Consider the following 230,686-nt stretch of genomic DNA (forward strand, 5'->3'; position numbering starts at 1 on the left):
GCCAGTCGGCGAGCGGCAAGCTCTCGGTCGGCGATGCCGGCACCAAGGCGGCGATCCTCGCGCTGCGCAACGATCCGGGCGCCGCCTCGCTGATGGCCGCCGAGTATGCGTCGGACAACAAGGCTTCGCTCGAAGGCTCGCTGAACCGTCCGGCGTCGGGCACCGACCTGTATATGGCGCATTTCATGGGCCTCGGCGGCGCGACCAAGTTCCTCAAGACGATGCAGGCGAACCCGCAGGCGAGTGGTGCTGCACTGTTCCCCGCCGCCGCGCGCGCGAACCACAATGTCTTCTACGATAAGAACAACCAGCCGCGCACGCTGTCGGCGATCTACGACCGCTTCGGCGACAAGCTCGGCGGCGCGGCGGCGGGCGCGAGTGCGACCGCGAGCGCCACCAGCTACGCGTCGCAGGCACTCGACATGGATGGCAGCACGGTCGTCACCGGCAGCAACGAAAGCGCCGACGACGCGCTCGCCTGGGCTACTACGGCGATGAACAGGTTCACCGGCAATACGACGCAGGCCGCCGCCAGCATCCTACGCCCGACGCCCGACACCGCGCGACTCGCCTATATGATGCTCGCACGGCTCGGCGGCTAAGCGATGAACCGCCTCCTCTCCAACGCGCGCGCGTCGGTCCTGCCGCTCGCGATCCTGATGCTCGTGCTCGTCATGGTCGTGCCGATCCCGGCGTTCATGCTCGACATCTTCTTCGTCGCCAACATCGCGATCAGCCTCGCTGTGCTGATGGTCGCCTTGAACGCGCAGAAGCCGCTCGACTTCTCCGCCTTCCCGACCGTGCTGCTGTTCGCGACGCTGTTCCGCCTCGGCCTCAACGTCGCCTCGACCCGCATCGTGCTGGTCCACGGCCATGAAGGCGAGAGCGCGGCGGGCCACGTCATCGAAGCGTTCGGCACGTTCCTGATCGGCGGCGACTACGTCGTCGGCATCTTCGTCTTCGCGATCCTGATGATCATCAACATGATCGTCGTCACCAAGGGCGCCGGCCGCGTCTCCGAGGTCAGCGCGCGCTTCACGCTCGACGCGCTGCCGGGCAAGCAGATGGCGATCGACGCCGATCTCAACGCGGGGCTCATCACTCCCGACGAGGCCAAGGCGCGCCGCGTCGAAGTCTCGACCGAGGCCGATTTCTACGGCTCGATGGATGGCTCGTCGAAGTTCGTGAAGGGCGACGCGGTCGCCGCTATGCTGATCCTCGCCGCCAACATCATCGGCGGTCTGATCCTCGGCCCGGTCAGCCACGGCATGTCGATCGCCGACGCCGCACATAATTACATCCTGCTCGCGATCGGCGACGCGCTCGTCGCGCAGCTGCCGTCGCTGATGCTGTCGATCGCCGCCGCCTCGATCGTCACGCGCGTCACCTCGGACAAGGATCTCGCCGGCCAGATCGGCGGCCAGTTCGGGTCGCCCCGCACCTGGACGCCGGTCGCGGTCATCCTCGCGCTGCTCGGCATCCTGCCCGGCATGCCGCACATGGTGATCCTGCCCGCCGCCGCAATCGCCGGGTTCGCCGCGTGGAAGCTGCGCCAGATCGAGCGCCGCCCTGCCCCGGTAGTGATCGTGCCCGTCGAAACGATCGACCAGTCGAAGATCGGCTGGGAGGAAGTCACCGACGGCATGCAGGTCAATCTCGACATTGGTTACGGCCTGGTGCCGCTCGCCGACGAGCGTCGCGGCTCGCCGCTGATGGGCCGGATCACTGGCGTCCGCCGCCAATTGTCGAAGGAACTGGGCTTCGTCGTGCCGCAGGTCCGCGTTCGCGACGACATCAATTTGGCGCCTTATGTCTACCGCATCCTCGTCAACGGCGTCGTCGTCGGCGAGGACACGGTGTCGCCCGACGAGATGCTCGCGCTCGATACCGGTCAGGCGTATGGCGACCTGTACGGCAAGAAGGTCAAGGACCCGACCTTCGGGCTCGACGCGACCTGGGTCGATGCGAGCGATGCCGATGCCGCGACGGGGGCGGGCTATCTCGTGGTCGATCCCGGCACGGTGATGGCGACGCATCTGAACCATTTGCTCGGCCAGAACGCCGCCGACCTGCTCGGCCAGGACGAAGTGCAGGCTTTGCTCGACGGCCTGAAGGAGCGCGCCGCGCAACTCGTCGCCGCGCTCGCGCCGCTGCCGATCACGACGCTGACGCAGGTGCTGAAGGGCCTGCTGGTGGAGAACGTCCCGCTCAAGGAATTCCGCCGCATCGCCGGCGCCATTGCGGTCGCCGCGCAGCGCACGCAGGACGCCGAGGAGCTCATCGAGATGATCCGTCCCGAGCTCGGCGCGCTCATCATCCAGAAACTGTGCGGCGTGCGCGAACCGCTGCGCGTCATGACGTTGGAGGGTCAATTGGAAGGTCTGCTCGGCCAGGCGATGCGCGCCGATCAATCGCGCCGCCACGTCATCGAACCCGATCTCGGCCGCCGCATCGTCGAGGCGCTGCAACGCGCCGCCGAACCGCTGATCGCCGAGGCCAAACCGTTCGCACTCGTCGTCCAGCCCTCGATCCGCATCGCGATCCGCAAGCTGGTAAGGACCTGCCTGCCCGACACGCCGGTGCTGTCGTTCTTCGAAGTGCCGGAAGAAAAAGCGGTCGAAGTCGTCGCGGTCATCGGTGCGTCCCAGCCGGCGCAGGCCGGAAACTTTGGTCAACAGGCGCTGGCGGCATGAGCGCGCTGCCCATGCGTGACGCGTTCGCGGACGCCCAACCCCTGACCTACCGCCCGCATCAACGTCCCGGCGGCGACGCGAACCAACTCGTCAAACAGCATCTTCCGCTGGTCCGCCGGATCGCGTGGCACGTGCACGGCAGCATGAGCAGCAGCGTCGAGGTCGAGGACCTGATCCAGGTCGGGCTAGTCGCTTTGGTCGAGGCCGCGGCGAATTTCGACGAACGCGGGATGCCGTTCAAGACCTACCTAATCACCCGCCTGCGCGGCAGCATGATCGACGAACTCCGCCGCCAGGCGACGTCCACGCGGGGTGCTATGCGTCGCCGTCGCCAGTACGCCGAGGCGATCTCGGCGCTCACCGCCCGCACGGGGAAAGCCCCGGGAGAGGATATGATCGCAGAGCATATCGGCGTGACGATCGAGAAACTGCGCACCGACTACGTCACCGCCGACGCGATCCGCTTCGACTCGATCGACGAGATGTACGCCGACGACTTGCCCTGGTTCGCCGACGACACCCCGGACGCGTTCGAGCAGCTTGCCGACAGCGACATGCGCGAAGCCCTGATCGCCGCGATCACCGCGCTCCCCGAACGCGAGGCGCAGGTGATCCAGCTATACTATGTCGAGGAGCTCAATCTTGAGGAGATCGGCGAAGTCTTCGGCGTCGGCTCCGCAAGAGTCTGCCAGATCAAGGCTTCCGCCCACGCCAAGCTCAAAAAGGCACTGGCCCGACAACTCTAGGTCGCATTGCCGTAACAGCGGCAGATCCAGGAGAGGCTCTGCGGATCAAGCCGGCAATCCCCAAGAGTGCATCATACCCAAATCACAAGACACGCGACGATGGTCGTTCCTAAGACCATCCCGAGATGCCATAAGCCGTCATCAGGATTTAGCGATTGGGTCTCGGATGCGCTTCAGACACCTCACGCTTCTGGTGACATCGGCCGGTGTCATCGCGGGCCTGCTCGGTATCGGCTATACTGGCTTCAGGAATGCGACGTCGGTGCCGATCGAACGGCGTGCGATCGTCAATGTGGCCGATCTTCCCAAGGGTACCAAGCCCGTTCGCATTGCGCTGCTGTCCGACATCCATGTTGGCAACATCGGGATGCGGCCCGAGCGGTTGGCGGGAATCGTGCAAGCCGTGAATGCGGCCAGCCCCGATATCGTGATGCTCGCGGGCGATTTCGTGGTCGGCGAGCACAAGGAAGGAACCGCCGGGCGCGCGATGAACCTCGCCGCGCTAGCGAAACTGCGCGCACCTGCCGGGGTGTTCGCCGTCCTTGGCAACCACGACCATTGGACTGATCCCGACGCGATCCGACGGACCCTCGCACAGGCTGGGGTCCAGGTGCTCGAGAACACGGCCGTCAGACGCGGACCACTGGCACTTGTCGGGATCGGCGATCGTTTTTCCGGCCATGATGACATTGCCCATGCCGTAGCGCGGGCCGATGCGCTTGGTGGAATACCCGTGGCGTTTACCCATTCGCCGGATCTTGCGCCGGACCTGCCCGCCCGCCTTCACATCCTGCTGGCGGGGCATACCCATTGTGGACAGGTGGTGGCACCCTTGATCGGGCCCATCGTCCGTTACTCGCGGGGGCGGCGCCTATATGATCCAAAATACCGGTGCGGTCGCGTCGAATACATGGCGCGTGTCACCTTCGTCACGGCTGGCGTGGGTTCGGGGACGCTTCCTCTTCGCTTGAACGCGATGCCGGATTGGTGGCTCATCACGGTACGGCCCGGCGCATGACGCACGGTCAAAACGCAATATAGCCTTTCCGATGTCACACAGCGTCCTTTCACGCAAAAACCCCGGCGGCTTGCGCCACCGGGGTTCCCTACCGCCTCGCGGTTGCGACGAGAGGCGGGTCCGACCGGCACCGTCACCCTGCGGGGGGCTGGTGCCGGTGCCGGTCCGGATTAGCCGAGCAGCTTGAGCACGCTCTGCTGGCTCTGGTTCGCCTGGCTCAGCATCGCGGTCGATGCCTGGCTCAGGATCTGTGCCTTGGCGAGCGCGGTCGTCTCTGCCGAGAAGTCGGTGTCTTCGATACGGCTCTTGGCGTCCGACAGGTTGGTCGCGTTCGAGGTCAGGTTGTTGACTGCTGACTGGAGCTGGTTCTGCGACGCGCCGAGCGATGCACGACGGTTCGAGACGGTAGCGATCGCGTTGTCGTAATCCTTCAACGTGGTTTCCGACGACGCTGCAGCGCCCGTCGACGTCACAACCGTCCCTACGCCGCCGCCAGCCGCCATAGCTGGCTGACCTGGAACAGCGGCGGAACCGCCGTTGCCGTCCTGATCAGCGGGGACCTCGGCCTGACCCGGGACCGCTGCCGTACCTGCAGTGTAGACTCCGCTAAGATCGGTACCCAAATTAAGGTTGATCGAGTCGGTTTTGTCCGCGCCTGCCTGAATCTTCACAACAGCACCATCGGTTGGCGCGGTTGCAGCACCGGCCTTACCATCGAACAACTTCACACCGTTGAAGCTCGTGTTCGACAAGACATTAGTGATCTGCTTGGCCAACGCGTCCTGCTCGGTCTTGATGTTGGCGATATCGCTCGCGGAATACGTGCCGTTGCCCTTCTGCACTTCGAGTTCGCGCATGCGCTGCAGGTTGTTCGTGACCTCGTCGAGCGCGCCTTCAGCCGTCTGCGCCATCGAGATGCCGTCATTGGCGTTGCGAATGCCCTGGTTCATGCCCTTGATCTGCGACGTCATCGACGACGAGATGGCGAGGCCGGCGGCGTCGTCCTTCGCCGAATTGATCCGCTTGCCGGTCGACAGACGCTCCATCGAGGTCGCGAGCAGGCCCGATGCCTTGGTCGAAGCGTTCGTCGCGCGCAGCGCCGAGATGTTGGTACCGATGACAGTCATTGCGAAATCTCCGTGATCTTCGACGATCCGCGCCGCCCCCATGGCGAAGTGCCGATCCGTCAAAGGGAGTAACGACCGCATCGGACCGGACTTAAGCGAAAAAATGAGGCCCCCGTCGGGCCTCGCGCGTGCGCGTACGTGAGCCTGCGCCCGTGATCGTGCGCAAGTGTGCCCGCGGAGACGCGCCCGGAAATTATCTGCCGGGACCGGCAGAGTTTAACCGCGCGTTTACCACCAATGCCGCATTCCCCGAATCGTTCAGGGGGAACTTAATGCGCTCAATTTTTCCATCGGCCGCAGTCACTTCGCGGAAATATGCGCTCGTTTCGTCGTTGCGCGCGCAGGGCTTTGGCGTGGGCTCGTTCGAGACCGGGCAGCCCGGCGCGAACGACCTGTTCTTGGTCGCCGATGGCGAGGGTGTCACCGCCCCCGCGCGTACCGTCGTGATTGGCTGCGAAGGGCGTGAAGTGACGCCCTCGCGCGGTGGTTCGCCGGCACGGATCAGCTTTGCCGTCGAGGACACGGCCGTCGGCAACGGCTTTGCGCGCGCTCTGATCGGTGGGCCGGACATGCCGACCGCAGCCGACCCCGAGTCTCTCGCGCTGCTCGCCCTTGCGGAGCGCGTCGCCGCTGCCGACATCACGGTCTTGATCAACGGCCCGACCGGGACCGGCAAGGAAGTGCTTGCCCGTGCCATCCACAATGGCTCGGCGCGCAAGGACAAGCCGTTCATCGCGATCAATTGCGCAGCACTCCCCGAATCGATGCTCGAGGCGCTGCTGTTCGGCCACCAGAAGGGTGCGTTCACCGGCGCGTCGTCGGGGGGCGACGGCTTCTTCCGCGCAGCGAACGGCGGCACGATCCTGCTGGACGAGATCGCCGAGATGCCGCTCCAGTTGCAGGCCAAGCTGCTGCGCGTGCTGCAGGAGCGCGAGGTCGTGCCGCTCGGCGCCTCGGTGCCGCAGCCGATCGACGTCCGCGTGATCGCCTGCGCCAACCGCGACCTGCATGCCGAAGTCGCCGCCGGCCGGTTCCGCGCCGATCTCTATTACCGCCTCGCGGTGTTCCCGCTCGCGACCAAGTCGCTGGCCGAACGCCCGCAGGATATCCCCGCGCTCGCCGCCACGCTGATCCTGCGTCATGCCGGCAACCGCAATGTCATCCCCTGGCCCAGCCATGCGGCGATCGAGCAGCTGATGCTGCACGACTGGCCGGGCAATGTCCGCGAGCTGGAGAACGTGATCCAGCGCGCGCTGCTGTTCTGTGGCGGCGACACGATCGAGGCGAACCACATCGTGTTCGACCGCCCGGTGTCGATGACGTTCCAGCGTACCGCGGTAGTCACGCCCATCACGCCGATTGCAGCGGAGCCTGAAACGCTCGGCAACATCGTCCAGATGAGCGAGTTCGCCGCGATCCGCGAGACGCTGAAGGCATGCAACGGCAGCCGGATCGAGACCGCCAAGCGTCTCGGCATTTCCGAACGCACGCTGCGTTATCGCCTCGCCAAGGCGCGCGAGCAGGGCGACGACATCGGCAGCGTCCATAATTGGGCGGCGTCGGCGTGAGCGGCGTCAGTGGAATAGGCGGCGGCGCGATGAGCGTCGACCGCGTCATGGCGCTGCGCTCGCAGATCCTCGAACGCAACCAGGCGCTGTCGCGGGCCGGGGCGAGCGGAACCGTGGCCCCGACCGAAACGGTCAAGCCGACCAGCTTTGCCGATTCGATGGAAACCGCGCTGAAGAGCGTGAACGACGGCCAGACGCAGGCCGCCAAGCTCAGCGAAAGCTATGAGCGCGGCGAGACCGTCGACATCGCGAAAGTGATGCTCGCCCGCCAGCAGGCCAGCGTGGGCTTCGAGGCGACGTTGCAGGTCCGCAACAAGCTGCTGTCCGCCTACAAGGATATCATGAGCATGCCGGTCTGACATGAGCACCGCACTCATCCCCACTTCGCCGGGCGCGACTGAACGGTTCGCCAACCCCCTCCAGCAGATCAAGGGCGCGTTCGCGCAGCCCGCGGTCCGCCGTTCGCTGCCGATGGCGCTGATGGTCGGGCTGATCGCCGCCGCCGCGCTCGCGTGGATGAGCCTGTCGACGCCGACGCAGAAGACGCTGTTCAGCGGGCTGCCCGATGCCGACAAGGCCGCGGTCACGTCCGCGCTGACGACCGCCAACATCAAGAGCCATATCGACGAGGGTACCGGCGCGCTGACCGTCGGCGAGGAGGATTACAGCCGCGCGAAGATGCTGCTCGCGGGCCAGGGCCTGCCGAAAGCGGCGCCGGGCGGCTATGCGATCCTCGACCAGCTCCCGATGGGCGTGAGCCGTGCGGTCGAAGGCGAACGCCTCCGCCAGGCGCGCGAATCCGAGATGGCCAAGTCGATCGAGGAGATCGACGCGGTCGCCGAGGCGCGCGTGCACCTCGCCATGCCAGAGGCGTCTGTGTTCGTCCGCGACAACGCCGCACCCTCGGCCTCCGTCATCCTGAAGCTGCAGGGCGGCCGGTCGCTGAGTGACGCGCAGGTCAGCTCGATCATCAACCTCGTCGCCTCGTCGGTACCGGGGATGAAGCCCGAGGCGGTGACGATCGTCGACCAGATGGGCGCGCTGCTCACCAAGGCCGGCGGCAATGACGGCGCCGGGGCGGCAAGCGATGCGCGGATCGATATCCAGCGCCGCGTCGAGGACAAGTATCGCACGCAGCTGATCGCGTTGCTCACGCCGCTGGTCGGCGCGGGCAATTTCACCGCGGAAGTGCAGGCCGACGTCAATCTCGACGAGAGCCAAGCGACGCGCGAAAGCTACGAAAAGCAGGGCGTCCTTCGCGCTGAGACGGGCAACTGGACCGGCAACCAGAAGGACGGTGGCGGTGCACCGGGCGGTATTCCGGGTGCGCTGAGCAATACCCCACCCGCGGCCAGCACGTTGTCGGCACCACAGGCCGCGACGGGCAATCCGGGGACGGTCGCACAGCCGGTCGCCGGTGGTGCCGCCCCCGACGCGATGAAGCAGTCCGACCAGTATCAGCGCGCCTACGACCTTGGCCGCGAAGTGTCGATCACGCGGGCTACGCCGGGCGGCGTCAAGCGCCTTTCGGTTGCCGTCCTGCTCCGCGATCCGGAAAAGGGCCGGCGAACCGCGATGGAGATTAACCAGATCAGCGATCTCGTCAAAAGTGCGGTCGGCTTCGACCAGGCGCGCAACGACAACGTCACGGTGATCAGCCGCAAGTTCGCCGGCGTCGACGCGGCCGCGACGAGTGGCCCGGCCTGGTACGACAACGCCTGGCTGCCCGTGCTCGCGCGCAACGGCACGGCGATCCTGATCGCGCTGCTGGTGTTGCTGCTCGGCGTGCGTCCGATCGCCAAGGCGCTGATGAAGAAGCGCGACGATGCCGGCACGCGCCCTGCGCTCGGCCAGCCGATCGGCGCGACGGCCGACGGCATGGCGGTGGCCGCCCCCGTTAGCCTCGACCAGCTCGAGAACACGCGTGGCTATGACGACCGGATCGGCGCGGTCCGCGGCTTCACCCGCGACAATCCCACGCGCGCCGCACTAGCCGTACGCGACATGATCAAGGCGGACGCCAAGTGAGCGAGGTAGCACTTCGCACCTATACCGGCGTCGAGCGCGCCGCCGTGCTGATGATGCTGGTCGGCGAGGAGGAAGCCGCGGCCATCCTCCAGAAGCTCGAACCCGAGGAAGTCCGCCAGCTCGGCGCGGCGATGTTCAAGGTCGCCGACGTATCGGAGCAGGAGGTCGAGGACGTGCTCGACGATTTCGTCGGCCGCGCCCGAGAGCGCACCGCGATCGGCTTCGACCCGCGTCCGCAGATCGAGGCGGTGATGAACCGCGCGCTTGGCCCCGAAAAGGCGGAGAGCGTGCTCGCGCGCATCACCCCGCCTGAAGCCGCCTGCGAACTCGAACTGCTCGACTGGCTCGACGCCCCCGAGATCGCCGCGATGATCGAAAAGGAGCATCCGCAGATCGCCGCCGTCCTGATCGCCAATCTCGACGCGTCGATCGGCGGCCAGGTGCTCGAACTGCTGCCCGACGCGGTTCAGCCCGACATCCTCCACCGCATCGCGCGGCTCGGCCCGATCACGCCCGAGGCGGTCGAGACGCTCAAGACCGTGCTCGCGAACCGCACCGCCGCCGCGCCCGGGTCAGTCGGCGTCACGCTGGGCGGCACGCGCGAGGCCGCCAAGATCCTGTCAGGCGCGCGCAAGGCGACCGAACAGCGCGTCATGCCCAAGCTGTTCAAGATCGACCGCGAAGTGGCCAAGGCGATCGAGGAGGCGATGTTCGTCTTCGACAACCTGCTTGCCCTCGACGACAAGAATCTCGGCACGCTGATCCGCAACGTCGACAGCGAGATCCTGACCAAGTCCTTGAAGGGCGTCGACGAGACGATCCGCACCCGTTTCCTCGGCTGCATGTCCGCGCGCGCCGCCGACGGCATCCGCGACGAGATGGAGGCACGCGGGCCGATGAAGCTCGCCGAAGTGCTCGAGGCGCAAAAGGCGATGATCGCAATCGCCCGCGGCCTGGCGAAGGACGGTACGATCCAGATGGGCGGGGGCGAAGACGATTATGTCTAACGGGTTCACCGCAGGGTTCGCGTCGCGTCACACGACCACCGCGACTATCCTGGCGAGCGCGTTCGCGCCGCCATCCGGGTTCGCGGCGGCCGATGTCCGCGAGCGCGCTGCCGTCCGGCCAGCGACCAGCTTCACGTCGCCGCACTTCACATCGGAGCCGAGCGCGCCGCGCCACTTCAGCCCGGCGGACAAGGACGTGAACCCGACCGCGGGCTGGGATCCGCTCGATCCGGTCAGCGAATCGTCGTTCATCGATCCGCTCGCCGACGCGCACGCCGCCGGCTATGCGGAGGGCCTCGCCGCGGCCGCCGCCGCCGCGCAGGAGACAGCGGTGCGCGACGGTGCGCTGCTCGGCGACCTCGCCGCCGCGCTCGGCACCGACCGGATCGATCGCGAGCGTGTCGCGACCCAGCTCCGCCAGACGGTGCTCTTCCTTGTCTCGAAACTGGTCGGCGAGGTCGGCATCGCGCCCGACGTGCTCGCCGACCGGATCGAGACCGCCGCGGAACTCCTGTCGGATTCCGCCGAATCCGCGCTGCTCCGCGTACACCCGGACGATGTCGCGCTGCTCGATGGCCGGCTGCCAAAGTCGATCTTCGCCGCCGGCGACCCCAGCGTCGCGCGCGGCAGCTTCGTGCTCGAAAGCGCGTCGACGATCGTCGAAGACGGCCCCGAACTCTGGCTCGACCAACTGGCGCAGGCGATCGACCGGGTGCCGGTGCCCAAATGCTGAACCGCTTCACCGCCGACTATCTCGAAACCCTCTCCAACGCCGATTTCGTCGCCAAGCCTAAAGTCTCCGGCCGCCTCGCCTCGTTCGACGGCCTGCTCATGGAAGCGGTCGGGCTGACCCTCCCGGTCGGCACGGTCTGCCAGGTCGGCGAAGGCGCGGCGAGCGTCGAGGCCGAAGTCATCGGCTTCCGCAACGGCCGGACGTTGATGATGAACCTCGGTGGCGCCGCCGCGCTCCTTCCGCGCGCGTCGGTCAAGCCGACCGGCGCGCCGGGCGAGGCCGAGGTCGGTGCGGCATTGCTTGGGCGCGTCGTCGACGGCGCCGGCAAGCCGATCGACGGGCTCGGTCCGATCCGCGGCGCCGGGCGCTGGCCGCTGGCCGGCAAGCTCCAGTCGCCGCTCGATCGCGGCCGCGTGCGCGAACCGCTCGACGTCGGCGTCCGCGCGATCAACGGGCTGCTCACCATCGGCCAGGGCCAGCGCGTCGGCATCATGGCGGGCTCGGGCGTCGGCAAGTCGGTGCTGCTCGGCATGATCGTCCGCGCCGCGCAGGCCGACGTCATCGTCATCGGCCTGATCGGCGAGCGTAGCCGCGAAGTCGCCGACTTCCTGGAAACCAAGGTCGCGGGCGCGGCGCGGAAGCGTTCGGTCGTCGTTGCAGTCCCCGCCAACCACTCCCCCGTCCTTCGCATCCGCGGTGCGCTCCGGGCCCACGCAATCGCCGAATCCTTCCGCGACGAGGGCAAGAAGGTCCTGCTGATCATGGATTCGCTGACTCGCGTCGCGCATGCCGGTCGCGAGATCGGCCTCGCGCTCGGCGAACCCGCTTCCGCACGCGGCTATCCGCCCAGCGCCATCGCGATGCTGCCGAACCTGATCGAGCGCGCCGGCGTCGACGTCCATACCGGCGGCTCGATCACCGCGATCTATACGGTGCTGGCGGACGGCGACGACGGCAACGATCCGGTGGTCGATTCGGCGCGATCGATCCTCGACGGCCACATCGTCCTCAACCGCCAGCTCGCCGAGCGCGGCGTCTATCCCGCGATCGACATCGGCCCCTCGGTCAGCCGCGTGATGACCGACATCGTCCCCTCGCACCACGCCAAGGCCGCGCGGACGTTGCGCCGTCACCTCGCGACGTACGAGGAAAACCGCGATCTCGTGCTCATGGGCGCGTACCGTCACGGTGCCGATCCCGCGATAGACGCGGCGATCGCGTGCCACCCCGCGGTCATGGAATATATCCGCCAGGACGCCGACGAAACCGTCTCGCTCAACGACGCGGTTGCCGAGCTGACCGGCGTGTTCGGCGGCTGACATGGCGGATGCGCGTAGCAGGACGCTGGCGCGCATTCACCGCGTCCGCACGCTCCAGCTCGGCCTGACCCGGGCAGACGAGGCACGCGCGCACGACAAGTTCGCCAGCGAGCAGGCGCTGTCGGGCCGTATCGCGCTGCTCGCCGAAGCGGTCGCACCGGTCCACGAGACGCAGGTCGCCGTCTCGCTCGGCGCCGCCGCGCATTACCGCGACCGTCTGCAACAATCCGCCAACGCCGCCGTCGCGCGCGTGCAGGCAGCCGAATATCACGTCGAGCGCGCTGCCGAGGCGACCCGTGCCGCCAAGCGCGACCAGAGTGCCGTCGAGAAGCTGCTCGCGCGCGCCGACGCCGATGCGGTGCTCAAAGCGATCCGCGCGATGGAAGACGCTCCCGCCTTCCGAAAGGTTCGGCACGATCCTTGCTGAGTGGCGGGCAGACGCCCGAACGCGAGTGCCCGAATGATCCAGACCGCGACCCTTTCCCGTACCGTCCCTCTCCACCCTCGCGCCTCGTCCGCGAAGGTGGGCGGCGAGTTGGGTGATTTTGCGGACGCCTTCGAGCAGGTCAGCGACGAGGCGAAACCCGAACCCCCTGCCACGGCGCCGGAAGACGAGCCCCGGCAGGACGACGCCGTGACCGGCAACGCCTTGCCGCCGCCGACTATTGCCGCCGACCCTGCGTTCGTCTGGCAACCGATCGTGGTAACCGCCGCGCCCGTTTCCGTGGCCGATGCGAGCAACACGGATCGAGCCGGCACCCCGATGATTGGCGGGCAACGCCCGGTCTTCGCGCAATCGCAGCCACAGGCGACTGCGCCGATCGCGGCGCAACCACCTTTGCCCTCCGCAGCGACGCCAGCCGGCGGCTCGTCCGCGATGCAACTCGCCGCCGCGATCATGGCCGCGATGCCCCCGATGAAATCCACCGCACAGGCGATCGATACACCGACCAGGGATACGCCTACCACTGACGTGCCGCGGTGGAGCACACCCGATACGCCCCCCGTTACGCTCGCCGCTGCACAACCCGACGTCGCGCAACCGCAGCCAGGTACGGTCGCCTCGGCGGCGATGGTGTTCGGGGCGGCGATCCAGGCGGCGGCCAAGAAGCGCGGCGAGTCCGATACGCCCGCCGCTCCGTCCGACACGCCGCTCGCTCCGATCGGTGCCGCCGCAACGCACGAGATCAGGGTCGCCGATGCCCAGCAGGCCCCGCTCGACATGCGCCAGGAGCGCTGGCCGCACGCGATGATCGCGCGGATCGAGATGCTCCGCGACGCCGCCGATGCAGTCGACACGCGCATCCGCCTCGTCCCCGACGCGCTCGGCGCGATCGACGTTTCGGTGAAGACGGATGGCGACGTGGTGCGCGTCCACTTCAACGCCGAGCAGGCCGCGACGCGGGCGTTGCTGGCGGAGGCGCAACCGCGGCTTGCCGAACTCGCCGAGGCGCGCGGGTTGAAGCTCGCGCAAGGCGCGCTTGGCGACGGCGGCGCGCACCAGCAGCGCGCGCCCGCAGCGCCACAGACCCCGAATCGCCCTGCCCCGGTCTCGACGGTGATCGCAGACACGCCCGACGACATCCGAATCGCTTGAACCAAAGGACCACGAAACCATGAGCGACGACACAGAAACACCCCCGGCCGCCCCGAAGAAAAAGGGCAAGATGAAGACGATCCTGATCGGCGGTGTCGCCCTGCTCGTGCTGGTCGGCGGCGGCGTCGGCGCGGGCGTCTATGCGTCCAGCGCGGGGCTGCTCGGCGGTGGCAATCACGCCGCCGAAGCCGATGACGGCAAGCCCAAGCTCGTCCCCAAGAGCGAGCAGAAGCACGCGGAGGAAGGCGGCGAAGGCGGCGGTCATGGCGGCGACGAGGCTGCGCCCGAAAACCACGGGATGAAGCCCCCCGCAGGGCAGGGCGGCGACAAATACGCCTCCACCTATTACCCGCTGGAGAAGGATTTCACCTCCAATCTCCAGGACTCGGTGCACTTCGTCCAGGTCGGCGTCGCGGTCTCCACGCCCTATGACGACACCGTCATCACCAACCTGAAGACCAACGACATCGCGGTCCGTTCGGCCATCCTGATGGCGCTCGGCGACACCACCGAAGAGCAGGTGATGAGCAGCGACGGCAAGCGCCAATTGCAGGTCAGATTGGCGAAAGCGATCAACGATACGCTCAAGCAGAAGGAAGGATTCGGCGGCATCGGTAACGTTTACTTTACCAGTTTCGTCGTTCAGTGAGTCATGGTTAACGAGGGCTCAGCAAAGACGCGCGAACGGCGCGACCGGGATCGCTCCACTGCCCCCAAACAGGGCGTGCTGCATCAGGGCGTGCTGGGCGGTGCCAAGCTCAATCCGTTCGGCGACCTGCATACGCTGCAGCATCTCTCCGCCCGGTTCGCGCGCGGCTTGCGCGGTGTGTTCGAGCCGCTGCTGCGCCAGGAAGTGCGCTGCTGGGCCGAGCCTCTGGTGGTCCAGCGCTTCACCGATTACCGCGCCGAGCGCAGCGACGCGCTGACTGCATGGCTGCCGCTGATCATGACGCCGGGCATGGCGCAGGCGCTGTGCATCATGGACGGCAAGTTCGTGCTAGAGATGCTCGACATGTTCTTCGGCGGCACCGGTGCCGCGCCGCATACGCTTCCGACCGAGTTCTCGCCGGCGGCCGAGGCGATGATCGCGCGGATCGGCCAGATGATCGCGACCCCGCTCAAGACCGCGTGGGAGCCGATGGCGCGGTTCGACTTCGTGCCGACCCGCGTCGAGGTGAACCCGGCGATGATCGCCGATCTCGACGGCGAGGACGCGATGATCGTCACGCGCTTCGGGATCGCCGCAGGCGCCGCCAAGCCCGTGTTCCTCGACCTGGTCTATCCCGTCTCCGCGCTGAAGCCGCATGCGCCTTCGCTGACCGCCAAGGTCGTCGGCAAGTCGGCCGAGCCCGATCCGGCGTGGCGCAACGAGCTGACCCGCGCCGCCATGAACGTGCGATTCCCGATCCGCTCGGTGCTTGCCGAGCCGGTCGTGAAGCTGACGATGCTGATGGACCTGAAACCCGGCGACGTGATCCCGATCACCATCTCGGGCGACGTGCCGGTGATGGTCGGCAACAACCGGCTCGGCTGCGGCACGGTCGGCACCTCCAATGGCTTCGCCGCCATCCAGCTCACCTCGATTACCCGTTTCGACGAAGGATTTGCAGCATGAACGACATGACCGGAGGCTTCCCGCCCCCGTCTTCCTTTGCCGATGCCGCGGTGGCCGCCAATTTCCGGCTGCTCCAGGATGTCGACGTCAAGCTGACCGTCGAGATCGGCTCGACCAGCCTGACGTTGCGCGAACTGCTCGCACTCGGCGAATCCAGCGTGATCGAGCTCGACCGGCAGGCCAACGAACTGCTCGACGTATTCGTCAACGGCACGCTGATCGGTCGCGGCGAAGTCGTCACGGTCGGCGAGCGGTTCGGCGTGCGGATGACCGAACTGGTCAGCCCCGACAAATCCCTCGTCGCGCGCGGCTGAACCCGATGCTCTGGACCTATATCCTCAAGCTCGTCGTGCTGCTCCCGCTGGTCTGCGGGCTCATGTTCGGCTGCCTGTATCTGTGGCGCAAGTTCGAGAGCCGCATGCCGGGCAAGCCGTCGACCCGGCTGATCGGCGTCAAGGAAACGATGATGATCTCGCCGGGCCTGCGCCTCGCGGTGATCGATTTCGAGGGCCGCCGGCTGCTGGTCTCGGTCGGCCGCGGCGGCGTGCACCTGATCGACAAGGTCGACGCATGACGGCCGCTGTTCGTCCAACGGTTACCCGCAAGGGTTCTGGCCCGTCGCTGTTCCTCGCGCCGAAACCTTCCCTGTTTTCCCGCGAACGCGGGAATCCAGGAGCCACGAACGGTACGCTCCGTAACCCTGGATCCCCGCGTTCGCGGGGAAACGGGCGGGTCTGGATAGGGCTCGCGCTTCTGTTGGCCCTGTTCCTCGCGATGCCCGCCTTCGCACAGGCTGTCCCCGCCCCGACCCCGCCCGCCGTCGGCGACGCTGTCGATCGCGCGCTCGGGCAGCTCGGTGGTCAGGCCGCGGGCAATACCGGCCAGAGCGGCTCGCTGTCGCTTTCGCTGCAAGTCCTCATCATCATGGGGCTGCTCACGGTCCTGCCGGGTATCCTGCTGATGATGACCAGCTTCACGCGGATCATCATCGTGCTCGCGATCCTGCGCCAGGCGCTCGGGCTCCAGCAGACGCCGCCGAACCAGGTGCTGCTCGGGCTGTCGCTGTTCCTGAGCTTCTTCATCATGGCGCCGACGATCAGTCAGATCAACACGACCGCGATCCAGCCCTATGCCGCGGGGCAGCTGGCCGGCACGCAGATGATCACCACCGCAGGCGTGCCGCTCCACGCGTTCATGGTGAAGCAGACGCGGATCAAGGACGTGACGATGTTCGCGCAGATCGCCAAGTCCGGGCCCTATGCGACGCCGACCGACATCCCCTTCTCGGTCCTGCTGCCCGCCTTCGTCACGTCCGAGCTCAAGACCGCGTTCCAGATCGGCTTCCTGATCTTCCTCCCCTTCATCGTCATCGACCTCGTCGTCGCGACCGTGCTCATGTCGCTCGGCATGGCGATGCTCAGCCCGACGATCATCTCGATGCCGTTCAAGCTCCTCCTGTTCGTGCTCGTCGACGGCTGGGCGCTGACGATGGGCAGCCTCGCCAACTCGTTCGCGACCTGAGGCGATGGACGCGCAATATTTCCTGACCGTCGCCAACCAGACGATGTGGGTGCTGGCGCTGGCCAGCGCGCCGATCCTGATCCCGGCGCTGCTCGCGGGACTGATCCTCGGCATGATCCAGGCGGCGACGTCGATCAACGAACAGACGCTGTCGTTCGTGCCCAAGCTGGTGGTCGTAGCGGTATCGATCCTGATCTTCGGCAGCCTGATCCTGGGATTGCTGAGCGATTTCACGATCGGCATATTCGAGCGTATTCCGGATCTGGTTAAGTGAGCGCACTTGCTGCTCCCCTTCCGCTTGCGGGAGGGGTCGGGGGGGGGGCGTGTCCCACCGACCGGACGCCAGTACGTACGTCGTGCCCTCCCCTGACCCCTCCCGCAAGCGGAAGGGGAAGCGCGTAGTGTTGGGCTTCGGGCTCTCGATCGAGCCGCAACTGTGGGCGCTCGTGTTCGTGATGATCCGCATCGGCGCGACGTTCATCGCGGCGCCGGTGTTCGGCAACGTCTCGGTTCCCGTCACCGTGCGCGTCACGCTGTCGGGCGCGATCGGCTTTCTCGTGCTTGCGGCGCATCCGATCGTCCCGCCGCAGACCATCTTCGCGGTCTCCACCATACTCTCAGCCGCCGCCGAGGCGCTGGTCGGCCTCGCGCTCGGCTTCGTCCTCCAGATCGCGTTCGCCGCGCCGATGATCGCCGCCGAGGTGATCGGCGGCGCGATGGGGCTGGGGTTCGCCTCGTCGATCGATCCGCAGAACGGCAAATCGAGCCCCGCGCTCGGCCAGTTCTTCTCGATCATGCTGACGCTGCTGTTCCTGTCGGTCGACGGCCATCTGATCCTGATCGACCTGCTCGTGAAGAGCTATGACGTCCTGCCCCCCGGCGCGGCCTGGATCGGCGTCGAGCGGCTTAAGGCGATCGCGTTCTTCGGCGGGTACGCGTTTCTCGCCGGGCTGCTGCTGGCACTCCCGGTCGGCTTCCTGCTGCTCTGCCTCAACATCGTCGTCGGCATGCTGAGCCGCGCCGCGCCCTCGCTCAACCTGTTCGCGGTCGGCCTGCCCGCCAGCCTCGCGGTCGGCGTTATCACGCTGGCGATCGCGTTCCCGACGATGGGCGACTATATGCTCGTGATCGTCCGCGAAGGCCTCGCCGCAACCGAAAACCTGGTCCTCGCTGATGTTTGAAGATGCCCATGTCTGAAGATGCCCATGTCTGAAGATTCGGGCGAAAAAACCGAAGCCCCAACCGCCAAGCGCAAGAAGGATGCGGTCGAGAAGGGCGACATCCTCAAGTCGCGCGATTTCGCGACCGCGCTGAGCATGCTCGCCGGCGTCGCCTGGCTGATCTACGCCGGCCCAACGCTGATCGCCGCGTGCAAGGCGATCATGACCTCGAGCTTCCAGTTCACGCATGCAGACGTCGAGGATTTCGCGCCCTGGCGACCGCTGATGGAAGCGGGCGGCAAGCTCGCACCATCGCTAATTACCTTGTTCATGGTCAGCATCGGCGCCGCGATCCTGAGCCAGGCGGGGCTTGGGTCGCTCGGGTTCAACGGTGGTCTGCTCGCCCCCAAATACAGCCGCGTCGATCCCGCCGCGGGTCTGAAGCGGATCTTCGGATCGAACGGCTGGATCGAGCTCGGCAAGTCGCTGCTGAAGGTGATCCTGCTCGGTACGATCGGCGGCTGGATGCTGTGGAAGGCGGCGCATTCGACGATGGGGCTCGCCTCGTCCGCGGATCTGAACCAAGCGCTGTCGACGCTCGGCGGGATCTTCAAGGGCATCCTGATCGCGATGGCGTTCGGGCTGTGCGCGATCGCGGGCATCGACCTGCCGATCCAGATCATCCGCCGCCTCGGCAAGATGCGGATGTCGAAGCAGGAGGTGAAGGACGAGCATAAGTCGACCGAGGGCAATGGCGAGGCGAAGGGCCAGATGCGTGCCAAGATGCGCGCGATGGCGAGCGGGGGCTTACGCAAATCGGTCGCGGAGGCGCATGTCGTGCTGACCAACCCGACGCATTTCGCCGTGGCGCTGCGCTATGATCGCGGCAAGGATCAGGTGCCGGTGGTGGTCGCCAAGGGCCGCGGCGCGACCGCGCTGGCGATCCGCGAACTGGCCGGCGAAGGCCGCGTACCGATCCTCGAATACCCTTCGCTCGCGCGCGCCGTCTATTACACGAGCAAGGAGGGGCAGGAGGTGCGCGACGACCTCTACACCGCGATCGCGACCGTGCTGGCCTTCGTCTTCGGACTGAACGCCGCCGCCGGTGGTACGGCAAGCGGGGTGCAACCCTTCGTCACCGTGCCGAAGGATGCGCGGTTCGACGAAAACGGCATGAAACAGGCCTAAACATTCGCCCCGAACGGCCGTTCTTGTGAGCGAGCGCGCACGTGCAGGAACTCTATCATGGTAACATCGACCACCAGCACGACGGCCACGCCGACCCCCACGCCTACGCCTACGCCTACGCCCAGCGCGCAGAACGCCGTCAACGACGCGACTCAGGCGCTGCTCAAGAACCTCAGCGCAGGCTCGGGCGTCGATACCGGCACGCTGGTCACGTCGCTCGTCTCCGCGCAGTTCGCCGCCCGGACGGCGGCGCTGAAGACCAAATCCGACACGCTCACCGCGCAGATCTCGGGCGTCGGCACGCTGAAAAGCACGATGACCGGCTTTTCGACCGCGCTCGCCAACCTGGTGAAGGGCGGGACGTTGCAGACGCAGCCGACCAGCTCGAACGCCGCCGTCCTGTCCGCCACCGCGACGTCGGGCGCCAAATTGTCGGGGCTATCCTCCGCCATCACGGTCACGCGCCTCGCCACCGGGCAGGTCGCGCGCACGACGACCGCCGTCGCGGATCGTACCGCCGACCTTGGCACCGGCGCGCTGACGCTCACGATCGGCAGCGCGAAGCCGGTCTCGATCGATGTCGGCAATGGCAGCATCGATTCAATCGCCGCCGCGATCAACGCCGCGAAGACCGGCGTCACCGCCTCGGTCGTCACCGACGCGAACGGCGGCGCGTATCTTTCGGTCAAGGGCGCGACCGGCAGCGCCAACGCCTTCACGCTGAAGGGCGCGACCGGCGACGCGCTCGATATCGGCGGCAATGCGACAAAGACTAGCCTCGTCTCCACCGCGCAGAACGCGCAGCTGACCGTCGACGGGATCGCCGTCGAACGCGCGAGCAACACGGTCGGCGATCTCGTCACCGGCGTCGTGCTGCAGCTCAACGCCGTGTCGACCGCCCCCGTTTCGCTCACCAGCACCGCGTCGACAGACGCGCTGACGCAAGCGGTCAACGATGTCGTCACGACCTATAACGAGGTGCTGAAAACCATCACCGAACAGACCGATCCGATCACCGGCAACCTCCGCGCGGATCCTGCTGCGAAATCGCTGCTCCGGTCCTTGCAGGCGCTGGTGTCGAAGCCGCTGGTCGGGGGCGCGACCGCGGGCCTTCCGCGGTCGCTGTCGGAGATCGGCGTCGCGACCAACACCGACGGTACGCTGCGAGTCGATTCGGCCCTGCTCGCCAAACAGCTGGCGGCGAACCCCGACACGGTCGAATCGATGTTCGCGCCGTCGGGGACCAATGCGCTCGGCCTGTCCGCGACGCTGACGGCGTTGACCACCAGCGCGACCAGCACGCTGACCGGTCTCGGCGCATCGACCGTGCGCTACACGGCGGCGGAGGCGGACGTCGCCAAGCAGCAGGACAAAGTCACCGACCAGTCGGCACAGCTGACCACGCGCCTGACGCAGCAATATGCCAGCATGAATTCGCGCGTGTCGGCGTATAAATCGACGCAGACCTTCCTCACCAACCAGATCGCAGCGTGGAACAAGGATTCGTGACCTACGCCTCGACGCTCACGCGCGATCCGTTCGCGACCTATCGCCAGATCGACGCGGTCGGCCGTACCGCCACCGCGGACGGACCTGCGCTCGTCCAATTGCTCTACAAGGAACTGGTCGCGGCCCTGCGCGCGGCCGCCTGGGCCTGTGAGAAACGCAAGTTCGCGATCAAGAGCGAGCGCATCACGCGCGCCACCGCCATTCTCTTCGCGCTCGAAGCCGGCCTCGATTTCGAAAAAGGCGGCCAGGTCTCGGAAACGCTCGCCCGGCTGTACGGCGGCGCGCGCAAGACGGTGATCAACGCCTCGCTCGGCCATGACCCACAGCCGTTCCGCGACTCCGCCGACATGCTCGACGAGATCGCGCAGGCCTGGCGGACCGCCAGCGCGGCGTAGCCGCTACCGGCGGAACCAGTGCCGCATGGTGAAATACCCGATCACGCCCACTGCAATCACGACGCAGGCGGCCGCGATCGCGTCGAATGCCCAGGGTTCCTCGGCATAGGGCAGGCCCTTCACGTTCATGCCGTACAGGCCGGTGAGGAACGTCAGCGGCAGGAACACCATCGCCGCGATCGAGATGATCAGCGAGCGGTTGTCGATCTGTTCGGCGCGCAGGTCGGTCAGAGTCTCGTGGATCAGCGCCGAGCGTTCGCGGATCGATTCGAGCTCCTCCGCCATCCGCGCCGCACGGTCCGCCGCCGCCGCCAGATGCAGCCGGTCGTCGTCCGCCAGCCAGTCGCCGGGCAGCGCGGCCAGCTTCTCCAGCGCCGCGCGTTGCGGGCTGAGGAAGCGTTTATAGCCGATCGCCGCCACGCGCACCTTGCTGACCGCGCGGCGCAGTTCGAACACGCGGTTGGCGTCGAGCTGTTCCTCGCAATCGTCGAGCTCGTCGCCGAGCGTCGCCACGTCGGGATCGAGGTCGGCGGTGATCGCGGTCGCGAACGCCGCGATCAGGTCGCCCGGGTCGCGAATCTCGCCGCGCTCGACCATCTTTTCGACCTCGCCGACCGCGATCAACGGTTTGCGCGTCACGGAGTAGACCCGGCCCTTCACGGCCCAGATCCGCACCGAGGCTAGCATGTCGGAGGTGTCGAGCTCCTCCTTCGACCGCCCGCGCAAATTGACGAACGCGCCGTCGCCGACGGCCTCGCACCGCGGCCGGGTCTCCGTCGCGGTCAGCGCGTCGACGACATATTCGAGCAGCTCGGCCTCGTCGCGGAGCCAGGTCTGCGCATGCTCGGCGGTCGTCGACAGATGCACCCAGACGAGGTCGGCGGTGCCGGCAAGCGCTTCCTTGACGTCGACGCGCGTCGCCTCGCCATCGACGATCCGGAACGCAAAACCACTCACAGGACCATCTCGCTCACAGGACCATCTCGCTCAAAGGGCCATCTCGATCTCGACCGACAGGCCCGTGCCGGGATCGGCGGGCATCACCGCGCACAGCCGTGCGGCATCGGCACGCGCACGGTCGAGGATCGCCGCGGGGACGTCGGCCCGGTGATAGACCCGGTCGGCGCTGGCCAGCGCGCGGGCCTGGCGCAACGTCAGGTCCTCGGGATCGTCGGACAGCAGGACGAGCGTTATCGCCACGTCGCGCCGTGCAGCCGGCGTTCCCGTCGGGGCCAGCCACGCATCGACGTCGTGCGTCGGCGACAACGGATCGAGCATGCCCCCTGCCCCCATCGCCGTCGCCAGCGCGCGGCGGCGCTCGCCCATATCAGGCCAGCGCGTCCGTAACGCGACCCGCGCAGCCTGCAACGCCAGCGCGAGCTTGCCGAGATCGGCTGGGATCAAGGCTTCGAGTCGTTGCCGCAGGGCGGCGGCGAGCCCGGCGGACACGCCGCTCGTCCCGATCGCGATCAACACCGGTGCACGGTCGACGATCGCCGGCAGCGTGAAGTCGCACAGCGCCGAGCGATCGACCGCGTTGACCAGGATCCCCCGCGCCTTCAGTCGTGCGACCGCCGCCAGCGCTTCGTCCTCGTCGTCGATCGCAACGATCGCAAGCGACGCCGCCGCATCCTCGCCGACGACATCCGCACCCGCACGATCGAGCAACCGGCGTTTCGCATCCGCTGCCTCGCCCTCGCCCAGCAGGATCACGGGACGGCCGGCCAACCGCACGAACAGCGGCAGGCTCTGCAGCGGAGCGGGCGGTGTCACCGCTTGAGCCATTCCGGCACGCGCTCGGCGGCCAGGATCGTCTCCGGGTGAATGCGGTCGGCCACCACCGCGAACCGGTCGCCATCGACGAGCACTTCGGGCACCAGCGCACGGCTGTTGTAGGTCGAGGCCATCGTCGCCCCGTACGCGCCCGCGGTGCGGAAGATGCCCAGATCGCCCGACGTCACGACGTCGATGTCGCGCCCCATCGCGAAGGTGTCGCCGGTCTCGCACACCGGGCCGGCGATGTTGGCGGTCATCCGTTCGCCGGTCGGCGCGACCGCGACGAAATCGTGATACGCATCGTACATCGCAACGCGCGCGAGGTCGTTCATCGCCGCGTCGACGATCACATAGGGGTTCACGACGCCCGGCTTCACCCAGATGACCTCGGTCAGCAGGACACCGGCATTGCCCGCGATCACCCGGCCGGGTTCGAACATCAGCTCGACATCCCAGCCCGCAGTCGCACGCGCGACCATCGCGCCGTATTCGGCCGGGCTCGGCAGGTCGTCGCCGGGCTTGTAGGGAACGCCGAGCCCACCGCCGAGATCGACGCGGCTGATGGTGTGGCCCGCCGCGCGCAGCTCCGCCACGAGTTCGCCGATCCGCGCATAGGCGGCCTCGAGCGGGGCGAGATCGGCAAGCTGGCTGCCGATGTGGATCGCGACCCCGCGCAGGTCGAGCCCGTCATGCTGCGACAGCCGGTCGAACATCGCGACGGCCTGGTCGATCGCCACGCCGAACTTGTTCTCCTTGCGACCCGTCGAGATCTTCGCGTGCGTACCCGCGTCCACGTCGGGGTTCACGCGCAGCACCGCCGGCGCGCGTTCGCCGCGGGCATGGGCCAGCGCGGCGAGGACTTCGCCCTCCTCCTCCAGCTCCAGGTTGAACTGGCCGATCCCGGCATCGAGCGCCTGCGCCAGTTCGCGCCGCGTCTTGCCGACGCCCGAGAACACGATGTCCGACGCCGGGATGCCGGCCGCCAGCGCGCGCTGCATCTCGCCCGCCGAGACCACGTCGGCGCCATAGCCTTCGTCGGCCAGCACGCGCAGCACCGCGACGTTGGGATTGGCCTTGATCGCATAGGCCAGATGGACGCGGCCCGCAGGCTTCAGCGCATCGCGGAACACCTGCGCGTGGCGGCGGAAGGTGGCGGTCGAATAGACGTAGACGGGCGTGCCGACGGCCTCGGCGATCGCCGGCAGGGCGACGTCCTCGGCGTGCATGACACCGTCACGATAGGCGAAATGATCCATGGTTCAGGTCTTCAATTCGGCGGCGGCAGGTCGAACTCGTCGCTGCGGCGCGGCTGGGACGTGGTGAGCAGCTCGTCGCTGCGCTGTGGGCGTTGCTGAGTCGTGGGGGTCAGCAACTGTGCGGGCGTGGGCGGCGTTTTCGCACCATAGGGCGCGACCGGGAGCGTCTTGCCCTCCGCCGGGACGAGCCCGTCCGCTGCGCCGCAACCTGCCAGAGCAAGCGCCAACCCTGTAAGTGCCAGTAACCGTTTCATGCCGTCTCTCCCCCCGCCGTCTCGGCACGCGCCGCGCGGATCGCCGCACGCACATTGTCGGGCGCGGTGCCGCCGAAGCTGGTCCGGCTGGCGACCGACGCGTCGACCGACAGCACGCCGTACACGCGTTCGTCGATCCGCGCATCGATTGCCTTCAGGTCCTCGATCGGCAGCGCGTCGAGCGCGACCTTGCGCTCCTCCGCCAGCTTCACCGCGCGCCCGGTCACGTGATGCGCCTCGCGGAACGGCAGGCCAGCCTCGCGCACCAGCCAGTCGGCGAGATCCGTCGCGGTCGCAAAGCCGCTCTCCGCCAGCCCGCGCATCCGATCGGTGCGGAACGTCGCACTCTCGACCATCCCGGTCATCGCCGCGATCGACAGCGCGAGCAGGTCGTGCGCCTCGAACACCGGCGGCTTGTCGTCCTGCATGTCCTTCGAATAGGCGAGCGGCAGGCCCTTCATCGTCACCATCAGCGCGGTCATGCAGCCGAGGATACGCCCGGCATGCCCGCGGACCAGCTCGGCTGCATCGGGATTGCGCTTCTGTGGCATGATCGAGCTGCCGGTCGACCATTGATCGCTGAGCGCGACGAACCCGAACGGCTGCGACGCCCACAGCACGAACTCCTCGGCGAGCCGCGACAGGTGCAGCGAGGTCTGCGTCGCGGCGGTGAGATATTCGATCGCGAAATCGCGGTCGCTCACCCCGTCGAGCGAGTTGGTCATCGGCCCGTCGAAACCGAGCGCGGCGGCGGTCATCTCGCGGTCGATCGGAAAGCCGGTGCCAGCGAGTGCGGCCGAGCCGAGCGGCGAGCGGTTCATACGCGCGCGAGCATCCGCGAACCGCCCAACGTCGCGCGAAATCATCGCATGATACGCCATCAAATGATGCCCCAGCGTTACCGGCTGTGCGGACTGGAGATGCGTGAAGCCCGGCATGACGCTCGCCGCATGCTCCTCGGCGCGCGTCAGCAGCGCCGCCTGGAAGCCCGCCAGTGCCGCCAGCGCCCGGTCGATCGCGTCGCGCACCCAGAGCCGGAAATCGGTCGCGACCTGGTCATTGCGTGACCGCGCGGTGTGCAGCCGCCCGGCGACCGGCCCGATCGCCTCCGCGAGCCGCGCCTCGGTCTGCATGTGGATATCCTCGAGGACCAGATCCTCCTCGACGCCGTTCGCCGCATAATGCGCCGCCACCGTGTCGAGCCCGGCCGAGATCGTCGCGGCGTCCTCGGCCGACACGATGCCCTGCTTGCCGAGCATCGCGACATGCGCCTCGGAGCCCGCAATATCCTGCTGCCAGAGCCGCTTGTCGAAGGGAATGGAGGCGTTTATCTCGCGCATGACCGCCGCCGGGCCCTCGGCGAACCGCCCACCCCACATCGAATTGGAACCGTCCATGGTCTTGCGTCCTGTGTTCACTTCGCGCCCAATCGCCCGTCTTCCGACTATCGGTCTCGTGGGACTGGGCCTGCTGGTCGCCGGCTGCGATAGGAAATCGCCCGCGCCGGAGCAAGCGAACGTCGTCGCCGCAAACGCCGCGTCCGCCGACGAGGTGACGTCCGGGCCAGCCCCCGACGAAGCCACCAGCCCTGCCGCCAGCACCGAAAAGCTCGACCGCAGCCACAAGGGCGAGACCGGCCCGACGGTCGCCTTCACCGCGCCCGACGGCAAATCGGTCATGCTCGCGTCGTTCAAGGGCAAGCCGTTGCTGCTTAACATGTGGGCAACGTGGTGCGCGCCATGCGTGGCGGAAATGCCGACGCTCGATGCCGCGGCGAAGTCGCTGGACGGCAAGGTGCAGGTGATCGCGGTCAGCCAGGACATGCAGGGCGCAGAGAAGGTGACGCCGTTCTTCGCGCAGAAAACATTCTCCACGCTGAAGCCGTATCTCGATCCGAAGCTCGGCCTCAGCCTCGCATACCAGGCGAACCTGCCGACCACGATCCTCTACGATTCGGCCGGCAAGGAGGTCTGGCGGATGACCGGCGGCTATGAATGGAACACGCCGGCCGCGGCAAAGCTGATCGCCGAAGCCTCGTAACGCGTTGATCCCGAACAGGTTGTGCCGACCCGCCTTGGTGACGAGCCAAAGGTTGATGGCGGGCCGGCACGCTTCCTCTTAACGCGTCGGGCGATGCCAAAGGTGTAAACAACATCGAAATGCGATGAACCGAGTGGGCTATTCTGGCGTGCACCGACATACCGGACGCTGGTCGGCGACTTACCAGTAGCGGCTACCCGGCACGCCCTTGAATGGGCCGGCAAGATCGGCCGTGATCCAGCCCCCGTAAAACTCCCCGGGTTGCGGGATGACGCGTTCGCCATCGACGAAGCATCCGTCGAACGGGCCTGCATAGAACGCGATGTGATCGCGCAACACCGCAAACGCCGGCGTCGGCGACGGGTAGCTCCACGCGACATCGCGCACGACGTCGCCCGCGATCTCGACGTCGTAATACACGGCGTTGCCCTTCCATTCGCAAAAGGATTGCCGCGCGGATCGCCGGAGCGCCGACATCACAATGTCGGATGGCGGGATGTAATAGCTCGGCGGATGGCTCGTCTCGATCGTGCGGACGCTGCGCCGCGTGTCGGCAAGCGTCACCCCGCGGTGCTCGATCAGGATATGACGATCGCTGCGCTGCGCGATCGCCGGGCGCGGATATTTCCAGACGCTTTCCTGGCCCGGTCGCGCGATATCGGGAATGACGGGTTTCATGTGGTTCGGTCGATCCTCCGGGCAACGGACTGCAAGCGGGGACGGACGTGGAGGAACGCGCGATACACCCGCTCCAGGCCGGCCAGGACGACGGGGTTGCGCGCCGCCAACCCGATCGGGCGCAGCAGCGGGATGGCCCGCCACATCGCCGCGAAGGCGGCCGCGCCGGACAGCATCCGATCCCCTTCGCGCGCGTGGAACCGCGCCAGCATCGCGTTGCGGTCGATCGGGCAGGTCGTTTCGCCGTTGCTGGCATCGACGAAATCGATCGCGCCGCGACGATCGAGGCGACGCATCAGCGCGATCTCGCGTCGGCACAGCGGGCATCCGCCGTCGTGCCAGACCGTCAGGCGGGTCATGCCTTGCCGCGGTCGTTGGACCGGTTCCGCTCCCAAATGCGCTCGGCGAGCAAGGTCGCGAACCCCAGCCATGCGACGAACGGCACCGCCGTCGCCGCCGCCGTCCGATCGACCTTCGCCGCGGCCGCGACATAGCCGGCACCGCTCGCGATCATCGCACCCGATGCGACCGCGCTGGGCCCCAATGCCTTGCGGCGAAAGAACAATTCGGTCCAGCCGCCGACCATGCCGGTATTCAGCAGCCAGAGTCCGACCGCCAGGTTGCGCGGCGCATCGGCGGGGCGACGCAACAGCCGATAGCCGCCGACCGCAAGGCCGGTCTCGAGAACGGGCCATACCGCCCCGAACGCGGCATCGGGCGGCGTGTAGGCTGGCTTGTCGAGCCGCTTGTACCAGCGTCGGATACCGGGATGCGACGGATCTGGCGCGTTACGCCGTCCGAGCACGGCGCTGGCGCCGAGCACCGCCACGACGACCGCCAGCGCGGCCGGACGGGACAAGCCGCCACCGCGGTCTTCCGTGATCGCATCGCGTACGCTGTGGGTCATGCTCGCCGTCCTCATCCCGGGCCCGCTGCCCGCTCCACCATAGCGAAGCAGCGCCGCCGACGTTCCGCCCCGACGGCCTGCGCCGCGCGATCGATGCGGATGGCGATGTCTACCGGCCGGGTTGGCGGGATGGGTTCGGCGTCCTCTTGCCAGCTCTCCGCCAAAGTTTGTCCGTTCGGCCGATAACGAATCCTGCATCCCCGAGACCGGTCGACACCGTGGCGATACCGAAGACGGGGGACCTCATTCAGCCGCGTACGCGCCGCGCCGCATGACATAGTCGCGCGTTTCGTACGGGGCGGCGAGACCCTCGACCCAGGCGCCATGCGCGTGCGTCAGCGCGACCAGCTCCATCGCGCGCTCGCCCGGCCAGCCGTGCACGCGCACCTCGTGCCGGTGGAGATCGCGGTTCGGCTCCATCATCACCCAGCCCAGCGGGCGCGCGACCGTCGCCCGCGCTCCCGCCGCGTCCATCGCGATCCGGATCCGCTCGCGCGAGGCCGCCGGCAGATACTGCCACACCACCGAATGCATCAGCACGCGCGTGACCCCCTCGGGTTGCGGCGCGACCAATTGCGCCTCGACCCAGTCCGCTGCATCCCCCTCGACCAGATCGACGCCGCCCGCGCGGACCATGTCGATCGCCGCGGCGAGCCGCGCCTGTCGCTCGACCGCATCGACCCAGACATACGCCTCGAGCCGTGCCGCCGCGACGGGATCGGCGACGTCCACCGGCTGGATATCGACGCCGCGGGTCGACTCGATTGCGACCGGCGCGCCAGGTGGCGGCGCGCCGCGCCATTCGGGGCGGATCGTTACCGGCGATGCCGATGGCCCGACGGTCACGCCGCCAAGATCGAACCGATAGCGATCGATCAGCAGGTTGAGCCCCGCGCTCGATCCGATCTCGAGCACCTCGAACCGCGGCCCGTATCGCTCGGCGAGATGCAAGATGCCGGTCATCATGCCGGCGGACCGCGCCGCCTCGTTGGTCTGCGGCGGCCCGTCAAGCCACGGCAGCAAGGCCGCATCCTGCGCGACGAGCGTGGCCTTGACCGTCGCCGCAACGCGCGTCGGGTCGGTCTCCGCGCCGGCGAACACCGCCGACAGCGCCGGGTCCACACCCGCGCGGTGCAGCGCGTGCAACCCGCCGACCAGGCGCAACGCCAGCGCATCGGCGACCGGCTCGCCCGCCCAGTCGAGCGCCCGCCGCCCCGTCGCGCTGTCACGGTCGAGCGCGTGCGCCAGCGCCGTGCAGACCCGCGCCGTCACCGGCGCGTCCATCGCGGTGCAATAGCCCGCCTGGATGTCGAAGCACGCGCGGTTTGCCGGTTCATTTGCCATGTGCAGGTTGTTGCACCCGCCAAGCCCCACCCGTAAAGCCCGGCGGGTGCCTGACTCCCAGATCATCATCGCCGTCCCCAAGGGACGTATCCTCGCCGAGGCGCTGCCGCTGCTCGCGCGTGCCGGCATCCATCCCGAAGCGTCGTTCTCCGACGAGAACAGCCGCGCGCTCCGGTTCGCGACCAACGATCCGGACATCTCGCTGATCCGGGTGCGCGCGTTCGACGTCGCCACCTTCGTTGCGCACGGCGCGGCACAGCTCGGCATCGTTGGGTCGGACGTGATCGCGGAGTTTGGCTACTCGGAACTCTACGCGCCGGTCGATCTCGGCATCGGCCATTGCCGCCTGTCGGTCGCCGAGCCCGCCGAGATGGCGGCCAAGGACGATCCGCGCGGCTGGAGCCACGTCCGCGTCGCGACCAAATACCCGCACGTGACCGCGGCGCATTTTGCAGGCCGCGGCGTGCAGGCGGAATGCGTGAAGCTCAACGGCGCGATGGAGTTGGCACCGACGCTCGGCCTCGCACCGCGCATCGTCGACCTCGTCTCGTCGGGCCGCACGTTGCTGGAGAACGGCTTGGTCGAGGTCGAGACGATCATGGAGGTCACCAGCCGCTTGGTGGTCAACCGCGCCGCGATGAAGACGCGCAGCCGCGTGGTGCCATTGGTCGAGGCGTTCCGTCGCGCGGTCGAGTCGCAGGAGCAGGCGGCATGATCCGCCTTTCCACGTCGGACGCCGACTTCGCGACCCGCTTCACCGCCTTGGTCGAGGATCGCCGCGAGTCCGATGCAGGCGTCACGCAGGACGTCGCTGCGATCATCGCGTCCGTCCGTCGCGATGGCGAGACGGCTATCCGCAACCTCACGCAAAAACACGATCGCCACGACCTCGAAACGACCGGCTGGCAGATCGACGCGAGCGACTGCAGGGCCGCGTTCGACGCGCTCGATCCCGATCTGCGCACCGCGCTCGAACTCGCCGCGACTCGCATCCGCGCGTACCACGAAAAACAGCGGCCGCTCGACAGCGACTCGGTCGACTCGGCGGGCGTAAGGCTCGGCGCGCGCTGGTTGCCGGTCGACGCCGCCGGCATCTACGTCCCCGGTGGCCGCGCCGCCTATCCCTCGTCGCTGCTGATGAACGCGATCCCCGCCAAGGTTGCAGGCGTCGGACGTCTGACGATGGTCACCCCGACTCCCGACGGCCAGATCAACCCGCTAGTCCTCGCCGCCGCGCATCTCGCCGGCGTCGACGAAGTCTGGCGTGTCGGTGGCGCTCAGGCGGTCGCGGCGCTGGCATACGGTGCCGGACGGATCGCACCGGTCGACGTCATCACCGGCCCCGGCAACGCCTGGGTCGCCGAGGCCAAGCGCCAGGTCTACGGTGTCGTGGGCATCGACATGGTCGCGGGCCCGTCGGAGATCGTCGTCGTCGCGGACGCGCTGAACGACCCCGAATGGACCGCCGCCGATCTGCTCAGCCAAGCCGAGCACGACGTGACCACGCAGTCGATCCTGTTCACCGACGACGCAGCCTTCGCCGACAAGGTCGCCGACGCAGTCGACCGCCAGTTGCGCGACCTCGCCACCGAGGCGGTCGCGCGCGTTGCGTGGGACACCAACGGCGCGATCGTCGTCGTCGATACGCTGGCGGACGCGATTCCGCTGGTCGACCGTCTTGCCGCCGAGCATCTCCAGCTCGCCATCCCCGACCCGCAGGGCTTCTTCGACCGCATCCGTCACGCGGGCTCGGTGTTCCTCGGCCGCTATACCCCCGAGGCAATCGGCGATTACGTGGCAGGCCCGAACCACGTCCTGCCGACCGGCCGCCGTGCGCGCTTCGCCAGCGGGTTGTCGGTACTCGACTTCATGAAGCGCACCAGCTTCCTGGCGCTCGACGAAGCCGCGTTGCGTGAACTCGGCCCCGCTACCGTCGCGCTCGCCAATGCCGAGGGTTTGCCTGCGCATGCCAAGTCGGTGGCGCTGCGACTTCGCCTCAACCACTGATTTTGTTCGCGCGGAGGCGCGGAGACGCGGAGGTGTGGCCTTGCCGCGCAGCGGCCCTTCGATCACCAGCCAATGAGGAGATCGGAGCGGCTGCGCCGCACGCAACACCTCCGCGTCTCCGCGCCTCCGCGCGAACCAATCTTCTTCGCCCCCGCACAGACGAAACGCTAAGGGCTGACACGCAAGCCCCCCGCGCGTACAGGCAACCGCTTATGTCCAGAACCGCCCCCCGCACAAAGGCGCGCGCCGCCGCGCGTCTCGCCGCCGTCCAGGCGACCTACCAGCACGAGATGGAGGGCACCGCGATGCCCGTCCTGCTCAACGAATTCCACCAGCACCGTCTCGGCGCGACGATCGAAGACGTCGAATATGCCGAGGCTGATGTCGACTTCTTCGACGACCTGGTGTCGGGCGCCAACGCGCGGGCGGGCGAGATCGATGTGCTGATCGAGGGCAAGCTGGCCAAGGGCTGGACGCTTGCGCGGCTCGACAAGCCGATGAAGGCGATCATCCGCGTCGGCACGTACGAACTGCTCGCACGCAAGGACGTGCCGGTGGCCGCGGTGATCAGCGAATATGTCGATGTCGCGCACGCCTTCTACGACAAGCGCGAGTCGGGGTTCGTGAACGGGTTGCTCGACGGCATCGCGAAAGAAGTACGCGCGTAAACTATCGTCATCCTGGGCTCGACCCAGGATCCAGAGTAACAGCACACGACGTTCGTGGCTCTGGATCCTGACGTTCGTCAGGATGACGGCGGTGCTTGGGGAGCAGCAATGACCGAAGCCGAGTTCATCGCCGCGCTCCGCCGCCTCCCGCTCCATCCGGCGGCGCGCGGCCTTGCCGACGACACCGCGCTGCTCGACGCAGGACCGCTCGTCGTGACGACCGACACGCTCGTCGAAGGCGTGCATTTCCTCGCCAGCGACGCGCCGCAGGACGTCGCGTGGAAGCTGGTCGCGACCAACCTTTCCGATCTCGCCGCCAAGGGCGCCAAGCCCGATGGCATACTCCTCAACTACCCGTTGAGCGACGACGCGTGGGATCGCGCCTTCCTCGAAGGGTTCCTCGACGTCCTGACCGCGTTCGGCACGCGCATCATCGGCGGCGACACCGTGACGCTGCCGCCGCATACACCGCGAGTCCTGACGGTCACCGCGTTCGGCAGCGATGCCGCCGCCCCTGCTCGCAACGGCGCGCGAGAAGGCGATGCGCTCTACGTCACCGGCACGATCGGCGACGCCGGCGCGGGGCTTGCGATCGCGCTCGGCGCGGAAGGCCCGCCGGAACTGCTCGCCGCGTACCGCCGCCCACAGCCTCGACTTGCCGACGGCCGCATTCTCGGCCCCGACGTCCATGCGATGATGGATGTGTCCGACGGCCTGCTCATCGACGCCGCGCGCATGGCGCTCGCCAGCGGCCTCGCGGTGACGATCGAGCTTGCCCGCGTTCCCCTGTCCACCGCGTATCGCGCCTTCTCCGGCGACCGGTTGGCGGCCGCGACGGCCGGCGACGACTACCAGCTCCTCTTCGCTGCACCCGAAGATTACACCACCGACGCCACGCGCATCGGCGTGTTCTCGGCAGGGTCAGGCCTCAGCGTCCACGACTCGGGTGAACCCGTCCCGCTCCCGCCAAGTCTAGGCTACGAGCACGCCCCACGAGGATAACTTGCGCAATGTCCCTGCACTGATAGGTTCCTTACATCGGGACTCGGCAAAGTCGGGACCGGAGAGGACCTGACAAAAGGGATAGCGCCGTATGACGACCGTCTATTTGGCCATGATCTGCGGCGTCATCGCCGTCCTATATGGTTTCGTCACCAGTCGACAGGTGCTCGCCGCCTCCCCCGGTAATGCCAAGATGCAGGACATCGCCGCCGCCATCCAGGAAGGCGCGAAGGCCTATCTCGGGCGCCAATATACCACGATCGCGATCGTCGGCATCATCGTCGCGGCGATCCTGTTGTTCACGCTCGGCATGATCTCGACGATCGGCTTCGCGATCGGCGCGGTGCTGTCGGGCGTTGCGGGCTATGTCGGCATGAACATCTCGGTGCGCGCCAACGTCCGCACCGCAGAGGCCGCGCGCGCGTCGTTGCAGGCGGGACTGACGATGGCGTTCCGCTCGGGCGCGGTCACCGGCATGCTCGTGGCGGGCCTCGGCCTGCTCGCGGTCAGCGCGTTCTTCTGGTACCTTACCGGTCCCGCCGGCCATGCGCCCAACGACCGGATCATCGTCGAAGCGCTCACCGCGCTCGCCTTCGGCGCATCGCTGATCTCGATCTTCGCGCGGCTCGGCGGCGGCATTTTCACCAAGGCGGCGGACGTCGGCGCGGATCTGGTCGGCAAGGTCGAGGCGGGCATCCCCGAGGACGACCCCCGCAACCCGGCCGTCATCGCGGATAACGTCGGCGATAACGTGGGCGACTGCGCAGGCATGGCCGCCGATCTGTTCGAGACATACGTCGTCACGCTGGGCGTCACGATGATCTCGATCGCGCTCCTGATCCAGGCGAGCGGTGCCGAGCTGATGCGCCTCATGACGCTCCCGCTGCTCGTCGGCGGCGTGTGCATCGTCACCTCGATCATCGGCACCTACATGGTGCGGCTTGGCGGCGGCAGTATCATGGGCGCCCTCTACAAGGGCTTCTTCACCTCGACGGTCCTGTCGATCCCGGCGATCTATCTCGCCACGCAATATGTGCTCGGCGACCTCCACCGCGTGATCGGCGGCGCCGGCTTCCTCGATCCCGCCACCGACGATCTCACCACGCAGGCCGCCCCCTCACTGACGCAGAGCTTCACCGGGATGGACCTGTTCTGGTCAATGATGATCGGGCTCGTCGTGACCGGGCTGATCGTGTGGATCACCGAGTATTACACCGGCACCAACCACCGTCCGGTCAAGAGCATCGCCAAGGCGTCGGAGACCGGCCACGGCACCAACGTCATCCAGGGCCTCGCGATCAGCCTCGAGTCCACCGCATTGCCGACGCTCGTCATCGTCGTCGCGGTGATCGTCGCGTATCAGCTCGCCGGGATCATCGGCATCGCGTTTGCGGCGACCGCGATGCTCGCGCAGGCCGGCATGGTCGTCGCGCTCGACGCCTACGGACCCGTCACCGACAACGCAGGCGGGATCGCCGAGATGGCGGGGCTGCCCGACGATGTTCGCCAGCGGACCGACGCGCTCGATGCGGTCGGCAATACGACCAAGGCGGTGACCAAGGGCTATGCGATCGGCTCGGCGGGGCTGGCCGCGCTCGTGCTGTTCGGCGCGTACACGACCGATCTCGCGACCTACTTCCCCGACGTCACAGTCGATTTCAGTCTCAGCAACCCGTACGTCATCGTCGGACTGCTGCTCGGCGCCTTGCTCCCGTATCTGTTCGGCGCGTTCGGGATGACCGCGGTCGGTCGTGCCGCCGGCGCGGTCGTCGAGGAGGTCCGCGAGCAGTTTCGGACCAATCCCGGCATCATGCTCGGCACCAGTCGCCCCGATTATGCGCGGACCGTGGATCTCGTCACTAAGGCGGCCATCCGCGAGATGATCGTGCCGTCGCTGCTGCCGGTGCTGTCGCCGCTCGCGGTCTATTTCATCATCACCGCGGTCGCAGGGCAGGCCGCGGGCTTCGCATCGCTTGGCGCGATGCTGCTGGGCGTGATCGTCTCCGGTCTGTTCGTCGCGATCTCTATGACGTCGGGCGGCGGCGCGTGGGACAACGCCAAGAAGTACATCGAGGACGGTCATCACGGCGGCAAGGGCTCCGAGGCGCACAAGGCCGCGATCACCGGCGATACCGTCGGCGATCCGTACAAGGACACCGCTGGGCCCGCGGTGAACCCGATGATCAAGATCACGAACATCGTCGCGCTGCTGTTGCTCGCGGCGCTGGCCGGCGGCGGGGTCGGCTGATCGGCTGATCGGATGGCCCCAGGATAAGACCGAACATCGTTCAGATCCGACCGACTTCGCCGTTGCGCCGATACGCAACGGCGCCGCACCTCTTGTACCGACGAGCGAACGCGATACTCTATGCCGGCGGTCGTTGGGGAATGGCCGGGGGGATGTTGTCCATGGCGTGGCCGATGACGTGGCGTACGGGTCTGCTGGCCGGTGCAATGATACCGGCGATCGCGGCGGCACAGACCGCGCCGCCCCCCGCCGCCCTGCCGATGGCGACCGCCACCACGCCGAAGGCGGCAGCCGCGCTCTCAGCCCCGGTGTCGGTCGAAACCTTCGCCAAGCTTCCCGGTATCGTCGGTCCGAAGCTCTCGCCCGACGGCGCGCGCATCGCCGCCAAGATGGCGATCGACGGCGTGCAGGTGCTGGTCGTCGCGCCGCTGTTTCCCGGTGGCAAGCTGGCCGCGACCAAGGTCGGTTCGACCGTCGACATCAACTGGTGGCGCTGGGTCGGCGACGACTGGCTGGCGGTGGGCATCGGGTCGCAGGACATGCTGTACGGCGAGGAGATCTACGTCACGCGGACGCTGGGGGTCAAAGCCGACATGACCAAGATCAACCGGATCGACTGGACGAATTCGGGGGGCCGGGCGGACGAGATCCTGTGGACGGCGCGCGACGGGACGCCGCGCGTCCTGCTGTCGCGCCAGACCGGGATCGAAAGCGAAAGCCAATGGTATCCCGAGGTCTCCGAGGCGGATCTGTCGACCGGCAGGACCAAGACCGTCGCCGGCGGCCAGACGAACGTCTTCGACTGGTATGCCGATAGCGCCGGCGTCGTCCGGATGGGCTATCGCTACGACGACGACACCCGCAAGAGCTCGCTTCTGTACCGCAGCGCCAATCGCGATCCATTCAAGGTCATCGCCTCGACCCGCGGCAAGCAGGATATCGTCATCCCGGTGACGTTCCGCGCCGACGGTACCGCCATCGCAACGGATGATTCAGGCGGTCGTGACGCGGTGTTCGAAGTGTCGCTGCCCGATCTGAAGCTCGGCAAGAGGCTGTACGCCGCAGACGGCTACGACGTCGATGGCGTGATCGAGAACGCGACCGGCGACGATATCGACGGCATCAACCTCACCGATCGCTTCGGCCATACCATCTGGCTGAACCCCAAGCTGAAGGAAATCCAGGACGCGGTCGACAAGGCGGTCGGCGAGCGTCGCGCGCGCATCGTGTCCTGGGATCGCACCCGATCCAAATTCCTGGTGCAAGTCGGGTCGCCGTCTCAGGCCGGGGGGCTGTATTTCTACGATCCCGAAAACGGATCGATGCAGCGCTATTCCTGGCAGAATACCGACCTGAAGGCGCGGACCCTGTCGCCGGTATCGACGATCCGGTACACGGCGCGCGACGGCGTCGAGATCGAGGCGTTGCTGACCCTCCCGCGCGGGCACAGCCCGAAGGCGCTGCCGCTGATCGTGTTGCCGCATGGCGGCCCGTTCGCACGTGATTCGGAAGAATGGGACTGGTGGACGCAGTATCTGGCGGAAAGCGGCTATGCCGTCGTCCAGCCCAATTACCGCGGCTCATCCGGCTATGGCACGCATTTCGCACAGCTCGGCGAGGGGCAATGGGGCCTGAAGATGCAGGACGATCTCGACGATGCGATCACGCATTTGGCCAAGCAAGGCATCGCCGATCCAAAGCGCGTATGCATGGCCGGCGCATCCTATGGCGGCTATGCGGCGATGCGTGCGGCCCAGCGGAACGGCACCGGCGACTCGTCACCGTATCGCTGCGCAATCTCCTATGCCGGGGTATCCGATCTCCAGGCTATGCAGCGCTACGACGGCAAGTTCCTGTACGGAAAGACGCGCAGCGACTGGCTGAAGAAACAGGCGCCGGACTATCGCAGCGTCTCGCCGCGCTTCGGTGCGCAAACCTTCTCGATCCCGATCCTGATGCTGCACGGCAAGGAGGACAAGCGCGTGCCCGTGAAGCAATCGCGCATGATGGCGGCGGCGCTCAAAGAGGCGGGCAAGCCGTACGAGTATATCGAACAACCGCTCGGCGATCATCATTTCACGCGCGGCGAGGACCGGCTCGAATTCCTGAAAGCGATGGGCGCGTTTCTGGCGAAGTATAACCCGGCGTAGCGAGACCGTTCCACGCGCGCGCACGATGGAGCGCCGTGCCGCCGCGGTTGGCATCTACCGCGCCGGCGTCGACGAGGCGGTAGCGTAACGGTGCGAATGGCGAGAGCGGACGCTCTTGTTTCCACGCCGCAGATCGCCGATATCAGTAGGACACATGCGGGCATGGGCATCGGGCCTGCGTCCGTGCGTCGGCCGTGCTTTCCTTTTTCGCGAACCTGCGGTAAGGGCGCTCGTCCCGAAATTCCCCCAATTCAGAGATTATATTTGGCCAAGGAAGAACTGCTCGAGATGCGCGGCCGCGTGGTGGAACTCCTCCCCAACGCGATGTTCCGGGTTCAGCTCGAAAACGACCACGAGATTCTCGGTCATACCGCCGGCAAGATGCGCAAGAACCGCATCCGCGTGCTGGTCGGCGACGAGGTGCTGTGCGAACTCACGCCGTACGATCTGACCAAGGGTCGCATCACCTACCGCTTCAAATAAGCCAGTGGGTGCTTGGCGCCCCCTACTTTACATCAAGACGTGGGCGTCCAAGGCGCCTGCCACTTCAATGACGAGGCACCTGTGCTGGTCCTAGCCTCTTCCTCGCCACGCCGCCGCGACCTGCTCGCGCGGCTCGGCGTCGTGCCGTCGCGCGTGGAATCCCCCGATATCGACGAAGCGCCGCGCAAGGCCGAGCCGCCGCGCGCCTACGCGCTGCGTCTCGCGGTCGAAAAGGCCAGCGCGGTCGCGCGCGCAGAGGGTGAGATCGTGCTCGCCGGCGACACCACGATCGCGCTCGGTAGCCGCATCCTGCCGCCTGCCGACACGATCGAGATCCAGCGCGACCTGCTCGGCAAGCTGTCGGGCCGGCGCCATCACTGCCTGTCCGCAGTCTGCGTGATCGACGCGACCGGCAAGGTCCGTACGCGGATCGCCGACACGGTCGTCGCGTTCAAGCCGCTCTCACCAGCCGAGATCGACGCGTATCTCGCGTGCGGCGAAGGGCTCGGCAAGGCCGGGGGCTACGCGATCCAGGGCCGCGCCGAGGCGTTCGTGCGCTTCCTGTCGGGCAGCCATTCGGGCGTCGTCGGCCTGCCGTTGTTCGAAACGCGCGCGTTGTTGAAGACCGCTGGCGTCGCGCTTGCCTGATTCGGGGCCTGAATGGCTCTACGAAGCCGGCATCGGCGAAGCGCGTGCCGCGCTGGTGCAGGACGATCAGATTCTCGAAGCCGCGATCGAGCTCGATACCGAGGCACTGAAGGTCGGCCTCGTCGCCCGCGCGCGGCTCGTGGAACTGCTGCCGGGACGCCGCGGCCGCGTCGCGCTCGATAGCGGCGAGGCGTTGATCAACCACCTCCCCGCGGGCATCACACAGGGTGCCGCCCTCACCGTCGAGATCGTCCGCGAGGCCCTCCCCGAAGCGGGCCGTGCAAAGCTCGCCAAGGCGGTTCCCAGCGATCTGCCGCCTCGCCCTGCCCCGACACTGTACGAGCGCCTCGTGGCGACCGGGCGGCCCGTCATGAGCCCCCGCCCCCACGAACTCGATGCGCTGGAGGCAGCCGGCTGGTCCGAGCTGCTCGACGAGGCCACCAGCGGCGAGATCGTCTTCCCCCTTGGCGCGCTCCGCCTGTCACCCACCCCGGCGATGACGCTGTTCGACGTCGATGGCGCACCACCGCTGGATACGCTCGCCGTCGCCGCCGCGCACGCCGTGGCGCGCGCACTCTGCAGACACGGCATCGGCGGCTCGATCGGGATCGATTTCCCGACGATCGCCGGCAAGGCGCAGCGCAACGCCGTCGCCGCCGCGATCGACGAATCGTTACCGCAGCCGTTCGAACGGACCGCGGTGAACGGCTTCGGCTTCCTCCAGATCGTCCGCCCGCGCCCACGCGCGTCGATCCCCGAGATCCTCCGCAGCGATCCGGTCGGCGCAGCGGCCCGCGCAGTGCTCCGCACGCTCGAGCGCACGCCGCCAGCCGCCTCGCGGCGCCACACCCTGCCCGCGAGCGTCCACGCACGCCTGATGGCGCGTCCGGCCTGGCTGGCGGAACTCGCCCGCCGCACGGGCGTCGTCCACGAACTGGAGAGCGCCTGATGCCCCCTGCCGCTACCGTCAAATGCCCGATCTGCGACCAGCCCGCGGTCCCTGAATACAAGCCGTTCTGCTCGAGCCGCCACCGCGACCGCGACCTGTTGCAGTGGCTGGGCGAAGGCTATCGCATTCCCGGCCGCGCAATTGCGCAAACGGGGCTGGACAGCGCCGAAGACCCCGACTAAACGCGCCCTTCCGATCGCAAGGTCGGACGCTTCTCCGGTCCCAGACCGGACGTGCCCGGATAGCTCAGTTGGTAGAGCATGCGACTGAAAATCGCAGTGTCGGCGGTTCGACCCCGTCTCCGGGCACCATTTTTCCCTTACCGTCGTTCGTACTAAGTAGAGACCGAATAGTTGCACCAGCAGCGTATCGAGGGCTCGTATCGACGCATGGGGCCCGCGCGCCAACCTGTCCTTCGATACGCCGTCTCGATACGCCGCCTGCGGCGACTCCTCGACGGCTACCCGGGACGAACGGGGCGGAGAGCCACTCAAGACGAGCGGGAGAAGCGTCAGGACGCCGACGCGGTCGGTTTAGCGGACGATCCGCGTCACGTGCCCCATCTTCCGCCCCGGCCGCGCGATGCCCTTGCCGTACAGGTGCAAATGCGCGCCGGGTTCGGCCAGCAACGCCGCCCAGCGATCCGCGTCGTCCCCGATCAGGTTTTCCATCGTGGCGTCTCGCCCGGTCAGCGTCGTCGCGCCGAGGGGCAGGCCACAGATCGCGCGAATGTGGTTTTCGAACTGCGAGCACTCGGCGCCCTCGATCGTCCAATGGCCGGAATTGTGCACGCGCGGGGCCATCTCGTTGAACACCGGGCCGTCGGCGCCGACGAAGAACTCGCACGCCAGCACGCCGACATAGTCGAGTTCGGCGGCGATTCGTTCGGCCAGTGCGGCGGCGTCCTCGGCCTGAGCCAGCACGGCGGCGGGTGCGGGGACGGTCGAGTGGCGCAGGATCGCGTCGCAGTGCACGTTGTGCGGCGAATCGTAGCGCACGATGCTGCCATCGAGGCCGCGGGCGATCAGGATCGAGAATTCATGGTCGAACGGTACGAAGGCCTCGAGCACCGCCGGGCCGCCGATCGCATCCCAGGCGGCCTGCGCCGCGGCGGGTGTGTCGATTTTGACCTGCCCCTTGCCGTCATAGCCGAAGCGCGAGGTCTTGAGGATGGCGGGGGTGCCTACCGCCTCCAGGCCCGCTTGCAGGCTTGCGAGGCTGTCGACTGCGGCCCACGGTGCCGGACGGCCGCCGACTCTCTCCACGAAGCGTTTTTCGCCGATCCGTTCCTGCGCCACGCGGAGCGCGCGCGGGCTCGGGTGGACGGGGACGCGGTCGGCGAGCCATTCGACCGGCTCGACCGCGATGTTCTCGAACTCGTAGGTCACGACGTCGCAGGCGTCGGCGAAGTCGGCGAGCACGATGCGGTTGTGATAGTCGGCGCGCGTCATCGTCGAGGCGGACTGCGCGGCGACGCTCTCCTGGTCCGGCGCGAGGACGTGCGTGTGATAGCCGAGCTGCGCCGCGGCGGTGGCGAGCATACGGCCGAGCTGGCCGCCGCCAAGGATGCCGATGGTCGATCCGGGGGGAAGCGGCGTCATGTCTTGGCGTCCTTCAGACTATTGGGCTTCAGGCGGGGTCGGTGGCGACGGCGTCGGTCTGCGCGGCACGCCAGGCCTTCAGACGCTCGGCCAGCGCATCGTCGGACGTCGCGAGGATCGCGGCCGCCAGCAGCCCGGCGTTGATCGCGCCGGGCTTGCCGATCGCCAGCGTGCCGACCGGGATGCCGCCGGGCATCTGGACGATCGAGAGCAGGCTATCCATGCCCTTGAGCGCCTTCGATTCGACGGGCACGCCGAGCACGGGAAGATGCGTCATCGCGGCGGCCATGCCGGGGAGATGTGCCGCGCCGCCTGCACCGGCGATCACCACCTTGAGACCACGATCGGCGGCGGTCGTCGCATAGTCGTAGAGGCGTTGCGGGGTGCGGTGAGCGGAGACGACCTTGGTCTCGTACGCGACGTCGAGCGCGTCGAGCGTCTCGGCGGCGTGGCGCATCGTCTCCCAATCGGAGGTGCTGCCCATGATAATGCCGACTAGAGCCACGATCGCCCCCTGGTTCAAGGAGCGCCGTGCCTAGCGATGCATGCGATGGAGGGCAACCGTCAGCCCGTACGCCGGCAGCCCGTACGCCGTCATCCTGGGCTCGACCCAGGATCCAGAGCCACGAACGCTGGCGGTGTTGGCTCTGGATCCTGACTTTCGTCAGGGTGACGGCGGCTTACCGCTCGCTCAGATAGTAGCGATCCGTCGCGTTCAGGTCGGCATCGAGTTCGTAGACGATCGGCTGGCCGGTCGGGATTTCCAGGCTCGTGATCTCGTCGTCGGGAATGTTCGACAGGTGCTTCACCAGCGCGCGGAGCGAGTTGCCGTGCGCGGAGATCAGGATGCGCTGGCCGTCCTTGAGCGCCGGCGCGATCCGCTCGTCCCAGTACGGAAGGACGCGGGCGATGGTGTCCTTGAGGCTTTCGGTCTTGGGGATCGCGATGCCGTCGTAGCGCCGGTCCGTCGACAGGTCGAAGTCGCTGCCATCGTCGAGCACCGGCGGCGGCACGTCGAAGCTGCGCCGCCAAATATGGACCTGCGCGTCGCCATGCTTGGCCGCGGTCTCGGCCTTGTCGAGACCGGTCAGGCCGCCATAATGCCGCTCGTTGAGGCGCCAGTCCTTCTCGACCGGCAGCCAGAGCCGACCCATGGCCTCGAGCGCGATGTTGAGCGTCTTGATCGCGCGCGTCTGCAAGCTGACGAAGGTCTGGTCGAAATCCAGGCCCTTGGCGGCCATCAGTTCGCCCGCGGCCTTGGCCTCGGCCTCGCCCTTGGCGGTCATGTCGACGTCCCACCAGCCGGTGAAACGGTTCTCGAGGTTCCAGGTGGACTGGCCGTGGCGGATCAGGACTAGGGTCGGCATTGGGTCTCCTGGGGGATTTCGGGAGGGAAAGGCGTTCGCAATCCTATCCGTCATCCTGACGAAAGTCAGGATCCAGGGTAACCGAGCGCTGCCGCTCTTGGCGCTGGATCCTGACTTTCGTCAGGATGACGAGACGCGGGGGATCAGATATCGTCGATCATGCCGGCCAGCGTCTCCAGCATCGCGTGCGCGAGCTGTTTCGAGCGCTCGGGCGACCAGCCGAACTCGGGATCGGCGTTCACGTCGTGATCCTTGAACGGCATCTCGAGCGTCATCGACACCGCGCCGAAGCGCTCTGCGAGCTGGTTGGTCGACATCGACAGGTTGGCGGTGCCCGGTGCGGACTTGGGATAGCCCTTCTCGGTCTGGAAATCGGGCGTGTGCGCGGCGAGGCGACGGCCGTATTCGTAGAATTTCTCGCCGTGCGCGTCGGTCCAGGACGGGATGCCCTCGAAACCGGCGATGAAGTTCGCCGGGATCGCCTCGTCGCCGTGGATGTCCATCGCGACGTCGACGCCGGTCAGGTCCATCGCGTTGCGGACGCAGAGGACCTCGGGGCTCTTCTCAAGCGTCGGCGTGTGCCATTCGCGGTTGAGGTTCACGCCGACCGCGTTGGTGCGCAGATGACCGCGCCGCGTGCCGTCCGGGTTCATGTTGGGCACGACGTTGAACGTCGCCTTTGCCAGCAGGTCCGCGGTGATCGGATCGGCCGAATCGGTCAGACGCTCGAGCGCACCTTCCATCCACCATTCGGTCATCGATTCGCCGGGATGCTGGCGCCCGTAGATCCATACCTGCTTCGGTCCCGACCCGATCGTGAAGCAGTCGATCGCCTGCCCGTCGAGCGACTGGCCGAGTTCGCGGTGCGCGACGCCGGGCAGCAACGCCGTGCGGGCCACCAGCGCCTCATGCATTTCCATCGTGTACGGCGCGAAATAGGCGAACCAGGCGAGATCGGTGTCGGCAGTGAAGTCGAATTCGAGCACGCCATTTTCATAGCGTGTATCGATCATCCGCCATGCCTGCCGATCGGTGCTGGCGCGCGTCTTGTACCCCGGCCAGCCGAACGGATAGGCCGACTTGCCCGCATTTAGGATGCGATATGTCAGCGTCCGCCCGGCCGCCCCCGCCACCCGGAAAAAGAACCACTGGAAGAAGTCGGACTGGAAATCGGTGACGATCTCCAGGTCGATTCGGTCTCCTTCGGTGGCGACAACGCGGATGTTGCCGCCATCGAAAGCGGCGTTGATGGTGACGGGCATAGGGGCTTGGCTCATTTCACCTGAATAGTGCGACCGGACTCGCCGGGGAACCCCATGAACAGCGCGCGGGCCAGCTTGTCGGCCTGGATATCGGTCCGGGCATCGTCCTTGCGGGCGTCGGCGAAGGACTGCGCGCGGCCTTCCCAGACGGGTGACTGGTCGGCAGTACGCTTGATCGTCACCGACAGCTCGGACACGAGGATCGCGGTGCTCCCACCGCCGCCGATCGGGAAGCCGACCCCGCCGCCCAGCCCGACGCCACCGCCGCCGCCGCGACGGCCGCCGCTGCCGCTAAAGCCGCCGCCACCGATGCCGATGCTGATCGGCGACCGCTTGGGCGGGCCTGCCTGCGTGGTGCGGGTAAAGCCTACCGTCGCCACCAGCAGCGGCTTCGCGCCGGCCATCGGCACACTATAGCCGGCCTTGAGCAGTTCGCCCTGCACGGCGGCCGCGTAGGTCTTAAACTCGATGCTGGCGGGGCCGCCACCGGTGAGCGGCTGGACTGCGATGGTGCCGCGATCGATTGGCTCGCCGAGGTGATAGCGCAGAACCTCGGTAGGCGGCAGCGACGGGCCGGTCGCGCACGCGGTGAGGGATGCGCTTGCCAGCGCCAGGACCAGGATCGAACGAACCGCCATCGGGACTTCCTTAGAATGTTGCGCTATAGTAACGCTCGGACCAGCCGAGTGGGTTCCCGGATGGCTTGAGCGTGTCCGTTGCTTGACTTGGACACACCCCGCTATTAGGCGATCCCGTCTTTCCGCACACCTAGATTTGAAAAGAAGCGAATCGATCATGAAGATCCGCAATTCCCTGAAGTCGCTCAAGGATCGTCACCGCGATAACCGCGTGATCCGTCGTCGTGGCCGTACCTACGTCATCAACAAGACCAACCGTCGCTTCAAGGCACGCCAGGGCTAACGCCCTGACTACCGCCGTCATTTTCGACGTCGGTCGTGTCCTGTACGACTGGGATCCCCGGATCCTGTACGAGCGCCTGATCGACGACGATCGGGCGCTCGACGCGTTACTTCGCGATGTCGTGACGATCGACTGGCACTTCCAGCACGACGCTGGCCGTAACTTCGCCGACACCTCGGCGGAGTTGGCCGCGCTGTATCCGCAGCATGCCGACTTGATCGCCGCCTGGGGGCCGCGATTCACTGAGAGCATCGGCGCGGGAATCGCTGGCATGCATGGGATCGTGACCGAACTGGACGACGCTGGCGTTCCGCTGTTCGCGATTACGAACTTCAGCCACGAGTTCTGGCCACCCTTTCGCGCGCGTGAGGCCTATCTGTTCGACCGGTTCCGCGACGTCGTCGTGTCGGGCGAGGAGAAGATGGTGAAGCCGGACGCGGCGATCTATCGGCTGGCGCTGGAGCGATTCGGGTTGGCGGCGGAGGACGCGGTGTTCGTCGACGACAATGCGGCGAACGTCGCGGCGGCGCAGGCGCTGGGCATCGAATCGGTGCTGTTCACGACTGCGGCGGATTTCCGCGCGCGGCTGGTCGAGCTTGGGCTCCCAATTAACCAGCACCCGTCATCCTGACGAAAGTCAGGATCCAGAGCCGTTAGCGCCAGGGTCCGTTACCCTGGATCCTGACTTTCGTTAGGATGACGGGGTGGCGTAGCTCACTGCTCCAGCGAGATCGACTGCCGCAAGTTCGCCACCGCAGTCTCTTGATCTGCGACCGGAGCTTCCGGGATCATCCCGCCCTCGAAATCGTCCGTCACCGTCACGGTCGTCCCCAGCGTCGTCACCCCGAACAACTGCTTCGCAAAACCGAGCGGCACGCGGATACAGCCGTGCGACGCGGGGAAGCCAGGGTTCCGCCCCGCGTGGATCGCGATGCCGTCCCAGGTCAGACGCTGCATGAACGGCATCGATGCATCGTCGTACAGGCTCGACTTGTGGACCGCGTTCTTCTGTAGGATCGGATAGGTGCCTACCGGCGTGTCCTTGCCATCCTTGCCGCTGGAGATCGTCGTCGCCGCGATCATTGTCGACCCGCGATAGACGAACGCGCGCTGCTCCATAAGACTGACCACGACGCTGACAGGTTCGCTGGAGCCATTATCCTTCCAGACGAACTGGTTGGGCGAGAGTTCGGTTGCGGCCTGCTCGATGGGCATCGCGGCAATGGCAGCGGCCGATGCGGCCTGCGCAGGGTTTGCGCCCACGAAGATCGCAAGGCTCAACCCCATGGCCATGAACGACCGCGCCGTCCTGCTCGCTATTTTGCCCATTGTCTCGTCCGTCCTCGAATCCCGATATTTTCGCCCAACGCGCGATTCTTCAAAACGTGCCGTCAGCGAAGTGAGTCGATGAACCGACCCTAGATCGGGGTAGTTAGAGGGAACGGACCCACAACCAGTGGAAATGGTTGCAGAATATTCACGGAAAATCGGCTATACGGTGGTCCAAGAAACGGGGCAATTTCGGGAAAATCGATGCACGACGAGCAAGGTCCTGTGCGCGAACGACGCGCGCTTCTGAAGAATGGTTTGGTATTGGCGGGGGCTCTGGCGGTACCGGGTGCGGTTTCCGCAACGTCGCGGCTCGGACGCCCGCTGACGGCGCGCGATCTGAAGCCGATGACGCAGCCGCCGCTGCCGCGTACGACGGTGGCACTGACGTCGCCGAAGGTGGTCCGTCCCGATCTGCTGCGCCAGGCGATGGCGTCGCTCAGCCGGCATGGCAGCCGCATTCCGAACCGTGACCGGATCGCGATCGCCGATTTCGCGGCACCGTCGGGCAAGCCGCGGTTCCATTTCATCGACCTCGCCAGCGGGCGCAGCACGTCGTTGCTGGTCGCGCACGGCAGCGGCTCCGATCCGGCGCATACCGGCTATCTCGAGCGCTTCTCGAACCGCTTTGGCTCGAACGCATCATCGGAAGGCGCGTTCGTCACCGACGATTATTATGTCGGCAAACATGGTCGTTCGCAGCGGCTGATCGGTCTCGATCCGACCAACGACAATGCGCTCGATCGTGCGATCGTGGTGCATTCGGCCTGGTACGCGAACAAGGACATGATCGAGAGCCATGGTATGCTCGGTCGCAGCCAGGGCTGTTTCGCGGTCGGCGAGCGTGATCTGGACCAGGTCTTCGCGCGCCTTGGTGCCGGCCGCATGATCTACGCGGCGAAGGTCTGAGATATCGGCTCGGACCGCGGTCTATCCTGCGGTCTGAGCCATCCGGCTCCGTTCCATTCTCCGGCGCGCGCGTCGCACCCCGCCGATGAGTCCCGACCATAAAAGTGCCTCGAGGCCGGCATAGCCGAGCCCCAGGTGATCGGGACGCACCGCCAGCACGTCGGCGAGCCGGATCGTCCCCGCGCGCAAGCCCGCTCGCCCGATGTCGCCCCAGCGCCGCGCGGTCTCCCAGCGAATCAAACGGATGTCGTGCGCGGAACAGTCGTGCGTTGCCAGGAAATCGGCCTGAATCACGCTCAGTGCGCTGCCCAGCGTAGCCAGCGCGGCGCGATCCGGGACTGGGCGCTTGGCCATGTTGTGCAGCATGATCAGCCGCGCGACGCGCTCCGCGCGATCGTCGAACAGCCGGGCATAGCGTTCGGTCAGGACGCGGACTGAAGCGGCCTCCATCGTATCGACGAAGCGCTTCGAGACGCCGCCGGGGTGGACGCGGTACAGCACCAGCGCCTCGTCCAGCCGCGCGATCGCGCCGAAATGCTGGATCCGCTGATACAGGTCGAAATCCTCGGCGTAGAGCAACTCGGGCCGCGTCACCGGATCCAGCCGCCGCGCCACCGCGGTCCGCATCATCGTCGACGACCAGACCAGCGGGTTCTCGATGCAGGTCAGCCAGGCGACCAGCGCGGGCGTGGTGGTTGGCGCATAGCTGGACGGGCCGACCACGCCTTCGGTCAGGAGTTCGGCCGCGGTGCCCAGCAGCACCGTGTCCGGATGCGAGTCGAGATACGCGACCTGGCGCGCGAAGCGATCGGGGCGACAGATGTCGTCATGGTCGAGTGCAGCGATGTAGCGGCCGCGTGCTTCGGCAAACCCACGATTGCGCGCCAGCACCGGGCCGCCATTTTTTGCCATCTCGACCAGTCGCACGCGCGGATCGCGCCATGCCCGCACCACCTCGCGCGTGTCGTCGGTCGAGCAGTCGTCGACGACGATTACCTCGAAATCAGTAAAGGTCTGCGCTTCGAGGCTGGCGAGCGTCTCTTCGATCAAACCGGCGCCATTATACGCGGCCATGATCACGCTGACGGCGGGATCGGCGTCTCGGTCGTTCGACATCACGCGGCCGCCAATGCCTTCGACGCCATCACCTGATCGACGATCATCAGCCCCACATCGTTCTGCCATAGCCACAAGCCATTGGCCTGGCCCGAAAAACTACTCTCGCCGCCAAGCGTTCCCCATGGCACGAAGCCCGCCGCCAGTCCCAGTCCGTAGAGCCCGGCGACCGGCGCGCCGTCGGCATCGACCACCCGGCAGTAGCGATCGACCATCGGCCGCCCGTCATGCGCGGCCAGCGCGATCGGCGCACCGTCGCGGTCGGCGATCGGCATCGCGATCGGCCGATAGCCAAGCGCCGCGATCACCAGGTCCGCACCTTCGATCAGCGCCCGGGCCGCAGCATCGTCGTCGCTCGTGATCCGGTGCAGCGCTACGCGCGGATCGGGCACGCGGCCGTCTATCCCGAGCATCCGCAGCACAAGGTCGCGCGCTTCCAGCCGGAAGCCGGCGAGGCGGTAGACGAACCCCGACACCGGGCAGATATCGTCGGGGCCGAAATCGGTGAAGCCCTCGGCATGCGCCGCCTCGATCGAATGATAGAACGGACGGAGCGGACGGCGGTGCAGCAGCGTAATCGCGCCGGCTCCGAGCGGCAGCGCTGGCTGGCTCTTGAGCAGCAGTGCGATCGTGGTCAGCGCGCTGGTCGACCCACCGATCACCGCGATCCTCGGGTTGCGCTTGCCGGTCAGGATATCGGCGACCTTCTCGAACCCGCCGACCGTCAGCACGTCGTCGGACTGGAGCAGGCGTCCGCCTGCCAGTTCGATCAGGCTGGCCCCCGCAACACGCTGCGTGGCGAGCCGGTCGAGCGGCTGATGCCCGCCCGTCGCCACGACGACGTTGCGTGCGAGTTGCTCGAACACATGGCCATCGGCCAGCCGGCGGACCTTTACGCTCCAATATCCGTCGCCGACGCGTTTCGCGCCCAGCGCCTCGTGCCCCGTCAGCACGACGCCGCCATTGCTGCGGACGATATCCGTGAGCCGGTCCCCGGTGGCGCGCAACAACGGCCCGACCTCGGTCAGCGGCACGCCAAGCGCGCCCTCATGCGCCGCGACGGCCCGTCCCGCAGGATGATCGACGAGGCGCGCGAGTTCGGGATGCACATTGTCGCGCACCGCGGTCAGGAAGGTCTGCGCGGTCGAATCGGAGGTGATCGCATAGCGCCCGAGCCGCCCGCCGCCGATCGCGTTGCCGCGCTCGACCACCATCAGCCCCGATGCGGCGAAATCGGGCAGCAGACCGCGCTTGGTCGCCGAGGTGAGCATCGCGGTCCCTGCCGGACCACCGCCGACGATGATCACCGACGCGATGGTACCGCCCGCCCCGCGCACCGACGCACGCCGATCGCGCGGACGGACGATCGCCGCGCAGGCGTTCGCCAAGGCGGTGGCGGCATGCCGCGCATCCTCGACCGACATCGCGTCCGTAATCGGCAGCGACAGCATCCGCCCGGCGATCCTGTCCGCGACCGGTGTCGGCTCGATCATCGCGGTCGCCTGGAACCAGGGCTGTTCGCCGAGATGCGGGCTGAAATAGCGGCCGCAGCCGACCCCATCCGCCTCGATCGCCGCGACGATCGCATCGCGGTGATGCGCGATGTGCTCGGGGAGCAACACCGGCATGAACTGCATCGAGCGCCGCCGGCCCGACACGGCCTGGAACTGGAAGCCGGCCAGCGTGGCGCGGTAGGCATCCTCCAGACCGGCGCGGTGGTCGGCGATCGCGTCGATCTCGGCCAGCTTGGTCTGTGCCATGATCGCGGTGATCTCGGGCAGCTTTGCGTTGATGCCGGGCAGCGTGGCGTTGCGGCTGCCTTCGAAGCCGAAATTCCCCATCGATCGCAACGTCGCGATCAGGTCGACGTCGCTGCTGTGGATCAGACCGCCCTCGCCGACCGCGAACGTCTTGGTCGCGTGCATCGAATGGACCACCGCGAACGGTGCACGCGCGCCGAACCCGAGTCCGGAGTCGTCGAGCGTGCCGAGCGACGACGCTGCATCGATCACGATGCCGACGCCGTAGCGCCGCTGAAAATGCACATAGCGGTCGAGGTCGATCGCGTTGCCGAACGTCGCATAGGGCACGACCACGCCGATCCGCTCGCCGTGACGTTGCAGCAGCCGCTCTTCCTCGAGCGCGCACGCAGCCCAGTCATCGGGATCGATATCGCAGATCAGAGGCGTCAGCCCTGCCCAGGCCGCCGCCTGCGCGGTCGCGGCGAACGTCAGTGCGGGCATCAGCGCCAGCGTGCCCTGCTTGGGGTTCAGCCCGCCGGTCCGCATGCCCGACGCGTGGCGTATCGCGAGCATCAGGCCCAGCGTCGCATTGCCGACCGCAAGGCTGGCGCCGTGGCCGCCGAACAGCGTTTCGGTCACCCCCGCCTCGAACGCGCGAACCTCGGGGCCGTTGTTGCTGAACACCCCCGATGCCTCGACCCGGCGCAGCGCGTCGAGATGCTCGCTCAGCCGCGGCGGGTTCGGCGCGATCAGGGGGAGGCGTTTCATCGGCGATCCGGTCTGTTGTGCGACAGGTCTATGACCCACCGCCTCCTAACAACCAGTTACGCGCGCAATCGCCAATATACGCAGACAGTTCTTTCCTTACACCAACCCGGATCGCACCCGGGATGGTGCAGGACTTTCAGCGCACCAAAGGCAGGCTGATATAGCTTTCGTCTGGCCCGGCGACCGTCACTTTCTGCGTCGCCTTCACATAGTCCTTGGGGCTTGCGAAAAAGATGTTCGGGACGAAGGTCTGTGGGTTGCGATCGTAGAGCGGGAACCAGCTCGACTGGACCTGCACCATGATCTTGTGCCCCGGCAGGAACACGTGATTGGTGGTCGGCAAGGCGAACTTGTATTTCAGCGGCACGTTCGCGGCGATCGGCTTGGCGACCGCCAGATCCTCACGGTAACGCCCGCGGAAGATGTCCATCGCGACCGGCAGTTGATAGCCCGCCATCGGCTTGTCGCCTGGGTTAACGTCCGGATAGACGTCGATCAGCTTCACCACCCAGTCGCTGTCGGTGCCGCTGGTCGCCGCCGTCAGGTTCACTTCCGGCACGCCCGCGATCGTCGTCGGCGTGGTGAGCGCATCGGTGGTGAACGTCAGCACGTCGGGCCGGCCCGAGACGGCGCGCTGATCGTCGACCAGCCACTGTTTCCAGGTCGATGCGCTCGCATAGGTCGGCAGCGTCGGGCGCACGCGGTAGCTGACGGGCGCCGCCGGATCGGAGATATAGTCCGCCGTCGCCGCGGCACCGCCGGTGGCCTGGAAACCGAGCGCACCGCCGGGCTTGAGGTAGAGCGGCGTGCCGGCGGTCGGCGCGGTCGGCCATTTATCGAGCTTCTGCCATTCGTTGCGGCCCGACTGGAACATGGTCACCGGCGCGACATCCATCGCCGGCTGGTCGCTCTTCAGATAATGCGCGAGGAATGGCGCCAGGACGTGCCAGCGCCACCATTTGGCGGTGTCGGCATCCCATTTGATCGCGCCCAGCGCGCTGCCGTCGCGCACCTCCTGCCCGTGATACCAGGGGCCCATCGACAGATAGACCATGTCGTTGGCGGTGTCCTTGGGCTCGAGCGCGCGATAGACCGCGGGCGCGCCGTAGATGTCCTCCTGATCCCACAGGCCACCGACGATCAGCGTCGGCACCTTCAAGGGCTGGCCCGCGAGCACGGTGTCCATCGCCTGGCTCGACCAGAACGAATCATACGCCGGATGCTGCGTGATCTTGCGCCAGAAGCCGAGCTGTTCGAGGCCCTGCGCCTTGCCGATCGCGCCGGCCGAGCCGCCCTTCAGATAATAGTCGTAATCGTCCGCGGTGTCGGTGATCCACGGCGTGCCCGCGTCCTTGGTCGCTTCCTGGCCGAGAATGTAGGGCATCATGCCTTGGCGGAACGCGCCGTTGTGGAACCAGTCGTCGCCGCGCCAGCCATCGACCATCGGGTTCATCGGCACCGAGACCTTGAGCGCGGGATGCGGATTGATCAAAGCCATCAGCGGCAGGAAGCCGTCATAGCTGATCCCGCTGATCCCCACGCGCCCGTTCGATTCGGGGACGTGCTTCACCAGCCAGTCGATCGTGTCGTAGGTGTCGGTCGAGTCGTCGGTCTTGGTCGGGTTCTGCGCGGTGCCGGCGCGCGCGGGGTTCATCATGTAGATGCCCTCCGACGCATGCATCCCGCGCACGTCCTGGATCACGCGGATATAGCCCGCCGCCGCGATCACGTCGCCCGCGCCGTCGCCATGCTCGAGAATCCCCGCATAGGTACCGCTGTCGACCTTGGTCTGGCCGTCGGCATCGTAGGGCGTGCGCGTCATCAGGATGCCCGCGTCCTTCGCGCCCTTTGGGACGATGATGACGGTGTGCAGCTTCACCCCGTCGCGCATCGGGATCTCGACGACTTTGCGCACATAATCATAGCCGACGTCGCGCGGCGCCATCTTGGCGGGGCGTTCGTCGTAATTCTGCGCGGTCGCGGGGGTGGTGGTGGCAAGCGCGGCCAGTGCGCAGGCTGTCAGCAAACGGGGCATCGATATCATTGTTCTTTTTCCTTCCCTCCCGGACCGAAAAAGAAAAGGCCCGCTTTTCCGCGTGGAAAAACGAGCCCCTCTCATAGCTTGGATCATCACGCCGAACGCGCGATCACCCTGATCTGTAGACCGTCACCCCAGCCAACGCCGGGGTCTCCCGCTTGGCAGGCGCCGCCCGTCACACCATGAGATCCCAGCATTCGCTGGGATGACGGCGTTGGCGGGGAGCACACAGTCACAGTCCTTGATCGTCGTGCGGACGCGTCAGGCGGTCCGCGTGCCGGTCAGCGGGAAGCTGCCGAAGGCGCCGGCCGCGACGCTGCCCTTGAGAACGTCGTCCTCGACGGTTGCCTTGCAGTCGAGCGTCATCGGCATCGGCACGGTCATGCTCTGCTTCCAGGTGATCGTGTCGCCATCGACCTCGCCAGTGACATCCATGCCGCCCATCGCACCCGACACCGCACCGCTGAAGGTGTCGCCCGCGCTGGTCACGGTCAGCGTCATCTTCTGGTCACCCAGCGGCGACTTGACCACGCAATCCCAGCTGCCATCGACGTTTGCCATTGCTCTCTCTCCTGAATCGCCGCCCGAGATGCTCGAGCCCTAAAAGTTAATTGCCGCCGGCAACCGACGCCGCGGGGATGACCTCGACCGGCAGGCCGATGCTGTCAAGCTGCGGCCGCACCGTCTTCGCATCGCCGACCACGACCCAGATCGTCTTCTTCGGATCGATCGCCTGCTGGATCGCGGTGTTGAGTTGCGGCAGGTTAAGTCCCTGGTAGCGCTGCGTGATCGTCGCATAGTAATCGTCGGGCCGCTTGAGCAGGTCGTTCTGCTGCATCGCGCCCAGCACCGCGTCCGACGTCTCGAAATTACCCGACAGCGATCGGATCGCGCCGTTGATCGCGCGGTCGAACTCGAGCTGCGTCATTGGCTCCTTGCCGAGGAACGCGCCGATATCGCTGCGAAGTGCGGCGATCGACGGACCGGTCTGATCCGCCTGCACCGGCGCCGACAGGATGTACGGCGCGGCGTACTCCGCCTGCTGGAACCGCCCCGACACGCCATAGGACCAGTGCTTGCTCTCACGCAGGTCCATGTTGACGCGCCCGAGGAAGCTGCCGCCGAGCGCATCGTTCGCGGTCACGATCGGCAACAGGTCCTGCGTGCCCTTCAATCCGGTCGGCACGCCGGCGACGATCACCGACTGCGGGCTGTCGGGCCGGTCGATCAGCACGATCTTCGGCGCGGACGGCGTGACGGTCGCCGGGAACGCCTTGACGCCCGCCGCGCCGACGGGACGCCAGGTCCCGAACCGCGCGTCGAGCGCTGCCTTCACCTCGGCGAGCGGACGATCGCTGACGACGAAGATCTTCGCCTTGTCGGGGCGCAGCCATGCCTGCTGGAACGCAACGAGGTCTGCGCGGGTCAAAGCGGCGACCGCCTTGGGATCGCCGCTGCCCTGCGCCTTGGCATAGGGCGAGGTCGGCCCGAGCAGCTTCGGCAGGACGCGCGTCGCCAGCCCCTGCGGGCTGGTCAGCTCCTGCGCGATCTGTGCGAGCTGCTGGTTCTTGACGCGCGCGACCTCGGCGTCGGCGAAGGCCGGGTTCTGCGCGATGTCGGCGAACAGGTCGACCGCGGGGGCGAGGTTGGCACTCGGCACCTGCAACGACAGGAAGGTCCGGTCGTTCGACGCACCCGAGCCGATATCCGCGCCCAGCCGCTCCTTGGCCTCGGCTAGCGCGACCGAGTCGCGCGTTGCGGTCCCCTCGTCCATCATCGACAGCGTCAGCTTCTGCGTGCCGAGCTTGCCCGGAACATCCGCCGCGACGCCGGCATCGAAGCTCAGCACCGCCTGCGTCACCGGCACCGCGTCGCGCTGTGCGTAGACGACCTCGATGCCGTTGGTCAGACGCGTGCGCTCGACCGTCGGGAAGCTGAGCCCCGCGACCTGGCCGACCGCGGGCAACGATCCGCGCGTGCCCTTTGGCGGCGCCTCGGGGGCGGGCACGACGACGGCCTTGGGTGGCACGACCGCATTGGCATAGGCATCGCGCGCGCCGGGCACGACCGTGAGCGAATAGGCCGGCCGCGACAGCCACTTGGCCGCCGCCGCCCGCACGCTGGCCGGCGTTTCCGCGGCGAGCTGGAGAAGCTGCTTCTTGTAGAAGCCGGGATCGTTCGAATACAGCGCGCCTTCGGCCAGCGCGACCGCCTTGCCGCCGAAGCCGCCGACCGATTCGAGCCCTTCCATCCGGCGCGCCGCCGTGGTCGTCGCGACCCGGCCGACCTCGTCGGCGGTCGGGCCGTTCTTGAGGAAATCGGCGAGGATCTCATCGATTCGCCGGTTCACCACCGCAGGGTCGACGCCCTCGCGGACGATCGCCTGGATCTCGAACATACCGAGCTGACTGAAGCTGCTATTCTCGGCGGAGATCCGCGTGACGAGCTTCTCCTTCTTGACCAGCGCAGTATCGAAGCGGCTGCTGGCGAGCCCGCCCAGCACGCCCGCCGCGACGTCGAGCGCGGTGCCGTCCTTGTCGTTCAGGCCGGGGACCACCCAGTTGCGGCTGACCATCACCGCCGCGACGCGATCCTTGATCGTCTCGCTCACCGGCGCGGGCAAGGTCGGGATCGGCGCGGCGGGCACGATGCTCTCGGGCCCTTTGGCGATGCCGCCAAAATACTTCTCCGCAAGACGCCGGCCGGTGGCCGCGTCGACGTCGCCGGCCAGCACCAGCACCGCGTTGTTCGGGCCGTAATGATCCTTGAACCAGTCCTTCACCGTCTGCAGCGACGCCGCATCGAGATCCGCCATCGAGCCGATCGTGGTGTGGCCGTAAGGATGCGTTGCGGGGAACAGCCCCTCGGTGATCTTGTACTGGGTCAGGCCGTAGGGCTGGTTGTCGCCCTGGCGCTTCTCGTTCTGGACGACGCCGCGCTGCTCGTCGAGCACGCCCTGGGTAATTGCGCCGGTGAGATAGCCCATCCGGTCGGATTCGAGGAACAGCGCGCGATCGAGCGCGGCAGTCGGCACCGTCTCGAAATAATTGGTGCGGTCGAAATAGGTGGTACCGTTGAAGTCGGTCGCGCCGACCTGTTTCAGCGGCTCGAAGAAATCGCCCGGTGCGTTCTCGGAGCCGTTGAACATCAGATGCTCGAACAGATGCGCGAACCCGGTCTTGCCCTTCGGCTCGAACTTCGACCCGACATTATACCAGACGCTGACTGCCACCACGGGCGCCTTGCGATCGGTATGCACGACGACGCGCAGGCCGTTCTTCAGCGTGAACTGCTGGTAGGGGATATCGACCGACTTGACCAAGTCGGCGACCGGCGCAGGCTTTGCCGCCGGGGTAGCGGGTCGCTGAGTCTGGCCGAATGCGGGCGAGACGAGGGCGATTGCAGCGACGCCGGCAAGCGCGGTCATTTTCAAAGCCATATGCGAAGACTACCCTCAGTTTCGAACGATATCGTCGCACCATAAGCGCGCTTCGTCGCCGGGCAACAAGATAGATGCATCGAGTTTCGAGGCGATCGGCGACCTGCGCCGGGACGTCTCAAAGGTACCGCCACCACCAGCCGGTATGCACCCGTTTGAACCGTCCGAACCACCGGCATGCGAACCAGCAGGGCACGGCGACCGTCGCGGCAACGAGCCAGATCGACGCGACATTGGGGACGCCGACCAACCCGTCGCTCGCGCCGCCCACCGCCGCACCGATCAGGCGGTTTATGCCGTGGAGCAGGTAGAGGTGCAGGATGTAGAAGAACAACGGCGCGGACCCGAACACCACAAGCATGCCGTTCCACCGCGCCGATGCGCGCTCGAAACGCGCCAAGAGCAGCATGCCGATGCCGAGCGTCAGCAGGATAAAGTCCGCGGACGGCGGATATTTGGTGAGGTTGAGGATGCTCATGATCGTCGCGAGCGGCGTCGTGCCGACCTGCCACGGCAGCGGTTCGCCGTAGCCGTTGATCGCGCGCAGTACCGCGAACAGCGCGATCGCCGCGGCGCCCGTGAGCAACAGGCGTCGACGACGGACATCCCGGTCGACGGCGCGCGCGAACCACGGCCCGATCGACCAGCCCAGCGCGATCACGCCGATCCAGGGCAGCAACGGATAGGACGTCCGCGCCTTCGCCCCGAACGGGAGATCGACGAACCCGCGATCATGCAGCACGCTCCAGGCGACATAGCCCGGCTGGTCGGGTGTGAACGTGATCGGATCAAGCACATTGTGCCCCAGCACGATCGTCAACCCGACGACGAGCACGGCGATGCGCGGAAGATGCACCAGCGCCGCCAAGGCGATCATCGACAACCCGATCACCCAGATCACCTGGAGAAAGACGGTCGCGGGGGTCGGGTCGAACGACCAGGCGAAATTGACGACCGTCCATTCGAGCGCGACCAGGAACAGCCCGCGCTTCAGCAGGAACGACGACGCCGCAGCCCTGCCGCTGCCGCCCTGCCCGCTGCCCCCCTGCCCGCTGCCCCCCTGCCCGCTGCGTGAATCAGCGTATAGCGACGCCGCGAGCCCGGTCAGCAACACGAAGACGGGCGCGCACAGATGCGCCGCGAGCCGCGTGAAGAACAAGGTGGGCGGCGTCGCCGGCAGCGCCATCGGGTCGCTCACCTGCAGGTGATAATAGAAGAATTCGCGCGTGTGATCGACGAGCATCAGCAGCATCACGAACCCGCGCAACGCATCCACCGACACGATCCGCGCCCGCTTGGCCTTCGCGCCGCTCGGAGCGTGCAGGGTCGTATCGGACGCTGCGCCAAGCGCGTCGGCGACACCGGGTATCGGACTCAAAACGGTTGACAAGATCGAAGCACCTCCGCCAATCGCGATGTTACATCATCACAAATAAGGCAACATCTTTTGTCGACGCGTCCACGATCGATCGCCTTCGCGAGCACGCTCCTGCTGCTCGCCTGTCCCGTTCCCGTCGAGGCGCAGGACCAGACCGACACGGACGGCGAGGCCGAGACGATCGTCGTTCTCGGCACGCGTGGCGCGCGGGCGGATCGCACCCTGTCGTCGGACCTCGCGACCGAACGCATGTCGCAATCCAGCCGCTCGCTCGAGCGCGACCTGCTCACCGCGGCGGGGACGTACCGGCTCGGCGACGCGCTCGAACTCGTCAGCGGCGTCAGCAACCAGAACAATCGCGGCGGCTTCCTCGACAATTTCGCGATCCGTGGGTTTCTCGGCACGCCCGACGGTGGCGCCGAATATTATGTCGACGGGTTCCTCGCCAACCGTGGCCTCGCGCCGCCGCGCGACCCGGCGACGGCCGAGCGGATCGAGGTGTTGAAGGGTCCCGCCGGCGCGCTGTTCGGCGACATCGATCCGGGCGGCCGCGTGAACATCGTCAGCAAGACGCCGCGCTTCACGCCCAGCGCGACCGCGACGTTCACCTATGGCGCGTTCGATACGCGCCGGGTCGAGCTCGATGCGACGGGCCCGCTGTCCGACACGATCGCCGCGCGGATCGTCGTCGCCACCGAGGACAGCGATGGCTGGCGCGATTTCGTGCCGCTGCGCCGCCGCGTCGTCGCACCGTCGCTGACCTGGGCGCCGCGCGAGGGCTTGCGGCTGACCTATGTCGGCGAGATCACGCGGTTCGACGCGCCGTTCGATCGCGGCATCCCGGCGATCGGTGGCGACGCCAACGCGTTGCCGCGGTCGCGCTTCTACGGCGAGCCCGGCGACGGCACGACGCGGTTTCGCAACCAGCGCCACCAGCTGACCGGCGAGGCCCGGCTCGACGACCGTATCTCGCTCAACGGCGGCGTGGCGTGGCGGACGGGATCGCTCCGCGGGTTCTCGTCGGACCAGTCGCGCCTCGTCGACGGCCAGACGTTGTGGCGACAGCGGCGCGCGCGCGACTATACGGTCGACGACCTGTCCGCGCGGCTGGAACTGACCGGGCGGTTCGGCGCACACCGCGCCAGCGTCGGCGCGAAGGGCTATACGCTGGACTATCATGAGGGGCTGTTGCGGCGGAACCCGACTGCGGCCGCCCCGTACGCGATCGACGTGTACGCGCCGGTCTATGGCGGACAGGCGCTGCCGCTGGCACCGTTCACGGACAATGACGAGACGCGGCGGTCCGCCACGCTATATGCGCAGGACATGTGGGACGTGACGCAGCGGCTGACGCTGACCGGTGGCGTCCGTTTCGACGCGTATCGCCAGCAGATCCGTAACAACCGGACCGGCACGGTCGGGCGCACGGTCGACGAGCCGGTGAACTTCCGGCTGGGTGGCCGATATGCGTTGAGCGACGTCTTCACGGTTCATGCGAACTGGGGCGAGAGCTTCCTGCTCAACTCGGGCACGGGGCGCGACAACCAGGGCTTCGCACCCGAACGCGGCAAGGGCTATGAAATCGGCGCGACCGCTGCGCTGCCCGGCGTGGACGTCGCGGCGACGTATTTCGACATCGCCAAGCACGACATCCTGACCAACGACCCGGTCGATCCGAATTTCCTCGCGCCGGTCGGCAAGCTGTCGAGCAAGGGCATCGAGTTCGACGCCTCCGTGCGTCTCGCGAAACAGTGGCAGGTCGTCGCCAACTATGCCTGGACGCGCGCGCGGGCCGACGACAGCATCTTCGCGACCGACCGCGTGCTCAACGTGCCCGAACATGCCGCGACGCTGTTCGCGATCGGCCGCTTCCTCGACGACCAGGGTCGCGGGCCCTCGATCAGCGCGGGGGCCAGCTATGTCGGCACGCGCGCGGGCGCGATCGACACCAGCGGCCTCGTCCTGCCCGGCTATGTGAAGGCCAAGGCGGCGGTCGAATATGCGGTCTCGAAGCGCCTGTCGGTGCGAGCGGAGGCCGACAATCTGTTCGACGCCCGCTTCGCACAGAGTTCGTACAGCCCGGTGTGGATCTTCCCGGGGGCGCCGCGAACCGTGCGCCTGTCGGTCCGCCTCAGCCAGTGATCCGCGGCATCAGAAGAACAGTTTGCGGATGCTCAATCGGACGGTGCGGCCGAGCGGGTCGAGATAGTCGGGCTGGTAGGTGTTGGGCACCGTGCCGGTCGCGTCGGTGACGCGCTGGCGGGTGTTGAAGACATTGTCGACCGACAGGCTGATGCGCATGCCGCGCAGCCACGGATGCGCCTTCACCCATTCGAGCCGCTGGCCGAGATCCGCGAACAGCCGCGCGTTGGCGGTCGCCAGGCCACCGAAGTTGAGCGTCTCGGGGGCGGCGATCGTGCCGCCGTTGACTCGCGTGCCGGTGGCGTAGTTGGCGGAGATGCGCGCGCCGATACCGTTGTTGGTGTAGCCGGCCTGCGCCTCCAGCTCGTGGCGCGCCTGCCCGCCGCTGTTGCCGATCGCGTCGCCGTTGAGCAGGTTCAGGCTTGGGCCGCCGTCTGCGACGAGCACGCGATCGGTGAAATGCCAGGTGTGGTAGACCGCGAACTGGATGCGGCCGCCCGCCTGCCCGCCGCGACCGCCGAAGCCACGCCCGCCGCCCCCGCCTCCGCCTCCGCCGGGACCACCGCCACCGGGACCACCGCCGGCACGCGCACCCTCTCCGCGCGGTCCATCGCCGCCTGCGCCACCGGGACGGCGGAAGCCACCGGGCGGTTGCAGGCCTTCGAACGGGTTGGGGCCGGTGCCGGCACGGTACGCCTCGAGCTCGCGCTGGATCTTCGACTTGAGCGGCGCGGAGAAGTTGATCCCCCAGCGCAGTTCGGACCGGTCGCTGCGCGCGAAATTGATCGGCCGGCGATCGACCTGCAACAAATTGCCCTCTACATCGCGCTGAAAGCGTTTGGGGAATGCGTCCGCGATCGCCGCCGTGACGGCTGGGAAGGCCGCGATCGGGTTGTCGACCCGGCTCTCGACATAGTTGGCGGTGATCGACAGGTCCTTGCCGGACCAAGGCTTCAGGGTCAGCCCGACTTTCTTGACGTGGTTGTTATCCGCGACCAGCCCTGGGTTGCCGCCGCTGATCGTCGTGACGGTCGCGGTCTCGCCGCGCACGTAATCGAACACGCGGACGTTGGGCGTGGTGATCGACGGGTTGCCGAGTTGCTGTGCGGTCGGCGCCTCGTCGGTGTCGGTGACGGAGGCGATCACGCGTACGCCCTCGATCGGCGACCAGTTCGCGCCGTAGCCGAGCGTCTGCAGCGTGCCGAAGTCCGATAGGTGATCCTCGGCAAGGTTGAAGTTCGCGGACAGCGTGCCGAGGAACGGCAGCACGTCCTTCGACCGGCTCGTAAGCGGTACATCGATATTGACCTGACCGTTGACCGTATCGCGGGACACCCGGCCCGGCGTATCGACGCCCAGGAGATTGACGGTACGATACGAGCGGCTTTTGAAGTCCGCGGTTTCCGCACCGAGCTTGATCGTCGTCGAGACCGCGCCTGCGGGCAGCGAAAACAGCGTGCCGTTCGCGACCGCGTCGAGTTCGGCGGTGCTCTGCGTCGCATAGGCTCGGTTGCCGGGCAGTGCGCCGAAGTCGCTTGCGCGCAGGCGGCCGAACGGGTTCGCGGTCGGGTCACCGGCGCGGATGCGGGCGTCGAAGGCGCTCGCGTCGACGCCGGTCTCGGTGAAGGTCTGCGTATCGCTGCGGTCGTAATTGCCCGTCACGTTCCAGCGCCACGTGCCGATATCGCCGTTGAGCGTGGTGCCGAGATGCGCGGCGATCGACGAGGTGCGCTGCGTCAGCGGCAGGACGCCGTCATCCTCCAGCGCGCGATTGATGGAGGTCGTGCTGCCGAACGGAGTCAGCGCGACGACGGGCAGGCCGTTCAGGCTGCGGCTGTCGGTCGATTCGAGGCGGCCGTTGATCGTCGCGCCGATGTTGCCGAAGATGTTGCGCGCATACACGCTGTTCGCGGTGAAGGTGCTGGTGGCGGACTGGAGCGTGCGGAACGGCCGCTGGTCGACCACGCTACCGTCCGCGCCGAGCGCGCTGGTCGCGGTGCGCTGAGGCTGGAGGATATCGCGCTGCGATTCGGTCAGCGGCTCGCTTGACGTGTATTCGACGTGCAGGTTCAGCCGGCGATCACGCGCGATGTTCAGCATGTCGAGCGACCCCTTGGGGGTGTTGCCTCCACCCTCGGTCGCCTGGGTGTCGGCCGCCTCGGCGGTCACCGCACGGAAGCGGCGGCGCAGGACGAAGTTCACGACCTTCTGGTCGGCGCGATAGCCGTATTTGAGCGCGACCTCCTCGGGCAGGATCTCGACGCGCTGGATCGCCTCGGTCGGGATGTCGCGGATCTCGCTGAAGCTGGAGATGCGACGGCCGTTGAGCAGCACGACCGGCGCGCCGCCGCTGCCGCGACCGCTGGTCGTCTGCGGGCTGAGTTCGTTCAGCAGGTCGGAGACCGTGCTGACGCCGTAGGAGCGGATCTCGGCCTGGCCCAGCGTCTGGTCGGGTGGAATGTCGCCGATCACCGCGCCGGGCAGTTTGCGCGAGCCCGTGACGACGATCTCCTCGGATTCGGCGGGTTCGGCGCCCTCGTCCTGTTCCGATGCCTGTGCGGCGGGCGCTGCGGCGGGACGCGAAGGTGCCTGTTGCGCGGCCGCCATTGCAGGCATGCTCACCGCCAGAACCAGACCCAAACTGCGCATACTCGTTCCACCCCGATGATCGAGCATGTCGATTAGGCGGCAATTGTCGCAGGATTGTGCCGGTTCGGCAGCGCTTTCGTCGCACGCGCCGCTTATCGCGACATATGCGCGTCCATGTCCTCCAGCGGCACGCCCTTGGTCTCGGGGAAGTAGAGGAACACGGTGACGAACTGCACCGCCATCATCGCGGCGAAGAACAGGAACGGCGCGCCCGCCGACCATGCCGCGGCTATGGGGAAGACCTGCGCGATCACCGCGTTCCAGCCCCAGTGGCTCGACGAGCCGATGCTCGACCCGCGCGCGCGGACGTTCTGCGGGAACACCTCCGAGATATAGACCCAGATCACCGCACCCGACCCCGGCGCGAAGAACATGATGAACACGATCAGCGACGGCAACAGCAGCCAGCTGGGCAGCACGCCGAGCAGCGCGAGCCCGCCGACCGACAGCGCCGCGGTCATGCCCGCAGAGCCCCAGAGCAGCAGCGTGCGACGGCCGATCCGGTCGATCAGCAGCATCCCCAGCAGCGTGAACACCATGTTGGCGACACCGATCATCACCGCCTGCAGGTCAGGCGAGAGGCTGCCGCCGGACGCCTTGAAGATGTCGTTGAGGTAATAGAGGAACGCGTTGATGCCGCTGAACTGGTTGAACATCGCCACCAGGAAGGCAAGCGTGATCGGCTTGCGGTGGCGCGTCCAGGACAGCGACGCATCGCCCTTCGGCACGTCGCGTTCGGCATTAGCGACGTCGGGGCTCATGCCGACCAGCGCGAGCACGTGCCTTGCCTCGACGTCGCGGCCCTTGGCGAGCAGCCAGCGCGGCGAATGGGGAATACGGAACAGGAGCGCGAAGAACACCAGCGACGGTACCGCGACGATTCCCAGCTTCCACCGCCATTCGACATCGCCGAGATCGAGCGATCCGATGACCGCGTTCGAGACATAGGCGAGCAGGATGCCGAGGATCACCGCGAACTGGAACCCACCGACCATCTTCCCGCGCTGTGCGGGTGGAGCGAGTTCGGCGATATAGGCGGGCGCGAGCACCGACGAGCCGCCGATCGCGATGCCGTTGATGAAGCGGAAGCCAATGAAGCTGTGCCAGTTCCACGCGAGCGCGCAGCCGAGCGCAGTGACGACGTACAGGAAGGCGAGCATCCGCAACACGTTGCGGCTGCCGTAACGATCGCCGAGCGATCCGACGAACAGCGCGCCGATCAGCGTACCCCAGAGCGCGGACGAGACGGTGAAGCCGAGCCACGCCTCGCTCAGCGCGAACTTCGCCTTTAATGCCCCGGTGACGCCGGCAATCACCGCGGTGTCGAAACCGAACAACAGTCCTGCGAGCGCGGCGGTGGCGACGCTGGCGATCAGGATCGTGCGGGGCTGCGCGCTCATACGAGGCAGGCTTTGGAAGCGATGATCATCATCAGCTTGTCTCGACCGTTTTACCATCCTTCGCAAGACCAACGCCTGCCGTTTCGAGGAGCAAAAACACCCGATTCCGGTTCTTCAAAACGCATTAACGAATCTGCGCCTAGCCCGGTCGGCGACAGACGCAAAAAGGGGCGAAACGTTGCGGACCGGATTCACGAAGCTGACCTTTGCCGTCGTTGCGACGATGATGCCGGGCTCCGCCTGGGCCGCGTGCGTCGTCAGCGATACGCCGGACACGTCGCTTGGCACCTATTCCTCACCCGCGTTGCAGAAGAGCGCGGCAGCCTATGCGCGGGTTGCCGCCGGATTCGATTGCCAGGACGCGCTGCTGTCCCTTCTCAGCAACAACATGCTCAGCGTGACCCCGACCAGCGCCACCAACTTCAAACTGAAACGAGCGGGCGGCACCGACACCGCCGACTATGTGCTTGCCGCGGACTCCGGCGGCACCACCCCGATCGCAGCAGGCGCCAAGTTCTACTATCTGAGGGGCGGCCTGATCAACCTCGCCGGGCTGCTCGGCAACAGCACGCGCAACGTCCAGATCTACGTGAAGCCCTTGGCGACAGCCGCCCTTACCCCGGGGACCTATTCGGGATCGTTCAAACTCGCCTGGGAGTGGAGCCTTTGCACGTCGCTGTCCGCCGTCGCATGCACCGGATACACGCAGAGCACGACGCCGGTGACCGCCACCGTCACCGTATCGATGGTGGTAACGGTCAAGCCCGTCGCGGTCGCCATCACCACGCGTACGACCTATGACCCGATATCGACCACCAACAACCCGCGCTCTATCCCGGGCAGCAAACAGCGGACCACGATCACGCTGACCAATACCGACATCATCCCGGTCGATCTCGATACGCTCAACATCGTCCTGCCCACGCCCCCTCGCGGTACCGTGGCGCTCGACGGCGACGGCACCGCGTCGACCGCGTATGTGAAGACCGCGGAGGGATCGCCGGCCTCGTCGCTGGCCGTCACCTATACCACGCCCGCGAGCACCACCGACGACGTTGATTTCTCGGCGAACGGCGGCGGCGACTGGGCCTATGATCCGACCAGCACGCCGAAGGCCGTCACCAACGTCCGCGTCCGCCCTCGGGGCAAAATGGCCGCGGGATCGAGCTTCAGCGTATCGCTGCCTTACGTCCTGTTCTGATCGCCCCTGCCGCTGGCCTCCTGGCCACTCGGATCCTGTGCCATCGGGTCCGAACCGGCGATCGCCGGCAGCGCGCCGACCAGCTCCATCTTGGTCGCGGTCGAGCCCACCTCGATGCCCGCCTCGCGGAACTGGCGGAGCAGCGTGAACAGCAATTCGCTGCGCATCGGGTAGGCGTCGCGGGGGGACGCGACATAGGCAAAGCAGTTGAACTTCGCGCGACCGGCGTCGATCGAATCGATGAACACCTTGGGCTCGGGATCGTCGAGCACCTCATGCTTCTCCGCGAACGCCGCAAACAGCATCGACCGCACCGCATCGAGATCCTCCTCGAGCGGCACCGAGAATTGCAGCTGGATCCGGCCGATCGGGGCTGCCAGCGTCATGTTCTGGATCGTCTTGGTGATGAGTTCCGAATTCGGCACGATCAGCGTCGATCGATCCGCCACCTGGATCTCGGTCGAGCGCACGTTGATCCGCTTCACGTCGCCCTCCATGTTGCCGATCCGGACGAGATCGCCGATCTTTACCGGGCGCTCGGCGAGCAGGATGAGCCCTGAGACGAAGTTCTGCGTGATGGCCTGGAGACCGAAGCCGATCCCGACCGACAGCGCGCCGAGCACCACGGCCAGCTTCTCCATGCCGATCCCGAGCGCGCCGAGCGCCCATAGCACCGCCGCGATGATCCCGGCATAGCGCGCCACCATCATCACCGAATTCTGCGCACCCGCATCCATCGCAGTGGTCGGCAAATAGCTGTTCACCAGCCAATGCTGCAGCCCGCGCATGATCGCGAGCGCGACGAACAACACCGCGATCGAGCGCAGCACGGCCCCCGGCGAGATCGTGACCTGGCCGATCGTGATGCCGTTCGCGACCGTGCCGAACAGCTCGAACGCCGATCCGACGCCTGCCCCGAACGGCGCCATCACCGCGCCGACCGCAAGTAGGATCAGCAACAGCCGCAGCACCGCCGACAGCAGCACGCCGATCTGGTCGACGGTCTTGTTGTCGACCCCAAACCCGCTGTTCGCCGAGCGGCCGAGGCGGTTGCCGCTCGACAGCAACGTCCGGCACGCATCGTCGGTGAAGGTCATCATCAGGTACAGCGTCGCTCCGACGATCGCGCCCCATACCAGCCACGTCGCGACCTTAAGCGCGAAGTTCACATAGCCAAGCAGCCCGGCGACCAGCGTGACAAGCAGCACCAGCCATACGAGCGTCGCCACGATGGCGAGCAGCGTATTGCGCGCGGGCTTCGACGGGTCGGGCAGCGCGGCGGCGCGCAGGCGGCCGAGCGTCACCAGGATCGCGCCGAGCAGGACGATGTGCAGCAGCGCGACGACGGCGTTGGCGGCGCTCGCCGCGGGTGGGCTGATGCCAATCAGCGTATTGGTCGCGATCAGCAGCTGGCCGAAGAAGATCAGCCCCGCTGCCATCCATGTATAGGGGCGAAGCGCCTGCGATGCCGCGTCGCCGATTGGCAGTAGGCGCCAGGTCGACTGGCCGCGCAACAGCAGCGCACCGCCGAGCGACGACACGAACGCGCAAAACCACGAGATGCCGACGAAGATCGCGCCGAACCGGCTCCAGGCGGGCGACACGAGCCCGGCCCAGCGCAGCGACGCGACGATCGCCCAGGCGGCGAGGCCAGGCAGCGCGGTGCCGATCACCACCAGCCACAGCGCATAGGCCGAGCGACGCAGGCGACCGCCGGGCGCGTGGTTGGTCGCGTATCGCCGGCCGACGCCGTGCAGCCAGCGCCGCAACGGCACGATCAGCACCAACGCGGTGAGTATCCCGATCAGCAGGCCAGTCCCGGCACGCACGTCGAACCGCGCGCCGAACTGGCGAATCTCGACATTGGCGAACCGCATGAACCGGGCGGTGTCGCGGGGAAGGTGATCGACGATCGCGGCCCACAGCGTCGGCGACAGCGGCGAGCCCGTGTTTTCGGACAATTGCTGGCCAAGTTCCTCCGCCTCGGCCGCGCCGATATCGTCGATCTGCTGCTTGGCCTCGATCCCGATCAGCCGGGCGCGCTTGATCGCCGAGTCGATCGCCGACTGGCTCTGCGCGAGGAGCTTGCGTTGCGTGCGGATCTCAGGTGCTTCCACCACGCCGGGGGTGGCGGCGCCGAGCTCTGCGACGCGCGCCTGGACCAGCGCCATCTCAGGGGTGAGCGTGCGGACGGCATCAGCGGCCGTGGTCTGCACGGCCTGCGCGCGATCCCGTAGCGCCTGCCGCGCCTTGTCGTCGTGCGCCGCCGGGGTCGCGTCGTCGATCGCCTGGAGCTCGGCCGACGCCTGGGTCAGGCTGGCCGCGACGGTCGCGACCTTGGGCTCGTCCTGCGCGGCGGCGGGGATCGCGGGGATCGCGGTTAAAGCTAGGAGGAGCGCGGCGAGGTAACGAAGGAGGGTCATCCGCGTCGCTGTACAGCGATGGGGTGCAAAACGGGAGAGGCGGGGTAATGACCGGGCCGGTATGCTCGCCGCCAGTGCTGGCGTTGCTTCAGATGCGGTAAGGTTTGCAGGAGCTCGCACCTCCCCGGCGGAGGCCGGAGCCCAGTTGGAAAGGTCGCGGTAACGAAGCGCCGTCCTGCGACAGCTACGTCCCCCAACTGGACCCCGGCCTCCGCCGGGGTGGTGTTCCTATCGGGACGCGACCCCGAGACTATAGCCGTTAGCCCGCCCCCTTGTTCTCCCGCGAAGGCGGGAGCCCAGACTGGGTCCCCGCCTTCGCGGGGAAACACGATGGTGGCCCGTTCCCGCCTTGGGTGTCGGGACGAATGCGCTCCCTACTCCGTCACCCCGGCGGAGGCCGGGGCCCATCGTTCCGCATTCCCCAACCTATCGACCGTGCGGACCAGGGGATGCCGGAACGAGCCCGGCATGACGGGACGCGCGCACTCAGTCGAGTTCGAGGATAACCTGATCGACCGCCAGGCTGTCCCCGGTCTTCGCCGCGACCGACTTCACTGTGCCCGTCTTTTCAGCGCGCAGGATGTTCTCCATCTTCATCGCCTCGACCACCGCGAGCGGCTGCCCCGCCTCGACCTTGTCGCCCGCCGCGACGTCGAGCCGCACCAGCAGACCCGGCATCGGGCAGATCAGGAACTTCGACAGATCAGGCGCGACCTTCTCGATCATGTGCGCGGTATAGGGCGCGACGCGCGCCGGCAGCACGCGCACGACATGGCTCGCGCCGCGCGTCGTCAGCTTGAAGCCGGCGCGCGCCTTGGCGATGCGGATCGTCAGATGCTCGTCGCCATCGACACCGTGGCCGTCGGCGACCACCATCCGGTCGCCCGGCGTGTATTCGAGGGACAGGTCGAGGTCTTCGCCGTCGACCATGATGCCGTCGGTCGAGACGGTCACCGCATGGTCGATCTTGTCGATCGTCACCGACCAGTCGGCGGGTGGGCGCAGACGCTTGCCGAGTTGCCCATCGATGCGGCGGGCGCGGTCGGCTTCGGCGGTCGCGGCGAACGCGGCGACAGCGGCGAGCGTCTTGAGCAACCCGGCGTCGGCGGGCGCACCGTGGAAGCCGTCGGGATATTCTTCGGCGATGAATTCGGTGGTGAGCGCGCCCGACTGGAAGCGCGGATGCTGCATGATCGCCGAGAGGAAATCGATGTTGTTGCCCGGTCCCTCGAGCTCGAACGCGTCGAGCGCGGCGATCTGCGCGGCGATCGCAGCCTCTCGGGTCGGCGCCCAGGTGATGAGCTTGGCGATCATCGGGTCGTAGAACATGCTGACCTCGCCGCCCTCGCGGACGCCGTCGTCGACACGGACGCGAACACCGTGTTCCTGCGCAGGCAGGAACCCAGGGTCGCGGCTGTTGCGTTCGGAACCCTGGGCTCCTGCCTGCGCAGGAGCACTCGGGAGTGGCGGATTATACCGCACCAGCCGCCCAATGCTCGGCAGGAACCCGCGGTACGGATCCTCAGCGTAGACGCGGTTCTCGATCGACCAGCCGTTGAGCTTTACCTCGTCCTGCGCGAAGCCGAGCGGCTCGCCTGCCGCGACGCGGATCATCAGTTCAACGAGATCGAGCCCGGTGATCTCCTCGGTCACCGGATGCTCGACCTGGAGCCGGGTGTTCATCTCAAGGAAGTAGAACCCCTCGCCGGTCGTATCCGCCCCCGACACGATCAGCTCGACCGTTCCGGCGGAATAATAGCCGACCGCCTGTGCGAGTGCGACCGCCTGCTCGCCCATCGCCTTGCGCATCGCGGGCGTCACGAACGGCGACGGCGCTTCCTCGACCACCTTCTGGTGGCGCCGCTGGATCGAGCATTCGCGCTCGTTCAAATAGACGATATTGCCGTGCTGGTCGCCGATCAGCTGGATCTCGATATGCCGCGGGCTTTCGATGAACTTCTCGATGAACACGCGGTCGTCGCCGAAGCTGGCGAGCCCTTCGCGCTTGGTCGCCTCGAAGCCTTCGCGGACGTCCTGCTCGCTATAGGCGAGCCGCATGCCCTTGCCGCCGCCGCCCGCCGATGCCTTCATCATCACCGGATAGCCGATCCCGCCGGCGATCTCGACCGCGTGATCGGTGCTGTCGATCTTACCCAGATAGCCCGGCACGACGTTGACGCCCGCCGCCTTGGCGAGCTTCTTCGATTCGATCTTGTCGCCCATCGCGGCGATGGCGGCGGGCGGCGGCCCGACGAAGGCGATCCCCGCCTCGGCGCATGCCCGCGCGAAGCTCTCGCGCTCGGACAGGAAGCCATAACCCGGATGGATGCAGTCCGCGCCCGTCTCCTTGGCGGCGAGCAGGATCAGTTCGGCTTTGAGATAGCTGTCGGCAGCGGGTGCCGGCCCGAGCCGGACGGACTCGTCCGCCATCAGGACGTGCGGGCTGCGCGCGTCGGCATCGGAGTAGACCGCGACGGTCTTGATACCCATCGCCTTGGCGGTCCGCATGACCCGACACGCGATCTCGCCGCGATTGGCGACCAGGATTTTCTTGAACATCTCTCGCCCTACTCTGTGCCGTCTCCCCGGACATGGCCCGGGTGCGGGCTTGTAGTTATTGGTACCAAATCATCAATTTGAGCTGCGCCGCGCGCGCGTTGGTCAGATCGGTGCGGCAGCCGGCGATCGTCATGCCCTGCGCCGAACCGCCGGCATATTGCCCGCCTTCGATCACGCACTGCGTATCGCGGAACTTGAGCCAGGCGCGCTGGCTCTCCAGCAATGCCGCAGCATAGCCGAACCCGCCGCCACGCGACCCGTCCTGCGCGTCGCGCCCCTTCATATACGCGTAGGTCCGCTTCCACTGCGCGGCCATCGCCGCGTCCGCCCGCGCATAGCTGGTGCCGGCGGACGCGTTCATCGTCGCCTGCGACTGCATCGGAGCCGCCGCGGTCATCAGGAGTGCGATCAACAGCATGTCTTGGCCTCTCTCATCGGCTCCGCGCCGACCATCGGTTTCATCCCCAGCTTCGCCAGCAGCGTCGCATCCGCACTGTCGCCGGCATTGCCGGTGGTCAGCAGCTTGTCGCCGGTGAAGATCGAGTTCGCGCCCGCCATGAAGCAGAGCGCCTGCGTCGCTTCGGACATGCTCTCGCGCCCGGCGGACAGCCGCACCATGCTCAGCGGCATCGTGATCCGCGCGACGGCGACGGTCCGGACGAACTCGATATCGTCGATCTGCGCCAGCGGCGTGTCGGCGAGCATGTTGCCCAGCACCGTTCCCTTGACCGGGACCAGCGCGTTGACGGGGACGCTCTCCGGGTGGCGCGGCAGCGTGGCGAGCGCGTGGACGAAGCCGACGCGGTCGCTGCGCGTCTCGCCCATCCCGACGATCCCGCCGCAGCAGACCGAAATACCGGCGTCGCGGACGTTGGCCAGCGTCTCCAGCCGGTCGCCGAAAGTGCGCGTGGTGATGACGTTGCCGTAATTCTCCGGCGAGGTGTCGATGTTGTGGTTGTAGTAATCGAGGCCGGCGTCGGCGAGCTGCTTGGCCTGGTCCGCGTCGAGCATGCCGAGCGTCATGCACGTCTCCAGCCCCATCGCGCGGACGCCCTCAACCATCGCCACGACCTTCGGCATGTCGCGGGCTTTAGGGTTGCGCCAGGCGGCGCCCATGCAGAACCGTTGCGAGCCGGCCGCCTTGGCCTGCGCGGCGTCGGCGAGGACGGCGTCTACGTCCATCAGCTTTTCGGCCTTGAGCTGCGTGTCCGCGCTCGCCGACTGCGAGCAATAGCCGCAATCCTCGGGGCAGCCGCCGGTCTTGATCGACAGCAACGTGCACAGCTGCACTTCGCTGACCGCGTGATGCGCGCGGTGGACGGTCTGCGCGCGGTACATCAGGTCGTCGAACGGGAGGTCGAACAGGGTCGCGATTTCCGCGCGGGTCCAGTCGGTCCTCGTGTTCTCCTGCGAACGCAGGAGCCCAGGGTCGCGATCGCTGCGCTTGGAACACTGGGCTCCTGCGTTCGCAGGAGAACGGAGAAGGGTATCGGTCATTCTGCGGCTTCCTCTTGCGGGCCCATATTGTGGCCGAGGAGCTTCAAGACGTCCTCGGCGGCCTGGATCAGGTTGGTGCCGGGTCCGAAGATCGCCTGGACCCCGGCATCACGCAGCGCCTGATAGTCCTGTGCGGGAATAACGCCACCCGCGATCACCTTGATATCCGCGCGCCCCGCCTCGCGCAGGTGATCGATCAGCTCGGGGATCAGCGTCTTGTGCCCCGCCGCAAGGCTGGATGCGCCGACGATGTCGACGTCCTTGGCCAGCGCGAGCGCGGCGACCTCCGCCGGGGTCTGGAACAGCGCCCCCGGCACGATCTCGAACCCCAGGTCGCCGAACATCGACGAGACGAGGTTGGCGCCGCGGTCATGCCCGTCCTGCCCCATCTTGGCGACGAGCATGCGGGGCTTGCGACCAAGACGGCGCTCGGTCGCCTCGACGCCGTCGGTGAGGCGGGTCCAGCGCGCGTCGTCCTCATAGGCGCCGCCATAGACGCCCGACACCGGGGTGGGCTGCGTGCCGTAGCGCCCGAACACGTCCTCCATCGCCGACGAAATCTCGCCGAGCGTCGCGCGCGCCCGCGCGCAATCGACCGCGAGCGCGAGGAGGTTCCCCGAGCCCTTCGCGCCCTCGCGCAACGCGTCGAGCGTCGCGCGACAGGCAGCTTCGTCGCGCGCCGCCTTCACCCGCGCGATGCGTTCGATCTGGCCGGCGCGGACCGCAACGTTGTCGACGTCGAGAATCTCGATCGCATCCTGTTCGGCGAGCTTGTACTTGTTCACGCCGACGATGACGTCTTCGCCGCGATCGACGCGCGCCTGGCGACCTGCGGCGGCCTCCTCGATCATCGCCTTGGGCCAGCCTGCCGCGACCGCCTTGGCCATGCCGCCCTCGGACTGAATCCGCTCGATCAGCGACCAGGCGCCGTCGACGAGGCTCTGCGTCAGGCTTTCGATATAATAGCTGCCACCCAGGGGATCGACGACCTTGGTCATCCCCGTCTCTTCCTGGATCACGATCTGCGTGTTGCGGGCAATGCGCGCGGAGAAGTCGGTCGGCAGCGCGATCGCCTCGTCGAGCGCGTTGGTGTGGAGCGACTGCGTGCCGCCCAGCATCGCCGCCATCGCCTCGATCGTCGTGCGCATGACGTTGTTGTACGGGTCCTGCTCGGTCAGCGAGACGCCCGACGTCTGGCAATGCGTGCGCAGCATCTTCGACCGCTCGTCCTGCGCGCCGAGCTCGGTCATCGCGCGGTGCCAGAGGACGCGGGCGGCGCGCAGCTTGGCGATCTCCATGAAGAAGTTCATGCCGATCGCGAAGAAGAACGACAGCCGCCCGGCGAACTTGTCGATGTCGAGCCCCGACGCGACGCCGTATTTGACGTATTCCATGCCGTCGGCGATCGTGAAGGCGAGCTCGTGGAGCTGCGTCGCCCCGGCCTCCTGCATGTGATAGCCGCTGATCGAGATGCTGTTGAACTTGGGCATCTCGCGGCTGGTGTAGCCGAAGATGTCCGAGATGATCCGCATGCTCGGCTCGGGCGGGTAGATGTAGGTGTTGCGGACCATGAACTCCTTGAGGATATCGTTCTGGATGGTCCCGTCGAGCAATTTGCGGTCGACGCCCTGCTCCTCGCCCGCGACGATGAAGAAGGCGAGGATCGGGATCACCGCGCCGTTCATCGTCATGCTGACCGACATCTTGTCGAGCGGAATGCCGTCGAACAGGATCTTCATGTCCTCGACGCTGTCGATCGCGACGCCCGCCTTGCCGACGTCGCCGGTGACGCGCGGATGGTCGCTGTCGTAACCGCGGTGCGTGGCGAGATCGAACGCGACGCTCAGGCCTTTCTGCCCCGCGGCAAGGTTACGGCGGTAAAAGGCGTTGGAGGCTTCTGCGGTGGAGAAGCCGGCGTACTGGCGGATCGTCCACGGGCGGCCGGCGTACATCGATGCGCGGACGCCGCGCGTGAAGGGAGCGAACCCGGGGAGGCCGGGGTCGGCGGTCACGTCGTCCGCGGTGTAGAGCGGCTTGACGTCGATGCCTTCGGGGGTGGGCCAGGTGAGGTCGGCGCCTTTGACTTCCTTGGCGGCAAGCGCCTGCCAGTCGGCGAGGGTCGGGTTCGGTTTGTCAGTCATAGTGGAAACATCACCCCGGCGGAGGCCGGGGCCCAGTTGGAAAGGTCGCAGTAGTTGAGCGCAGCACCAGCCAATGGGCCGTTGCCAAATTGGGCCCCGGCCTTCGCCGGGGTGGTGGCGTGGACGGGCATCATTTGCCCGTGAACACCGGCTTGCGCTTCGTCAGGAACGCGAGGCCGCCCTCCATAGAATCCGCCGACCCGCGCGCCGCGCGTTGGTTGACCGCCTCGGCCTCCATCGCGCCCGCATAATCGCTCTCGTACGCGGCAGTGATCGCACGCCGCATCAGCCCGAGCGCCACCGTCGGCATCGCCGCCAGCCGCTCGGCCAGCGCGAACGCTTCGGCATCGAGCGCGTCGTCCGCGACGACCTTGTGCACCATCCCCCAGTCGAGAGCCTTGGCCGCCGGCACCCGCTCGCCGAGCATCATCATCTCGGTCGCGCGCGCGCGGCCGATCAGGCGGGGCAGCATCCACGACGCGCCACCGTCGGGAACCAGCCCGATGTTCACGAACGCCTGGAGGAAATACGCGGTCTCGCTCGCGACGCAGAAATCGGCGGCGAGCGCGAGGCTGCAGCCGATCCCCGCCGCCGGCCCGCGCACCGCGCTGACCACCGGCACCGACAGACCGGCGATCGCCGCCATCGTCGGATTATAGCTGCCCGTCAGCGCGGCATAGGTCGCCTCGCCCGGATTGTCCGAACCGAGCGCCCCGCCGCCGACGTCCGCGCCCGAGCAGAATGCCCGCCCCGCGCCCGCGATCAGCACCGCGCGCGCGCCGTCCAGATCCGCGAGTGCCGCGGCCAGTTCCTCGAACATCGCAGGCGGCGCCGCGTTCAGCCGGTCGGGACGGTTCAGCGTCAGCACCAGCACGTCGCCGCGCCGCTCGCTCATGATATGCTCGTAGGCGGCCATCAGATCTCTCCTAGTGCGCGCCGGTATCGCCCGGCGTCTCCATCAACTCGACGAGCATGCCGCCAAAGTCCTTCGGGTGCACGAACACGATCGGCGTGCCATGCGCGCCGATCCGCGGTTCGCCGAGCACGGTCGCCCCCTTCGCCTTGAGGTCCGCGACCGCCGCAGCGATGTCGGGCACCTCGAAACAGACATGATGCTGCCCCCCCGCCGGGTTCTTCCGCAGGAAGCCCGCGATCGGCGAACTCTCGTCATACGGCTCGATCAGCTCGATCTGCGTGTTCGGCGCATCGATGAAGCACACCTTCACGCCCTGTGCCGGCAAATCGAACGGCTCGCCGATCGCGGTCGCGCCGAGCAACAGGCGATACGTCTCGACCGACTTCGCGATCGACGGCGTCGCGATCCCGACATGGTTGAGGCGGCCAAACGTGGCAGTCATCCTTCGATCCTCGGCTGGTCGGGCATGCGGCGCGCCATCGCAGCGCCCTCGATAATGCCTTCGAGCCGGCTGACGCGGTCGCGCAGCGCGCCATGCGCCTCGGCCAGACGCGCGAGCCGGTCGCTCTGTGCGTGCGCGGCGTCCTTCATCAGGCGCAGATCCTCCTGCATGAGCAGGACGGTGCGCATCGCCTTCAACGCATCGCCGACGACGCTCATGCGCGGGGTCGCTCGCCGGCGAGCACCGCGTCGACGGCATCGTTGGCGCGCTGCATCGAGGCGATCGTGTCGCGGATATCGGCGCGCATCGCGGGAACGGCAGTCTCGACTTCGCGGACGAGCAAGGCCAGCGCAGCCTCCTCGTCCGCTTCGCCTTCGACGAGATACCGGGTCGAGGCGGCGCGGAGCACGTGGCCGACGGATTTGCCGTTGCTGGCGGCAAAGGCATCGAGCGCAGCCTTGTGATCGGGCGAGGTCAGAAACGTCACGCGTTCGGTCTGCATGTCACGACTCCTTATCATGACATGATAATGTGCGGGCAAGCTGGATACAATGCGTCATTCCGCAGGCTCGGCGGCGGGCTTGACCGGAACCGGCGGGACGACCCCGAGCGTGTAGCCGCAGACGCCGAGCACCTGCCGCACCATCGCATCGCTGGTCGGCGCGACGAAGTTCGCCTGCACCGCAAAGTTCGCGCCGTTGGTCGTCTCGACGCGGACCGTCTTTGACTTGACCAGGAAACTCGTCAGCCTGGTGATCGCCTCGGGATCGGTAATGTAGGTGCCCGTTCCCGGAAATTGCCAGGTGTAGGTGAACGCAGGGCCGCCATCGAAGCGCACCGCGACGGGTTTGTCCGCGCCGGAGCCGAGCGGTTGCGGCTGGATGAACTGGATCGACACGATCGGCTCGGACGCCACGTCGCACTTCACGACGAACCGCGAAAGCCCGTCATTGCCGACGACCGACGCGGAGATGCTGCGCACGCCTGCCGGGTTGGTACGGTCGGCGAGTTTCCACGCGGGCGCGGGCGCGGCCGCGAGCGCCGCCTGAAGCAAGAGCAGACCGAGCATCATGCGACCACCATCGGCGTGCTGGCGAGCACGACGCGAAGCCCCGCATCGTCAGTCCGCTGAACGGGCGTTGCCTGCTTCATCCCGACTTCGATTTCGACGATCACGGTCGCATTGGCGAATGCTTCCACGGCAAGAGCCTTGGACGGCTTGTTCTGCATTCTGGTTTCCAGCGTATGGACGCCCGGGCTTACCGTCAGCGCGGCAAAGCGTGGGCTCTTGAGCTGCGTCCGCGCCGCGCCGTCGAGATACACATCGACCCCGGCGAGCTTGCCGACGAAGCCCCGACGGAAGACGATCACTCTGGCCGAACCGTCGTCTACCGGGGCCAACGCCGCTTGCCGGGCATCACCGCTCGCAAGCGCAACGCGCTTGTTGCCTGCAAGCCCGATATAGATCGCTCCTGCCACGACGCCGAGCGAAAGACCGATGATCGGCGACGGCAGCGGCTGACCGCTTCGACCTGCCGCCGCCGACGCGATGAACGCCAGCACGAACGACGTGAGCATCGCGACACCGAAGACGATGGCGACGAATATGAGCTGTTTGGACAGTGGCAGTGTCTTCAAGATCGCCTCCCGAGCGACTGGATCGTCACAGCGGGATGTTATCATGCTTCTTCCACGGATTCTCGAGCGACTTGCCGCGGAGTTTCCGTAGGCCCAGCGCGATACGGCGGCGGGTCGAGTGCGGCTGGATCACTTCGTCGATAAAGCCCTTCGACGCGGCGACGAACGGGTTCGCGAACCGCGCCTCATACTCCGCCGTTCGCTCCGCGATCTCTTCGGGCGTCTTGCCGCGGAAGATGATCTCGACCGCGCCCTTGGCACCCATCACCGCGATCTCGGCGGTCGGCCACGCATAGTTCAGGTCGCCGCGCAGGTGCTTCGACGCCATCACGTCATACGCGCCGCCATACGCCTTGCGCGTGATGACGGTGATCTTCGGCACGGTCGCCTCGGCATAGGCGAACAACAGCTTGGCGCCGTGCTTGATGATGCCGTTATGCTCCTGCGCGGTGCCGGGCAGGAAGCCGGGGACGTCGACGAAGGTCACGATCGGGATCTCGAACGCGTCGCAGAAGCGCACGAACCGCGCCGCCTTCTTCGACGAATTGATGTCGAGCACGCCCGCGAGCACCATCGGCTGGTTGGCGACGAAGCCGACCGTGCGGCCTTCGATCCGGCCGAAGCCGGTGATGATGTTGCCCGCATGCGCCGGCTGCGTCTCGAAGAAATCGCCCTCGTCGACCGTCTTCCGGATCAGCTCGTGCATGTCGTAGGGCTGGTTCGCCGACGCCGGGATCAGCGTGTCGAGGCTCTCCTCGATCCGGTCCCATTCGTCCGCGGTCGGGCGTTCGGGAACGCCGGCCCGGTTCGATTCGGGCAGGAAATCGAAGAAATCGCGCGCAGCGAGCAGCGCCTCGATATCGTTCTCGAACGCGTTGTCGGCGACCGATGTCTTGGTCGTGTGCGTCACCGCACCGCCCAGCGCCTCCTGCGTCACGACCTCGTTCGTCACCGTCTTCACCACGTCGGGGCCGGTGACGAACATGTAGCTCGAATCCTTCACCATGAAGATGAAGTCGGTCATCGCCGGGCTGTAGACCGCACCGCCGGCGCAGGGGCCCATGATGAGCGAAAGCTGCGGCACGACACCGCTGGCGAGCGCGTTGCGCTGGAACACTTCCGCATAGCCACCGAGCGAGGCGACGCCCTCCTGGATCCGCGCACCACCGCTGTCGTTGAGGCCGATGATCGGCGCGCCGACCTTCATCGCGCTGTCCATCACCTTGCAGATCTTCTGCGCATGGCGTTCGCTGAGCGACCCGCCGAATACCGTAAAATCCTGGCTGAAGACGAAGACGAGGCGGCCGTTGATCGTGCCGGAGCCCGTGACGACGCCGTCGCCGGGGATCACCTGATCCTGCATGCCGAAATCGACGCAGTTGTGCTCGACATACATGTCGAGCTCCTCGAATGACCCCTCGTCCAGCAGCACGTCAAGGCGCTCCCTCGCGGTGAGCTTGCCCTTGGCGTGCTGCGCTGCGATCCGCTTGATACCCCCGCCCACTCTTGCGGCTTCGCGGCGTCGTTCAAGCTCTTCGATCGTCGATGACATCGTCTCTCCGTCCTGCTGGTTGCCTTCACAGAGCGGCACGCTTCGCGCAAATGCAATGTTGCAAACTTGTACAGCCGGTGTTTGCAAACTAGGCGGCAGGCATGACCCTTCCCGCTCGTCGCCTCTTCGTCGGCCACCGCCTGCGCGATCTGCGCCGTGTCCTCGGGATCAGCCAGGCGGCGATGGCCGCGCGGATCGGCCTGTCGGTGAGCTATCTGTCACAGATCGAGAATGGCGATCGGCCGGTGACCGAGGGCGTGCTGATCACGCTCGCACGCGAGTTTCCGGCGGATTGGGGCAGCATCGATGCGGCGGACGATACCGCGTTGCTGATGGCGACGCTGGAGGCGGTGTCGGACACCAGCGTCGAGGCGCCCGGGCTCGACGAGACGGCGGTACGGCGTGCGGTGAAGCACCAGCCGTTGCTGGCACAGCGCCTCGTCGCAATGCACGACGCGTATCGCCGCGCGCAGGAGCAGTTGCGCGCACTCGACGACCGGCTGGTGGCGGGATCGGGCGCACCCGGGGTGCTGCCGTGGGAGGACGTGCGCGACTGGTTTCACGCGGCGGGCAATTATGTCGATACGCTCGACCGGCGGGCGGAGGAGGTTGGCAAGACGCTGGGGGCTGACCGGATCGCGGCGTTGGAGGCCCGGCTGGCGGCGCGCGGTGTGTCGGTGACGATCTCCGGCGCGCTGGCCGCCCCGCTGCGCGATTATGACGGCGCGACCCTGCGGCTCGACGGATCGCAGCCGGGGGAGACGACGCTGTTCTCGCTCGCGCACCAGGTGGCGCGGCACGAGTTCGGCGATGTCATCGGCGGGATCGTCGCGGCCTCGGACATGGCGTCGGAGACGGCGCGCGCGCTGCTGACCGCCGGCCTCACCAACTATGCGGCCGGGGCGATCGTCATGCCCTATACCCGTTTCCGCACGCAGGCGCGCAGCATGCGTCACGATATCGATCGGCTGCGGCGAATCTTCGGGACGAGTTTCGAGCAGACCTGCCACCGGCTGTCGACGTTGCAGCGACCGGGCGCGCTCGGCATCCCGTTCTTCTTCTGCCGCGTCGACATGGCGGGGAATATCACCAAGCGGCACTCGGCCACCCGCCTGCAGTTCGCGCGGTTTGGCGGCGCGTGTCCGCTGTGGATCGTCCACGAGGCGGTGGCGATCCCCGACCGGATCCTGACCCAGCTGATCGAGACGACCGACGGCATCCGCTACGTCTCGATGGCGAAGGGGCTGGTGAAACCGTCCGAGACCTACACGCGACCGGCGCGGCGCTATGCCGTGGCGCTGGGGTGCGAGGAGGCGAACGCCTCGGAGTTCATCTATGCGGATGCGCTGGGGACGGGCGGGATCGCGACGCCGATCGGGTCGTCGTGCCGCATCTGCCTGCGCACCGACTGCGACCAGCGCGCGTTTCCGCCGGCCGCGAGCGAGATACGCGTCGATCCGGACCGGCGTGGCGCGGTGCCGTACGACGTAGTCTAGACCATATTCCCTCGATCGGCATAAAAATGGCCCGGTGTGTTTCCACACCGGGCTAAGGTTGTCCGCAGGAGGAACGTCGTGGGTGCGGGCTCGCTTGGCCCGCTACCGATTAGTATTGGCGATCAATTATAAGCGCGCTCGCCGTGCTCACCAATGTCGAGACCCTCGTGCTCGACTTCCGGCGAGACCCGCAGGCCAGTGACGGCCTTGGCAACGTAGATCGCGATCGTGGTGCCGATCGTGGCCCATATGATCGTCACGATCACGGCCTGGAACTGTACGAAGAGCTTGGCGCCCATCGCATAGTCCGCAGCCCCAGGGCCGCCCAGCGACGGGGCGTAGACCACCGCGGTCCCGATCGCGCCGATCATGCCGCCGATGCCGTGGATCCCGAAGGCGTCGAGCGAGTCGTCATAGCCGAGCATGGGCTTGAGCTTCGACACCACCATGAAGCAGACGATCGAGGCGATCGCGCCGAGGATGATCGAGCCGAACGGGCCCGAATTGCCCGCAGCAGGCGTGACGGCGACGAGGCCGGCGACGATGCCCGAGCAGAAGCCGAGCGCCGATCCCTTGTGGCCCGAGAGCTTCTCGGCAAGCATCCAGAACAGGCCAGCCGACGCGGTGGCGACAAAGGTGTTCAGCATTGCGAGAGCTGCCGAGCCATTCGCCTCGAGCGCAGAGCCGGCGTTGAAGCCGAACCAGCCGACCCAGAGCAGCCCAGTACCGATGCCGGTCATGACCAGCGAATGCGGCGCCATCGGCTCCTTCGGATAGCCAATTCGCTTGCCGAGGATCAGCGCTGCGACCAGCGCCGACACGCCGGCGTTGATGTGGACCACGGTGCCGCCGGCGAAATCGAGCGCGCCCGCCTTGAAGAAATATCCCGACGATGCCCACACCATGTGCGCGATCGGGAAGTAGACGATGGTGAGCCAGACCAGGCCGAACACCATGACCGCCGAGAACTTCATGCGCTCGACGACCGAGCCCAGGACCAACGCGATGGTGATCGCGGCGAAGGTCATCTGGAAACAGATGAAGACGTATTCGGGGATTTCGACGCCGGCCGTGAAGGTCGCCGCCTGCGAGGCAGGCGTGACGCCCTTCAGGAACGCCTTGTCGAAGCTGCCGATGAAGTTGCTGAGCAGCGGGTTGCTAACGTCCGGACCGAACGCCAGCGTATAGCCCCACATCACCCAGATCAGCATCGCGAGCGCCGCGACGGCGCCAATCTGCGTCATCGTCGACAGCATGTTCTTCGAGCGGGTGAGACCGCCGTAGAACAGCGCTAGGCCGGGCAGGATCATCATCAGGACGAGGACCGTCGAGGTCATCATCCAGGCGGTGTCGCCCTTGTTCACGGTGGCAACCACGGGTGCGACGACGGGCGCCGCGACCTCTTGCGCCCAGGCGGGCACGGCGGCGATCATCGCCGCTCCGAACCCTAGAACCGCCGAGGCGGTTGTCTTCATATCATGCTTCATCATGTCCCCCCTCAGAGCGCTGAATCGTCGGTTTCGCCGGTGCGGATCCGCACCGCCTGGCCGACGTCGAGCACGAAGATCTTGCCGTCGCCGATCGCGCCGGTGTTCGCCGAGGCCTGGATCGCCTCGACCACGCGGTCGGACAGGCTGGCCGCGCAGACCACCTCGATCTTGATCTTGGGCACCATGTTGGTGCTGTACTCGGCCCCCCGATAGATCTCGGTCTGGCCCTTTTGACGGCCGAAACCCTTGACCTCGGTGACCGTCATACCCGCCACGCCGATCGTGGTGAGCGCTTCGCGCACCTCGTCCAGCTTGAACGGCTTGATGATGGCAATGACCAGTTTCATCGCGCCCCTTCCCCAGTTGCTCGGAGAAGCGCCTCGCAATGTGCGTGCCAATTGCGCGAAGGAGGGGCGGAGCATGCCGGGCGGGCGGGCAGTGGCGCGTATGGGGCTAAAACTTGTGCAATGCGGCCGAGGTGCCTGCTTTTTGGGCAGGGCCTCGGCCTTCGGTGTTCTCCCGCGAAGGCGGGAGCCCAGGGGTGCAACGGGTATCGCTTATGATCCTGGGCCCCCGCTTTCGCGGGGGAACAGCCAGGCGTGCGCTCTCAGTGGCGGAAGTGGCGCATGCCGGTGAAGACCATCGCGAGGCCGGCTTCGTCCGCCGCCGCGATCACGTCGGCGTCGCGGATCGAGCCGCCGGGCTGGATCACCGCGGTCGCGCCTGCCTCGACTGCTGCGAGCAGCCCGTCGGCGAAGGGGAAGAACGCGTCGGAGGCGACCGCCGAACCGATCGTGCGCGGGGTGGACCAGCCGGCCTTGTCGGCGGCGTCCTTCGCCTTCCAGGCTGCGATGCGCGCAGATTCGAGGCGGTTCATCTGGCCCGCGCCGATCCCGGCGGTGCTGCCGCCCTTGGCGTAGACGATCGCGTTGGACTTGGTGTGCTTGGCGACGGTCCAGGCGAAGCGGCAGTCGATCAGCTCCTGCTCGGTGGGCTGGCGCTTGGTGACGACGGTCAGGTCGCCGGGGGTTCCGTTGTCGCGGCCCTGGACGAGCCAGCCACCCGCGATCGACTTGGCCGTGAGACCTGCGCGCGCGGGATCGGGGAGCTCGCCGGTAAGCAGCAGGCGAAGGTTCTTCTTGGCGGCGAACAGCGCGATCGCGTCGTCGTCCGCGTCGGGCGCGACGACGACTTCGGTGAAGATGCCGGTGATCGCGCGCGCGGTCTCGGCGTCGAGGCGACGGTTGACGGCGATGATGCCGCCGAATGCCGACACGGTGTCGCAGGCGAACGCGGCGGCATAAGCCTCAGCGAGCGTCGCGGCGGTGGCGACGCCGCAGGGGTTGGCGTGCTTGACGATCACGACGGAAGGCTCGGCGTCGCGGAATTCGGCGATGAGTTCGAGGGCTGCGTCGGCGTCGTTGAGGTTGTTGTAGCTGAGCGCCTTGCCCTGGAGCTGGCGCGCCTGGCCGATCCCGCGCACGCTGCCCGTCGCTGTGTAGAAGGCGGCGGACTGGTGCGGGTTCTCGCCGTAGCGAAGCGTGTCGCCGCGTTTGAGCGTGATGGGAAGCGTGGCCGGGAATTCCTCGGCCTGGTCGACCGTGCCGAACCAGGTGGCGATCGCCGAGTCATAGGCGGCGGTGGTGGCGAAGGCCTTCGCGGCGAGGCGCTTGCGGTCTTCGAGCGTCGTCGTGCCACCGGAGATCAGCGCATAGTCGGCGGGGTCGGTGACGATCGCGACATAGGCGTGGTTCTTGGCGGCGGAGCGGACCATGCTGGGGCCGCCGATGTCGATATTCTCGATCACGGTGTCGCGGTCGGCGCCCTTGGCGACGGTCGCCTCGAACGGATAGAGATTGACGATCACGAGGTCGATCGCGCCGATCTTGTGCTCGGCCATCGAGGCGGCGTGGCCGGCGTCGTCGCGGACCGCGAGGAGGCCGCCGTGGACCATCGGGTGGAGCGTCTTGACGCGGCCGTCCATCATCTCGGGGAAGCCGGTGAGTTCCGACACATCGCGCACCGTCAGGCCGGCGGCGCGGAGCGCCGTGGCGGTGCCGCCGGTGGAGACGAGCTCGACACCGTGGCTGGCCAGCGCCTTGCCGAGATCGACGATCCCGGTCTTGTCGGAAACGGACAGGAGCGCGCGCTTGATGGGGATGCTGGTCATGGGAGTCTTTCGTGGAGTCGCCGTGCCGCGGGCCTTAGCGTCGGTTGACGTTGGGGAACAGGGGGCGGGACGATCGTGATCCGAGCTCTCCTTCCCGTCATCCTGACGAAAGTCAGGATCCAGAGCCACCAAGGCAGTCGTTCGTTACGCTGGATCCTGACTTTCGTCAGGATGACGGCGGTGGGGTAAACGGCTGTGGGATCAGGAGCGTCAAACCGCATCCTTCCGCGCGCCACCGGAAAAAGCACCGCCTCGGCGTAGGCCGGGGTCCAATTGGGGGACGTCGCTAACGGAAGATCGCGCTTCGTTATTGCCACCTTTCCAATTGGGCCCCGGCCTTCGCCGGGGTGGTGGCCAAAAGACTGTCAGGCTTTTTTCAGCGCCCAGCTTACGCTGGCCCCGCCGGCCGCGGCCTCGCCGGTGATCATCAGTTGCTGCGTCGCGACCGGGCGGCCGTCGGCGTCGATCCAGACGCTGTCCTCGACCACCAGCGCGCCGCCGCGGCAGCGGAATTGCCACAAGGGTCCGCCCGGCAGGCGAAGGATCGCGCCTAGGCCGTCCGCCGTGGGCGAGACCTGCACGCCCGCGCCCAGATGGAAGCGGATCGAGAAGAGCGACAGGCCGGTGCGGCGCTTGCGGCCATGCGGTAGCAGCGCGTCCTCGCCGCGCAGTTCGCGGCCGTCGCCGGTCAGCATCAGCTGGCGGCGGTGCAGGAACCCCCAGCGGCGGACATAACCGTCGTGGCTCGCCTCGATCCGGCTGGCGGCGTCCGATTCCTGGCGGCTGAGCTCGACCTCCCCCACGCCGCGGCCGAGCGTGCCGTCGACGTGGATCGCGGTCGAATTGCTGTCGGCGATCGTCAGCGTCGAATGCGCCGCGGTCGAGCGCAGGCCCTCGACCATCGCGGGCGGGAGCTGCGCGATGCCCGCGCGCGCGCCGCCGCAGTTGACGACGATCCGCGCCGGTCCGTCGGAGAATTCGAACGCGAGCGTCGACGCGCAGCCGCCCTCGACGAGGCGCGCGATCGGCGGCGGGGCGGCGTCGACGATGAGCACGGCGGTGCCGGCGGCGAGGCGCTGATAGCCCCAGTCGCGCGCCTGGCGCAGCGGCCGCGTGCGGACGCCGCTGGCCTCGATCACCGCGGCGACCTGCGTTTCGCTGGCCGGACCGCCACCCTGCCAGCTCGACAGGCCGCGATCGGCGTGCGCGACGCCGAGCAGCGCCGCCACCATCCGGGTGAGCGTGACCGCGACGGTCTCGGGGAGTTCGGCGCTGCGGGCGGCGTAGCTTTCCTGGAGCAGAGTCAGCAGCTGGATCGAATCGAGCAGCATCGCGGGGCTGCGCGAGACCGAGCCGCCATCGTCGAACAGACCGGTACCGAGCGCGCGGAGCAGCCCGGCCTCACCGAATTGCTGGCGCGGTTCGCCGCCGGGGATGAGGAGGCCGGCCGCGACGACTCCGCACCATGCGGCGATGCGCGGTGCGCCCGCAGGGGCCTTGTCCGCGCTGCGATCGAGGTGGAGCGCGCCCTTTGCGAGCGCGTTGAGCACCTTCGAGCGGTAGATCTGGTCGGACGAGGACAGGATCAGCGGCGCGTGCGCGGTCCAGGCAAGGATGCGCCTACCCCACATGTCGGGGCGCCACGCGATCCCGCCCTGCGTATCGGCGTGCGCGGTGAGCCACAGCCCCATCAGATATTCGGCGATCGGCGCGCCGCGCGCGCGCGTGGCGACGGTCGACAGGTCGCGCAGCCACGCGAAGCTGTGGAGGTATTCGGCAAAGGGTTTGGGCAGCGGCTTGGCGAGATCGAGCGTCTCGATATCGCGCGCCTCGCCTCGGAACGACAGCACGCCCTCCAGCAGCATCGTGCCGCGCGCGATGTCGCCGAGGATGGGATCGTCGGGGACCGCGATCAGCTTGAGCGGATACCGCCCCTTCAGGCGCAGCGTGTGGAGCGGCGTGCGCCACGTCAGCCGGTGGAAGCGCTCGGCAAGGCGATCGGCGAGCGACAGCCCCTTGTCACCGCCGAGGCGGATCAGGCGACGGCCTTCGTCGATCCCGTCGGGGGCGGGATCGATCACGGGATCGCGCGTCAGGTCCTGCGGCTCGTTCACCCCCGCAACGCGGCGATGTTGGCGGCATAATGATCGGGGCCGCCGCGGAACACCGACGTCCCCGCGACGAGCGCGTCGGCGCCCGCCTCGATACAGCGTTTCGCCCATTCGGCATCGACGCCGCCATCGACCTCGAGATCGATGTCGCGGCCGCTCTTTTCGATCATCGTGCGGATCGCGGCGATCTTCTTGAGCTGGCTGGGGATGAAGCTTTGGCCACCGAAGCCGGGGTTGACGCTCATCACCAGCACGAGGTCGACCATGTCGATGAGGTAATCGAGCATCTTGGCGGGCGTGCCGGGACAGATGACGATGCCCGCGCGCTTGCCGAGGCCCTTGATGTGCTGGAGCGAGCGGTGGATGTGCGGGCCGGCCTCGTAATGCACCGTGATGCAGTCGGCACCGGCGTCTGCGAACGCGTCGAGATAGGCGTCGACGGGGGAGATCATCAAATGGACGTCGAACGGCTTGGTGGTCACGCCGCGCACCGACTTCATGACCGCGGGGCCGAACGAGATGTTGGGGACGAAATGGCCGTCCATCACGTCGATATGGATCCAGTCGGCACCGGCCGCGTCGATGGCGCGGACCTCCTCGCCGAGTTTGGAGAAATCGGCGGAGAGGATCGAGGGGGCGATACGGACGGGTTGCATGAAAATTGTCCTAGCGCGGGATTGGCGGGGGCGGAACTCCCCGTTTGTGACTGCAACCCCTTCTAGTTTTCCCGCGCAGGCGGGAAGCCAGGGTTACACGCGGCTCGCTGAGTAATCCTGGCCCCCCGCTTTCGCGGGGGAACAAGTACCTGCGCGCTCCTGCTTAGTTTCGCTTCAGGCGGGCGATGAAGAAGCCATCGCAGCCGCCCTGGTCCGCCAGCATGCCGGGGAGCGTGCGGACGGTGCCGGTCTCGGTCGGCGTGATGCCGGCAGGGAGTTCGGACTGGTCGACCGGCACGATCGTGTAATCGTTCCGCGCCGCAAGGAACGCGTCGAGCTGCGCTTCCCCTTCCGACGGTTCGAGCGAGCAGGTGGCGTAGACGAGCGTGCCGCCGGGCTTCACCCAGTCCGCGGCCCTTGCGAAGATGCGCGCCTGCAACGCCGCAGTCTCGGCGATGATCGAGGGCCGGACGCGGTGGAGGACGTCGGGGTGGCGGCGGAAGATCCCGGTCGCGCTGCACGGTGCGTCGATCAGGATCGCGTCGGCGGGCTCGGCGGGCGCCCATTCGAGGATGTCGGCGTTGACGACCTCGGCCTTCAGGTGCGTGCGATACAGGTTCTCGCGCAGGCGCTTGATACGGCTCTGCGAATTGTCGACCGAGGTGACGGTCCAGCCGGCCGCGGCGAGCTGCAGCGTCTTGCCGCCCGGCGCCGCGCACAGATCGAGGACATGGCCCTCCCCCTTCCCCAGCAACCGTGCGGGGAGCGAGGCGGCGATGTCCTGCACCCACCAGGCGCCGTCGCCGAAGCCCACCATGTCGGGGACGGAATCATGATCGCCCAGGCGCAGATGGCCGGGCATGAAGCTTTCGCCGCCCAGCTTTTCGCGCCAGCCTTCGGTCTCGGCGGGGTCGGCGATCGTCAGGTCGAGCGGCGGCACCTGCGCGATGGCGCGGCCGGCGGCGTCGACCATCTCCTCGCCCCACGCGGCTTCCCAGCGCAGTTCGACCGGGGCGGGGAGCGTCGGGACTTCGGGAAGCAGCATGTTGGCGCGGAACAGCGTGCCGAACACGCCGTGGACGAGTTTCCGCGGGCCGCCGTCGACAAGCGGCAGCACGGTCGAGATCGCGGCGTGCGAGGGGGTGCCGAGGATCAGCACCTGGACGAGCGCGATGCGCAGCGCCATCCGCGCCTTCGCATCGTCGGGCAGATTGGTCTTGGTAACCGAATCGATCATCGCGTCGAGATCGGGCAGCCGGCGCAGCGTCTCGGCAGCGATCGCATGCGCCAGGCCACGATCGGGGCCGTGGATCGCGCGGGTCGCGGCAGGCAATGCGGATTCGAGCGACTCGCCGCGGCGGAGCACGGCGTCGAGCAGGCGGAGGGCTGCGCGGCGGGTGGGGACGCCCAAGGGCTCGGGGGCGTGGGTGTAGTCAGGCATCAAAGGTCCTTCGCGTTCGGATCGCGCGCGCGGCTGTTATGGCAAAACGGCGCGGCGCGCCCCATGTGGCGGTTACGACGCCAACACGCAAATCCGGAGAGCCGCGATGGGCCAGCGCCCCGATCATGTGAAACCCCCCGAATATCTGGCGAAGACCACGCCAGTGCCGAAACCCGAGCCGATCGTGCCCGACAAGGATCCCGAACCGCGCGATCCCACGCGCTATGGCGACTGGGAGTTGAAGGGCATGGCGATCGATTTCTGACGGCCGATCGCCGACCCCGCATCAGTCGGCGGGGTCCGTCGTCGGGAAGAAATGCTCGACGACGCTGTTCGCCAGTCGCGACGGCCGCAGCGTCTCGGCATCCAGACAACACCAGCTCGACTTGACCTCGGCGAGCACGTCCTCGCCGCGCTTTATGATCGTCTCGTAGAATGCCCGCGCGCCCTGGACCTTCTCGAGCAACACCGTCGCGATGACGTCGTCGTTCAGAAATGCCGGCTTCCGGTATGTGATCTCATGCTTCAACGCGACCCAGAGGTGACCGGCGACGGCCTCCGCGGGCGCCAGGCGCTGCCAATGATCGATCACCGCGGCCTGTACCCACTTCAGATAGTTCGCGTTGTTGACGTGACCCATGAAGTCGATGTCGGCCGGCTCGATGCCGATGACGAATTGATGAGGGAGCGCTGTGGACACCTCGACCATATAGCATGCCAAGCTGAACATAGCGATGACGGCGCGGCTTAGATACCGAGAATAAACGCTATTCCGGCTGCGTCGCTCGGGCCCTAGCGTCCTCCCGATACCCGCCTCTTGTGTTGCCCAAATACAACACCATCTTTGGCCCAACACGACCCAATCCCACAGGAATTCGTCATGAACATCGACAAATTCACCGACCGCGCGAAGGGCTTCCTGCAATCCGCGCAGACTGTCGCGATCCGGATGAACCACCAGCGGATCGCACCCGAACATCTGTTGAAGGCGCTGCTCGAAGACGAACAGGGTATGGCCGCGGGACTCATCAAGGCGGCGGGCGGCGACGCCAAGCGCGCGACCTCCGAAACCGATCTGGCGCTCGCCAAGATCCCCGTCGTGTCGGGCTCGGGCGCGCAGACCACGCCGGGCATCGACAACGACGCGGTGCGCGTGCTCGACCAGGCCGAACAGATCGCGACCAAGGCGGGCGACAGCTTCGTCACGGTCGAGCGTCTGCTGGTCGCGCTCGCGCTGTCGCTCAACACCGCGGCGGGCAAGGCGCTCAAGGCCGGCGGCGTTACTCCCGAGGGGCTGAACACGGCGATCAACGGTCTGCGCCAGGGCCGATCCGCGGACACCGCCGGCGCCGAGGACCGCTATGATGCACTCAAGAAGTTCGCGCGCGATCTCACCCAGGCGGCACGCGACGGCAAGCTCGACCCAGTCATCGGCCGCGACGAGGAAATCCGCCGCACGATCCAGATCCTAGCGCGCCGCACCAAGAACAACCCCGCGCTGATCGGCGAACCCGGCGTCGGCAAGACCGCGATCGCGGAGGGCCTCGCGCTGCGGATCGCCAATGGCGACGTGCCGGATACGCTGAAGGACCGCCGGCTCATGTCGCTCGACATGGGCTCCCTAATCGCGGGCGCGAAATATCGTGGCGAGTTCGAGGAGCGGCTGAAGGGCGTACTCGACGAGGTGAAGGCCGCTGAGGGCGACGTCATCCTGTTCATCGACGAGATGCACCAGCTGATTGGCGCGGGCAAATCCGAGGGCGCGATGGATGCGGGCAATCTGCTCAAGCCCGCCCTCGCGCGCGGTGAGCTCCACTGCGTCGGCGCGACCACGCTCGACGAATACCGCAAGTACGTCGAGAAGGACCCCGCGCTCCAGCGGCGGTTCCAGCCGGTGATGGTCGGCGAACCGACCGTCGAGGACACGATCTCGATCCTGCGCGGGCTGAAGGAGAAATACGAGCTGCATCACGGCGTGCGGATCACCGACGCCGCGATCGTCGCCGCCTCGACGCTGTCGAACCGCTACATCACCGATCGCTTCCTCCCCGACAAGGCGATCGACCTGATGGACGAGGCCGCGTCGCGGATCCGCATGGAGGTCGAATCGAAGCCCGAGGCGATCGAGAACCTCGACCGGCGGATCATCCAGTTGAAGATCGAGCGCGAGGCGCTGAAGCGCGAGACCGACGACGCGTCGGTCGAACGGCTCGACACGCTGGAGGGCGAACTCGTCAATCTGGAGGAGCAGTCGGCCGCGCTAACGACGCGGTGGAAGGGCGAGAAGGACAAGATCAACGCCGAGGCGCGGGTCAAGGAACAGCTCGACGCCGCGCGGCTCGAACTCGAGCAGGCGCAGCGGTCGGGCGATCTCGCCAAGGCGGGCGAGCTGTCCTACGGCACGATCCCCGGCCTGCAACGCCAGCTCGACGAGGCGGCAGGCGCGACCAAGGGCGCGATGCTGCGCGAGGAAGTAACCGCCGACGACATCGCGGGCGTCGTCAGCCGCTGGACCGGCATCCCGGTCGAGCGGATGCTGCAGGGCGAGCGCGATAAGCTGCTCGCGATGGAGGCGACGATCGGCAAGCGCGTCATCGGCCAGGCGCATGCGGTGAAGGCCGTGTCGACCGCGGTGCGGCGCGCGCGCGCGGGGTTGCAGGACCCGAACCGGCCGCTGGGCTCGTTCCTGTTCCTCGGGCCGACCGGCGTCGGCAAGACCGAGCTGACCAAGGCGCTGGCCGAATTCCTGTTCGACGATCCCGCAGCGATGGTCCGCATCGACATGAGCGAGTATATGGAAAAGCACGCGGTCGCGCGGCTGATCGGCGCACCTCCGGGCTATGTCGGCTATGAGGAGGGCGGCGTGCTGACCGAGGCGGTGCGGCGGCGCCCGTACCAGGTGATCCTGTTCGACGAGGTCGAGAAGGCGCACGGCGACGTGTTCAACGTGCTGCTCCAGGTGCTCGACGACGGGCGGCTGACCGACGGCCAGGGGCGCACGGTGGATTTCAGCAACACGTTGATCATCCTGACGAGCAACCTCGGCAGCCAGTATCTGGCGAACATGGCCGAGGGCGACGACGTGTCCTCGGTCGAGCCGCAGGTGATGGAGATCGTCCGGTCGCATTTCCGGCCCGAGTTCCTCAACCGGTTGGACGAGGTGATCCTGTTCCACCGTCTGGGGCAGGCGCACATGGCGCCGATCGTCGACATCCAGGTATCGCGCGTCGACAAGCTGCTGGCTGACCGCAAGATCGTCCTCGACCTGACCGATGCCGCGCGCGCGTGGCTCGGCCGTGTCGGCTACGATCCGGTGTACGGCGCACGGCCGTTGAAGCGCGCGGTCCAGCGCTATCTGCAGGACCCGCTCGCCGACATGATCCTGCGCGGCGAGGTGAAGGACGGCTCGACGGTCAACATCGACGAGGGCGATGGGAAGCTGGTGCTGATCGTCGCCTGATCACAACGCCACTGGGTAAAATCAACCTAACAAAAAAGGGGCGGCTCCTTCCGGAACCGCCCCTCGTTTTTTTCCAGTTAAGCAAGGCTTAGAAGTTGAACTTCGCACCTGCACGGAACTGACGACCGAAGATGCCATCGCCGCCCTGGATCGCGTTGTACAGAAACGCGCCGTAGGTGACAGTATCGACTGGCGGCAGCTTGTTGAACACGTTCAGCGCATTGACATAGAAGCTGAACTGGTCGGTGACCTTGAAGTTCACGTTCGCATCGACCGTGATGTACTTCTTCACATGGCAGTCAGTGTACACCTGTGCCTGGCCGCAATCCTTGTAGTCGTCGCCCTGATCGGTTGCCGACAAATCGTAGCCCGAGGTGTAGTTCACCGTGCTGCTGACTGCGAAGTTGCCGAAGTCGAAGGTGTTGAGCCAGTTGCCCTTCCACTCGAACGTGCCCGAACCGGCCGTCAGATTGAAGTTGCCGAGCGTGCCCTCGTAGCGCTGCTTCACGCCGTCGACCGTCGTGCTCAGCTCGAGAATGTAGCTGGCATTCAGGTTCGACGTCCACTTGACCGGACCGAAGTCGTACGCGCCGTTGATGCCGAAATCGATGCCCGACGAGTTGATCGTGTCGGCATTGATGAGCTGCGAGCGGACGAAGGCGATCTTCGGACGGGCGTTCGGGTTGTTGACGTCGACCGCGTCGGCGATGACCTCGAACCCGGTCGGGATGGCCTGGCCTGCATAATAGGCCGCGATAGCCGGGGCATTGTTCGCGGTCGTGATCGCGCCGGTCTTGCGGATATTGTAGTAATCGACCGTGAACGACACGTTGCGGACCGGATCGAACTTCACACCACCGGTGAAGCTGCGCGACTTTTCAGGCTTCAGGTTTGGCGATGCCAGCGTCGTCTGACCAATCGAGTAGGACGTGATGTACCCCGGGCAACCGTTTGGCGTCCCCTGCGAGCAACCAGCACCGTACTGGGCCAGGAACGCGTTGGGGATCGCATTGACCGACTGCGTCACATAGCCCGTCGTCGGCAGCGCGTTCGCCTCGCCGAAGCTCGGGATACGGAAGCCGCGCGAATAGGTACCACGAACAGTGATTTCCTTGACCGGCGTGAAGATCGCGCCGACCTTCGGCGAGAAGTTGCTCTGGCCGGTCGAGTAGTGATCGTAGCGGCCCGAACCGTTCAGCGTGAGAACGCTCAGGATCGGCGCGTTGATTTCGGCGAACGCCGAAGTCACCGTACGGTTACCCTTGGTACCGAACGCGTTCAGCGTGAAGTAACGCTGCGTCGGGCCATTGTAATCGTCGTTGGCGCTGGGTGCGTCGACGGCTTCGTAGAAGATCGACCCGCCGACGGCGAGGCGAAGGTCACCGCCGGGCAGCGTCGCAAGCGACTTCTGCAACGTCAGCTGTGCCTGGTAGAGATCCGACGTCGTGTCGGTGATGTTCTCCGGCGACAGATAGTCGCGCACCGCCTGGGTGTTAAGACCCGGGTTGACGAAGTTGTAGCTGCCGTCGGCAATGACGTCGAGCAGGTGCTGGATGTACACATAGCCGTTGGTCTTGATGCGCAGATCGGTGTGCATCGCGGTCGCGTTAAAGTCGTAATCGACATCGTCGAGCACGGTGCCCTTCATGCCGAAGGCTGCACGGTACACGCGGCTGCGTGTCGCGTTCTGCGTCACGGTGTCCGGCAGCGTGCCGACAAGGCGAGCGACCTGGTTCTGCGCTGCGAACGGGTTGTTGGGGTTGAGCGTGCCGTTGGCTGCGGTGCAGTTCACGCGAGCAGCGCAGACATAGACCGGCAGTGCGAGAATGTTCGAGCCGGCTGCAAGTGCGGGCGTTGCAGCCTGCGACGTCGAGAACTGCGGGAAGAGGATACCGGCCGGCGCGTTGCCGCGAATCGCGGCTGGACGACCCGTGTAGTTGCTCGACGACTGCTGGAAGTTTACCATCAGGTACGCTTCCGAATTGTCACCGATTTTCGCCGTGAAGCGTGCCGAGCCGCCAAAGCGCTCGTTGTTCGGCGTCACCATGTCGTACTTGTTGTTATTGTCGACCTGGCAGACCGTGGTCGGCGCCGTCACGTTCGCAGCGGTGCCCAACTGAGCAGCCGTCGGGTTGTACGGCGTGCCGTTGAGACAGCCCGCAGCCGGGTTCAGCAACTGGTAGCGACCGCTTGCTGTGGTGTTCGCAGCGTTCGCGGGACGAACATAAAAGTTCCCCGTGCCGATGGCGAAGCCGTTCAGGGTGCCGTCTGCCTGAAGACCGTTCGAAATATTGTTCGGGCCGCACTGCTGGCTGCCGGTACGGCTGCTGCAGAGACCGGTCAGGTTGTCCGAATTGAACGGGGCAGGCAGGTCGCGCTGATACACGCCTTCGGTGCGGTAATAGAAACCGCTGACGTACGCGTTGTAGCCCTTCTCATCGAGATCGCCGGTGCCGGCGGTCAGCGTCAGACGCTGGTTGGCGTTGACGCCATCCTGCGAGATGCCGGCTTCGGCGCGACCGGAAATGCCGGTGAACTTGCGCTTGGTGATCACGTTGACCACGCCGGCGATCGCGTCGGCGCCGTAGCTCGACGATGCACCGTCGCGCAGCACGTCGATACGCTCGACGACGTCGTCGGGGATGGTGTTCAGATCGACGAAGTTGCGCGAACCGTCATCCGAGAGCGGATAATAGGCAGCGCGCAGGCCGTCGAACAGTACGAGGGTCGAGTTGGTCGACAGGCCGCGCAGCGACACCGACGATGCACCGGCTGCGAACGCGCCGTTGGCGGTGAACGAGTTGGTCAGCGCCGGGCCGTTGTTCGACGAAAGCGCCTGAATACCAGCCTGAACCGTATTGATGCCGCGCGAATCCAGGTTCTCGGTGGTCAGCGTCGTTACCGGCGAAATGCCGGTATCCGTACCGCGGATGATCGAACCCGTAACGACGATATCTTGCGAGTTCCCCTGCACACCGTCCTGAGTCGGCGCGGCGGTCTGCGGATCCGTAGCCGCCCGCGCTTCCTGAGCGAAGCCGGAGACCGTGGACAGGATAAGCGCCAGCGGCGTCGCTGCAGCAAGCAGGAAGGCCTTCGACGAAATGCCAGACGTAGTACCCAATTGAAATCCCCCGATTTGTCCCGCCGCGACCGCTATGACGATCCGCTACGGAAACTACCAAATTCCGAGTACAGACCGTGCCGGCTGCTCAGAACATGGGCGGAGAGTGAGGCCGTGTCTTGGAACTGTAAAGGCACCGCTTGGGCTCGGGTTCAATTTCGTACAGGCTAGTGTCAGAAATGACACATCTTCGCGAGCTAACACCGATCGATCGGCATATAATTACCGCGATGCGTACCGCGCCGCACGATAATGATGTCCACCCGTCAGCGCATCGCACCGGCGAGCAGCATCGGGTCGAGCTTCGCGGCGTTCCAGCGCAGCGCCCAGTGGAGGTGCGGGCCGGTCGCGCGGCCGGTCATGCCGGAGGTGCCGATCGGCTGACCCTGGCGGACGTGGTCGCCGAGTTTCACGTCGATCCGCGAGAGGTGCAGGAAGGCGCTGTTGAGCCCCATGCCGTGGTCGAGCATCAGCAGGTTGCCTTCCAGCGTGAAGGGGTGATCGGCGGCCAGGATGACGACGCCGTCGGCAGGCGCGGTGACGATCGTGCCGGTTGGGACGGCGACGTCGGTGCCCGAGTGATAGCTGCCGGGTTCGCCCTTGTAGACGCGTTGCGCGCCGAACAGGCCGGAGATGCGGCCGGTGGCGGGCCAGGCGAACGCCTGTTGCCAGCCTATTGCGTCGGTTTTGCGCGCGCGGGCGGCGACGATCTGCGCGAGTTCGGGTGGGCGAAGCCTGGCGTAGACCGGGTCGGGCGCGGGGAATTTCGGGAGCGTATTCAGGCGCTCGATCCGCCATGCGCGCGGTGCGATCGCGAGACTTTGCGTAACGGTGCGGCCATCGGCGAGTGTTGCCGCCAGCGTCACCTGCGGGCCCGCGTCGCGGTCGAAACCGGCGATGAAGCGGCCGTCGGGGGCCAGCACGATCGGCGTGCCGTTGAGCGTCACCGTACGCGTTCCGGCAGGGGCGGTGGCGAGGATCAACCCGCCCTGGCTGAGCGCGCCAGTCCAGCGGAAAGCTGATTGGCTTGCGATAGCTGGAGGCGCTGCTTGCTGGGCGGCGGCGCTGGTGGCGGCCAGCAGGACGAGCGCCGCCGCGCGGATCAGTGCGGCGCCGCCAAGCGTCATCGCGGCGCCATCGCTTCACTGGCAGCGGCGGCGGTGGCATAGGCCTCCTGCTGCGCGACGCTCCAGTAGCGCAAGTCCTCGAGCGCGATGCGGTGACCGGTCGCGGCGCAGGCGACATGGTCGCCGGGGCTGAGCACGCGAAAACCATTGGCCATATAGTGCAGGCGCGCGGCGCGGTCGGAATTGGACATCAGCATGGCGGGGCTCTTCTTTACAACAGGGTCGGCTGGCGGGGCGCCGGATCGGAGGCGGCCTTCGCCTTGGGCGCAGCATAGGTTTTGGCGGCGGAGCGCTCAAGACCGGTGTCGGTCACCGCGTCGACCACGCCGTCGCGGAAGTGGAGCGTCAGCGTGCCCGCATCGCGCGCCGCCTTGGCCAAGGCGAGCGTCTCGCCGCCGGGACGCGCGGTAACGCGCGCATAGCCGCGGTCGAGGATTGCATCGGGGTTGAGCGACTGGACGAGGCGCCACGTCGCATCGAGCTGCGCGCGTTTCGCCTCGAGCTTGCGCTCGAGCGTCGCGGGGCGGAGCGCGGCACCCGAGCGATCCAGGCTGCCGCGCGCCATCGTCAGCCGGCGCTCGAGCCCGCGATCGAGCCGCTGGCCGAAATCGTCCGCACGCTGGCGCTGCGGGCCGAGCAACTGGTCGCGCTTGGGCAGCAACCGCGCCAGCGCGTCGAGCCGTTCACGGCCACGCTCGACATGGCGACGCGCACAGCGTTCGGTGCGGTTGCGGTGGCTGTCGATCGTGAGGCGCAGGTCGGCGAGCACTGGCACCGCGATCTCGGCCGCGGCGGTCGGCGTCGGCGCGCGCAGGTCGGCGGCGAAATCGCACAAGGTGGTGTCGGTCTCGTGGCCCACCGCGGAGATGATCGGGATCGTGCAGTCGGCGACCGCGCGCACGACGACCTCCTCGTTGAACGACCACAGATCCTCGACCGAACCACCGCCGCGCGCGACGATGACGAGGTCGGGGCGCGGCACCGGCCCGCCGGGCGCGATCGCATCGAACCCGCGGACCGCCGCGGCGATCTCGTTGGCCGAGCCCTCGCCCTGCACCTTGACCGGCCAGACGATGACGTGCGTGGGGCAACGATCCTCGAGGCGGTGGAGGATGTCGCGGATGACCGCGCCGGCGCCCGAGGTGACGACGCCGATCACCCGGGGCATGAACGGCAACGCCTTCTTGCGCGCGCCGTCGAACAGCCCTTCGCCGGCAAGCTTGGCCTTGAGCTTTTCGAGCAGCGCCATCAGCGCGCCGGCACCCGCCAGCTCCATCCGCTCGATGACGATCTGGTATTTCGAGCGGCCAGGATAGGTGGTGAGCTTGCCGGTCGCGATCACCTCGATCCCGTCCTGCGGCACGAAGGCGAGGCTCGACGCATTGCCCTTCCAGATGACGCCGTCGATCACCGCCTGTTCGTCCTTCAGCGACATATAGCAATGCCCCGAGGCGACGCGCTTCCAGCCCGAAATCTCGCCGCGCAGGCGGACATGGCCGAACTCGCCCTCCACCATCCGCTTCAGCTTGAACGCGAGCTCGCCGACCGACATGGCGAGTGCGTTGTCGCCGGCGACCGGCTCGGCTACCAGCCGCCCCATGTCACTGGACACGTCATCGGAAAAGGGATCGGGCATGAACGTCCTGCTGCTGGGCTCGGGAGGGCGCGAACATGCGCTCGCGTGGAAGCTGGTGCAATCGAGAGGCCTCGATACGCTGTATGCCGCGCCGGGCAACCCCGGGATCGCACGGCTTGCGACGCTCGTGCCGCTGGATGCGACGGATCATGCCGCCGTCGTCGCGTTCGTGCGCGCGCATGAGGTCGGGCTGGTGGTGATCGGGCCCGAGGCGCCGCTGGTCGACGGGCTGGCGGACAGTTGCCGCGCGGCGGACATTCCAGTGTTCGGGCCCTCTCAGGCGGCGGCACAACTGGAGGGGTCGAAGGGCTTCACCAAGGATCTGTGCCTGCGCGCCGGGATCCCGACCGCGGGCTATGTCCGTGTGAAGAACCGCGAAGAGGCGGATATCGCACTCGCGCGCACCTTTTCGCTGCCGGTGGTCATCAAGGCCGACGGTCTGGCCGCGGGCAAGGGCGTCGTCATCGCGTTCAGCGCCGCGGAGGCCGACAACGCGCTCGACGCACTGTTCGCCGATGGGGAAGCCGAGGCGGTAATCGAAGAGTTCCTCGACGGCGAAGAGGCGAGCCTCTTCGTGCTGACCGATGGCGTGTCGCTGATGCCGTTCGGCTCGGCGCAGGATCACAAGCGCGTCGGCGAGGGCGATACCGGCCCGAACACCGGCGGGATGGGCGCGTACAGCCCTGCGCTGGTGCTGACGCCTTCGCTCGAGAAGCGTGCGATCGACGAGATCGTCGCGCCGACCGTGGCGGCGATGGCGGCGGAGGGCATGCCATTCTCGGGTGTGCTCTATGCAGGGCTGATGCTGACGCCGCAGGGCCCGAAGCTGATCGAATATAATGCGCGGTTCGGCGATCCCGAGACACAGGTGCTGATGATGCGCTTCCAGGGCGACCTGCTCGCGACGATGCTGGCGACCGCGGAAGGGCGTCTCGGCGAGATGCCCGCGGCGCAGTTCAGCGACGAGACCGCGCTGACGGTCGTGATGGCGGCGGACGGCTATCCGGGCACGCCCAAGGCCGGCGGCGCGATCGTCGGGCTGGATTCGGCGCGCGCGGCCGGCGGGACGGTGTTCCATGCGGGCACGCGGCTCGAGGATGGTGGCCTGGTCGCATCGGGCGGACGCGTGCTCGCGGTGACGGCGACCGGCGACAACGTCGCGACGGCGCAGGCGAACGCCTATCGCGCGGTCGAGGCGATCGATTTCGCGGAAGGCTTCTACCGCCGCGACATCGGCTGGCGCGAGATCGCGCGGGGCGCTTGAACGCGATCGGGTGACGTGACACTCTCCTGGACCAACATCCGGGAGAGGGGTCGCGATGCGTATCATGTCCGTACCGTCGCTTGCCATCGCGGCGCTTATCCTGACGTCGGCAGCGCCGCTACCGCCCGTTCAACTCGCCAGGCGATCTCTTGGCGGCAATGAGTCCCCGGTCCGATGCCGGGTGACCGATCCCGATCTGCGCGGGTCTGGTCGAGCGGGACGCAACATCGTCGTCACGGGCTCTAGAGCCGTGCCCGCTCCCCCCGGACCTCCTCCGCCCCCGGCGCCCGAAGCTGTGCTGCCTCCGCCACCCCCGCCGCCGCCGCCGCCACCAGTCGCAGTCGTGCCGAGGATGGCGCCCGTGGCCCCCGGCGTGCCGATGGCACCGATTACCCAGAGCTTCGCGATGCAGCGGTCCGCAGCGTTTGGGTCACCTGGCAACACCGAACGCTATGACGGCCGCGCGGTGGCCGCGGTCCAGCAGGTCGCGACGAACCCCGTCTCCACTTTCTCGGTCGATGTCGATACCGGTTCCTACGCCAACGTCCGCCGCTTCCTGACGAAAGGGGAGACGCCACCTGCGGACGCGGTGCGGACCGAGGAGATGATCAACTATTTCCGGTATGATTATCCGCGCCCGACCGATCGCGCAGCGCCGTTCAGCGTGACGACCGATGTCGCGCGGACGCCGTGGAACGCGGAGACGCGGCTGCTGCGGATCGGCCTGCGCGGATATGACGTGACGGGGACGACGCGGCCGCCGGCGAACCTTGTCTTCCTGGTCGACGTGTCCGGCTCCATGGACGAACCCGACAAGCTGCCGCTGGTGAAAAGCGCGCTGATGGGCCTCGCCGACCGCCTCGAACCGGCCGACCGGGTGTCGATCGTGGTCTATGCGGGCAATAGCGGCATCGTCCTCGAACCCACCGCTAACAAAGGGTACGTCAAGGCTGCGCTCGATTGCCTCGGCGCCGGGGGTTCGACGGCGGGCGGAGAGGGCATCGCGCTCGCCTATGCGACCGCGCGCGCGAATTTCCGCAAGGGCGGGGTCAACCGGATATTCCTGGCGACCGACGGCGATTTCAACGTCGGGATCAGCGATACGAAAGTGCTGGAGGCGCTGGTGAAGAAGAACCGCGACGATGGCATCACGCTGACGACGCTGGGTTTCGGCAGGGGCAATTACAACGAGGCGATGATGGAGCGGATCGCCGATGTCGGCAACGGCAACTACGCCTATATCGACAGCGCGCTGGAGGCGAAGAAGGTACTGGAGGACGAACTCTCCGCAACGCTTGTCACGATCGCGAAGGACGTGAAGGTGCAGGTCGAGTTCAATCCCGCACAGGCCAGCGAATACCGGCTGATCGGCTATGAAAATCGCGCGCTGAAGGAGGAGGATTTCACCAACGACGCGGTCGATGCGGGCGATATCGGCGCAGGGCATCAGGTGACCGCCCTGTACGAGATCGTGCCGGTCGGCGCCAAGGGCTGGGTGCCGGAGCGACGCTATCCTGCAAACCGGACCGCGGCCATGCCATCGGCCGGGGCCGAACTCGCGGTGGTCAAGCTGCGCTACAAGCTGCCCGACGGGACGACGTCGCGGGAGATCATTCGACCCGTCTCGGCGACACTGATCCGCGATGCCGCCGCACCGACCGGCGACTTCGCCTTCGTGACGGCGGTGGCGGCCTATGGGCAGAAGCTGCGCGGCGATCCGTATCTGAGCCACTACGGCTATGCCGACATGCACGCGCTGGCGCGCCATGCGGACGGCTATTGGCGGCAGGAATTCCTGCAACTGACGGATCTTGCGGCGCGTGGCGGCACGCGTCCGGCGTCGCCGAACGACTGAACGCCGCCGACGGCACGCGGATTAGGCCTCGCAGCCCTTCGCGCACATCGCTACGAGTATGAGCATGAACGAAACTTCCGCGACCTCCGCCTCGGGTTTGAGCCTTCTGCCAGACGGCATCGCCACGCTGACGGCGATCCATTTCACGATCATCGCCGTCGTGGCGATCCTGGTGGTGATCGGCCTGATCTGGGGCATCCGAGCCAAGCGCAGCCGCGTGAAGGCCGCGCACGACGTGATTGCCAACGCGGAGGAGGCAGGCGTTCCGCCCGAGCCGGTCTCGGCAAAGCCCGCGGTCCAGGAGCGCAAGGCGGAGCAATCGCAGGCGCAGGCGCAAATCGCACCGGCCCCCGTCGTGCCGCCTCCCGCTCCGCGCCAAGCTGCCCCGACCCAGCCTGAGCCGACCCGGTCTGTTCCGACCCAGCCTGAGCCGACCCAGCCTGAGCCGACCCAGCCCGTTCCGCCAGTACGAACCGCCCCCGAACAGACGCCGGTTTCGCGGGACAATGACGGTGTGGAAACGCCTGACCGCCTGACCAACGAACCGATCGCCGCCCCGTCGCCCTTGGAGGCAAGTCCGGCGACCGAAACTGTCGCGCCCGCGCCCGCGCCCGCAACGCCCACCGACGCGGCTCCCATCGCACCGGCCGCGCCGGCGCAGTCCTATGCAGACGACCCCGTCACGCAGTTGAAGGGGCTCGGGCCGAAGGTCGCGGCACAGCTTGGCGCGCTCGGCGTCGCGACGGTCGGCCAGATGGCGGCGCTGTCGGACGGCGACGCGCAGCGCATCGACGCGCAACTCGGCAACTTTACCGGGCGGATGGGACGCGATCGCTGGATCGAGCAGGCGCGGTTGCTGGCCGCAGGCGACAAGGCCGGCTTCGAGGCGGTGTTCGGCAAGCTGTAAGCCCTCCGTTCGGACGGACGACGACGCGTCGAGGACTTGCCGCCGGCCGTGATCGGTTAACCGCGATCCTGCGGCCTGAATGACGATTGGCTCTATGCTCCACGCGCGCCGACGGGCATGTCAGGCGTGGCGCATCTCGATGTAGGAGAGCGGCCGATAACAGGGCGATGAGTGCAGATGCTGGTAACGATGAGCGCAATGCTGTTGACGGCTGCCCCCGTTCCCGTGACGGCCGCGCCGATATCGTTGCCCGGCGCAGGGGCGAGCGCCGCGCTGCCCGGGGCGGTGCTGTCGCCGTTCGCCGCTGACATTCCGGGCGCCGCGTCGATGGCGGTTTCGCCGCTCGCCCTGACCGCGTCGCTGCCGGCGATCGAGATTTTTCCCCAGGGGCTGCCGACGCAGGACATTCCGCCGGTCGGCCCCACGCCGTTGGGGACCCCGCCCACCCAGCGGGGCCCCAACGACATCATCGTCACCGGGCGCAAGGAAACCGCGGGCGATCCGTTGCGCGCGGTCAACGCCGAGTCGTTCGCGGTGACGCAGAAGGTCGACGACGCCGTGATCGGCCCGGTCGCGCGGACCTACAAGAAGACCGTGCCGAGCCCGATCCGGCGCGGCATCCACAATTTCCTCTACAATCTGCGCGAGCCGATCGTCTTCCTGAACTTCCTGCTCCAGTTCAAGCCGGGCAAGGCGGCGGAGACGGTGGGGCGGTTTGCGATCAACACGACGATCGGCGTGGCCGGCGTGCTCGACATCGCCAAGCGCAAGCCGTTCCACCTGCCGCGACGCTCAAACGGGTTCGCCAACACGCTCGGCTATTACGGCGTCAAGAACGGCCCGTTCCTGTTCCTCCCGATCGTCGGGCCGACGACGCTGCGCGACCTGCTCGGTGGCGCGGTCGATCGCCTGATCCTGCCGGTCGGCGTCGGCCATCCGTTCAACAGCACGTCGTACACGATCCCGGCAGGTATCCTGGGCGCGCTCGACCACCGGTCGGAATTCGACCAGACGCTGAAGGACCTGCACGACAATTCGCCCGATCCGTATGCCGCGACGCGGTCGTTCTACCTGAACCGGCGGCAGGCGGAGATCGACCATCTCCACGGGCGCGTCGAGGGTGATCCGGCGGGCATGTCGGGACCACCGCCGAGTGTCGTGCCGTTCGTGCCGAGCGATCTGGAGCCGGGGGCCAAGCCGGATCCGGCGGTGCCTGACGAGGGTCCCGTGGTCGAGACGCCCCAGGTCGATACGGAGCGCGCGGCTCAAACCGGTCAGTAACAGGGGACGGCGCCGAACGGTCTCTGCTCTCCCCGTTCGTGCTGAGTAGAGCCCGAGTAGCGCCGCAAGGCGCGGATCGCGGGCTCGTATCGAAGCATGGGTTCCGCGCGCCAACCTGTACCTTCGATACGCCGCGTCGACACGCTCCGCAGCTACTCAGGACGAACGGAGGGTAACGGCCGCTCCGAACTCAGCAACGAACACCAGGTTAGACCCGCTGCCCCCCCGGCGGAGGCCGGGGCCCAATTGGGGGAAGCTGCTGACCCAAGGCAGCGCTTCGTTACTGCGACCTTACCATCTGGGCCCCGGCCTCCGCCGGGGGGGTGCAATACCAGGGAGCGTCGGGGCACTTTCGCCCGCTTCCTCCGCGTCCAGCGCTCAGACTTCGCTGACCAGCAGCTTATCGATGCGCCGCCCGTCGAGATCGACGATCTCGAACTTCCAGCCCTGTTCTACGAAGCTTTCGCCCTCGCCCGGCAGATGGCGGAACACCGATAGCGCGAGGCCGGCGACGGTGGCGTAATCGCGGTCCTCGGGTAGGTCGATGCCGAGGCGATCGGCGAGCGAGTCCGCCGCCATCGTCCCCGCCACGAGCAACGAGCCATCGTCGCGCACCACGACGGACGGCGCGTCATCGGGATCCGAGTCCGACTTGAACTCGCCGGCGATCGCCGCGAGCAGGTCGGCCGGCGTGACGATGCCTTCGAAATGGCCATATTCGTCATGGATCAGCGCCATCGGCACTTCGGCTTCGCGGAGCGCCAGCAACGCATCCATCGCGTCGATCTGGTCGATGACGACAGGCGCCTTGCGCATCAGCGCACGCAGGTCGATCGGCTCGCCGCGGAACAGCGCCGCGGCGATGTCGCGTGCCTGGACGACGCCCTTGACCGCGTCGATCGAGCCCTCACCGACCGGCAGGCGCGTGTGCTGCGACGCGAGCAGCGTCTCGCGAATCTCGTCGGGCTCCGCATCGCAGTCGAGCCAGTCGATCTCGGTGCGCGGCGTCATGACTTCGCGGACCGGACGATCCGCGAGGCGGACGACGCCCGAGATGATCGAGCGCTCATGCTCCTCGATCACACCCGACTTGGAGGCCTCGGCAACGATCAGGTGAAGCTCTTCAGCGGTCACATGCTCTTCGGTCTCGCGGTTGAGGCGAAGGATACGGAAGATCAGCGCACTGGTCGAATCGAGCACCCACACGATCGGCGCGGTACCGATCGCAAGCCAGCGCATCACCGGCGCCATGAACGAGGCGATCGCCTCGGGCGCCCGTAGCGCGAACTGCTTGGGGACGAGCTCGCCGATGATCAGCGACGCGTAGGTCGTCAGGCCGATGACGATCGCGAACCCGGCGGTCTGCGCGGTCGAGGCGGACAGGCCTAGCGCCTGCAACCGCGCGGCGGTCGGCATGCCAAGGCTCGATCCCGAATAGGCGCCCGCGAGGATGCCGATCAGCGTGATGCCGATCTGGACAGTCGACAGGAACTTGCCGGGATCCGCCGCGAGCACGAGTGCGGCACGCGCGCCCTTCTTGCCCGAGCGCGCCATCGCCTCGAGCCGGGCTTTCCGCGCCGAGACGATCGCGAGTTCGCTCATCGCGAACACACCGTTCAACGCGACCAGCGCGAGGATGATCGCGACGTCGATCCAGGGGAAGGGGGGAAGCGGTGCCATTGGCTCGCGCCTCTTTGCAGGACAACGGCCGGTCGCACAACCGTCCTTGCGTGCCGGCCTGCGCATACTCGACATTAGACCGTGAAGATGGTCAGGCTCGGTTCAGTGCGCAGGCGGAACAATCGTCGCGACACCGGGTTATCGGCCGTATCGGGCATAAAGCCGTCACCATCCATGTCTCAGGGAGATTATCTATGAAAACCAAGATGTTCGCAGGTGCTGCGATTGCCGCGCTGATCGCCACCAGCGGCTGCACGACTGATCCCGAGACGGGTCGCCAGACGATTTCGAAGACTGCGCTCGGCGGCATCGGTGGCGCGCTCGGCGGGTATCTGCTCGGCGACGTGGTCGGGGGTCGTCACGACCGTACCGAGAAGCTGCTCGGCGCGGGCATCGGCGGTCTCGCCGGCGCGGGCATCGGCGCGTACATGGACAAGCAGGAGCGCGACCTGCGCGCCCGCACCGCCGGCACCGACGTGCAGGTGATCCGTCAGGGCGACGATCTGGTTCTCAACATTCCGTCGGGCATCACCTTCGCCTATGACAGCGCCAACGTGCAGCCGCAGTTCCAGCGGACGCTCGACCAGGTCGCCGACACACTGGCGCAGTATAACCAGACCTATGTCGACGTGTACGGCCACACCGATTCGACGGGCAGCGACCAGTATAATCAGGCGCTGTCGGAACGCCGCGCGCGCGCGGTCGCGGATTATCTGTCGGGCCACGGCGTGCAGAGCGCGCGGATCGGGACGCGCGGCTACGGCAAGACTCAGCCGATCGCGTCGAACGACACCGATGCCGGCCGCGCAGCGAACCGTCGCGTCGAGGTGAAGATCGTCCCGATCACGCAGAACGACCTGCGCCAGTAAGCGACGCCTATCGAGAGGCCGTATCGTCCTCTCGCCTGCCGCTCCCCGCGAAAGCGGGGGTCCAGGAGCCTCAAGCGTTGCGCTTGGTACCCTGAGCTCCCGCTTTCGCGGGAGGACGGAATTGAACGGGGGTTTGACGGTTCAGAACAACCGCCCGCCGTTCGGGACGGGTCCGGTCGGCGAGATCAGGACCACCTTGCCATCCGCATCGGGGAAGCCGAGCGTCAGGACCTCGGACATCATCGGACCGATCTGGCGTGGCGGGAAGTTCACCACCGCCGCGACCTGGCGACCGAGCAGCGTCTCCGGCGTATAATGCTCGGTGATCTGCGCGGACGATCTCTTCACGCCGATCTCGTCGCCGAAATCGATCCGCAGCTTGAACGCGGGCTTGCGCGCTTCAGGAAAGGGTTCGGCCTCGACAATCGTGCCGACGCGGATGTCGACCTTCTCGAAATCCACGAACGCGATCACGTCAGAAATCCACGTTGTCATAGTGCGCAGGAGGCGAGATCAGCTCCATCCGTTCGGACAGAAGCGGGCGGAAGCTCGGGCGGCTCTTGAACCCACGATACCAGCGCGCGGTCTGGTCATGGCCCTTCCAGTCGATCCCGCCGAGATAGTCGGTGACCGAGATCTGCGCCGCGGCCGCCAGATCGGCGAGACTCATCGTCGCGCCACCGAGCCAGTTCCGGTGATCGAGCAGGTAATCCATATAGTCGAGATGCCCGACCGCGGCCTTCATCGCCTCGCGCAGACCCTTGGCGTCGGGCGCGGTACGATGCGCGAGCCGCTTGACCATGCGCTCGTGCAGCAACGGGCCGGTCACGTCGCGGTAGAAATGCGTGTCGAACCACGTGACCAGACGGCGGATCTCCGCGCGATTGGTTGCGGTGCCGTTGATCATCGCCGCCTTCTCGACGGTTTCCTCGAAGAATTCGCAGATCGCCATCGAATCGATCAGCGGCGCGACGCCGCGCGACGCGTCGACCATCACCGGAGTCTGGCCGGCGGGGTTCATGTCCATGAACTCGTCGCGGCGATCCCAAGGCGATTCGCGGACTAGCTCGTAACCGACCCCCTTCTCACCCAGCAGCAGGCGCACCTTTCGCGAGAAGGGACACAGGGGGAATTGATAAAGCTGCCACATGCTCTTCGTTTAGGCGGTGCGGGGCGGGTGTGTCACTAGCGCGGGTCGGGTCGGCGGTAAGAAGATTTGGTTCGCGCGGAGACGCGGAGACGTGGAGGTGTTGCGCTCGCTGTGAGCGACGCTCGTTCATCACCGATCGCGATCGAAGAGCAGAAGATCGAATTATAGCTCCGCGTCTCCGCGTGAACCCGCTTATCTTTGCGCTGCCCCCTGCCCACCCCGGCGAAGGCCGGGGCCCAATTGGGGGACATCGCCGACGGAGGACGGCTCGTCCTTACTGCGGCCTTTCCAATTGGGCCCCGGCCTTCGCCGGGGTCGTGTCGATGTGGCGTCGCTTACTCCGCTGCCACCAGCTCCGCGCTGTCGTCTAGAGGATGGCTCACCCGGGTCAGCATTTCCTTCGGCACCACCTGCCAGAAATGCGGCGCCACTCGGTCCCAGTCCTCGAGCAGGCCCTTCGACCATTTGCTGTCGGTGGTATCGGCATGGTCGCGCACCAGGTCGAGCAGCACATCCGCCCAGTGGAGCGCCTTCACCCGGTCCCAGGTGATGTTCTCCGGGTTCGCGCGCTTTTCGAACACGCCCTCGGGGTCGTAGATGAACGCCATCCCGCCGGTCATCCCCGCACCGAAATTCGCGCCGATCTTGCCGAGGATCACGGCAATGCCGCCGGTCATATATTCGCACCCGTTCGCGCCACAGCCCTCGACGACCACGCTCGCGCCCGAATTGCGCACCGCGAACCGCTCGCCCGCCTGCCCCGCCGCGAACAGCCGGCCAGACGTCGCACCGTACAGCACGGTGTTGCCGATGATCGTGTTGTCCTGGCTAGCGAGCGGCGACGACACTGCGGGCCGCACGATGATCGTGCCCCCCGACAGACCCTTGCCGACATAATCGTTCGAATCGCCGAACACTTCCAAGGTGATCCCCTTGCACAGGAACGCCCCCAGCGACTGCCCCGCCGAGCCCCGCAACCGGATCGTGACGTGATCGTCCGCCAGCGTCGACATCCCGAATTTCCGCGTGATCTCGCTCGACAGCCGCGTCCCCACCGCACGGTGGGTGTTGCGCACCGAATAGGTGAGCTGCATCTTCTCCCCACGGCTGAACACCGCGGCGGCATCCTTGATGATCTGCGCATCCAGGCTGTCGGGTACTTCGTTGCGCCACGTCGACAGCGAGAACCGCCGCTGCGAATCGTCCGCATCCACCTTGGCGAGGATCGGATTGAGATCGAGATCGTCGAGATGCTCCGCCCCGCGGCTCACCTGCCGCAGCAATTCGGTCCGCCCGATCACGTCGTCGAGGCTCTTCACGCCCAGCCGCGCCAGGATGTCGCGCACCTCCTCGGCGATGAACGTCATCAGGTTGATGACCTTCTCGGGCGTCCCCACGAACTTCTGCCTGAGCGCGTCGTTCTGCGTGCAGATCCCCACGGGGCACGTGTTCGAATGGCATTGCCGCACCATGATGCAGCCCATCGCCACCAGCGACAGCGTGCCGATGCCGTATTCCTCGGCCCCCAGGATCGCCGCGATCACGATGTCGCGTCCGGTCTTGAGCCCGCCATCGGTCCGCAACCGAACCCGCCCGCGCAGGCCGTTGAGCGTCAGCACCTGGTTGACCTCGGACAGCCCCATTTCCCAAGGCGTGCCGGCATATTTGATCGAAGTCTGCGGGCTGGCCCCGGTCCCGCCGACATGCCCCGCGATCAGGATCACGTCGGCATGCGCCTTCGCCACGCCCGCCGCGACGGTGCCGATGCCCGCCGACGAGACGAGCTTCACGCACACCCGCGCGCGCGGATTGATCTGCTTCAGATCGTAGATCAGCTGCGCCAGATCCTCGATCGAGTAGATGTCGTGATGCGGCGGCGGCGAGATCAGCGTCACGCCCGGCGTCGCATGGCGCAGCTTGGCGATGAACTCGGTCACCTTGAAGCCGGGCAACTGCCCGCCCTCGCCGGGCTTGGCCCCTTGCGCGACCTTGACCTCGATCTCCTCGCACGCGTTCAGATATTCAGCCGTAACACCGAAGCGCCCGGATGCGATCTGCTTGATCGTCGAGTTCGCATTGTCGCCGTTCGCGTACGGCACGAAGCGCGTCTTGTCCTCGCCGCCCTCGCCCGACACCGCCTTCGCGCCGATCCGGTTCATCGCGATCGCCAGCGTCTCGTGCGCTTCCGGCGACAGCGCGCCGAGCGACATCCCCGGCGTCACGAACCGCTTGCGGATCTCGGTGATCGCCTCGACCTGGTCGACCGGCACGCCCTCCGCCGGGAAATTGAACTGGAGCAGATCGCGCAAATATACCGGCGGCAGGTCGGACACGCCGCGCGAGAATTGCAGATAGCTGGTGTAGCTGTCGGTCGACACCGCAGTCTGGAGCAGATGCATCAGCTGCGCCGAATAGGCGTGCGTCTCGCCGGTGTGGCGCTGGCGATAGAAGCCACCGATCGGCAACGTCGCCACCGCCGGATCGAACGCCGCCGCATGCCGGTCGGTCGCGTTGACGTGCAACGACGCATAGCCCTCGCCGCTGATCTTCGCGGGCATCCCCGGGAACAGATCGTTGACCAGACTGCGCGACAGCCCGACCGCCTCGAAATTATACCCGCCGCGATAGGACGAGATCACCGCGATCCCCATCTTCGACATGATCTTGAGCAGCCCCTCCTCCACCGCGACGCGGTGACGGCGCAGGCACTCGGCAAGGTCCAGATCGCCGAACAACCCGCGCGACTGCCGGTCGACGATCGCCGCCTCGGCCAGATACGCGTTCACGGTCGTCGCACCGACCCCGATCAGCACCGCATAATAATGCGTGTCGAGGCATTCCGCCGTGCGCACGTTGATCGACGCATAGGAGCGCAAGCCCCGCCGCACGAGATGCGTGTGCACCGCCGCCACCGCGAGCACCCCGGCGATGCCGACCCGGTCTTCGCTGATCGCCTCGTCGGTGAGGAAGATCTCGCTCTTGCCCTGCCGCACCGCCTGTTCGGCCTCGTTACGGATCCGCTGGATCGCCGCGCGCAGCTTCTCCGGCCCGCCGCCGACCTCGAACGTGCAGTCGATCTCGGCGACCGCACTCCCGAAATGCGCCTTCAGCCGCGCCCAATGCTCGCCCGTCAGCACCGGCGAATCAAGCACCAGCACGCGCTCGCGCTGGTCGCGCACGTCGAGGATGTTGGCCAGATTGCCGAACCGCGTCTTCAGCGACATCACGTGCCGCTCGCGCAGTGGATCGATCGGCGGGTTGGTCACCTGGCTGAAATTCTGGCGGAAGAACTGGCTGATCAGCCGCGGCTTGTCCGAAATCACCGCGAGCGGCGTGTCGTCCCCCATCGATCCGATCGCTTCCTTGGCGGATTCGACCATCGGCGACAGGATCAGCTCCATGTCCTCCATCGTCTGCCCCGCCGCGACCTGACGCCGCGCAAGCTCGGCCCGATCGTAGCGCACGACCGCATCCTCGACCGACGGCAGGTCGGACAGCGCGTGGAATTCACCGATCATCCCGGCATAATCCGCCTCGCCCGAAATCCGGTCCTTCACCGCGCGATCCTGCAACAGGACGCCCTCGTCGAGGTCGACCGCGATCATCTCGCCCGGCCCCAGCCGCCCCTTCGCGATGATGGTGGACTCGGGCACGACGACCATCCCACTCTCGGACCCGACGATCAGCAAACCGTCCGACGTCAGCGTATAGCGCAGCGGCCTGAGCGCATTGCGATCCATGCCCGCCACCGCCCAGCGGCCGTCGGTCATCGCCAGCGCGGCGGGGCCGTCCCACGGCTCCATCACGGAGGCGAGATACTGGTACATCGCGCGGTGCTCGCCCGGCATGTCGGGGCTCGCGGCCTCGGGCACCAGCATCAGCTTGGCAGTCGGCGCATCGCGGCCCGAGCGACAGATCGCCTCGAACACCGCGTCCAGCGCCGCGGTATCGGACGCGCCGGCGGGGATCACCGGCTTGATATCCTCCGAATTGTCGCCGAACGCGAGGCTCGCCATCCGGATCTCGTGGGACAACATCCAGTTCTTGTTGCCGCGGATCGTGTTGATCTCGCCGTTATGCGCAAGGCAGCGGAACGGTTGCGCCAGCCACCATTGCGGAAAGGTGTTGGTCGAATAGCGCTGATGGAAGATCGCGACACGGCTTTCGAAGCGCTGGTCGCACAGATCGGGGTAGAACACCGACAGAGATTCCGCGAGGAACAGTCCCTTGTAGATGATCGACCGGCACGACAGCGAACAGATGTAGAAGCCTTGGATCTGCGCCGCGATCACGCGCTTCTCGATCCGACGGCGGACCAGATACAGCGTCTTTTCGAACTCGGCGGCGTCCTGTTCGTCGGGCATCGGCCCGGCGATCATGATCTGCTCGATCTCGGGCCGCGTCGCCTGCGCCTTCTGGCCGATCACCGACACGTCGACCGGCACCTGCCGCCAGCCATAGATGGTATAGCCCGCCTCGATGATCGCGCTTTCGACGATAGTCCGGCAATCCTCCTGCGCGCTGAGATCGGTGCGCGGCAGGAAGATCATCCCGACCGCGAGCCGGTTCGGCCGCACCTTGTGCCCCGACGCCGCGACCGCATCGTCGAAGAACCGCAGCGGCAGGTCGATGTGCAGCCCGGCGCCATCGCCGGTCTTGCCGTCCGCATCGACAGCGCCCCGGTGCCACACGGCTTTCAGCGCATCGACCGCCGACTGCACGACACGCCGCGACGCGCGCCCATAGGTCGCGGCGACGAGCCCGACGCCGCACGCATCGCCCTCGAAATCGGGGCGGTACATGCCCTCTTCGGCGAGACGGGCGCGTTGATCGGTGATGAAATCGGTCATCGTCACTTCTTCTTCTCTTCGGGCGTGGCCGCCTGCTTGGCGAATTCGGCGACATCGGCCTGCATGTTCGCCATCGAGGATTGCATCATCGTCCGCTGCCAGGCGGCGACGTCTGGGTCGGCCATGATCGTCAGCGATTGCTGCATGTATGCGCGGCCGCTCGGCGTCGCGAAGAACGCCTTGATGTCGCGACATTGGGCGACATCGAAGCGGCGCGCATAGGCGCGCGCCATCGCCTCGACCATGCCCGGCAGCCCGTCGCGCATCAGCGTCATCGTGCGCGCCTGCTGCCGTTCCAGAAAGGTGGCGAACCGCGTCTGCATTTCCGGATGGTCCGCCATCGCACTGCTGAACATCGGGCTCTGCGCCATGCCTTGCTGTAGATTGCCGAGCATCGGCGCGATCATGCTCTCGATCATCTGCGCGCGCGATGCGGGCGGCATCAGGACGTCGATCAGTTCGCGCGCCGCAGCGAGGCGAGCCGGATCGGGGGCCGCGACGGCAACAGGCGTTGCCTGCGCATGCGCCGCCGACGGCATTATCGCGCCCGCCAGCAACGCCGCCCCGAGAAACGCGTGCCTCATGCCGCGACCTTCGCGTTCGCAGCCTTGGTCTTCAGCCACTTGTGCATCGTCGCGGCGACATCGCGGCCGTCGCGGATCGCCCAGACGACCAGGCTAGCCCCGCGGACGATGTCGCCGGCCGCGAAAACGCCGTCGAGCGAGGTCATCAGCGTCTTGCCGTCGACCAGCACTGTCCCCCAGCGGCTTACGCCAAGCTCAGGCGTCGCGAACAACGTCGGCAGGTCCTCGGCGTCGAAGCCGAGCGCCTTGATCACCAGGTCCGCGTCGACCGCATAGTCACCGGCGGGATCGGGTTCGGGTGCGCGGCGGCCGCTCGCGTCGGGCGCGCCGAGGCGCATCTTGCGGACCTTGACGCTCGACACGGTATCGCCGCCGTCGAAGCTCTGCGGGCCAGAGAGCCAGACGAACTCGACGCCCTCCTCCTCGGCATTGGCAACTTCGCGCTGCGATCCGGGCATGTTGGCGCGGTCGCGGCGATAGAGGCACTTCACCGACTTGGCACCCTGGCGGATCGCGGTGCGGACGCAGTCCATCGCGGTATCGCCGCCACCGATCACGACGACGTCCTTGCCCTCGGCATCGAGGCTGCCGTCGTCGAACGCGGGGACCGCGTCGCCAAAGCCCTTGCGGTTCGAGGCAACGAGGAAGTCGAGTGCCGCGACCACCCCGTTCGATCCGCCACCCGGCAGGTCCATCGCGCGCGCCTTGTAGACGCCGGTGGCAATCAGGATCGCGTCGTGGCGCTGGCGCAGATCGTCGAGGCTTGCGTCATGGCCGACCGCGAAGCCCTCATGGAAAACGATGCCCGCGGCCTTGAGACGCTCGACACGGCGCATGACGATCGGCTTTTCCAGCTTGAAACCGGGAATGCCGTAGGTGAGCAACCCGCCTGCGCGGTCGTACCGGTCATAGACGTGCACGTCATAGCCATGCCCGCGCAGATATTCCGCCGCGGTCAGGCCTGCCGGGCCGGCACCGATCACGCCGACCGACTGACCGCGTGCGCGGCCGGGTACCAGCGGCTCGACCCAGCCGTTCTCCCAGGCGGTGTCGGTGATGAACTTCTCGACCGCGCCGATCGTGACGGCGCCGTGCCCGGTGAACTCGATGACGCAATTGCCTTCGCACAATCGATCCTGTGGACAGATCCGGCCGCAGATCTCGGGCATCGTCGAAGTCGCATTGCTCAGCTCATACGCCTCGCGCAACCGGCCTTCGGCGGTCAACCGGAGCCAGTCGGGGATATGGTTGTGCAGTGGGCAATGGACCGAGCAATAGGGCACGCCGCATTGCGAACAGCGCCCGGCCTGCTCCTCGGCGGGCTCGACCGCATAGCGTTGCGCGATTTCGCGGAAATCGTCGGCCCGCTCGTCCGCGGTGCGCTTGTCGGGATAGGATTGCTCCCTGCCGACAAATTTGAGCATCGAATCGTTCGCCATGATAGCCTCCGACAGCCGCGTTATTGCGCGATCGGTGGCTTGTCACGACTAAATCAACATATAGGTCAGCATTGCTGTCGTAAGAAGCCCTTTCAGCGACGTGTTTTTGTTGGACCTGCTTTTAACGGTAGTAAATTAGTTCCGATTGGGACTTACTTGCTCAGGAGCCAGATCAGCGCCGCCGATCCGGCCACCACGCGGTAGAGCGCGAACGGAACGAAGCCGTGCTTGGTGACGATCCCGACGAACCACTTCACCACCAGCAACGCGACGACGAACGAAACGGCAGCGCCGATCGCGATAGCGCCCAGCCCGACCCCGCCGCCGCTCGCAATCGCATCACGGTTCTTGAGCAGCTCGAGCGCGCTTGCGCCGAGCATCGTCGGGATCGCGAGGAAGAAGCTGAACTCCGCCGCGGTGCGTCGCTCGACGCCCAGCGCCAGCGCGCCGAGGATCGTCGCGCCCGACCGGCTGACGCCTGGGATCATCGCGAGGCACTGCAGGAAGCCGATGCCGATCACGGTTTTCAGCGGAATGTCGGCGACGCCGCTGATGTCGCTGCGCGGCGCGAACCGCTCGACCGCGAGGATCGCGAACCCGCCGACGACCAAAGCGATCGCGACGACCTCGGCATTGCCGAGCAGCGCCTCGATATATTTGTGCAGCGCGAGGCCGATCACCGCGGCCGGAATGAACGCGACCACCAGATTGCGCAGGAACAACCAGGATTTCGGCTCGCGGCGGATCAGCCCCATGCCGACCGCCCAGAACGTCCGCCAGTAGAGCACCACGATCGCAAGGATCGCGCCGAGCTGGATGACGACGTTGAACACCTCCCAGCGCCCCGCATCATAGCCGAGCAACCGCGTGGCCAGGATCAGGTGACCGGTCGACGAGACGGGCAGGAATTCGGTGATCCCCTCGACGATGCCGAGGAGGATGACGGTGAGAAGTTCGGTCAAGCAAGAGCTCCGGCGCGGTAGGTCAGGGCAATGTCACGGATAGCGTAGCACGCGCAGGATCAGGAGACAGGGACTTCCGCGCGCGTTTCGGCGCGACGGCCGAACCGTCCGGCCTTGCGGAAACGCACCAGCCAGCCCGGCGCGACCGTCGACAGCGGCGTCGCCTCGATCCCGAACGCCGCCAGGCCGTTCGTGCCGGTGACGATGTTGTCGCTCTGCAGCATCGTCCACTGATCCTTGGTGATCGGCGCGCCCGGCAGGAAACCGGCCTTCGCGATCATAGCACCGGCAAAGTCCGGCAACTCGACGATCGACGGATTGCGGCCGATCGTCTGGGCGATCCAGCGGATGAGATTGCCCATCGTGATGATATCCGGACCGCCAAGCTCCAGCGTCTGCCCGCCAAAGGTCTCGGGCGCCGAGGCCGCCGCGACGATCGCATCCGCGACGTTGCCGACGAACACCGGCTGGAACTTCGCTCCAGCGCGCAGCACGGGTACGACAGGCGCCTTGGCGATCATGCCGGCAAAGCGGTTCACGAACTGGTCTTCCTGGCCGAACACGATCGACGGCCGCAGGATCGTTGCATTGGGGAACGCCTCGAGCACGGCCGCCTCGCCCTGCCCCTTCGACTTGCCGTACGCCGACGCGGACTCCGGATCCGCACCGATCGCCGAGACGTGCACCAGCGCGCCGACGCCCGCCTTGGCCGCGGCCTGCGCGACGGTCTGCGCCCCCAGCGCCTGGACGCGCTGGAAATCGCCCGCCAGCACGCCGACCAGGTTCACCACCACGTCCGAGCCATGCACCGCATGCGCGATCGTCTCGGGCTTGGTCACGTCGGCGCCGACGAACTGCGTCTGGCCGAGCCCGCCCAGCGGCTTGAGGAAGAACGCCTGTCGCGGATCGCGCTGTGCGATGCGGACGCGCGCGCCCGCCGCGAACAGCGCCTGTGCGACATAGCGGCCGACGAAACCGCCGCCCCCGATCAACGTCACCAGTTTGTCGTTCATCGCCCGTCCGTCCACTTTGTTAGCCTGCGCATTCGCGAATAACCCCTTGCCCCAGCAAGAGGCGTGTTGACAAGCATCGCAAGCCTCCACTAGAGGCGCCCTCCTACCCCGTGCCCGGATGGCGGAATTGGTAGACGCACCAGCTTCAGGTGCTGGCGATCGCAAGGTCGTGGAGGTTCGAGTCCTCTTCCGGGCACCACTTCCGGTCAAAGATGGGCATCGCGCCCTCTTTGACGGCAAGTCCCAAGGCGATAACCGTTTGGTGCCATGATGGGGTCCAAGCGCGGATCTAAACCGCGGATCGTCGGATCCGGATCGCCCCCCCCGGTTCATCGCAACCGACCTTACGCTAATCACGCTCGCGGCGATTTCTCCCATTTCTGGCATTGCCCGAACGGCATTGTCACGACCCGTCCCGCGATGGGCAACATCGGGCCACCTCTCGACGGTCCGGGCGGGGAGGCGGAGCGCCGCCCCACCGCCCCGCCTCGCCGATCAGAACTTCACGCGCACGCCGAAATTGTAGCGTGCGCCGGTTTCCTGCAGCGCCAGGAAACGGTCTTCGACGGCCGACCATTCGTTCACCCGCTCGTTGGTGACGTTGACGCCCTGGACGTAGACCTGAAGGTTGGAGGTCAGGTCGTAGGCCATGTTCAAGTCGAGCTGACCATAAGAGGACCGGTTGCGCGGGCGGCCCTGGCTCGACCGGCATTGCCGCAGATAGTCAGAGCGCCAATTGTACGACGTCCGCGCCGAGATGCCGTATGTCTCGTAGAAGACGCTGCCGCTCCCTGCCCAGCGCTCGCCGCCGAACTGCACACTGATATAGCCCATTTGTTCATAGTCGTCCCAGGTCATTGGCTGCCCGGTGATCGACTATCTCAAACACTACCCCGATGCGGCGTCGCTCATTGCGATCTACGCATCAGACCTCGTCACGATAACTTGCGGATCCAGATGTTGCGAAAACTGATCGGCGCGCTTGGATCGCCGTGATCCTGCAACTTTATCGGCGCGGGTCCGTGTGGCTTGTAGCTTGGCTGGCCGATATATTGAGTCGCGCCTTTGAGGATCGCATGATCCTGCACCACGACATTGTTCAACATCACCGTTGCCGAAGCCGGGCGCGTCACCGTGCCGTCGGCGGCGAACAGCGGTGCCGTCCACAGGATATCGTAGCTTTGCCATTCGCCGGGACGCCGCATCGAATTGGCGAGCGGCACGATCTGCTTGTAGATGCTGCCGGCCTGCCCGTTGACGTAGGTCCGGTTGCGATAGCTGTCCAAGATCTGCAATTCATACCCGGTGTCGCCGTCGCCGGTCGAGGCTAGGAATATTCCGCTATTCCCGCGCGCCTGCCCCTCTCCCTTGATGTCGGCGGGGATGCGCCATTCAACATGAAGCTGATAGCTGCCGAAACGGTCCCGGGTCTGGATGTTGCCGGTGCCCTTCGCGACGGTCAGCACGCCGTCCGCAACCGTCCACCGCGCCGCGCCGCCATCCTTCACCGACACCCAGTGCGACAGGTCGCGACCGTCGAACAGCACCAGCGCATCGGAAGGTGGCGGCGTTGCCACATAGGCGCCTGGCGTCACCACCGGCGGCACGGGCGTCCACACTTCCGTATCTTCGGGTCGTGGGCCGCTCTGGCTTTGCGCGGCAAGCACCGACGCGACGACAATCAGCAATTTCATGCCATTCCCCCTGTAAATTCCAAGACTTTGGTGGTTCGCCCGTGTTCGATCGCGTGGCCAAAGGACGTAATGGCCGTGGCGGCGCCCGTGCCTCTGGGCGACGGATCGACGTCGGAGCGCGCAGTATGTCGCATGCCATCGATCACGACGTGCACGACCGCTAACGCCGCCCCGTGATCGTCGCGCACTCCACGCAGCATCGATGCGCCGGACCCGGCCGGAATCATCGGATCGCGCTGCGCGTGCACCTGGTAACCGCATCTGCCGTGGCCATGCTTACCTCTCCTTTCACAGCGTCTTCGCGCCGCGTTTGATCATCGAGTATGTCGAACAACCCTTAATGTAAAGGATTACATTGGCGGTTCGCCGTCCCGCAGAGGCGCTTGATCGGCGTCAAGGAGAGGTCGCCGGTCGTTCGACTCCAGCGCCGTCGCTGCGCCCCGCCCCGTCAATTCCGGGCGCAGGACCGTCGTCGTGCGGAGCAGGTGTGGCGCAGCCGGAGGTTGCCGATATGCGCCATCGCCACCAGGGTGCCACCCGCCACGGTTACCGCGGTTTCGACGCTGCCTTCCGGCACGACAAAGGCACCCAGCGCCATCAGGCCCAGTCCCCCGATACCGAGACCCAGCGGCCACACGGCGGCGTGACGCGCATGCCCGCCGAACAGCGCGATCGCCGCTGCCGGTGTCGCCAACAGCAGCACCCAGATGTGGAAGCTTTCGGGAATCGCAACGACCGCGGACAGCGCTGGTACCGCCGCCAGCAATACCGGCAGCGCGAGACAATGCACCATGCACATCGCGGATCCAGTCATCGCGGCTCGATCGAGCCAATCCATTCCGCTAGTCCGCATATGTCTCGTCTTACCATCACCAACTTCGATTATGCGATGATACATCATCACTCACAATGCAAGGCCGGATCATGATCACTCTACCAGGCCGCTGCTACCCGTGACTCTACTCGCCAGTTCCTCGATGCCAGCCAGACGACGCTCCTCAATCACCCCCTCGCCAGTCGGGAGGGCCTGCGTAGCGGTGATCGCCAACGCCCTGTCCGAGGTGAACATCGATGCCGACCTGGTGCGCGTGCCGTGGCGCGAGCGCTCTACCAGCTCGGACAGCCGCCCTGCCCGTCCCGGTGACAGCGCCGGCGGCCGCCCGCGGGGTCGACGACGAGCAGTTCGGGCAGCGCCCTCGACGCCGCAACGCAGGTGCTCGTCCAGTCTTGACGCTTACGGTGCTGAACATCCTCGGGGGAAGACCCGAAGGAGTATCGCCGAAACCGCCTCTTATTCCACGGCGACCGAGACCGTCAGCGTGTCTGCGTACACGCCCGCGCGTTGCGCCGAGACCTCGCCGATGCGGAACACCATCGGCAGGGCATCCGCTCGCAAACCGCCGCCCTGCCCGAACGACAGCGTCGCGTTGCCGCTCAGCGCCACGGTTCTGCCGTCGATCTGCAGGTCATAGGCGATGGTCCAATCGGTCCCGGCCAGTCGCAATTTGCCGCCGTTGAGCGACTGGACGCCCAGTCGGTACCCGCGCGTACTCCTGACCTGAAGCGCGAGCGGAACGGGGACTATGCCGGGTTGCAGGTCGCCGAGATCGACGTCGGCCTCGCTCCCGTTGCGGCGGAATGCGCCGGCGAGACCCATCATCGCCGCCGGCAACACCTGGATGCCGACGACCACCTGTCGTGAGGCGATCGGCGTGCCGTCGACCTGGTCGGCCTCCATGATGAGCCGTTGCGAATAAAGTCCGTCACCCGGCAACTCGGCGGCGGCTACGTTCAACACGTAGCGCACCAATTGCTGCGCACCCGCCGATATCACCACCGGGCGATTGGTGATCCGAACGATCGTCCGTCCGCCCAGCGGCGTGGCGTCATACTGCCCCCATGTATCCAACAGCGTATAGCCGACGCGTCGACCCGTCCCGGCCTGAAGCCCGAACGGCGTTCCGTCGGTCATGAAAACGGGGCGGAACCGGCATTCGCGGTCGCCGTCGTTGAAGAAGAGGACATCGAACGTCGCGGTCGACGCGTTGCCGCTGAAGGGATCATAGCCCAGGATGATCCAGTTCGCGCCGGTGCTGTCGATCCTGAGGCTGCACCCGGTGCCGGCGAGGGCGGAGGGTGTTTGCGCGTCGGCATTGGCTGTGGCCAGGCCGAGCATAACGGCCAAGACCGCAGAAGCGAATTTGGTCATAGGAACCTCAATTGGCCGGGGACAATTTTACGGTCTGAAGGTCGACCAGGCCATGCGTGTCCTTGGGAATGACGAAGTCGAACGTCGCCGCGGTGCCGTATAGCTCGACACGGTAGCGGTTCGCCGGACGCAGATTCTGGATCGCGAAACGCCCGACCGAGTTCGTGAAGAACACCAGGGGCGCATCCTTGCGATCGAGGTCGATCACGCGCCCCCCGATCAGCGACACCGGTTTGCCGGTCGCGAGCAGCAGGTTGCCGACTGCGCTGACAAAGGCGTCGGACCCGACTTCCAGCTTGTAGCCGCTCCGATAGAAAGGCTTCACCCGCACGACGCCTAGGCCGACGTCATACCCTGGTGGCGGGTTGTCGACGTCGTACTGCACCGACTGCGTGACATAGGAGGAGAGATAGCCGTTGACCGCACCGCCGAGGAAACCACTCTTCGAGAGGTAGTCGTTCCCGGCGATCGACTGGCCCGCAACGACGCTATGCCCTTTCAGCGTCGGATGTGGATAGAGGATCGCGAAGCTGTCGTTGATGCGGCGCCCGACCCCGAACTGGCCGTCGGCGAAGGCGATCGCGGTGCCGACACGCAGCGACGTGATCTGCTGATCGCCGATCCGGCCGAAACCGGTACCGAAGGCGGAATGGCTGACCGATGCGTCGAAGCGGTTGCCCGTATAGTCCGCAAAGGCCTGCACGTTGGCGTCGCCGGCATCGCGGCTGACCAGTCCGCCATAGCCGAGTGCGCCGATGCGATTGCTGGAGGCGTGGACGTAAGACACGCTGCTGGTGCCGATACTGCTGTCGTGGCGTGCCTCGGCGCGGTCGCGGTACGAAGGTTGGACGATGATCGAGGCGCTGAAGCCCAAGCCGTTGCGGCGGCTGGAGCCGGTACCGTATCTCGTATAATCGGCCCCGCCGCGAACGCTCCATCCGCGCGACAGCCGGTAGGATACCGACGCGTTGACTCGGGACGTGTCCCCGAACGTACCGCGACTGCGGATGTAGCTTGCGCCGATCAGCGCGGTCCAATCGAACGTGATCGCCCGCGCATATTGCGCGTTGAACGACCAGGAACTGGAATTGTCGGGATCGATGTAGCCCAGCCCCGCGAAGCGTCGGGACAGATAGTCGGCACGGACCGTGAACGAGTCGATCAGGCCGGCCCGATCGAAGATCTGGTCATAGGTCACGCCGCTCGAATAGCCGCCGCCATGGCGCCGCGCCCGGCTGGCGCCAAGGTCGAACTGGATGCGCCCGCTGTTCGCCAGCACGAACTGGGTCTGGCCGGTGACGACCTGGACCTGCTTGCTGGCCTGCACGCCGACGCCGATCGCGGGGCGATCGAGAAACGCCTTGCGGTAGAAACCCGTGAACGCGAGGTCGCCGTCATAGATCGGCGTCCGTCCGAACCGGCGGCTCGTCTTGCCGAGATATCCCGCATATTCGAAATCGCCGGGCTGCAGGTCGATCGGATCGAGATACGACGCGTAATTGAGGCTCTGCACGCCACCGGAATCGTCGCGGACCTCGACCTGAACGTCGTTGCCGCCGGTGACGAGCGGCAGCGCCGACACGTCATACGACCCGGCATCCAGCCGGAATTGTTTCAGGAGCGAGCCGTTGCGATAGACATCGACCGTAGACGGCCGCTGCAGGATCAGTTGGCGATTGCCTTGCAGCAGTGCCGCGCGAAACTGATCGAAGCGCTGGCGCTGCCGCGATACGCCGATGCCGCCCATCTGCACATACCCCTGCTGACCGCGGATTTCGGGGGAGAGGTCGCCCAGATACCAGCGGCGGAACTGCTCGGGCTGATCGTAGACAAGGCGTAGGGTGTTGCGATCGAAGCGGTAGGTGCCGCCGGTGAGCCCCAGTTCCTCGGCATATTGCAGATCGCCTTCGACCACCACCGGGCCGACGCGGATGGCACCGTTGACGTAGAACGACGGTCGCGACAGCCTGTCCTGCAGTCCCCACAATTTGTTCACGGCCAGATTGGCATTGAGATAGCCGGATACGAAGGCCGGCTGGAGATCGGGCTTTTCGTCGTCGCGCGTCGGGGTCGTGAACAATGGCTCGATCGTGCGCTCGTCCGGAGCGATCCGGAGCACGACCACCGACAGCGACCCAGGATCGTAATCGAGCGAGACGCCCGACGTCGCCAGATCCGCCGATGTGAAGGTCTTCGTCCCGGCAAGGATCGCCGCCAGTTTGGACTGCGCCACGTCGTTCAGAAGGGGGCGGAGCAGCTTCAGGAACGGTTGGGTATCGACGACGAACCGATCGTCGTGCGTCAGCAGCACCGGCACTTCGCCGAGCGTACGATCGCGATAGGTCAACGGCACCGTCAGCGCGATATCGCGGTCATACGGATTGATATCGGGCCGACCGTATTTCCCGAGCGGCACGATGGGCAGCGGCTGCGATCCCGGCAGGGGCGTGCGCATGCTCGACGGCGGTTGTGACGATGGTGCGGCTGCGAGCGGTGCCGCGCTCACGGCCGCAGGAAGGCTGCGCGGCAAGGCCATGCGGGCCTGCGCGTAGACCTGGGCGCGAATTGGCACCACGATGTTGATTTCCACTGAGAGCTGACCCGGAGAAGGCATAAATTTCCACCGAGAAGTGACCCGTGTCTCAACCTCACCCCGGCAGGCTGTCGGGGGATCAAGGAGTGATAGACATGGCGTTACTGAGCGTGATCCGGCGCTGGGCATTCCGGGACGGGATGTCGATCAGGGAGATAACCCGACGTACGGGGCTGTCGCGTAACACGATCCGCAAATACCTGCGGTCGGACGCGGTGGAGCCGAAGTTCGAAGTGGTCGACCGGCCGAGCAAGTTGGATCCGTTCGCCGACCGGCTATCGGGATGGTTGAAGACGGAAGCTGGCAAATCGCGCAAGCAACGGCGTACGGGCAAGCAGATCCATACCGACCTGGTCGTGCTGGGCTATGACGGGTCCTACAGTCGGGTAGCGGCCTTCATCCGGGCGTGGAAGGCCGACCGTCAGGTCCAGGAGCAGACGACGGGCCGGGGCACGTTCGTGCCGCTGGTGTTCATGCCCGGCGAAGCCTTTCAATTCGACTGGAGCGAGGACTGGGCCATCCTGGGCGGCGAACGGGTGAAGCTGCAGGCAGCGCACACCAAGCTGTCGCACAGCCGGGCGTTCATCGTGCGAGCGTATCCGCTCCAGACCCACGAGATGCTGTTCGATGCGCACCAGCATGCCTTTCGGGTGCTGGGCGGAGTGCCGCGGCGCGGGATCTACGACAACATGAAGACCGCGGTCGACCGTATCGGCACGGGCAAGGCGCGGCAGGTCAACGCGCGGTTCGCGGCGATGGCGAGCCACTATTTGTTCGAACCCGAATTCTGCAATCCGGCATCGGGCTGGGAGAAAGGTCAGGTTGAGAAGAACGTCCAGGATGCGCGTCGCCGGCTGTGGCAGCGACTGCCCGAACTTTCCGACATTGCTGCGCTCAACGCATGGCTGGAAGAGCAGTGTATCGCACAGTGGGCACAGATTCCGCACGGCAACCTTCCCGGCACCGTTGCCGAGGTATGGGCGCAAGAAGTGGCGGACCTGATGAAACCGGGGCGCCCGTTTGATGGCTTCGTCGAACATACCAAGCGGGTATCGCCGACCTGCCTCGTGCATTTCGACCGCAACCGTTACAGCGTCCCGGCTTCCTTCGCGAACCGGCCGGTGAGCCTGCGGATCTACCCTGAGCGCATCGTCGTGGTCGCGGAAGGGCGCAGGGTGTGCGAGCACGCCCGGGTGATCGACCGGGCGCACAGCTCGCCAGGACGGACTATCTACGACTGGCGCCATTATCTGGCGGTGGTTCAGCGCAAGCCGGGTGCCATGCGAAATGGTGCGCCCTTTACCGAATTGCCCGACGCCTTTCGGAAATTGCGCGAGCGATTGCTCAAGCACGCGGGCGGCGACCGGGAGATGGTCGATATCCTGGCACTGGTGCTCCAGCACGACGAACAAGCGGTGCTGTGCGCGGTCGAACTAGCGCTCGAGGCCGGCGTCGCCACTAAAACCCACATTCTCAACATCCTGCATCGGCTGGTCGACGGCAAGACCGCCAGCGTCACGCCCATCGATGCCCCACAGGCGCTCGTCCTGCGACGTGAACCCCAAGCCGATGTCGGCCGCTACGACACGCTTATGAAGGAGGTGCGCCATGCGTCATGATCCCGCCAGCGCCGCGGTCGTTGTCATGCTGCGCGATCTTCGCATGTACGGCATGGCCCAGGCCGTAGGCGACCTCATCGAACAAGGCGCGCCTGCCTTCGATGCGGCCGTTCCCATCCTGTCTCAGCTGCTCAAGGCCGAGATGGCGGAGCGCGAAGTCAGATCCATCGCCTACCAGATCAAGGCTGCAAAGCTGCCGGCGTACAAGGATCTGACCGGCTTCGATTTTACCTCCGCCGAAGTCGACGAGACCATGGTTCGCCAACTCCATCAGGGCGATTTCATCGACGGCGCCGATAACGTCGTCCTGATTGGTGGCCCCGGCACCGGCAAGACGCACATCGCTACCGCGCTCGCTGTGCAGGCCATCGAGCACCGGCGCCGGAAGGTCCGGTTTTTTGCCACCGTCGACCTGGTCAACGCGCTCGAGCAGGAGAAAGCCATGAACAAGGCCGGGCAGCTCGCCGAGCGCCTGCTTCGCCTCGATCTCGTCGTCCTCGACGAGCTGGGCTACCTGCCGTTCAGTTCCTCGGGCGGCGCCATGCTGTTCCACCTGCTCAGCAAACTCTACGAGCAGACCAGCGTCATCATCACCACGAACCTCAGCTTCAGCGAATGGGCCGGCGTCTTCGGCGACGCCAAGATGACAACCGCGCTCCTCGACCGCCTTACCCACCATTGCCACATCGTCGAGACCGGCAACGACAGCTTCCGGTTCCGCGTCCGGTCCGAGGCCGACAAACCGAAAAAGGACAAAGCCTCACCTTGACCCGCAACCCCGCGGGCATGACATGAACCCTTCGACGCGGGTCACTTCTCGATGAAAACTCCGGGTCAACTCTCAGTGAAAATCAACAACCACGATCGCGATCGCCGAAGCTGCCAACAGCAACGGCGCGCGGATCACGGTCATTTGCCGAATCTGACCTTGATCGATCCGGGCGCGAAGGCGGTGCCGGTGGGAACCCGGAAGGTGCGCACGCCGCCGAGCGCCGCCAGATAGCCGACGCCGATGTCGTGGTTCAGATCCTCGACCGACTTCACCACGCGAAGCGGCTTGCCGGCACCATCCTTCCCGTCGATCGTCCAGGTTGCACCGGCCATCATCGCATAGCGATTGCCGGTGTTGCGGACGACGAGCTCGATCCCCGGCACCGTGCCGGCCGGTGTGGCCGAGGCGGGCAGTGTCGTCGAGGCGGGCGGTGTCGTCGAGGCGGGCGGGGGCGCGCCTTCGATGCCGGGCGCAGGCTTTGCCTCGATCTCGACCGGCTTGGCGGAGACGAATTCCACCTTGGGGGTGGCCTTTGGCGGTGCGACGGTGACGAGCGCCTTCATATGATAGACGACTTGGACCTGCCCGCCGGTCGAAGCCTGCTCCGGTGCGAGCGCGATCGGCAATTGGTTGATGGATAGATAATAGCCGCGGCTCGCTGGCATGTCGGCCATGCCGGCCCATTGCAGGCGCACCACCTGACGCGCGCCGGACGGGAGCAGACCTTGCGGCGGGAAGACGAGGAAATCGCCGTCGGCCGGCGTCTCGGTCATGGCGCCCGCATCGTCATAGTCGATCCGCGTGATCCGCGTTTCGAACGGCAGGTTCACCTGGTTGAGGTTCTGCACCTCGACCCGCGCGACGGCGCCGGATCCGGTGGTGGTCATCTCGACGACCATCGGCGAGACCCGCATCGCATAGGCCGCGCCTGCCAGGCCGAGGCCTGCGCCCGACACTATGAACGCGGACCGCAGCATGCACGCGCAACGCAACAGGGTGCGCGCCAAAGACGGCACTTCACGCAACATCGAACTATCCCCCCCGGGACGTTAAGTGATTGGTCGTTCGCTACCGTGAGAGGCCAGAAGAGGGGAGGATGTGAGTCCCCCCCTCCCCGACGGTCTGGCCCTCCCCGACGGTCTGGCCCTCTTCGACGGCCTGCCCCTCTTCGACGATCTGAACCGCGTCGCGATCAGATCACGGCGAGCGTGACGGTGATGGTGTCGGAATAGGTTCCGGCGACAAGCCCCTTCGACTGCGAAGGCGCATTGACGTCCATGTTGAAGGCCGAGCGCCATGCCCCACCCGTCAACGCGTTGGTGCCCTGGTTGAAGGCCACGGCGAGGTTTTGCGTCGTACCCGCAGCGGTCGAGCCTGCCGCGACACCGGTCCATGATGCATTGACCGCATACGGAATGCGATCGGTGAACTGGTTGCTGTCGTACGAGCCCGGCGTGAAGTTCTTCAGGCCGTCGGAGCCGTTGGCCTTGGCGATCGTGACGATGTTGTCGGTGTTGCAGCCCGCGGTTGCGCTGTTGACGTTGGCAGTGACCGCATCACGCTGGTTGAAGGCGATCGAGACATTGTCGTTGTTGCCGGTGCGCACGCCGATCACGCCGAGGTTGATCGTGTGACCGGTCTGTCCGCCACCGTAGAACGAGCAGTCCTTGGTCACGACGCCCGTCAACGTGAAGCTGTTCGCGACCGTGGTCGATGCAGTTTCTGTGTTGGCCGTCGTGCTGCTGCTCTGCCGGTAGCGGCTACCCAGATCGAGGGCCTCGAAGCCAAAAGCAGCGACGTTGAAGCCCAGGACGTTGGTTGGCAGTCCATTCGAGTATGTTGTCTGCGCGGTCTTGTCGGCCATGGCAGTGCCCGATACGCCCATGATGGCGATTGCCGCGGACGCAGCTTTCAAGATGATATTCACAGTTTACCTCCAAAGCGTCGGGACTGGACTCGACGAGTTTCCACGCCCGGTATTGTTTAAACAGTCTAGAATTCAACGCCGTCGATACTGATCAGTGATATATCCATGACTAGCTGATCACGAATATGGCTGAATACGTCGATACACGGGCGGTATATCTGCCCTAACTCGGAGATACCGTAATGGTCAGTATCTCCGAATATTGCCCAGCAAGAAGTCCGGCTTCGCGAGAGGGCAGACCCAGTGTTATGGACAATGCAAATCCTTCCATGGCAATGCCATCACGACTGGACAGCGTGGCACCACCGAGCAGATCTCGGCTAGAGAAGTTCCGACCGATTAGTGATGGCGACGGTTTGCGGACAGGGATCGCAACAGTCATCGTAAAGGGCAAAGTCCCGGCAAAGGGGCCTTGTCCCTGCGGATATTGCAGATTGGCCAGGCCGCCATGTGCCGCTTGAATTTTCATATCGAACGGCACGTTGCAGAGAAACTGCACATGCGTGGCCGCCGTCAGTCCCGGGCGGGTAATGTCGCCAAACGCCATGGTGCCGATCTGACCAATCGCACACTGCTCGCCGACGCGTCCGTGCAAACTCAGTTCGATCGACTTGGCAGAGTCGAGCGGTTCGCAAAACGCGGGCGAAATACTCAGTATTGCGAACACGATAAGGCCTGGAATGCTCCGCAGGCCCCGAGATAGAATTTGCAGAACGTCCCAGTCAACGATGCTCACACCGCCCTCCCAGATGAAATCATAATGCCGCGAACATAGTTCATTACAAGATAATAATTTTCTCCAGGTACAGATCATATTGATCGATAACGTCTTACTGATTGTTCGCTTATCTTTATCTTTGGCGTCGGTGTCGAATCATTAGGCAATGAATACTGTTAGGAATCTACAACTTGTAAGAAACTCTAACCGTCAAAGGTAGGTTATTTACATAGATCAGTACATCATGGTCTAACATCGAACGACAGAATACTCCAATGTCGTGATTTGCTGCGGTTATAGTTTATGACACTTTCAGGACTTGGTTACTTCGTGAGGTGCGCGTCGTCCTAGTTAACACTCGACGTGCAATCAGTTCGGCTAGATGTCGACGTCGCCACCCCCTTCAGGGTCATCGTGCGAAGGGTTCAGCATCACCGGCGCATGTACCGCCTTCGAAAATATGTATTCAGATGCGGTGGGCAGGGAGCTGAACCGAGCCAAACGGGTGCATCGAACAACAGAGACCCGTTTTGGCGCTGCACTAGTGCACTGACTCAGTCAGATGGTGCAGGTAGCCTGGCGAGCTTGTCGAAGATTTCTGCGGCGGGCTTGGTCCAAACGAAGGGTTTGGGGTCGTCGTTGTGTTCCTTGAGGTAGCGTTTGATGGCAGCCTGAAGGTCGACGATGCCGCTGAAGGCGCCGCGCCGCAGTCGCTGCCGGGTAAGGATCGAGAAGAAGCCTTCGACGGCATTGAGCCACGAGGCCGAGGTTGGCGTGAAGTGGAAGGTCCACCGCGGATGGCGATCGAGCCAGGCTCTGACCTTGGGATGTTTGTGAGTGCCGTAATTGTCCATGATCGCGTGGACGTCCTTCCCGACGGGGACTTCGCGTTCGATGGCGTTGAGGAAGCGAATGAATTCCTGATGGCGGTGCTGCTGCATGCAGCGACCGATCACCGCACCATCGAGGATGTTGAGGGCGGCGAACAGGGTCGTGGTCCCATGCCGCTTATAGTCATGGGTCATGGTGCCGCATTTGCCGGGCTTGAGCGGCAGCCCCGGCTGAGTGCGGTCCAGCGCCTGGATCTGGGACTTCTCGTCGATCGACAGCACCAGGGCGTGAGCCGGCGGGTGCATGTAGAGGCCGACAACGTCTTCCACCTTGGCGGCAAAAGCGGGGTCCCTCGATCGCTTGAATGTCCTGATGCGGTGCGGCTGAAGCCGGTTGGCAGCCCAGATGCGCTGGATCGTGCTCAGGGATACGCCCATGGCCTTGGCCATCGCCCGGCCGGTCCAGTGAGTAACCTCTCCTGGCGGCTCGGCGCAGGTCAGCGCCAGGATCTTGGCCACGACTGCCGTGGTGAGCGGCGCTCTGCCGGGCGGCCGCGTCTTGTCGCGGAGCAACCCCTCCACGCCTTGCGCGGCATAGCGGGCCTGCCAGCGCCAGACGGCCGGTCGACTGGCACCGGTCCGCCGCGCCACCTCCTGCACGGTCAGACGCTCAGACGAGACCAGGACGATTCTGGCACGCTGAACGTGCTTGAGCGCCCGGTTCCGGTCGGCGACGACCGCCTCCAACCGATCAAGGTCTTTGGAATTCACGATCACACATACGGTCTGGGACATGCCGTCAGACTCGCACACTGCCAACCGAATGTGAATCACCCGATCGGGTCAGTGCACTAGCGATGGTCGGCGCCTTGATCGCTTACGCGCCGGCACCTGTGTGGAGAGGCGCCAAAGACGGAGGGCCGTTCTCATCGGCGCTTGCAGTGCCACCAAATACCACACCGGTTCGGCCCTGGAGTGGGATTACGATTACGTGCCATCAGAGAGACACGCTGGCCGAGTACACGGATGTATGCGGCCAATGTCCCTATGCTGATCTCTATCGAATGCTTCTCGGCATAGACGAGTTAGCCAATTGAATTTTGAGTTGAATAGCATGCCGCCAATTGATCATATCAAGAGGTATCTCGCCGGTAAGACGGCGCTGGACTCGTTCTATGACACGCCAACGAACGATAGAGATCTTCAGGCGTATCTGGAACAGGTTACCGACATTCCACCATATACCAATGATGGCGACCTTTTACTATACATACTGAATCAAAACCCGGCCGCCGCCGCAGCCGACGTCAACATCAAGGACGCTCTTTCTAAGCTTCTAAACGGTTTATCAGTCGAGCATCAGCTAGACATGGCATCGTCAAGCCGATACGAATTAGTCTTCGATGCCACGCCAGCCTGGCTTTCCCTCCCCGAGACGTACGTCACTATGTTGCTCGCAACGGTCTCGGAAACGGGTAGGCGCGCGGCCAGAATTACGGCGATCAAGAGCAATATATCGGAAGACTTCCGCTACCTAAAGTCATCGCCGAAGTGGCTTCAGGAGCCTGCATGGATGTTCACTGGAGACCGACCGTCGATCTTCATCGGCCAGCTCGATCTAGCGGACCTTCTACATGATATTGCGCAGGTCTATATGTTTTTCGACGCCGAAGATCAAGTATTCAGCACGGTCACACAATGTTTCTAATGCTGGTGAATGTCATGGTCGACTGATCCGATCCTCGAATTCATAAACCCGATTGTCTTCATTATCACAGATCTTTTCTATCAACGCCTACGCTGGCCCGACGGTTCATAGTACAGGTTTCTCTCATAGAGGGAATGACCCTGGCGTATTTCGTTGCGATGCAAAGACTCATTCTCGCGAGTAAAAAGGCAGATCTTGCCATCGGCGATCAGGAATCGGGAACAGTCACAAACCATCATCGGTGGATATTCGGTCCATCTCTAGCCGACGATATCGCATCTGCGGGGTATCGATCTATCCCGGTTCTTCAGAATGCTGGCGGTATGGCTGCGCTACTGCGTCGTCGAGCATGGTAGCACCCTGTTCGATGACAATTTCGAGATCACGCAGGATACGCGCGATGCACTTACAAGCACTATGATCGCCGAAACCAGTCCTGAGCACCGTGACGCCGCAATACGCTTCTTACCAGCCGTAATTCAGATCCACCGTCGTCGGCTTGGGAGAACGCTCACAGCACGGTCTTCATGATCATCATTGCCATAATGGCACGGACTGACACGGACTGACACGGACTTTCTACCGCTGGGGCCAGCTAGGGCCAATCCAAACACCAACCCGTTTGATCTTTAAAAGTCACCGTACACGCGCAGGACTTCTCAAGGTCAACGTGAATGCCCTTGTACAATCTACGCGGTCGGCGCCGAAATCATCAGGGTGAGTTGGCGAACACAGAATATAATGCTCGATGTCGACCACATATCTGCAAGGCCTGCCCGCCAGATAACGGCAACACGGTTCGATCCGACGGCGGCCAACGCAGTGGCCAAGCGCCCATTATTCTCAGAATGAAAGCAACAGCCACTGGCGGAGACGGAGTCCTTAGTTACGAATCGACACTAGCCGTCATTGGCCGTCAGAAGCGTACCTAACTGATTGATTATCCGTACTATTGCCCCGTCATAGGTAGTCACGGTTAGTCAGGGTTGAAAGTGCTTGGCGAGCCGAATTGGTCAGTGTCAGACGTTGCACTAACCAATGATTGGACGCCCGTTATGCCCCTCACCACCCGCACCATTCGAACGCTAGTGAAGTCCCAACGCCCCGGTATGTGGGCGGGACGCAACGGTCTGAACCTGATCATCTCCATCAGCGGATCGGCTACGTGGGCGCTTCGCTATTCGACGCAGGACGGCAAGCGGCGATTGATGAAACTGGCGGACTATGAACCGATTGACGAAGCGGCCCTTGCCGGGTTGGAAGCCGACGCGGCGGAACACCGTAAAGCGATCAAGGCGGGCAACGATCCCCTAGCCGAACGCGAAGCCGCTGACCGCGCGGCAGACGTTGAAACTACCAATCCGACCGGCGACACGTTCAAGGAAGCGGCGTTGACCTACATCGCGGAAAACAAGGCGGGATGGAAAAACCCTAAGCATTGCCAGCAATGGGAAAACACGCTGACCACCTACGCGTATCCGATCATTGGCGATAAGCTAGCGCACGAAGTGACGATGGATGATGTGAAACGCGTCCTTCAACAGCCGTATGAGCGGAACGGGACGAAGGCGACGCTATGGACAGGCGCACGCGAGACGGCGACCCGCGTCCGTTCACGCGTCGAAATCGTCATCAACGCAACCAAGGCCAAAGCCATTGCCGATAACAGCAACGCGCAGCGGCAGGCGCTTTGGCGCAACCATCACAATCCCGCCGATTGCGCGAGCCTTCGCTATGCCGGTTTGAACGGCAAACAGACCAAGTCCAATTTCAAGGCGATGGACTGGAAAGCCGTGCCCGCGTTCATGGCGGACATCATGGCGAAGGTGGATTATTCCGCAAAGGCGCTGGCGCTGACCATACTTTGCGCGACGCGATCGAACGAAACACTTAATGCCACATGGTGCGAATTCGATTTGGACAATGCCACTTGGACCATCCCCGCCGATCGCATGAAAATGGGGAAGGAACATCGCGTACCGTTATCGACCACCGCATTGACGATCTTGAAGAACACACTGCGGGTCGAAGGTAATCCGTTTGTTTTCCCCGGAGCGAAGCGCGAGCGTCCGTTGTCGAACATGGCAATGCTAGAAATGCTACGCGGCATGAGAAAGGACGAAGGGCTTACCGTTCACGGCTTTCGATCAGCATTTCGCGATTGGATTACCGAAACGACGCTGCACCCGGACGCTATTGCAGAACAAGCGCTAGCACATGCGATCGACAACAAGGTTGAACGCGCATATCGACGCGGCGACGCCTTTGAACGACGCAAAGACCTAATGCAGCAATGGTCCGATTACCTAACGATGGACCATGCACAATATGGAAAATCATGGACTAAATTCATAGCACTATAAAATCGGCCCGCTTCGGCGGGCCTTTTCTTTTGTATCGTGTTGACTAGTTGTGACTGCTGACGCATATCTCTGGCGATAGCTAGCCCGTTGAATGACGGGCGGTGGTCGGGTCGGATGACCCATACCGGTAAGACCGGGGAAAGGGCCGGATAGCCCAAGCCGCTTGGACCGGCGCACGCGGGTGGATGCCTGCACACCCCATCGAAATCATGAGGCTATCCGATGACCAACATCACCGTTTTGACTGTCGAACAGGCGTGTAAGGAACTCTCCCTCTCCGAACCGACGATGCGGCGCTACGCCAAGGCCGATCCCGAATTCCCGCAAAAGGTCCGATTGTCCGCGCGACGCGTCGGCTATCTGCGGCGCGATATCGAGACATATTTGGACCGCCAGCGCGCAGCGGCTTCGCTTCGTAACTGATCATGACGGGTGAATTGGTGAGAGATTTACGTCACTCACCACAAATTCTCACATGATTTCAGGGAGATTGGCGGAGCATTACTCCGTCACACCCAAAAAATAGCCCGGCAACGCTTTGGTAGAGCGCGCCGGGCGGGGATGATCAAATGACAACGAACAATATACCGCCGCCCGCACCGGTCGGCAATCCAGTCGCTATGCCAGCGTCAACGGTGATCCCGTCCATGTCGGTCAATCCCTTCACCGGCGATGATGATAGCGGATCGCCAGCGCGTCCCATGATGCAACCGGCACCGAACCTTCACACCTCGTCACCACTGCCCGCAGCCGGTGCCGCACCGGGGGGATTGCACCCGCCCATGATGGCACCAGCGCCAATCACGCAACAGATACCCCAGGGCAGTCCTATGGCAGCGCCGGTCGTCAATATGGGGATAGAGCAAACCCCATCATCGCCCGGCATGCCAATGGCCGCGACACCCGCCGCCGTGCCCCCACCGCCGCCAATCGTCGAATGGTTTGACGGTGGCGATTTGCGTGGCGCACCGCCAAAAAGCGAATGGCTAGTTGACGAAATGATCCCGATGAACACCGTCACTTTGATGCAAGGCGATGGCGGGACCGGAAAGTCGTTACTCGCGCTGCAACTTGCCGCTGCACTGTCGATTGGACGACCGTGGTTGCCCGGAAAATGGCTAGTTAAGGGACGGACGGTTTATATTTCGGCCGAAGATGACCGATCGGAACTCCATCGCCGGTTATCCGCCATCGCAGAGTTTAACCACGTAAATACGACCGACTTCGCGGGGATCACCATCGCGGATTTGGCGAGCAAGGACGCGCTACTTGCTTCGGTCGGCAAAGACGGGACATTACGACCATCGCCGTTGTTTGAGTTGATCAACACGAAGATTGCCAGCATCGCACCGCGATTGGTCGTAATTGACACGTTAGCAGATACCTACCCCGGCAATGAAAATGATCGGGCGCAGGCACGTCAGTTTATCAGCTTGTTGCGCCGAATAGCGATGACGCATCAATGTGCCGTCCTGTTGTTGGCCCACCCATCGCTGACCGGGATCAGCACCGGGACCGGCGCGAGCGGATCGACTGGATGGAACAATAGCGTTCGTTCTCGTCTCTACTTTGAACGCATTAAGGACACCTACGGGATTGAAAGCGATCCCAATGCGCGACGATTAAAAGTGATGAAGAGCAATTACGGACGCACCGGATTAGAAATACCCGTCTCGTGGAAAAACGGCGTTTTCATTGCCAGTCAGGGCGGGGGGAACGTTGACAATAACGCGCACGCTGAAAGGGTATTCCTTAGCTTGATCGAACAGCTTGCGGGTCAGGACCGCTACCTGAACCACAATTACGCACCAAAGAACTTATCCGAAATGCCGACATCGGAAGGGCTAACTAAAAAAGCTATGAAGGACGCGATGGAGCGGCTGTTCGCAAATGGCAAAATTGGGAAGCGGACGATTGTCGAAAATAAGCGTTCACGTTCGGTAATTATGATCCTGCCATAAATCATGGACTACACAACCCCGGTGCAACCCTGAAATTTGGACGCCGAAACCCCCGTGCAAGTGGGGGTGCAACCCTCGTGAAACCCCCGTGCAAGTGGGTGCACACACACCCCCTATAACCCCTAAGCATGTGCGCGCTTTTGGGCGCTGCGCACATGCTATAAATTATCGTCCAATCGCCATGATTTGGACGAAACTGTCCCATCGCTAATTACGACATGGTCCATGATCACGATGCGGATGCAGCGTCCGCCGTTGCCGCGTTGATCGTGCTGATATTGCTGATGATCCGGCAAGCGTTTCCTTTCTCCTCACCAATTTGCTTACCGATGGTCGATACGATGATCGTTTCGATGGTCGATGCGATGGTCATCCTTGCAATAGAACCGGGTGTTTACTGATGATCGTCGAAGTATAGATCACGTTGTTCGAGCTATCTCCACCCAAATGCGCTAAGACTATTAGAATTTATCGGACCAATACTTGAAAATGGCGAAAAGCGTTCTAGTTTAGCGTCCAAGGGTCAAATCTAGGAGGCTACAATGAACATTCGATTTGCTACTACGTCGCGAGCGGCCATCATCACGGCCAACAACGATGCCGGGGACCAACAGGCGGTTGCCGCCATCGCGACCGTCCTAGAAGACGTGGACAGTCCGGTTCGCTTGCAGGCAGTCGCTGTAAGGGAAGCCGCTGAAAGCTTCGCCTCGACCGCGTCCAGCATCATCACGACCTATTCGATCGCGGCACGTTCCACGCAGCTTCGCACCGTAGCGGTGCGAACCCTCGCAGGACCGACGCAGCGCATGATTGCAGCGGGACAGGCCGAAGCGCGTGCCATCGCCGCCGCATGGACGCGTCTGACCTCTGTCCCACCCGCTGACGCCACCACTGCGGGGCTTCGCCAGCATGACCGGACGGAATTTACCCGGCTAGCCATTGGCGACAAGGCGGCTTGGATCGAACAGGGGGATGTTGATCAGCTTGGCGCGGTTATCGAAGCGGGTAGCGCACGTTTTTCCGATGTGACGGCACCTATTTGGGATCGGCTCGAAGAACGATACGCCGCGCTCAACTTCATCCGCATGGCAGGCACCGCCGCTGACTTCGCCCGCAAGCCTACCGTCGATGATCCGATCGCTACCGGCGTCGATATGGACGCTGCGGAACGCGCAGCCGCGAAGGGATTGGAGCGCCACCACGAACGCAGCGAAATTACCGAAGCGGTTGAACAGTCGGTGCGAGGGATCACCACGATCGTGGCGCTGACGTGTGAATTGGACATGGTTAGCGCTTTCGCGCTGATTACCGAGAAGGTGCCAGCGTGATCACCGGGCCACAATTACCCGCAACGGTGACATTGCCGATCACGCCAAAGATCGATGCACGATCGCTTAGGAACGCCTTTGGCGCGACCAAGCAATGCATATGGTTTTGGCGGGATCGGTTCGATTTCCCCGCCTCCGAACATCGTGGTCCTTATTCGACTACAGACACGGCGGCTGTTGCCGCTTGGATCGTCGCACGTGGGGGCAAGGTGATTTGGTCATGAGCGAGACACCGCCGATAATTCCCGTTGATCAGCGGTCAGCCGCGCGCGATCAGCTTGGACGCTTCGGGCCGGGCAACCCCGGTCGAACCCCCGGCAGTAAGAATACGGTTAGCCGTGTGGCACTGACCGCCGTCCAAAATCTATCGAGCCTCGCAGTGATGAAATTGCGCGAACGGATCGACGCTGGCGATATGCAGGCGATCCGTCTTTGCCTTGAATTCACGCTTCCACGTGGCGGACGGACGATCGATCTCGACACCGCTAATCCGATGGCATGGGCCGATGCGATGGCCGAAGGCGAGATTTCGCCCACCGAAGCCGCGACCGCTGCGCAAGCGTTGGTGCGACTGTCCGAAGTTGCCCAAATCGAAGAGTTACGCCGCAGGATCGATGAACTCGAAACGGCGCTACCAGCACGTCAGCGATGACCCGAATTGCCGGCCTTCGTCGCCGTCTCGATGCCATCACCGTCACGTTCAGCGGGACGCTCGCCGCCAAGCTGATCAAGCTGACCGTCGATCAGCGGCGTCAATACGATGAATGGCGGGATCGGATGGCAGTGTTTTACGCCTCTTACCCGGACGGCGAAGCATATGGCCAAATGATCAACGGGGATGGACCTTCGCCGCTTCCCCGCGACGTTCGGCTAGCATTGTTCGGCGCGACCATCGGCATTCCTACGGGCGCGACCGAAGCACAAGCTGGTGAAATTTACCGCCGCGTTGCACTTGGAGATTGAAACATGAAATTAGTCCACGTCGATGAACCGTCCATACTGCTACTATTGGATGACGCCTTAAACATCGTCCAAGCGTGGCGCGTGCGGCGAAACAAGCGGTTGGCAGCTTGCGTGATCCGTGTCACCGGTTTGCGATCCACCGCGCACGGACGACCGGCGCTCCGCGACGATCATCTTGAAACGGACGGGCTAGGTTGCATCCGCCTTCTATTGTGGATCACCAACGAAAGACCGGGCGCCAGCACCAAGGCCAACTTTCACCGGTTCGAACGGATGTTCAGTGACAACCCAACCGACGCGATCACGGCGACGTTGCGCATCTTAACCGGCAACGAAGCGCGAGCAGCGGGCGAAACATCGTATTTCATTTCGCAACAGTGGGCACATCATCCCGATGAAATGGCGGCAATCAAAGCGCTTGGCGGAATGCGCTAGGACGGCGAGCCGTGGACGTTCGTTCGCCGTTCCGAGACTATGAGGCGTTTAAGAATGCCCGCGCAGTCGGACCTAGAACGGCCGGTCGCGACTCCGATCGTATTTCGTCTCCAGCTTGCCATCAACCCAGCGCGACCCGAACGGCGACGGTGCCGGTACCCCAAAATGTTTTGCGATGAAGTCGATCGGCGGCGGTGATTTCGAGAAGACGAAGCGCTTGGCGCCCGCGAGCATCATGCGGTTGTAGCGGGCGACGCCGCGTGCATTGACCCGTGATATCCATAGGCCGCCGGTATAGGCGTCGGGCAGTGGTAATACGTTAAACGCAAGCTTGGGGGTCAGCGGCGCATAGAGATCGAACGGCATCGGCCGCTTACTCCACGGCTCCCGTGCCGCCACCCCGCCGTCCGCGAACAGGAACTCGCGATCGCAATCCGCGATCATGAGAATGATATACCCGTCTGCGATCGCTTCACGATACACATCATAGAGGTAAAGCATGTTCTCGAGCGCAAAACCGCGAAACGTTGAGGGGTCAACGGGGAGATCGCCCGAGCCATTATTCGCGCGATGCCAGTCAGTGAGCTTGGTAAGATATGACGGGCTGCGCACTACCAAGGCCGCGAGGTAATTGGCGATTGCAATGCGAACCGGTGTGGCCAGCGGCATGCGCTCATCATAGTCGCCTACGATGAAACCCAACTCCTGCACCTCCTTGCGCTGAATCGGATCGCCGCGTCCGGGGAGTTTGCGTCGCTGAATGCCATCGAGCGTCAACACCTGAGAGAGCGCACTTGCGAAAGGCGTCTCGATCTCGCGCGAAAACCAGCGCTCAATTTCCCTATCCTTGGCGCCGCTTGGGTCAAGCCTCGTATATAGCTCTCCCTCAACGCCAACCTTGGAGGGCGGCGCACGGAACGTCGTGCCGTCAGTACGCACGACATGAAGCATGCCGTCTGCTCCGGCCCATTGACCTGACTGGACATTAGGCCACCAATGATGTCGCTTGGGCTCATTCATCGGTAAAGCGTAAAGCGCAGGGGGGCGAACGCCGCAAGTTGTTCCCGATCAGCGAACGCCCTGTTCGCGGTGAGATCACCGAACCGGCCAAACAGCGCGCCCTCGGTAGATGGCTAGCTGCACGCCGTGGCGTGACGGACCGAGCGCAACGGACACGACCTCACGAAATCGGTTACTGGATTGGCGACTACACCTATGCCCTTGCGCAACAAAGGCGGCCAAATCAGCCTGATAGCTTCGATTTAAGGCGGAGGATTGATCCGCCTTCCACCTGGGCTAAGACCGTAGCTCGCCTAGAACCAAGGGTTGCACCATTCCGGTAACGTAACGACGGTTAGCGACATCAATGAACTTCGTCACAGCTGGCGTCAAACCGTTGACTTTACCGGGGCAGGACGTCGCTCGAATGTGAGAGGCGAGTACGTACGCTCAATATCAATGACTGAGGACGAATGGCCGTTTATAGGCAAGCTCTAGGTAGTGCCGTGCGATCAACTCGTCAGGAATATCCTTAGAGCTGCCCCTCCCGTCGTCATATATATGCGACCAAGGCGTATCTGATTCGTGCGTAATACGGGACAGCGCAAACGCATGCATGTCACCGTATGTCGAGACGACGGACTTCAAAACGGAACGGTGAGCATCATCCAGCGCCGCCGCATAAGGCAATCCGAAATTGCTCGTTGCCATTGCGGTGATTGGACGAGAGCCGAAACTACGAAATTCCCGGTAAACCGAAGGAAAGACGGGTCCGTGCTGCCACGCTTCTGGCGACTCGTTGACCAGCGGGCGATGCAGCAGCCCTAGCGACCACCCGTGAGAGATATACACGAGCTTGAGTAGCTGCATGATTGTCAGCTGCTTACCTTGGGCGTGAGCTTCGACCAGAATGCTGTTGGCGATCGCTAGAGGCGGGTAGGCCATCGCCAAAGTGCCTTCCTTTCGGGCTACGCAGGTAAAATAGCGGCACGCATCGCCGCATCGAGAGATAGCTCATTTCGCCCTGAAGTGCCTAGATGTCAACAGTGGGGCTTGACATACGCGTATAACGAGGACGGCACGGAAAAGTTTCTAGCGCTTTCCTGCAATGGCAATGCTCGAAAGTTTGAAAACGCTAGATAGTAGACTTTACGTGATTCAAACCAGAGATGTAGGGTCCGCACGCTTGTTCAACGCACGTAGAAGCATCGGATGAATCGCGAAAGTTGTATCATCATTCAACGCGCCATAATCTAAGAGTGGCTCATTCCGAAAACTCCACTCATACAAGCCGCCCTTGCGAAATCGGACTCCTATTGCTCCAATTATATAAAGTATTTCTAAAAATGTCTTTCTCAAGTTATTATAATGCCCACCGCGAGTGATGAGATCGCACTCGCTTACAAATCGCCCGTGAGCGGCTATAATATCACCAGCCATTAGGTTAATGCACAAGCTCTCTAATACACGTTCCGAGACGTCTTTCGCAGAGAACCTAACATCTAAATCTCGCAACACATTGAGTGGTTGCTCTAAATCGCCATACGCTTCACGCCACTCGTCAGCTATCGATCTTAATCTCTTTCTAGAATAGCTTGCTTCTGCGTTACGCACAGTTTTCTGGTAATTACCCACCCCCCTTGCGGACGAGCGCGATCGCTGATTCAAAGGGTGTATGGGTCGTCCGGATCTTGAGCGCCTGAGCCGCGAAGAACTGATCGAGCTGGTGCTGCGCCTGCAGCGCCCGGCCAAGACGTCGCAGACCTCGTCGAAGCCGCCCTCGACCGACCGCAAGGAGCGGCGCGAGTCCTCGCGGCCGGGCGGGGCAAAGCCGGGCCACGAGGGACATAGCCGGATACGAGGCGACGCATTCGATCGCGCAATTGATCATCGTCCGGACACCTGCACCGGCTGTTGTGCGGCACTACCGGTCGATCTGGCTGCCGAGACCGTCAGCGAGCACGACACGGTCGAACTTCCGCCGATCACGCCCATTGTAGAGCGCCACAGACGGTTGTCGGTTCGTTGCCCATCGTGCGGGATGCGCGTGGCAGCGGCTCTACCGGACGCTGCGAAAGGAACGCCGTTCGGCGCACGGATCCATGCGATCGCGACCTATCTGAAGACCTTTCAGGCGCTGTCCTACGAACGACTTCAGGGAGCGTTTGCCGACCTGTTCGCCCTGACGATCAGTCAGGGCGGCCTGATGAACATGCTCCGCCGTGCACAGGAGCACTTCGTGGACGGACGCGAGGACGCGGTGTCGAGCTTGCGTCAGGCAAGCGTCGTCAGCTCGGATGAGACCGGGGTGCGTATCGAAGGCAGCAACTCATACCACTGGGTTTTTCGGTGCGACCGTGCCGTCGTTCACACAGCGGCCCCGACCCGCGGCGCGATCGTGGTACGCACCATGATGGACGGGCATCGCCCGGACGTCTGGTGCTCTGACCGCTATGCAGCCCAGCAAGGTCATGCCGATGCACACCAGGCCTGCCTCGCCCATCTTGCGCGCGATGTCGCCTACGCGCTTCAGAACAGTGAGGACTTCTTGCCGATGCGCCTCAAACTATGGCTTGGTAAGGCGTTCAGACTGGCCAGGGACATCCGCCATCTCGCACGATCCACGATTGCCGCCAGGCGACGCGCTCTGGAGCGAACCATCGGCGATATCCTCAGTACGGCGACGGCGTGCGATCTGACCCGAAAGCTCCAGAACAAGTTTGCTCGCGCCAGAGAGCAGCTCCTGACCTTTGCCTATTGGCCCGGCCAGGTCGAGCCGACCAACAACGCGTGCGAGCGCGACCTTCGCCCCGCTGTCATCCAGCGCAAGGTCACCAACGGATACCGCGCCATGTGGGCCGCCCAAGGCGAAGCCGATGTCAGGACCGTCGTCGCCACCGCACGTCTCACGCCTGGCGCCAACATCTTCGGTACGATCGCAGCAACCCTGGGCGCCTAAAAATCCGTCAGATTTGGGGGTGGGTAATTACGTTTTCTGTGTCATTTGGCTTGATGACGCTATTTCGTTAAGGCATTCGTTCATGAACACAATGAGGTCACGGGGCCTGTAAAGTGTTCGATCCAGAATGTAATCAAAGCAGTCTTGATTGCCTACCCGAGCCGGAAAAACATCCTCGAAACTTGGTATGCGGCCTGTGTATTTATCTTTAAAGAGATACGCGATTCGCTTATCAGCTACGGCTTTTAGACTATCCTTGGACCACTTCAGCCTAAGCATCATATCCTCATACTTTTCGGTTTGAAAACCGCGAGTAGATGTCTCTTTTAGAACGGTTTCCAAAAGGTCGGCGCGTAAGCTAACCACGACCTTTAGATTATGAATCCGCCGAAACTTCTTTAATGTTTCAATTAGCGCGCGGACAAGCTTAAACCGAAGCTTGTCGTGAACCCATCCGGTATCAAGATCGTCAATTGTAATATAGTATGAGAACGACTCATCTTTAAAAACGTCCTCAGCTAAAAAGTCCATTACCGTGTTTAGTTCTTGAAACTGAACCCCACTAACGACTTTTTGCGCCTTATTCACAACGTCGGTCGTCTGCTGAATCGAGGACGTGTTCTTGTCTTTGAGATCTGCGTTTAATTTTACTTTTCCGGCCTCTACGCCAAATCCAAGCTGGTCTTCAAAACTCTTCTCAATTTTCTCAACAACCTCACGGACACGCATTTCAGTGTCAGACCAGAAAGAGTCCCCGAAGTTGAATAGATAATTTAAGGCGCGCTTCTTCTTTTCGTTAGGATTGAACTTCTCAAATAAGTTCGCAATAAATCGATTGCTCAAACGATCGTCAGATAGCTGCTTCTTTAACTGAAGTAGCTCAATTGTAAGCACATGCCGCCAAAGAAGTTGATAGAAAATATCGAGATCAATGTTGAGGCTCTCAAAATATTGTAAAATAGTGGAATTGCTGATGTAATTTAGGGACAGGGATTCTGGGTTGAGTCTTACGACGTTGTCGCATGTGGACTGGATATGCAGGAGGATTGCGCTTTTGCCGGAGCCAGTTCGACCTAGGGCGATACAGCGCGGGCTGGACGTCGAAACGATCTGCTCCAAATCAGTCGTTTGGACAAAGCACTCTTCAAGGAAAGCCGAATCGTCCTCAGCAGCGGTCGCGCCAACATTCAGACCCGGACGGAGAACGAACGGCATGACAATTCCTCGCGGTTTGTCGTTCCCTTTTGACCACCCGACGATGGGCAGTCAATGTAGCGCCCTACCCCTGTTCTGCCTCGCGAAGGAGGCGGACCTGAAACGGGGCTTAGATCATTTTAATACACGTGCTGCCGGTGAGGATTGAACTCACGACCTAAGACTTATCAGAGCGGGCAAGCGGTTAGCGTCGCCCGTCTCTTCGATCACGATGTGCCAGGGGCCGTTACACGCCGTCCACAGTTCGGTTAGCATATTGGTCAGCGACTACGCCGCGATCCGTAAAAATCCCTGCATTTTCAACGTTTGCAGGGATTGACTGGCGGAGACGGAGGGATTCGAACCCTCGGTACCAGTAAACCCGGTACGGCGGTTTAGCAAACCGCTGGTTTCAGCCACTCACCCACGTCTCCGGCTGCAGCAGATGCGGGGCTATAGCGAGGGTCGGTGCGGGGGGCAACGCCTGTAATGGGTCGGGCTTGCGAATTCCGGCATTCCCCATGCGGGACCCAACCGGTGCCTCGGGCCGAGCGCTCGCAATCGCGCCATTCACCCCGAATTCGGCCAAATTCGACACGGGCGCTCGGTTCGTTCATTGCGCGGCAAGGCCGAAATTGGTTAACTTAGGCAGCGACGGGCATTCGGATGGTCACTCTGCCATCTTCGTCTGCCCTGGTATTTTGGGGATCGATCGACATGCGTAGCGTCTGGCTTGGCCTGGGTGCCCTAGCGGCAGCCGTTTGCGGCGGCACCGCGTCCGCGCAGGTCCGCACGATCGATCCCAACCAGGCGATCGACGGCGATCTCGCACCGCGCGCCTATCAGGCCCCGTCGCGTCACGCGACCACGCAGCCGTCGCGCCCGGCGGCTCCGGACCCGACCTATCCCGAGACGCCTCCGCAGGACGCGGTCCCCGCGCCGCCCGCCGCGACGACGAACACCCGGCCGCCGGAAACGCGCGCCGAGGCGACGATGCAGGCCGCCGACACGTATGAGCGCGACGATCTGCTCGCGGCGGGCGAAGGCGTGTTCGGCAAGGGTGCCGCGGGTCTCGGCGGCATCCTCGAGAACATCCTGAAGGACCAGGGCCAGCCCAACGCCTATATCGCCGGGCGCGAGGCGTCGGGCGCGTTCATCCTCGGCGTCCGCTATGGCTCGGGGATCATGAACCACAAGGTCGAGGGCCAGCAGCCGGTCTATTGGACCGGACCGTCGGTGGGCTTCGACGTGGGCGGCGACGCGAACAAGGTCTTCGTGCTGGTCTACAACCTCTACGACACCGAGGAACTCTACAAGCGCTTCCCGGCGGTCGAGGGCCGGCTGTACCTGGTCGGCGGTTTCGCCGCGACCTATCTGCGCCGCGGCAACGTCGTCCTGATCCCGATCCGCCTGGGCGTCGGCTGGCGCGCAGGCGTGAACGTCGGGTATATGAACATCACGCACAAGAGCCGGTGGTTGCCGTTTTAAGGCGCAGCGCGGCAGGCGGCGACGCCCGCCCGACTCGCGCAAGCCCGGCCGGCGGGGCATAGCCCCGTCCGACGCCGCGGGCTTGGCTCGCGGCGCAGCGCCGCCCCCGCCAGCACCGCGTACCCTCCACAACCCTGGACTCCCGCCCTAGCCGGAGAACAGCCCGTGAAGCGCCCGGTGGCACATACCCGCGCAATCCCCTAACACCGCCGCATGGCAAAACCCGACCGCCTCGCCCGCTTGGACGCCCAACGCGAAGACCTCGAAACCGAATACCGCGAGACGCTCGTCGCGGCGCTCGAGAAAACCGCGTCCGGTTCGCTCGGCCTGTTCGACCGCACCCCGGACCGCCGCGTCCGCGCCGCGATCGCACCCACGATCGACGCGCTGACCGAGATGGGCAGCGACATCGCCGCGATGCGCGACCGCCTGATGCTGGAACCGTTCGCGCTCCACCGCGACTTCTTCGCCGCACGCGGCCCGGTCAGCGCAAGTGCGGTGGGCGAGCAGAAGGAGGCGCGGCTCTGGCTCGACCGTCTCGCGGCCTCGTCGTCCTGACCGGAATCAGGACCCAGGATCACTAAGCGCGACGTACTCGGTTCTGGATCCTGACTTTCGTCAGGATGACGGCGCATCGGGACGCATGCTGCGAGCGAAAGTCCGGACGCGCCTACCCCTCGAACCGCCAGCCCGCATTCGTCCCGGCGAGGAACGGCACCACCGCCGTCTCCCCCGCGCCGATCGACGCAGGCACGTCGGCATCGCCGCGCACCAGCGTCACAATGCCCTCGTTCAGCGGCAATCCGTAGAACCGCGCGCCATGCTCCGACGCGAACCCCTCGAACCGGTCGAGCGCGCCCTCCTGGTCGAACACGCGCAGATACGCCTCCAGCGCGAACGGTGCGTTGAAGATCCCCGCACACCCACACCCGGACTCCTTCGCGCCGACGACATGCGGCGCGCTGTCCGTCCCCAGGAAGAACCGCGACGATCCCGATACCGCCGCCCGCCGCACCGCCAGCCGATGCGTCTCGCGCTTCAGCACCGGCAGGCAATAGGCGTGCGGCCGCAGCCCCCCGTCGAACAGCGCGTTGCGGTTGATCAGCAGGTGCTGCGGCGTGATCGTCGCCGCGATCGGATGATCCGCCTCGGCTACGAACGCCGCCGCCTCGGCCGTCGTGATATGCTCGAGCACGATCTTCAGGCCGGGATAGTCGCGCACCAGCGGCGTCAGCACGCGCTCGACGAACACCGCCTCGCGGTCGAAGATGTCGATCGACTTGTCGGTCACCTCGCCGTGGATCAGCAGCGGCATGCCGATCCGCTGCAACGTCTCCAGCACGCCGGTCAGCGCGCGGATATCGGTGACGCCGTGCGCGGAATTGGTCGTCGCGTGCGCCGGGTACAGCTTGCACGCGGTGAACACGCCCTCGGCATAGCCGCGCTCCAGTTCCGCCGGATCGGTCCCGTCGGTCAGGTAGCATGTCATCAGCGGCGTGAAATCGACCCCCGTGCCGAGCGCTGCCATGATCCGGCCCCGATAGGCCTTGGCCGCCTCGATCGAGGTCACCGGCGGGGTCAGGTTCGGCATGATGATCGCCCGTGCGAACTGTCGCGCGGTATGCTTCGCGACCGCCTCCAGCATCGCGCCGTCGCGCAGGTGGACGTGCCAGTCATCGGGGCGGCGGATCGTGAGGCGCTCGGTCATGCCGTCTTCCTATCGGCGCAGGGCCTCAGACGCCAGCCGGACCGGCCCGGGTTTTCGTCGCATCGACGGATACGGACTGGGGGCAAGGCATCCGCTCGGTTGGAAATCGCCGCGCGCGCACTAGGTGGTAGGCATGGACAATGATCTTCCCGGAACGATGCTCCTCGACCGCAGCGTGATCCGCGTCGCCGGCGAAGACGTACGCGGCTTCCTGCAGGGCTTGGTCACTGCCGACACCGCGTTGCTCACGCCCGACGCACCCGCCTGGGCGGCGCTGCTGTCGCCGCAGGGCAAGGTGCTGTTCGACTTCCTCCTGTGGGCCGACGGCACCGACGTGCTGATCGACGTCGAGGCCGCGCAAGCCGAAGCCCTGACGAAGCGCCTCGCGCTTTACCGCCTGCGCCGCGCGATCACGCTCGTGCCCGACGATCTCGCCGTCCACTGGGCGCCCGAAGGCGATCGCGGGGTCCCGGATCCTCGGCTCGCGGATCTTGGCCGCCGCTGGCTCGCCGCCCCGGCCGAGCCGGCAACCGGCTGGCTTGCGCACCGCCTGTCGCTCGGCGTGACCGAAGGCGTCGGCGAACTCGGCGCGGGCGAGACGCTCTGGCTCGAATGCAACGCGCGCGAGCTGAACGGCGTCAGCTTCACCAAGGGGTGCTATGTCGGGCAGGAGAACACCGCGCGGATGCACCACCGGGCGAAGGTCAACCGCCGGCTGGTCGTCGCGCCGTTCACCGAACCCAGCACGCGAACCCGCGTCACCTATCCCGAACTCGGCCTGATGGTCGAACATCGCCGCATCGAGTCGCTGGGCGACGCCCTCGTTCCGCGCTGGCTCGCCACGGCGCTGGCGGACACGTCCACCGACTGACCTGTTCAGGGATGCGCGCGAGCCCAGTCGGCCGCGTCGGTCACCTGGGCCGGAGACGGGGTCACGCCCGTATACAGCACGAACTGCTGCGCCGCCCGGAGCGTGGCTACCTCCGCCCCGGTGATGCAGCGCTTGCCCGCATCGGCCGCGGCCCGCAGAAACGGCGTCGCCACCGGGTATTGCACCACATCGAAGGCGGTCCTGCAGCCCGCGATCATCGCCGGCGGAAACGCCAGCAAGTCGGCATCCGCGCCGGTCATCCCCCGCGGCGTGGCGTTGACGAGCAACGCCGGCTCGGCCTCCGGTTCCGCGGCCCAGACAAAGCCGTAGCGATCCGCGATCGCGCGTCCCGCCGCTTCGTTCCGCGCGACGATGACGCCGTTGCGAAAACCGCTGTCGCCAAGCGCTGCGACGACCGCCTTCGCCATCCCGCCGGATCCCCGCACGACGAACGGCATGGCCCGATCGAGATCCGCGACCAGATCTACGACCGCGCCGTAATCGGTGTTGTGCCCGCTCAGCACGCCGCCGTCGTTGACGATCGTGTTCACGCTGTCGATCGCACTGGCCGATAGCGCCAACCGATCGAGCAGCGGGATCACCGCTTCCTTGAACGGCATCGAGATCGCGCACCCGCGAATGTCGAGCGCCCTGATCCCGCCGATCGCGGCATCGAGATCGGTGGTCGAGAACGACTTGTAGACGAAATCCAGCGCTGTCAGCTCATAGAGCCGGTTATGAAACCGCGACCCGAAATTCCCCGGACGCGCCGATAACGACATGCACAACCGTGTGTCCCGTCCGATCAGCGGCTTCATCTGCATCTCCTCGCTCGTTCCGCCCCAGTATAGCGTGGATACGCCAGGGTGAAGGCGCGAGCGTCGCAACAACGCTCCCTCACCGTATCCAGCCAGCAAATATGGTCACGCGAAGGCGCGAAGGCGCGAAGATGTCGGACTCCGGGCGAGACGCTACGCCCTGACGGCGCAGGCGCGACAGCACGGAAAAGACTCAAGAAGGAAGGAAACCTTGCCCCACGCAAAACCCTCTTCGCGCCTTTGCGCCTTCGCGTGACCATATCGCCGTTCCGCTCTGGCGCTGCCGTGTCGAACAGAAGGTTTGTTCGCGCGGAGACGCGGAGGCGCGGAGATGGTTCGCAACGGGAAAGCGCACCCGCACATGCAGCCTCAGATGATCGGCTTCGCCAAGCGTGAAATTGGCTCAAGCCGCAACCGAATGTCCGGACGCCACTCTCCGCGTCTCCGCGTCTCCGCGTGACCATATCGCCGCTCCGCTCTGGCACTGCCGTGTTGAAAAGAAGGTTTGTTCGCGCGGAGACGCGGAGGCGCGGAGATGGTTCGCAACGGGAAAGCGTACCCCAGCAAGCGGCCTAGGATCACCGGCTTCGCCAACAGCAGGATGCGTTGGAGGCTCAAGCACTTACTCTCCGCGCCTCCGCGCGAACAAAATCAACGATAGCCTAATCCACAAATCCTCGCGAACGGCCCCCTGCGTGCAAAGCACAAAAGAAAAGGGAGGCCGGCTTGCGCCGACCTCCCCGATCTTCATTCCGTAACCGACCCGAGAGCCGGTTGGCGAAAGTCTTACTGGCCCGAACCCGGCCCGTAGGTGACTTCCACGCGACGGTTTTGCACTTCGCGAACGCCATCGGCGGTCTCGACGCGCGGACGGCTCTCGCCGAATGCTTCCGTCGAGATGACGCTGTCCGGGATGGCATGCGAAGACAGATATGCCTTCACGCCATCTGCGCGGCGCTGCGACAGACCGACGTTGTACGATGCCGAACCCGACTTATCGGCGTGACCTGCCAGCATGACCTGTGCGTTGCCGCACGACTGGTACTGCGTGACGGCGTTGTCGAGGATCGACGCTGCCTCAGGCGTGATGTCCGACTTATCCCATTCGAAGAACACGATGAACGGACCAGGCGAGCAGACGACTTCAACCGGAGCTGGCGGCGGCGGCGGAGCCATCGGCTCAGGTGCCGGAGCTGGCGGCGGCGGCGGCGGAGCAGCAGGCTCGCCGAAGTTGTACGTCACACCACCAAGGATGCTGTGCGAACGATAGCGACCGTCGAACACGCGGTTCGAACCGTCGACCAGCTTGACGTTCTCGGCGTTGAAGAAACGATACTTCAGCGTCGCGTCGATGTGGTCGGTCAGCGGTGCACGGATACCGGCCAGGCCCTGATACGCGAACACGGTGTCCGAGTCGTTCAGGAAGTCGCCGTTGTTGTTGAGTGCATACTGCGCCTTGACGCGAGCAACACCAACACCACCGCCGACAAAGCCCTGGATGCCATCGTCCGGACCGAAGTCCAGAAGGCCGTTCAGCATGAAGCTGAGAGCCGACGACGAACCACCAGCGTAGTCGTAGCTGCCAGCAGCCGCATTGCCGCGGACGCCGGTGGCACCGAACACAGGCGTGGTCGTCGACGACGTGTAGCCGTCAACGGTTGCCTTGCGGTAGCCGACTTCGGTTTCGAGGCGGAAACCGCCAAAGTCGTAGCCCATCACGGCATCGACATCGTAACCATAGTCATGATCGACAGAACCGGCCTTGTTCAACGAGCCGATATCATAGTCGATGTCTTCAACGATCATCGCACCGCCTTCGACGCCAACGTACCACGACTTGTCGCGGGCGAGGGCGGGAGTGGCAAGTGCGGTGGAGGCGAGTGCCAGAACGACGGCAAGCTTCCGCATATAAATCCCCTTTCATGAGTGTCACACGGACATCGCAAACTCCCTATCCTCGGGCTTGTTTCCACGCAAGCTAACAAAAGTTGGATGTGTTGCTGGAACGACACAGTTTTCAGGGTGTTTTACGCGGAAATCAATCCGTGCCCCCGCAATGCTGCCAATATGGCACCAATCGCCGCTCTCGCCTGCACGTCGGCGACCGTGCCGCCAGCCGGGTCGGGCACCGCCGAACGACGCGGACCGACCACGTCGACTCCGCCGATCGAGACCTTGGTTCCCGCCAGCACGCCCAGCGTCCACGCGCCCGCACCGAACCGCGCCGCCTGTCCATCGGCAACGCTCCACACGGTCATGCCCTCGCGCGGCGCAAGGAACCGCCACCCGCTTGCGGTCCACCCGGCGATCGCCCGCGCCTGCCCGGCCCAGCCACCGGTCGGCGCAGTCCCGACGATCCACGCGCTGCCCGCGCTCGGCGCGACCGGCGGCACGTTGGTTCCCACCGCCGTCACGCTCGCCTGCACCGCGAGATCGAGCAGCGTCAGCGCCTCGTTGTGCGTCGCTTCCTTTTGCGCCTGGCCAGGCTGCAGCAACGGCAATGCCAGACGTGCTGTGCGGTCGTCGCTCATAATTCGTTCCCCCGTTGGTGAATCACGCCGGTTCGATACCGGCCGGTACGATCAGGTGCGCCGTGAGCGACTCGCCGAACACGCCGCGCTGCCGCACTGCGATGCTCACCGCACCGACGCGGTCCGCCGCCGTGACCGAAACAGCCGGGTCCGCGACATCGACATCGCGCGAGGTTCCACCAGCCGTCACGGTCACCCGATACGCCTCGATCTCCTCGGCCAGCGGCGCGTCGACCCCGTCGATCCAGCCCCACCCCGCCCGGCTGCGCCGTGTCCACCGCACCGTCGCGCTCCCATCGGCTTCACTGGAGAACCGCAACTGCACCAGCGATGGCGGCACCACTGAAGCGCCGCGCATCACGCACCGCGTCTCGACCGGCGTCCCGTCGCCGACGCCCGATGCGATCACGCGCACCTCACGCCCCAGCACCGACACCGGCAGATCGAACGCCCGCGCGGCCTCCGCCTCGATCAGCACGAACCGATCCCCGACCCTCTGCGCGCCTGCCGCCGCCTCCGTCCCGCGTCGTCCACGCAGCAACCGGCTCAACCGCCACCGCGCGCCGCCCAGCGGTTCCGCCCGCCCGAACTGCACCAGTTCGTCGCCCAGCAACGCCAGGTTCACGCCTCGGTCGAGCGCCGCCGCATCCGCATCGCCCAGTTCCATGTCCGCATGCGCAAGGATCACCTCGAACGCCCCGCGCAGATCGATGATCGTCGCCGGCGCGTCCTCTGCCACCACCGCGACCGTCCCGAGCACGCCGGGTGCAGCCGTCGCCCCGGCCGCCACCCAGCTCACGCCATCGTCGACGCTGTAGAGCAACGCCGCCTGCCGCCACGCCGCGCCCGTACCGGCCGCAACGACGGTCATCCGCGGCGCACGCAGTGGTGTGTCCTCGAGCCCGGGAACCTCGAACGCGCGCAGGATCGTCGCGCCGACGACCGCATCCACCGCCCCCGAAACCCGACCACTGGTCGCCGTCGCCGACACCGAAGCCGCCACCAGCGGCACCAGCCCCAGCGTCGTCACCATCCCCTCGATACTGACGTCGGCCACCCGCCAGAGACCGGCCTCGCCCGAGATCGTCACGCAGGCCCCCGGCGCGATCGCCATCGCTGCGAACCCGGCCGCGACCGTCCGCCGTACGCGCCCAGCCTCGGCCCGCGCGAGCATCGCCTCCGCCACGGTCTTCGCCGCCCCCGCGTCGAGCACCGCCGGCACCTCGATCCGGTCGTCGCGCATCCCCGCCCCCGGCCGCCGCGCCCGTTGCACGCCCGCCTGGTAATCCCGCGCCGCATCATAATAGCCGATGGTCACCGTCCGCGGCACCGTCTCGATTGCGGCGACGGCGCGCGCCCGCCGCACGCCTTTGCCCTCGACCGCGACCCCCGCGTCCGCCACGACGACCGCCGCCCCTGCGGCATCGCGCATCACCACCCCCGCGCCCGACGGCGCGAACCAGGCCCCGCCGGCCTGCCCCAGCATCTCCAGCACCGCCCGCACGCTCCCGCCCGACGCCGCAAACCCGCCCACCGCCAGCGCCGCCGTCCCCGAAACCTCCCCCGCCAGCGCCGTCGCGATCGTCGACACCAGCACCGCGCCCTCGTCCGCAATCACCTCGAACGTCAGCGAGGGGATCCGATTCCCGAAATCCGCCAGCTGCAACATCTCGAACACGGCATAGGCCGCCCCCCGATACGCCGGTGTCGCCGCCCCCTCGGCGGACGCGATCAACGGATCCACCGCCTGGTCCTCCCCCCCCAGATGCAACCGGAACCCGGTCGCCGTCTTGAAGTCCCCCGCCGCCCCCCGCAGCAGCTTGCCCTCAGCCCAGATCCGCCCGACACCGCGAATGGCGCGCGCGGACAACAGCACCGCGAACGACGCCGCATAGGAATAGGTCGAGACGCCGGGCTGCCCCTTGCCGCTGCCGGACGCGGCACGGCTCTCGATCAGATCGGTCGCCCAGATCACCGTCCCCGCCACCCGCATCGTCCCGAACAGCTTCGGGATCTGGCTCCCGTAAGAGGACGTCTGCACCGCCAGCTCGACCAGCCGCGGCCCGTCCCGCCGCTTCGGCCCGAACACGGCCGCATCCACGGACCGCCCGATCAAGGCGCCGATCGCGCCCCCGATCGGCCCGCCCACCGCGCTCCCCACGGCCGTCAATACCAAGGTCGCCATGTCACCCCTCCATCCGCCACACACCGATCAGCGGCCAGGGCGGTATCCCCGGCCGCTCCACCACGCGCCGCAACCCCGCGTCCGCATGCACGAACCCGCGCGCCGTCCTGATCCCCAGATGAACCTGCCCCGGCCCCACCGCCATCAGCAGCACGTCGCCAACCCCGACCTCGGCCTCATCCTCGGCCCCGGCAACCCGCACCAGCACCCGGTCGAGCACACCCCAATCGCCACCCCTGAGCGCATACCCCGTCGGCACCGCGCCCTCATATCCACCGGCGCGCAAGGCCAGCGCCACCAGCCCTACGCAATCGAGCCCGTCCGCCCCCCGCCCGTGCAACCGAAACCGCGTCCCCACCGCCGCAACGGCGGCCGCCGCGATCCGGCTCCCCCCCGAACCGCATTCGCCAGATCCGTCATGAAATGTCCTTCCAAATTCCCTCGCCCCTCCGGGGAGAGGGAGGGGCCCGCGCGCCCTTGCGCGTGGGAGGGAGAGGGGCGTGAGGCTAGGAACACCCGCCCCAACCGCCCCTCTCCCTCCCGTCGCCAAGCGGCTCCTCCTTCCCTCTCCCCGAAAGGGAGAGGGAAAAATCTACCCCACCACCACCGCCCCGGAACTCTCCAGGCTCAGCGTGTAGGACCGCTCCCCATTGAAATCCCCGGCGTAATCCAGCCGCGACACCAGGAACTTCCCCGTCATCGTGTCGCCGCCCTCGAACGCCAGCCGATAATCGTCGAGCACCCCGGTCAGCGCGCTGGCCTTCACCCGCAGCTCGGCCGCCGACCCGGTGAACACCCCCGCCCCCGACACCGACACGCTGCGAACCCCGGCCCCCGAGGCGGACGTGGCTCGAGGAGGCGCGGACGCCGATCTCGGCCGTCTCGGGCCGAGACGTCGACCTCGTCGACAGAGACCTGATCGGCCGGGCCATCTCGGATGGGGAGGCGACCGCCATTCTCCTCGACGTCGACTTCGTGGTTGCCCACGACGCCGCGGCCAGCCGGCCGTTCGTCGAGAGGCGACTTCCGCTGGCGGCCGGCAAGCCCTGGGCGTGCTCGCTCGATGACATGGACTGGCGCGCCAAGGGATTCCTGGGTCGCAGCCTCCTGGAGCTGATGGCGCCGATGGGCTGGTTCCACGAGGAGCGAAGGGCGGAAGCCGACGTGACGGCTATGCTCCATCTGCTGGACCATCGGCTGAGCGACGGGACCACCGTCGCGGGCCTCATGGTGGATCGAGCCGGACGAGACAGCTGGATCGTGGATGTCGCCGACGCTCCCGACTCTTCGGAGGACGTACTGCGCTCGCGCGGCTACGTCCGGGACATTCTTCGCGGGATCTGGTCCGCCTCCGTCTGCGACGAGGACGTCGCGGACGAGATGCGGTGGGCATCGATCATGCTCTACGGCGGCCGACGCGAACCTGACGTCCGCAGGATCACCTGGCACGAGAGATATGCCTGACGCTTGGCGCGCGCCCACAGCGAACGTTCAGCCGGTCCCCTTCGTGAGGGTCCCCCGGTTTCTCATCCAACCTGAGGGTGAGTTTTCGCCGGAAGCGGAATGGCCGGATATTTTAGTCACGGCATCTGGTGGATCGGATCGACGATGAACTTGTCGGGCTCTGCTCGGCAAACTGGATGCCCCATTCGACTTTGCTCAGGAGAGGATTGCCGGTTAGGATCGTATGGATCCGGTACGGCACCGCTTTCAGCAGGTGTTCGAGGAACTTCTATGCCGTTCGCCTGAACGAGAAGGACCTGCCCGCAGGAACGCGGTGCCGCGTCTTCGCGGACGCCGCCGTAGCTCGTCCTTCCGATCCGCCGGGTCCTAGGCTATCCCGGATGGATGTTTCTTGCCAGCTATCCAGGCGTTCAACTGTCCTTGAGATCCGCGACGATGAAGGGAGGCGCTCTGGCCGCCGAGGTCAGGGTGTCCCGTGACGACTCCTCGCAGGAGGATCCGATCGGCTCCTACAGTCTCATCGTCGAGCCGAAAGCCGTCCATGTGACGGGCATCGCGCTGCCGGGTGCCTCGTGACCGACCGGCGAGATCGGACCACCTTGCACGCGCTGGCGGCGACCGCGGCCACCGGTGGAGTCGCTCCGAATTCGCTCGGCTTGGCCGACGTGCCGATGATCCCACTCGCCGGCGTCAGGACGACGACCCGATGACGCGCCTGGTGTTCGCGGACGAACATTGCACCCTATGGGTCGAGTCCCACGCTCTCGGTAGCCGCCGCGATGCGATACGGCGGTTCTTCGGCATTCAGGCCGAGGACGAGCTTGAGCTCGAAGGCGACAAAACGCTCCTCTCCGGATCGGATGCCGCCTTGACGGTGCTTCGCGGCAAGATCGCCGCGGGATCCGGGTGGCTGAGGATCATGGGGGGATCCATGGCGATCTCGCCCCTGACGTCGACCGTGGCCCGCAGGGTCGTGTCCGAGTTCGGGCTGGACGGCTGCGAGCGTCTGCTGACGGATGCCAGGGGCGACACGTGGCGGGTTCCGGCGGCGGAGATGCTGGGTCGGACCCCGTGCACCCTGTACCACGGCACGAGTACGACGCGCCTCGCCGGCATCAGATCGACCGGGCTGCGCGTCGGCATGGAGGCGAACTACGACATGGGAGATCAGGGCGGCGCGCACGGCGACACGCGCGTCGTTTCGCTCGCGGCAGAAGCGAACATCGCCGCGATGCACGCGCAGAATACGGCCGCAAAGATCGGCGGAGCCCCGGTGGTCCTGGCGGTCGCCACGCCTGCGGATCTTCTCGCCGACCACGACGTCATGCGGGCGATCGGGGCGATCAATGGCAAGGCTGAGGCCGCCATGAAGGCGACGAACGCGGTGGGGCTGTTCGCGACGCCTTCCTGCTTCGCGCCCGTACAGATCATCGAGGCGCGCAATCCGAAACCACATACGACGTGGATTTCGTGGCCTATTGCTCCCTGATGAGGCGCTCGTCGTAGCGGTCGGCATCGGTCAGGCCAAACGGACGGCCCGTCGTGGTGCACGATGCTCAGCGTGGATTCCATCGGTTGTGGGTAAGCATCCGTTCCAGACATCTTCGGCGTGTCCGGACGGCGCTGCGCATACCCACCCGATGGCGGCGGCGGCTTCTCTCGCTTAGGAACGGTTCCGGGACGGCAGCGGCTCGACCCCGACCGGGCGATTGGACTCGCCCCCTGCCCCGAGCTAGACCCGGCCGACGGAGGGGACGGGATTTGGCTAGGAGACGGAAGAGGCGTTCGGCGTGGTTCGATCTCGTCATCGCGGGGCTCATGAGCAGCATCGTGCCGGCGGCTGGGGCCTGGCATTCCAGGAACCAGGCTCACGCCGAAGCGGTAACTCGTCAGGTCGACGATCAGGCGTATCGGATGGCTGCATTGGATCTGCGGCGCGAACGGTCGCAGGCCGACGCATGCGACGCGGCGCGCGCGCTGCTCGGCGACCGGACCACGGGCACGCTGCTGAACGCGACCGAGCGTCGCTCGCTGGCCGTCAAGGCGGAGCGAAAGGCCGAGAGCTGTCTTGCGCTACCGCCTCCGCAGGCTGAGGCGGGGCCGTCGTCCGCGCCCACGAAAGAGCCGATGTGATGGGCGATCCGCTGATCTGGGTTCTGACCGTCGCCGTCTTCGTGACCGTCTTCGCGCTCCTGCGGCTGCGCGCCGAGAACGAAGCGCTCCGAGATGAACTGGAGAACGTGCGTGCCGACAGCGAACTCGGTGCGGGCGAGCCGTCGCACGGACCGATGGATCCCGCCCCAGCACCGGCACCGCCGCGCGGAGACACGGACGAACAGGAAGCGTCCGCCCCATGAACGCCGCGATCGCCGGCGCCGCGGGCGGCATCCTCGCGGCACTAATAACCCTGGCCGGAGTGATCCTCTCCGCCCGGTGGCGGCTGGCCGACGAGAACATCATCAAGGAGCGCGCGAAGTGGCGCGAAGCCGTGCGGTCCATCGTCGCGGAAGCGGTCTCGATCGATGCTGACACGAAGGATGGGACGGCTCGTGCCCGGCGCCTGTGGGGCGAGATCGCGCTGCGGATGAACCCGGAACCTGCAGGGGGGAAGGGAGACCGTGAACTCGTGAAGGCCATCGCCAGCCTGATCGACACGTCGAACCGCAACGATGAGGTCAGAGGCCGGATCCTCGGGCTGGCAGCGCCGATCCTGAAGCACGACTGGGAGCGGGCGAAGTGGGAAGCTTCCGGTCGTTTCTGGGAGGATGAGCCCGAGCAGTCCCTGTAGCGGGGCTTCCGGGCCGAACCGGTAGCGCCCATGGGAACGGCCCGACGATCGGCGTCTCGTCGAGCTGTTGAAAGACCCGCGGCGACCAGAGGCGCAACCGACGAAGCTCCTCGCGCCGTCGGTCGAGTAGCCTATCGGTTGCCTGGCAAATGCGTCTTGATCTCGTCGGGCGCCTCGCGATCGAGCGTTATCGCATCGATCTTGTCGAGTTGCGCCAGCAGGTCCGCAAATCCGTCGTCTCCGTCGTCATCATCGGCGACTGAGAACAGCCGGTGAAACCCAGCGCCGAGAACGTCCAGATCCCGCTGGGTCAGCAGGCCTACGGCTACAATCCGATCTTTCGTCAACGTCGCTCTCCCAGCGTGGATGGGCGCAACGACTGATCGAATGCTAAGTGTCCCAAGTGTTTGGGGCATGCCGGATTGACGGGCGCCATTGATCGACGCAGTTTCTCGCCGCCCGGTCCTCGGGCAGGAGAATGCCAGATGCGTAAACTGCTGTTCGCTGCCGCTTCGCTATCCCTGCTCGTCGGGGCGCCCTCGATGGCTGCGCCGTGCAAAGACGCCAAGGGGCGCTTTACCAAGTGTCCGAAGGCATCGACCAAAACGGTCCGATGCAAGAGCGCGAATGGCAAGTTCGCAAAGTGTGGCACGGCTGGCGCCAAGCCGGTCTGAGGCGAGCCGAGCGCGGGCGATCACACCCGCGCTCGCGAGGTCAGTTCTTGGCCGGCGCGGTGACGATCATCGGTTCGCTCGCCGGAACGACAGCAACCGAGACGTCCTCGCCGATAAAGGCGGTCACCGGCGAGCCGAGAAGAATGTCAGCGCTGGTCCCGGTCACAAAGAAAACTGCGACTGGGATCAGCACCGCGGCGCCGACGACGCCGGCGGTCCCGGTCTTCCCCTTGTCGTCGACCGAGCCGCTCATGCGTATCTGCCGGCCATTCGCGCGCACGTACAGGACGCGCCCGTTGATGCGGCCGGATTTGCCCCACATGCCCTTATTCCTGACTTCGGTGATCTCGCCCGTCGCCGGGCTGCCTGCCGGGATCACGACGTTGCCGTCGATTGTGATAGCGTCCGCCGTCTCGATCCGGAAGCGTTACTAAAGAGGTTTTCTTGATGAGCGCGGTCTGCGTTCGGCGTCTGATTGATCGCGCGCTTTTCCATCGTGAGTGCGGGACCCAGTCGAGCATGCACCAGAGGACCGAACGGACGATTTTTCGGATGAGAGCGCGGAACCACGCCGACCGTCATCGATAGCGATGCCGACTTCGACGCGACACCGAGTTGGATATCCACGTTCACGGTTTTCTATTTGCCCATGAGCGTCGCCTTCCAGAGGTGACCGTCGCCTGAGAGCTCCGTGCGCAGGTCGTATGCGTCGAACTCATACCTAACCCAAGCTTGGGTATGGCCGATGAGCGCGCCCGACTTGCTCGGGGCTTCGTCTTACGCGGGACCGAAATGTCTGATGATCTCCTCACGATTCCAAGCCTGAGCGGACCGGTTGAGCATGTCGGCTCTGTAGGCTGAATACCCTTCGTGGCCCTGCACGAAGATATGTATGTGATTCAGCATTTTCGCGCGAAAGCCAAACTCCAATCCCGAAACGATGAACTTATAGAACAGCGTTCGACCCTGTGGATCATTGAAGATATCAGGGGTCTTTGAAACAACCGCAGCCTCGCCCAATGCCGCAAGAATATCCTTCACGGCAACGCTTGAGACTGGATGACCAATAGCCTCTATGAACCCGGGCCAGTAATCCATTAGTTCGTTCGTGCCGCCGTCGTCCGACCTGCCCCCGACGGAAAACGGAGCACGGCAGCATCGAACTCCGCAGACATTGAAGGACGCCGTAGATAAAACGGCCTCCCATTCACCCCAGCCTCAGAGACGAATGGGCCGATAGGCAAATATTTTATCAAGCACATCATCTATGTTGATTGCGCCATCAGCTGATACAAACGCGTCTGTCTGATAGATATAGTCGGACCAGTTTGGATCAGGACTAATTTTATTTATCTGCCCTATAAGCCCATCCTCTTCTTTTTCACTAACATCCATCGAGACCAAACGAATGAGGCTATCTCTCAGAACCTCGCGGTCATTGTTCATCTATTTGCCTCTAATGTGGTTCAAAGGAGTTCTTATGATGAGATTGTTCATGTCATAGATGTTTCCTCCCTTAGCCACCGGCTGCATATGATCTAGCTCATACGTCGCTCGTCCCCCTACCTGCTGATCGGAGATCGCAAAAGGAGCACGACCTGATTTCATGCGCTGGACGTTCATGACATTGAACTGCTTTGAGATCGCGGGATCATCGGCTGCCGCCTTCCAGAATGCCGCCCTAAACTGGTTGAAATCGGAGAACTTCTGCCCTGCCAGTTTGTCGGCAATCTGCTGGGGAACCTTCGCTGCATTTCCTGCAGATCCCCGTAGCCATGCCTCGCCATCACGGATCGTCGGCAAGCCGCCGCCGTGAGACGCGACCCCCGGTTCGAGCCGACGTGCGCTACCGGACGTCGACGGCTTCGGGAGGCCGATCGGATTGGACGCGTTCAGATCCGCCGCGTCACCTGCCATGGTACCGTCAAACGACTTGGTCGAGCGTAGTGCCTTCGTTACCGATGCCACTCCAAGGATCGAAACGCCGGCCTCCGTAAGTGTGGATGCCTCTGCGGGATTGCGCGCAGCGGCCACTTCCTCTTCGGTCAGGTCGCTCGTGCTTAGGATCGACAACCCATTCGTCCCCAGCCAGACGGCCAACTGTGCGGCCTTCTGGTCGAGCCCAGTCTTCTGCATGACGTTGCTGACGGCCTGGTCCAACGCGAAGCTCCCAAGCGCCCCCACCGGTCCCTTGCCGAGACTGATGCCAACTTCGACGATGCGCTTCAGCGTCGCATTCTCTTCCTCAATGCGATTGAGGTAGGACTGCGTTCTGACCAGTGTTCGCGCGACCGCGTCTCCAAGGGTAGGATCGCCTGTGACGACTACCTCTGCGGGACTGCTGACGGCAGCTGTTGCTACGCCGGTGGCGAGCGGAAGGCCAATTAGCTGCTGGGGATTGCTGAGCGATCCGCTTCCGTCACGCAGAGCGATGATCGCTTTGCCATCGGTGTCGAAGAACTCCTGCAACGCTGGCGAAGCCGCCACGGCGGCACGGAACTCATCTGCTTCCGCCTTGCCTAGGGTGCGCTCGATGTAGAGCGCCCGACGCTCGGCCAGGACGTCGCCGACTTGACCGTATGACAGCCCATTGAACTGCGGGTCGCGGCCGAGCGCGTTGACCTGCGACATGTTGACGGCATCGTTCCCACGAGCGAGCCGATCGATCCCTCCAAGCAGCCGATCGATGGCACCGCTTTCAGGAATGCTATCAGACAAGGACTGTATCTCGGCGACGATCTGCCGCGCGGGCCGTGCCGGATCGGTCAGCAGCTGCTGCGCGCCCTGCAAGATCACGCTGCGGTCCGAATTGCCGGTGACTAGCGCATTGAACTCGCGGCCAGCGGCGGCGTCGGCGTATACGGTGAATCCGCTTTGCCGATCGGCCGTGACGACTTGCGAGCGCTCCGTGTCGCGATTGGCGCTGGCGAGAGCGGCAGTCCCGCTGGCGGTCCCGACGACGACCGCGCCCGTTCCGATCGTGCCTCGGGTGGACTGCGTCAACGTCGAAGATGCCAGGCTTCCGTCCAGAACCGGCACGTTCGCGCTGGCGACTGATCGACGGAACGGATCGTCGATCGAACCCGATACGCCGATGGACGTATCGCGACTTCGAGCGCTGTCGAGCACGTCGCTCACCGCAAGGTCGCCGGTGGAGAGCGAAAGGCGCCCGCTGTCGCGACCGTCGACATCCAGCGCGGCGACGATGCCGCCATCGATACGGGTCGTGCCAGCGGCCCTGGCGTCCAACGCGCCACCACGGGCCAGCAGCGCACTCTGTTCGACGACCATCGCCGACGATGCGGAGCCGCGTCCGAGTTGCAGCGAGCCGCTCCCGCCGACGCCGCTCGATCCCTGGACGGGCGAGAAGGTGAGACCGAGACTTCCGCCAGAAGATCGCTGACTCTGCGTCGACGTGTCCTGCAGGCTTCGTATCGTGAGGTCGCGCCCGGCGGCGACATCGACGTCCCGTCCGCTGGCGACTGCTCCGGCAAGCGACAGGTCCCGCCCCGCCTCGATCGACAGCCGGTTACCGGCCTGAACGAGCGAGTTCGACTGGGTGACGGACGATCCGCTACCCGAGCCGCGGCTGCTGCTCGCGTTGACCGACGCGCCGGCCGTGACTCCGCCGACGAGGCCCACGCCGACGTTCACGCCGACGCCAACGCTGGAACTGCGGCTGCTGAAGGCGTTCTCGGACTGCTGCTGCGCCGATTGCAGAGTGACGTCGCGGCCGGCCGCCAGCAGGACGTCGCGCTCTCCCACGATCGTCGATCCCCGCACGGTCACGTCCTGTGCTCCACGGACCTCGACGTCCCGACCGGCTACGCTGGATCCGATGGCGGTCTCAGCTCGGCTGTTGCTGGTGCTGCGCGAACTCGATGCCCCGAGGCCCGCCGAGATGCCCGCCGTGTTCGTCACGGCGTTCGTCAGCGCCGTGACAGAGCGGAGCGTCTCCGAAGCGGCGGTCACGGCGGTGCCGCCGGCACCGATGCCACGGCTCGCGACCCGTCCCGGCAAGCCGGACACGCTGGACGCCGCGCCTGACACGTTCTCGTAGAGTTTGACCGAAAGGCCGACCGAGGACGACTTGCTCAACGTGTCGTTCGTGGCGACATCGGTCGCGTTGCGGATCGCGACGTTCTCCCCGGTTAGCCGGGTCAGCCCGGTTCCGGCGATCTCGCTACCCGTGACGGTGAGATCGCGTCCCGCATCGAGCGTGACGTCGCCCGCGGTCGATCCGATCAGAGAACCCGTGTTCGTGACGCTCGTCGTGTTTACGTCGTTGCGGTTCTTGGCGACGCCAAGGAACAGGCCGCCGCCACCGATCGACAGCCCGCTCTTCTTGACCCGTGTCGACTGTTGCTCGGTGTCGGTCGCGGTCAGCGTGCCGACGTCGATCGCGCTGCCCGCGGCGATCGAGACACCGTTGTTCGCGACCACGTTGGAGCCGGCGATCCGCGTGTCGCCTGTGCTACGGAGTGCGACCGTGTCGCCCGACAGCGTCGAGGCGACGACGCTCTGATCGGTGCCGTCGTAGGTGGTGGTGGTCCTGGTCGAAGACAGGAGGCCGCCCGACTTCTTCAACGTGTCGCGCTGAAGCCGCGTGCTGTCGACGACGCCGGTCACGCCGATGCTGCCTGCGTCCACCGCAAGCGCGCGGCCGGCCGTGATCGTGCCGCCGTTCACCGTCACCGCACCCGGTGTCGCTAGCGTGACGTTGCCGCCTGCACTCAGATCCGAAAGGACATTGCCGCGTTCGGTCTGGGTCTGCTTGAACTGCGTCTTGCCCTCTCGGCCGATCGCGAACGCGGTGCCGCTGTCGGTCGCGCTGCCGATCGCGATGTTCTGACCCGCCGAGGTGACCAGATCGCCGCCTGCCGCCGCGCTCGCGCCAGTGACGGACAGCGTTCGCCCCGCCAACAGGTCGAGGTTGCCCGTGGCGGCAATGTCGCTGCCGCGATTGGTCGTGGTGGTCGTCAGCGAGACCTGCTGGTCCGAACGACCGGCATAGTAACGCGTCGCGACTGTGCGCGTCGTTGCGACCGGGGCAAGTGTCAGATCGCGACCTGCCGCCAGCGTGAGGTCGCCGCCGGTGATCGCGCCGCCACGGTCGATCAGGTCGCCGGTCGCCGAGACGATGCCGCGGCTGCCCAGATCGAGCCGTCCGCTGTTGACGATCGTGCCGCCGACCAGAGTGCCGCTGGCGCTTGCGCGGATGACGCCGGCGTTGGTCAGCGAGTCCGACGCGCGCAGCTGGAGATCACGCCCGGCGATGATCGCGCCGCCGCTGGTCAGATCTCCGGCCGCCGCCTTGGTCAGGTAGACGCGCGGCGCGAGCACCGTCTGCGGTCCCGACGGGGTCTGGACGGTGGTCTCCACGAGCAGCACGATGTCGCTGGTCAGCGTCGCCATCTGCGTCGGCGACAGGGAAACGCCAAGCGCCAAATTATAGGTCTTCGCGAAGGTCGCGCCGGCATCGAGCAACGCGCGATACTGGCCCTGGTTGTCGCCGTATCCGACCAGCCGCTGCGAGCCGACCAGCGCGACGAGCTGGTTCGCGATCAGCTGCTGCTCGTAGAGCCCGTCGCCGAGCCGGCGCTGCACGCGCGATGGGTCATAGCCGAGCTTGTCGAGGAAATAGTCGCTCGACAGGAAGGTGTCGTAGTTGTTGAAACGGGGGTCCGCCTGGACCAGCACCTGCGAACTCGAGCTGGCGAACTGGAACAGTCCGCCCAGATCGAGCGTCGCACTGCCCGCGCCGCCGCTCGCGCGATCGGTCGGCGGCTTGACCGCGAAGCCGAAGGTCGGGTCGGTCGCTGTGCCGGCAATGACACCAGGCGCGCCGCCCGGTGCGACTACCGCGCCCGTGCTTACGACGGCGACGGCGCCACCGGCCGTGACGGCACCGGGCCGCGCGCTCGCGGCGAAGATGTCGGCGATGCCGCCACCCGGAACCAGGACGAGATTGTCGATGCTCACTGCGTCGATCGTCAGCGTTCCGGCCGCCGTGATGGTCGAGGGAATCGTGAAGGACGGGAGCGCGTCGACGCTCGTGAACGGGGCCGTCGAGCGCGTGTCCCAGTCGCCGCAGAAGAACAGGAAGCAGTTGCGCTTCTCGTCCTTGATCGTGCCGATCTGCGTCGTGGTGTTGTAGCCGGTGAAGGCCGTGTTCGTCACAGTCGCGGCGCCGACGTTCAGATTGCCCGATGCGCTTATCGTGGAAAGGTGGTTGACGACGCTGTCAGCGTCGATGCTGATGTTCCCGCCGATGATGCGAGCCGCACCGCTGTCCGCTGTGACGCGCGTGTCCTTGACCGTCTCGTCGAACTCGGTGACCGTGCGGTGCTCGCGGTCGCGCCGATCCTCGTCCTCCACGTGACGCGTCGAGAGCAGTGCCTCTTCGGTCGTGAACACGCTGCGGTCGTTGAGCAGGCGGGTAGCGGCGATCGCGATGCTGCCCTGCGCCTGAATGTCCGAGGACAGGTTCTGGAGCGAGCCTGCCCGGCCAGTGCCGCCGACGCCGGTGACGGCCAGATTGCCGAGACTGTAGAGCAGCGCGCCGTCGCGGTTGACGATGTCGCCGCCGCTCGAGAGCGACAGGAGCCCGCCCCGGGTGGCGATCACCGCCCTGTCGCCCGCGTTGACGATGCCGCCTGTGCCGGACAGCGCGACGCTGTCGCCGAAGATCGCGCCGCCATTGGCGATCTGTGCAGCGGTCGCCGACACGGCCCCGCCGTTTAGGAGCCCCTGGTTATCGAAGGTCGTCCCGGCCGTCAGCGTCAGCGTCGGCGCGGCGATCGTGCCGCTGGCTTGGTTGGCGATCGATCCCCCTGTGGCGATGCCGATCGCGGTGCCGCCCTGCACCGTGCCCGCGTTGATGAAGCTGCCGCCGATGTTGAGTGTCAGCGCGCCGGGCGTCGCGATCGTCTCGCCGGCTGCGTTGGTCAGATCGCCGGCTATGCCGAGCGTCAGCGCGGTCGGTGCGACGAGCCGCCCAAACGTGCCGCCGCCCGAGGTGATGTCGAGCAGCCGGCCGCCGGCGAGCGTGCCCGCGCCGACTCCGCTGCCGCCGTCGAGCGCACCGGCCTTCACTGTCAGGTCGCGTGCCGCGGCGATGCTCCCGCGGTTGACGAGCGTCCCCGTCGCGGTCACCCCCGCGTCGCGATCCGCCCAGATCTGCCCGCCGGTGGCGTTGGCTAGGCTTGCGGTCGACAGCGTCAGGTCGCCGCCTGCAGCAAGCGTGCCCGCGCCATTGTCGACGCTCGTCGCCGTAACGGCGACCGATCCGTCGCCGCCGAGCGTGCCGCGATCGTTGGTCAGCGTAGCGGCAATAAAGGTCGCGCCATCGGTGCCCGACGCCAGCAAGCCGTTGCGATTGTCGAGCGTGCTCACGTTCACGTCGAGCTTGCCGCCTGCCACGATGCGGCCGCCGGTCGTGGTCAGGGAGTTAGCCGCGATCGTCGTCACGCCGGTCGACTGGATGAGGCCACCATTGCCCGTGAGGATGGCGCGCGCGGCGGTCAGCGAGAGCTTCGCGGCATCGAGCGTGCCTCCCGCCAGCGCGATGTCGCCATCGCGCGCGCCAACCGTCAACGTTCCGCCCGCCGTCAGGCGCGACCCGCTGTCCAGGTTGAGCGAACTTGCGGCGACCGTCGCATCGGTGGCGCCACCGACCAGGACGGAACCGCTGATCGCATCGCGGACGTCGAGAGACAGCAGCCCCGCCGAACCGGTCGCCACCAGCGTGCCGCCGTCGAGCGCCGTGAGGCGCGCGTCCAGCGGGCCGGCGGCCTCGATCGATCCTCCGGCGTTGCGGGTCGCACCGGCCCGAAGCGTGAGGCCGCTGGCTGCCGCGATCAGACCATTCTCGTTTGCCACATCGCCGCCGATCGTCAGGCCGGCGCCGCCCGCAGAGGTCAACGTCCCACCGGTGTTGGCGAACGTGCCGGCGATCAGCGACAGCGCGCCATTGGTCGCGATCCGACCGCCGCCATTGTCGATCGCGCCGGTCCCGTTCAGCGCAAGCGTGCCGCTGCCGAGATGCAGGATCGCCCCGCCGCGGTTGTCGATCGTCGCCGCGCGCAGCGTCAGATCCTGTCCACGACCGACGATGTCGGCGGCATGGCTGAGCGTGCCCGTCGCGGTCAGCGTCAGGTCGCCGCCGTTCTCGATCGTAGCACCGCTGCCGAACGCGAGATCGCCCGCCGTCGCATCGAGCGCGAGCGCGCCGAGCGCAGTAATCCGGCTGTCGGTGAACGCCAGTGTCGTGGCACCGATCGCCAAGGTGCCGTTGCTGCCGATGCGCGACCCGGAGGCGGTCAACGCGCCCCGGCTCGCCAGCGTCAGTGCGCCCGATCCGAGCGCGGTCAGGCTGGCGCGATCGAGCGCGACGGACCCGGCGGTGACGTCGAGCGTCCCACCCGCTTCGGTCGTGCCGCCGCGCGAGGTGAACGCGTCTGCGTCTATGGCGACAGCGCCGTCCGACACGATCAGACCGTCCTGCGCGAACAGTCCCGCGGCCTTGAAGCTCGTGCCGCCATTGCCCGAAATCGTGCCGGTGTTCGCCAGCCTGGCCGAGGTCAGGTCGACGCGGCCCGCGCTCGCGATCAGGCCGGCGTTCGTCATTGCGCCGACCGTGTTGGCGGTCACGTTGCCACCGCTGACCTGGCCACCACCGCCGATCGCGAGCGAGCCCGCGCGCACCGCCAGAGCGCTGCCGCCCTGCAAGCCGCCTTCGACGACGCTGAGCAAACCCCCGACATTGGCCGTCGTCGCACCGCCGCCCGCGACCAGCCCCTTGCCGGTGATCGCGAAATCGCCGCCGACCGTCAGGTTCAGCGCCTTGCTCGCCGTGATGCTGCCAGCCGCTCCATCAATGCCGAGCGAACCAGCCGTGACCGACACGTCGCCGTTGCCGCCGATCTGCCCCCCGCTGCCCCCGATCGCGCCGGTAAAGCCCAGCGTCAGCGCGCCGCTGCCGAGTGCCAGAACCGCGCCACGCTCGTTGGCTAAGCTGCTGCCGGTGAGCGTCAGCGCGCCGCCGGACTGGATCACGCCGCCGACATTGGCGACCGCGCCCGCCTGCGCATCAAGCGCCGTCCGCGCGTCGATCGTGCCGCCGCCATTGTCGAGCGTCGTGGTCCGCAAGGTCAGCGTCCCGCCGCTGGCGAGCCCGTGGTTGACGATGCTGCCGGCCGTCAACGACACGGCGTCGCGCGCCAGCACCCGTCCCGTCAGCGCCGCCGCACCGCCGACGTCGAGCCGCAACGTCCCGGCTTGCGTGATGCGGCCGTCGTGGGTCAGGCCGGCGGCGAGCGTGCCGCCGCTGCTGAGCGCACCGGTCGTGACCGTGAGATCGCCACCGCTGCCGATCAGGCCGTTGCCCGTCAGGCTCGCGCCGTTCAAGGTCGTCGTGCCTTCGCCGTAGATCTGGCCGGCGACGTCGAGCGCACCGGCGGTTTCGATCGCGACAGCTGTCTTCGCGGTGATCGCGCCGGGCACCGATATCTTGCCGTCGAACGACAGCTTCACGCCCTGTTCGAGCCCGGCGAGATCGCCTGCGACGTTGACGCCGAGCCCGCGCTCGGTGCCGATCAGCTTGATCGACCGCGCATACATCCCGCCGAGCGCCGCGACGTCGAGCGCGAAGGCGGGCTGGTTCGGCTGCGCTGCCGTGCGCTGCCCGACCACGACGATGTCGCCGTCGCGGGTAATGTCGCCCGCGCCGAGGCTTGCGGTCACGGTGTCCGCATACAGGCCGGCGTTGATCGAGACGGCGCGCGCGAACAGGTCGAGCCGGGCGTTGGTCGCGTCGAGACCGCTGCCGGACACGTCGATCGTGCCGGTCGCCGTCCGGAATCCGCTGAGCGCGCCGGTGCCGTCGACCAGCGGCTGCGCCGCGGCCAGCGTAACGCGTGGCGCGTTGACGAACCCGCAACCGTTGCACGAGATGCCGTAGGGATTGGCGAGCACCAGGTCGGCCGTTTTGCCGGCGACTTCTATGTAGCCGCGCAGGCTCGACGGATTGGCGGCGACCACTTCGTTGATGATCAGCGACGCCCCGCCCGATGCCTTGAGCTGTGCGTTGCCATCGATATAACCGGCGAGCCGGCTCTGGACGATCTTGTCGCTGTTGTTGAGCACGACGCCGCGCGCGTCGACGTTGAACGCCTGGTAGCGGTTGTAGCTCGTCCCGCTGGCGTCGGGCGCTGCGATCTTGACCACCGGCACGCCGTTCGCGCCGTAGTCGAGACGTGTCGCGCCACCTGGGACCGGGACGACCGGATTGGCCGCCGTCGGTGCGCCGTCCTGGCCCCGCGCCGGCACCGTCGCGACGAGCAGCAGAGCCGCGAGCCCCGCCCCGCCGCCAAGTGGGGACAAGGCGCTTGCCGAACGCATCCGGCGACGCAGCACGGCGAGGGTCAGCTTGGTCATGCTCAGAATCCTACACCGGCGGAAAGGCCGAACCGAACGCGGTTGCGATTGGGTATCTGGCGCCCGAACACCGGACGCGCCCCGAATACGTCGACGAAGAACGGACCACGCCGCGTCCTCAGCCCGAGGCCGGCGCCGCCGCGTGCGCCGGTCCCCTTGCGGACCTCGCCCATGTCGAACAGGACATACGGACGGAACCCATCGGTGATCTTGGCCCCTAGCTCCTGGCGGAGGTAGAAGCCGTCCCGTCCCAGTTCCGCCGTATCGGTATCCAGGCCACGGATCGTATATGGGCCGCCGATCTGTATGAGGTCCGAGCCGAACAGATTCCGGTCGCTGACCTGTCCGTGAAACTCGGCACGGTACCCGTCGATGAAGCCCTGCCCCAAGGGCACGAACAGTCCGAAGTCGGCGCTGACGATCCGGTAGCGTGCACTCGGCAGCGCATCGGGCCGATCGTCCGGCTGCTTCTGCGCGCCGAGGATGCCGAGACCGAACCGGACCCCCACCGACCCGTCGAAGCGCGCGGCGCCGAATGTGCGGCGGTCGATCAGCCGCACTTCGAGATCGGTGAGATCCTGTCGCTGGATGCCGATCTCGACGTCGTTGATGAAGTTGCGACCCCATCGCCGCGCCAGCCCGACGCTGATCGAGTCCTTGGTCGTCTGGTCGCGGTAGAAGACCCGCTCGGCACCGATCGCGACCCGGTCGAGCGTGCCACGCGTCCCGAAGCTGCTGACTTCACCGTTGACGGTCTGGCTGTAGCGATTGGCGGAGCCGCTCGCGTTGAACGTCCACCACCCGGCGGGGACGGATATCGAGCCCCCGACACCGCGGCTATCAGCGGGCACTCCCGGCGAATCCGTCCGGCGGTTGTAATAGGCGCTGATGACCTCGGAAAAGCCCAGCTGCCCGAGTTCGGCAATCTGCGCCGAACCCTGGTAGCGGCCGACCCGCTCGCCGGCGAAGTTGTTGATCGACAGCGATCCGGCGATCGGCCGCGCCTGATCTACCGTGACGTCGAGAACGGACTGGCCCGGCGCATCCCCTGGCACGATGTCGACGGCGACGTTTCGACCGGGAACGCTGCGCATCTGCTCCAGCCCCTGTTCCAACGCGCGCAGATCGAGCAGGTCGCCGCGCCCGACCGGCGTCGCGCGGCCCCAAACCCTGGTCCTGTCCGTCTTGTTGACCCGGATGCGCTCGACGACGCCCGGCACCACGACGATCCGCAGCGTGCCGCTCGCGAGATCCTGTTCGGGGAGGCCCGCGCGCGTCGTCACCAGACCATGCTCAATGAACGCGCTCTGCAGGCTCCGGATGATGTAGTCGAGACCGGCGGTTCCGACACACCGCCCGCGATACTGGGCGACGAACCCAGGCACCCAACCCAGCTTGGGCAGGCTTACATTCTCGACGACGATGTCGCGCACCGTGAAGCAACTGGCTTCCACCGGGAAGGGACCGAGCGCAACCGGCGCGGCGCGCTCGATCGTCGCGACCGGCGCGGCCTCCCGCGCCGCCCGCTCCGCCGCCTGCCGCTGCGCTCGGATGCGGGCTTGCTCCTGATCGGCCGGCGCTGAGACCTGCGCCGCCGCGGCTGTCGATAAGAGAACGACGCCGGTGAGTGCGGCAACCCAAGCCGCCCGCTGGCGACAGGATTCGCCACTCGTTCGTCTGGCCGATCCTGTGGTCATCAACGCCCCGCCTACTATTCGCATTCACGATACATTCGATGCTCGTAAATTTACAAGATCGTTGGTCGATCAATACCGGAATCGTTAGACCGCAGATAGTTAACAAAATTCACCTGCAGAGGCAGAACGCGACCAACTACATTGGAAACGGACCATTCTCCGGGTCATTGGGCATCGATGATTTGGCAGATCCCCATCGCTCCGTCGTCGGAAGCGGTTCCGGACGTGCGGCGATGAGGGACATACACGTCGGCGATGCAGCGCGATGCACGGTCGCAGCCAAACAGACGCAGGCAACTTTCCACTTCGCCTTCAAGGGTCATCTTGATAACCTCCGGCTACGTTCGACCAAGATACTGTTGGAGCGCTGCAATGTTCACGATCGGAGCTACACGACCAATACCTCAGGTTGACGGGCACGCGGGCGCCGTCCTGGGATGCATGGTCCTCGTCGCGTGTGCGGTCAACGCCGTGGGAGAGATCACCGGGTTCGGGTTCGTCGGCGCTGGTTATCTCATGAGCGGGCTGATCGGAGCAGGATGCATGTTGGCCCTGCTGTGGAAGACCTGCGAGGATTACCGCGACTCTGCTTGGCATCCCCTCTCGGCGTGGCCCGTCGCTGCCGCAATGGTCTGGTACAGCATGTTCACCGGCTTTAACTATATGGCCGCACAAACCAACCCGGTCCTGTTCGAGGCCGCAAGCGGCCTGGGGCTTGACGTAGAAGCCAGGTTTCTGCCGTTCTACGCGTCGCTCTGGTTCAAGCTCGGCGGCTTCGGGCTGATCGCCGCGTTGCGCCTCGTCCAGTACGCTTGGGAGCGTGAGTACAGACACTGATCGTCGGACATCCCGGCGGCATCGGCCGTCATGAGCGCCTTGATCGATCCCGTCGGGCAAGAACGGCCCGCGGCGCCTGCCGACCCAGGAAGGGCACGGATTGCGATCGGCTCGACGGGGTGATCTGCTAAGACGGCTTCCAGCGACCGACGAACCCTTCTCGACCTCGAGAGGTGCTCGTTCTGGAGCGCCGTTCGGTGGCGCTCGATAGTCGCGAGAACTCACGGCGAGCCGTGGCGCGCAACTGCCTGGCGAACCGCAGCGCGGATGACCGGGTCCGCGATGTCCGCCAGAGAGCGGGCGCTGATGCGCAGCACGCCGATGTTGCCCCGCCGACCGATGATCGCCCGTATGCCCGCTTGCATGGATCTCGCGGCAGTCGACGTCACGACAAGGCGCGTCTGCTTGAACGGGCGCATGCAAGAGGTCTTCGAAGCCGAACTCTTCGATCAGGATGACTTCACCAACCTGACCCACGACATGCTGGACGCGATCCGCGCGAGGTTCGCGCTGGTGAGCGGCGGAAGAATGATCGTTTCGCGCGGTGAATGGCCGGATGGCTGGACCTTCGAGACTGCGGACCGCAGCGAGTTCATCCGCGCGATCAGGTGGTTCTCGAGCAATTTCTGGCCGCACTTCGGACGCCTGCTCACCCCCGTCGTGGACGGCGTGCGCGTGAAGGGACCGTTATATCCCGAAGTCCGCCCCAACGGTGCCAAGCTGGTACTGATCGATGGCCAGGGGATAGGCCACACGCCGGATTACGGGGCGAGCATCTCCACCTCGATCACGCGCAGGTTCGAAGGCGCCGACGCCATCCTGCTGGTCGACAACGCCCATCAGCCGATGCAGGCGGCGCCTCTGTCCATGCTGCGGGCGATAGCGTCGTCCGGACACGGAGAGAAGCTGGCGATCACCTTCACGCACTTCGATCTGATCAAAGGACCCAGTCTACAGAAGGTGAGCAACCGCAGGGCGCACGTCATGGCATCGGTCGTGAGCGCACTCGCGCGGTTGAAGGACATCATCGGCGGACAGGTCGTCAGCGCGATAGACACGGCCTCGACGAACGATGCTTCATGCTTGGAGGCACCGACCGTCGTCTCGACGAACTTCCGCCGAAGGCGGCTTCCCACATGCGGGCGCAGCTGGTGGCGATGATCTCCCTGGCGGAGGCCGCGCACGTCGCGGACGAACCCGAGACTTGGGACGGTCCTACGTACGATGCCCTCGGAATGCTGTTCGCGGTGCAGGACGCGGTCAAGAAGTTCCATCAAGCGCCCATGTGCGCCTGGTGGGATCGAAGCCCGGACGGAGGCATGGTTCCGCAGGCCGATTTCCAGACCTCGACGTCGCGTTCGCCTAGCATGATCCGGAGCAGTTGATTCGGGACCGCCTTGGCGGATCGGAGTCATCTGCGACACGGGCCCGTTCCGCACCGCTACCGAAGGCGCCTGACGGATATGGCTACTGCGCCTGAGTATGTCGCCGCCTTCGTTCGATATCGGGCGGCGGCGCGTGGCTGATCCCGAGGTAATGACCGAGGCGCAGGCGGCGGCGGCGCTTCGGGTCCATCCCAAGACGCTGGCGAGGTGGCGCCGTGCGAGGCTTATCGCGTGCGACCTGTCCCCCGGCGGCCGGGTCCGCTATCAGTGGGGCGACCTACTGGCCTTCCGGCGATCTATGCGAAGCCCGGTCGATGCTCCCATATGCTCCCATATGTCAGGCGAAGCGCGCGACGGGATCGCGTAAATCCGCCTCTATGGCAGAGATAATCCTGTACGGCGTGATCGGTGATGAGTTCGACAAGCTCGACTCGAAGACCATCGCCCCGCTGATCCGCGCCGCCTCCGGCCCTCTGTCGCTCCGCATTAATTCTCCCGGCGGCTACGTCATGGAGGGTCTGGCGATCATTGCGGCGATCCGCGACTATCGCTGGAAGGTCACCGCGTACGTCGACGGCTTGGCCGCCTCGATGGCGTCAGCGATCGCCGCGTCCTGCGACGAATGCGTGATGGCTGAAGCGTCGATGCTCATGGTGCATAACCCATGGGATGTGGCGATTGGTGATGCGCCAGAGCTCCGCGCCGCAGCCGACAAGCTTGACCGCATCCGCGACCAGCTGGTCGGCATCTACGCGAAACGCAGCGGCCTAGAGACCGATGAGATCGTCGCGATGCTCGACGCGGAAACGTGGATGGGTGCCGACCAAGCGGTCGAGCGTGGCTTTGCCGATCGGACCACCGCCGACCTCAAGATTGCAGCCATGGCGAACGTGTCCGCCTTCGGCTTCCGACACGCACCCGACAAATTGAAAGGACATCATATGCCCGGCGAACTCGACACCACCCAGGCCGCGGTAACGCTGGAGCGTACGCGCATCTCGACCATCATGGCGCTGGGCGCCAAGCATCGCATTCCCCAGAACGTCACGCAGGACCTTGTTACGCGCGGGATCGACCTCGACCAGGCGCGGGCTTCAATCCTCGACCACCTCGCCACCGACGGCGATCGGCACAATATCGGCCACCAGTTCGGCGGCAGCGGCCACCAAACACTGGACGATCCGACAGTTCGCGTGAAGGCGATGAGCGACGCGATCGGGGCCAAGCTACTGAACAAGCCGGCGGCGGGCGCATCGGCGGAATATCGAGGCATGTCCCTCGTCGACATGGCCCGCGATCACCTCTCGCGCGGCGGCGTCCAGGATGCTTACCGGATGAGCGCAGATCGCGTCGCGGCGATGGCGATGCAGGGCAACCCTTTCACCGCCCGCGCTACCGTCATCACCCACACTACCAGCGACTTCCCGCAGATCATGCAGGCGGGCGTCGATGCCGCGTTGGTCGCTCGCTACCGCGCGCAGGAATCGCAGCTGAAACGCCTGACCGCGATCCGCGACGCGCCCAACTTCAAGGAACAGATCGGCATCCAGATGAGCGGCTTCGGCTCGCTCGATCAGGTGAACGAGGCCGGCGAGTTCAAGAACAAGACGCTGAGCGAGAGCAGCGGCAGCTACCAGCTGCAAACGTTCGGCAACATCATCAATTTCAGCCGCCAGATGTTGATCAACGACAGCTTGGGCGCATTGGCCGACATCGTGCAGGTGATGGCGTTCGCGGCGTCGCAGATGGAAGCGACGATTCTCGCCGCGACGATCAACAGCAATATCCCGTTGCGCGACGGTATCCCGTGGTTCGACGGGCGGCACGGCAACCTCGCGGGCACTGGTGGGGCTCCGACGATCGCCACGCTCGATGCAGCCCGGCAAGCGATGCGCAGCCAGAAGGATCGCGACAACGTCACGCTGATCGACGTGCAGCCGAAGTTCCTGCTGGTGCCGACCGGACTTCAGACGGCGGCCGAGACGCTCGTCGCCAGTGCAACGGTCCCCTCGACCGTAACCACCGGATCGGGCAGCACGGCGGTAACTTCTTTCACCGGCGACGTGGCGAACCCCTTCGCGGGCAAGCTCGAGCCGATCGCCGACCCCCGCTTGGTCAACCCGGCGGCGTGGTATCTCTTCCCGGATCCCGAGATCTGGCCCGCTTTCGTCAGCGTATACCTGAACGGCAACCGCGAGCCATTCACCGAAAGCCAAGACGGGTTCCGCGTTGACGGCATTGAATGGAAGGTCCGCCACGACTTCGGCGCGGGCGTGCTCGACCCGAAGGCGGCCTACAAGAACCCCGGGCAGGGCTGATAGCAAGGGGGCCTTGGGGTCCCCTTGCCGCCCCCATGTAACAAGGGGGACAAGGTCGTGTGTGATCCCCAGCCACCAATTTCCAAAGGGGTCCGCACTTTGCAGTGTCCGCACCACGATCGGCAGAAAACAGCCGTTTTAGGTGCGGACAAAGTGCGGACCCTGGGTGCGGACAAACGCAAATGTCCGCACCCCACTAAAGCGAAGCGCGGATACCGCGACATTCAGGACCGCGCTCGGGTCGGTCCCCGAGAACATCCTGACGCGGCGGCAAACGGCAGGCCGAAAGCGGGGGAGCGCGGAGAACCCCCGCAGCCACTTCGAAGGCTCGTCAGGCTGTTACCGGTGATGCGACTTTCCCTCAAACTTGAAGAAAAGAGATGTTCTCACATTAGTGCACTGACTCAGTCAGATGGTGCAGGTAGCCTGGCGAGCTTGTCGAAGATTTCTGCGGCGGGCTTGGTCCAAACGAAGGGTTTGGGGTCGTCGTTGTGTTCCTTGAGGTAGCGTTTGATGGCAGCCTGAAGGTCGACGATGCCGCTGAAGGCGCCGCGCCGCAGTCGCTGCCGGGTAAGGATCGAGAAGAAGCCTTCGACGGCATTGAGCCACGAGGCCGAGGTTGGCGTGAAGTGGAAGGTCCACCGCGGATGGCGATCGAGCCAGGCTCTGACCTTGGGATGTTTGTGAGTGCCGTAATTGTCCATGATCGCGTGGACGTCCTTCCCGACGGGGACTTCGCGTTCGATGGCGTTGAGGAAGCGAATGAATTCCTGATGGCGGTGCTGCTGCATGCAGCGACCGATCACCGCACCATCGAGGATGTTGAGGGCGGCGAACAGGGTCGTGGTCCCATGCCGCTTATAGTCATGGGTCATGGTGCCGCATTTGCCGGGCTTGAGCGGCAGCCCCGGCTGAGTGCGGTCCAGCGCCTGGATCTGGGACTTCTCGTCGATCGACAGCACCAGGGCGTGAGCCGGCGGGTGCATGTAGAGGCCGACAACGTCTTCCACCTTGGCGGCAAAAGCGGGGTCCCTCGATCGCTTGAATGTCCTGATGCGGTGCGGCTGAAGCCGGTTGGCAGCCCAGATGCGCTGGATCGTGCTCAGGGATACGCCCATGGCCTTGGCCATCGCCCGGCCGGTCCAGTGAGTAACCTCTCCTGGCGGCTCGGCGCAGGTCAGCGCCAGGATCTTGGCCACGACTGCCGTGGTGAGCGGCGCTCTGCCGGGCGGCCGCGTCTTGTCGCGGAGCAACCCCTCCACGCCTTGCGCGGCATAGCGGGCCTGCCAGCGCCAGACGGCCGGTCGACTGGCACCGGTCCGCCGCGCCACCTCCTGCACGGTCAGACGCTCAGACGAGACCAGGACGATTCTGGCACGCTGAACGTGCTTGAGCGCCCGGTTCCGGTCGGCGACGACCGCCTCCAACCGATCAAGGTCTTTGGAATTCACGATCACACATACGGTCTGGGACATGCCGTCAGACTCGCACACTGCCAACCGAATGTGAATCACCCGATCGGGTCAGTGCATTAGGGAACAGGTTGCAGTTCCATCAATTGCGCGAAACCGCGCGTCTCTCTATATGGTGAGCACGAATACCGGCTCAGATCGAGCGCCCGGTTAGGCACCCATGGCTAGGAGGGCATCGTGTCAGACACACCCGCGCTCCACGACGCGCGCGCCGTAGCAAACGAAATCATTCGCTACGGGCAGCAGCGCGGCCAGCGGTTTACCGTCATGCAGCTGATCAAGCTCGTCTACCTTGTCCAAGGTTGGGGCCTGGCTTTGCTCGATCGCCCGATCATTCGCCAGAATGTCCAGGCATGGCAATACGGCCCCGTGTACCCGCATATTTACAAGCCGCTATCACGGTTTGGATCGGCGCCCGTTCACGATGTCATCGTCGACAAGGCTTCCGGACTGCCTTTTAGCGAAGCGTTCGGCGCAGATGAGACGGAATTGATCCATACGGTCGTCGACCAGTACGGGAAGATGCACGCTTTCACGTTGTCCAGTCTGATGCATAAGCCAGGAACTCCCTGGACCGAGATTTTCACCACCGCCGGCCCCTACAAAGATATTCCGAACGATCTGATCAAACGGCACTTCGTGTCGCTGCGTGATGAGCGAGCCGTTGCCGCAGGATAGCGGAACAGGCGGCAGCGCAAAGCGGTCGAGCCTCAATTTATCTCAGCTACGTAATCATGCTGGCCGGGTGCGAGCGGCGGAAGAGGCGGCTGTAGCATCAAACCCGGCTGACGGATCTGTGGACCTCGCTGAAATAGCCGGTCGTCTCGACCGCCTCGAGGTCTTTGCGGAGCAAACAGGTCTGCAGGCGCAGCTCGTGGCCGACGTGAACGAGTATGTGAAATCGCTTAAGGCTGAGGTCGACGCGCTCTACTGGATCCGCATCGGCGCGATTGTCTTCGCTGCGTTGTTCTGCCTGGCGCTATGCGGAGGCGCGGTCACCGCGTTCATTCTGCAACCGCGGTGGCTGTTAAACGCGCGTACGCACGCTGTCCCCGCGATCCTTGTCGCATCCGTAGGTGCTTCGGTCGCGCTGATCGCGCTGGTCCTCAAAGGCGTGTTTCGAGCTATCGGCGATCGCAACAAGGACGAGCTTCTACCGGAGCACCTCAAGGTGGCAATGGAGACGGTTAAAACCGTGTCGGAAACATTCGGCAAGTAAGACAGCACGTTTCACGCCAAGGCTACGGCCTGCCGCCCTCGGGCGATGCGCGGCGCGCGTCCCGTCTACGGATGTTTGCCGCTATTTGCCCCGGTCGTGTGTAGATTGTCTCTAGGATCTCGATTGTAAAATCTTGAAGGTCGAGCGCGCCTTCTTCACCAATAGTTTCGCTCGAATGCGCAGCGTCGTTACCATCTTGATGGACACAGGAAACTAGTTCCCTGAGCTCATCAGGCAGTTTTCGACGATCAAAAAGCCAATCGAGCCTGAGCCTGAGATCCTTTGCGGTTTTCCAAGAAATGTAGTTCTGATCGCCTTGAGGTAGAGCTATGTTGGAAAATGGGTGACGGCGGAGGATTGAAGGCGGCGTATCGAGGCGGGTGATGAGCCTGCCAGAACCTCTCGAGGAGAGCGATACGCCATGACCGACACTACCAACGTTGTTCAATTTCGCCAGCCCGATGATGTCGACGATCCGTTGACCGAGGTGTTGCGTGCCGGAGCTCGCCGGCTGCTTGCGCAGGCGGTGGAACTGGAGGCCGAGGCGTTCCTGGCGGCGCGAGACGATCTGCGACTGCCCGATGGACGGTCGCGCCTGGTGCGCCACGGGCACGGGCCCGAGCGCCAGGTCCAGACCGGGATTGGCCCGGTGCCGGTGTCGCGCGTGAAGATCCGTGATCGCGGCGGGGCCGAGGAAGGGGAGCGTGTGCGCTTCTCGTCGGCGATCCTGCCGCGCTGGGCACGGCGGACCAAGAGCCTCGATGCGCTGTTGCCGGTGCTGTATCTGCGCGGGGTTTCGACCGGCGATTTTCAGGAGGCGCTCACGGCGCTCCTTGGCAAGGACGCGCCCAACCTTTCGCCGGCGGTGGTCGGTCGGCTCACCGCTGAATGGCAGGTCGAATACGAGCACTGGCAGGCGCGCGACCTATCGGCCCGCCGCTACGTGTATGTGTGGGCGGACGGCGTCTACCTGCAGGCGCGGATGGAGGATCATGCCGAGTGCATGCTGGTGCTGATCGGCGCCACGCCTGAGGGCAGGAAGGAACTGGTCGGCTTCCAGGTGGGCGTCCGTGAAAGCGCTCAGAGCTGGCGCGAGCTGCTCGTCGAGGTGAAACGGCGCGGCCTCGCAATCGCACCCGAGATCGCGGTGGGCGATGGCGCACTCGGCTTCTGGAAAGCGCTCGACGAAGTCTGGCCCAGCACGCGCCACCAGCGCTGCTGGGTGCACAAGATCGCCAACGTACTGAACAAGGTGCCCAAGTCGGTGCAGCCTGCAATAAAAGCTGACCTGCGCGAGATATATAGCGCGCCTGAGCGCGCAGCGGCGGAGAAGGCGATCGCCGTCTTTGTCGAGAAATATAGCGCGAAATACACCAAGGCCGTCGAATGCCTGACCAAGGATCGCGAGAGGCTGCTCACCTTCTTCGACTTCCCCGCCGAGCACTGGGACCATCTGCGGACGTCGAACCCGATCGAGAGCGTGTTCGCGACCGTGCGCCACAGGACGGTGCGTACCAAGGGCGCGCTGTCACCAAAGACGGCACGCCTCATGGTCTTCAAACTCGTCATCGCCGCGTCCAGGAAATGGCGCCGGCTGAAGGGCGAGAACCAGTTGCCCAAAGTCGTCGCTGGTGTCACATTCCGTGACGGCAACGAAGTCACCGACGGCCAATCAACCCGCGCCGCCTGATCGCCTCGTCACCCAAATTCCAGCATAGCTCCTTGAGGTACCGACTGCGGCTCAATACCAATGATTCCCCGCGTTGATATATCGATAGTCTTTCTGAACATAGCGCCGGCCGCATCGAATGCCGAGAACGCTACTGCCAATGCGGCCTCGTCAAAAATGCGAACGATTTTATCATCAACATACTCAGGACAACGGGCCGCCGACTTGGTGATCGGCTTGGTCGCTGTGATATTATAGACCGGGTTGACGTCTGCTCCGTCCCACTCCGGAGATGCGGGGGAATGGTTCGTTTGCCGACCATACATATCGAACAGCGAAGGGCGACGGCATCGTCGACACACAACGAACGCCACCCATCCACGAGATCCGGCATCCGGATCATTTGTCGCCCCCCGAACGTCCAATGTCGTCTCTTGAGTTCCACATCGAGGGCAGGTCTCGACGATCGTTGGATGCCCGGATTTCTGCGGCATGATAATTTCCCCCGTGTTCGTTCTGCGATCCGCACCTTACGAAAGCAAACCTACCGCTTCACTGGCAGCGCATAGACGCTTCCCTCCCCTTGGGGACGGCAACCAAGCGCTTGGAACAGGTCGGGACCGTCTGCCCGTAACGGCGTTGAGGAAAGCATATCGTGTTGGATAGCAAGACATCGGCGATCGTTGGCGTTTTGATCAACCTCTACTTTGAGAGCTGCTTGGTAGAACAATATTACGGCGAGTGCACCGACACCTGTACCGACGACGATCGATAACCAGCCGAGTAACTTTCCACCACTCCATAGCCGCCAAAACCAAATGACCGACGCGGCTGCCGCAAGGGCAGTCCACATCAACGCAATCGGCGGGAATCTTGCCAGAATGGGGTTGAGGAAGAAACCGGCTACGATCGCAGCGCCGCCAACACCAACGAATTTGCTTAAACCTTCATCATGATCATCCGCCATTCGCAGGGCCTAACGCCGAACCATGGAATGAACGACATTCGGAGTGGGCGGCCAACTCCAAACTGTCAGGGCTTTGATGATGTAACCGCCCCCCGACGGCATTAAAGTGGAAACGGGGGTCTTCAACTGATGGAGGAGTGCGGTGATGTCGGAGATTGTTACGATCGGACTCGATCTGGCGAAGAGAGTGTTCCAAGTCCACGGGGCTGATGGAGCGGGTCATGCGATCCTGCGCAAGAAGCTGAGCCGGGATCAGTTGCTGCCGTTCTTCAGTACGCTTCCGCCGTGCACGGTCGCGATGGAGGCTTGCGGAGGCTCGCATTTCTGGGGGCGGAAGATTGCCCTTCTGGGCCATGAGGTTCGCCTGATCCCGCCGGCGTATGTGAAGCCTTTTGTGAAGCGGCAGAAAAATGATGCGGCGGACGCCGAGGCGATCTGCGAGGCGGCGCAACGCCCATCGATGCGCTTCGTGCCGGTGAAGAGCGAAGAGGTACAGGGAGCTGCCTCGGTGTTCCGGGTCAGGGAGTTGATGATCCGGCAGCGCACCCAGGCGATTAACGCCTTGCGCGGCCATTTGACAGAGTTCGGCAAGGTGGTGCCCAAAGGCGCTGCAAATATCTCCCGCCTGATTGCCATTGTGGATGATCCGGACAGCGGCCTGCCTGCTCAGGCTGTTGCGACATTCCGGGTGCTTGTCGACGCGCTCGTCGGCCTCGACGCGCAGATCGAGAAGCTGAACGCCGAAATCACCCATCGCGCTAAAGAGAATGAAGTCGCGCAAAGGTTGATGACGATCCCCGGCATCGGTCCCCTGATCGCCACAGCCATCGCGGTGCTGGCCCCACCACCGGAGACGTTCCGTCGCGGCCGCGATTTCGCGGCCTGGCTCGGCCTCGTGCCGCGACAACACTCAACGGGCGGCAAGCAACGCCTTGGGGCAACGACGAAGATGGGCGAGCGATCCCTGCGCCGCCTCCTGATCATCGGGGCCAACAGCGTCATCATCAAACGGAGTGTCCATCAGGCAGCTCGACCGGGCACCTGGCTGGCAGGAATGCTGTCGCGCAAGCCGTCGATGCTCGTCCGTGTCGCGCTGGCCAACAAGATGGCGCGCGTCGCCTGGGCGTTGATGATCAAGGGTGAAAGTTACCGGGCTCCGGCTGCGGCGGCATAAGCCGACCGTCAGTCGCGAGGCGTCGGAGCGTACGAGGGCAAGGAGCAGTTTGGCGCAACGGTCGTGAGACGGGGATCGGGAAAACCAGTTTGCAACAGAGTGCCTTCGAGCACGCGGCTTTGATCTGGACCCGACCTGCGAACACCATACGGGCCCGCGGCAGTTGTAAGGCCGCATCATGAGGCCGGACATATGTCAGCACCCGACACGCGCCACAACGAGTTTCAAAAACCCTCTTGCGTATGGGGCGGTTACATATGTTGCATAACGCCTCGAGAGCATGACCGCCCTTTTACTTGAAGATATTATGCGATGCGGACAGTGATCGGCGTTCCCATCTTGGAGAAGCGATTGAGGATTGCAGCACGGACTTTGAGCTCGGTGATCTGACGATCGAAGGTACGAGCCACAACGCGTTGGCTCAGGAGTTTGAAGCAGTGCATTTTGGTCTCGGCCAGACTGCGGCGATGATAGCCGCTCCACTTCTTCCAGATAGCGCGGCCAAGGCGCTTTGTAGCGCGTAGCGCTTCATTGCGACCATCGACGCCAGGACCGTCTTTCGTCCATGGTTGCCCGTTGCGACGGACCGGAATGACCGCCTCTGCACCACGTTTGGCAATGGCAGCATGGCACGCCCTTGTATCGTAAGCGCCATCTCCGCTGACGCTGAGTATCTGCTCGTCCTGCGGGATCTGCGCCAGTAGATTTGGCAGCGTCGGCGCATCGCCGACGGCATTCGTCGTGACTTCGATGGCCCGGATATCCAGCGTTGCCGCGTCGATCCCCAGATGCACCTTGCGCCACTGGCGGCGGTAGGAGGCGCCATGCTTGCGCGTCTTCCACTCACCTTCACCCGTCATCTTAATGCCTGTGCTGTCGACCAGAAGGCGCAGGCCGCCTGAACTAGGTCGCCCGCCAAGCTCGACGACCAACGTCTTCTGCCGTCGGCATAGCGTCGTATAATCCGGCACCGGCCAGTCCAGCCCGGCAAGCTTGATCAGGCTAGCCACCAACCCTGTCACTTGCCGCAAAGGCAGATTGAACAGCGATTTCAGCGTCAGGCAGAGCTCAATCGCGCTGTCCGAAAATCGCATCGGCCGACCAGGACGACCGCACGGCTTCGACAGCCAGTGCATCTGCGGATCAAACCAAATTTCCAGTGACCCGCGCCGCTTCAGCGCTGCATTATACTCCGGCCAGTTCATCGTGCGGTATTTCGGTGCGGCAGGTTTGGACATCGCGCCCATCTATCTCGCTCGATTCCCTCGGGGAATCCCCAGCGTCAGTTTTGCAACATATGTAACCGCCCCATACGCAAGAGGGTTTTTGAAACTCGTTGTGGCGCGTGTCGGGTGCTGACATATGTCCGGCCTCATGATGCGGCCTTACAACTGCCGCGGGCCCGTATGGTGTTCGCAGGTCGGGTCCAGATCAAAGCCGCGTGCTCGAAGGCACTCTGTTGCAAACTGGTTTTCCCGATCCCCGTCTCACGACCGTTGCGCCAAACTGCTCCTTGCCCTCGTACGCTCCGACGCCTCGCGACTGACGGTCGGCTTATGCCGCCGCAGCCGGAGCCCGGTAACTTTCACCCTTGATCATCAACGCCCAGGCGACGCGCGCCATCTTGTTGGCCAGCGCGACACGGACGAGCATCGACGGCTTGCGCGACAGCATTCCTGCCAGCCAGGTGCCCGGTCGAGCTGCCTGATGGACACTCCGTTTGATGATGACGCTGTTGGCCCCGATGATCAGGAGGCGGCGCAGGGATCGCTCGCCCATCTTCGTCGTTGCCCCAAGGCGTTGCTTGCCGCCCGTTGAGTGTTGTCGCGGCACGAGGCCGAGCCAGGCCGCGAAATCGCGGCCGCGACGGAACGTCTCCGGTGGTGGGGCCAGCACCGCGATGGCTGTGGCGATCAGGGGACCGATGCCGGGGATCGTCATCAACCTTTGCGCGACTTCATTCTCTTTAGCGCGATGGGTGATTTCGGCGTTCAGCTTCTCGATCTGCGCGTCGAGGCCGACGAGCGCGTCGACAAGCACCCGGAATGTCGCAACAGCCTGAGCAGGCAGGCCGCTGTCCGGATCATCCACAATGGCAATCAGGCGGGAGATATTTGCAGCGCCTTTGGGCACCACCTTGCCGAACTCTGTCAAATGGCCGCGCAAGGCGTTAATCGCCTGGGTGCGCTGCCGGATCATCAACTCCCTGACCCGGAACACCGAGGCAGCTCCCTGTACCTCTTCGCTCTTCACCGGCACGAAGCGCATCGATGGGCGTTGCGCCGCCTCGCAGATCGCCTCGGCGTCCGCCGCATCATTTTTCTGCCGCTTCACAAAAGGCTTCACATACGCCGGCGGGATCAGGCGAACCTCATGGCCCAGAAGGGCAATCTTCCGCCCCCAGAAATGCGAGCCTCCGCAAGCCTCCATCGCGACCGTGCACGGCGGAAGCGTACTGAAGAACGGCAGCAACTGATCCCGGCTCAGCTTCTTGCGCAGGATCGCATGACCCGCTCCATCAGCCCCGTGGACTTGGAACACTCTCTTCGCCAGATCGAGTCCGATCGTAACAATCTCCGACATCACCGCACTCCTCCATCAGTTGAAGACCCCCGTTTCCACTTTAATGCCGTCGGGGGGCGGTTACATCATCAAAGCCAACTGTCAGCGGATAGTGCTTAGCGTCGCCAGCCATCATCTCGTCATGCGTTTTGCCGTACATGCAGCGCCAGCCGTCATCGGAGAGACGGTAGCCGGTATCCCCGAACCGGCCGGGACCGGTTTCGAGCAAGCCGAGAGATAACAGCTTGCTCAGCGTCACATCACCGATGTTGCCGCCCAACTGTCCGCGGATATGAAACTCCGTGTGAGCGATCTGCAGATGATCGAGCAGCTTCCGCTCCCGAGCGTTGAGGACGTAGATCATTCGAATGGCCCCCTGTCGTTCCCAGCGCTCGGCGCGAGCGAAGTCCAAACCAATTTATCCGATGTCTGGAAGTAATCGTCGAGCCACCTGTCGGAGATCGTCGCCCCGCGGAACAGGTCGACTTCCTTCTCGTCGTCGGGCTCGGGGACGATGCTCGATCGCCCCGGCTGCGATAACCCCCCGCTCGGCAGCACGACGTATTCGCACGCATCAACAGGGCAGCAGTCGTCCACATAGTCGATCAGCTGGCCGATACTGTCGGTGACGAATAGCCCGACGAACTCGCCCGCGTGAATCTGGTCCGGCTTAAGGCGAACTAGATAGGCAGTTTTAAAGCCTTCGTGATCGTCATCGCCGGGCGCCACCTCAGTGGCGCTCGCAGAACAGTGCGATGTTCTCGTCGGGCGTTCCGGGATCGTTGAATACCCGGCCCTCGACAAGGACGAAATGACGTTCGCCGCCGAACGCGAAACTGATCTGATCTTTCAGCTGGGGGACGGCGGGGAATCGCATGGGCAGATTAAACAGCTGTTCGCCGCCAGGGCGACGGACAACGACCACGCAGAGGATGCCAGCGGCGTCCGTCACGAGAACTTCTCCCGAAGAATGAGGCGTATGGCCTCAGGACGCGAGGGGGGCGGCGCTTGCCGACCTATCCAAGCGTCTAGCGCGGCGAGATCGTCTGGCTGAAGCCGAACGCCGATTGGCACCCCCTTACCGGTAGGTGCTGGCCCACGTCGTTTCCGTGGCGACAAAGTTTCTTGACCGGTCATAAAACCGTGTCTACACGGTAATCGAGCCGGGGGGAAGTTGGTACCTTCCCGCCCGGCTCTAACCGCAACCGTTCTCGGAGAACGATCATGGCTACCGCTCTATTAGGGCCGCGCACTGTCGCGGCCAATACTTCCTCGCGCCGTAGCGTACTGGGATTTATTGGCGTCTTGGGCATCGTTGCCGCGGTGCCGGCGATCACCGTCGCATCAATGCCACCAGCACCCGCCGACGTGTTCGCTCGATACCTCGCCGCTGATACGGCCCTGAACACCCTGCACGAGGATGCTGAGTTTACTAATCCCGCCGAGTTCGACCGGGTCGAGGACGCCTATTTGGCTGCTCTTAGCGATTGCCGAAACGCAACGCCCCGCACGATCCGCGAGTTCGCCATCTGGTTTCAAGCGGTCAACGATGACTCGCCGCTATCAAAGCAGGCACTTGGCTTCTTGACCGACATCGCAGCTTCGGAGGGCCGCTGAAATGAAGTACCCACCCTTCCTAACCCCCGACGAAGCAGCCGAGGCGCCTACGGCGTCGGCCGACGTTGTTCCGTTCCCGCCTGGCATAACGTTGCGGGCGCAGGTGCGCGAAGCAGAGCGCCAGATCGAGCGCTTGGAGCAGCAAGCGGCAGAGAACGATATTCGCTCCATGGATCACCTCGAACGGGTGCGCGCGATCGGCGCAGAGGTGGCGCTTGAGATATGGCGGCCTAGGCTAAAGGACGCGCAGGCAGAGGTCACAATGCTCGATGCCAACGACACGCTGACCTTCCGCGGACAGAGGTATCACGCGCACCGCAGCTTCCACGGGGCGAACTGACATCGCCCTGAGTATTGCGATCCGTAAATCGTTTCATCCATGATCCATCCTGAGATATCGTTGTTGACAGAACGAAACCGTTAGTAGATATTCGTTTTGAACAGAACGGAACAATGGCAATGATCACCAGCGGCATTCTTCGAAATCTCAGGGTGGGCCCTGTCGCGAGTGCGGCGCGAATGAGCGACGCAACCATCAGGACCTGGGTCGCAAATCACGGATTAGTACTTGGCGATAGGCATGTCCGCGGCGAGGGCAATCCGCGATATGACCTGAGCGATTGTGCACGCCTGTTCATGCTTCACATCCTCACGAAGAAGCTCCGCATGGACAGCAAGCCTGCCGTCTATGCGGTTAACTCTGCAGTCGAAAAGCTGACGGAGATCGCCGAAGAGGAAACGGCTGCGATCGATGCTCGCCGAGTTCCAGAATGTCAGCGCTACGTCATGACGATGTCTGCCATGTCGATCGACAGCGAGACAAAGCCGGAAATCACTCTCTATTCGGATCCTCAGGCGATCGCGAACCGGAACGACTCACGCGGCCTATGGTGCGAAGTCGTTATCGACCTGCGTGAAATCGTCCGAGCCGCGAGAGACGCGCTGGTCAATGAATTGGGCTATTCAACGAGCGGGCTGTCGCATGATTTTGCTGACACCGTTTCGTCCGAAGTCCGGTCGGAAGCAGCGTAACCGATGAGCAGGCGGGCGGCCTTCAATCAGAGCGACGTGACCCGCGCCTTCAAAGGCGCGTTGGCCGCGGGCGTGAGGGTTGCCGTTCTGATCCGCCCTGACGGAACGATGGAAATCGTGCCAGCTGCTGGCGACCGCCCCCTGATAGCTGACAATGACCTCGATGCGCGTCTCGATGCGTTCGGTGGGCTATGAAGAAGAAGCTCGCCTACGTTTCCAGCTTTGTCGATCGGCACGACAAGCGGCGTTACCGTTTCCGCCGAACCGGTTATCCGGTTCACTACTTCAAAGAGCCGCACGGCACGAAGGCGTTTGAGCGCGAGTATGCAGCCTGCCTATCGACCGAGCCCGCACCAGTCGGCGCCGGCCGCACAAGGCCTGGCAGCGTGTCGGACGTGGTCATCCGCTACTATGCCGATAACAACTTCCTTGACCTGAGGCCCTCGACCCAAGCGGTTTATCGCGGTGTCCTGGAACGGCTGCGAACGAAGTTCGGAGACGACCCTATCCGCATGTTCGATTCGGAGCGGCTTGCACGCCTGATGACGCTGATGCGCGATCGACCACATGCGGCGGCACGGCTCCGCAAGCTGTTCGCCCAGCTGTTCGTCATCGCCCGCCGCGCGAAGCTGGTTCCGCATGGTTTCGATCCCGTCCGCGACACCAAGCCCCCCAAGGCGGTAAGCGACGGCTATCACCGCTGGACTGAGGACGAGCTCGAAGCGTTCGAAGCTAAGCACTCGCTGGGCACGAAACCACGTCTCGCGTTCGCCATGCTGCTCTACGGGGCGCAACGAAGCGGCGACGTCCGGTTCATGACCCGAGAGACGATCGCTGAAGGCCGGATCCGGCTCGACCAGAGCAAGACTAGCACGGCGGTGGATGTCCCAGTGGTTCCGCCGCTGAAAGAGGCCCTGGCAGCTGGCCCACTGGGCGCTCAGACGCTGCTGGAGACCAAGGGTGGCGAGCCCTACACTCCCAAGGGCTTCTACGGGATGTTCAAGCGCGCATGCGTCGCGGCAGACCTTCCGCATTGCTCGCCGCACGGCCTACGCAAATCGGCGGCGCGGCGATGCAAGGACGCCGGCTGCTCGAACGAGCAAGGCATGGCTATCACCGGTCACAAGACCGAGAAGGAATATCTACGTTACGCTGGGACTGGCGCTCGCGCGGATCTAGCTGACGAAGCAATGGAAATGGTTTTGGCTAACCGGACTCTCCGGGTAGCCAGGGCTCAGTCGCAAACCCCTGCAGAGTCTGCGTAAACCAAGCAACGCTGGATGCCCCGTGAGGATTCGAACCTCAATAGGCGGTATCAGAAACCGCAGTCTTACCATTAGACGACGGGGCATCAGCGAGGGCGCGATCTAGGCGGGCGGTTTCGTGCTGTCAACGCCAAGATGATACGAATCCGCCAGTTCGCTTGCGTAATCGCGCCGCCGCGCTACATTCGCCTCCAAGCACCGGGCGGGTATTTTCCCGCGGCGGCAGACATAGATAGTGAGTTTTACGGCGATGGGGGATGTTTCCGCCCGAATGCCGTTCCGGCAGGTTAGTCCTGCCCGTCCGGCGGCGACCCGGCCCTCTCGTGGGCGGTGGGCCGATGCGCAGGCGTTTGCCGCGCTGGATCTCGGCACCAACAATTGCCGGTTGCTGATCGCGCGACCGCATGCGGGCGGCTTCGCGGTGATCGACGCGTTCTCGCGAATCGTCCGGTTGGGTGAAGGGCTGGCCTCGACCGGTACGCTCAGCGATGCGGCGATCGAGCGGACGATCGCCGCCTTGCGCGTGTGCTCGGACAAGCTGCAGCGCCGCAACGTCACGCTGGCGCGATCGGTCGCGACGGAGGCATGTCGGCAGGCGTCGAACGGGCCCGCCTTCATCGCGCGCGCACTCGCCGAGACGGGCATCCACCTCGACATCATCTCGGCGGAGGAAGAGGCGCGGTTGGCGGTGCTCGGCTGCCATGCGCTCATCGAGCCGGGGGAAGACCCTGCGCTCGTGTTCGACATCGGCGGCGGGTCGACCGAACTCGTGCTGGTCGATACCTCGACGCCGATCCCGACCGTGCTCGACTGGCATTCGGCGCCGTGGGGCGTGGTGTCGCTGACCGAGCATGCCGGCGGTGGCGAGGGCGAGGACGGGCGACGCGCTGCATATGCCAAGATGCGCCAGGTCGTCGCGGACAGTTTCGCGGGGTTCGCCGCACGGCTTCCCCGGCATATCGCGCGGCCGCGACTGCTCGGTACCAGCGGCACGGTGACAACGCTGGGTAGCGTGCATCTCGGGCTCAGCCATTACGACCGGTCGGTGGTCGACGGGCTGATCGTGCCTGCGTCGGCGATGCGGCGGATCAGCGCCGACCTTTCCCATATGTCGATCACGGAGCGCGCCAAGCTGCCGTGCATCGGCAACGAGCGCGCCGACCTGGTGGTCGCGGGCTGTGCGATTTTGGAGACGATCATGGATCTATGGCCCGCCGAGCGGCTCGGCATCGCCGACCGCGGTATTCGCGAGGGGATCTTGCGCCGGCTGATGGGGGCACCTCGCCCCGGTGGGAAGCCCGGCAACGCGTCGAGCGTCGCGGCATGAGCCGGGGTGGCTCCGGCGGGCATGTCCGCGTCCTGACCGCGCGCAAGCGAACCGCGCAGTCGACGCGCTGGCTCGAACGCCAGTTGAACGATCCCTATGTGAAGCGCGCCAAGGCCGACGGCTATCGCAGCCGCGCCGCCTACAAGCTGATCGAGCTCGACGAGCGGTTCGAATTGATCCGCGGATCCAAGCGCGTGGTCGATCTGGGGATCGCGCCGGGCGGCTGGGCGCAGGTGATCCGGCGGCGGATCCCCAAGGCGTCGGTAGTCGGGATCGATCTGCTCCCAGTCGATCCGATCGAAGGCGTGACGATCTTCGAGATGGATTTTCTCGACGATGCGGCGCCGGGCAAGTTGATCGAGGCGCTCGGCGGCGCGCCGGACCTGGTGCTGTCGGATATGGCCGCGAATACGGTAGGGCATCCGCAGACCGATGCGCTCAGGACGATGGCGCTGGTCGAGACCGCGCTTCACTTTGCGTGCGAAGTGCTCGAGCCGGGCGGCACGTTCGTGTCGAAGGTGTTCGCGGGGGGCGCCGATTCCGAGCTGGTCGCGGAGATGAAGCGGAACTTCAAGACGGTGAAGCATGCCAAGCCACCGGCGAGCCGGAAGGGCTCGGTCGAGTGGTTCGTGGTGGCGCAGGGGTTTAAAGGCCGAGACCCGAAATAGCATAGCTATTTCGGACTGGTCGACAGCCCGGCCAGCGTCGCGCAGAGACGACTGACGACGCGGCTTCGCCGCGGCGCTCTGCCTCCGGGTGATACCAGACGCACCGGCTCGTCACAAAGCGTGTGTCCCCGCGAAGGCGGGGGCACAGTCTGGGCACCCGCCTTCGCGGGAGAACAAAGGGGCGGGACCCGCTTTGCATCTGCCTTCTCCCACCCAAGGCAAACGGTGCGTCCCTCTACGGAAACCTGATAACGAAAAAGCCCGCGGACCTGGGTCCACGGGCTTTTCTAAGTCCTGCGCCGCAGCGAAGCCGCGTCGTCGGTCGGGCTGTGCCCGCCGGCCGGCATTCGCCTGATCGCCGTCCAACGCGTGCGTTGGTCGGCTGGCTCATGCTTACCCTTCGTAATCCGCACCCAGATTCTGGTTCCGCGGCGGTGCAGCGGCGGTCAGGCGGAGCGCTTCGGCCGAAGCAGCCAGGCTGCCCACGGCATCGACCTCGTCGTCGTCGTCGACGCGAACCTTCTGCAGGCCCTGGATGACCTGTTCCTTGAGATGCGCCGGCTTGACGTTCTCGTCTGCGATCTCGCGCAACGCGACGACCGGGTTTTTGTCGCGGTCGCGGTCGAGCGTCAGTTCGGCGCCGCCCGAAATCTGGCGCGCACGCTGGGCCGCGAACAACACCAGGTCGAACCGGTTGGGGATCTTGTCGACACAATCCTCGACGGTAACGCGCGCCATGCGGCTTCCTTCGTAACAACGATAGAATGAGAATGCGTCGCCTACGGGCGGTGGCTCGCAAAGTCAATGAAATGCGCGGATCGGCGTCCTAGGTTGCCACACACGCGCGCCGTGTCCATCACGCGCGCCATGGATGACCCCGCAGACCAGCCGACGTTCACCGTCGACGGCAACCAGTTGACGCTCCTCGATACCGGCCCCCGCCGCCTCGACGCGGTGCTCGCGCTGATCGATGGCGCCGAGCGAACCCTGCGCATACTCTATTACATCTACGCCGACGACGAGTCCGGGAAGCGCGTCAACGCCGCGCTCATTGCGGCCGCCAAGCGCGGGGTCGACGTCGCGCTGATCGTCGACGGGTTCGGCAGCGACGATGCGCCCCACGCGTTCTTCGAACCACTCGAAGCCGCCAACGTGTCGGTATGCCGGTTCTCCGCACGGTTCGGCCGTCGCTATCTGCTCCGCAACCACCAAAAGCTTGCGCTCGCCGACGAAGCGCGGATCATCATCGGCGGTTTCAATATCGAGGACGATTATTTCGGGACTGCCGCGGAGCAGGCCTGGCGCGACCTGGGTTTGCTGGTCGAGGGACCGGCGGCGGGGCGGCTGGCGGGGTATTTCGATGCGTTGAAGGACTGGATTCACGAGCCGAAGGGCAAGCTACGCCGGCTGAACGCTGCGCTGTCGCACTGGAGCGAGACCAAGGGCGCGACGCGGTGGCTGATCGGCGGCCCGACGCGCAAGCTGTCGCCCTGGGCCCGCGCGGTGCGCGACGACATGCGCCGCGGGCGGCGGATCGACATCATCGCCGGGTATTTCACGCCAAGCCCCGCGCTGCTGCGTCGGCTCGACAAGGCGGGGCGACGCCAAGCCGACGTCCGGGTCGTCACGGCGAGCAAATCGGACAACAACGCGACGATCGCTGCCGCGCGGTTCACTTATGCGGGGCTGTTGCGCAAAGGCGTGCGCCTGTTCGAGTACCAGCCGACCAAGCTTCACACGAAGCTCTACGTGATCGATGATGCAGTCCATATCGGGTCGGCGAACTTCGACATGCGCAGCCTGTTCATCAACCTCGAACTGATGCTGCGGATCGAGGATGCGGCGTTCGCTGCGCATGTCCGCGGGTATATCGATGGCGAAGTGGCGAAATCGACCGAGGTGACCAAGGCACTGTATCAGGCAAACACCGGCTGGGTGCAGCGGATCAAGCAGTTCGGGGCGTATTTCGTGGTGGCGGTGGTGGACCCGAGCCTGTCGCGTGGACTGAATTTCGGGATCGACGAGTAAGCGGCGCTAGGACGCGACCTGTTCGATCATCGCGCCAGCCTGATCGACGACTTTCACGACGGGTTCGCCAGCGCGCCCCGCGCCGACGGCAAAGCCGCCATTGGACGGGTTCGGCTCTCTAGCCGACCCGCCGGCCGGGCCTGACGCTGCGCCCCGCTATCGCTTTGCGCATCGGCGCGAGCGTGGGCGCGCTTGCGTCAGTCCTTCCACGCCCAATACAGTTGCGCTGGCGGTACGTTCCACCACTCCATGTCGTGATCGATCGATTCGAAATGCGGAGTCAAAAAGTCCTTCACCTTCGGCGAGAACTGATAGACCAGGAACGCGCCGCCGGTCCGCAGAACCGAATGGGTCGCCGTCGCGATCGCCGGGCCGACGCCTGGGGCAGCGTCGAAAATGGAAGCCCCGACAGCACGTAATCCGCCTTCTCGAAGCCGTGGTCGGCGACGATCGTCTCGACCTCGTCCGCCGATCCCAGCACCGCGAAGAAGCGTGGGTCGGTAATCGTGTGGCGCAGATACTGGATGAACTCTGGGTTCGTATCGATCACCACCAGCTTGGCATCGGGCGCCATGCGGTCGAGGATCGGACGGCAGAACGTGCCGACGCCCGGCCCGTATTCGACGAACAATTTGCAATTCGCCCAGTCGACCGGCCCTAGCATCTTGCGAATGAGCTTGTCCGACGACGGCACGATGGACCCGACCATCACCGGGTGTTTCAGGAACCCTGAAAAGAACATCTGCCACGGGGACGGCACGCCGGCGGGTCGGCTGCGTGCACGCCGGGTGGCGGTGGTCGAACTGGGCATCGCGTTCCTTACGGTCAGGGGTCCCGCACGCTGGCGAGGCTTTGGCCCTCCCGTCGCACGAATTCCGAACGCGTTTCAAGGGGCGGGGGTTGCATCGGGCGACGAACCGAAGCGCAAGTCGTGCTGCGTCAAGTGGTTCCGCCCGCCTTACCGCCGCTTTGCCAAGCGTACTGCATCGCTTAAGCACGGACCATGAACGACGATCGTACAGGACAGATAGCGGTAGTTTTCGTGTCGATCCGTAACGACGCGGACGCCGCCGGCTATGGCGAAGCCGCCGTGGCCATGGACGCGCTGGCCGCGACGCAGTCCGGCTATCGTGGCGTCGACAGCGCGCGCGACGCGGGCGGCATGGGGATCACCGTAAGTTACTGGGCCGACGATGCTGCGGCGATCGCCTGGCGCGACCACCCCGAGCACACGGCGATTCGCGAGCGCGGGCGGGCGCTTTGGTACGACAGCTATTCGGTCAACGTCACGCGGATCGAGCGTGCCTATGCATGGTCACGGCCATGATCGGCTCGGCGACCGAGGGCCCGAAGATCGACCGCCGCTTCGCGCTCATGTTCCTCGTGATGCTGACGATCGCGGCGGGGAATACCGCGCTGCAATCGGTCCTGCCGGCGCTCGGGCGATCGCTTGGGGTCGCCGACAGCGCGGTGGCGGCGGCGTTCTCGGTGTCGGCCCTGCTGTGGGTGATCGCCGCGCCCTTCTGGGCGAACCGATCGGACAAGCACGGCCGGCGCGCGATGATCCTGCTCGGCGTCGGCGGGTTCAGCGTTTCGCTGACATTGTGCGGCGTGTTCCTGCTCGCCGGGATCAACGCGTGGGTCGGCGGCACGACCGCGTTCCTGTGCTTCATCGGCGGCCGACTGATCTACGGCACGTTCGGTGCGGCCGCCCCGCCCGCCGTGCAGGCGCTCGTCGCGGGCGAAACGACACGCGAGGAACGCACCAAGGCGCTGACCTTGCTGGCCTCGGCGTTCGGGCTTGGCACGATATTGGGGCCGGCGATTGCACCGTATCTGATCCTTGGTTCGATCGGCGGGGTCGAGATCGGACTGGCGGGCCCGGCGTTCCTGTTCGCGGTGTTCGGCGTCGCCGTGTGGATCACGGTGCGGCGGATGCTGCCCGACGACAAGATCATAGCCCCGCACGAGACGCACGGCGCGAGTTCGGCCTACCCCTCGATCGGTGGAGCGCCAACCGGCGCTTCGGTCGCCGCCGCAACCGGATCGCATGTCGAGCATGTCGGCTACACCGATCCGCGAATCCGCGCGTGGATGATCGCCGGGCTGGTGATGGGGCATGCTCAGGCGATGACGGGGCAGGCGATCGGCTTCCTCGTGATCGACCGCCTCCACCTTGCGCCTGCGCTTGCACTGGAGCCGACCGGCATCGTCCTGATGATGGGCGCCGGCGCCGCGCTGCTCGCGCAATGGGGCATCATCCCGCGCTTGAACATGAGCCCGCGGCACCTTGTCCTTACCGGGCTCGTGCTGGCGGCGGCCGGCACCGCGCTGACCGGAATCGCAACGTCGCTATACGGGATCGCGACGGCCTATGCGTTGGCCAGCCTCGGCTTCGGCTTTACCCGACCGGGGTTCACGGCAGGGTCGTCGCTGGCGGTTGGCGCAAGCGCACAAGGATCGGTCGCAGGCAAGGTGACGAGCATCAACGGCGCAAGCTTCGTGCTGGGGCCGTCGATTGGCGTCGGCCTGTACGAAGCGCAACACTCGCTTCCCTATCTGGTCGCGGGCGCGGCATGCGTCATGATGATCGCGTATGCCTGGGCGGCACTGAAAGATGCGCAAGACGGTTAGGCTGGACGATCCCAGTACCCGTCCAGGACGCACGCATCACAGTGATGCGCGCGTCCTCCAGCCCGTCAAATCGTCGACGCGTTCCGATCCGCTACTTTGCAGAGGCAGCGACACAGTACACAAGCACCGGAACGCCGATCAGCAGTATCATCAATAACAGGTGTATCTGAAGCAGCCGGTTCAGCCATGTCGGCTGCTCGCCGGAGTGCTCCTCCTCCGTCCGAAGATCCTCGACGACCTCCATGTCGAATGTATTCGAAAAGAAATGCCTGGGGCGCATCCGCAAGAAAGGTTGCGGCGAATTAGCGTGATCGTGCAGGTCTGGGCTCGCCGGTGAGTTGTCGCCGGATTTTGACACAGGGTCTGACATGGCGTGGTTTCCGTTTACTCGAGATCATGGGCGCGCAGAGCACGTCCCAAAGGTCAGATCGAATAAAGCCCGAACTCAAGCGGCCGATAGCCGCGAGTCCGGGCTAACCACGTGCGGCGAGCTGCCCGGCATGGTCGCGGAAACGCTTATATGTCGCAGGAGCGTACATGAACGTTACATCGGGGTCATGCTCCGTAATGTCAACACGTGGCGACCGGGGCGAGGATAGTCGTTAGACCGCTCGCACGTGCGTATCGCGAATACGTAAAGGCTCCTCTCCAATGCGGCAGACGGGTGGCACTCACGCAGCGCAATCGGCCGGGATCCGTCTCGCGCTCAGAGGTCGAGGTCGCTCAACGATGGGTGATCGTCGGGGCGGCGACCGAGCGGCCAATGGAACTTGCGATCGCCTTCCGAGATCGGATGATCGTTGATCGAGGCGATGCGGCGGGCCATCAGCCCGGCATCGTCGAACTCCCAATTTTCGTTACCGTAGGACCGGAACCAAGCGCCGCTATCGTCGTGCCACTCATAGGCGAACCGCACGGCGATCCTGTTGCCGTCCTGCACCCAGACTTCCTTGATGAGGCGATAGTCCAGTTCCTTCGCCCATTTGCGCGTCAGGAAGGCGACGATCGCATCGCGGCCGGTCAGGAACTGATCGCGGTTCCGCCAGACGCTGTCGAGCGTATAGGCCAGCGACACCTTTGCGGGATCGCGACTGTTCCATGCATCCTCGGCCATGCGCGCCTTCTGCGCAGCGGTCGCATGGGTAAATGGCGGTAGTGGAGGTCGAGACATGGCAGCACCTGCAGGCGAGTTCGTACCGAACGGTACCATGGTTGATCTAACGCGAAGGGGCCGGTCGCACGCCCATCGGTCGCGTCATCGTCGATGCTCCCACCCAGGCAGCAACTGGGTGGGAGCCGTCCTTCCATGCCTCAAAGAACGCGATTTAGTCGTCCGTCTTCTTGGGGAAGGCGAAGCCGAGCGGCTGGATTGCCGTCGCATCCTGCTTCAGGCGGGCCGCCATCTGTTCGTACTCGCGTTCGGTTTCCGGGGTCACGCTGGCGCGGGACTCCTTCAGGGCGCCTTCGAAGTCGGCCATCGTCACGTCGGTCGAGTCGATCGACCTACGCAATGCAACCAGGCCCGCGCGACGAACGACGTCCTCCAGGTCAGCGCCGGAGAACCGGTCGGTACGGTCGGCGAGGCGGTCGAGATCGACGTCGGATGCGAGCGGCATCTTCTGGGTCTGGATGCCGAGTATGCGGCGGCGGCCGGCTTTGTCGGGGACGCCGACATAGACGAGCTCGTCGAACCGGCCCGGGCGTAGCAACGCCGGGTCGATCAGGTTCGGGCGGTTGGTCGCGCCGATCACGACGACCGACTGCAACTCCTCCAGTCCGTCCATCTCGGCCAGGATCGTGTTGACGACGCGCTCGGTCACCTGCGGCTCGCCTGCGCCGCTGCCGCGTGCCGGCACCAGCGAATCAAGCTCGTCGATGAAGATCACGCACGGCGCCACCTGACGTGCGCGCTGGAACAGCCGGGCGATCTGCTGTTCGCTCTCGCCATACCATTTGCTGAGCAGGTCGGACGATTTGGTGGCGATGAAGTTCGCCTCCGCCTCGCGCGCGACCGCCTTCGCCAGCAGCGTCTTGCCGGTGCCGGGGGGGCCGTACAGCAGGAAGCCCTTGGCAGGCCGGATGCCGAGGCGTCGGAACGCATCGGGGTTCTTGAGCGGCAGTTCGACGCCTTCCTTCAGCCGCATCTGCGCATCGTCGAGCCCGCCGACGTCTTCCCAACGCACCGTTGGCGCCTGGACCATGACCTCGCGCATCGCCGATGGCTGGACGCGCTTCAACGCTCCCAGGAAATCCTCGCGCGTGACCGACAATTCGTCGAGCACATCTGGCGGGATGGTCCGCTCTTCGAGATTGAGCTTGGGCATGATCCGGCGGACCGCCTCGATCGCCGCCTCGCGAGTCAGCGCGGCAAGATCGGCGCCGACGAAGCCGTAGGTGGTGCGCGACAGCTCATCCAGATCGACACGGTCGCCAAGCGGCATGCCACGCGTGTGGATGCCGAGAATCTCTCGCCGGCCACGCTCGTCCGGCACGCCGACGACGATCTCGCGATCGAACCGGCCGGGGCGGCGAAGGGCTTCGTCGATCGCCTCGGGGCGATTGGTCGCCGCGATCACGACGAGGTTCGCCCGCGATTCGATGCCGTCCATCAGCGTCAGCAGCTGCGCGACGAGGCGCTTTTCCGCCTCGCCCGACACCTGGCCACGCTTTGGCGCGATCGAATCGATCTCGTCGATAAACACGATCGAAGGCGCTGCCTTGGCCGCTTCCTCGAACACTTCTCGAAGGCGTGATTCGGATTCACCATACGCCGAGCCCATGATTTCAGGCCCGTTGATCAGGAAGAACTGCGCGTCGGACTCGTTGGCGACGGCGCGCGCGAGACGCGTCTTGCCGGTACCGGGCGGGCCATGCAGCAACACGCCCTTGGGCGGATCAACGCCCAGCCGCTGGAACAACTCAGGATAGCGCAGCGGCAGCTCGACCATCTCGCGCAGCTGGTCAATCGTCTGCGCCATGCCGCCGATATCGTCATAGGTGACGTCGGCGCGACGCGCGGCCTGCGGCTCCTCATATTCGGAGCGCAGTTCGATCTCGGTATTCTCGTCGATGTGCACCACGCCCTTGGGGCTGGCGGCGATCACTGCGAGACGAATTTCCTGCAGCGCGTACGCCGGGGCATTCATGAATTGCTGGACGTTGGGCGGCATGTTGCCGACGCGCTGATGCCCCGCGGTCGCGACGATATCGCCTTGGCAGATCGGCCGACCAAGGAAGGTGCGCTTGAGCGCGTTGGTCGAACCCTGGAGGCGAAGGTTCTGCTGCGCCGGCGCGAACACGACGCGGGTCGCGGGCTTCGACTCGGCCTTGCGCACCTCGACGAAATCGCCCGAGCCGACGCCGGCATTGGCGCGCTGGAGGCCATCGAGGCGGAGGATGTCGAGACCCTCGTCCTCCGGATACGGACCGACGGCGCGTGCTGGCGTGTTCTGCTTGCCGAGGATTTCGATGACGTCGCCCTCGCCGATGCCGAGCGTCGCCATCAGTGCACGGGGCAGATGCGCCAGACCGCGGCCGCTGTCTTCGGGACGCGCGTTGGCGACCTGGATTTTGCGCGTGGGAATTTCGCTATCGGCCATGTCGACTCCATTCGATCTCGTAGCGTCCGAGATAGGAGCCCGGTTCCAGCCTTGTCAGGGGTTGAAAACACAAAAAAAGGGCCGGCCAATGAAGGCCAGCCCATGAAAGTTTTTAGGAGAGGATGCCTGAAAGGCGAGGTCTTTTTGCGGCGAGACGGTTCATGTTGCAAGTGCGAAGGGATCAGCTACGATTGCGCTAACTGCAATCGTATGTCTGAATGCGCCAAGCGGTCACCGTTACCAACGTCGAGTCGAAAGAGGAATCATGCGCAGGCTGCCGCCATTGGGGGCTATCGAGGCGTTCGTGCAGGTCGCGCGGCTGGGGTCGATCAAGGCCGCGGCCGAGGATCTGGCGCTGTCCGCGCCTGCACTCAGCCGGCGTGTGCAAAGCCTCGAGCGGTTCATCGCCAAGCCGCTGTTCGCGCGTCGGCATCAGGCGATGGTGCTGAATGCGGATGGCGAGCGGTTGCTGGCACAGATCGCGCCGGTGCTCGATTCGCTGTCCGACGCCGTTGAATCGCTGACCAGCACGACCGAGGTGCTGCGGCTACGGCTCGGCATCCTGCCGCTCTATGCGTCGCAGAAGCTGTTTCCGCGGCTTGGCGAGCTGCGCACGTCGCATCCCGAGCTGCACCTCGACATCGATACGGCGGCGCATCTGGTGTCGCGGCTCGGCGACGGGCTGGACGCGGTGATCGCTCTGTCGCGCGAGATCGACCCGGCCTTCTATGCGCGGCGGCTCGATCGCAATTCGGTGTACGTAATCGGCGCGCGTAGCCTGCTGGAGCGCGCCGACCCGGTCGCGCGGCCCGAACAGCTCTCGACGCTGACGGCGCTGGTCCACCGCGACATGACGGATACGTTCACGGCGTGGCGGACGGCGGCCAAGCTGGACGATATCGAGCCGCTGGCGATAGACCATTTCGATTCCGGCGCGTTGATGCTGGAGGCGGCGGCGCAAGGCCTCGGTGTCGCGTTCATGCACGCCAGTCATTTCGAGGACGCAAACGATCCGCGACTCGTCCGGCTTTTCGACATTGAAGTGGAAAGTCCCTACAGCTACTGGTTCGTCTGCCGCCCGCGAGCGTTGCAGACCAAGCCGGTGAAGCTGTTCCACGACTGGCTGATACGGACCGTAGCCGAAGTTTAATCATGCTGGAGTAAACCTACTCCAAACCGGATGTTGTCGACATCATCACGACCGACCATCCCGTTATACTTGGTTCCCATAACATTTTCGGGAGCGATCTTGATGGTGATGGATGCGAGCAAAGTTGACGGCCAACTGTTTCTCGGTGAGAACCTGCCACCCGACACTACAACCCGTCACCAGCGTACCAGAACAGAAGAAGCAGCCTGGGGCACTCAAGCCGTCTACGAACTCGTCGAACCTGATAGCGGCATCATCTACGAGCGCGTTCTGCTCGTCACGAAGGACCCGACGACTCTACCGCATGGCCGCGAGAAATGTGCCAAATGGGCGCATATCGGACCAATAAAGACTTGCGTTGGCTGGACGGTCAACTTGCAATGGTATTACGTTCGCGCAGTGTTGCGAGTTTCCACTGCCAAGCCGGTCGACATCAAGGACATCGTCGAAGACTGTTTGCGCGAAGGCGCAATCGCCGCCGCGATCGCTGCAATCATCACCGGCGGGAGCGCAGCCGCTGCCGCCGCGGCAGGTGCGGTCGAAGTTTGTCTTGCGCGCAAATTGGGCGATCAGTTGCTCTCCGTGTCCGTAAATCTCGAACATTACTGGGGCGAGTGGCAATAGGATCAGCCCGGAATAGTCAATACCGGGGCGGCGCGACGCCACCCCGGTACCTCATTATCAGGCGGCGCGTGCCTTAACGATCTTGCCCGGCGCGCGCGGCGGCTCGCCCTTGGGCAGCGCGTCGATCAGGTCCATGCCGTCGGTGACTTCGCCCCACACGGTGTACTGCTTGTCGAGGAAGCGCGCGTCGTCGAACACGATAAAGAACTGCGAGTTCGCCGTGTCGGGCTGATTGGTGCGCGCCATCGAGCACACCCCGCGGACGTGCGGCTCGGCCGAGAACTCTGCTTTGAGGTTGGGCTTGGTCGAGCCACCGGTGCCGTCGCCGCGACCACCGTCACCGCCCTGCGCCATGAAGCCCGGGATCACGCGGTGGAAGGGGACGCCGTCGTAGAAGCCTTCGTTCGCGAGTTCGGCAATCCGCTCAACGTGCTTGGGCGCGAGATCGGGGCGGAACTTGATCATGACGTCGCCGCCATCGAGGGTCAGCGTCAGCGTTTCGGGGGTGTCAGCCATTCATGTTCTCCTGAATTGATGAGGCGCAGATAGGGAGCCGCACTCCGACTGGCAAATGCACGCGCGCGGCGTTAGGGGCCGGGCATACGCTTTTTAAGGGAGGCAGCCATGAGCGAACTCGAGCTTCCCGAGCCCGAAACCGAGATCCAGCCCGAGACTCAGCTCGATCGCGACGACCATTTGCGCCCCGAATTCGTCCGTGCCGTCCTCGATGCGGTCGAGGCGGGCGACGACGAGACCGCGCGCGCGCTGGTTGAGCCGTTGCATCCGGCCGACATCGCCGATCTGTTCGAGCTGACCCCACAGGAGGATCGGGCGGCGCTCGCCCGCGCGGTCACCGACCTGCTCGGCGGCGACGTGTTCGCCGAGATGAACGATTACGTCCGCGAGGACCTGATCGACGCGCTCGAGCCGCACCAGGTCGCCGATCTGGCGTCCGAACTCGATACCGACGACGCGGTCGCGATCATCGAGGACATGGACGAGGACGAGCAGCGCGCGGTGTTGCGCGCGCTCGATCCGGACGACCGTGCGGCGATCGAGGAGGCGCTGAGCTACGCCGAGGAATCCGCCGGCCGCCTGATGCAGCGCGAGCTGATCGCGGTGCCCGAGCATTGGACTGTCGGCGACGCCATCGATTATTTGCGCGGTCACGAGGAGCTGACCACCGATTTCTGGGAGATCTTCGTCGTCGACCCTGCGCACAAGCCGATCGGCACGTGCCAGCTGTCGTGGATGCTGCGCACGCCGCGCGGAATCGCCATCGCCGACGTGATGAAGCGCGAACAGACGCTGATCCCGGTCGACATGGACCAGGAAGAGGTGGCGCTGCGCTTTCAGAAATATGCGCTGATCTCCGCCGCGGTCGTCGATCATGGGGGGCGGTTGGTGGGGATGATTACGGTCGATGATATTGTCCACATCATTTCGGAAGAGGCGGGGGAGGATACGTTGCGGCTGGCAGGGGCTGGCGACGGCGACATCAACGAGCCGATCCGGCTGACCGTGCGGACGCGCTTCATCTGGCTGGTGGTCAACCTGGGCACCGCGATGGTCGCGTCATCGGTCGTCGGGCTGTTCCAGGGGACGATCGCCAGTTTCGCGCTGCTCGCGGTGCTGATGCCGATCGTCTCGGGGATGGGCGGCAATGCGGGCACGCAGACGCTCGCGGTGGTGGTGCGTGCGCTGGCGACCAACCAGCTGACGAGTTCGAACACCGCGCGGATGATCGGCCGCGAATTCCGCATCGCCGCCGCAAACGGCGTGATGCTGGGGCTGCTGATCGGCTGCGGGACCTATGTGATCTTCCACAACCAGAATCTGTCGATCGTGATCGCCGCCGCGATGCTGACCAACAATCTCGTCGCGGGGCTCAGCGGCGTGCTGGTGCCGGTGACGCTGGACAAGTTCCGGATCGATCCCGCGGTGTCGTCGGCGGTGTTCGTGACGACGATGACCGACACGATGGGGTTCTTCTCATTCCTCGGATTGGCGTCATTATGGGGTCTGCACGGTTGATCGCAGCACTATAGCGCCCATTTCCAACGCCATGCCGCTCCATCTCACCAAAGTCGCGTTCGGCGCGGAAAGCGTCGACCACCTCGCCGAGCGCCTGCGCCTGCGCGGCGAGGAAGGGCCGGTGTTCCTCACCACGCGCTATCTCCCGAAGCGCCACGAGGAGGTCGCGGGCCAGGGCTCGATGTTCTGGATCCTGAAGCATCAGCTGATCGCCCGCTCGCCGATCCTGGGGTTCGGCGAGGCGGAGGAAGGCCGCGTCGCGATCCACATCGACCCGAAGCTGGTGCTGATCCAGGCCCGTCCCAAGCGTGCGCATCAAGGCTGGCGGTATCTCGAAGGTGCGGACGCCCCCCTCGACCTCGGGGGCGATGCGTCCGGGCTGGATGTGATGCCACCGGCGCTGATGACAAGGCTCGCCGAACTGGCGCTGATCTAGCGGCGCACGCCAGGCTGGAGATCTGGACAGGCCAGAGTTCTCGCCAGGCCAGAGTTCTCGTCAGGACCGGGCCTACGGAGCGGCTACGGTCTCCGGCTTACCGCACACGACCGTGCCGCCGGCCGGGGCATCCACGCGGCATTTCGCATGGCCCGCGACCGTTACCGTTCCCAGCCCGCTGTTCATCACCTGCGCGGTATAGCGTGCCGCCGCGTCGATCTCGCCGACGCCGTCGAGACGCACCATGAGGTCCTTCACATCCAGCGCGGATGCATCGATGGCGCCGGACCCGCTGGTCACCAACCGCGCCCGCCCGGCCTTGCCGGCGATGCTCATACGACCCGTGCCGATCACCGTCGCGTTCAGCTGATCGGTGTCCGCCGCCGCGAGCGCGAGACTGCCGGTGCCGCTGACCACAAGGTCCAACCGCATGCCGCGCATCCTCGCGATCGTAAGGCGACCGCCAGCGGCAACGCTGGCCGACGTCAATGCGGGCGTCGATACCGAGATGACGTTCGGACTCGCGCTATCGCCCCGTGGCCGTTCGCCCCAATCGCCGGAAGCCTTGCGAACCGACAATGTCGTCCCGTCGACCCGTACTACGACCCTGTCCTCCGCCCGCGCTCCGGTGATCGTGGCATGCGGTGGACCGATCGTGACACGAACCTCGAATGGCCCGTCGACGCGAATATGGTCGAAGCTGCCGATCGACACCGTCCGGGCCGTTGCCGGCGCTTGGCCAGGAAGTGCCGCCGACCACAGGATCAACAGCGGAACACAGAGATACTTCATACTCGCAACTCTCGCCGTCAAAGCACGCGTTCGCAAGTACATGGTGCGCTTGCCGAGGTCCCGCGGGATCTTTTCCGAGCCAAGACACGCTTCCGGAGTCCTCGCGTACCTGCGTAGTACGAACCAGATCGGTTAAAGTGCTTGACATCGTCACGCTCGTTTGGTACATAACAGGAACGATGAGGAATTGCGGGTCGGGCTGGATGGCCTGGCCGACGGGGCGGAGGGCCGGGACGGTTGGGGTGGAAGCCCCGGGCGTTGCCGGCCTCCTTGCGTTCTGGCGGGTCTGTTCATGAGAAAGCGGGGGCGCGGGAGATGGGCTTTCGAGGGGTGGGTGAGGCGGTTGGGACGGGCGCCGGCACGGGCACGGGCACGGGCACGGGCACCGGCACCGGCACCGGCACCGGTGTAGCGGCGGACGAGGCGCGAGGGACGCTGATCGCCGGGGGCCGGAACAGGGGCATCCAAATGCGGGCGCTGCGCCACGACGGATGGACCAAGCCGCGGCGGGCGCAATTTTTGCGGGTGCTGGGGATGACGTGCAACGTCAGGGCGGCGGCGGCGAGTGTCGGGCTGGTACCGAGCGGTGCGTATGCGCTGCGGCTGCGCGACCCGGTGTTTGCCGCATCCTGGGCGGCGGCGCTGGCGAGTGGCTATGATCGGCTCGAGGAGGCGCTGTTGGCGGCGGCGATCGCCGGGCTGAACGGCGACTGGGGGGATGAACCCCGTGAGGTCCAGCGCCTGCAGCCGCGCCTCCGCCTCGCGGAAGCGCTTCTCCACTTCCGCCTCGATGTCGGCCCGCCACGCGCGCTGGCGTCTGTCGCGCTCGCGCTCCGCCCGCAGAAGCGTTCTCCTGAGCCGTACTGCCCCCGCGGCCATCAGATCGCGCATCCTGGAAAGCCCCGCCGCGTGATCGGCGTTGATCGCGGACACCTCGGCGACCTGGCCGTCGAGCGAAGCCAGCAGATCCTCCGCCTTCGCCTTGGCGCTGCCGATGCCCGACGAGGCCAGCTTCGACGCCGGAAGCGCGGCGGCGACGTGACCGGCGGCGAGAAGGGTCCCCCCGAGCTTCAGGAATGCGGCGAAGTCCTCCGCTGGACGATGGACCTGATGGCCGGCGGAGAGCTCGAGCACGACGAACCCGGCATATGCCGCTGCCGCATCGCTTGCCCGCCCGGCCGCATGAAGACCCAGGACGAGCTGTCCCTCGGTCGATCCGCTCGGAGGCGGCGCGACGGTGGTCCTGCGGAACGAGTCCGCGGTGAGCCGTCCGAAACCGTCCGGGTCATCGAGCTTTGCACGTAACATGTCGAAGGCCGTGGCAAGCTGCCGACCGGTGATAGCTTGCTGCCTCGCCGGTATCTGCATCTCCCCGTGTTCGCTCGCGAGCATGTCGAGGAACGGCTTCCATGCGCCCTGCTCGCGATCGAGGTGATCGGACATAGTCCGTCGCGCGGCCCTCTCGATCGAGGGCAGCGTCCTGTAGCTGATGACATAGGCCACGGCGCTCATCGAGCGGTGGATCCGCGTTCGCTAGCGCCTCTTGTTCGGCCGCCCGCGCGCGTTCCGCCGTCGCAGCGATTGACCGGTTCGCGAGCATCGGCGCGAAGCATGTGACGTGGCCGCCAGATCGTCATGTCGTTCGAGCTTTCTTCGATCACCGGTTTCGCCATGGGATACGATGCCCTTCATCGGGTTCCAAGTGAAGGGCATGCAGTTCGGGTGCGGCGTCGAGGCGCCGTTCCCCTGCCTTCCGCGCGCTCCCGCCGTCGCCTTCCTTCACTGGGACCGGCACCGTCCTGTTCTCGCGGGAAACCGACACTTTCGGGGCCGGGTTGGATCAATCGGAGCCGCCGTTTGAAACCGGAGTGCCGTCGGTCCGCTAACCGCCATACCCTTCCGCCGGGGCGCAACGGACTCGACAGCGTCCGACGGCACGCCGCGCAGTTCGGCGACCAGCCGCTCGAGCACAACCGTGCCGACGGCGCGCGCCTGTTTCATCGGCATGTCGCGCAGCGCGCCGGCCGTGTGGACGCCGAGCCCGGTCAGCTTTCTCGCGGTGGCGCCGCCAACGCCCCAGACGTCTGCGACAGCGAAGCCGTCCATGACCTGTCGGCGAACGGCTTCATCGCGCAGATCCGCGACACCCTCGAATCGGACGTCCTTCTTGGCCGCGGCGTTCGCCAGCTTTGCCAATGTCTTTGTTTCGGCGATGCCGACGCAGGTCGGTATCGTCGTCCACAGACGAACCTGCTCCCGCATCGCATGCGCGTGGTCGACAAGGTCCCTGCCCTCGAAGCCTGCGAGATCCAGGAAGGTCTCGTCGATCGAATATATCTCGAAGTCGCGCGCGAAGGGTTCACAGGCGGCGATTACGCGCCGCTGCATGTCACCATACAAAGTGTAGTTCGAGGAGAGGACGCGGATACCGTGCCGGCGGACCACATCGCGCAGGTGGTGGATCGGATCGCCCATCTTGATGCCAAGCGCCTTGGCTTCGGCCGAGCGGGCGATAGCACACCCGTCATTGTTCGACAGCACAATGACGGGCACGCCGACGAGGCTGGCATCGAACGCCCGTTCACAGCTGACGTAATAGTTGTTGCAGTCGATCAGCGCGATGGGCGCGGTCATGGCACCTTGCGCGCCACGCCGACGACGACGCCCCAGATCTCGACATATTCGTCGACGAGGATGTGAGGGAAGCCCTCGGCTTCGGGCACGAGCCAGTGGCGCCCATTTATATGCCGAAGCCGTTTCAGCGTCCGCTCGCCGTGCACCAGCGCTACGACGATTGCCCCGGCCTTGGGTCGCTTGGCACGGTTCACGACGATCAGATCACCGTCGTTGATCCCGGCGCCAGCCATTGATCGCCCTTCGACCCGCATGATGTAGCTGGCGGCAGGGTGCTCCACGAGCCAGGCGCCGAGATCGATCGGCTCCTCCATGTCGTCCTGCGCCGGTGACGGAAACCCGGCCGGCGTGTGACACAGGAAGAACGGGACCTCGCGCGGCAACAATGCGAACGGTATTTCGTGGAGCCTCAAGCTGCTCATGGGACGATTCCTTCTCCGGCAAGCCCTTTAGACCGCAAGAACATAAAGTGAACAATGATTCTTGTGGCGAGGCGGTCACGGGGTTAGGGCGCGGCCCGAAGCGAGCGATCGCAGTGGCAATTGATAGACGCGGCGCCAGCTGCGCAGGAGAGCAAGCGTGGTTACGGACGAGGATCGGCGTTACTATGAGCGTCGCGCGGAGATGGAACTCGAGATGGCCGCCGGGACAGACGATCCTAATGCGTGCGCGAGCCACTACACATTGGCAAATCTATATCTGGCGCTCGTATTCGACGATGACGCGCAGGTAGCATCCTAGGGAATCACAGGGCTTTGGTCGCGTGAACCACAGATGCCGTGACCGAAGCAGCTGCCGACCGCGGTACCGGAAAGCGGGCTTGCGATACCACCGCGATACCAAAACTCAGAATTACCGAAGCTTCAGGCAAGAGAGCGCCTGAAAAAGCCATGCATTTCAACGATTTAAGGTGGTGCCGCTTACAGGACTCGAACCTGTGACCCCCGCATTACGAATGCGATGCTCTACCAGCTGAGCTAAAGCGGCCCGACGACGGATGTATCCGGTCGAGGGGGCGGCAACTACCAGCGGTTTTGCGGGCTGACAAGCGGTTTGCGAGTTTACCCGGTGTTTACCAAGCGCGGTGCAGAAGTAGGGCGACGATACGGGGATCTTTGGGCATGACGACGGCGCGCAGCGTAGACGACGGACGCGCATCGGGCGCGGAGACGGTGGCGCTCGCGGCGGCTGCGGCACGGACCAGGGCCGACGCCGGCATGCGCGATTCGACCGATGCGGGCGTCAACGACGTGATGTTCGATCTCGGCGGCGACGAGCGGCGGATGCACGTGCGTGCCTATAATCACTGGGTGTCGCTGCTGAAGGATCGCCCCTACCCGTCGATCGCCGATCTCGAGCCCGAGACGATCACCGATTTCGGCCCGCACAGCGTGCTGCTCGATTTCAGTCACGGCATGGGCGACCCCAGGATCGCGTATCTGGGGCGTGCGCTGCGCGAGGAATGTGGGCTGGAAGGGCCGATCGCGACGATCGCCGACGTGCCGAGCCGGTCGCTGCTGTCGCGGCTGACCGATCACTATCTCCAGATCATCGCCAATCGCGCGCCGATCGGCTTCGAGGCGGAATTCGTCAGCAGCCGGGGGCGGACGACGCTGTACCGCGGGATCCTCATGCCGTTCGCGTCGGGCCCCTTTGCGTCGGGTGGGGTGACGATCGACTTCATCTACGGCGTGATCAACTGGAAGGAACTCGCGGACGCCGACCTTCAGGCGACTCTGTCGGCCGAGTTGGATGCCGCTGTCCAAGCGACTCCGTTTGGCGCAGGCGCGACCGCGCAGGTGTGGGCCGATGGGCCGAGCGGGGGCTTCGATGTCATGCCTGCCGAGCCGTCACCCGCAGCCTCGCAGGCGCCCGTGCTGGGCGATCCTTTGCCCGCCGACTATATGCTCGTCGGGCCGCTCGGCGAGCACATCGCAATCGCGCGTGAGAGTGCCGCGCAACTCCGTGCGGCCGAAGCGCGCAGTCGTGCGGCGCTCCACCGGGCGCTCGGGCACGCGCACGACCTTGCGGTATCGGCCGAGCACGATGCCGACGAGTTCGCAGCGATACTCTCCGCGGCCTGCCTGCAGGATGGGACGAACGCGATGATGCAGATCGTCACGCTGGTCTTTGGCGCCAATTTCGAGGCGCCCCGGCTGGAGACGTTCGCGGCGGTGCTGCGGCACGCCCAGCGGCATCAGGTGCCAGCGGGTGGTCTGGCGAGCTTTCTGGGCGGTTTCGACGGCGATCTTGCTGCAATCGCAGCCGCCGAACGATCGGCATATTAGGTGCACCGCAGCATAATTCTTCGCACCTGCCACAAGGGTTGAGATAGGCGAACGGGGGGCGCATAGGCCCTGACCTATGGCGAACCAATCGTTGAACACGCTCACCGAAACCCTTGCGGGCCGGTTGACCGAACGGGCCCTTCCGGGCGAACTCAAGGACTTCGGTGCGAGCGAGGTCTCACAAGCCGCGGCGTTCGTCGCCGCGACCGCCGCGCACCGCGACGACGGTGCGCCGGCGATCGCGATCGAGCCGATCAGCGCGGACGACACGCGCCGCCGCATGCGGCTGGCTATTGTCAACGACGACATGCCGTTCCTGGTCGATTCGATCGCGGCGGCGATCGGTGCGCAGGACATCGCGGTCGATCGGATCATCCACCCCGTGGTTCGCACGACGCGAGCGCCCGATGGCAAGCTGCATGCGATCGACGCGGACGGCCAAGGCTCGGGTCGCCCCGAATCGATGATCTATCTCGAGATGGAGCGTGCCGATGCGCGTGACCGTCGCGGGCTGATCGAGGATCTGACCGCGGTGCTGGCCGACGTCCGCGCGGCGGTGACCGATTGGCGCGCGATGCAAGCCGCGCTCGACGACGATATCGCCAAGCTACCCGAGGGCGAAGGCGCTGCGCTGTTGCAGTGGTTCCTGAACGGCCATCTGACCCTGCTCGGTCACCAGATCTGGCATCGGGACGGGAGTGGCCACGCCGCGCTGGGTATCGCGCGCAACGACCACCGCGTGCCGATCCTCGCCGAAGCCTCGCGTGCACTGGCGATCCAATGGTTCGAGGACGGCAACGATGCGCCGCTGCTGCTGAAGTCGAATCTGATCTCGACGGTGCACCGCGCCGTCCCGCTCGACCTGGTTGTCGTGCCGGTGATGGAAGGCGCTACGGTCGCAGGGTTGTCGATATATAGCGGGTTATGGACCAGCGCCGCGCTCGCCGCGATGCCGCGCGACGTGCCGGTGTTGCGCACGCGCCTCGCCGCGATGAAGGCGAAGTTCGGATTCGATCCGCGCGGTCATGCCGGCAAGGCGCTGACGCACGCGTTCACTGCGCTGCCGCACGACCTGGTGATCGCGTTCGCGCCCGATGCGCTGGAGGACCTCGCGCTCACCGCGATGAGCCTCGCGGATCGGCCGCGACCGGCGCTCGTGCTCGTCGAATCGGCGCTGGGCCGGCATTTGTTCGGGTTCGTCTGGCTGCCGCGCGACGACGTCACCACCAGCCGCCGCGTCGCGATCGGCGACATGCTGGCGGAGGCGGCGAATGCCAGCGTGCTGAACTGGTCGATCGCGCTCGAGGACGGAGAGGTCGCGATGATTCGCTACACGCTCGACCTGCGCGGCGATGGCCGGATGCCCGACGTCGCGCCGCTTGCGCTGCGGTTGCAGCGGATGGTGCGCGGTTGGGTGTCGGACGTCGAGGCCGCCTTGGTCGAGACGTTGCCGCCAGCGCGCGCCGCGCGCCTCGCGCTCAAATGGGCTGCCGCGTTCCCGCAGAACTACCGCAACCTCAGCACGCCCGCCGAGGCGGCCGAGGATATCCAGCGGATTGCCGCGCTAGCCGATACCGATGGACGCGGCGTGCGTCTCGTTCCGGGCGAAGCCGGCGCCGATCCGCAGCTCAAGATCTACAAGCTGGGTGGTGCACTGCCGCTGTCGGACGCTGTGCCGGTGCTCGAGAATTTCGGCTTCCGCGTGATCGGCGAGCTCCCGACGCGGTTGCGCGACGACAGCGTGCCCTTCGTGCATGATTTCGTGCTGGAGGCGAATGCCGCGGCGCAACAGAGCGACGCCAGCGTCCTCGAGGGCGCGATCGCTGCAGTGCTGGAAGGCGCGGCCGAGAACGACGCGTTCAATCGGCTGATCGTCGAACTCGGCATGCGTCCCGAGGCCATCGTGCTGTTCCGTGCGTGGTTCCGGTATCTGCGTCAGGCGGGGCTTCCGTACGGCCTGACCACCGTGGTCGACGCGTTGCGGCGTGCACCGAAGGTCGCCGCCGCGCTGATCGCGCGCTTCACCGCGGTGCATCATCCGGAGCATCCGGGCAATGCGATCGAAGCGGACCAGGCGATCGAGAGCGGGCTCGACGCGGTGTCGGCGATCGACGATGACCGCATCCTGCGTGCGTATCGCAACCTGATCGCGGCGACCTTGCGCACCAACGCGTTTGCACCCGCCGCGTCAGAAGCGCTCGCGTTCAAGCTCGACAGCCATCTGATCCCCGGCCTCCCCGCGCCCGTGCCGTGGCGTGAAGTGTGGGTCTATTCGCCGCGCGTCGAGGGCATCCATCTGCGTGCCGGCCCGGTCGCGCGTGGCGGCTTACGCTGGTCCGATCGTCGCGACGATTTCCGTACCGAGATCCTCGGGCTAATGAAGGCGCAGCGCGTCAAGAACGCGGTCATCGTGCCGACCGGCGCGAAGGGTGGCTTCTATCCCAAGCAATTGCCCGCCCCGTCGAACCGCGACGCATGGCTCGCCGAGGGCACCGAGAGCTATCGGATCTTCATCCGCACCTTGCTGTCGATCACCGATAACATCGTCGAGGGCAAGGTCGTCCATCCGGACGGCGTGACGATCCTCGACGGCGAGGACCCATATTTCGTCGTCGCTGCGGACAAGGGTACGGCGACGTTCAGCGACGTGGCCAACGCGCTCGCGCTCGAACGCGGCTATTGGCTGGGCGACGCGTTCGCGAGCGGCGGCTCGGTCGGCTACGACCACAAGGCGATGGGCATCACGGCAAAGGGCGCATGGCTCAGCGTCCAGCGACATTTCGCTGAGCGTGGTCTCGACGTGCAGAGCGAGAGCATCACCGTCGTCGGCTGCGGCGACATGTCGGGCGACGTGTTCGGCAACGGCATGCTGTTGTCGAAGACGCTGAAGGTCATCGCGGCGTTCGATCACCGCCACATCTTCCTCGATCCCGATCCCGATCCGGCGGCGAGCTGGATCGAGCGCAACCGCATGTTCGCGCTGCCGCGGTCGAGCTGGGCGGATTACGACGCGACGCTGATCTCGAAGGGCGGCGGCGTGTTAGCGCGCACCGACAAGATCGTGAAACTGTCGCCGGAGGTGCAGGCTGCGCTCGGCGTGACGGCGAGCGAGATGGAACCGACCGCGCTGATCTCGGCGATCGTGAAGGCGCCGGCCGACCTGCTCTGGTTCGGCGGCATCGGCACCTATGTGAAGGCGGCGTCGGAAGCGAACGTCGCGGTCGGCGATCCGGCCAACGACCGGTTGCGCGTCAATGCCGAGGATCTGCGCGTGATCGCGATCGGCGAAGGCGCCAATTTGGGCGTAACGCAGGCCGCGCGCATCGCGTTTTCGGCGCGCGGCGGGCGGATCAACACCGACTTCATCGACAATTCGGCGGGCGTCGACTGCTCGGATAACGAGGTCAACATCAAGATCGCGCTCAACCGCGAGATGATCGAAGGCCGCCTTGGGTACGAGGATCGCAACACGCTCCTCGCCAGCATGACCGACGACGTCGCGCACCTCGTGCTGGAGGACAACCGCCTCCAGACGCTGGCGCTGTCGATCGCCGAGGCGGATGGCGCGGTGGCGATGCCGAGCTATGTCCGCGTCATCGAGATTTTCGAGGGTGCCGGGCGGCTCGACCGGGCGGTCGAAGGACTCGCCTCGAACGACATCCTGCTGCGTCGCGGCCAGGACGGGTTAGGGCTGACCCGGCCTGAGCTCGCCGTGCTGCTGGCGACCGCCAAGCTCGGGTTGCAGGACGCCATCGAGCATGGCGACATCGCCAAGGACGACGCGCTGAAGCCCGACCTCCACGCCGCCTTCCCCGCGGCGATGCGCGACCGGTTTGCGACCGCGATCGACGAGCACCGGCTGCGGCCCGAGATCGTCGCGACCAAGCTCGCCAACCGGATCGTCAACCGATTGGGCATCCTCTACCCGTTCGAACTGGCGGAAGAGGAAGGCGCGGCGATGGGCGATATCGCGGCGATGTTCGTCGTCGCCGAGCGCCTGTTCGATCTGCCGGCCCTGTGGGCGGAGATCGAAACGGCCGTCATGCCGGAGGCGGCGCGGATCGCGCTGTTCGACGAGGTTGCGGTGGCGACGCGCTCGCAGATCGCCGATCTGTTGCGTGTCTCGGCACCGGGGACGGCACCGGGCGACGTACTCGCGCGGCTGGCGAAGGGCATCACGCAGCTCGACAGCCAGACTGCGGCGCTGCTGCTCGAAGAGGCCAGTGCGCAGAGCAGCCGTATCGCGGGTCAGCTCGAAGCGGTCGGTGCACCAAGCGATCTGGTGCGGAAGGTGGTGCGGCTGTTCGAGATGGACGGCGCGGTCGGGCTGGCTGATCTCGGCGCGCGGATGGCGCTCGACGAGGCAGTCCTCACGCGCGCGTTCACGCATCTCGGGCAGGCGCTCGGGCTCGACTGGGCGCAGGCGAACGCGGCGCGGATCAGCCCGACCGATCCGTGGGAGCGCCTCCTGATCGCCGGCCTTGCGCGCGATTTCCAGCAGTTGCGGCTCGAATTCCTCGCGCGCCGCGGGGCGCAGGATCCGCAAGGTGCGGTCGAGGCCTGGCTGACCGCGAACGCCACGCGCGTGGCGCAGTTCAAGGCGGTCATCGACCGCGCGCGGCATGCAGCCGTCCCGAACGCGGCGATGCTGGCGCAGATCGCCGGCCAAGCACGCGTGCTGCTGGGGCGGTAACTGCTATCCCTCTCCCCTGCGGGGAGAGGGAGCGGCCCGCGCGCTCTTGCGCGTGGGAGGGTGAGGGGCATGAGGCTCGGGACGCGAACCCCAAAGCCCCTCACCCTCCCGTCGCCTACGGCTCATCCTTCCCTCTTCCCCGAGGGGAGAGGGACAGGTTACGCCCGCCGTGCCGCCAGCTCAGCCTTCCACTTGCGCGCACGCCACCACATGATCACCCCGGTAACCGCCAGCACCGCCGGCAAGATCCCGCCGAGGAAGATGATCGCCTGCCACAGCACCCCCATGTCGGTGCCATCGTGGATCCGCCGCATCCACCGCGCCACGCCCCCCTGAGGCCGGGCCGGTGCCGCGGTCGCGCCGCCGGTGTCGTCCGCCACCTTCACCCCGATCGGCGCGCCGCCACCCTGGCCCCTGCCCTGGAACGTCACCGTCCAGTCCGCACTGAGATCGGTCGGCCAAGTCACGCTTCGCAACGGCACGTTGTCGACGATAGCCCGCGCCTTACCGATCACCACCGCCAGCGGCTGCGCGGGCCTGGCCAGCGGCCGTGCGCGCATCATCGCGCCGCGATCGAGCCCGCCTCTCGGCCGCGACGGCTCGCCCGCGATCATGCCGAAGACCTGTGGGAACGCGATCCAGGCGCCGGTCAGCGACAGGACGAACAACGGAAGCGCGATCCAGAAGCCGAACAGATGATGGAGGTTGGTCTCGACGTCGCGGTGCCGCCTGAAGCGGAAGCCACGCGTCCATTTGCCGACCGTCGGCCACCACAGCCACAGTCCGGTACAGCACGACACCATCATCGCCACGCCGATCCAGCCGACGATCGAGCGGCCGATGCCCGGCAGTTGCAGGCTCCCGTGCAGCACGTGGAGGAACCGGACGAGCCCGCCGGTCGACGGCGACACCTCGAGCACGCGCGCGGTGGGCGGATCGAGATACACCATCGTGCGCCGCGGTGGTCCCGGTCGGACTGGCGCGCCGGCGGCGCTGGCAGGGCTCGCGGCAACGATCACCGGGCCACCGTCCCCGGGCACCGTCAACGACGCGATCCGCTCGCCATGCTTCAGCGCCGCGCGCGCCGCCGCGACATAGCTGTCGGGCGCGACCAGCGTGCTGCCCGTGACCGCATAGCGCGCCGGATCGACGATCCGGTCGAGCGCATCATGCCACACCAGCGCCGCGCCGCTCAACGACAATGGAATGACCAGAATCGCCAGCACCAGCCCGACCCACTTGTGGACCTGGAACCACGCCCGTCGCATCGCCAACTTGCTCATCACATTCCCCCGCGCCGACCGCGTGCATGAGCGGCGTGCTTGAGTCCATCCACACACACCCGTCATCCTGACGAAAGTCAGGATGACGGGTGTGCGGGATCAAGCGTCGGCCCAGCGGCGCAGAAGATTATGGTACACGCTGGTCAGCCGCACCGTCGCCGGATCGCCCTGGCCCTGCGCCGCCGCGACCGCCTGCACGCCTTGGTCGAGATCGAACAGGATCCGCCGCGCGCCGTCGTCGCGCACCATCGACTGCAACCAGAAGAACGACGCGGTGCGGACCCCGCGCGTGACCGGCGTCACCCGGTGCAGGCTCGAGGCCGGGTACAGCACCATATGCCCGGCGGGCAGCTTGACCGATTGCGGACCGAACTGATCCTCGATCACCAGCTCGCCGCCGTCATAGGTTGCGGGATCGTCGAGAAAGAGCGTTGCAGACAGGTCGCTGCGGATGCGGAAATCGGTGCCGCGCTTCATCCGGATCGCGTTGTCGACGTGCAGCCCGAAATCCTGTCCGCCGGCGTAGCGGTTGAACAGCGGCGGAAACACTTTGAGCGGCAGCGCTGCCGCGACGAACAGCGCCGACCGGCCAAGCGCATCGAGGACCATCCCGCCAGCCTCGTGCGCGGCCGCCGAGTCCTCGGGCAGTTGTTCGTTCCGCTTGGCGAGCGCGCTTTGCGGTCCCGACGTGGCATTGCCGTCGATCCAGTCGGCGTGGTCGATCAGCGCGCGAACACGGGCGACGCCGGCAGCATCGAGGACGTCGGGGATCGCGATCAACATGGCATCACCCTAGATTGCGGTGGCGATACCGGCAAACCGCCCGCACCGCCGCCAGGCTTACAGGCTGTAGAACACAGTCAGCCGCACCGACCGCGCCTCGCCCGGCGTCGCCCAGCCGTTGTTGCGGATGCCGGTGTAATATTTCTTGTTGGTAAAGTTCTGCACGTTCACCTGTGCCGTCAGCCCCTTGCCGACCGTGTAGGACAGGAAGGCGCGGTGCGTCAGATAGTCCGCAGAGTGGAATACCGGCGTCAGGGTCGTCGTCGGCGCAAGCGGCGTCGCCAGCGCGCTTTGATTCAAGCCGAACGCGCCTTGATAGGTCAGGCCGTAGCCGAGCTGCAGCCCGAACGGCAGCGTGTAGGTCGTGAACAGGCTGCCCGAATGCTTCGGCGTATTGGCAAGCTCCTGCCCCGCCTGCGTATCGAGGATCGCGGCCGAGTTGCCACAGGGGTTGGTCGTCGTCGTGACTGCGCCGACGGTCGTAGGGACCGGACCCGGGTTGGCGAGACAGAAGTTGGAGACGCTCTGGATGACCTTCGCCTTCAGATACGTGTAGTTGGCGAAGATCGAGAAGGCGTGCGAGATGCTGCCGCTCGCGCCCAGCGCGATGCCGTCGACGCGCGAACGGCCGTCGTTGACGCCGAGCGTCGTGACGATCGGGTCATTCGTGGCGACGCGGTAGTTGGTGCGCTCGTTGCGGAACACGGCCGCGGTCAGTTGCAGCTTGCGCGCGAACAGGTCGGCCTTCGCGCCAAGCTCGTAGTTCACCGCCTTTTCCGGCTTCACGTCGCACGGGTCCAACTGGCCCGCGGGTGCATTGATCAACGTACCGCAGCCGAGCCGGACGGTCGCAGACGTCGGCGTGGTCGCGTTGCCGTAGGACGCATACAGGCTGACCGTCTCGATCGGCTTGAAGTTGATCCCGCCGCGGTACGAGAACAGCGTTTCGTCGCTGGTCTGGTTCAGGCCGCGCGCATAGGTGCCGAGCGTCGCGTCGGGCACGACCGAGAAGGTGTCGGCGCGGAAGCGGCCCTTGGCATGTTCATAGCGCAGGCCGAAATTGACTTCGATCTGCGGGATCACCTTGATCGTGTCGAACGCGTAGACCGCGACGTTGCTGGTCGTGCCTTGCGAACGGCCGGCCTGGATGAAGTTGAACGCACCCGTATAGTCGGTGTTCGGGCTGGCGAGGTTGATCGGCGGCTGCGCGACGGTCGCACCGGTGGCGGTACGCAACGTGTTGCCGGTGACGATGGTGTAATCCTCCTGCGAGACCGACGCGCCGAGGACCAGCGTGTGCTCGAGCCCGGCGGTATCAAAGACCGAGCGGAGATCGGTCTGGTTATAGAGGATCTGGTTCTCTTGGTTCCGGACGAAACCGCGCGGGCCGCTCGGATAATAGGAACCGGGCGTGGCCTGGCCCGCCGCACAGGTAAGTGGCGTGGTCGCGACGTTCGTAAGCGGCAGGGGCTGGAACCCGGTCGACAGGCAGAACACGCCCTGCGGCGCGCTGGTCAGCGAGTCCTGCTGGACGCGCTGCCACCGGCTCAGATTGCGGATCGAAACCTTGTCGGAAAAGCTGTGGCTGACGGTGGCCGTCGCCTGGTCGACGGTGATGTCCTGCTTGTCGAGATTCCGTATGCCGTAATAGGCCGAATTGTCCGCACCCGGCAGCGGCCCATCGTTCACCGCATTGCGGAAATACGGCACGCCGTAGACGGGGACGTTTTCGTCCTCCTGATGCAGATATTGCAGCGTGAGGCTGGTCGGCCCTTCGACGCCGACGATCAGCGACGGCGCGACGGCCCAGCGCTTGTTGCTTTCCACGTCGCGACCGGGAATGTCGTTCTTGTGCGCGACCGCATTCAGGCGGACCGCGACGAGGTCACTGACCCGGACGTTCGAGTCGAGCGTTGTGCGATAGTAATCGTCCGTGCCGACGCCGCCCGACACGACCGTCAGCGTCTCCGCCTGCGGGCGCTTGGTAATGAGGTTGATCGTGCCGCCGACCGATCCGCCGCCGCCGAATACGCTGTTCGCGCCGTTATAGACCTCGACCTGTTGCAGGTTGAACGTCTCGCTGCGGCTATACTGCGCGCTGTCGCGGACGCCGTCGATCGTGATGTCGTTATTGGCCGAATAACCGCGCAGGTTGATGCTGTCGCCATAGCCCCCGCCGCCTTCGCCCGCGCCGAAGGTGATGCCGGGGATCGTCTGCAGCACGTCGCGAAGAGTCAGCAGATTCTGTTTGCGGATCGTCTGGTCGCCGATGATCGTGACCGTCTGCGTGGTGTCAAGCAGGCTGCGCGTGGCCTTGGGGCTTTCAAGCGTGGTCGCGGGCACGTGCTTGCCGTTGACGACGATGTCGTCACGCACGAGCTGCTTTTCCTGATCGGTCGCCGCGTGAACCTTGGCCGCGTCCGCCGGGCGATCGGTCGCATAAGCCGGTGCGCTGGCGATGAATCCTACGCAGGACAGCGCGAGAAATGCAGGCGCCGAAGACGAACGCGACGAGTGACCAGACATGCGAAACCCCTTATTGTTGCGGGCTCGCTATTGAGAGTCGTTCTCACTGTCAATGCTATTGCGACTAATTCTCATGCGCTATTCGAGAACAGCCACGATCTCAATGCGCTAGCCAGATTGGGGGGATCATCGGCGCGGATGCGAATCGCGTCGATCTCGGCCACGAGTGCGGACAACGGCAGAGCAAGGCGCACGGCCGCCGTTTCGAGCGCCTGCCAGAAGACGGGCTCGAGGCTAATCGAGGTCTGGTGACCCGCGATGGTGATCGAGCGCTTGACGGGGCCGTGAAAGCCGCCGGCTGGCGCCTCGATCACGCGGCGCTCACTCGGTGTCGAACAGCGATGCGAGCTGTTCGATGATCGTCCCGCCAAGCTGCTCGACATCCATGATCGTCACCGCGCGCGCATAATAGCGGGTCACGTCATGGCCGATGCCGATCGCGACGAGCTCGACCGGCGACTTGGTCTCGATCCAGCCGATCACCTGGCGCAGATGGCGTTCGAGATACGACCCCGAGTTCACGCTCAGCGTCGAATCGTCGACCGGCGCGCCGTCGCTGATCACCATCAGGATGCGGCGTTCCTCGGGTCGCGCGACGAGGCGGGCATGCGCCCACATCAATGCCTCGCCGTCGATATTCTCCTTCAGCAACCCCTCGCGCATCATCAGCCCAAGCGAGTTGCGCGCGCGCCGCCACGGTTCGTCGGCGCGCTTGTAGACGATGTGGCGTATGTCGTTGAGCCGCCCCGGCTGCGGCGGTCGCCCCGCGGCCAGCCACGTCTCGCGGCTCTGCCCGCCCTTCCAGGCGCGCGTCGTAAAGCCGAGGATCTCGGTCTTCACGCCGCACCGCTCCAGCGTCCGCGCGAGGATGTCAGCGCTGATCGCCGCGATCGAGATCGGCCGTCCGCGCATCGACCCCGAATTGTCGATCAGCAGCGTGACGACAGTGTCGCGAAAATCGGTCTCGCGTTCGGATTTGTAGCTGAGCGACAAGGTCGGGTTGACGATCACGCGGGCGAGGCGCGCTGCGTCGAGGATACCCTCCTCCTGATCGAAGTCCCAAGACCGAGACTGCTGCGCCATCAGCCGGCGCTGCAAACGGTTGGCGAGCTTTGACACCGCCGATTGCAGATGCACCAGCTGCTGGTCGAGATAGCCGCGCAACCGGGCCAGTTCGTCGGCATCGCACAATTCGGTCGCGGCGATCACCTCGTCGAACTGCGTCGTCCACGGCTTATAGTCGAACGCGCCGCCCATGTCCGCGAACGGACGGTTGGGGCGGACCGGCTGCATCCCCTCCTCGCCGTCGTCGCCGGGCTCGCCGTCGATGTCGTCCATCGACTCGTCGCTCTGCTCCTGACCGTCGCTTTCCTCGTTCTGCTGCTCGGACTGTTCGCCGCGCGCCTCGACTTCGCCCTGGCCGTCCTCGCCCTGGTCGTCGCCTTCGTCACCCTCGTCCTGCTGCTGCTCGTCGGTGCCCTCGTCCTCCGAGCCGCCTTCGTCGCTTTCCTCGGGGACTTGGTCGCCCTCGACCAGCTCCAGCTCCTGCAGCATTTTCCGCGCAAGACCCTGGAACGCCTTCTGGTCGTCGAGCGCGAACGCCAGCGCGTCGAGATCGGTCTTGCTCTCGATCCACTCACGCACCAGCCCGAGCCCGGGCGCGGCGATGGCCGGCGATTCCTGCCCGGTCAGCCGCTCGCGCACCATCAGACCAAGTGCGGTCGACAGCGGCACCTCGTCACGATTGCGCGCGCGTGTGATCGGATCGGCCCGCAGCCGAACGTCGAGCGCGCTGTTCAGATTGTCCGAAATTCCCAGATAGCCGCGCCCGCCGAGCGCCTCGACCCGTGCGGTCTCGACCGAATCGAACACCGCCCGCGCCACCGCCTCGACCGGTGCCGCACGGTTATGCAACGCGATGTCGTGATGCTTCAGGCGCAGCGCGAACCCGTCTGCAAACCCGCGCGCCTCGGCGACCTGCTCGATCGGAAGGGCACGCGCAGGCATCGGCACCTTGATGTGCTTGCCCGACTGCACGGGAGCATCGGCGGTGAAGGCCAGCTCGACCTCCGGCTCTTCCGAGATCGCGCGCGCCGTGCCGGCGAGAACCGCCTTGAACCGATCGAGAGGCGTTTCGTTCGCCAAAGCCTTAGGCCTTCCCGACCACGCTCTCGGGCAGGTCCTTGCCGAACACGCGCTGGTAATATTCGGCGACCAGCGGCCGCTCGGCCTCGTCGCACTTGTTGAGGAACGACAGCCGGAACGCAAAGCCGACATCGCCGAAGATCAGCGCGTTCTGTGCCCAGGTGATCACCGTACGCGGGCTCATCACGGTCGAGATGTCGCCGTTGACGAAGCCCTTGCGGGTCATGTCGGCGACGCGGACCATGTTCTCGACGACCTTCTTGCCGTCGGGCTTGTCATATTCGCCCGACTTGGCGAGCACGATCTGCGCCTCGACCTTGGCGGGCAGATAGTTGAGCGTGACGACGATGTTCCACCGGTCCATCTGGCCCTGGTTGATCTGCTGCGTGCCGTGATACAGCCCGCTGGTATCGCCGAGGCCGACTGTGTTGGCGGTCGCGAACAGGCGGAACCACGGGTTCGGGCGGATCACGCGGTTCTGGTCGAGCAGGGTCAGCTTGCCCTCGGTCTCGAGCACGCGCTGGATCACGAACATCACGTCAGGGCGGCCGGCGTCATATTCGTCGAACACGAGCGCGGTCGGGGTCTGCAGCGCCCAGGGCAGCAGGCCTTCGCGGAACTCGGTGATCTGCTGACCGTCCTTCAGGACGATCGCGTCGCGGCCGATCAGGTCGATGCGGCTGATATGCGCATCGAGGTTGATGCGGATGCACGGCCATTTCAGGCGAGCCGCGACCTGCTCGATATGCGTCGACTTGCCGGTGCCGTGATAGCCCTGGACCATCACGCGACGATTATGCGCGAACCCGGCGAGGACGGCGATCGTCGTGTCCGCATCGAAGACATAGGCCGGATCGAGATCGGGGACGCGCTCGTCGGCTTCGGAGAAGGCCGGCACTTCCATGTCGGAATCGATCCCGAACATCTCGCGCACCTTCACCATACGGTCGGGTGCGTCGAGGATCGTGGTCTCGCGGCTGTCGGGCTGGGTATTGGGGATATCGGTCATGTTGGCCTCGTGTTCCCGGTAGCTCTAGGCCAAGCACGGGCTGTTACTCAACCGCCGCTGTACGATTGGTCGGGCGATTGACCGGATGAGTTAGACGAACCGCCGGGATAGCAGCGGGTTCCGGATCGGGCGGCGTGAAATCTCGATCAGAGTAAGCATGCATCATACCGCTCGGCCGCCCCCGTCCCGTCATCCCAGCGAAGGCTGGGATCCAGAGCCAGGATCTATAGCCTGCTTGGCTCTGAATCCTGGGTCGAGCCCAGGATGACGAAAATGGTCAGGCGAACGCCGCGGCGCCCTTAAGATGCTGATACGCGGCGATCACCTTCTGCAACTCCGATTCATGCGCGCGATCGCCGCCGTTGCGGTCGGGATGAAAGCGTCGCACGAGTTCGCTGTAGCGTTTGCGCAGTTGCGTGCGGTCGGTGTCGGTCCCCAGCCCCAGCACGCGCAACGACCGCCGCTCGCCATCGGACAACACGCGACCATCCTTGCGCGCCGCCGCCGTCCGTTCGCCGAAGCGCGCGCCGATCGCGTCGATCGGGTCGGCGAAATCGGCCCATTTGGGCGGGGTGTCGCCGCCGCCATGCGCGAACGCGCGCGTCTCGCGTTCCCAGCCCGCCATCGGCCGCTGCGCACTATGGATCTCGTCCGCGGTCATCCCGTCGAAGAAATTATACCCTGCGTTGAAGGCACGGACGTGCTCAAGGCAGAACCAGCGAAACTGTGGCGGGCCGCCCTCGCTTGGACCCTCGAGCGGCGGCGCGCGGAATTCGCCCGGCTCCGCGCAGTCGCGCCACATGCAGACACGACCGGTCCCTTCCACGCGGCCGTGAAACCGTGGGCTGGGGCGTTCCTTGCGATTGTTCTGACCGTCTTCGCTCACTGGCTCCCCGCGCTTTCCGAAACGGGCTATATAGGTTCGATGACAGACCTCGCCACCGGCTCCGTACAGGACCAGATCACGACGCGCCTCACCACTGCGCTCAACCCCACGCACCTGACCGTGGTCAACGAGAGCGGACTCCATGCCGGCCATATGGGCGACGACGGCACCGGCGAGACGCATTTCCGCGTCGAGGTGGAAACGCCCAAGTTCGAAGGGCTTAACCGGGTCGCGCGCCAGCGGCTCGTGAACCAGGCGCTGGCCGACCTGTTGAGCACGCAGATCCACGCGCTCGCCATCAAGGCCCGCGCGCCCGGGGAACTCTGATGGCGTACAAGCTCTGGTACTGGCCCTCGCTGCAGGGACGCGGCGAGTTCGTCCGCCTCGCGCTCGAGGGTGCCGAGATTCCGTACGAGGATTGCGCGCGGACGGCGGGCGAGGACGGGCTGATGGCCGATCTCAACGACCGCACCGGCCGCACCCCGTTCGCGCCGCCCTATCTCGAACTCGACGGTCTGGTGATCGCGCAGGTCGCGAACATCCTGATGTATCTGGGCGAGCGCCACGGTCTCGCGCCGTCGACCATGGCCGACCGGCTGTGGCTCAACCAGCTCCAGCTGACGATCGCCGACCTCGTCGCGGAGGTCCACAACGTCCACCATCCGGTTGCTATGATGGACTATTACGATGACCAGAAGCTGGAGGCTGCGCGCGCCGCCGAGCAGTTCCGCGAGGAGCGGCTGCCGAAGTTCCTCGGGCATTTCGAGGACGCGGCGCTGGCAAATACCGGCGACTGGCTGATCGATCACAAATGGAGCTATGCCGACACGTCGCTGTTCCAGATCGTCGAGGGGCTGCGCTACATGTTCCCGCAGCGGATGAAGACGCTCGAGCCCGATTACCCCAACCTGATCCGCATCCACGATCAGGTCGCCGCGCTGCCGGGGATCAAGGCGTATCTGAACAGCGACCGCCGGATCGCGTTCAATACCGACGGCATCTTCCGCCATTATCCTGAGCTTGATGCGGCATGAGCATCCTCAAATCCTCCCCCGCCAGGGGGAGGTGGATCGCGCAGCGAGACGGAGGGGGCGGCAAGCGATGACTGCTGTTCCGTGTCCTCCCCCTCCGTCAGGCTTCGCCTGCCACCTCCCCCTTGCGGGAGAGGATCGATGAGCGCGCGCACCCCACGCCCAGCCGCCCGCATACTTCTGGTCGACGGCGAAAACCGCGTGCTGATGTTCCGCTTCACCCCCTCCGATCGCCCGCCGCTATGGTGCACACCCGGCGGCGCGGTCGATCCGGGCGAGAGCTACGCCGCCGCCGCGCGCCGCGAGCTCTGGGAGGAGGTCGGTCTCGACATCGATTGTGGAGCCGAGGTCGCGCAGCGGACGATCGACTTCCTAACCTTCGAAGGCGTCGAGGTCACCGCGGACGAACGCTATTTCCGGATCGACGTCGACCGTTGCGAGGTGAAGGCGGGCAAGCTCACCGAACAGGAGAAGCAACTGCTCGTCGGTCACCGCTGGTTTTCCCGAAACGACATCGTCGCGCATGACGAAACCATCTATCCAGCAGACCTGGTCGACCTTCTCGACGCCTCGGAACCTGCCAAGGGATAGCGCACATGCTCGATGATTTCGTTCTCCAGACCATCCTGCCGTCGACGCACGATCTGGGCGGGTTCAAGGTCCACCGCACGCTGCCGAACAAGGAACGGACGATGGTGGGGCCGTTCCTGTTCTTCGACCAGATGGGCCCCGCGCATCTCGAGGTCGGGTCGGGTATCGACGTGCGCCCGCATCCGCACATCAACCTGTCGACCGTCACGTATCTGTTCGACGGCGCGATCGACCACCGCGACTCGCTCGGCACGCAGGCGCGGATCGAGCCCGGCGCGGTCAATTTGATGACCGCGGGCCATGGCATCGTCCATTCCGAACGCTCGCCCGGCGACGAGCGCGCCGAGGGGCCGACGCTGTCGGGTATCCAGACCTGGCTGGCGATGCCCGAGGCGGTCGAGGAAATCGATCCCGCGTTCGAACACGTCACGAAGGCGCAGCTGCCGACGATCGAGGCGCACGGCGCGCGGTCGCGGATCATCATGGGGAGTCTCTGGGGCCAGACCGCGCCGACGACGACCTATTCGGGGACGATCTACGCGGACATCGCGCTCGATCCGGGCGCGAGCGTGCCGATCGACGCGGCGGCGGAGGAGCGCGCAATCTACCTCGCGATGGGCGAGGCGACGCTGGAGGGCGTGAAGCTGGAGCCGCAGGTGCTCTACGTGCTGCGTCCCGGCATCGCGGCGACACTCCGCTCGGCGACCGGCGGCCGCGCGATGCTGTGCGGTGGCGATGCGTTCACGACACCACGCCATGTCTGGTGGAACTTCGTCAGCTCGAACCGAGACCGGATCGAACAGGCCAAGCGCGACTGGAATGCGGGCAATTTCCCGAAGGTGCCCGGCGACGAGAAGGAATGGATCGAGATTCCGGCAGTGCCGAAGACGGTCAGCTATCCGTAACTCCTCGAGGGCGCAGGCAACAGGCGCCGCTCAGATCGAACCGCCCCGGCGAAGGCCGGGGTCCAGTTGAAAAGGTCGCCGCGACGACGCGCACCGTCCGTTCGTGACGTTGCCCAACTGGACCCCGGCCTCCGCCGGGGCGGTGCAGAAATCGAAAGGTTGTATGTCTGCTTGCGGGGGCGGTCGGGCGAAGGCATGCTCCCCATGCAGCGCGACGGGTAGGCCCTCCCCTAACCCCTCCCGCAAGCGGGAGGGGAATAATGACGGACCTGCAACGCATCACGCTATCCACTGGCGTAACCCTAGACGTCGCGATCACCGGCGATCCGGCGAACCCGCCCGTCATCCTCCTTCACGGCTTTCCCGAATCGCACCGCACCTGGCGTGCCATCGCCCCGGACCTCGCCCGCAATCACTATGTCGTCGCGCCCGACCAGCGTGGCTTTGCGCGATCGTCGAAACCCGAAGGCGTCGAGAGCTACACCCCCGACAAGATCGTCGCCGACCTGATCGCGCTCGCCGATCACCTCGAGATCGACCGATTCACGCTGGTCGGTCACGACTGGGGCGGCGCGATCGCGTGGATGGCGGCGTTGCGGCACCCGGAGCGCATCGCCAAGCTCGTCATCATCAACGCGCCGCATCCGCTCGTCTTCCAGCGGACGATGTTCGACGACCTCGAACAACGCGCGGCCAGCCAGTATATCCGTGCCTTCCGCAACCCCGATCTCGAACGGCATGTCGAGTCGATCGGGCTCGAAACCTTCTTCGACACCAGTTTTTCGAAGCATGCCGACCTCGCCGCGATGGCTGAGGACAAGGCCGCCTATCTCGACGAATGGGGCCAGCCCGGCGCGATCACCGCGATGCTCAACTGGTACCGCGCGAGCGCGATCGTCGTCCCCGCGATGGACGAGACGCCGCCCCGCCCCGCGTTCCTCGACGCGCCGTTTCCGCCGACGACGATGCCGGTGCTGGTGATCTGGGGGATGCAGGATACCGCGTTGCTGCCGAGCCAGCTCGACCTTGCCGGCTATGTTCCCGACCTGACGATCGAGAAGGTCGACGCCGGGCATTTCGTACCGTGGCAGAAGCCCGACGCGGTGATCGACGCGATGCGGCGCTGGGGTATCTGACCGCCGCCTCGATCCTCCCCCGCCAGGTGGACGTGGCTGGCGCTTGCCAGTCGGAGGGGGGCGGTAAGGGAAACCCCTCCGTGCCCTCCCCCTCCGTCGCCTTGGGCGCCACCTCCCTTAGCGGGGGGAGGATCAGAAAACCTGCCGGCTGATCCGTATCCGTTCGAGACGATTCACCTGTCTGTTTCCTGACCACCGCATTCGGCGATCGTTCAGCGGTGCGGGAGCAAAACGCATGTCATGCCGTTGAACCGGCGTCGAACACAGGAGAGCAGTCATGCGTAAGATGATCCTCGCGGCAGTTGCCGCCGCCACCCTCGTCCCCACCTTCGCCACCGCGCAGAGCTATGGCGAAGTCCGCCGCGACCAGCGCGAAGTCCGCCAGAGCCAGCGCGAACTCCAGCAGGCACGCCGCTACGGCGACCGCGGCGATATCCGCGAAGCCCGCCAGGAACTGCGCGAAGACCGCCAGGAGCGCCGCGAGGACTGGCGCGACTATCGCCGCACACACGGCAACGTCTATCGCCGCCCCGCCTATGTCGGGCCACGCGGCTATCGCTATCGTCCGGTGAGCGTCGGCTACCAGTTCGCACCGACCTATTACGGTCGCCAATACTGGATCAACGACTATCAGACCTATCGTCTGTCGCGCCCGGCCTATGGCTATCAGCGCTGGGTCCGCTACGGCCGCGACGTCGTTCTGGTCGACACGCGCAACGGCCGCGTCGCCCAGGTCAACAACGGCTTCTTCTACTGAGGTAGCCGGTCTCGGGCGCCATTCCCGTATAGGTTTGGCGCCCACCGATTTGCCCCGTCGACGCTATCGCATGGTCGACACGGCGAATACGACACGTGCGTGGACAATCAGACGTCAGCGGCCCGCGAGATAGCGGCAAACCAAAAATGACAGATAGTTCATGTTGGCACAAGCTACCGCGATCTCGGGCTTTGCCTATTTCGGGATCTTCGGTTCCCCAGAAACCGGCCGAGTGCCCGAATTATCAATGCCGAATACAACAGAGATTACTCTCGCGTTGTCTGACATGGATTAAAGCATTAAGGATTTGAAACTAGGCGGGATCGTGAAAGGAATCGTGTGCGCGACGATCACGAAGAGGCCCGGCTGGATGCGCTGTATCAGCTGAAGCTGCTCGACACGTCCCCCAGCGAGAGCTTCGACCGCATTACCCGGTTGGCGAGCCAGATCTTTGGCCTTCCCGTTGCGGCGATATCGCTGACCGATCGCGATCGCCAGTGGTTCAAGTCGCGCGTGGGCGTCGCGCATTGCAGCATCCCCCGCGACACGGCGCCGTGCGCGCAGGTCGCCGAATCGTCGCAGTTGCTGGTCATCGAGGATTTTAGCGCAGATCCGTGTTACGCCGACAGCGTGCTGGGCCGCGCCGGCACGCGTTTCTATGCGGGCGCTCCCCTGGTCACCCGCGACGGCTACGGCCTTGGATCGCTCTGCGTACTCGGGACCGAACCGCGAAAAGCTACCGACGCCGAGCTTGCTTCGCTGGTCGATCTGGCTGCGATGGTCATGGCGCAGATCGAATTGGAGCATGCCTTCGGACGGATCGACCCCGTCACCGGCCTGCCGACGAGGAACCAGTTTCGCGACGACATGGCGGATCTCGAGCGGGACCATCCGGGCGAGCAGCGTTTTGCCATCGTCGTCGATATGGCGCGTGACGATCAGATCAGCCGGATCACCCGCGCCTTGGGGCTTGCACGCGTCGACGATTTCATCCGCGAAGCGTCGCAGGCACTCCGCGTGTCGCTAGGTCCGGGGCGGATTGCCTATCAGGTCGGCAACGCCCAGTTCGCGTTCATCTCGCCGCCCGGAGTCGAGCAACTGGCATATGTGACGCTGCTCAAGGCGAGCTTCGAGGCGATGCATGCATCGTCCTCCGTCCGCTTCGTCACGAACGTCGCGATCGGCGTACGATCGTTCATCGTCGGCACCGTATCGGCCGATGACGTCCTGCGCGGTGCAGCCAGCGCGGCGCAGGATGCGCGGGGTACCGACAACGCGATCGCCCTCCATTCGCCCGCAAACGACATCGCGCATCGCCGTCAATACGGGCTTTTGCAGGATTTCGGTGCGGCGCTCGAGGCAGGCGACGAGTTACGGCTGATGTACCAGCCGCGGATCGAGCTGGCGACCGGCCGCTGCCTCGGTGCGGAAGCACTGTTGCGGTGGCGACACCCCAAGCTGGGCGACGTATCGCCTGCCGAATTCATCCCGATCATCGAGCAGACGTCGCATGCGCGGCCGACGACGCAGTGGGTGCTCGACACGGCAATGGATCAACTCGTGGAATGGACCCCCTCGGGTATCCTGCCCATGCTGTCGGTCAACATCTCCGCGGCCAACCTCGGCGAAGCGGATATCATTCAGCGGATCCAGCGCGCGTTGCTGACGCGAAACCTGCCACCGGGACGACTGGAGATCGAGCTGACCGAGAGCGCGATCATGGATCAGCCGGACCAGGCGCTCGCCATGCTGCGCGAACTGGCGAGAACAGGCATTTGTCTGGCGATCGACGATTTCGGGACCGGGCATAGCAGCCTTGCCTATCTGCAACGGCTGCCGGCGCGGATCGTGAAGATCGACCAGACGTTCATGCAGAACCTGACCGAGATGCACGGGCCCGATTTCGTGCTGGTGGAAACGATGATCGGTCTTGCGCACAAGCTGGGCTACCGCGTGGTGGCGGAGGGGATCGAAACGCCGGAAGCGGCCGCGATCCTGATGCAACTCGGGTGCGAGGAAGCGCAAGGCTTCTGGTTCGCGCGGCCGATGGAGGCCGATCAGTTCGCAGCCTGGCTTTCGGATCGACAGGATGACGAGACCGCCGAACCATCTTATATCTGACGCCACGCGAATAATGCCGGCACGCGTTGCGCCCATTGTCGCGCGCGCGCGTTCGAGCATGTCATCGCCAGACAAACTGTCGGCACCTTCATACCATCGAAATGAAGGCAGTATTAAAGACTGTGCGCGCATGACGCATCGTAGAGGAGCCGCGAACCGTGTCAGAAATCGAATCGAGTTTCGAGACAATAACGTTGCGCAATCTCGACGCGATGAACGAGCAGGCGCGCGATGCACTGCCGTACGGCGTCGTCGGCTTTGCCGCGGACACGATCGTGCAGACCTATAATGCGACGGAGGCGCGGCTGTCGGGGCTTGATCCCGCGACCGTGATCGGCGTGCCGTTCTTCGAGGCGGTGGCGCAGTGCATGAACAACTTCATGGTGGCGCAGCGGTTCGAGGACGAACCCGAACTCGACGCCATCATCCCCTACGTCCTGACGTTGCGGATGCGACCGACCAAGGCGCGGCTGCGGTTGCTGGCAACCGCCGGGATCACGCGACGCTACGTGCTGATCGAACGCTAAGACCAGGCGGATGACCGACATGTCCAGCGAGCAGGAGCTACTCGAATTTCTCTATGCCTGTCCCGTCGGGCTGATCGAATGCGACGCGGCGGGCGAGATCGGCATGATGAACCCGCATGCGATGCAGCATCTGTTGCCGCTTGCCGGTGCCCGAAATGCCAGCAACCTGTTCGCCGCCCTCGAACAGCATGCGCCCGAATTGCGGAGCATGGCGGCGGCATTCGTACCGGCATCCGGTCGCATCTGCGACGGACACCGGATCTTCGTCGAGTTGGGACCCGGGCGGCAGGGCATGGTGCCGAAGGTGCTGGCCTGTACGCTGGTCAAGCTCGGACCCGATCGATTGATGGCCACGCTCGCCGACGTAAGCCAGCAGGTCGTCCAGGAAAACCGCCTGCGCCAGGCCGATGCCTGGTTTGCCACGGTGCTCGACGACGTCGACGGCTATGCCGCGCTGACGATCACGCCCGACGGCGAGATCGCATCGGCCAATAGCTGCTTCCTGAACCAGACGGGCCATGCACCCGCCGACGTCATCGGTCACAATCTTGCGGATGTGCTCGGCACCGACGTGCCGGGGGACGACATGCGTCTCGACGAGCAGTTGGTGATCGCCGGTCGGGATGGGTGGCATCTGCAGGAAGGATGGCAGCAGCGCGCCGACGGGAAACGCTTCTGGTGCCAGCGCCTCGTCGTCGCGCAATCGACGGGCGATCCGCTGAAGCCGCGTCGCTTCTCCGTGGTGCTGCGCGACGTGCCGCGGCCCGAGGCGGCGACGGGAGATTTGCGGCGGCTGCTGACGTCCGATCATTTGACCGGTGCGGCCAATCGACGGCACTTCAGCCAGGCGATGGCGAAAGCGCAGGCCCGCTCGCGCGATCGGCACGAACCAGTGTCGATGATCGCGCTCGACCTGGATCATTTCAAGGCAGTCAACGACAGCCACGGCCATCCCGCCGGCGACACGCTGCTATGCCGGGTGACCGAAGTCTGCACCGCGTTGCTGCCGCCGAGCGGCGTGTTCGCGCGTCTTGGCGGCGAAGAGTTCGGCGTCCTTCTCCCCCGCTACGATCATGCGCAGGCGATGGCACTTGCCGAGCAACTGCGCGCCGAGATCGAAACCGTCGCAGTGGAAACGTCGGGCGGCCTGTTGCACGTTACCGCGAGCCTGGGATGCGCGACGCTGGAGGAAGCCGACGGCTCGATCGACGCGCTGATCGCGCTGGCGGACAGGCGCCTTTACGCTGCCAAGCGGGCGGGCCGGAACCAGGTTTGCGACAGCCAGTCCGACGCTACGTGACGGTCGGCGACAGCGTAGTCGCGGGCGTCGCGACAGGCGGGCTCCGGCGATCGGCTGCGCACCGGATCGCCTGCGCGGTCGTGACGGCGGAAATACGTCGCCTGCGGGATGGCGACCTGTCTCGCCTGCCGGCCGTCGACTGGTCCGAGGACATGCCGATCGGTGACGAAGGACTGGGACTGGACTCGATCGAGCAACTGGGCGCGCTCGGCGCGTTGGCCGAGACGTTTGGCCTGGCTGACGACCTGTTCGGTGCTGAACCGCCGGGGCGAGTCGGTGCATGGATCGACTGGATCATGGCGGACGGCGACACCGTCGATCGCCGGATCACCGTCACGACATCGGGCTCGACCGGCGCGCCTCGCGCCTGCAGCCACGCGCTTGCGGATCTGCTCGACGAGGCCGCCTATCTCGGCACACGCCTCGCGGATCGCCGGCGGGTCGTTGCGATGGTCCCTGCGCATCATCTGTACGGCATGGTCTGGACCGCGCTGCTGCCGGCTGCGCTGGGCGTACCCGTCGTCATTCGAACGATCGGTGCGCCGCTGGACCTGACGGCGGGCGATATCGTCATCGCGGTACCGGAGCAGTGGCTGGCCCTGTCGCGGATCGTAAGGCGTTTTCCCGACGATATCGTCGGCGTCAGTTCGGCAGGCGTGCTCGACGACCGCGTCGCGACCGGCCTATTGGCGGCGGGGTTGGCGCGTCTCGTCGATGTCTATGGCGCGTCCGAAACGAGCGCGATCGCGATCCGCGACGTCCCCGCATCCACCTACGACCTGCTGCCGCGCTGGCATCTGGCCTCGTGTGACGATGGCGACTGGCACCTCGTCGATCGCAGCGGGGGACGGGTCGAACTCCCCGACAGGATCGACCGAACGGGAGACCGCGCGCTACGACCGATCGGGCGACGCGACGGCGCGGTGCAGGTCGGCGGGCACAATGTCTGGCCGGACCGGGTCGCGCGGATATTGCGCGGCGCCGACGGGGTAGCGGACGTGGCGGTGCGGCTTCATGCGAATGGCCGCCTGAAGGCCTTCATCGTCCCCATCGACGGGCGAGACCTCGACGACCTGTCCGCTACGCTCGATCGCGTGGTCGCCGACCGACTGACCGCTGCCGAGCGGCCAAAGAGTTTCCGCTTCGGGAACAGCCTGCCGCGCGGCGAGATGGGGAAGCTGGCGGACTGGGTCTGAGCGACGGCGTTCAGCGTGATGCCGTCATCCGTCGCGATCCGGACGGCGAGGTGAAGGTGCCGCCGGATCGAACCACGCTGGTCGCGTCGGTGCGATCCGCAATGATCCGCAGGTCGGCGCGTACCGCGGCCCGGTCGACGTCCAGCCTCACCCACCCAGCATGCTCGACGTCATGGAACCGTATGTGCGGATTGTTCCGGTCCACGTCGCCGAACCGACCCGCGGGGGGCGACGCGGCGCCCAGCGCCGACGTGACGATCTCGCTGCCGATCTGTGCGCCGCCGGGCCCATCCAGATCGTTCACCCAGAAGGAATGCACGTCGCCGCTGAGCACGATCGGATTGCGCACGCTTGGCCGGCGCATCTCGTCGAGCAGTCGTTCGCGGTTGGCGGCATATCCGTCCCACTGGTCGCTAAAGGTCGATCGCCGCGTACCGTCCAGCCATAGCGGCGCGAAGAACACCTGTTGCGCGATCAGCGACCAGGGGCGGTGTTCGCGCGCCAGACGATCGGACAGCCACCGTTCCTGCGCCGCGCCCATGATCGTCCGCGCCGGTGCCGCGGCCTCCGCGCACGCATCGAGCGTCACGTTGCGCGCGACGTTTTTGGCGGCACAGGGCGGTGCGCTACGATATTGCCGCGTGTCGAGCACCGACAGCGAAGCGAGGTCCGCCCAGTCCACGCTGCGATACAACCGCGGTTCGCGCCTGCCGCGCCACAGGCTCGGGCGGATCGGCATATGCTCGAAATACGCCTGGTACGCCGCCGCCCGTCGCGGTGCGAACGACGCGGGGGGCAGTCCCTCACGGTTGGCGAGCCCGGCATAATCGTTCAGCACCTCGTGATCGTCCCACGTCACCAGCCACGGACATGCGCGATGCGCCGCCTGCAGATCGGGATCGGTCTTGTAGAGCGCGTGGCGCTGGCGATAGCCGGCGAGGTCGCGGGGTTCGGGCGCGCCGAAATCACGGACGCGCGCACCGTCGGGATAGCTGTTCTCGTAGATGTAATCGCCGAGTTGCAGGATCAGGTCGGGCTCGGCAGCGACGATGTCGCGGTACACGCCGAACCGCGCCTGCTCCCAATGCTGACACGACGTCACCGCAAGCCGCAAGCCGTCCGCGACCGTCGGCACGGTGGCCGCGCGGCCGATGCTGCTGGTCGCGCCGAGCGCATGGAACCGGTACCAATAGGGTCGACCCGGGCGGAGTCCCGCGATCTCGACATGGACCGAATGCGCGCGCTCGGGATGGGCCAGCCCCTGCCCGGCGCGGACGATGTGCCGGAACGCCGCGTCCGTGGCGATCTCATACCGCACCAGCACCGCTGCTGCCGCCAGTGGCGCCGCACGCGCGCCGACCAATCGGGTCCACAACACGAAGCCTTCGCTGTCGGGATCGCCGCTCGCGATACCCAGGGCGAACGGATCGGCATCGCTGCGCGCGGCGGCATCGACCGCGATCGAGGGGAGCGCGGCAAGCGAGGCCATCGCACCGAGCACGGCACGCCGATGCCACAGGAAATCCGGACTGGTCATGCGTTCGCCTATCGCCGTCCGATGACCGGCGCGTGACACTTCGGCGAAACGTCACAATTCCGTAGCGTACCCGTAATGAAAGCGACCCGCGCCGCGGTTAGGCGGTCGACAACGATTGCCGCTCCAGCGGCGACGCTCCAGACATTCAACAGGTGGGACCCTCCAGTGATTTCGAAGACGCTTCTGCTTGCCTCGGCCAGCGCGCTGCTGGCCGTCGCCGGGCCTGCCTTCGCGCAGACCGTATCCGACACCGTGCCCGCGCAAACCGCATCGGAGTCGAACGGCGAGATCGTCGTCTACGGCACCGGGAAAGTCCGCCAGGAACAGACGGTATCGCGCAAGGCGATCGAAATCCTTCCGCCGGGCAGTTCGCCCCTGAAGGCGGTTGCCCGCCTACCGGGCGTGGCACTCCAGAGCTCGGATCCGTTCGGCAGCTACGAGCTTGGCACGCGCCTCTCGGTACGCGGCTTCAACCAGAGCCAGATGGGCTATACGCTCGACGGCGTCCCGCTCGGCGACATGTTCTACAACGGTCATAACGGGCTGCACGTCAGTCGCGCGATCGCAGCCGAGAACATCGCCCGCGTCGACGTGTCGCAGGGCGCAGGGTCGCTCGGCATCGCCTCGACCAGCAATCTGGGCGGCAACCTCGAATTCGTCTCGCGCGCGCCGTCGCAGGTGGCCGGCGGCGAGGTCGCGCTGACCTATGGCATGTACGACACCGTGCATCTGTACGGCCGCCTCGACAGCGGGCAATTGTCGACCGGCACGCGGCTGTCGGTCTCGGGCGTGATCCACGACGCAAGCAAGTGGAAGGGATATGGCAACCAGTCCGACACCAAGGTGAACGGCAAGATCGTCCAGACGCTCGGAGACGCGACGCTGACCGGCTGGCTCAACTACTCGCTCCACAAGGAGCGCAACTATGCCGATCTGTCGCCCGCGACGCTCGACCGGATCGGCTATGATC

General features: G+C 65.5%; 206 protein-coding genes, 5 tRNA genes and 2 pseudogenes (2 of these 213 running past the window's edge). 104 read left to right on the plus strand and 109 right to left on the minus strand.

Translation table 11 applies throughout. The annotated features are described in order from the left end of the window. From HMP09_RS11090 to HMP09_RS11105, 4 genes are all read left to right on the plus strand, one after another. Positions 1–602: the 3' portion of a lytic transglycosylase domain-containing protein gene (locus tag HMP09_RS11090; RefSeq protein ID WP_176500413.1), read on the plus strand. Its footprint begins 244 nt before the window's first position; 602 of the gene's 846 nt are visible here — the last part of the coding sequence; its start codon lies beyond the left edge, outside the window; it ends in the stop codon at positions 600–602. A 3-nt stretch (positions 603–605) separates the two neighbouring features. Then, positions 606–2,693 carry a flagellar biosynthesis protein FlhA gene (gene flhA / locus HMP09_RS11095; RefSeq protein WP_176500414.1) on the plus strand — a complete coding sequence of 696 codons (2,088 nt, stop codon included), beginning with the start codon at positions 606–608 and terminating at the stop codon, positions 2,691–2,693. After that, positions 2,690–3,439 (plus strand): FliA/WhiG family RNA polymerase sigma factor, encoded by a 750-nt coding sequence (locus tag HMP09_RS11100; RefSeq protein ID WP_176500415.1) that lies wholly within the window; start codon positions 2,690–2,692, stop codon positions 3,437–3,439. The genes flhA and HMP09_RS11100 overlap by 4 nt, the downstream gene beginning before the upstream one ends. 166 nt (positions 3,440–3,605) lie before the next feature. Further along, the gene (locus HMP09_RS11105) at positions 3,606–4,457 is read left to right on the plus strand and encodes a metallophosphoesterase (RefSeq protein WP_176500416.1); all 852 of its coding nucleotides are present in this window, start codon (positions 3,606–3,608) and stop codon (positions 4,455–4,457) included. A gap of 170 nt (positions 4,458–4,627) precedes the next feature. Here HMP09_RS11105 and HMP09_RS11110 read toward each other — a convergent pair whose 3' ends face one another. Beyond that, positions 4,628–5,584: a flagellin N-terminal helical domain-containing protein gene (locus tag HMP09_RS11110; RefSeq protein WP_176500417.1), complete on the minus strand. Its 957-nt coding sequence runs from the start codon at positions 5,582–5,584 to the stop codon at positions 4,628–4,630. A gap of 272 nt (positions 5,585–5,856) precedes the next feature. Here HMP09_RS11110 and HMP09_RS11115 point away from each other — a divergent pair, with 272 nt between their 5' ends. The 18 genes from HMP09_RS11115 (at position 5,857) to HMP09_RS11200 (ending at position 21,224) form a co-directional block, all read left to right on the plus strand. Next, complete coding sequence (locus HMP09_RS11115) at positions 5,857–7,152, plus strand: sigma-54 interaction domain-containing protein (RefSeq protein WP_176500418.1); 1,296 nt, start codon at positions 5,857–5,859, stop codon at positions 7,150–7,152. Continuing rightward, positions 7,149–7,511, plus strand: coding sequence for a flagellar hook-basal body complex protein FliE (gene fliE / locus HMP09_RS11120; protein ID WP_232090188.1), 363 nt, complete (start codon positions 7,149–7,151; stop codon positions 7,509–7,511). The genes HMP09_RS11115 and fliE overlap by 4 nt, the downstream gene beginning before the upstream one ends. Position 7,512: 1 nt before the next feature. Beyond that, positions 7,513–9,180: a flagellar basal-body MS-ring/collar protein FliF gene (gene fliF, locus HMP09_RS11125; protein WP_176500419.1), complete on the plus strand. Its 1,668-nt coding sequence runs from the start codon at positions 7,513–7,515 to the stop codon at positions 9,178–9,180. 50 nt (positions 9,181–9,230) lie between these two features. Next, entirely contained in the window at positions 9,231–10,187 is a 957-nt protein-coding gene (fliG, locus tag HMP09_RS11130) for a flagellar motor switch protein FliG (RefSeq protein WP_232090872.1), read from the plus strand. Next, positions 10,180–10,920 carry a FliH/SctL family protein gene (locus HMP09_RS11135; RefSeq protein ID WP_176500421.1) on the plus strand — a complete coding sequence of 247 codons (741 nt, stop codon included), beginning with the start codon at positions 10,180–10,182 and terminating at the stop codon, positions 10,918–10,920. Before fliG ends, HMP09_RS11135 begins: the two co-directional genes overlap by 8 nt. Then, complete coding sequence (locus HMP09_RS11140; RefSeq protein ID WP_176500422.1) at positions 10,914–12,239, plus strand: FliI/YscN family ATPase; 1,326 nt, start codon at positions 10,914–10,916, stop codon at positions 12,237–12,239. The genes HMP09_RS11135 and HMP09_RS11140 overlap by 7 nt, the downstream gene beginning before the upstream one ends. A gap of 1 nt (position 12,240) precedes the next feature. Further along, the gene (locus HMP09_RS11145) at positions 12,241–12,666 is read left to right on the plus strand and encodes a hypothetical protein (protein ID WP_176500423.1); all 426 of its coding nucleotides are present in this window, start codon (positions 12,241–12,243) and stop codon (positions 12,664–12,666) included. A 108-nt stretch (positions 12,667–12,774) separates the two neighbouring features. After that, a complete protein-coding gene (locus tag HMP09_RS11150; protein ID WP_232090189.1) occupies positions 12,775–13,836 on the plus strand; it encodes a flagellar hook-length control protein FliK in 1,062 nt (353 codons plus the stop codon). Positions 13,837–13,855: 19 nt separating this feature from the next. Beyond that, positions 13,856–14,485 carry a flagellar basal body-associated FliL family protein gene (locus tag HMP09_RS11155; protein WP_176500425.1) on the plus strand — a complete coding sequence of 210 codons (630 nt, stop codon included), beginning with the start codon at positions 13,856–13,858 and terminating at the stop codon, positions 14,483–14,485. A gap of 3 nt (positions 14,486–14,488) precedes the next feature. Further along, positions 14,489–15,451 (plus strand): flagellar motor switch protein FliM, encoded by a 963-nt coding sequence (locus HMP09_RS11160; RefSeq protein ID WP_176500426.1) that lies wholly within the window; start codon positions 14,489–14,491, stop codon positions 15,449–15,451. Next, entirely contained in the window at positions 15,448–15,765 is a 318-nt protein-coding gene (gene fliN / locus HMP09_RS11165) for a flagellar motor switch protein FliN (protein ID WP_176500427.1), read from the plus strand. The genes HMP09_RS11160 and fliN overlap by 4 nt, the downstream gene beginning before the upstream one ends. Before the next feature lie 5 nt (positions 15,766–15,770). Then, positions 15,771–16,025 (plus strand): flagellar biosynthetic protein FliO, encoded by a 255-nt coding sequence (locus HMP09_RS11170; RefSeq protein ID WP_176500428.1) that lies wholly within the window; start codon positions 15,771–15,773, stop codon positions 16,023–16,025. Positions 16,026–16,225: 200 nt separating this feature from the next. Further along, positions 16,226–16,972 carry a flagellar type III secretion system pore protein FliP gene (gene fliP, locus HMP09_RS11175; protein ID WP_232090873.1) on the plus strand — a complete coding sequence of 249 codons (747 nt, stop codon included), beginning with the start codon at positions 16,226–16,228 and terminating at the stop codon, positions 16,970–16,972. 4 nt (positions 16,973–16,976) lie between these two features. Then, the gene (fliQ, locus tag HMP09_RS11180; RefSeq protein ID WP_055874447.1) at positions 16,977–17,246 is read left to right on the plus strand and encodes a flagellar biosynthesis protein FliQ; all 270 of its coding nucleotides are present in this window, start codon (positions 16,977–16,979) and stop codon (positions 17,244–17,246) included. 127 nt (positions 17,247–17,373) lie between these two features. Then, positions 17,374–18,153, plus strand: a complete 780-nt coding sequence (gene fliR / locus HMP09_RS11185; RefSeq protein WP_176500430.1) for a flagellar biosynthetic protein FliR — start codon at positions 17,374–17,376, stop codon at positions 18,151–18,153. Positions 18,154–18,177: 24 nt separating this feature from the next. After that, positions 18,178–19,320, plus strand: coding sequence for a flagellar type III secretion system protein FlhB (gene flhB / locus HMP09_RS11190; RefSeq protein WP_176500431.1), 1,143 nt, complete (start codon positions 18,178–18,180; stop codon positions 19,318–19,320). Between the two features lie 57 nt (positions 19,321–19,377). Beyond that, positions 19,378–20,829 (plus strand): flagellar filament capping protein FliD, encoded by a 1,452-nt coding sequence (gene fliD / locus HMP09_RS11195; protein ID WP_176500432.1) that lies wholly within the window; start codon positions 19,378–19,380, stop codon positions 20,827–20,829. Beyond that, positions 20,826–21,224 carry a flagellar export chaperone FliS gene (locus HMP09_RS11200; protein ID WP_176500433.1) on the plus strand — a complete coding sequence of 133 codons (399 nt, stop codon included), beginning with the start codon at positions 20,826–20,828 and terminating at the stop codon, positions 21,222–21,224. The genes fliD and HMP09_RS11200 overlap by 4 nt, the downstream gene beginning before the upstream one ends. Before the next feature lie 3 nt (positions 21,225–21,227). Here HMP09_RS11200 and HMP09_RS11205 read toward each other — a convergent pair whose 3' ends face one another. The 5 genes from HMP09_RS11205 to argH are packed head-to-tail and all read right to left on the minus strand — an operon-like array spanning position 21,228 to position 25,889. After that, positions 21,228–22,181 (minus strand): CorA family divalent cation transporter, encoded by a 954-nt coding sequence (locus tag HMP09_RS11205; RefSeq protein ID WP_176500434.1) that lies wholly within the window; start codon positions 22,179–22,181, stop codon positions 21,228–21,230. Between the two features lie 30 nt (positions 22,182–22,211). Next, entirely contained in the window at positions 22,212–23,009 is a 798-nt protein-coding gene (locus HMP09_RS11210; RefSeq protein ID WP_176500435.1) for a precorrin-2 dehydrogenase/sirohydrochlorin ferrochelatase family protein, read from the minus strand. Further along, positions 22,994–24,256: a diaminopimelate decarboxylase gene (gene lysA / locus HMP09_RS11215; RefSeq protein WP_176500436.1), complete on the minus strand. Its 1,263-nt coding sequence runs from the start codon at positions 24,254–24,256 to the stop codon at positions 22,994–22,996. Before lysA ends, HMP09_RS11210 begins: the two co-directional genes overlap by 16 nt. A gap of 11 nt (positions 24,257–24,267) precedes the next feature. Next, the gene (locus HMP09_RS11220) at positions 24,268–24,510 is read right to left on the minus strand and encodes a hypothetical protein (RefSeq protein ID WP_176500437.1); all 243 of its coding nucleotides are present in this window, start codon (positions 24,508–24,510) and stop codon (positions 24,268–24,270) included. Next, a complete protein-coding gene (gene argH / locus HMP09_RS11225; protein WP_176501723.1) occupies positions 24,507–25,889 on the minus strand; it encodes an argininosuccinate lyase in 1,383 nt (460 codons plus the stop codon). Before argH ends, HMP09_RS11220 begins: the two co-directional genes overlap by 4 nt. Before the next feature lie 76 nt (positions 25,890–25,965). Here argH and HMP09_RS11230 point away from each other — a divergent pair, with 76 nt between their 5' ends. Continuing rightward, positions 25,966–26,550 (plus strand): TlpA family protein disulfide reductase, encoded by a 585-nt coding sequence (locus HMP09_RS11230; RefSeq protein ID WP_232090190.1) that lies wholly within the window; start codon positions 25,966–25,968, stop codon positions 26,548–26,550. 180 nt (positions 26,551–26,730) lie between these two features. On the opposite strand, the gene HMP09_RS11235 is transcribed toward HMP09_RS11230, so the two are convergent. From HMP09_RS11235 to HMP09_RS11250, 4 genes are all read right to left on the minus strand, one after another. Further along, positions 26,731–27,228, minus strand: a complete 498-nt coding sequence (locus tag HMP09_RS11235; protein ID WP_176500439.1) for a DUF427 domain-containing protein — start codon at positions 27,226–27,228, stop codon at positions 26,731–26,733. After that, the gene (locus HMP09_RS11240; protein ID WP_176500440.1) at positions 27,225–27,587 is read right to left on the minus strand and encodes a thiol-disulfide oxidoreductase DCC family protein; all 363 of its coding nucleotides are present in this window, start codon (positions 27,585–27,587) and stop codon (positions 27,225–27,227) included. The genes HMP09_RS11235 and HMP09_RS11240 overlap by 4 nt, the downstream gene beginning before the upstream one ends. After that, the gene (locus tag HMP09_RS11245; protein ID WP_176500441.1) at positions 27,584–28,135 is read right to left on the minus strand and encodes a TspO/MBR family protein; all 552 of its coding nucleotides are present in this window, start codon (positions 28,133–28,135) and stop codon (positions 27,584–27,586) included. The genes HMP09_RS11240 and HMP09_RS11245 overlap by 4 nt, the downstream gene beginning before the upstream one ends. A gap of 243 nt (positions 28,136–28,378) precedes the next feature. Then, on the minus strand, positions 28,379–29,479 hold the full coding sequence (locus HMP09_RS11250; RefSeq protein ID WP_176500442.1) for a DUF2332 domain-containing protein: 1,101 nt from the start codon (positions 29,477–29,479) through the stop codon (positions 28,379–28,381). 46 nt (positions 29,480–29,525) lie between these two features. Between HMP09_RS11250 and hisG the strand changes: the two genes are divergently transcribed. The 11 genes from hisG to HMP09_RS11305 all read left to right on the plus strand — a co-directional run bounded on the left by hisG (position 29,526) and on the right by HMP09_RS11305 (position 39,945). After that, entirely contained in the window at positions 29,526–30,194 is a 669-nt protein-coding gene (gene hisG / locus HMP09_RS11255; protein WP_232090191.1) for an ATP phosphoribosyltransferase, read from the plus strand. After that, a complete protein-coding gene (gene hisD, locus HMP09_RS11260) occupies positions 30,191–31,486 on the plus strand; it encodes a histidinol dehydrogenase (RefSeq protein WP_176500444.1) in 1,296 nt (431 codons plus the stop codon). Before hisG ends, hisD begins: the two co-directional genes overlap by 4 nt. A gap of 212 nt (positions 31,487–31,698) precedes the next feature. Next, positions 31,699–32,154: a transcription antitermination factor NusB gene (nusB, locus tag HMP09_RS11265; protein ID WP_176500445.1), complete on the plus strand. Its 456-nt coding sequence runs from the start codon at positions 31,699–31,701 to the stop codon at positions 32,152–32,154. A gap of 108 nt (positions 32,155–32,262) precedes the next feature. Then, positions 32,263–33,156: a thiamine-phosphate kinase gene (gene thiL / locus HMP09_RS11270; RefSeq protein ID WP_176500446.1), complete on the plus strand. Its 894-nt coding sequence runs from the start codon at positions 32,263–32,265 to the stop codon at positions 33,154–33,156. Positions 33,157–33,247: 91 nt separating this feature from the next. Beyond that, positions 33,248–35,404 carry a sodium-translocating pyrophosphatase gene (locus tag HMP09_RS11275; protein ID WP_176500447.1) on the plus strand — a complete coding sequence of 719 codons (2,157 nt, stop codon included), beginning with the start codon at positions 33,248–33,250 and terminating at the stop codon, positions 35,402–35,404. Positions 35,405–35,577: 173 nt separating this feature from the next. Beyond that, entirely contained in the window at positions 35,578–37,554 is a 1,977-nt protein-coding gene (locus HMP09_RS11280; RefSeq protein ID WP_232090192.1) for an alpha/beta hydrolase family protein, read from the plus strand. Between the two features lie 264 nt (positions 37,555–37,818). Then, the gene (gene infA / locus HMP09_RS11285; protein ID WP_031441079.1) at positions 37,819–38,037 is read left to right on the plus strand and encodes a translation initiation factor IF-1; all 219 of its coding nucleotides are present in this window, start codon (positions 37,819–37,821) and stop codon (positions 38,035–38,037) included. Between the two features lie 39 nt (positions 38,038–38,076). After that, positions 38,077–38,685: a Maf family protein gene (locus tag HMP09_RS11290; RefSeq protein WP_232090193.1), complete on the plus strand. Its 609-nt coding sequence runs from the start codon at positions 38,077–38,079 to the stop codon at positions 38,683–38,685. Further along, positions 38,678–39,634 (plus strand): ribonuclease, encoded by a 957-nt coding sequence (locus tag HMP09_RS11295; RefSeq protein ID WP_176500448.1) that lies wholly within the window; start codon positions 38,678–38,680, stop codon positions 39,632–39,634. Before HMP09_RS11290 ends, HMP09_RS11295 begins: the two co-directional genes overlap by 8 nt. Beyond that, positions 39,634–39,816, plus strand: coding sequence for a DNA gyrase inhibitor YacG (locus HMP09_RS11300; protein WP_176500449.1), 183 nt, complete (start codon positions 39,634–39,636; stop codon positions 39,814–39,816). Before HMP09_RS11295 ends, HMP09_RS11300 begins: the two co-directional genes overlap by 1 nt. A 53-nt stretch (positions 39,817–39,869) precedes the next feature. Continuing rightward, a tRNA-Phe gene (locus HMP09_RS11305) sits at positions 39,870–39,945 on the plus strand. Between the two features lie 222 nt (positions 39,946–40,167). Here the strand turns inward: HMP09_RS11305 and HMP09_RS11310 are convergent. The 5 genes from HMP09_RS11310 to HMP09_RS11330 all read right to left on the minus strand — a co-directional run bounded on the left by HMP09_RS11310 (position 40,168) and on the right by HMP09_RS11330 (position 44,502). Further along, on the minus strand, positions 40,168–41,235 hold the full coding sequence (locus tag HMP09_RS11310; protein ID WP_176500450.1) for a 5-(carboxyamino)imidazole ribonucleotide synthase: 1,068 nt from the start codon (positions 41,233–41,235) through the stop codon (positions 40,168–40,170). A gap of 28 nt (positions 41,236–41,263) precedes the next feature. After that, positions 41,264–41,719, minus strand: a complete 456-nt coding sequence (gene purE, locus HMP09_RS11315) for a 5-(carboxyamino)imidazole ribonucleotide mutase (protein WP_176500451.1) — start codon at positions 41,717–41,719, stop codon at positions 41,264–41,266. 196 nt (positions 41,720–41,915) lie between these two features. Continuing rightward, entirely contained in the window at positions 41,916–42,602 is a 687-nt protein-coding gene (gpmA, locus tag HMP09_RS11320) for a 2,3-diphosphoglycerate-dependent phosphoglycerate mutase (protein WP_176500452.1), read from the minus strand. A 143-nt stretch (positions 42,603–42,745) separates the two neighbouring features. Further along, positions 42,746–43,864, minus strand: coding sequence for a M14 family metallopeptidase (locus tag HMP09_RS11325; protein WP_176501726.1), 1,119 nt, complete (start codon positions 43,862–43,864; stop codon positions 42,746–42,748). An 11-nt stretch (positions 43,865–43,875) separates the two neighbouring features. Then, positions 43,876–44,502 (minus strand): DUF4136 domain-containing protein, encoded by a 627-nt coding sequence (locus tag HMP09_RS11330; RefSeq protein ID WP_176500453.1) that lies wholly within the window; start codon positions 44,500–44,502, stop codon positions 43,876–43,878. Positions 44,503–44,659: 157 nt separating this feature from the next. Here HMP09_RS11330 and ykgO point away from each other — a divergent pair, with 157 nt between their 5' ends. Continuing rightward, the gene (gene ykgO, locus HMP09_RS11335; protein ID WP_003046794.1) at positions 44,660–44,785 is read left to right on the plus strand and encodes a type B 50S ribosomal protein L36; all 126 of its coding nucleotides are present in this window, start codon (positions 44,660–44,662) and stop codon (positions 44,783–44,785) included. 4 nt (positions 44,786–44,789) lie between these two features. Beyond that, entirely contained in the window at positions 44,790–45,416 is a 627-nt protein-coding gene (locus tag HMP09_RS11340; protein ID WP_176501727.1) for an HAD-IA family hydrolase, read from the plus strand. 83 nt (positions 45,417–45,499) lie between these two features. On the opposite strand, the gene HMP09_RS11345 is transcribed toward HMP09_RS11340, so the two are convergent. Further along, complete coding sequence (locus tag HMP09_RS11345; RefSeq protein ID WP_232090194.1) at positions 45,500–46,078, minus strand: L,D-transpeptidase family protein; 579 nt, start codon at positions 46,076–46,078, stop codon at positions 45,500–45,502. A 240-nt stretch (positions 46,079–46,318) separates the two neighbouring features. On the opposite strand from HMP09_RS11345, the gene HMP09_RS11350 reads away from it, so the two are divergent. Beyond that, positions 46,319–47,023, plus strand: a complete 705-nt coding sequence (locus HMP09_RS11350) for a murein L,D-transpeptidase catalytic domain family protein (RefSeq protein WP_176500455.1) — start codon at positions 46,319–46,321, stop codon at positions 47,021–47,023. Positions 47,024–47,044: 21 nt separating this feature from the next. On the opposite strand, the gene HMP09_RS11355 is transcribed toward HMP09_RS11350, so the two are convergent. The 6 genes from HMP09_RS11355 to HMP09_RS11380 form a co-directional block, all read right to left on the minus strand. Beyond that, entirely contained in the window at positions 47,045–48,139 is a 1,095-nt protein-coding gene (locus tag HMP09_RS11355; RefSeq protein ID WP_176500456.1) for a glycosyltransferase family 2 protein, read from the minus strand. Next, positions 48,139–50,649 carry a DegT/DnrJ/EryC1/StrS family aminotransferase gene (locus HMP09_RS11360; RefSeq protein ID WP_176500457.1) on the minus strand — a complete coding sequence of 837 codons (2,511 nt, stop codon included), beginning with the start codon at positions 50,647–50,649 and terminating at the stop codon, positions 48,139–48,141. Before HMP09_RS11360 ends, HMP09_RS11355 begins: the two co-directional genes overlap by 1 nt. A gap of 136 nt (positions 50,650–50,785) precedes the next feature. Next, positions 50,786–52,693, minus strand: a complete 1,908-nt coding sequence (locus HMP09_RS11365) for a CocE/NonD family hydrolase (RefSeq protein WP_232090195.1) — start codon at positions 52,691–52,693, stop codon at positions 50,786–50,788. Between the two features lie 255 nt (positions 52,694–52,948). After that, positions 52,949–53,248: a hypothetical protein gene (locus tag HMP09_RS11370; protein ID WP_176500458.1), complete on the minus strand. Its 300-nt coding sequence runs from the start codon at positions 53,246–53,248 to the stop codon at positions 52,949–52,951. A 46-nt stretch (positions 53,249–53,294) separates the two neighbouring features. Then, positions 53,295–56,126 carry a M16 family metallopeptidase gene (locus HMP09_RS11375; protein WP_176500459.1) on the minus strand — a complete coding sequence of 944 codons (2,832 nt, stop codon included), beginning with the start codon at positions 56,124–56,126 and terminating at the stop codon, positions 53,295–53,297. 118 nt (positions 56,127–56,244) lie between these two features. Further along, positions 56,245–57,504, minus strand: coding sequence for a DUF1624 domain-containing protein (locus tag HMP09_RS11380; RefSeq protein ID WP_232090196.1), 1,260 nt, complete (start codon positions 57,502–57,504; stop codon positions 56,245–56,247). A gap of 69 nt (positions 57,505–57,573) precedes the next feature. Here HMP09_RS11380 and HMP09_RS11385 point away from each other — a divergent pair, with 69 nt between their 5' ends. Beyond that, positions 57,574–59,646 (plus strand): TonB-dependent siderophore receptor, encoded by a 2,073-nt coding sequence (locus HMP09_RS11385; RefSeq protein ID WP_232090197.1) that lies wholly within the window; start codon positions 57,574–57,576, stop codon positions 59,644–59,646. Between the two features lie 9 nt (positions 59,647–59,655). Here HMP09_RS11385 and HMP09_RS11390 read toward each other — a convergent pair whose 3' ends face one another. Beyond that, positions 59,656–62,295 carry a TonB-dependent receptor gene (locus HMP09_RS11390; protein WP_176500460.1) on the minus strand — a complete coding sequence of 880 codons (2,640 nt, stop codon included), beginning with the start codon at positions 62,293–62,295 and terminating at the stop codon, positions 59,656–59,658. A 92-nt stretch (positions 62,296–62,387) separates the two neighbouring features. Continuing rightward, positions 62,388–63,695: a sugar porter family MFS transporter gene (locus HMP09_RS11395; protein WP_176500461.1), complete on the minus strand. Its 1,308-nt coding sequence runs from the start codon at positions 63,693–63,695 to the stop codon at positions 62,388–62,390. A gap of 178 nt (positions 63,696–63,873) precedes the next feature. Here HMP09_RS11395 and HMP09_RS11400 point away from each other — a divergent pair, with 178 nt between their 5' ends. Next, positions 63,874–64,896 carry a protein CsuE gene (locus tag HMP09_RS11400; RefSeq protein WP_176500462.1) on the plus strand — a complete coding sequence of 341 codons (1,023 nt, stop codon included), beginning with the start codon at positions 63,874–63,876 and terminating at the stop codon, positions 64,894–64,896. On the opposite strand, the gene HMP09_RS11405 is transcribed toward HMP09_RS11400, so the two are convergent. The 12 genes from HMP09_RS11405 to HMP09_RS11460 form a co-directional block, all read right to left on the minus strand. Next, positions 64,881–67,319: a DUF3772 domain-containing protein gene (locus HMP09_RS11405; protein WP_176500463.1), complete on the minus strand. Its 2,439-nt coding sequence runs from the start codon at positions 67,317–67,319 to the stop codon at positions 64,881–64,883. The genes HMP09_RS11400 and HMP09_RS11405 overlap by 16 nt on opposite strands. Before the next feature lie 486 nt (positions 67,320–67,805). Further along, positions 67,806–69,878, minus strand: coding sequence for an acetyl-CoA carboxylase biotin carboxylase subunit (locus HMP09_RS11410; RefSeq protein WP_176500464.1), 2,073 nt, complete (start codon positions 69,876–69,878; stop codon positions 67,806–67,808). A gap of 55 nt (positions 69,879–69,933) precedes the next feature. Next, positions 69,934–70,296 (minus strand): lysozyme inhibitor LprI family protein, encoded by a 363-nt coding sequence (locus HMP09_RS11415; protein ID WP_176500465.1) that lies wholly within the window; start codon positions 70,294–70,296, stop codon positions 69,934–69,936. Beyond that, entirely contained in the window at positions 70,287–71,375 is a 1,089-nt protein-coding gene (gene bioB, locus HMP09_RS11420) for a biotin synthase BioB (protein ID WP_176500466.1), read from the minus strand. The genes HMP09_RS11415 and bioB overlap by 10 nt, the downstream gene beginning before the upstream one ends. Then, positions 71,372–73,516, minus strand: a complete 2,145-nt coding sequence (gene scpA / locus HMP09_RS11425; RefSeq protein WP_176500467.1) for a methylmalonyl-CoA mutase — start codon at positions 73,514–73,516, stop codon at positions 71,372–71,374. Before scpA ends, bioB begins: the two co-directional genes overlap by 4 nt. A 130-nt stretch (positions 73,517–73,646) precedes the next feature. Next, positions 73,647–74,432 (minus strand): enoyl-CoA hydratase-related protein, encoded by a 786-nt coding sequence (locus tag HMP09_RS11430; RefSeq protein WP_176500468.1) that lies wholly within the window; start codon positions 74,430–74,432, stop codon positions 73,647–73,649. Between the two features lie 10 nt (positions 74,433–74,442). After that, on the minus strand, positions 74,443–74,874 hold the full coding sequence (mce, locus tag HMP09_RS11435) for a methylmalonyl-CoA epimerase (RefSeq protein WP_176500469.1): 432 nt from the start codon (positions 74,872–74,874) through the stop codon (positions 74,443–74,445). Then, a complete protein-coding gene (locus tag HMP09_RS11440) occupies positions 74,871–75,092 on the minus strand; it encodes a hypothetical protein (protein ID WP_056419446.1) in 222 nt (73 codons plus the stop codon). Before HMP09_RS11440 ends, mce begins: the two co-directional genes overlap by 4 nt. Continuing rightward, complete coding sequence (locus tag HMP09_RS11445; protein WP_176500470.1) at positions 75,089–75,376, minus strand: hypothetical protein; 288 nt, start codon at positions 75,374–75,376, stop codon at positions 75,089–75,091. Before HMP09_RS11445 ends, HMP09_RS11440 begins: the two co-directional genes overlap by 4 nt. A gap of 54 nt (positions 75,377–75,430) precedes the next feature. After that, positions 75,431–75,946 (minus strand): hypothetical protein, encoded by a 516-nt coding sequence (locus tag HMP09_RS11450; protein ID WP_176500471.1) that lies wholly within the window; start codon positions 75,944–75,946, stop codon positions 75,431–75,433. After that, positions 75,943–76,512, minus strand: coding sequence for a hypothetical protein (locus HMP09_RS11455; RefSeq protein ID WP_176500472.1), 570 nt, complete (start codon positions 76,510–76,512; stop codon positions 75,943–75,945). Before HMP09_RS11455 ends, HMP09_RS11450 begins: the two co-directional genes overlap by 4 nt. 25 nt (positions 76,513–76,537) lie before the next feature. Continuing rightward, entirely contained in the window at positions 76,538–78,064 is a 1,527-nt protein-coding gene (locus HMP09_RS11460; protein WP_176500473.1) for an acyl-CoA carboxylase subunit beta, read from the minus strand. A 101-nt stretch (positions 78,065–78,165) separates the two neighbouring features. Here HMP09_RS11460 and HMP09_RS11465 point away from each other — a divergent pair, with 101 nt between their 5' ends. Further along, positions 78,166–79,560, plus strand: coding sequence for a helix-turn-helix domain-containing protein (locus tag HMP09_RS11465; protein ID WP_176500474.1), 1,395 nt, complete (start codon positions 78,166–78,168; stop codon positions 79,558–79,560). A 122-nt stretch (positions 79,561–79,682) separates the two neighbouring features. Here HMP09_RS11465 and HMP09_RS11470 read toward each other — a convergent pair whose 3' ends face one another. From HMP09_RS11470 to HMP09_RS11495, 6 genes are all read right to left on the minus strand, one after another. After that, a complete protein-coding gene (locus HMP09_RS11470; protein ID WP_176500475.1) occupies positions 79,683–81,035 on the minus strand; it encodes an ammonium transporter in 1,353 nt (450 codons plus the stop codon). Between the two features lie 23 nt (positions 81,036–81,058). Beyond that, the gene (locus HMP09_RS11475; protein WP_056053652.1) at positions 81,059–81,397 is read right to left on the minus strand and encodes a P-II family nitrogen regulator; all 339 of its coding nucleotides are present in this window, start codon (positions 81,395–81,397) and stop codon (positions 81,059–81,061) included. Between the two features lie 260 nt (positions 81,398–81,657). Further along, positions 81,658–83,220, minus strand: coding sequence for a bifunctional phosphoribosylaminoimidazolecarboxamide formyltransferase/IMP cyclohydrolase (purH, locus tag HMP09_RS11480; protein ID WP_176500476.1), 1,563 nt, complete (start codon positions 83,218–83,220; stop codon positions 81,658–81,660). 365 nt (positions 83,221–83,585) lie between these two features. Further along, a complete protein-coding gene (locus HMP09_RS11485) occupies positions 83,586–85,334 on the minus strand; it encodes a heparinase II/III family protein (RefSeq protein ID WP_232090198.1) in 1,749 nt (582 codons plus the stop codon). Continuing rightward, complete coding sequence (rpe, locus tag HMP09_RS11490) at positions 85,331–85,987, minus strand: ribulose-phosphate 3-epimerase (protein WP_176500478.1); 657 nt, start codon at positions 85,985–85,987, stop codon at positions 85,331–85,333. Before rpe ends, HMP09_RS11485 begins: the two co-directional genes overlap by 4 nt. Positions 85,988–86,150: 163 nt before the next feature. Next, on the minus strand, positions 86,151–87,428 hold the full coding sequence (locus HMP09_RS11495) for an RsmB/NOP family class I SAM-dependent RNA methyltransferase (RefSeq protein ID WP_176500479.1): 1,278 nt from the start codon (positions 87,426–87,428) through the stop codon (positions 86,151–86,153). 106 nt (positions 87,429–87,534) lie between these two features. Between HMP09_RS11495 and HMP09_RS11500 the strand changes: the two genes are divergently transcribed. Further along, positions 87,535–87,693 carry a DUF1674 domain-containing protein gene (locus HMP09_RS11500; protein WP_082445075.1) on the plus strand — a complete coding sequence of 53 codons (159 nt, stop codon included), beginning with the start codon at positions 87,535–87,537 and terminating at the stop codon, positions 87,691–87,693. Between the two features lie 21 nt (positions 87,694–87,714). On the opposite strand, the gene HMP09_RS11505 is transcribed toward HMP09_RS11500, so the two are convergent. Next, complete coding sequence (locus tag HMP09_RS11505; RefSeq protein ID WP_176500480.1) at positions 87,715–88,128, minus strand: acyl-CoA thioesterase; 414 nt, start codon at positions 88,126–88,128, stop codon at positions 87,715–87,717. Between the two features lie 180 nt (positions 88,129–88,308). Here HMP09_RS11505 and clpB point away from each other — a divergent pair, with 180 nt between their 5' ends. Next, entirely contained in the window at positions 88,309–90,888 is a 2,580-nt protein-coding gene (clpB, locus tag HMP09_RS11510) for an ATP-dependent chaperone ClpB (protein WP_176500481.1), read from the plus strand. Between the two features lie 88 nt (positions 90,889–90,976). Here clpB and HMP09_RS11515 read toward each other — a convergent pair whose 3' ends face one another. The 4 genes from HMP09_RS11515 to xseA all read right to left on the minus strand — a co-directional run bounded on the left by HMP09_RS11515 (position 90,977) and on the right by xseA (position 96,772). Then, positions 90,977–94,009 (minus strand): TonB-dependent receptor domain-containing protein, encoded by a 3,033-nt coding sequence (locus HMP09_RS11515; protein WP_176500482.1) that lies wholly within the window; start codon positions 94,007–94,009, stop codon positions 90,977–90,979. A 266-nt stretch (positions 94,010–94,275) separates the two neighbouring features. Further along, positions 94,276–95,136 (minus strand): M23 family metallopeptidase, encoded by an 861-nt coding sequence (locus tag HMP09_RS11520; protein WP_176500483.1) that lies wholly within the window; start codon positions 95,134–95,136, stop codon positions 94,276–94,278. Then, a complete protein-coding gene (locus tag HMP09_RS11525) occupies positions 95,133–95,333 on the minus strand; it encodes a DUF2093 domain-containing protein (protein WP_176500484.1) in 201 nt (66 codons plus the stop codon). Before HMP09_RS11525 ends, HMP09_RS11520 begins: the two co-directional genes overlap by 4 nt. A gap of 14 nt (positions 95,334–95,347) precedes the next feature. After that, positions 95,348–96,772, minus strand: a complete 1,425-nt coding sequence (xseA, locus tag HMP09_RS11530) for an exodeoxyribonuclease VII large subunit (protein ID WP_176500485.1) — start codon at positions 96,770–96,772, stop codon at positions 95,348–95,350. Here xseA and purD point away from each other — a divergent pair. The 4 genes from purD to HMP09_RS11550 all read left to right on the plus strand — a co-directional run bounded on the left by purD (position 96,771) and on the right by HMP09_RS11550 (position 102,079). Continuing rightward, positions 96,771–98,036, plus strand: a complete 1,266-nt coding sequence (gene purD / locus HMP09_RS11535) for a phosphoribosylamine--glycine ligase (protein WP_176500486.1) — start codon at positions 96,771–96,773, stop codon at positions 98,034–98,036. The two genes, xseA and purD, sit on opposite strands and share 2 nt — an antisense overlap. A 379-nt stretch (positions 98,037–98,415) precedes the next feature. Then, positions 98,416–99,891 carry a vWA domain-containing protein gene (locus tag HMP09_RS11540; RefSeq protein WP_232090199.1) on the plus strand — a complete coding sequence of 492 codons (1,476 nt, stop codon included), beginning with the start codon at positions 98,416–98,418 and terminating at the stop codon, positions 99,889–99,891. 64 nt (positions 99,892–99,955) lie between these two features. Then, positions 99,956–100,798 (plus strand): hypothetical protein, encoded by an 843-nt coding sequence (locus HMP09_RS11545; protein WP_176500487.1) that lies wholly within the window; start codon positions 99,956–99,958, stop codon positions 100,796–100,798. A gap of 177 nt (positions 100,799–100,975) precedes the next feature. Continuing rightward, entirely contained in the window at positions 100,976–102,079 is a 1,104-nt protein-coding gene (locus HMP09_RS11550; RefSeq protein WP_232090874.1) for an MlaA family lipoprotein, read from the plus strand. 378 nt (positions 102,080–102,457) lie between these two features. Here HMP09_RS11550 and HMP09_RS11555 read toward each other — a convergent pair whose 3' ends face one another. Beyond that, positions 102,458–103,759 carry a hemolysin family protein gene (locus tag HMP09_RS11555; RefSeq protein WP_176500488.1) on the minus strand — a complete coding sequence of 434 codons (1,302 nt, stop codon included), beginning with the start codon at positions 103,757–103,759 and terminating at the stop codon, positions 102,458–102,460. 194 nt (positions 103,760–103,953) lie between these two features. Here HMP09_RS11555 and HMP09_RS11560 point away from each other — a divergent pair, with 194 nt between their 5' ends. Next, positions 103,954–104,628: an OmpA family protein gene (locus HMP09_RS11560; protein WP_176500489.1), complete on the plus strand. Its 675-nt coding sequence runs from the start codon at positions 103,954–103,956 to the stop codon at positions 104,626–104,628. A gap of 141 nt (positions 104,629–104,769) precedes the next feature. On the opposite strand, the gene HMP09_RS11565 is transcribed toward HMP09_RS11560, so the two are convergent. The 7 genes from HMP09_RS11565 to HMP09_RS11595 all read right to left on the minus strand — a co-directional run bounded on the left by HMP09_RS11565 (position 104,770) and on the right by HMP09_RS11595 (position 114,626). Continuing rightward, the gene (locus HMP09_RS11565) at positions 104,770–105,123 is read right to left on the minus strand and encodes a tRNA-binding protein (RefSeq protein ID WP_176500490.1); all 354 of its coding nucleotides are present in this window, start codon (positions 105,121–105,123) and stop codon (positions 104,770–104,772) included. Then, complete coding sequence (locus tag HMP09_RS11570) at positions 105,104–105,778, minus strand: glutathione S-transferase family protein (RefSeq protein ID WP_056054264.1); 675 nt, start codon at positions 105,776–105,778, stop codon at positions 105,104–105,106. The genes HMP09_RS11565 and HMP09_RS11570 overlap by 20 nt, the downstream gene beginning before the upstream one ends. A 335-nt stretch (positions 105,779–106,113) precedes the next feature. Beyond that, a complete protein-coding gene (gene gltB / locus HMP09_RS11575) occupies positions 106,114–110,628 on the minus strand; it encodes a glutamate synthase large subunit (RefSeq protein ID WP_176500491.1) in 4,515 nt (1,504 codons plus the stop codon). 2 nt (positions 110,629–110,630) lie between these two features. Then, complete coding sequence (locus HMP09_RS11580) at positions 110,631–111,212, minus strand: DUF2059 domain-containing protein (RefSeq protein WP_176500492.1); 582 nt, start codon at positions 111,210–111,212, stop codon at positions 110,631–110,633. Then, positions 111,209–112,651 (minus strand): NAD(P)-dependent oxidoreductase, encoded by a 1,443-nt coding sequence (locus HMP09_RS11585; RefSeq protein ID WP_176500493.1) that lies wholly within the window; start codon positions 112,649–112,651, stop codon positions 111,209–111,211. Before HMP09_RS11585 ends, HMP09_RS11580 begins: the two co-directional genes overlap by 4 nt. Before the next feature lie 152 nt (positions 112,652–112,803). Beyond that, the gene (locus HMP09_RS11590) at positions 112,804–113,613 is read right to left on the minus strand and encodes an undecaprenyl-diphosphate phosphatase (RefSeq protein ID WP_176500494.1); all 810 of its coding nucleotides are present in this window, start codon (positions 113,611–113,613) and stop codon (positions 112,804–112,806) included. A gap of 59 nt (positions 113,614–113,672) precedes the next feature. Next, a complete protein-coding gene (locus tag HMP09_RS11595) occupies positions 113,673–114,626 on the minus strand; it encodes a complex I NDUFA9 subunit family protein (protein WP_176500495.1) in 954 nt (317 codons plus the stop codon). A gap of 112 nt (positions 114,627–114,738) precedes the next feature. Here HMP09_RS11595 and HMP09_RS11600 point away from each other — a divergent pair. Continuing rightward, positions 114,739–114,825, plus strand: a tRNA-Leu gene (locus HMP09_RS11600). Between the two features lie 296 nt (positions 114,826–115,121). Here the strand turns inward: HMP09_RS11600 and HMP09_RS11605 are convergent. The 5 genes from HMP09_RS11605 to HMP09_RS11625 form a co-directional block, all read right to left on the minus strand. Beyond that, positions 115,122–115,460, minus strand: a complete 339-nt coding sequence (locus tag HMP09_RS11605) for a TonB-dependent receptor (RefSeq protein ID WP_176500496.1) — start codon at positions 115,458–115,460, stop codon at positions 115,122–115,124. A 101-nt stretch (positions 115,461–115,561) separates the two neighbouring features. Beyond that, on the minus strand, positions 115,562–116,320 hold the full coding sequence (locus HMP09_RS11610) for a 3-keto-disaccharide hydrolase (protein ID WP_176500497.1): 759 nt from the start codon (positions 116,318–116,320) through the stop codon (positions 115,562–115,564). A 448-nt stretch (positions 116,321–116,768) separates the two neighbouring features. Next, positions 116,769–117,134, minus strand: a complete 366-nt coding sequence (locus tag HMP09_RS11615) for a MerC domain-containing protein (RefSeq protein ID WP_176500498.1) — start codon at positions 117,132–117,134, stop codon at positions 116,769–116,771. 477 nt (positions 117,135–117,611) lie between these two features. Continuing rightward, positions 117,612–118,529: a hypothetical protein gene (locus HMP09_RS11620; RefSeq protein WP_176500499.1), complete on the minus strand. Its 918-nt coding sequence runs from the start codon at positions 118,527–118,529 to the stop codon at positions 117,612–117,614. A 7-nt stretch (positions 118,530–118,536) separates the two neighbouring features. Next, positions 118,537–121,104 (minus strand): hypothetical protein, encoded by a 2,568-nt coding sequence (locus tag HMP09_RS11625; protein ID WP_232090200.1) that lies wholly within the window; start codon positions 121,102–121,104, stop codon positions 118,537–118,539. 113 nt (positions 121,105–121,217) lie between these two features. Between HMP09_RS11625 and istA the strand changes: the two genes are divergently transcribed. Further along, positions 121,218–122,741 carry an IS21 family transposase gene (gene istA / locus HMP09_RS11630; RefSeq protein ID WP_176499629.1) on the plus strand — a complete coding sequence of 508 codons (1,524 nt, stop codon included), beginning with the start codon at positions 121,218–121,220 and terminating at the stop codon, positions 122,739–122,741. Then, on the plus strand, positions 122,731–123,510 hold the full coding sequence (gene istB, locus HMP09_RS11635) for an IS21-like element helper ATPase IstB (RefSeq protein ID WP_176499042.1): 780 nt from the start codon (positions 122,731–122,733) through the stop codon (positions 123,508–123,510). The genes istA and istB overlap by 11 nt, the downstream gene beginning before the upstream one ends. Positions 123,511–123,650: 140 nt before the next feature. Here the strand turns inward: istB and HMP09_RS11640 are convergent, their stop codons facing one another. From HMP09_RS11640 to HMP09_RS11655, 4 genes are all read right to left on the minus strand, one after another. Then, entirely contained in the window at positions 123,651–124,541 is an 891-nt protein-coding gene (locus HMP09_RS11640) for a molecular chaperone (RefSeq protein ID WP_176500500.1), read from the minus strand. A gap of 164 nt (positions 124,542–124,705) precedes the next feature. Continuing rightward, complete coding sequence (locus tag HMP09_RS11645; RefSeq protein ID WP_176500501.1) at positions 124,706–125,440, minus strand: hypothetical protein; 735 nt, start codon at positions 125,438–125,440, stop codon at positions 124,706–124,708. A 163-nt stretch (positions 125,441–125,603) separates the two neighbouring features. Further along, positions 125,604–126,176, minus strand: coding sequence for a hypothetical protein (locus HMP09_RS11650; protein WP_176500502.1), 573 nt, complete (start codon positions 126,174–126,176; stop codon positions 125,604–125,606). Between the two features lie 536 nt (positions 126,177–126,712). Next, entirely contained in the window at positions 126,713–127,783 is a 1,071-nt protein-coding gene (locus HMP09_RS11655) for an IS630 family transposase (RefSeq protein WP_176500503.1), read from the minus strand. A gap of 319 nt (positions 127,784–128,102) precedes the next feature. Between HMP09_RS11655 and HMP09_RS11660 the strand changes: the two genes are divergently transcribed. The 9 genes from HMP09_RS11660 (at position 128,103) to HMP09_RS11700 (ending at position 135,746) form a co-directional block, all read left to right on the plus strand. Next, on the plus strand, positions 128,103–128,696 hold the full coding sequence (locus HMP09_RS11660) for a hypothetical protein (protein WP_232090201.1): 594 nt from the start codon (positions 128,103–128,105) through the stop codon (positions 128,694–128,696). A 1,055-nt stretch (positions 128,697–129,751) separates the two neighbouring features. Next, a complete protein-coding gene (locus HMP09_RS11665) occupies positions 129,752–131,059 on the plus strand; it encodes a tyrosine-type recombinase/integrase (protein ID WP_176500505.1) in 1,308 nt (435 codons plus the stop codon). Between the two features lie 222 nt (positions 131,060–131,281). Further along, complete coding sequence (locus HMP09_RS11670) at positions 131,282–131,482, plus strand: helix-turn-helix transcriptional regulator (RefSeq protein WP_176500506.1); 201 nt, start codon at positions 131,282–131,284, stop codon at positions 131,480–131,482. A gap of 146 nt (positions 131,483–131,628) precedes the next feature. Continuing rightward, a complete protein-coding gene (locus HMP09_RS11675; RefSeq protein WP_197942430.1) occupies positions 131,629–133,020 on the plus strand; it encodes an AAA family ATPase in 1,392 nt (463 codons plus the stop codon). A gap of 218 nt (positions 133,021–133,238) precedes the next feature. Beyond that, positions 133,239–133,421, plus strand: a complete 183-nt coding sequence (locus HMP09_RS11680) for a hypothetical protein (RefSeq protein ID WP_176500507.1) — start codon at positions 133,239–133,241, stop codon at positions 133,419–133,421. A 141-nt stretch (positions 133,422–133,562) separates the two neighbouring features. Next, complete coding sequence (locus HMP09_RS11685; protein WP_176500508.1) at positions 133,563–134,348, plus strand: hypothetical protein; 786 nt, start codon at positions 133,563–133,565, stop codon at positions 134,346–134,348. 220 nt (positions 134,349–134,568) lie between these two features. Next, positions 134,569–135,000 carry a hypothetical protein gene (locus HMP09_RS11690; RefSeq protein ID WP_176500509.1) on the plus strand — a complete coding sequence of 144 codons (432 nt, stop codon included), beginning with the start codon at positions 134,569–134,571 and terminating at the stop codon, positions 134,998–135,000. Then, positions 134,997–135,311: a hypothetical protein gene (locus tag HMP09_RS11695; protein WP_176500510.1), complete on the plus strand. Its 315-nt coding sequence runs from the start codon at positions 134,997–134,999 to the stop codon at positions 135,309–135,311. The genes HMP09_RS11690 and HMP09_RS11695 overlap by 4 nt, the downstream gene beginning before the upstream one ends. A gap of 3 nt (positions 135,312–135,314) precedes the next feature. Next, entirely contained in the window at positions 135,315–135,746 is a 432-nt protein-coding gene (locus tag HMP09_RS11700; RefSeq protein ID WP_176500511.1) for a hypothetical protein, read from the plus strand. 72 nt (positions 135,747–135,818) lie between these two features. Here HMP09_RS11700 and HMP09_RS11705 read toward each other — a convergent pair whose 3' ends face one another. Continuing rightward, the gene (locus HMP09_RS11705; protein WP_232090202.1) at positions 135,819–136,697 is read right to left on the minus strand and encodes a DUF4238 domain-containing protein; all 879 of its coding nucleotides are present in this window, start codon (positions 136,695–136,697) and stop codon (positions 135,819–135,821) included. Between the two features lie 504 nt (positions 136,698–137,201). Further along, entirely contained in the window at positions 137,202–137,690 is a 489-nt protein-coding gene (locus HMP09_RS11710) for a Panacea domain-containing protein (RefSeq protein WP_232090875.1), read from the minus strand. A gap of 730 nt (positions 137,691–138,420) precedes the next feature. On the opposite strand from HMP09_RS11710, the gene tnpC reads away from it, so the two are divergent. After that, the gene (tnpC, locus tag HMP09_RS11715; RefSeq protein WP_176499152.1) at positions 138,421–139,704 is read left to right on the plus strand and encodes an IS66 family transposase; all 1,284 of its coding nucleotides are present in this window, start codon (positions 138,421–138,423) and stop codon (positions 139,702–139,704) included. Positions 139,705–139,731: 27 nt separating this feature from the next. Here the strand turns inward: tnpC and HMP09_RS11720 are convergent, their stop codons facing one another. Both HMP09_RS11720 and HMP09_RS11725 read right to left on the minus strand, forming a co-directional pair. Continuing rightward, positions 139,732–140,919 carry a P-loop ATPase, Sll1717 family gene (locus tag HMP09_RS11720; RefSeq protein WP_176500514.1) on the minus strand — a complete coding sequence of 396 codons (1,188 nt, stop codon included), beginning with the start codon at positions 140,917–140,919 and terminating at the stop codon, positions 139,732–139,734. A gap of 320 nt (positions 140,920–141,239) precedes the next feature. Next, positions 141,240–141,332, minus strand: a tRNA-Ser gene (locus HMP09_RS11725). A 283-nt stretch (positions 141,333–141,615) separates the two neighbouring features. Between HMP09_RS11725 and HMP09_RS11730 the strand changes: the two genes are divergently transcribed. Together HMP09_RS11730 and HMP09_RS11735 are read left to right on the plus strand one after the other, a co-directional pair. Beyond that, positions 141,616–142,386, plus strand: a complete 771-nt coding sequence (locus tag HMP09_RS11730; RefSeq protein WP_176500515.1) for a DUF1134 domain-containing protein — start codon at positions 141,616–141,618, stop codon at positions 142,384–142,386. A 213-nt stretch (positions 142,387–142,599) separates the two neighbouring features. Next, positions 142,600–142,944, plus strand: a complete 345-nt coding sequence (locus tag HMP09_RS11735; RefSeq protein ID WP_176500516.1) for a hypothetical protein — start codon at positions 142,600–142,602, stop codon at positions 142,942–142,944. Between the two features lie 112 nt (positions 142,945–143,056). Here the strand turns inward: HMP09_RS11735 and pyrC are convergent, their stop codons facing one another. Continuing rightward, a complete protein-coding gene (pyrC, locus tag HMP09_RS11740) occupies positions 143,057–144,094 on the minus strand; it encodes a dihydroorotase (RefSeq protein WP_176500517.1) in 1,038 nt (345 codons plus the stop codon). 133 nt (positions 144,095–144,227) lie between these two features. Here pyrC and ygfZ point away from each other — a divergent pair, with 133 nt between their 5' ends. Then, complete coding sequence (gene ygfZ, locus HMP09_RS11745; protein ID WP_232090204.1) at positions 144,228–144,965, plus strand: CAF17-like 4Fe-4S cluster assembly/insertion protein YgfZ; 738 nt, start codon at positions 144,228–144,230, stop codon at positions 144,963–144,965. A 5-nt stretch (positions 144,966–144,970) separates the two neighbouring features. Here the strand turns inward: ygfZ and HMP09_RS11750 are convergent, their stop codons facing one another. The 6 genes and pseudogenes from HMP09_RS11750 to HMP09_RS11775 form a co-directional block, all read right to left on the minus strand. Beyond that, positions 144,971–145,789 carry a shikimate 5-dehydrogenase gene (locus HMP09_RS11750; protein WP_176501736.1) on the minus strand — a complete coding sequence of 273 codons (819 nt, stop codon included), beginning with the start codon at positions 145,787–145,789 and terminating at the stop codon, positions 144,971–144,973. Positions 145,790–146,569: 780 nt separating this feature from the next. Beyond that, complete coding sequence (locus HMP09_RS11755; RefSeq protein WP_176500518.1) at positions 146,570–147,691, minus strand: OmpA family protein; 1,122 nt, start codon at positions 147,689–147,691, stop codon at positions 146,570–146,572. A 119-nt stretch (positions 147,692–147,810) separates the two neighbouring features. Then, on the minus strand, positions 147,811–148,314 hold the full coding sequence (locus HMP09_RS11760; protein ID WP_176500519.1) for a DUF2793 domain-containing protein: 504 nt from the start codon (positions 148,312–148,314) through the stop codon (positions 147,811–147,813). A 22-nt stretch (positions 148,315–148,336) separates the two neighbouring features. Beyond that, complete coding sequence (locus tag HMP09_RS11765) at positions 148,337–150,499, minus strand: phage tail protein (protein ID WP_176500520.1); 2,163 nt, start codon at positions 150,497–150,499, stop codon at positions 148,337–148,339. A 1-nt stretch (position 150,500) separates the two neighbouring features. Next, complete coding sequence (locus HMP09_RS11770) at positions 150,501–150,857, minus strand: peptidoglycan endopeptidase (protein WP_232090206.1); 357 nt, start codon at positions 150,855–150,857, stop codon at positions 150,501–150,503. Positions 150,858–151,091: 234 nt separating this feature from the next. Beyond that, a pseudogene (locus tag HMP09_RS11775) lies at positions 151,092–151,337 on the minus strand (phage tail tube protein); the annotation flags it as partial. Between the two features lie 137 nt (positions 151,338–151,474). On the opposite strand from HMP09_RS11775, the gene HMP09_RS11780 reads away from it, so the two are divergent. The 6 genes from HMP09_RS11780 (at position 151,475) to HMP09_RS11805 (ending at position 154,751) form a co-directional block, all read left to right on the plus strand. Further along, positions 151,475–151,963, plus strand: a complete 489-nt coding sequence (locus HMP09_RS11780) for a hypothetical protein (RefSeq protein ID WP_176500521.1) — start codon at positions 151,475–151,477, stop codon at positions 151,961–151,963. Between the two features lie 384 nt (positions 151,964–152,347). Further along, positions 152,348–152,539, plus strand: a complete 192-nt coding sequence (locus HMP09_RS11785) for a hypothetical protein (protein ID WP_176500522.1) — start codon at positions 152,348–152,350, stop codon at positions 152,537–152,539. A gap of 130 nt (positions 152,540–152,669) precedes the next feature. After that, positions 152,670–153,452 carry a hypothetical protein gene (locus tag HMP09_RS11790; protein ID WP_176500523.1) on the plus strand — a complete coding sequence of 261 codons (783 nt, stop codon included), beginning with the start codon at positions 152,670–152,672 and terminating at the stop codon, positions 153,450–153,452. A gap of 329 nt (positions 153,453–153,781) precedes the next feature. Beyond that, on the plus strand, positions 153,782–154,096 hold the full coding sequence (locus HMP09_RS11795) for a hypothetical protein (RefSeq protein WP_176500524.1): 315 nt from the start codon (positions 153,782–153,784) through the stop codon (positions 154,094–154,096). After that, positions 154,096–154,320, plus strand: coding sequence for a hypothetical protein (locus HMP09_RS11800; protein ID WP_176500525.1), 225 nt, complete (start codon positions 154,096–154,098; stop codon positions 154,318–154,320). Before HMP09_RS11795 ends, HMP09_RS11800 begins: the two co-directional genes overlap by 1 nt. Further along, a complete protein-coding gene (locus HMP09_RS11805) occupies positions 154,317–154,751 on the plus strand; it encodes a hypothetical protein (protein WP_176500526.1) in 435 nt (144 codons plus the stop codon). The genes HMP09_RS11800 and HMP09_RS11805 overlap by 4 nt, the downstream gene beginning before the upstream one ends. 714 nt (positions 154,752–155,465) lie before the next feature. Here the strand turns inward: HMP09_RS11805 and HMP09_RS11810 are convergent. The 6 genes from HMP09_RS11810 to HMP09_RS11835 form a co-directional block, all read right to left on the minus strand. Then, positions 155,466–155,804: a hypothetical protein gene (locus HMP09_RS11810; protein ID WP_176500527.1), complete on the minus strand. Its 339-nt coding sequence runs from the start codon at positions 155,802–155,804 to the stop codon at positions 155,466–155,468. A 398-nt stretch (positions 155,805–156,202) separates the two neighbouring features. Further along, complete coding sequence (locus HMP09_RS11815) at positions 156,203–156,523, minus strand: hypothetical protein (RefSeq protein ID WP_176500528.1); 321 nt, start codon at positions 156,521–156,523, stop codon at positions 156,203–156,205. Positions 156,524–156,643: 120 nt separating this feature from the next. Further along, the gene (locus HMP09_RS11820; protein ID WP_176500529.1) at positions 156,644–156,871 is read right to left on the minus strand and encodes a hypothetical protein; all 228 of its coding nucleotides are present in this window, start codon (positions 156,869–156,871) and stop codon (positions 156,644–156,646) included. Continuing rightward, a complete protein-coding gene (locus HMP09_RS11825; RefSeq protein ID WP_176500530.1) occupies positions 156,872–165,862 on the minus strand; it encodes a two-partner secretion domain-containing protein in 8,991 nt (2,996 codons plus the stop codon). Between the two features lie 2 nt (positions 165,863–165,864). Next, positions 165,865–167,559 carry a ShlB/FhaC/HecB family hemolysin secretion/activation protein gene (locus HMP09_RS11830; RefSeq protein ID WP_176500531.1) on the minus strand — a complete coding sequence of 565 codons (1,695 nt, stop codon included), beginning with the start codon at positions 167,557–167,559 and terminating at the stop codon, positions 165,865–165,867. A 164-nt stretch (positions 167,560–167,723) separates the two neighbouring features. Next, positions 167,724–167,882, minus strand: a complete 159-nt coding sequence (locus HMP09_RS11835; protein ID WP_176500532.1) for a hypothetical protein — start codon at positions 167,880–167,882, stop codon at positions 167,724–167,726. A 118-nt stretch (positions 167,883–168,000) separates the two neighbouring features. Between HMP09_RS11835 and HMP09_RS11840 the strand changes: the two genes are divergently transcribed. After that, positions 168,001–168,396 carry a hypothetical protein gene (locus tag HMP09_RS11840; RefSeq protein WP_176500533.1) on the plus strand — a complete coding sequence of 132 codons (396 nt, stop codon included), beginning with the start codon at positions 168,001–168,003 and terminating at the stop codon, positions 168,394–168,396. Positions 168,397–168,617: 221 nt separating this feature from the next. Here the strand turns inward: HMP09_RS11840 and HMP09_RS11845 are convergent, their stop codons facing one another. After that, positions 168,618–168,761: a hypothetical protein gene (locus HMP09_RS11845; protein WP_176500534.1), complete on the minus strand. Its 144-nt coding sequence runs from the start codon at positions 168,759–168,761 to the stop codon at positions 168,618–168,620. Between HMP09_RS11845 and HMP09_RS11850 the strand changes: the two genes are divergently transcribed. The 4 genes from HMP09_RS11850 (at position 168,760) to HMP09_RS11860 (ending at position 172,099) form a co-directional block, all read left to right on the plus strand. Further along, the gene (locus HMP09_RS11850) at positions 168,760–169,557 is read left to right on the plus strand and encodes a hypothetical protein (RefSeq protein WP_176500535.1); all 798 of its coding nucleotides are present in this window, start codon (positions 168,760–168,762) and stop codon (positions 169,555–169,557) included. The genes HMP09_RS11845 and HMP09_RS11850 overlap by 2 nt on opposite strands. Further along, complete coding sequence (locus HMP09_RS11855; protein WP_176500536.1) at positions 169,533–169,781, plus strand: hypothetical protein; 249 nt, start codon at positions 169,533–169,535, stop codon at positions 169,779–169,781. The genes HMP09_RS11850 and HMP09_RS11855 overlap by 25 nt, the downstream gene beginning before the upstream one ends. A gap of 151 nt (positions 169,782–169,932) precedes the next feature. Continuing rightward, on the plus strand, positions 169,933–170,148 hold the full coding sequence (locus HMP09_RS18685) for a helix-turn-helix domain-containing protein (protein ID WP_443026468.1): 216 nt from the start codon (positions 169,933–169,935) through the stop codon (positions 170,146–170,148). 10 nt (positions 170,149–170,158) lie between these two features. Beyond that, positions 170,159–172,099, plus strand: a complete 1,941-nt coding sequence (locus HMP09_RS11860) for a head maturation protease, ClpP-related (RefSeq protein ID WP_176500537.1) — start codon at positions 170,159–170,161, stop codon at positions 172,097–172,099. Positions 172,100–172,503: 404 nt separating this feature from the next. On the opposite strand, the gene HMP09_RS11865 is transcribed toward HMP09_RS11860, so the two are convergent. After that, entirely contained in the window at positions 172,504–173,574 is a 1,071-nt protein-coding gene (locus tag HMP09_RS11865; protein WP_176500503.1) for an IS630 family transposase, read from the minus strand. 174 nt (positions 173,575–173,748) lie between these two features. Here HMP09_RS11865 and HMP09_RS11870 point away from each other — a divergent pair, with 174 nt between their 5' ends. The 3 genes from HMP09_RS11870 (at position 173,749) to HMP09_RS11885 (ending at position 176,480) form a co-directional block, all read left to right on the plus strand. Further along, positions 173,749–174,249, plus strand: a complete 501-nt coding sequence (locus tag HMP09_RS11870) for a Panacea domain-containing protein (RefSeq protein WP_176500538.1) — start codon at positions 173,749–173,751, stop codon at positions 174,247–174,249. After that, positions 174,224–174,790, plus strand: coding sequence for a hypothetical protein (locus HMP09_RS11875; RefSeq protein ID WP_176500539.1), 567 nt, complete (start codon positions 174,224–174,226; stop codon positions 174,788–174,790). The genes HMP09_RS11870 and HMP09_RS11875 overlap by 26 nt, the downstream gene beginning before the upstream one ends. A gap of 421 nt (positions 174,791–175,211) precedes the next feature. Next, on the plus strand, positions 175,212–176,480 hold the full coding sequence (locus HMP09_RS11885) for an IS256 family transposase (protein ID WP_176500541.1): 1,269 nt from the start codon (positions 175,212–175,214) through the stop codon (positions 176,478–176,480). Positions 176,481–176,488: 8 nt separating this feature from the next. On the opposite strand, the gene HMP09_RS11890 is transcribed toward HMP09_RS11885, so the two are convergent. After that, positions 176,489–176,953 (minus strand): hypothetical protein, encoded by a 465-nt coding sequence (locus HMP09_RS11890; protein ID WP_176500542.1) that lies wholly within the window; start codon positions 176,951–176,953, stop codon positions 176,489–176,491. 50 nt (positions 176,954–177,003) lie between these two features. Further along, a complete protein-coding gene (locus HMP09_RS11895) occupies positions 177,004–177,426 on the minus strand; it encodes a hypothetical protein (protein WP_176500543.1) in 423 nt (140 codons plus the stop codon). 145 nt (positions 177,427–177,571) lie between these two features. Between HMP09_RS11895 and HMP09_RS11900 the strand changes: the two genes are divergently transcribed. Further along, on the plus strand, positions 177,572–178,600 hold the full coding sequence (locus tag HMP09_RS11900; RefSeq protein ID WP_176498987.1) for an IS110 family transposase: 1,029 nt from the start codon (positions 177,572–177,574) through the stop codon (positions 178,598–178,600). 305 nt (positions 178,601–178,905) lie between these two features. On the opposite strand, the gene HMP09_RS11905 is transcribed toward HMP09_RS11900, so the two are convergent. From HMP09_RS11905 to HMP09_RS11925, 5 genes are all read right to left on the minus strand, one after another. Then, positions 178,906–179,838 carry an IS5 family transposase gene (locus tag HMP09_RS11905; protein WP_176499899.1) on the minus strand — a complete coding sequence of 311 codons (933 nt, stop codon included), beginning with the start codon at positions 179,836–179,838 and terminating at the stop codon, positions 178,906–178,908. A 316-nt stretch (positions 179,839–180,154) separates the two neighbouring features. Continuing rightward, positions 180,155–181,183, minus strand: a complete 1,029-nt coding sequence (locus HMP09_RS11910) for an IS110 family transposase (protein WP_176498987.1) — start codon at positions 181,181–181,183, stop codon at positions 180,155–180,157. A gap of 40 nt (positions 181,184–181,223) precedes the next feature. After that, on the minus strand, positions 181,224–181,526 hold the full coding sequence (locus HMP09_RS11915) for a hypothetical protein (RefSeq protein ID WP_176500544.1): 303 nt from the start codon (positions 181,524–181,526) through the stop codon (positions 181,224–181,226). Beyond that, positions 181,523–181,891: a hypothetical protein gene (locus HMP09_RS11920; protein ID WP_176500545.1), complete on the minus strand. Its 369-nt coding sequence runs from the start codon at positions 181,889–181,891 to the stop codon at positions 181,523–181,525. The genes HMP09_RS11915 and HMP09_RS11920 overlap by 4 nt, the downstream gene beginning before the upstream one ends. A 1-nt stretch (position 181,892) precedes the next feature. After that, complete coding sequence (locus tag HMP09_RS11925) at positions 181,893–182,114, minus strand: hypothetical protein (protein ID WP_176500546.1); 222 nt, start codon at positions 182,112–182,114, stop codon at positions 181,893–181,895. A 272-nt stretch (positions 182,115–182,386) separates the two neighbouring features. Between HMP09_RS11925 and HMP09_RS11930 the strand changes: the two genes are divergently transcribed. The 4 genes from HMP09_RS11930 (at position 182,387) to HMP09_RS11945 (ending at position 185,076) form a co-directional block, all read left to right on the plus strand. Then, entirely contained in the window at positions 182,387–182,779 is a 393-nt protein-coding gene (locus tag HMP09_RS11930; protein WP_176500547.1) for a hypothetical protein, read from the plus strand. A gap of 1 nt (position 182,780) precedes the next feature. After that, entirely contained in the window at positions 182,781–183,119 is a 339-nt protein-coding gene (locus HMP09_RS11935; protein WP_176500548.1) for a hypothetical protein, read from the plus strand. Positions 183,120–183,298: 179 nt separating this feature from the next. Then, positions 183,299–183,811, plus strand: coding sequence for a hypothetical protein (locus tag HMP09_RS11940; RefSeq protein ID WP_176500549.1), 513 nt, complete (start codon positions 183,299–183,301; stop codon positions 183,809–183,811). A gap of 191 nt (positions 183,812–184,002) precedes the next feature. Beyond that, positions 184,003–185,076 carry a tyrosine-type recombinase/integrase gene (locus HMP09_RS11945; protein ID WP_176500550.1) on the plus strand — a complete coding sequence of 358 codons (1,074 nt, stop codon included), beginning with the start codon at positions 184,003–184,005 and terminating at the stop codon, positions 185,074–185,076. Between the two features lie 12 nt (positions 185,077–185,088). On the opposite strand, the gene HMP09_RS11950 is transcribed toward HMP09_RS11945, so the two are convergent. Beyond that, positions 185,089–185,162: transfer RNA gene (locus tag HMP09_RS11950), tRNA-Gln, on the minus strand. A gap of 164 nt (positions 185,163–185,326) precedes the next feature. On the opposite strand from HMP09_RS11950, the gene HMP09_RS11955 reads away from it, so the two are divergent. Both HMP09_RS11955 and HMP09_RS11960 read left to right on the plus strand, forming a co-directional pair. Beyond that, the gene (locus tag HMP09_RS11955) at positions 185,327–186,403 is read left to right on the plus strand and encodes a Ppx/GppA phosphatase family protein (protein ID WP_232090208.1); all 1,077 of its coding nucleotides are present in this window, start codon (positions 185,327–185,329) and stop codon (positions 186,401–186,403) included. Further along, positions 186,400–187,071: an RlmE family RNA methyltransferase gene (locus HMP09_RS11960; protein WP_176500552.1), complete on the plus strand. Its 672-nt coding sequence runs from the start codon at positions 186,400–186,402 to the stop codon at positions 187,069–187,071. Before HMP09_RS11955 ends, HMP09_RS11960 begins: the two co-directional genes overlap by 4 nt. A 393-nt stretch (positions 187,072–187,464) precedes the next feature. On the opposite strand, the gene rpoZ is transcribed toward HMP09_RS11960, so the two are convergent. After that, a complete protein-coding gene (gene rpoZ / locus HMP09_RS11965) occupies positions 187,465–187,809 on the minus strand; it encodes a DNA-directed RNA polymerase subunit omega (protein WP_055882033.1) in 345 nt (114 codons plus the stop codon). Positions 187,810–187,938: 129 nt separating this feature from the next. Here rpoZ and HMP09_RS11970 point away from each other — a divergent pair, with 129 nt between their 5' ends. After that, positions 187,939–189,099: a phospholipase D-like domain-containing protein gene (locus tag HMP09_RS11970; protein WP_176500553.1), complete on the plus strand. Its 1,161-nt coding sequence runs from the start codon at positions 187,939–187,941 to the stop codon at positions 189,097–189,099. A 197-nt stretch (positions 189,100–189,296) separates the two neighbouring features. On the opposite strand, the pseudogene HMP09_RS11975 reads toward HMP09_RS11970, so the two are convergent. Further along, positions 189,297–189,910, minus strand: a pseudogene (locus HMP09_RS11975) (class I SAM-dependent methyltransferase). A 192-nt stretch (positions 189,911–190,102) separates the two neighbouring features. On the opposite strand from HMP09_RS11975, the gene HMP09_RS11980 reads away from it, so the two are divergent. Then, positions 190,103–190,426 carry an antibiotic biosynthesis monooxygenase gene (locus tag HMP09_RS11980; protein ID WP_176500554.1) on the plus strand — a complete coding sequence of 108 codons (324 nt, stop codon included), beginning with the start codon at positions 190,103–190,105 and terminating at the stop codon, positions 190,424–190,426. Beyond that, on the plus strand, positions 190,411–191,733 hold the full coding sequence (locus HMP09_RS11985; RefSeq protein WP_232090210.1) for an MFS transporter: 1,323 nt from the start codon (positions 190,411–190,413) through the stop codon (positions 191,731–191,733). Before HMP09_RS11980 ends, HMP09_RS11985 begins: the two co-directional genes overlap by 16 nt. A gap of 706 nt (positions 191,734–192,439) precedes the next feature. On the opposite strand, the gene HMP09_RS11990 is transcribed toward HMP09_RS11985, so the two are convergent. Together HMP09_RS11990 and HMP09_RS11995 are read right to left on the minus strand one after the other, a co-directional pair. Next, positions 192,440–192,904 (minus strand): nuclear transport factor 2 family protein, encoded by a 465-nt coding sequence (locus HMP09_RS11990; protein ID WP_176500555.1) that lies wholly within the window; start codon positions 192,902–192,904, stop codon positions 192,440–192,442. Between the two features lie 154 nt (positions 192,905–193,058). After that, a complete protein-coding gene (locus HMP09_RS11995) occupies positions 193,059–195,332 on the minus strand; it encodes a CDC48 family AAA ATPase (RefSeq protein WP_176500556.1) in 2,274 nt (757 codons plus the stop codon). Positions 195,333–195,597: 265 nt separating this feature from the next. Here HMP09_RS11995 and HMP09_RS12000 point away from each other — a divergent pair, with 265 nt between their 5' ends. Further along, positions 195,598–196,482, plus strand: a complete 885-nt coding sequence (locus HMP09_RS12000; protein WP_176500557.1) for a LysR substrate-binding domain-containing protein — start codon at positions 195,598–195,600, stop codon at positions 196,480–196,482. Between the two features lie 99 nt (positions 196,483–196,581). Further along, complete coding sequence (locus tag HMP09_RS12005; protein WP_176500558.1) at positions 196,582–197,106, plus strand: hypothetical protein; 525 nt, start codon at positions 196,582–196,584, stop codon at positions 197,104–197,106. Between the two features lie 57 nt (positions 197,107–197,163). Here HMP09_RS12005 and HMP09_RS12010 read toward each other — a convergent pair whose 3' ends face one another. Further along, complete coding sequence (locus HMP09_RS12010) at positions 197,164–197,622, minus strand: peptidylprolyl isomerase (RefSeq protein WP_176500559.1); 459 nt, start codon at positions 197,620–197,622, stop codon at positions 197,164–197,166. Positions 197,623–197,730: 108 nt separating this feature from the next. Here HMP09_RS12010 and mgtE point away from each other — a divergent pair, with 108 nt between their 5' ends. Both mgtE and HMP09_RS12020 read left to right on the plus strand, forming a co-directional pair. Beyond that, complete coding sequence (gene mgtE, locus HMP09_RS12015; protein WP_176500560.1) at positions 197,731–199,140, plus strand: magnesium transporter; 1,410 nt, start codon at positions 197,731–197,733, stop codon at positions 199,138–199,140. 31 nt (positions 199,141–199,171) lie between these two features. Continuing rightward, positions 199,172–199,576 (plus strand): DUF1489 family protein, encoded by a 405-nt coding sequence (locus HMP09_RS12020; protein WP_176500561.1) that lies wholly within the window; start codon positions 199,172–199,174, stop codon positions 199,574–199,576. Between the two features lie 72 nt (positions 199,577–199,648). Here the strand turns inward: HMP09_RS12020 and HMP09_RS12025 are convergent, their stop codons facing one another. The 5 genes from HMP09_RS12025 to HMP09_RS12045 all read right to left on the minus strand — a co-directional run bounded on the left by HMP09_RS12025 (position 199,649) and on the right by HMP09_RS12045 (position 203,989). Then, positions 199,649–200,368 (minus strand): GIN domain-containing protein, encoded by a 720-nt coding sequence (locus HMP09_RS12025; RefSeq protein ID WP_176500562.1) that lies wholly within the window; start codon positions 200,366–200,368, stop codon positions 199,649–199,651. A 150-nt stretch (positions 200,369–200,518) separates the two neighbouring features. Next, positions 200,519–201,880: a hypothetical protein gene (locus HMP09_RS12030; protein ID WP_176500563.1), complete on the minus strand. Its 1,362-nt coding sequence runs from the start codon at positions 201,878–201,880 to the stop codon at positions 200,519–200,521. 267 nt (positions 201,881–202,147) lie between these two features. After that, positions 202,148–203,002 carry a Y-family DNA polymerase gene (locus HMP09_RS12035; RefSeq protein ID WP_232090212.1) on the minus strand — a complete coding sequence of 285 codons (855 nt, stop codon included), beginning with the start codon at positions 203,000–203,002 and terminating at the stop codon, positions 202,148–202,150. Further along, positions 202,999–203,424, minus strand: coding sequence for a LexA family protein (locus HMP09_RS12040; protein WP_176500564.1), 426 nt, complete (start codon positions 203,422–203,424; stop codon positions 202,999–203,001). Before HMP09_RS12040 ends, HMP09_RS12035 begins: the two co-directional genes overlap by 4 nt. 489 nt (positions 203,425–203,913) lie before the next feature. Beyond that, positions 203,914–203,989, minus strand: a tRNA-Thr gene (locus tag HMP09_RS12045). A gap of 134 nt (positions 203,990–204,123) precedes the next feature. Between HMP09_RS12045 and HMP09_RS12050 the strand changes: the two genes are divergently transcribed. After that, positions 204,124–205,290, plus strand: coding sequence for a PAS domain-containing protein (locus HMP09_RS12050; protein ID WP_176500565.1), 1,167 nt, complete (start codon positions 204,124–204,126; stop codon positions 205,288–205,290). 76 nt (positions 205,291–205,366) lie between these two features. Then, complete coding sequence (locus HMP09_RS12055; RefSeq protein WP_176500566.1) at positions 205,367–209,983, plus strand: NAD-glutamate dehydrogenase; 4,617 nt, start codon at positions 205,367–205,369, stop codon at positions 209,981–209,983. 158 nt (positions 209,984–210,141) lie between these two features. On the opposite strand, the gene HMP09_RS12060 is transcribed toward HMP09_RS12055, so the two are convergent. The 7 genes from HMP09_RS12060 to HMP09_RS12090 all read right to left on the minus strand — a co-directional run bounded on the left by HMP09_RS12060 (position 210,142) and on the right by HMP09_RS12090 (position 218,531). Next, complete coding sequence (locus HMP09_RS12060; RefSeq protein WP_176500567.1) at positions 210,142–211,266, minus strand: PepSY-associated TM helix domain-containing protein; 1,125 nt, start codon at positions 211,264–211,266, stop codon at positions 210,142–210,144. Positions 211,267–211,365: 99 nt separating this feature from the next. Next, on the minus strand, positions 211,366–212,049 hold the full coding sequence (locus tag HMP09_RS12065) for a Fe2+-dependent dioxygenase (protein ID WP_176500568.1): 684 nt from the start codon (positions 212,047–212,049) through the stop codon (positions 211,366–211,368). A gap of 57 nt (positions 212,050–212,106) precedes the next feature. Continuing rightward, positions 212,107–214,575, minus strand: a complete 2,469-nt coding sequence (locus HMP09_RS12070) for a TonB-dependent receptor (RefSeq protein ID WP_176500569.1) — start codon at positions 214,573–214,575, stop codon at positions 212,107–212,109. 71 nt (positions 214,576–214,646) lie between these two features. Beyond that, positions 214,647–214,889: a ribbon-helix-helix domain-containing protein gene (locus HMP09_RS12075; RefSeq protein WP_232090214.1), complete on the minus strand. Its 243-nt coding sequence runs from the start codon at positions 214,887–214,889 to the stop codon at positions 214,647–214,649. 7 nt (positions 214,890–214,896) lie between these two features. Next, positions 214,897–216,720 (minus strand): cobaltochelatase subunit CobT, encoded by a 1,824-nt coding sequence (gene cobT, locus HMP09_RS12080; RefSeq protein ID WP_176500571.1) that lies wholly within the window; start codon positions 216,718–216,720, stop codon positions 214,897–214,899. A gap of 4 nt (positions 216,721–216,724) precedes the next feature. After that, positions 216,725–217,729 (minus strand): cobaltochelatase subunit CobS, encoded by a 1,005-nt coding sequence (gene cobS / locus HMP09_RS12085; protein WP_128455734.1) that lies wholly within the window; start codon positions 217,727–217,729, stop codon positions 216,725–216,727. A 277-nt stretch (positions 217,730–218,006) separates the two neighbouring features. After that, a complete protein-coding gene (locus HMP09_RS12090) occupies positions 218,007–218,531 on the minus strand; it encodes a J domain-containing protein (RefSeq protein WP_176500572.1) in 525 nt (174 codons plus the stop codon). A gap of 123 nt (positions 218,532–218,654) precedes the next feature. Between HMP09_RS12090 and HMP09_RS12095 the strand changes: the two genes are divergently transcribed. The 10 genes from HMP09_RS12095 to HMP09_RS12140 all read left to right on the plus strand — a co-directional run bounded on the left by HMP09_RS12095 (position 218,655) and on the right by HMP09_RS12140 (position 228,179). Beyond that, entirely contained in the window at positions 218,655–218,942 is a 288-nt protein-coding gene (locus HMP09_RS12095) for a BolA family protein (RefSeq protein ID WP_176500573.1), read from the plus strand. Next, positions 218,942–219,649, plus strand: coding sequence for a glutathione S-transferase (locus tag HMP09_RS12100; protein WP_176500574.1), 708 nt, complete (start codon positions 218,942–218,944; stop codon positions 219,647–219,649). The genes HMP09_RS12095 and HMP09_RS12100 overlap by 1 nt, the downstream gene beginning before the upstream one ends. A 138-nt stretch (positions 219,650–219,787) precedes the next feature. Continuing rightward, a complete protein-coding gene (locus tag HMP09_RS12105) occupies positions 219,788–220,237 on the plus strand; it encodes an NUDIX hydrolase (RefSeq protein WP_176500575.1) in 450 nt (149 codons plus the stop codon). A gap of 5 nt (positions 220,238–220,242) precedes the next feature. Further along, entirely contained in the window at positions 220,243–221,142 is a 900-nt protein-coding gene (locus HMP09_RS12110; protein WP_176500576.1) for a pirin family protein, read from the plus strand. A 260-nt stretch (positions 221,143–221,402) separates the two neighbouring features. Continuing rightward, on the plus strand, positions 221,403–222,278 hold the full coding sequence (locus tag HMP09_RS12115) for an alpha/beta fold hydrolase (RefSeq protein WP_176500577.1): 876 nt from the start codon (positions 221,403–221,405) through the stop codon (positions 222,276–222,278). Positions 222,279–222,555: 277 nt separating this feature from the next. After that, on the plus strand, positions 222,556–223,035 hold the full coding sequence (locus HMP09_RS12120) for an RcnB family protein (protein WP_176500578.1): 480 nt from the start codon (positions 222,556–222,558) through the stop codon (positions 223,033–223,035). A gap of 339 nt (positions 223,036–223,374) precedes the next feature. Beyond that, entirely contained in the window at positions 223,375–225,156 is a 1,782-nt protein-coding gene (locus HMP09_RS12125) for a putative bifunctional diguanylate cyclase/phosphodiesterase (RefSeq protein ID WP_176500579.1), read from the plus strand. 158 nt (positions 225,157–225,314) lie between these two features. Then, positions 225,315–225,683, plus strand: a complete 369-nt coding sequence (locus tag HMP09_RS12130) for a phosphonate transporter (protein ID WP_232090216.1) — start codon at positions 225,315–225,317, stop codon at positions 225,681–225,683. Between the two features lie 10 nt (positions 225,684–225,693). Then, positions 225,694–226,983, plus strand: coding sequence for a sensor domain-containing diguanylate cyclase (locus HMP09_RS12135; protein ID WP_176500580.1), 1,290 nt, complete (start codon positions 225,694–225,696; stop codon positions 226,981–226,983). Further along, positions 226,956–228,179, plus strand: coding sequence for an AMP-binding protein (locus HMP09_RS12140; protein WP_176500581.1), 1,224 nt, complete (start codon positions 226,956–226,958; stop codon positions 228,177–228,179). The genes HMP09_RS12135 and HMP09_RS12140 overlap by 28 nt, the downstream gene beginning before the upstream one ends. Before the next feature lie 10 nt (positions 228,180–228,189). Here the strand turns inward: HMP09_RS12140 and HMP09_RS12145 are convergent, their stop codons facing one another. Next, on the minus strand, positions 228,190–229,716 hold the full coding sequence (locus tag HMP09_RS12145) for an alkaline phosphatase D family protein (protein ID WP_176500582.1): 1,527 nt from the start codon (positions 229,714–229,716) through the stop codon (positions 228,190–228,192). A 165-nt stretch (positions 229,717–229,881) separates the two neighbouring features. Here HMP09_RS12145 and HMP09_RS12150 point away from each other — a divergent pair, with 165 nt between their 5' ends. Then, a protein-coding gene (locus HMP09_RS12150) for a TonB-dependent receptor (RefSeq protein WP_176500583.1) crosses the window boundary here: on the plus strand, positions 229,882–230,686 show its beginning. 1,484 nt of this gene lie beyond the right edge of the window; 805 of the gene's 2,289 nt are visible here — the first part of the coding sequence; it begins with the start codon at positions 229,882–229,884; the stop codon falls past the right edge of the window.

It is taken from the genome of Sphingomonas sp. HMP9, assembly GCF_013374115.1.
Taxonomy (GTDB): Bacteria; Pseudomonadota; Alphaproteobacteria; order Sphingomonadales; family Sphingomonadaceae; genus Sphingomonas.

Excerpts from the sequence above, each read along its gene's own strand:
- flhA (WP_176500414.1), top strand. The coding sequence starts at position 606 with ATGAACCGCCTCCTCTCCAACGCGCGCGCGTCGGTCCTGCCGCTCGCG.
- HMP09_RS11100 (WP_176500415.1), top strand. The coding sequence starts at position 2,690 with ATGAGCGCGCTGCCCATGCGTGACGCGTTCGCGGACGCCCAACCCCTG.
- HMP09_RS11105 (WP_176500416.1), top strand. The coding sequence starts at position 3,606 with ATGCGCTTCAGACACCTCACGCTTCTGGTGACATCGGCCGGTGTCATC.
- HMP09_RS11110 (WP_176500417.1), bottom strand. The coding sequence starts at position 5,584 with ATGACTGTCATCGGTACCAACATCTCGGCGCTGCGCGCGACGAACGCT.
- HMP09_RS11115 (WP_176500418.1), top strand. The coding sequence starts at position 5,857 with ATGCGCTCAATTTTTCCATCGGCCGCAGTCACTTCGCGGAAATATGCG.
- fliF (WP_176500419.1), top strand. The coding sequence starts at position 7,513 with ATGAGCACCGCACTCATCCCCACTTCGCCGGGCGCGACTGAACGGTTC.
- fliG (WP_232090872.1), top strand. The coding sequence starts at position 9,231 with ATGATGCTGGTCGGCGAGGAGGAAGCCGCGGCCATCCTCCAGAAGCTC.
- HMP09_RS11135 (WP_176500421.1), top strand. The coding sequence starts at position 10,180 with ATGTCTAACGGGTTCACCGCAGGGTTCGCGTCGCGTCACACGACCACC.
- HMP09_RS11140 (WP_176500422.1), top strand. The coding sequence starts at position 10,914 with ATGCTGAACCGCTTCACCGCCGACTATCTCGAAACCCTCTCCAACGCC.
- HMP09_RS11145 (WP_176500423.1), top strand. The coding sequence starts at position 12,241 with ATGGCGGATGCGCGTAGCAGGACGCTGGCGCGCATTCACCGCGTCCGC.
- HMP09_RS11155 (WP_176500425.1), top strand. The coding sequence starts at position 13,856 with ATGAGCGACGACACAGAAACACCCCCGGCCGCCCCGAAGAAAAAGGGC.
- HMP09_RS11160 (WP_176500426.1), top strand. The coding sequence starts at position 14,489 with ATGGTTAACGAGGGCTCAGCAAAGACGCGCGAACGGCGCGACCGGGAT.
- fliN (WP_176500427.1), top strand. The coding sequence starts at position 15,448 with ATGAACGACATGACCGGAGGCTTCCCGCCCCCGTCTTCCTTTGCCGAT.
- HMP09_RS11170 (WP_176500428.1), top strand. The coding sequence starts at position 15,771 with ATGCTCTGGACCTATATCCTCAAGCTCGTCGTGCTGCTCCCGCTGGTC.
- fliP (WP_232090873.1), top strand. The coding sequence starts at position 16,226 with ATGCCCGCCTTCGCACAGGCTGTCCCCGCCCCGACCCCGCCCGCCGTC.
- fliQ (WP_055874447.1), top strand. The coding sequence starts at position 16,977 with ATGGACGCGCAATATTTCCTGACCGTCGCCAACCAGACGATGTGGGTG.
- flhB (WP_176500431.1), top strand. The coding sequence starts at position 18,178 with ATGTCTGAAGATTCGGGCGAAAAAACCGAAGCCCCAACCGCCAAGCGC.
- fliD (WP_176500432.1), top strand. The coding sequence starts at position 19,378 with ATGGTAACATCGACCACCAGCACGACGGCCACGCCGACCCCCACGCCT.
- HMP09_RS11210 (WP_176500435.1), bottom strand. The coding sequence starts at position 23,009 with ATGGCTCAAGCGGTGACACCGCCCGCTCCGCTGCAGAGCCTGCCGCTG.
- lysA (WP_176500436.1), bottom strand. The coding sequence starts at position 24,256 with ATGGATCATTTCGCCTATCGTGACGGTGTCATGCACGCCGAGGACGTC.
- HMP09_RS11220 (WP_176500437.1), bottom strand. The coding sequence starts at position 24,510 with ATGAAACGGTTACTGGCACTTACAGGGTTGGCGCTTGCTCTGGCAGGT.
- argH (WP_176501723.1), bottom strand. The coding sequence starts at position 25,889 with ATGTGGGGTGGGCGGTTCGCCGAGGGCCCGGCGGCGGTCATGCGCGAG.
- HMP09_RS11235 (WP_176500439.1), bottom strand. The coding sequence starts at position 27,228 with ATGAAACCCGTCATTCCCGATATCGCGCGACCGGGCCAGGAAAGCGTC.
- HMP09_RS11240 (WP_176500440.1), bottom strand. The coding sequence starts at position 27,587 with ATGACCCGCCTGACGGTCTGGCACGACGGCGGATGCCCGCTGTGCCGA.
- HMP09_RS11245 (WP_176500441.1), bottom strand. The coding sequence starts at position 28,135 with ATGACCCACAGCGTACGCGATGCGATCACGGAAGACCGCGGTGGCGGC.
- HMP09_RS11250 (WP_176500442.1), bottom strand. The coding sequence starts at position 29,479 with ATGGCAAATGAACCGGCAAACCGCGCGTGCTTCGACATCCAGGCGGGC.
- hisD (WP_176500444.1), top strand. The coding sequence starts at position 30,191 with ATGATCCGCCTTTCCACGTCGGACGCCGACTTCGCGACCCGCTTCACC.
- nusB (WP_176500445.1), top strand. The coding sequence starts at position 31,699 with ATGTCCAGAACCGCCCCCCGCACAAAGGCGCGCGCCGCCGCGCGTCTC.
- thiL (WP_176500446.1), top strand. The coding sequence starts at position 32,263 with ATGACCGAAGCCGAGTTCATCGCCGCGCTCCGCCGCCTCCCGCTCCAT.
- HMP09_RS11275 (WP_176500447.1), top strand. The coding sequence starts at position 33,248 with ATGACGACCGTCTATTTGGCCATGATCTGCGGCGTCATCGCCGTCCTA.
- HMP09_RS11280 (WP_232090192.1), top strand. The coding sequence starts at position 35,578 with ATGACGTGGCGTACGGGTCTGCTGGCCGGTGCAATGATACCGGCGATC.
- HMP09_RS11300 (WP_176500449.1), top strand. The coding sequence starts at position 39,634 with ATGCCCCCTGCCGCTACCGTCAAATGCCCGATCTGCGACCAGCCCGCG.
- HMP09_RS11310 (WP_176500450.1), bottom strand. The coding sequence starts at position 41,235 with ATGACGCCGCTTCCCCCCGGATCGACCATCGGCATCCTTGGCGGCGGC.
- purE (WP_176500451.1), bottom strand. The coding sequence starts at position 41,719 with ATGGGCAGCACCTCCGATTGGGAGACGATGCGCCACGCCGCCGAGACG.
- gpmA (WP_176500452.1), bottom strand. The coding sequence starts at position 42,602 with ATGCCGACCCTAGTCCTGATCCGCCACGGCCAGTCCACCTGGAACCTC.
- HMP09_RS11325 (WP_176501726.1), bottom strand. The coding sequence starts at position 43,864 with ATGCCCGTCACCATCAACGCCGCTTTCGATGGCGGCAACATCCGCGTT.
- HMP09_RS11330 (WP_176500453.1), bottom strand. The coding sequence starts at position 44,502 with ATGGCGGTTCGTTCGATCCTGGTCCTGGCGCTGGCAAGCGCATCCCTC.
- ykgO (WP_003046794.1), top strand. The coding sequence starts at position 44,660 with ATGAAGATCCGCAATTCCCTGAAGTCGCTCAAGGATCGTCACCGCGAT.
- HMP09_RS11345 (WP_232090194.1), bottom strand. The coding sequence starts at position 46,078 with ATGGCCATGGGGTTGAGCCTTGCGATCTTCGTGGGCGCAAACCCTGCG.
- HMP09_RS11350 (WP_176500455.1), top strand. The coding sequence starts at position 46,319 with ATGCACGACGAGCAAGGTCCTGTGCGCGAACGACGCGCGCTTCTGAAG.
- HMP09_RS11355 (WP_176500456.1), bottom strand. The coding sequence starts at position 48,139 with ATGTCGAACGACCGAGACGCCGATCCCGCCGTCAGCGTGATCATGGCC.
- HMP09_RS11360 (WP_176500457.1), bottom strand. The coding sequence starts at position 50,649 with ATGAAACGCCTCCCCCTGATCGCGCCGAACCCGCCGCGGCTGAGCGAG.
- HMP09_RS11365 (WP_232090195.1), bottom strand. The coding sequence starts at position 52,693 with ATGATATCGATGCCCCGTTTGCTGACAGCCTGCGCACTGGCCGCGCTT.
- HMP09_RS11370 (WP_176500458.1), bottom strand. The coding sequence starts at position 53,248 with ATGGCAAACGTCGATGGCAGCTGGGATTGCGTGGTCAAGTCGCCGCTG.
- HMP09_RS11375 (WP_176500459.1), bottom strand. The coding sequence starts at position 56,126 with ATGGCTTTGAAAATGACCGCGCTTGCCGGCGTCGCTGCAATCGCCCTC.
- HMP09_RS11390 (WP_176500460.1), bottom strand. The coding sequence starts at position 62,295 with ATGCGCAGTTTGGGTCTGGTTCTGGCGGTGAGCATGCCTGCAATGGCG.
- HMP09_RS11395 (WP_176500461.1), bottom strand. The coding sequence starts at position 63,695 with ATGAGCGCGCAGCCCCGCACGATCCTGATCGCCAGCGTCGCCACCGCC.
- HMP09_RS11405 (WP_176500463.1), bottom strand. The coding sequence starts at position 67,319 with ATGACCCTCCTTCGTTACCTCGCCGCGCTCCTCCTAGCTTTAACCGCG.
- HMP09_RS11410 (WP_176500464.1), bottom strand. The coding sequence starts at position 69,878 with ATGTTCAAGAAAATCCTGGTCGCCAATCGCGGCGAGATCGCGTGTCGG.
- HMP09_RS11415 (WP_176500465.1), bottom strand. The coding sequence starts at position 70,296 with ATGCTGTTGATCGCACTCCTGATGACCGCGGCGGCTCCGATGCAGTCG.
- bioB (WP_176500466.1), bottom strand. The coding sequence starts at position 71,375 with ATGACCGATACCCTTCTCCGTTCTCCTGCGAACGCAGGAGCCCAGTGT.
- scpA (WP_176500467.1), bottom strand. The coding sequence starts at position 73,516 with ATGACTGACAAACCGAACCCGACCCTCGCCGACTGGCAGGCGCTTGCC.
- HMP09_RS11430 (WP_176500468.1), bottom strand. The coding sequence starts at position 74,432 with ATGGCCGCCTACGAGCATATCATGAGCGAGCGGCGCGGCGACGTGCTG.
- mce (WP_176500469.1), bottom strand. The coding sequence starts at position 74,874 with ATGACTGCCACGTTTGGCCGCCTCAACCATGTCGGGATCGCGACGCCG.
- HMP09_RS11440 (WP_056419446.1), bottom strand. The coding sequence starts at position 75,092 with ATGAGCGTCGTCGGCGATGCGTTGAAGGCGATGCGCACCGTCCTGCTC.
- HMP09_RS11445 (WP_176500470.1), bottom strand. The coding sequence starts at position 75,376 with ATGCAGACCGAACGCGTGACGTTTCTGACCTCGCCCGATCACAAGGCT.
- HMP09_RS11450 (WP_176500471.1), bottom strand. The coding sequence starts at position 75,946 with ATGATGCTCGGTCTGCTCTTGCTTCAGGCGGCGCTCGCGGCCGCGCCC.
- HMP09_RS11460 (WP_176500473.1), bottom strand. The coding sequence starts at position 78,064 with ATGTCATCGACGATCGAAGAGCTTGAACGACGCCGCGAAGCCGCAAGA.
- HMP09_RS11465 (WP_176500474.1), top strand. The coding sequence starts at position 78,166 with ATGACCCTTCCCGCTCGTCGCCTCTTCGTCGGCCACCGCCTGCGCGAT.
- HMP09_RS11470 (WP_176500475.1), bottom strand. The coding sequence starts at position 81,035 with ATGAAGACAACCGCCTCGGCGGTTCTAGGGTTCGGAGCGGCGATGATC.
- HMP09_RS11475 (WP_056053652.1), bottom strand. The coding sequence starts at position 81,397 with ATGAAACTGGTCATTGCCATCATCAAGCCGTTCAAGCTGGACGAGGTG.
- purH (WP_176500476.1), bottom strand. The coding sequence starts at position 83,220 with ATGACCAGCATCCCCATCAAGCGCGCGCTCCTGTCCGTTTCCGACAAG.
- rpe (WP_176500478.1), bottom strand. The coding sequence starts at position 85,987 with ATGCAACCCGTCCGTATCGCCCCCTCGATCCTCTCCGCCGATTTCTCC.
- HMP09_RS11495 (WP_176500479.1), bottom strand. The coding sequence starts at position 87,428 with ATGCCTGACTACACCCACGCCCCCGAGCCCTTGGGCGTCCCCACCCGC.
- HMP09_RS11500 (WP_082445075.1), top strand. The coding sequence starts at position 87,535 with ATGGGCCAGCGCCCCGATCATGTGAAACCCCCCGAATATCTGGCGAAG.
- clpB (WP_176500481.1), top strand. The coding sequence starts at position 88,309 with ATGAACATCGACAAATTCACCGACCGCGCGAAGGGCTTCCTGCAATCC.
- HMP09_RS11520 (WP_176500483.1), bottom strand. The coding sequence starts at position 95,136 with ATGACGCTTGGCGGCGCCGCACTGATCCGCGCGGCGGCGCTCGTCCTG.
- HMP09_RS11525 (WP_176500484.1), bottom strand. The coding sequence starts at position 95,333 with ATGCTGATGTCCAATTCCGACCGCGCCGCGCGCCTGCACTATATGGCC.
- purD (WP_176500486.1), top strand. The coding sequence starts at position 96,771 with ATGAACGTCCTGCTGCTGGGCTCGGGAGGGCGCGAACATGCGCTCGCG.
- xseA (WP_176500485.1), bottom strand. The coding sequence starts at position 96,772 with ATGCCCGATCCCTTTTCCGATGACGTGTCCAGTGACATGGGGCGGCTG.
- HMP09_RS11540 (WP_232090199.1), top strand. The coding sequence starts at position 98,416 with ATGGCACCGATTACCCAGAGCTTCGCGATGCAGCGGTCCGCAGCGTTT.
- HMP09_RS11545 (WP_176500487.1), top strand. The coding sequence starts at position 99,956 with ATGAACGAAACTTCCGCGACCTCCGCCTCGGGTTTGAGCCTTCTGCCA.
- HMP09_RS11550 (WP_232090874.1), top strand. The coding sequence starts at position 100,976 with ATGCTGGTAACGATGAGCGCAATGCTGTTGACGGCTGCCCCCGTTCCC.
- HMP09_RS11555 (WP_176500488.1), bottom strand. The coding sequence starts at position 103,759 with ATGGCACCGCTTCCCCCCTTCCCCTGGATCGACGTCGCGATCATCCTC.
- HMP09_RS11560 (WP_176500489.1), top strand. The coding sequence starts at position 103,954 with ATGAAAACCAAGATGTTCGCAGGTGCTGCGATTGCCGCGCTGATCGCC.
- HMP09_RS11565 (WP_176500490.1), bottom strand. The coding sequence starts at position 105,123 with ATGACAACGTGGATTTCTGACGTGATCGCGTTCGTGGATTTCGAGAAG.
- HMP09_RS11570 (WP_056054264.1), bottom strand. The coding sequence starts at position 105,778 with ATGTGGCAGCTTTATCAATTCCCCCTGTGTCCCTTCTCGCGAAAGGTG.
- gltB (WP_176500491.1), bottom strand. The coding sequence starts at position 110,628 with ATGACCGATTTCATCACCGATCAACGCGCCCGTCTCGCCGAAGAGGGC.
- HMP09_RS11580 (WP_176500492.1), bottom strand. The coding sequence starts at position 111,212 with ATGAGGCACGCGTTTCTCGGGGCGGCGTTGCTGGCGGGCGCGATAATG.
- HMP09_RS11585 (WP_176500493.1), bottom strand. The coding sequence starts at position 112,651 with ATGGCGAACGATTCGATGCTCAAATTTGTCGGCAGGGAGCAATCCTAT.
- HMP09_RS11595 (WP_176500495.1), bottom strand. The coding sequence starts at position 114,626 with ATGAACGACAAACTGGTGACGTTGATCGGGGGCGGCGGTTTCGTCGGC.
- HMP09_RS11605 (WP_176500496.1), bottom strand. The coding sequence starts at position 115,460 with ATGGGCTATATCAGTGTGCAGTTCGGCGGCGAGCGCTGGGCAGGGAGC.
- HMP09_RS11610 (WP_176500497.1), bottom strand. The coding sequence starts at position 116,320 with ATGAAATTGCTGATTGTCGTCGCGTCGGTGCTTGCCGCGCAAAGCCAG.
- HMP09_RS11615 (WP_176500498.1), bottom strand. The coding sequence starts at position 117,134 with ATGACTGGATCCGCGATGTGCATGGTGCATTGTCTCGCGCTGCCGGTA.
- HMP09_RS11620 (WP_176500499.1), bottom strand. The coding sequence starts at position 118,529 with ATGACCAAATTCGCTTCTGCGGTCTTGGCCGTTATGCTCGGCCTGGCC.
- istA (WP_176499629.1), top strand. The coding sequence starts at position 121,218 with ATGGCGTTACTGAGCGTGATCCGGCGCTGGGCATTCCGGGACGGGATG.
- istB (WP_176499042.1), top strand. The coding sequence starts at position 122,731 with ATGCGTCATGATCCCGCCAGCGCCGCGGTCGTTGTCATGCTGCGCGAT.
- HMP09_RS11640 (WP_176500500.1), bottom strand. The coding sequence starts at position 124,541 with ATGTTGCGTGAAGTGCCGTCTTTGGCGCGCACCCTGTTGCGTTGCGCG.
- HMP09_RS11655 (WP_176500503.1), bottom strand. The coding sequence starts at position 127,783 with ATGTCCCAGACCGTATGTGTGATCGTGAATTCCAAAGACCTTGATCGG.
- HMP09_RS11660 (WP_232090201.1), top strand. The coding sequence starts at position 128,103 with ATGCCGCCAATTGATCATATCAAGAGGTATCTCGCCGGTAAGACGGCG.
- HMP09_RS11665 (WP_176500505.1), top strand. The coding sequence starts at position 129,752 with ATGCCCCTCACCACCCGCACCATTCGAACGCTAGTGAAGTCCCAACGC.
- HMP09_RS11670 (WP_176500506.1), top strand. The coding sequence starts at position 131,282 with ATGACCAACATCACCGTTTTGACTGTCGAACAGGCGTGTAAGGAACTC.
- HMP09_RS11675 (WP_197942430.1), top strand. The coding sequence starts at position 131,629 with ATGACAACGAACAATATACCGCCGCCCGCACCGGTCGGCAATCCAGTC.
- HMP09_RS11680 (WP_176500507.1), top strand. The coding sequence starts at position 133,239 with ATGGTCCATGATCACGATGCGGATGCAGCGTCCGCCGTTGCCGCGTTG.
- HMP09_RS11685 (WP_176500508.1), top strand. The coding sequence starts at position 133,563 with ATGAACATTCGATTTGCTACTACGTCGCGAGCGGCCATCATCACGGCC.
- HMP09_RS11690 (WP_176500509.1), top strand. The coding sequence starts at position 134,569 with ATGAGCGAGACACCGCCGATAATTCCCGTTGATCAGCGGTCAGCCGCG.
- HMP09_RS11695 (WP_176500510.1), top strand. The coding sequence starts at position 134,997 with ATGACCCGAATTGCCGGCCTTCGTCGCCGTCTCGATGCCATCACCGTC.
- HMP09_RS11700 (WP_176500511.1), top strand. The coding sequence starts at position 135,315 with ATGAAATTAGTCCACGTCGATGAACCGTCCATACTGCTACTATTGGAT.
- HMP09_RS11705 (WP_232090202.1), bottom strand. The coding sequence starts at position 136,697 with ATGCTTCATGTCGTGCGTACTGACGGCACGACGTTCCGTGCGCCGCCC.
- HMP09_RS11710 (WP_232090875.1), bottom strand. The coding sequence starts at position 137,690 with ATGGCCTACCCGCCTCTAGCGATCGCCAACAGCATTCTGGTCGAAGCT.
- tnpC (WP_176499152.1), top strand. The coding sequence starts at position 138,421 with ATGGGTCGTCCGGATCTTGAGCGCCTGAGCCGCGAAGAACTGATCGAG.
- HMP09_RS11720 (WP_176500514.1), bottom strand. The coding sequence starts at position 140,919 with ATGCCGTTCGTTCTCCGTCCGGGTCTGAATGTTGGCGCGACCGCTGCT.
- HMP09_RS11730 (WP_176500515.1), top strand. The coding sequence starts at position 141,616 with ATGCGTAGCGTCTGGCTTGGCCTGGGTGCCCTAGCGGCAGCCGTTTGC.
- HMP09_RS11735 (WP_176500516.1), top strand. The coding sequence starts at position 142,600 with ATGGCAAAACCCGACCGCCTCGCCCGCTTGGACGCCCAACGCGAAGAC.
- pyrC (WP_176500517.1), bottom strand. The coding sequence starts at position 144,094 with ATGACCGAGCGCCTCACGATCCGCCGCCCCGATGACTGGCACGTCCAC.
- ygfZ (WP_232090204.1), top strand. The coding sequence starts at position 144,228 with ATGGACAATGATCTTCCCGGAACGATGCTCCTCGACCGCAGCGTGATC.
- HMP09_RS11750 (WP_176501736.1), bottom strand. The coding sequence starts at position 145,789 with ATGCAGATGAAGCCGCTGATCGGACGGGACACACGGTTGTGCATGTCG.
- HMP09_RS11755 (WP_176500518.1), bottom strand. The coding sequence starts at position 147,691 with ATGCGGAAGCTTGCCGTCGTTCTGGCACTCGCCTCCACCGCACTTGCC.
- HMP09_RS11760 (WP_176500519.1), bottom strand. The coding sequence starts at position 148,314 with ATGAGCGACGACCGCACAGCACGTCTGGCATTGCCGTTGCTGCAGCCT.
- HMP09_RS11765 (WP_176500520.1), bottom strand. The coding sequence starts at position 150,499 with ATGGCGACCTTGGTATTGACGGCCGTGGGGAGCGCGGTGGGCGGGCCG.
- HMP09_RS11785 (WP_176500522.1), top strand. The coding sequence starts at position 152,348 with ATGTTTCTTGCCAGCTATCCAGGCGTTCAACTGTCCTTGAGATCCGCG.
- HMP09_RS11790 (WP_176500523.1), top strand. The coding sequence starts at position 152,670 with ATGACGCGCCTGGTGTTCGCGGACGAACATTGCACCCTATGGGTCGAG.
- HMP09_RS11795 (WP_176500524.1), top strand. The coding sequence starts at position 153,782 with ATGAGCAGCATCGTGCCGGCGGCTGGGGCCTGGCATTCCAGGAACCAG.
- HMP09_RS11800 (WP_176500525.1), top strand. The coding sequence starts at position 154,096 with ATGGGCGATCCGCTGATCTGGGTTCTGACCGTCGCCGTCTTCGTGACC.
- HMP09_RS11805 (WP_176500526.1), top strand. The coding sequence starts at position 154,317 with ATGAACGCCGCGATCGCCGGCGCCGCGGGCGGCATCCTCGCGGCACTA.
- HMP09_RS11815 (WP_176500528.1), bottom strand. The coding sequence starts at position 156,523 with ATGGATTACTGGCCCGGGTTCATAGAGGCTATTGGTCATCCAGTCTCA.
- HMP09_RS11820 (WP_176500529.1), bottom strand. The coding sequence starts at position 156,871 with ATGAACAATGACCGCGAGGTTCTGAGAGATAGCCTCATTCGTTTGGTC.
- HMP09_RS11825 (WP_176500530.1), bottom strand. The coding sequence starts at position 165,862 with ATGACCAAGCTGACCCTCGCCGTGCTGCGTCGCCGGATGCGTTCGGCA.
- HMP09_RS11830 (WP_176500531.1), bottom strand. The coding sequence starts at position 167,559 with ATGACCACAGGATCGGCCAGACGAACGAGTGGCGAATCCTGTCGCCAG.
- HMP09_RS11835 (WP_176500532.1), bottom strand. The coding sequence starts at position 167,882 with ATGACCCTTGAAGGCGAAGTGGAAAGTTGCCTGCGTCTGTTTGGCTGC.
- HMP09_RS11840 (WP_176500533.1), top strand. The coding sequence starts at position 168,001 with ATGGTCCTCGTCGCGTGTGCGGTCAACGCCGTGGGAGAGATCACCGGG.
- HMP09_RS11850 (WP_176500535.1), top strand. The coding sequence starts at position 168,760 with ATGGATCTCGCGGCAGTCGACGTCACGACAAGGCGCGTCTGCTTGAAC.
- HMP09_RS11845 (WP_176500534.1), bottom strand. The coding sequence starts at position 168,761 with ATGCAAGCGGGCATACGGGCGATCATCGGTCGGCGGGGCAACATCGGC.
- HMP09_RS11855 (WP_176500536.1), top strand. The coding sequence starts at position 169,533 with ATGCGGGCGCAGCTGGTGGCGATGATCTCCCTGGCGGAGGCCGCGCAC.
- HMP09_RS18685 (WP_443026468.1), top strand. The coding sequence starts at position 169,933 with ATGACCGAGGCGCAGGCGGCGGCGGCGCTTCGGGTCCATCCCAAGACG.
- HMP09_RS11860 (WP_176500537.1), top strand. The coding sequence starts at position 170,159 with ATGGCAGAGATAATCCTGTACGGCGTGATCGGTGATGAGTTCGACAAG.
- HMP09_RS11865 (WP_176500503.1), bottom strand. The coding sequence starts at position 173,574 with ATGTCCCAGACCGTATGTGTGATCGTGAATTCCAAAGACCTTGATCGG.
- HMP09_RS11875 (WP_176500539.1), top strand. The coding sequence starts at position 174,224 with ATGAGCGAGCCGTTGCCGCAGGATAGCGGAACAGGCGGCAGCGCAAAG.
- HMP09_RS11885 (WP_176500541.1), top strand. The coding sequence starts at position 175,212 with ATGACCGACACTACCAACGTTGTTCAATTTCGCCAGCCCGATGATGTC.
- HMP09_RS11890 (WP_176500542.1), bottom strand. The coding sequence starts at position 176,953 with ATGCCGCAGAAATCCGGGCATCCAACGATCGTCGAGACCTGCCCTCGA.
- HMP09_RS11895 (WP_176500543.1), bottom strand. The coding sequence starts at position 177,426 with ATGGCGGATGATCATGATGAAGGTTTAAGCAAATTCGTTGGTGTTGGC.
- HMP09_RS11900 (WP_176498987.1), top strand. The coding sequence starts at position 177,572 with ATGTCGGAGATTGTTACGATCGGACTCGATCTGGCGAAGAGAGTGTTC.
- HMP09_RS11905 (WP_176499899.1), bottom strand. The coding sequence starts at position 179,838 with ATGTCCAAACCTGCCGCACCGAAATACCGCACGATGAACTGGCCGGAG.
- HMP09_RS11910 (WP_176498987.1), bottom strand. The coding sequence starts at position 181,183 with ATGTCGGAGATTGTTACGATCGGACTCGATCTGGCGAAGAGAGTGTTC.
- HMP09_RS11915 (WP_176500544.1), bottom strand. The coding sequence starts at position 181,526 with ATGATCTACGTCCTCAACGCTCGGGAGCGGAAGCTGCTCGATCATCTG.
- HMP09_RS11930 (WP_176500547.1), top strand. The coding sequence starts at position 182,387 with ATGGCTACCGCTCTATTAGGGCCGCGCACTGTCGCGGCCAATACTTCC.
- HMP09_RS11935 (WP_176500548.1), top strand. The coding sequence starts at position 182,781 with ATGAAGTACCCACCCTTCCTAACCCCCGACGAAGCAGCCGAGGCGCCT.
- HMP09_RS11940 (WP_176500549.1), top strand. The coding sequence starts at position 183,299 with ATGAGCGACGCAACCATCAGGACCTGGGTCGCAAATCACGGATTAGTA.
- HMP09_RS11945 (WP_176500550.1), top strand. The coding sequence starts at position 184,003 with ATGAAGAAGAAGCTCGCCTACGTTTCCAGCTTTGTCGATCGGCACGAC.
- HMP09_RS11955 (WP_232090208.1), top strand. The coding sequence starts at position 185,327 with ATGGGGGATGTTTCCGCCCGAATGCCGTTCCGGCAGGTTAGTCCTGCC.
- HMP09_RS11960 (WP_176500552.1), top strand. The coding sequence starts at position 186,400 with ATGAGCCGGGGTGGCTCCGGCGGGCATGTCCGCGTCCTGACCGCGCGC.
- rpoZ (WP_055882033.1), bottom strand. The coding sequence starts at position 187,809 with ATGGCGCGCGTTACCGTCGAGGATTGTGTCGACAAGATCCCCAACCGG.
- HMP09_RS11970 (WP_176500553.1), top strand. The coding sequence starts at position 187,939 with ATGGATGACCCCGCAGACCAGCCGACGTTCACCGTCGACGGCAACCAG.
- HMP09_RS11980 (WP_176500554.1), top strand. The coding sequence starts at position 190,103 with ATGAACGACGATCGTACAGGACAGATAGCGGTAGTTTTCGTGTCGATC.
- HMP09_RS11985 (WP_232090210.1), top strand. The coding sequence starts at position 190,411 with ATGGTCACGGCCATGATCGGCTCGGCGACCGAGGGCCCGAAGATCGAC.
- HMP09_RS11990 (WP_176500555.1), bottom strand. The coding sequence starts at position 192,904 with ATGTCTCGACCTCCACTACCGCCATTTACCCATGCGACCGCTGCGCAG.
- HMP09_RS11995 (WP_176500556.1), bottom strand. The coding sequence starts at position 195,332 with ATGGCCGATAGCGAAATTCCCACGCGCAAAATCCAGGTCGCCAACGCG.
- HMP09_RS12000 (WP_176500557.1), top strand. The coding sequence starts at position 195,598 with ATGCGCAGGCTGCCGCCATTGGGGGCTATCGAGGCGTTCGTGCAGGTC.
- HMP09_RS12010 (WP_176500559.1), bottom strand. The coding sequence starts at position 197,622 with ATGGCTGACACCCCCGAAACGCTGACGCTGACCCTCGATGGCGGCGAC.
- mgtE (WP_176500560.1), top strand. The coding sequence starts at position 197,731 with ATGAGCGAACTCGAGCTTCCCGAGCCCGAAACCGAGATCCAGCCCGAG.
- HMP09_RS12020 (WP_176500561.1), top strand. The coding sequence starts at position 199,172 with ATGCCGCTCCATCTCACCAAAGTCGCGTTCGGCGCGGAAAGCGTCGAC.
- HMP09_RS12025 (WP_176500562.1), bottom strand. The coding sequence starts at position 200,368 with ATGAAGTATCTCTGTGTTCCGCTGTTGATCCTGTGGTCGGCGGCACTT.
- HMP09_RS12030 (WP_176500563.1), bottom strand. The coding sequence starts at position 201,880 with ATGAGCGCCGTGGCCTATGTCATCAGCTACAGGACGCTGCCCTCGATC.
- HMP09_RS12035 (WP_232090212.1), bottom strand. The coding sequence starts at position 203,002 with ATGACCGCGCCCATCGCGCTGATCGACTGCAACAACTATTACGTCAGC.
- HMP09_RS12040 (WP_176500564.1), bottom strand. The coding sequence starts at position 203,424 with ATGAGCAGCTTGAGGCTCCACGAAATACCGTTCGCATTGTTGCCGCGC.
- HMP09_RS12050 (WP_176500565.1), top strand. The coding sequence starts at position 204,124 with ATGACGACGGCGCGCAGCGTAGACGACGGACGCGCATCGGGCGCGGAG.
- HMP09_RS12055 (WP_176500566.1), top strand. The coding sequence starts at position 205,367 with ATGGCGAACCAATCGTTGAACACGCTCACCGAAACCCTTGCGGGCCGG.
- HMP09_RS12060 (WP_176500567.1), bottom strand. The coding sequence starts at position 211,266 with ATGAGCAAGTTGGCGATGCGACGGGCGTGGTTCCAGGTCCACAAGTGG.
- HMP09_RS12065 (WP_176500568.1), bottom strand. The coding sequence starts at position 212,049 with ATGTTGATCGCGATCCCCGACGTCCTCGATGCTGCCGGCGTCGCCCGT.
- HMP09_RS12070 (WP_176500569.1), bottom strand. The coding sequence starts at position 214,575 with ATGTCTGGTCACTCGTCGCGTTCGTCTTCGGCGCCTGCATTTCTCGCG.
- cobS (WP_128455734.1), bottom strand. The coding sequence starts at position 217,729 with ATGACCGATATCCCCAATACCCAGCCCGACAGCCGCGAGACCACGATC.
- HMP09_RS12090 (WP_176500572.1), bottom strand. The coding sequence starts at position 218,531 with ATGTGGCGCGACTGCGCGGAGCCGGGCGAATTCCGCGCGCCGCCGCTC.
- HMP09_RS12095 (WP_176500573.1), top strand. The coding sequence starts at position 218,655 with ATGACAGACCTCGCCACCGGCTCCGTACAGGACCAGATCACGACGCGC.
- HMP09_RS12100 (WP_176500574.1), top strand. The coding sequence starts at position 218,942 with ATGGCGTACAAGCTCTGGTACTGGCCCTCGCTGCAGGGACGCGGCGAG.
- HMP09_RS12105 (WP_176500575.1), top strand. The coding sequence starts at position 219,788 with ATGAGCGCGCGCACCCCACGCCCAGCCGCCCGCATACTTCTGGTCGAC.
- HMP09_RS12110 (WP_176500576.1), top strand. The coding sequence starts at position 220,243 with ATGCTCGATGATTTCGTTCTCCAGACCATCCTGCCGTCGACGCACGAT.
- HMP09_RS12115 (WP_176500577.1), top strand. The coding sequence starts at position 221,403 with ATGACGGACCTGCAACGCATCACGCTATCCACTGGCGTAACCCTAGAC.
- HMP09_RS12120 (WP_176500578.1), top strand. The coding sequence starts at position 222,556 with ATGCGTAAGATGATCCTCGCGGCAGTTGCCGCCGCCACCCTCGTCCCC.
- HMP09_RS12135 (WP_176500580.1), top strand. The coding sequence starts at position 225,694 with ATGACCGACATGTCCAGCGAGCAGGAGCTACTCGAATTTCTCTATGCC.
- HMP09_RS12145 (WP_176500582.1), bottom strand. The coding sequence starts at position 229,716 with ATGACCAGTCCGGATTTCCTGTGGCATCGGCGTGCCGTGCTCGGTGCG.